The following is a 230,686-nucleotide window of genomic DNA, read 5'->3' as shown; positions in this document are numbered from 1 at the left end:
CCGCTCCGAGTGGAACCAGCGCAGGCGCGGGTTCTTCGCGCACATCTCTTCCAGGATGCGCGGCGTCGCGTCTCGCGAGCCGTTCTCCGCGAAGATGATTTCGTAGTCGAGCCCGCGCGCATCCAGCCCCTGGCGCAACTCCTCCGCCGCCGAGGCGATGATGGACTCCTCGTTGTAGACCGGAATGACGACGGAGAGGTGCGGGGCCATGGAATTGGGTCCCTCAGATATGGGGCAGGAGCCGGGCCGTCAACCGTTCAGCGTCCGGGCGCAGGCGCGGCCCGCGAGGATGGCGTCCTCCATGGACGAGTACTCCCACTGCCCGTAGCGCCCGGCGATGAGGATGCCCGCGTGCTCCAGGAAGCGGAGGATTGCCTCCTTCGCCGGGCCGTACGCGTCGTCGTAGAGCACGTACGCGTGCGGAATCTCCGTCGCCCGGGCGAAGAGCACGTCGTCCGCGGAGTGAATCATCCGCGAGCGCACCAGGTCCTCCACCGCGTACTTCTCCGCGGTGGCGGGGGCCAGCTCGCCGTGGTGGCTGTACTCCACGTAGAAGCTGGAGGTGTCCGGCGGCGCCAGCGGCGCGTACACCGCCGAGGGCGAGCCGATGCGGTACGTGTGGAACTCCGGCTCCGGCAGGTAGATCCAATGCCAGGGCTGGCGGTTGGCCCCGCGCGCGCCCACGGCCACGTAGGTGACGGTGGTGGCGCGCAGCCGCTTCGCCGCGGCGGTGACTTCGTCGGGTACGCCCGCGCCGCCCTTCGCCAAGAGCCCCACCAGCCCCGGCAGGGAGATGCTGGAGACCAGCCCCGAGTAGCCCTGCACGCGCCCGTCGGACAGCGTCACCCTGCGGGCCTTCCAGTCGATGGAGGTGGGCTCGGTGTTGACGCTCAGCTCGCCGCCCTTCAGGTGGCGCAGCATGGCGCGGGCGAGGCTCTCGATGCCGCCCTCGCGCGGGTAGAGGAACGAGGCGTTGTAGCCCACGGCGTCACTGCCGGCGCCCAGCGCTCCGTCCACCACTTCCTTGAGGTTGGGGCGGGGCACGAAGCGCCCCACCCAGGCGGCGGACAGCTCGCGAGGGTGCACCGTCCAGAGTTTCTGGTTGTAGGGCACCATGAAGTTCTTCGCGAAGCCCTCGCCCATGTAGCGGAGGATGAACTCCTCGAAGTTCTTCGGCTCGCGCTCGCGCAGCGCGCGGCCCTTCTCGCCGTAGATGGCCTCCACGTAGCCCACGAGGTTCTCCGCCACCACGTCCGGAGGCAGGCCATGGGTGTTGACCTGGTACGGGAAGCGGGTGAACACCCCGCGCGAGAAGATGCCCGCCTTGCGCTGGATGCGGACCATCTGCTCCGGCAGCCAGACGGTGTTCACCAGCTCTTGAATCTCCGGGTCCCTCAGGTGGAGCCAGTGGCCGGTGGGGTCGAAGTAACACCCATCGATGACCTCGGTCTTGATGAGCCCGCCGACCCGGTCCGACTTCTCGATGAGCCGCCAGGGCTTCCGGAGGAAATGGGCGGTGGACAGACCCGCGAGTCCCGCGCCAAGGATGACGATGGGTTCCATGACAGGCCGGGTCTACCACCTCCGCTCCAGGAGGGGGGAACGAACGCGAGACGCTCACCGACGGGTGGACAGAGCCCTTGCCCGCCCGTCTGGGAGACCAGGGGAGGGGCCGTTCGCCATCAGCAGGCGCGTTCTTTCCGGGGTGGAAACGGCTCTGCTACCCTGCGCGCACCGCGAAGGCGCTCCGAAGCCCGCTCGCGAGCCATTCGCGCCTGTCGGTCCCGTCGAAGGAACCCCATGAAAGTCTCCTGCCCGTCTTGCCAGACGAACTACAACATCGATGACAAGCGGATCCCGCCCGGAGGCGCGAAGCTCAAGTGCGCCCGGTGCCAGACGACCTTCCCCATCAAGCTCGAGGCCGTGAGCGCGTCGCCCGCGCCGCAGGCTCCCGCCATTCCGCTGCCCGGCGCCGCCGCGCCGCAGGCCGCCGCCATTCCCCTGCCGGGCGGCGCCGCGCCGTCGGCCGCCATCCCCCTGCCGGGCGCCGCCGCGCCGGACTCGGACGCCTTCGCCTTCGATGACGGCTCCGCCGCCATCCCCCTGCCGGGCACCTCCGCGCCCTCCGCCTTTGACGGGGGCGCCATTCCGCTGCCGGGCACCGCCGCGCCGCAGTCGGCCGCCATTCCGCTGCCGGGCACCGCCGCGCCCCGGTCCGCCGCCATTCCGCTGCCGGGCACGGCCGCGCCGCAGTCGGCCGCCATCCCCCTGCCGGGGAGCGCGTCGAGCGCCGCCGCCATTCCCCTGCCGGGCGCCGCGCCGTCGTATGCGCAGGCCATTCCGCTGCCGGGCGCCGCGCCGTCGTACTCGGAGGCCATTCCGCTGCCTGGCGCCGCGCCGGAGGCGGACGCGTTCGCCTTCGATGACGGCGGGTACGCCGAGCCGTCCGCCGCCATCCCCCTGCCCGGCGTGGCCGCGCCCAGGTCCGAGGCCATTCCCCTGCCGGGTGCGGCCTCGCCGATGGACTCCTTCAGCGAGTACGACGACAACCCGCAGCCCGCGCCCGAGAACCGGGACGTGACGCGCGTCGTGCGAATCCCTCTGCCGAGCGACGCGTACCGCGAGCCGCCTCCCGCCGCGCCGACCTACGGCACCACCGACGAGGTGCGCGGCACCGCGCGCGACTTCGACTTCTCCGAGGAGCCTGTCGCCGCCGCGCCGACCTACGGCACCACCGACGAGGTGCGTGGCACCGCGCGCGACTTCGACTTCTCCGACGACTCGCTGCCCGTTCCCGCCGAGCCCCAGCCCGCGGCGGACCCGTTCGCCTTCGACGTCGAGCCGCCGGGCGGCGAGGCCCAGGCCTACGCCCTGCCGCCCACGCCCCACCGCGCGCCGGCGTCCGACTTCGGCGCCCCCGCCGAGGCGGACCCGTTCGCCCTGCCCCCGCCGCCGGACGCGTACGCGCAGCCGTCCGCCGGAGAGGACCCGTTCGCCCTGCCCCCGCCGCCCGCGGGCATGACGCCCGAGACGGACCCCTTCGCCCTGCCGCCCCCGCCGGACGCGTACGCGCAGCCGCCGACGCCCGGCGAGGACCCGTTCGCCCTGCCGCCCCCGCCCGCCGCGCCGTCGTTCGACTTCGGCGAGCTGCCGTCTCCCGCGGGCGAGGACCCGTTCGCCCTGCCCCCGCCGCCCGTGGGCATGGACTACTCGGACCTGCCCTCCCCCGCGGCCCCGCCCGCGCAGGCCGTGGACTACTCGGACCTGCCCGCGCCGGCCGCGCCGCCGCAGGACCTGGCCTTCGACTTCGCTGACGCCCCGGCGCCCGCCGCGGACCCGTTCGCCATGGACTTCGCGCCCGCGCCGGCCGCCGCGCCCGCGCCGGACTTCAACCTCGACTTCGCCGACCCGCCGCCGCCCGCCGCCAACGTCAACCCGGCGGTGGACTTCGGTGACGTGGACTTCGGCTCGCCGCCGCCCCAGGCCTCCGCGCCCGCGGGCATTCCCGACGCGCTCGAGTTCGACCCCACCGCCAGGCCCGCCGACGACCTGGAGGCCGACCTCTCCGAGCCGCTGCCGCCCCCGCCCAACGCCGGCCCCGCGGACGGCCTGGAGATGCTGTCGTTCATCGACGACGCCGGCAGGGACGCGGGCGCCCAGGCCGGCGCCAAGGTGCGCCGCTTCCACGTGCGCCGCCGCTCGGGCAAGGTGTTCGGCCCGTTCGACGAGGGTGTCATCGTCAAGATGCTCGAGGACGGGCAGCTGCTCGGCAACGAGGACGTCTCCACGGACTCGGAGAGCTGGTCGCCCATTGGCACCGTGGCCACCTTCGCCGCCGCCATCCAGCGGCTGATGGAGGGCCCGTCCAAGGTGGTGGCGCCCAGCGCGGCCCCCACCGTGGCCACCGCCGAGGCCCCCCGGGCCGACACCGCCCCGCAAGCCGCCAGCATGAAGCGGCTGGAGCAGCTCTACGAGGGCCGCATGGCCGGCGTGGCCGTGGTGGACCGCACCGGCGCCACGGAGAAGTGGAAGAAGCGCATCCCCCTGATGGTGGCCGCCGGCGTCGGCGTGGTGGTGCTGGGCATCGGCGCGGGCATGGAGTTCGGCTCGCGCTACGGCGCCTACGGCCGCCGCGCCCTCTTCCCCGCCCGCGTCGCCGCCGGCTCGCCCGAGGCGAAGCTGGTGGACGACGCGCGCCAGGCCCTGCTCCAGGACACCTTCGCCAGCTACAAGCAGGCGTACACCCTCAGCACCCAGGCGCTCGCGCAGGGCGAGTACCCCGCGGTGCGCTCGCTGTGGTGCCAGTCCGTCCACTACCTGCAGCGCCGCTACGCCGCCGCCGACCCCAACGACCTGAACCGCTGCCATGAGGCGATGCCGGACATCGAGCTGCTCGGCGAGAAGGACGTGGACGTCATCAAGGCCTCCGCCGCCATCGCCCTCACCTCGCGCCAGGCCGACACGGTGCTCCCCGCGCTGGCGGACGCGTACAGCCGCGAGGCCAACCAGGGCGACCTCGAGCTGGCCTTCCTGCTGGCCGAGGCCCACGGGCAGAAGCGCGACCAGGCCCAGTCCATGGAGATGCTGAAGAAGGTGCTGGCCCGTGACGCGAAGTCCGCCAAGGCCCACCACGCCCTGGGCAACCTGCACCAGGCCGCGGGCCGTGCGGACGAGGCCGCCGCCGCGTACGCCGCCGCCCTGGAGGCCGACCCGAAGCACGTCGCCTCCGCGGTGGAGCTGGCCGCGGTGGAGCTGCTCGTGCGCAAGGACGGGGAGAAGGGCGCCCAGGCCGTGGACCGCGCCCTGGCCGAGGACGTCAAGTCCGCGCTGGGCCCGGCGGAGCTTGCCCGCGCCCGCGGCCTCAAGGGCGTGGCCCTCTTCCAGCAGCACAAGCCCAAGGAGGCCGAGGCCGAGCTGATGGCCGCCATGGAGAAGGACAAGGCTTCCGCCTTCCTCAAGGCCCAGCTCGCGCTCGTGCTGCGCTCGCAGCGCAACTACGAGGGCGCGCTGCCCCTGTACGCGGAGCTGGCCACCAAGGAGGCCGACAACCTCGAGTACACGGACGGCCACATCACCACGCTGGTGATGACGGGGAAGATGCAGGCCGCGCTGGACGCGGTGCAGAAGGCCAACAAGCGCTTCCCCAGCGAGGCGCGCATCGCGTACCTCTACGGCCGCATCGAGGACGCGCTCGACAAGGCCGTCGAGGCGGAAGGCCACTACAAGCGCGCCATCACCGCGGACGACAAGCTGGTGGAGGCCAGCCTGTACCTGGGCCGCTTCTACCTGCGCCAGCGCCGCAACGCCGAGGCGCGCACCCAGCTGGAGCTGGCGGCCACCAAGGCCCCGGACCACCCCGGCGTGCGCGCGGGCCTCGGCGAGCTGGCCCTGGCGGAGAACAACGCGCTGCTGGGCCAGCAGGAGTTCGAGCGCGCCGTGCAGCTGGACCCCAACCTCGCCGACGCCCACCTGGGCCTGTCTCGCGTGGCGCTGCTCAACGGCGACCTGGAGAAGGCGAAGACGGAGGCCAACGTCGCCCTGGAGCTGGACCCGCACCTCTTGAAGGACGGCCGGCTGCAGCGCGGCATCGTCCTCTGGCGGCTGGGCCAGCTCGATGAGGCGGTGGCGGAGCTGGAGAAGGCCAAGGCGGAGGACCCCCGCTCCACCACCACGCCCGTCACCCTGGGCGCGGTGCTGCTGGAGAAGGGCGACCTGGCCGGCGCGGAGAGCAACCTGGGCCTGGCGCTGAGCAACGAGCCCTCCAACCACGAGGCGCTCTACTTCCTGGGCCTGGTCAAGGCGAAGCGGCTGGAGTTCACCGGCGCGGTGGACAACATGCGCAAGGCGGTGGAGCGCGCGCCCTCGCGCCCGGACTACCACTACGCCTACGGCGTCATCCTGCGCGACGCGAAGAACCTGCCGGACGCCATGAAGGAGTGGCAGAAGGCGGTGGAACTGGACGCGCAGAACGCGGACGCCCACGAGGCGCTCGGCCACGCCTACCTGGAGGGCGGCCAGTTCGACGAGGCCATCACCTCGTTCGAGGCCAGCCTCAAGGCCGACCCGCGCCGCACCCGCGTGCTGGGCTCCATCGGCGACGCGTACTTCAGCGCCGCCCGGTGGAACGAGGCCGTGACTCGCTACCAGACGGCCCTCAAGCAGGACCCGAAGCTGACGTACGTCTACTACAAGGTCGCTCGCGCCTTCACGGAGCAGGCCCAGTACGCCAAGGCCATCGACTGGTACCGCAAGGCCACCGGCGTGGACCCGGAGAACCCCATGTCCTACTACTACCTGGGCTTCGCCTATAAGGAGCGCAACAAGCGCCGCGAGGCCGTCCAGGCGTTCAAGGACTACCTCTCCCGCAAGCCGGACGCGACGGACAAGAAGGACATCGAGGACGAAATCTACGACCTGCAGAACTAGTCCCGGCAGGCGGCCGGCCGTGGCGTCCCCGCCCGGCCGGCGTCAGACGAAAGGGGCCCCGGGCGTCGGCCCCTGAGCACCCCACGCGCGAGGAACCTTGTGGCCCTCGCGCGGGGTGACTAGAAGGCGCCCCATGCTGGACCTCCGCAACGTCGCGCAGAACTTCGATGCCGTTGTCGCCCGCTTGCAGACGCGGGGCGGCAGCCTGGATTTGGGCCCCTTCCAGCGCCTCTTCTCCGAGCGGCGCGAGCTGTACGTCTCCATGGAGTCGCTGTCCGCCCGTCGCAACGCGGCCAACGACGAGATGAAGCGCAAGGCGAAGGAGGACCCCAAGGCCCTGGACGCGCTGCGCGGCGACATGCGCGCCGTCTCGCAGGAAATCAAGGAGAAGGAGACGCGCCTCAAGGAGGTGGAGGAGGAGCTCAACCGCATCCTCCTCCTCATCCCCAACGTCCCGCACGAGTCCGTGCCCGTGGGCGGCGGCGCCGAGGACAACGTCCAGGTGCGCACCTGGGGCGAGAAGCCCAACCTCCTCTTCACCCCGAAGCAGCACTTCGAGCTGGGCGAGAAGCTGGGCATGCTCGACTTCGAGCGCGCGGCCAAGGTGTCTGGCAGCCGCTTCACCTTCTACAAGGGCGCGCTGGCACGGCTGGAGCGGGCGCTCGTCACGTTCATGATCGACGTGCACACCCAGAAGGGCTACCTGGAGCTGCTCCCGCCCTACCTGGTGCTGCGCGAGACGATGATGGGCACCGGGCAGCTGCCCAAGTTCGAGGACGACGCCTTCAAGACGGCGGGGGAGCCGGAGCGCTTCCTCATCCCCACCGCGGAAGTCCCCGTCACCAACTACCACGCGGACGAAATCCTGGAGGGTGAGCAGCTGCCCCTGCGCTACTGCGCCTTCAGCCCGTGCTTCCGGGCCGAGGCCGGCGCGGCCGGCAAGGACACCCGCGGCCTCATCCGCCAGCACCAGTTCCACAAGGTGGAGCTGGTGAAGTTCTCCCCGCCGGAGAAGAGCCTCGACGAGCTGGAGGCGATGACGGACGACGCCTGCGACATCCTCCGGCGGCTCGGGCTGCACCACCGCGTGATGCTGCTGTGCACCGGGGACATGGGCTTCGGCGCCCGCAAGACGTACGACATCGAGGTCTGGCTGCCCGGCCAGGACAGCTACCGCGAGATTTCCTCCTGCTCGGACTGCGGCGACTTCCAGGCGCGCCGGGCGAAGATTCGCTTCCGCGCCCAGAAGGGGGACAAGCCCCAGCTCGTCCACACCCTCAACGGAAGCGGCCTGGCGGTGGGGCGTACGAGCATCGCCATCCTGGAGAACTACCAGCGCGAGGACGGAAGCGTGGCCATCCCCGAGGCGTTGTGGCCGTACATGGGGGGGCTGAAGGAGCTCAAGCCACTTTGAGCCTTGAATCCGGCTTGCAACGGGCCCCGAATGAGGTAGAAGGGCGGCCCCACGGTCGCCGTCGGTCCGCGGGACTCCGCCGGCTCTGAAGCATGGAGGCGTGGCCGAGCGGTTGAAGGCAGCGGTCTTGAAAACCGCAGAGGGTGCAAGCTCTCCGTAGGTTCGAATCCTACCGCCTCCGATTTTGTGCTTGAGTTTTGCGGTTCTTTGACAGAAAAAAGCTGGAGAGATGGCCGAGAGGCTGAAGGCACAGGTTTGCTAAACCTGCATACTCGAAAGGGTATCGAGGGTTCGAATCCCTCTCTCTCCGCCACTTGTAGTAGTAGCAGCGCCGGAAGAAATGCTCCCTTAGCTCAGCTGGATAGAGCGTCGGACTACGAATCCGAAGGCCGGAGGTTCGAATCCTCCAGGGAGCGCACTTCTTCTTCCGAGCACCGTCTCCATGAGTGACGACGAAGCTTTCATGCAGCAGGCGCTTGCGCTCGCGCGGGAAGCCGCGGAACTCGGAGAGGTCCCCGTCGGTGCGGTTGCGGTCCATGACGGAAAAGTCATCGGCACCGGCTTCAACCGCCGCGAAGTGGACCGACACCCGCTCGCTCACGCCGAGATGCTCGCAATGGATGCCGCGGCTCGAAGCCTGGGCGTCTGGCGGCTCTCGGGCGTCACCCTGTATGTGACGCTGGAGCCGTGTGCCATGTGCGCCGGTGCGCTGGTCCAGTCCCGGGTGACGCGGTTGGTGTTCGGCACCTCGGACCCGAAGGCGGGCGCGGTCGGCTCGCTCTACAACCTGGTCGAGGAGCCTCGACACAACCACCGGCTCCAGGTGACAAGTGGCATCCTGGCGGACGAAAGCCGCCTGCTTTTGAAGACGTTCTTCGAGCGCTTGCGCGCGAGGAAACGTGAAAACTGAATACTGGAGAGCTGGCCGAGTGGTCGAAGGCACCTGACTCGAAATCAGGCGTACCGGTAACGGTACCGTAGGTTCGAATCCTACGCTCTCCGCTCCAGACTTATGGAGAGGTGGCCGAGCGGTTGAAGGCGCACGCCTGGAACGCGTGTATATCTGAAAGGGTATCGTGGGTTCGAATCCCACCCTCTCCGTTGTTGTTTCAGCAGTGGGTTGTTACAGACTTTGTGGTCGGGGCAACGTGGAGGCGTGAACTCCGCCAGGTCCGGAAGGAAGCAACGGTAGCGTACTTCCGCGTGTGTCCCGGCCGTTTCTTTTGAAGAGCCGGCACCCTGAAACAGGGTGCTGGCTCTTCGCCTTTGCGGGCGGCCCCGCGCCCGCTTCCGTGGCTGCCTAGTCGCGGACGAGGAGTGTCTCGCGGCCGATTCTGCGCGCCACGCGGAAGCCGGCGGCCTGGAGCTCCGCGAGGGCGCGGTCCTCGAAGGTGACGGCGCGGTTGAAGGTCCTGTCCCGCATGGCGTGCTGGAAGGCGCCGTCCCGGGGCCAGTCGCAGGTGAGCCAGGGAATCTGCTGGCCCAGGTAGAAGAAGCCCCCGGCGCCCCACAGCCCCTCGTTGACGATGAGCAGCCCGCGTGCGCCGCCCCCTTCCGTGGCGGCGACAATGGCGCGGAACTGGTCCGCCCGCAGGTCCCCCGAGGGGAAGAAGGCGGCCGTGCCCAGGCCCGTCCCCAGGGCGAGCGCCACGAGGCCCCACCGGGCCGCGGGCCGCGCCCGCGCGGTGAGGAAGGCGGCCACCGGCGCCGCCGCGGCCAGCACGGCCAGCACCAGCCCGGGGTAGAGGAAGCGCTCCTCCTTGTGCGCGGTGGCCAGCAGCACGCCCGTGTACACGGCCGCGCACCACAGCGGCAGGGACAGTGCGAGGCGCTGGCGCAGGGCGGCCAGCCCCAGGAGCCCGGCGCCCCACGCCCAGAGGGGCACGGCGGTGAGGAGCGGCCGCGCGTAGTAGCTGGGCGCGTCCGCGCCGAAGCGCGCCGCGGCGTCCCCGGAGAAGACGTTGAAGCGCGCGTAGGCGATGAAGGAGTGGAACGGAGAGCCCCAGGTGGCCCAATCCAGGGCGCCCAGCCCCGCCGCCACCACCAGCCCGCCGGCGCAGGTGAAGGCCAGCAGCCGCCAGCGCCGCGCCGCCACCAGCCACACCAGCGCGGCCAGGACGAAGATGGCCGACGGGTAGCGCGTCACCACCGCCAGGCCCAGGGCCGCGCCTCCCACGAGGCCCGCGCGCACCGGGCGCTCGCGCCTGTCGAGCGCCTCCATGGCCACCATCAGGAAGGAAGCGGAGAAGGACTCGCCCAGGGTGCGTCCCGCGAAGACGAGCACCGGCCCGTAGAGGCCCACCAGGAGGACGGCCAGCCCCCCACCCGCGGGCCCGGCCCGGCGCGCGACGAAGCGGTACGCGGCCCAGAGGCTCCAGACGTGCAGCGCCGCCTGCGGAAGGGCCACCACCGCCCGGTAGCCCTGGGGACGGGTGATTCCGAGCAGGTCCGCCAGCTTGAGGAAGCCGGCGAGCACGCCGGGGACGGCCCAGTTGCGGATGCCGTCCTTCCACTCCCAGGCGAGCACGCCGTAGCCGTGGACGCGCCACCAGGCGGGCTCCAGGGCCTGGTACACCTCGTCCGGGTGGATGCGGCCCAGCTGCAGCACGGCGATGACGGCGGGCAGCAGCGCCACCACCGGCAGCAGGAGGACGGGCCAGCGCCGCCCGTTTCGGGACGCGGGGCCGGGCAGGTCCTGGACGGGCTCGGGTGTTGACTCGGGAACGGCGGAGGCCGGGAACTGGGGAGCGGGCGCGGACACGGGCGCGGCCGACTCTCCCCGCCCCGCCGCCCGGGCGCAAGATGCGCGGTGTTCGTCCGCTCGCTCTCCGCTCGGGTTGGGGTAGGAACGCGGGCCAGCCAATCCAGGAGGAGAAGACATGCCGGACGTCATCGTGGTGGGCGCGGGCCACAACGGGCTCGTGACAGCGGCGCTGCTGGCGCGCAGGGGGCTCTCCGTCACCGTCCTGGAGGAGAAGGACGTGGTTGGCGGCGCGTGCCGCACGGAGTACCCCTTCCGCACCGCGCCGAAGCTGGGCGTGTCCACCGGCGCGTACCTGCTGGGCCTCATGCCGCCGGAGTTGCTGCGCGAGCTGGAGCTGGACCTGCCCCTCAAGCGCAGGGACCCACACTACTTCCTGCCCACCACCGGCAAGCGCTACCTCCTGTTCGGCTCGGACGAGCGCGAGCTGCAGCGCCAGTTCCTCGAGTTCTTCTCCCAGGCGGACTGGGAGGCCCACCAGGCCCTGAACGCCGAGCTGGCCGCGCTGCGCGACGACATCGCCCCGACGTGGCTCCAGCCCCCGGTGTCCATTGAAGAGACCGCCGAGCGCTTCGTGCGCCCCGCCCTGCGCCAGCACTTCGTACGGCTGTGCCGGGGCACGGCGCGCGAGTACCTGGAGCGCTTCGGCTTCAAGTCCGACCTCGTGAAGGCCATGTACGCGGTGACGGACGCCTTCTCCGGCATCGAGGGCGGCTATGACACGCCCGGCACGGGCATGAACCTGCTCGTCCACAACATGTGCCGGCTGCCCGGCAGCGGCGGCACGTGGATGATTGTCGGCGGCGGCATGGGCACCGTCACCCAGGCCATCGCCAACGTCGCGCGCAAGCACGGCGCGCAGATTCGCACCGGCGCGAAAGTCACCTCCGTGCGCGTGGACCGGGGCGTGGTGAAGGGCGTGGTGCTGGCCAACGGCGAAGAGGTGAAGGCCTCCGTCGTCGTGTCCAACGGCGACCCCTTCCGCACGCTGAAGCTGGTGGAGCAGGCGGCGCTGCCCGCGGACTACCGGGCCAGGGTGGACGCCATGGCGGCGCAGGGCACCACGATGAAGGTGAACCTGTGCCTCAAGGATTTGCCCCGCTTCACCTGCCTCCCCGAGGACCGCGGCCAGTTCGGCCCCACCATCCACCTGCTGCCCCAGGAGGACGACGTGCTCGGGGCGCTGGCGCGCGCCTACAAGGACACGCAGGAGGGCCGGCTGTCGGAGTTCCCCTCCATCGAGTGGTACATCCACACCACGGTGGACCCGTCGCTGCGCGACGCCGAGGGACACCACAACTCCGCCCTCTTCGTGGAGTGGGTGCCCTACGCGCTCAAGGGCACGACGTGGGAGCAGGAGGAGTCGCGCTACGTGAAGCAGCTGCTGTCCATCTGCGACCGCTTCGCCCCCGGCACCAGTGATTTGGTGCAGGAGACCTTCGTGCTCACGCCGCCCAAAATCGAGAAGCACTTCGGGATTACGGGCGGCCACATCCATCATGTGGACAACAAGCGGGGCTTCACCGACCGGCTGCCCTACGAGACGCCGGTGCAGGGGCTCTACTTCTGCAGCGCCGGGTGCCACCCCGCGGGCAGCGTCATCGGGGCCGCCGGGCACAACGCCGCCGGAGTGGTGCTACAGGCGCTCGGACGCTGAGTGCAGTCCCACCTCGTGGGGAGGCAATGAGATGGATCATTCACGCCGTCGTGTTTAGATGACCGGGCACATGAGCTACCTCGTCCTCGCGCGTAAATGGCGGCCGCAGAAATTCGATGACATGACCGGACAGGAGCACGTCGTCCGGACCGTCGCGAACGCCATCAAGATGGACCGGGTCGCCCACGCGTACCTGTTCTGCGGCCCTCGTGGGGTGGGCAAGACGACGGCCGCCCGCCTGCTCGCCAAGGCCCTCAACTGTGAGAAGGGCCCCACGGCGAACCCGTGTGGCGAGTGCCGCGCGTGCACGGAGATTGCCGCCGGCACCAGCGTGGACGTGGCGGAAATCGACGGTGCCTCCAACAACGGCGTGGAGAACGTCCGCGAGATTCGCGAGAACGCCAAGTACCTGCCGCAGCGTGACAGGCACAAGATCTACATCATCGACGAGGTCCACATGCTGTCGGGGGCGGCGTTCAACGCGCTGCTCAAGACGCTGGAGGAGCCGCCCGGGCACGTGAAGTTCATCTTCGCGACCACCGAGGCGCACAAGCTCCCGGACACCATCCTCTCGCGGTGCCAGCGCCACAACTTCCGCCGGATTTCGGCGGCGCGGATGCTCCAGCGGCTCCAGGAAATCTGCAAGGCGGAGGGGGCGGGCATCTCCGACCGCTCGCTGTCGCTGGTGGTGCGCCAGTCCGAGGGCGGCATGCGCGACGCGCTCAGCCTCCTGGACCAGATTCTCGCCTCGTGCGGCGCCAACCCCACGGATGAAGACGTGGCCGAGGCGCTGGGCGCCATCGACCGGACGATGGTGCAGGACTTCGCCGAGGCGCTGGTGCGCAAGGACGCGAAGCGCATCCTCGAGCGAGTGGAGGAGGTCTTCAACCGCGGCCTGGACCTGAAGCGGCTGGCGGAGGAGCTGGCGCTGCAGCTGCGCCACCTCTTCGTCACCAAGACGCTGAACCAGGCCCCCGACGAGCTGGCCGAGTCCGAGCAGAAGGCGCTCCTCGCGCTGGCGAAGGAGGCGGAAACGGCGCAGCTCACGCGCCTGTTCGACGTGGTGCACGGCTGCGTCTGGGACGTGTCGCGCGCGGCGCAGCCGAGGCTCGCGCTGGAGATGGCCCTGCTCAAGGCCATCCAGCTCTCGCCGGGCGGCTCGATTCCGGAGCTGCTCGCGAAGGTGGACCGGCTCGCGGCCGGGCTTCCCCAGGGGGAAGGCGCTTCGAAGAACACCGCTGGAGCGCCGGGAGGTCGCTCCAGTCCCGCGAACTTTCGCGCCTGAAGTCCGGCACGACGTTCCGCCTCCGCCCTCCCCTGCCCCACGTCCGTGGGAGGCCCGACCCGCGGCCTCCGCCCCGCGCGCCGTCGAGCCCGTGCGTGACGCGGAGGCGGTGTCCATGGGCGAGCCGCGCCATTCCTCCGAGCCGGTGCGCTCGGCCGAGTCGGCACGGTACGCCGAGCCTCCACGCAACGGTGATTCCGTGCACGCGTCCGGAGGGCCGCGCCACGCCGAGCCTCCACGCAACGGTGATTCCGTGCACACGTCCGGAGGGCCGCGCCACGCCGAGCCTTCACGAGGCGCCGAGCCAGTGCGCTCGATGGAAGTCGCGCGCCACGCCGAGCCTTCACGAGGCGCCGAGCCGGTGCGCTCGTTGGAAGTCGCACGGCATGCCGAGGCCGCGCGCCACACCGAGCCGATGCACCCGGGGCCCGCGATTCCGGTCATGCCGCCCGTGGCGCCCACCGGGCCCCTCATGGACGACCTGCCGCCCTCCGCGGCCCGTCCCCTGTCATTCCTGCGCAACGGCGGAGGCGCTGGCGCCACCGCGCTGACGGCTTCGTCGGCCGCCGCCGTCCCCGCGTACTCCGCCGAGGACGTGGTGCCCTCCGGCCCACTGATGGACGGGCTGCCGCCGACGGCCGCGCGCCCGCTCTCCTTCCTCCGGAAGAATGGTGGCGCCCAGCCCCCGCCTCCCGCTGCGCCGCAGCAGCCTCCGGCGGGAGCCACCCCACTGTCGCGCACTACCGAGCCGGCCCCCTCGGTCCGCGTCACCAACGTCCGCAAGCCGGAGCCGCAGCCCGGTCCTTCCGAGCCGCCGCCCTACGCGGAGGACGACGACGCGCGCTACTACCCCGAGGAGGCCTCACCCGAGGGCTGTGCCTCCGGCGAGTGCATCCCGGACGACGTCCCGTCCGAGCCCCTCGCCGAGCCCGCGTCCGCACCCGCCGACGCTGGAATGGCAGCACGGGAGAATGGCTCCGCGTCTGCGCCAGCCGCCGCGGCACCGAGCGGGTATTCGCCCGGCGTTTCACCTCCCTCCGCCGTCGCGGCGCCAGGCGCGCATTCGCCCGGCCCCGCACCTGTCTCTACCGTCGTCGCGCCAGGCGCGCATTCGCCCGGCTCCGCACCTGTCTCCACCGTCGCCGCGCCGAGCACGCCTTCGCCCGCCTCCGCCGCATCCCTGGCCACGCGGGCCCCCGCGTCCGGAGTGTCCCCGGCATCGCCCGCCTCCGCGGGCTCCGCCTCTCCAAGCGCGCACGCAGCCGCCACCTTCGAGCCGACGTCAGCCCCGCGCGCCCCCAGCACAACGGCCCCGGTCTCCGCGCGCCCCACCTTCGCGCCCCCTCCCGCCGCCGCACCGGTGCCACGCGCTCCCGCCAGCTTCACCCCGGAACCCGACCCCGAGCCGGAGCCGGAGTCCGCCGCGCCGCTGCCTGTCGCCCGAGGCCGGGACAACCCGAACCTGCCCCTCATCGAGCGATGGCGGGCCGCGGTGGAGAGCGTGAAGGGCACCTCGCTCCGTCACGGAACGGCGCTGGCCAACGGCCGCCTCCTGTCCATGCGGGCGGGGGAAATCGTCCTCGGCTTCCTGCCCACGGCGGGCCTCCACCGGATGACGGTGTCCGCCGCCGCCGGCAAGGCCACCATCGACAAGCTCCTGGCCGAGCACTTCGGCCGCCCGGTGAGGCTGTCCTTCCAGGACATCACCGCGGACGACAGCCGGGCCACGCCGAGCATCGCCGAGCAGGACGCCCAGAGCCGCGCCAACCACGAGAAGAGCACGGAGGGCAAGGTGCGCGGCCACCCCGCCGTCCGCGCGGTGCTCAAGTTCCTGGGAGGCGAAATCGAGCACATCCAGGTCTACGAGCCCGAGCGCCCCTCGGCCGTCCCTGCGGCCGACACTCCGGACGACAGCGCCTGACAACCACCGCGCGCAACGGTAGGGTGCGCCCTCACTCCACGCCCGGGCGGGGCCAATGAAGGCACCCGCTCCCACGAGTACCGAGGAAGCACATGCCTGGCGTCGACCTGAACTACTTCATCCGGCAGGCGAACAAGCTGACGGAGAAGATTGAAGAGCGCAAGCAGCAGCTGGCGGACGAAACCGTCGAGGCCAAGTCCGGTGAGGGCCGCGTCACGGTGGTCGCAAACGGCATCCAGGAGATTCGCAGCATCAAGATCGACAAGTCCGCCATCGACCCGAATGACCCGTCGATGCTCGAGGACCTCATCACCGCCGCCGTGAATGCTGCCCTGGCGAGCAGCCGTCAGCACATGCAGCGCGAGCTCGCGAAAATCTCCGGCGGCATCAAGATCCCCGGCGTTACCTGATACCGGATGACTCCCGATCCGCTGAATCGCCTTGTCGCCCAGCTCGCGAAGCTGCCGGGCATTGGCGAGAAGACCGCCCAGCGCCTCGCGTTCCACATCCTGCGGGCGCCCGGCGAGTACGCCTCGGACCTGTCCCTGGCCATCCGCGAGGTGAAGGAGAAGGTGCACCTGTGCGTGCGCTGCTTCTCCCTCACCGACTCGGAGACGTGTGGCTTCTGCCGGGACTCCCGCCGTGACGAGCGCGTGCTCTGCGTGGTGGAGACCTACGCGGACCTGATGGCGCTCGAGCGCACTCGCGAGTTCAAGGGCCGCTACCACGTCCTGCACGGCGTGCTGTCGCCGCTGGAGGGCGTGGGCCCGGAGCAGCTGCGCATCAAGGAGCTGCTGGAGCGACTCAACGACAGCCGGGTGGAGGAGCTCATCGTCGCCACCAACCCGGACGTCGAGGGCGAGGCCACCGCGCTCTACCTGACGCGCCTGCTCAAGCCCATGGGCCTGCGCGTCACCCGCATCGCCCAGGGCCTGCCCATGGGTGGTGATTTGGAGTTCGCGGACCAGGCCACGCTGGCGAAGGCGCTGTCGGCCCGCCGAGACCTGTAGCCGCGAAGCACCTGGCGGCGCCGGGCTTTCCGGCGCCGCTACTCCGTCACCCGCCACGAGAAGGGCATCACCACCGTGACTTCCTGGTCCCGGTGGGCCGGGAAGCGCAGCCGCTCGGCCTGCGCCTCCAGGCAGCGTCCCACGCCCGTGGAGGCCAACGGCCCCCGCGTCCCCGCATTCACCTTGCCCGACGAGGCGATGGTGAGCTGCACCTGCACCTCGCCCTGCGACGACGGCAGGTCCGTCTTGAAGCGCTCGAAGCAGGTGGTGATGCGAGCCCGCCCGCGAGACACCACGCGCTGGATGTCCTCGAGGCCCAGCGTCACCAGCTTCTTCGCGGTGGCGGTGCGAGCCTCCGGCTTCCTCCCCGGGGCCGGGGCAGCCTCTTCCGTCTCGGAGCCCGCCGCCGCGCTCGCAACCCCGGCGACGTCCGCGTGCTCGGCGTCCTGCGCGGTCGCCGCCGTGTCGCCCACCGAGCTTCCCTCAGGAGTGCCCGCGGCCGCCTCCGGAGAGCCACCCGCCGCGAGGGCCGCGCCCACGGAGTCGCCCGTCGCCGAGGGCATCCCCGCCGGGGCGCCGGCGCTCCCGAGCGGGGCCGGAGCTGCCTGTACCTTCGCCGCCTCGGCGGGCTGCACGATGGACGGAGACGCCTGGACCCGCTGGACACCGGCGTAACCGACGACGGCCGCACCGGCCAGCAGCAGGGCCCCCGCGGCGCCGAGGCTGGCCGTGAGCCAGCGCCGACGCCCTGGCGCCGGGCCCACGGAAGCAGCCTGTGCCGGCACCTGCGGCCCGGCCTGCACCGCGCCCACACCCGCAGCGACGGCGGGCTGGGACAACCTTCCCGGAGTCATCGCCGTGGGCGCGTCGGCCCCCGGGGAACGCCGGCCGTACACGTCCGTCGCGGGCTTCTCCCCCGCCGGCACCTGCACGGGCGAGCCCTCCGTGCCGTGCGTGGCGGTGAGGGTGGCCAGCGTCGGGATGCGGGTGCGCTCCGTGAAGCGCTCCTCGCCGAAGTGGCCGCGCAGGAAGGCGCCCAGCTGCGACGTGCCGGACGCGCTCAGGTTCTCCCCGAGGAAGGCCTCCAGGTCCTCGGCGAAGGCCTCCGCCGTGGGGTAGCGGTCCTCGGCCTTGAAGGCCATGGCCTTGAGGATGATGGCCTCCAGCTCCTCGGGCAGGTCGGGGCGCAGCTCGCGCGGGCGCTTGAAATCGCCCTGCAGGAGCGCGTTGAGCACCGCCAGGTCGTTCTCGCGCGAGAAGGGCCGCACGTGGGTGAGCGCTTCGTAGAGGCTCACGCCCAGCGCGAAGACATCCGCGCGCCGGTCCACTTCCTTCCCCTGCGCCTGCTCCGGCGCCATGTACATGTACTTGCCCTTCACCACGCCGGTGCGCGTGTTGACGAGCCTCGACTCGGCCTTGGCGATGCCGAAGTCCAGCACCTTCACCTGCCCCTGGTACGTCAGGTACAGGTTGGAGGGAGAGATGTCGCGGTGGACGATGTTCAGCGGCTGCCCGGACTCGTTGCAGAACTCGTGGGCGAAATGCAGCCCGTGCGCCGCGTCGATGAGCACCCGCAGCACCACCGGGAAGGGCACGTACTGCCGCCGCCGTCCCGCCAGCCGCAGCGTCGTGGAGAAGTCCTCGCCCGCGAGGTACTCCATGCTGATGTAGTAGCAGCCCTCGGTGAAGCCGAGCTCCTGTATCTGCACGATGTTGGGGTGGGACAGCTTCGCCGCCAGCCGCGCCTCGTCGCGGAACATCTCCACGAAGTCGGGGATGTTCGACAGGTGCGGCAACATGCGCTTGATGACGACGTTGCGCTCGAAGTTGTCCGCGCCCAGCAGCTTGGCGAGGAAGATTTCCGCCATGCCGCCCTCGGCCAGCTTCCGCACCAGCACGTACTGGCCATAGGGACGCAGCAGGGGCGGAGCGGCTTCCTCGGGAACGGGCCGGGTCGTCTGGGTGGGGGTCATCCTCACGGCCCTCGCGGTTTCAGGGTGCGCACCGTATGGACTTCCGGGGCACCGGGACGGTTCATCTTAAACACCAGCATCGGGGGGGTGCCCACCGGCTCCGCCCAGGTACTGAAGCGGTGTTTGCCATCCAGGGGTACCGGACGTCCATTGATGGACAGCCGGGCGTCCACCGGCGCCACCCCCGTGGCCCGCACCTTCTCCGCGGCCCGTGTGCCGTTGCGCGGCGAGGCCACCACCAGCTCCGGCACCGAGTTGTCGTAGACCAGCTCCAGCTTGTTCATCCGCCCGCCCTTGAGCTGCGCTCCCGACGCCGACAGCGGCGTGACGGACCACAGGTAGCTGCCTTCGCCCAGCGCCCCAGCGTCCAGCGCGGCGCGCGTGTCCGGCACGGTGCGCTCGGCCACCGGCGTGCCCAGCGCGCCCACGCGGTACACCGCCACGCGGTACTTCGCCGCCGTGGCCTCCTCCCCGTAGGTGAAGGTCACCGCCGGAGGCTTGTCCTGGTAGAAGATGGTCGTCTTCTCCGGCCCCTCCGGCACCACGTTGCGCACGCGGTCCAAATCCCTCGACGGACGCTCCGGAGCGAAGCTCGCGCTGCCCTTCGCCACCTCCGTCCCGTCCTCGCGGCGCGCCCGCCAGTACAGGGTGCCGCGCGCGGGGGCGGACACGTTGACGAAGGGCCGGAACACCGTGCCCGTCAGCACCGGCCGCGTGAAGCCCGCGTCCGTGGCCACCTCCACCCGCGCCGCGCCCTCGCCCTCCCAGGTGAAGGCCACCTCGGACAGGCCCTGGTGGTACACCTCCGCGCCCTCGCCCATGCCCAGCGCCAGCGGCGCGGGCGCGAGCGGCTCGACGCGAGCGGCGCCGGACGCGCCCTCCAGCGTGGCCCGCTCTCCGGCCCGCAGCGGCTGCCTCGACTCGCCGCGCACCAGCGTCACCTGTCCGGTGAAGGCATCCACGCGATAGCCCGTGGCCGTGCGCCGCACCTCCAGCCCCGCCGCGCCGTTGCCCTCCAGGCCCAGCCCCGGCAACACCACGCGGCTGGTGCGGCCCTGCGCGAGCTGCAGCCCCAGCCCGCCCTGCCGCAGGTCCACCCGCGCCTCGTCCGTGGTGCCGCCCTGCCCCGCCGACTCCAGCACCAGCTCCGTCGAAGAGCCCAGCGACAGCACGGAGGACGAGCCCTCCAGCGCCAGCACCGCCGTGCCGCCCGGGCGCGTGCGCACGCCGTCTCCGGGCGACAGCGTCTCGCCCTGCTTCTTCACCGGGCGCCAGCGCACCGTCCCCTGGGGACGCACCTCCGCGCGGCCCGCGCCCAGGCGCACCGTCACGGGGATGGGCGCCAGCTCCACCACGCGTGGCGTGCGCACCAGCTCCGCCCTGCCACCGGCCACCGCCACCGCCTCGCCCTGCGCGGCGCGGAGCTGTTGCCCGTCCTTGCCCACGAACTCGATGGCGCCCAGCCGCACCTCCACGCGGCCGGCGTCCTTCTCCACCGCCACGCTCACCTCGCTAGGCGCATCCGAGCCCACGCGGGTGAGGCCGAAGGGCGTGAGGATGCTCAGCGTCACCTTCTTCGTCCCCGCGCCGGTGGGACGCGCCCCCGCGGGCACGCGCGACAGGATGATGCCGCGCTCCACCTGCATGACGATGCCGCCCGAGTCCTCGCCCATGGCGAAGCGCGCGTCCGGCCCCACCTCCACCGAGCGCCCGTCCGGAAAGCGCACCGTCGCCGCGCCCCCCGCGCCCGTCTCCACCGCGTCGCCGCCGTGGAGGGGCCCCGCCACCGCCGGAATGGTCTTCCCTCCGCGCTCCAGCCGCACGTCGCCGGACAGTCCCTCCAGGCGTCCGAGCTCCGCCCCCGGGCCCGCGTCCGGCGCGGGGGCCGGGGCCACGGGCGTCGCGGGCGGAGTGGCCGCGTCCTCGTCACAGCCGGTGACGAGGAGCAGGAGGGCCAGGCAAAGGGGACGCGCGGTGCTCACCGTTCAGGCCTCTGGAGCAGGGATGAAGCGGCCGTCCCCGCGTCGCGACTCGCGGCGAGCAGGACAGCCAGGACGAAGGAGCGCGCGGGACTCACCGTTTCTGCCTCGGGAACAGGTCGACGTTGAAGATGGCCTGCTCGCCCTCTCTCAGCTTGATGGACTTCGTCTGCGACAGGTGCCCGGGGGCGGAGATGGTGATGCGGTACGTCCCGCCCTTCACCCGGACATTGAAGGCGCCCTTCGCATCCGCGCGCGTGCGCACCTTCGCCTGGGGGATGCGCAGCGTCGCCGCCAGCGGCCTGCCGCCCCGCGTGCTGCGCACCTGCCCGGTGAGGGTGGCCGGCCCGCTCTTGCGCTCCGACGCCAGCGGCACGGACAGCGCCGACTCCTGCCCGGCGACCACCACGGCCGCCTCCTCCGCGGGACGGAAGCCCGGAGACTTCACCGTCACCGCCACCGGCCCGGGCGCCAGGTCCTTCACCCGCGCCTGGCCCATCATGTCCGTGCGCACCTCCGTCGCGCCCACCGCCACCCGCACGCCCGGCAGCGGCACGCCATTCTGCGCATTCACCACCGTCACCCGCAGCGCCCCCGTGGGCGGAGGCAGCCTGCGCGCCCGCACCTCCAGCGCCGCCCGCCCGCCGTCCTCCACCGTGGCCCGCGCCTCCTCGGGCGAATAGCCCTCCGCGCTCACCCGCGCCGCCACGTCCCCCGGAGGCAACTCCGTCTCCACGCGGCCCTGCGCGTCCGCCACGCGCTCCACGTCGCCCACCCTCACCCGCGCCCCCGGCAGCGCCGCGCCCGTCTCCGCGTCCACCACGTGGAGCGACAGCGTCCCCGCCGGCACCCGCGCCGGCGCCGACACCGGCGCCGCGGGCGCGAAGTCATTCCACGTCAGCTCCAGCGCCGCACCCACCCGGCGCAGCCGCTGCTCCGAGCGCGTCCCGTCTGCCAGCGTCACCGTGTCCCGCACGTGCTGGAAGTCCAGCACCAGCGTGCCGCCCCACCGCGACACCTGCTTCAGGGGAATCAGCAGCGCGCCTCCCGCCGAGAAGCCCGTGGCCTCCGCCTCGGCGCCCGACGCGTCGCGCGCCGCCAGCGTCACCGGCAATTCGCCGCGCGCCTCCAGCTTCAGCCCCAGGAAGAGCGGCACCAGCACGCGCCCGTTCACCACCGCCGCGTGCCGCACGCCCCGCGCCAGCACCGGCTCCGCCGAGCTGCCGAAGAGCGGCAGCTGCGCGAAGCCGTAGCCCGCCCCCACCTCCGCCCGCACCGGCCCCAGCAGCAGCCGCGCCCGGGGCCCCACCGACGCGCGCACCAGGCTGCCGCCGGTGATCCGCAGCGCCCCCTCCTTCAAGTCGAACGCCTCGCGCTGCACCCCCGCCCACGCCCCCAACCACGGCCCCACCCACCCCATCCCCACCACCGCCAGGTCGTTCGGCGTCAACCCCTCATAGGTGAGCCCCGGCCCTACATCCGCCTGCTGCCCATCGCGCAGCGCCACGCCGTAGCGCAGGCGCAGCGAGGCATGCTCGGCCACCTGCTCCGCCCGGGCGGAGGCCGGGGGAACCAGCACGAGGAGCACCAGCGCCAGCCGCGCCGCGAGGAGGAGGGGGGTGGGGGGATGCAAAGCCCGGCCGAGTATAGAGAAAGCCGCGAAGGCCCCCAACCCCGTGACCCGGGAAGAGTCCCCAGGAGCCCTTCCGTGCACCCCCGCCGCCTTCCTACAGCCCGTCCGTACGGCATGGGGACGGCCGCAGAACGCGCTCGGAGACGTGGATGGCTTCTTGCTGGAGTGGGTTCGCTTTGCTAAGCATCCTCACGGTCGGTAGCGGCTCGTCTAACCTCCGGGATTCACTCCAGAAACAATCGGAGCGTCGCGTGAGCGGGGCGAGCGAACGCTGAGGAGCGCATACGCCCATGGGCACGCAACTGGTGATGTACGAAGAGGAGTTCACCAAGATCAACGCCGTTTGCGACCGGCTTACCAAGGACGCGAACGCGAAGGTGGTGTTCCTCGTCGACAAGAACGGGCAACTCATCTCCTCGGCCGGACAGACGCAGAACATCGACACCACCTCGCTGGCCTCGCTGACGGCCGGCAACGTGGCGGCGATGGGCGGCCTGGCCAAGCTGATCGGTGAGAACGAGTTCCCCAACCAGTTCCACGAGGGGGCCAAGGACTCGCTCTACATGACCATCGTCGGCAGCCGGGTCGTGCTGGTCGTCATCTTCGACAACCGCACCAGCCTCGGCCTCGTCCGCTTGCGCATCAAGAAGGCCAGCGACGAGCTCACGAAGATCTTCGAGAGCCTGGTGAAGAAGACCGACAGTCCGGGAGCCGGGTCGCCCTTCGCCGAGATCTCCGACGACGATATCGACAACCTCTTCAGCGAGTAAGCCGGGAAGCCATGTCCTTCATCAACTACTCATCCCGCGAAATCAACTGCAAGATTGTCTATTACGGGCCCGGGCTCTGCGGGAAGACGACCAACCTCCAGTACATCTACAACAAGACCGCCGCGGAGACGAAGGGCAAGCTCATCTCCCTCTCCACGGAGACGGACCGCACGCTCTTCTTCGACTTCCTCCCGCTGTCGCTCGGTGAGATTCGCGGCTTCAAGACGCGCTTCCACCTGTACACGGTGCCCGGTCAGGTCTTCTACGACGCCAGCCGCAAGCTCATCCTCAAGGGCGTGGACGGTGTGGTCTTCGTCGCCGACAGTCAGATCGAGCGCATGGAGGCCAACATGGAGTCCATCGAGAACCTCCGGGTGAACCTCGCCGAGCAGGGCTACGACCTGAACAAGATTCCGTACGTGGTCCAGTACAACAAGCGGGACCTGCCCAACGCGGTGACGGTGGAGGAGATGCGCAAGGCCCTCAACCCGCGCAACATCCCCGAGTACCAGGCGGTGGCCCCCACCGGCGTCGGCGTGTTCGACACCCTCAAGGCGGTGGCGAAGCTGGTCCTCACGGAGCTCAAGAAGGGCGGCTGAAGCAAGCAGGCCACCGGGCGGGCGACGGCCGCTCGCACCGGTCGTGAGAAGACGGCCCGCCGGGAAGGGTGCTATGACCTCGGCCGTCGGGTCGGGCCGTCCAGCTTGTTGAGGTCGCACCGTGCGTGTCGCTGCCGCCACCTTCCACCTCCTCGCGCTCCTGAGCGCCACCGCCTGGATGCCGGCGCTCGCGCAGGAACCGTCCGCCGCTCCGCCCGCCGCCGCGCAGTCCTCCGCGGCGCCGGCCCAGACGGCGGACGAGGCCTTCGAAACCCGCGTGAAGACGCTGGAAGAGGAGGTCGTCGACCTTAAGGAGAAGATCTACCGCTCCAAGGCGCGGCTCCTCCTGTTGCAGGAGTCGGTGCTGGGCGGTGACGTCTCCACCGGCTCGCGCGCGGTCATCGTCCACAAGAACGAGATGGGCGGCTCCTTCCTCCTGGAGTCGGTGGCGTACGCGCTCGACGGCGCGCCCATCTACACGCAGGTGGACACCGAGGGGGACCTGGGCAAGCGCCTGGAGTTCGAAATCTTCAACGGCCGCATCGTCCCCGGGCAGCACCAGATTGCCGTGCGGCTGGTGTACCGCGGCAACGGCTACGGCGTGTTCAGCTACCTGGAGGGCTACAAGTTCAAGGTGCAGTCCAGCTACACCTTCAACGCGGAGCCCGGGAAGCTGTCCACCGTGCGCGTGGTGGGCTTCGAGCAGGGGGGCATGACGACGGACCTGAAGGACCGGCCCGCGGTGCGCTACGACATCGACGTGTCGAAGGACCCCGGCCGCAAGGTGACGCCCGCGGACGGCGCGCCGCCCCCGGCCACCACCTCCTCCGAGACGAAGTAGGGACCCACTGGTGAACGCGTCGCTCCGCGCCCTCGCCCTGGCGGCCGCCCTGCTGGGCACCGCGCCCGCTCCCGCGGCCGAGCCGCGTCCGGCGTCGCGCCCGTCCGCGCGAGACCTGACGCAGCAGCTCGGCGCCGTGGAGCAGGGCCTGCGGGGCGCCGAGGAGAACCTGCGCTTCGTGGAGCTGCAGTACACGCAGCGCGCCGAGCCCAGCGACGACGACTCGCGCGAGCGCCGCTTCTCCGACGGAGAGATTCAGTACCTGCTGGGGGACTGGCCGGCGGCGTCCGTCCTCTTCTACGACCTGGTGAGCGAGCCGCGCTTCAAGAGCCACCCGCGCTACACGGACGCGCTCTTCTACCTGGCGGACTCGCTCCTCCAGCAGAACAACTACATCGGCTCGCGGCTCTACCTGCGCGAGCTGCTCTCGCTGCCCATCTCCTCCACCCGCTACCGCGACGCCCTGTCGCGCTTCCTGGTGGTGGCCGGGCGGCTCAACCACTACGAGGGCGTGGACGGCTACGTGGAGAAGGCGCGGGCCCTGTCCGGCGGGCAGCTGCCCGCGGAGATGGCGTACGTCTATGCGAAGTGGCTCTTCCGCCGCGCGGACCTGCCACCCGAGGAGCGCCTCGCCCGCACGCGCGCCGCCTTCACCCCGCTGGCGCAGTCTCCGGACGGCGCCTTCCGCCTCCAGGCCGCGTACCACCTGGGCGTGCTCTCCGTGCAGGCCGGAGATCTGCCCGGCGCCATCCAGCAGTTCCAGCAGCTGGCGCTCTCCCCTGCCGCGCAGGCCCCCGGCGTGAAGCGCCCCGCCACCGGAACGTCGTCCGAGCCCGACGCGCAGCGCGTGCGGGAGCTGGCGCTGATGTCACTGGGGCGGCTGTTGTACGAGACGGGCCGCTTCGACGAGGCGCTGGACACGTACAGCCGGGTGCCGCGTGAAAGCGGGTCCTTCCCGGACTCGCTCTACGAGGTGGCCTGGGTCCACGTGAAGATGGGCAACCACCAGCTGGCGAAGAACGCCATCGACATCCTGCTGCTGGTGGCGCCCGACTCGCAGCTGGCGCCCGAGGCGCGCCTGCTCCACGGCAACCTGCTGCAGAAGCTGCGCCAGTACGAGCAGTCCATCGAGACGTACTCGCACGTCATCGACACCTTCCGCCCGGTGCGGGACACGATGGACAACCTGCTGCGCGTGGACCGCGACCCGGTGGTGTACTTCGACCGGCTGCTGGCGCGCACGGACGCCTCGCCGGACATCAGCACGCTGCTGCCCCCGCTCGCGCTGCGCTACGCCACCACGGAGCGCGAGGTGGCCGAGGCCATCCGGATGGTGGGTGACATCGACAGCGGCCGCAAGGGCGCGGGCGAGGCGCAGGACCTCGCGAAGCGCATCCTCCAGGCGCTGGACACGCGCGGGCTGGAGACCTTCCCGGAGCTGCAGGAGGGCTACACGCGCGCGGACGCGGTGGACTCCGCCCTCACCCACGCCGAGGCCGCGCTGGTGCGCGTGGAGGGCGCCGCGCTGGAGGACGTGCTCACCCCCGCGGAGCGCGAGCAGCTGGCGGGCCTGCGGCGCGAGCGCGAGGCCCTGGGCGTGCGCTTCGGCAAGCTGCCCACCACGATTCAGGAGCTGGAGGAGCGGCGCCAGCGCATGCAGGCCCGCGTGGACGCGGTGGACCGCGACGCCTTCCGCCTGGGCTACGAGCTGCGCAGCATGGAGGCCGTCGCCACCTCCATCCGCAAGTGGGTGGACGACACGCGCCTGGAGCGCAAGTCGGACCCCAACGAGGAGCGCGAGTTCCTCGTGCAGCTCCAGGCGGAGACGCAGACGCTGGCGGACCTGCAGGCGGAGCTGGCCGCCACGCGCGCGCGCCTCATGGATGAGCGCAACGCCGCGGCCACGCAGCTGGCCGGAGAGCAGACCATCCGCGCCGGCTACGCCGAGGCGCTGCACCGCGAGCACGCGCTGCTGACCACCGCCGAGTCCCGGCTGCCCCCGGACGCCGCGAGCACGCTGCTCAAGGCCCACGAGGTGCGGAGCCGCGCGGACGCGATGCGCGCCCGCGTGACGGCGGCGCGGAGCGTGCTGCGCGCCCGGCTGGAGGCGCGCGGCCGCGTCATCCGCGAGAAGGTCGTGGCCGAGCAGGAGCTGCTCAGCCGCTACGAGGCGGAGGTGGCCTCGGTGACGGGCGACGCGCGCAACCTCGTGGGCCGCATCGCCTACGAGAGCTTCCGCCGCGTGCGCCAGCAGTTCTACGACCTGGTGCTGAAGGCGGACGTCGGCGTGGTGGACGTGGCCTTCACCGAGAAGCAGGACAAGACGACGGAAATCCAGAAGCTGTCCGCGCAGAAGGACAAGGCCCTGCGCGAGCTGGACGCCGAGTTCCGGGACGTCCTGGTGGAGGACGGCCAGTGATGCGCCACGGCCTCCTCGCAGCCCTGCTCGCCCTCACCTCCCTGCCCTCCGGCGCCCAGGAGGCCGGGAAGGCCGGGGCTGCAGCGGCACCGACGACGGCGGCTTCGGCCGCCGCGGCCACGGAAGCGCCCGCCGCTCCCGCCGCGCCGGCTCCGGCGCGCCCGGAGTACCTGAAGGGACTGGGCCGCACGCCCGAGCAGGAGGCCCTGCTCCAGGACGTGAGCCGCGCGCTGAAGACGTACGAGGAGGAGTCGCGCGAGTTCCACCGCGAGGTGCAGCAGCTGGTGGAGCGCAAGTACGAGCAGAAGCGCGGCTCGCTGTCGGGCTCGTACGAGAAGGCCATCCGCGACCTGGAGGCCCAGGAGCGCAAGGAGCGCCTGTCCGCCATCGCCCGCTTCGAGGAGTTCCTCCGCCGCTACCCCAACGAGCCGCGCTACACGCCGGACGTGATGTTCCGCCTCGCGGAGCTGTACTACGAGCGCTCCGCGGACGCGCACCAGGTGGCGAGCAAGGAGTACCGCGACAGGCTCGAGGTGGCGGAGAGCAACCCCGACGCGGAAGTGCCCACCGAGCCGACGGTGGACTTCTCGGACTCCATCGCGCTCTACCGCCGGCTGCTGAAGGACTTCCCGGACTACCGCCTCAACGACGGCGCCACGTACCTCTTGGGCTACTGCCTGGAGGAGCAGAAGCAGTTCGACGAGAGCCTCGCCACCTACGAGCAGCTCATCGCCCGCTACCCGAAGAGCCGCTTCTCCACCGAGGCGTGGGTGCGCATCGGCGAGCACTGGTTCGAGGACTACGAGGACCCGCAGGCGCTGGACAAGGCCGCCTTCGCCTTCGAGTCCGCCAGCCGCGACACCGCCCACCCGCTCTACGACAAGGCCGTCTACAAGCTGGGCTGGACGTACTACCGCATGGACCGCTTCGACGAGGCGGTGGGCTCCTTCCTCACGCTCGCGGACTTCTACGAGGCCCAGCGCGTGGCCCGCGGTGACGAGAAGGCCGGCGGAGACCTGCGCGAGGAGGCCCTCCAGTACGTGGCCATCTCCCTCGCGGACGAGACGTGGGGCGGCATCCCCCGCGCGCAGGCCCTCTTCGCGCAGCGCGGCGCCCGTCCGTACGAGGCGGAGGTGTACCGGCGCCTGGGCAACGTCTACTTCGACCAGACGAAGTACCCCGCCGCCATCGAGGCGTACCGGCTCGTGCTGGCCAAGGACCCGCTCGCCCCGGACGCGCCCCGGCTGCAGCAGCGCATCGTCCAGGCGTACACGGGCGACCGGCTGATGGCCCAGTCCTTCACCGAGTCCGAGGCGCTGGCCAACCTCTACCAGCCGGGCACCGCCTGGTACGAGAAGAACAAGCGCGACCCGGAGGTGCTCTCCGAGGCGAACGCGCTCGTCGAGCGCAGCCTCTACGGCACCGCCACCTACCACCACCAGCAGGCGCTGGTGTTCAAGCAGGAGGGCAAGTTCGAGCAGGCCAACGCGGGCTTCCAGGTGGCCGCGCGCGCATACGGCGCCTACCTGGAGCGCTTCCCCCGCAGCAAGAGCGCGGGCGAGATGCGCTTCTACCACGCGGAGTGCCTCTACAACTCCTTCCAGTTCGCCGCCGCCGCGAAGGGCTACGAGCTGGTGCGCGACACCAACGTGGCGGAGAAGCACCGCGACGACGCCGCCCTCAACGCGGTGCTCGCGTGGCAGCAGCAGCTCGTCGTCGACGTGCAGTCCGGACAGGCGCCGGACCTGAAGCCGCTGCGCTCCACCGAGCGCCCCGAGGGCGAGGTGGTGAAGCCCATCGCCTTCACCGCCACCGAGCAGAAGCTCATCGAGTCGTCGGACAGGTACCTGGCCATGCTCCCCAAGGGCGAGAAGGCGCCGGGCATCGCGTACAAGGCCGCGGAGCTGTACTACGCGCACAACGACCTGCCCGAGGCGCGCCGCCGCTTCGAGTCCATCATCCAGACGTACCCGAAGCACGAGGTGGCGAAGTTCTCCACCAACCTCATCGTCGAGACGTTCCTCATCGACAAGGACTGGAAGAGCGTGGAGGAGGTCAGCGCGCGGCTGGCCGCCAACTCGCAGGTCATCGACCCGTCCAGCGACCTCCACAAGGACCTGGTCAAGTTCAAGCTCGCCGGCCGCTTCAAGCTGGCCGACCAGCTCATGGCCGAGGGCAAGAACGACGAGGCCGCGAAGAAGTACATCCAGCTGGTGGACGAGGAGCCGCGCCACGAGTTCGCGGACAAGGCGCTCAACAACGCCGCGGTGGCGTATGAGAACACGCGCCGCTTCGACTCCGCGCTGAAGCTCTACGAGCGCATCTACCGCGAGTACCCCAAGTCGCCCCTGGCGGACGCGGCGCTGTTCCGCGTGGCGGTGAACGCGGAGAACTCGTACGACTTCGAGAAGGCGGTGGCCAGCTACCAGAAGCTGGTGAAGGACTACCCGAAGTCGAAGGACCGCGAGGCGGCGCTCTTCAACACGGGCCGCCTGCTGGAGGGCCAGCAGCGCTACCCCGAGGCCGCCGCCACCTTCCTGCGCTACGCGGACCTGTTCCCCAACGCGGAGGACGCGCCGAAGAACCAGTACCGCGCCGCCCTCATCTACGAGAAGCAGGGCGACGAGCGCGGGCAGATTCGCGCGCTCCAGGAGTTCGTCGCCAAGTTCTCCCGCAAGCCCGGACAGGTGGAGTTGGTGGTGGACGCCTACCGGCGCATGGGTGACTCCCACCAGAAGCTGGGCAACGAGCGCGAGGCCCAGCGCGCGTGGACGCAGGCGGCCGGCGAGTTCGACCGGCGCAAGCTCCAGCCGGACACGCACCCGCTCGCGGCGGACGCGGCCGCCTATGGCCGCTTCCAGGCGGCGGAAGCCGAGCTGAAGAAGTTCGACCGGCTGAAGATTGGCGGCAAGGGCAAGGCGCTGGAGCGCAGCTTCACGGCGAAGCGCAACGCGGTGAAGTCGGTGAACGAGGCCTACGCGCGCGTCTACCCGTACAAGCGGCTGGAGTGGACGCTGGCGGCGCTGTACCGGCGCGGCCACGCGCTGGAGCGCTTCGCCAACACCATCATCGAGACGCCCGTCCCCGCGGAGGTGAAGCGCCTGGGTGAGGAGGCGGTGGTGGTGTACCAGGACCAGCTCGCGCAGCAGACGACGGCCCTGGAGGAGGCGGCGGTGGAGAGCTACGCGGCCACGCTCGCGGAGGCGCGCAAGAATCGCATCTCCAACGAGTGGACGCGGCGCACGCTGGAGGCCCTCAACCGCTTCCGTCCCAAGGAGTACCCGGTGCTGAAGGAGCCCAAGCAGGCCCTCGCCGCGGACGGCGCCTACCCGGATGGACTGGTCGGCAGTGTGAATGGCCCGCAGCCCTCGGCGCCGAGGGAAGCACCGAAGGTCAGTGGCGGAGGTGCACAGTGAGCCCCACCTCGCGTTTCCCCGGCGCCCGCGCGCTCCTCGCCGCCGTCGCGTCCGGCCTGCTGCTGTCGGCCTGCGCCTCCAGCCCCCAGACGCGCCCGGATACGGCGCCCGTGACGGACGGCACCGCCGCCGACGCGGGGACCGCCGGCACGGACGCGCAGGCCCAGGCCGGGAAGCCCGCGGACGCAGCCCTCGCGCGCCCCGAGGAGCCCCGGGGCCCGGCGCGGGACTTCGCGCGCGCGGTGGACATCGCCCGCCGGGGCGAGCTGACCGCGGCCGAAGCGGCGCTGCGGACGCTGACGCAGGAGCAGCCGAAGCTCGACTACGCGTGGACGAACCTGGGCATCGTCCAGGAGCGCCTGGGCAAGCCTGACGACGCCGAGCGCTCCTACCGCCAGGCGCTGGCGGTGGCCCCCGAGCAGGAGGCCGCGTGGGACTGCCTCGCGCGCCTGTACGGCCGCACGGGCCGCTCGGTGAAGCTGGAGGCGGAGCTGCGCAGCCTGCTCGCGACGCGCAAGGACTCGGTGCCGCTGCGCACCGCGCTGGCCGTCACGCTGCTCCAGCAGAAGAAGCACGAGTCCGCCGCATCCGAGGCCAAGCTCGCGCTCAAGGGCGACGAGCGCCACGTGCGCGCCATGCAGGTGCTGGCGCAGGTCTACCACCGCGAGGGCAAGCACGAGCTGGCGCGCATGGTGCTGGAGAACGCGCGCGCCATCGACGCGGAGGACGCCGCCACGCACAACGCGCTGGGCCTGGTGTACCTGGCCCTCAAGGCGCGCCCGCAGGCGCTGGAGGAGTTCAAGGAGGCCGCGCGGCTCAGGCCCGACTTCGCGGAGGCGCGCAACAACTTCGGCGCGCTGCTCAACGAGGCGCAGGACTACCCCGCCGCCGTCACGGAGCTGGAGGCCGCGGTGCGGGCCGCGCCCGACTTCGCCTCCGCGCGCCTCAACCTGGGCAACGCGTACCGGGGCCAGGGCGACTTCGCCCGCGCCCGCGCCGAGTACGAGCAGGTGCTGAAGCTGGTGCCCGCCTCGGCGGACCCGTACTTCAACCTCGCCATCCTCTACCTGGACGTGGAGCCGCCCGGGGTGGACACGCTCGAGCGCTTCAAGACGGTCATCAGCTACTTCGAGCAGTACCAGGGTAAGGGCGGCCGGGACGAGCGCATCGACCAGTACGTGAAGGACGCGCGCAAGGGCATCGAGCGCGAGGAGCGCCGCCTCGAGCGCGAGCGCAAGGACCAGCTGCGCAAGGCCGAGGAGCAGCAGAAGGCCGAGGCCGACAAGGCCGCCGCACAGAAGCAGGCCGCGGAGGCCCAGGCCGCCGCGCAGAAGCAGGCCGCGGAGGCCCAGGCCGCCGCGCAGAAGCAGGCCAGCCCTCCCCCGCCGGCCCAGGCGCAGCCCCCCGCCCCCTCCGAGGGCCAGAAGGCCCCGGCCACCAGCAAGAAGGCGAAAAGCGTCCGGAAGAAGAAGGGCGCCGCCACCGCCCGGGCCTCCGAGGGAACCCCGTCCCCGGGTGCGGTGTCCCAGCCTGGGAGCGCACCGTCCCCCACCAACCCCACCCCTGCCCCCGCGCCCGCCGGCTCGGGTAAGCTCGCCAACGACGCCCAGTAGGCCCGCCATGCGCACCGCCCTCGCCCTCACCATGCTGCTCGCCGCCGCGCCCGTGCTCGCGCAGGACTCCGCGTCCGCGGGCAGCGCTGGCGCGAGCACGTCCGGCACCCCGTCCACGGAGAGCCCGGGGACGGGCAAGAAGCCGCGCAAGGTCATCCGCCTGGACGCCATCACCGTCGAGGGGCGCATCCAGAAGCCCCAGGCCTTCTACATCCTTCCACGCTCCAACCTGAGCTTCGACGAGCTGAGCCGCACGGAGACCTTCGTGCCCAAGGTCGTCAAGAGCGTGGAGCAGGACCCCTTCTAAGCCATGGCAGCCACTCCGCAGACCAAGCTGCTCCGCGTCGGCGTCATCCAGAACGGCCGCATCGTCGAGGAGCACCACGTCCGCCGCGACAACGTCACCATCGGCAGTGACGCGCGGAACACCATCGTCCTGCCCTCGGCGGATGACCGGCCGGCCCGCTTCTCCCTGCTGGAGAACCAGGGCCAGCAGTTCCAGCTCGTCATCGACGAAACCATGCAGGGCCGCGTCAACCTCGGCTCCTCGGACGTGGACTTCGACTCGCTGCGCGCGCAGGGGCTGGCCACCCGCCGCGGCGACCTCTACGTCCTGCCGCTGCAGGAGAGCGCCCGCGGCAAGGTGGAGCTGGGCGACGTCACCCTCTTCTTCCAGTTCGTCGCGCCGCCTCCGGAAGAGGCGAAGCCGGTGCTGCCCGCGGACATCCGCGTCAGCATGTGGAAGACGATGGACCGCGTCTTCTTCGGCATCCTCGCGGCCTCGCTCTTCATCCACTTCTCCGGCGCCGCGCTCATCATCTCCGCCGAAGCGCCCAAGGAGCCCGAGCTGGCCCTGGACCAGCTGGATGACCGCTTCGTGCGCGCCATCATCCCCCAGCGCCCGCAGGAGGCGCCCCGCGTCGCCGAGGCCGGCCCCTCCGAGGCCCCCAAGGACGACAAGAAGGGCGACGAGCCGAAGGACGCGGCGGACAAGGCCGACACCAGGCCCGCCGGCGGTGACTCCGCCGAGCGCCGCGCCGAGGTGGTGAAGAAGGTCTCCGGCAAGGGCCTGCTCAAGATTCTCGGCTCCAACGGCGGCGGGGGCCAGGGCGCCTTCGCGGACGTGCTGGGCGGAGCCAGCGGCGGTGGGGACATCGCCGCGGCGCTGGCCGGCGCGGGCGGCGTGGGCGTGGCCACCGAGGCCTCCGTGGGCGGCGGCACCGGCCCGCGCGGCGGCGGCACCGGCCGGGTGACGGGCATCGGAGAAGTGGGCACGCAGGGCGGCGGCAATGTGGACCTGGGCACCAAGAAGGAAGCCCAGGTGCAGGGCCGGGTGCAGGACGCGACGCCGGACGTGGAGAGCTCGGACGTGGACCGCGCGGCGCTGGCCCGCTACGTCCGCTCGCGCCTCAAGTCCATCCAGAGCTGCTACGAGAAGGAGCTGAAGCGAAACCCCAACCTCAAGGGCAAGGTGGTGGTGCGCTTCGTCATCAAGCCCTCCGGCCGCGCCGGCGAAATCGAAATCGAGGAGAACACCCTCGGCAGCGAGTCGGTGGGCAGCTGCATCCGCACCACCATCCGCAACTGGGCGTTCCCCTTCAAGCCCGACTCGGACACCGCCGTTTCCTATCCCTTCGTCTTCTCTCCGGCGGGGTAGGCTCCAGGGCCTACGCCATCCCACCAGGGCCCCGGGGGGACCATGCAGAAGCTGTCCGTCATTTCGTCGTCACCCCTCTTCGAGATGCTCTCCCCCGCGGAGCTCGCCCGCCTGGCCGAGCTCGCGCGGATGCGCCGCTTCGCGGCCGGCGAGGTCGTCTTCGAGGAGGGTGATTTGGGCGACAGCCTCTTCGTCATCGTCGACGGACAGGTGGAGGTGGTGCGCCGCCAGCCCTCCGGTGACGTGCACCCGCTCATCATCCTGTCCGCCCCCGAGTTCTTCGGGGAGATGGGCCTCATCGACAAGGACTACCGCTCCGCCACCGTGCGCGCGAAGACGGACGCAGACCTGCTCCAGCTCACCGCCCAGGACTTGCGCTCCTTCCGGCAGTCGCACGGCGACGGCTTCACCTTCGTCGTCGTCAACATCGCCCGGAGCCTGTCTGCTCGCTTGCGCGAGGCCAATGCCCGCCTCGCCAGCAAGGCCTGAAAACCCAGACCGTGGTCGGTTTGACACCCTACCCCCCTGAATCTACGCTTTGCCCTTCATGGAAGGGCCGGGGAGAGCCGTGAGGCGCATGCGCACCGTGGGAACGCTCGTCGTGGTACTCGCCGCCGGGGTGGCGCTGGCGCAAGGCCAGGCACTGGCGCCGTCCCAGCCCGCGGGTGCCCCACCGCGCGCCGCCGCGCCCGCCGCCTTCGAGAAGGCCAGCGACGTGCCGGACGGCGAGAAGCTCACGCGCAGCACCCAGGCCCTGGGCGCCATGAAAGAGGTCCTCCAGCAGGTGCTGGGCAAGGTGGAGGAGGCGCGGCGCACCAAGGACGTGGTGAAGCTCAACTGCGCCAACGAGAAGCTCACCCAGATCAAGGGCCTGCTGCGCATCTCCGAGCAGGCCGACGTGTCGCTCCAGGAGGCCCTGTCGCGCAAGGAGACCTCCACCAGCGACCACGAATACACCAAGGTCATGATCGCCCGGCAGAAGGTGACGCAGCTGCGCGCCCAGGCCGAGGAGTGCATCGGTCAGCTCGCCTTCAGCACGGACGAGAACCTCTTCGTGGAGGTGGAGGAACCGGAGAACCTGCCAGGCGGCGACCCCACCCGGCCCCCCGTGCCGGACGACGTCGTCGTCCGCCCCCCTCCGGCCAGCCCCATCCGTTGACGCCTGGCGTGCCCTCTGGCCCACCAAGCGAGTCTTCTTCCTGTGTCCAACAATGATTTCGGCCCCGGCAAGTGCGCGTGTTATGACGCCTCGGGCCGTACGCGTGAAAGGTGGGAGAGGGTAACCCTTCCACTTGGGAAGTCCTTCTGAACCATGAAGCTGCCTGGGAAATCTTGGGGGGGTTGGGGTGTGCTGGCGCTGCTGGCGCTGAGCGGCACCTCCACGGCCCAGGAGTCGGTGGCAACGCCACCTCTCGGCGGCAATGGCTTCAAGGTGGGCAGCGGGCGGCTGCACCCGTACTTCGAGCTGGAGACGCGGCTGGACAGCGGCGTGGGCTACTTCGCCACGCCCGCCGGGGAAGAGCCGACGCCGTCGGGCGTCTCCCCGAACCTCTCGGGTGAGTTCGCCATGCACTTCCGGCCGGGGTTCCGGCTGGACGTCCCCTCCTCCAAGCTGGCGCTGAGCCTGAACGCCAACCTGGACTACGTGCTGTACACGGGCCTGCTGACGGCCGGCTCGGGCGCGGCGTCGCGCATGGAGGGCGCCGCGGACCTGCTGGCGCGCCTCAACCCGGACGCCCCGCTGTCGCTCGAGGTGTCGGACCAGTTCGTGCGCTCGGACCGCACGCGCACCGCGGCCATTGGCGCGGGCGTGCTCAGCCTCTTCAACGAGGCGCGGGTGAAGGTGCCCTGGAGGCCGGGCGGCGGCGCGGTGGAGTTCACCCCCAATGCGGCCTACGCGGTGGAGTTCTTCGAGCCGCTCGGCGCCATCAGCCCGGTGGACTGCACCGAGGGCGTCTGTGATCCGCTCACCGCGGAGCGGTTCGACTACGGCAACCTGCACTTCGGCCTGGAGGGCCGCTGGCGCTTCCTGCCGAAGACGGCCGTCGTCATGGACACGGGCGTGGACCTGCGCAGCTACTTCAACGACGGCTCCCCGAACGCCACGCTGGCGCGCGCCCTCTTCGGCGTCGCCGGCCTGGTGTCGCCCAAGGTGGCGGTGACGGCCAAGGCGGGCTGGGGGCAGAACCTCGCCGCCGGGGGAGGAGGCACCGTCCTCGCGCAGCTCGAGGGCACGTACCTCTTCAGCCCCACCCTGAGCTTCAAGGCGGGCTACCTGCGCACCATGGAGCCGGTGGCGGCCTACGGCCTGTTCACCAACAACCGCGGCTATGGCCAGGCGCGGGCCATCTTCGGCGGCAAGCTGACGCTGAACGCGAGCGGCGCGGTGGACTTCATCAGCTTCACCGGCGACCGCGCCGACACCCTCGTCAGCCTGGACGTGGGCCCCGAGTACCAGTTCCGCCCGTGGCTCTCCTTCGCGGCCGGCTACATGCTGGGCGCGCGGTCGTCCTCGGTGGCGGGCGGCGGCCTCAACTACACGCGCCACGAGGGGTATGCTCGCCTCTCCGTGACGTACTGAAGCCGCACCGCTCCTGCCCCGCCCTGGCGTCATCGCCGGGGCCCCCCACCTGGAATGACTCTCACTCGCTCCTCCCTGGCCGTGGTGCTCCTCGCGGCGCTTCCCGCGTGCTTCGGCACGGCCTCCCGCCCGCCTCCGCCGACTCCCACGCCGGCGGCCGAGGCAGGGGAAGCGCGCGCGGGCGGCGGCACGCTGGGCCCCGGTGACGTGGTGGAGGTGCGCGTCTTCCAGGAGCCCGAGCACTCGGGCACCTGGCGAGTGTCCCCCGAGGGCACCATCGACTACCCGCTGTGCGGCAAGGTGCCGCTGGAGGGGAAGACGCCCAGCGGCGCTGCGGACGCGCTGCAGACGTGCCTGGCGCGCTACGTGCGAAGGCCGCAAGTGTCGGTGCTCATCCGCGAGTACAACTCGCAGAAGGTGTTCGTCTTCGGCGAGGTGCAGAAGCCCGGCACCTTCCCGGTGGACGGGGAGATGTCCGTCGTCCAGGCGATTACGCTGGCGGGCGGCTTCACCAAGCTGGCGGCGAAGAACAACACGCTGGTGACGCGCGTGGTGGACGGGCAGGAGCGCAAGATTCGCGTGCCCGTCGAGGACATCGGCGTGGGACGGGAGAAGAACTTCATGCTCCAGCCCGGCGACATCGTCTTCGTGCCGGAGAGCTTCTTCTAGCCCTTCGGCTTCCAGCCGAGGTCGTCCACGAAGCGCTTCGCCTCCGCGAGCAGCTCCGGTGCGAGCGCGGGCGCGGCGGCAATCACGTCCCCGCGCAGCACGCTGAAGGGCGCGCCGGTGACGTGGCGGACGACGCCGCCCGCCTCCTCCACCAGCAGCGAGCCCGCGGCGATGTCCCACGGCTTGAGGCCGAACTCGAAGAAGCCGTCGAAGCGGCCCGCGGCCACGTAGGCCAGGTCCATGGCGGCGCTGCCGGTGCGGCGCATGCCCTGGGCGCGGAGGATGAAGCGGTTGAAGAGGCCCACCGGCCCCTCCGGGCGCTCGCGCACGTCGTAGGGGAAGCCCGTGCACAACAGCGCCTCGTGCAGCGTGGCGACGTTGCTGGCGCGCAGCGGGCGGCCATTCAGCGAGCCCCCTTCCCCTCGCGCGGCGGAGAAGAGCTCGTCCAGCATCGGGTCATAGACGGCGCCGGCCAGCACGCCGCCGGGGCCCTCCACGGCGACGCTGACGCAGAAGTGCGGCACGCGGTGCGCGTAGTTGGTGGTGCCGTCCAGCGGGTCCACCAGCCAGCGCAGGCTGTTGGTGCCGGCGCTGGCGCCGCTCTCCTCGGCGAGGATGGCGTGCGTCGGGTGGCGCTCGCGGATGAAGGCCAGCAGCGCCTCCTCGGACGCCCTGTCCGCGTCCGTCACCAGGTCGATGCCGCCCTTGTACTCAATCGTGCGCTCGCCCAGGAAGCGGTCCGCGAGGATGCGGCCGGCGAGGCGAGCGCCCTCCTCCGCGGTGCGGCGCAAGGTGGCGGGCGTGTCCTGGGACATGACGTCGCTTCCCTTCCCTACGGCGCGGGCTCGGCGAGCAGCGCCTCGATGTGCGACTGGTAGCGCGTGACGAACTCCTCGGCGAAGCCCTCCTCGAGGTGGCGCACCACGCCGCGGCGGTCGATGTAGAAGGTGGTGGGCATGCCCTTCACCTTCAGCGTGCGCTCGGCCACCTGGGCATTCTCGTCCAGGAGGATGGGCAGCCCCACCTTCGTCTCCTGCAGGAAGGGCCCAATCGCCCGCGCGTCCTCGTCCACGCTCAGCGCGTAGATTTTGAGCCCCCGGCCGGCGTACTCGCGCGCGAGGTTTTCATAGAAGGGCAGCGCGTCCCGGCACGGCTCGCACCACGTGGCCCACACGTCCAGCAGCACCACGCTGCCCCTGTCGCTGGCGAGGTCATACGGCTCGCCGCCCGGGTAGCGCTTCACCTTGAACTCCAGCGGAGCCCCCGCGCGGGCCTCCGGTGCCGGCGCCGTGCCGCCGCCGCTGCTGGGAGCGGGGCCGGTGAGGGGCGGCATCTGCGACTTCGCGCACCCCGACAGCGCGAGGGCCGCGACGAGGGCGGCGAGGGAAGGACGCACGCGCATCATCAGGCCCCCAGCCGGGCCTTGAGGGCCGCGAGCAGCTTGTCGATGAAGCCGCCGAAGGCGCCGTTGCTCATGACGAGCAGCACGTCACCGGGGCGGGACTCGCGGGCGACCAGGTCCACCATCGCCTGCACGTCCGTGGAGCCCTCCGCGGCGATGCCCTGGGCCTGGAGGTCCGCGACGAGCTTGCGCACGTCCAGCTCCTGGTCCACAGGCACCTTGTCGTGGCGCTCGGGCACCTTGAGGCTGGCGCGGGCCGCGCCGGTGAAGGCGTGGGCGTAGTCCTCCTGGTGGATGTTGCGGCGGCTGGTGTTGGAGCGCGGCTCGAAGATGGCCCACAGCCGCCGCTCGGGGTAGCGGTTGTGGACGGCGGCGATGGTCTCCCGCACCGCGGTGGGGTGGTGCGCGAAGTCGTCCACCACCATGATGCCGCCGGGCTCGCCGCGCACCTCCTGCCGTCGCTTCACGCCGCTGAACGTCGCCAGGCCCTTGCGAATCTCCTCGAAGGACAGGCCCAGGCCGCGCGCCGCGGCGATGACGCTCAGCGCGTTCTCCACGTTGTGCAGGCCGCCCATGGGCAGCTCCACCGTGCCCAGCACCTGCCCGCGCTCCACCACGTCGAAGCGCGCGCCCGCGGCGCTGAAGGACACGCCGCGCGGCGTGTAGTCCGCGTCCGCGCCCTCCTTCGCCACGTACGTCACCACGCGGCCCTGGCAGCCCTCGCGAGAGAGCTTCACGGCGTTGGGGTACGCGGCGCAGACGACGAGCTGCCCGTCCTTCGGGATGAGCCGGACGAACTTCTCGAAGGTGGCCTCGTAGTGGGGCAGGTCGCGGAAGATGTCCGCGTGGTCGAACTCCACGCTGGTGAGGATGGCGGTGCGCGGCCGGTAGTGGAGGAACTTGGAGCCCTTGTCCCAGTACGCGGTGTCGTACTCGTCGCCCTCGACGACGAAGTGCGGCCCCTTGCCCACGCGGTAGTTGCCCGCGTAGTTCTGGGTGACGCCGCCCACGAGGAAGGACGGGTCCTTGCCGGCCTCCACCAGCACGTGGGCCATGAGCGAGGACGTCGTCGTCTTGCCGTGCGTGCCGGCCACCACCACCGAGTGCGAGCGGTCCAGGAAGAGCGAGCCCAGCGCGGCGGGGAAGCTCATCTGCTTGAGGCCGCGCTCGCGCACGGCGGTGGCCTCCGGATTCACGCGGCGGATGACGTTGCCGATGATGACGAGGTCCGGCTTCGCCGCGTCCAGGTTCTCCGGACGGTACGGCGAGGAGGCGGGGATGCCCCACGTCCTGAGCATGTCGCTCATGGGCGGGTAGACATTCTCGTCGCTGCCGGTGACTTCGTAGCCGGCGGCCTTGAGCATGCCCGCGAACGAGCCCATGCCGGTGCCGGCCACGCCCACCAGGTGGATGCGGCGCACACTGCCGGGTTCGAGAGTCTCGAGGACGTTTCCGTTGTCGTCAGCCATGCGTTCCCTGCTTCAAGTCGGTGAGGCCGAGCGCCTCCACGACGAGGTCGTGGAAGACGGGTCGGAAGTCGCGGATGCGCAGTTCGTTGCGGCCGTTGGCCACGCGGTTGGTGACGAGCGCCACCACCAGCGCGCGGCGCAGGTCCACCCAGAGGCTGGTGCCGGTGAAGCCCAGGTGTCCCACCGCGCCGGGCGGCGTATTGCCGATGTAGTGGCCCGCGCTGGAGCCCACGGCCGAGGGCGAGTCGAAGCCCATGGAGCGGGTGCTGCCCTCCACGAGCGGGTCCGTGGCCAGCAGGCGGTGCCACAGCGGGCCGGGAGCAATCGCTGCGCCGCCAGCGCACCCGTCCAACACGGCCTGGCCGAAGCGGGCCACGTCCACCGCGGTGCCGAAGAGGCCCGCGTGTCCGGCCACGCCGTCCAGCACCCAGGCGTTGTCGTCGTCGACCTCACCGGGCCGCGTGGGCTGGGTGGGCACGTCCTTCCACAGCCCCTCCTGGCCGGGCGCGGGCTCGCGGGGGCGCGTGGCGCCGGTGGCCGCGGGGGTGGCGTCGGCGGGGAAGTCGGTGAGGCGGTGGAAGCGCGCGGACAGGCCGAGCGGCTCGGCGATGTGGCGCGTGAAGAGCGTGTCCAGCGAGGCGTTGGCGGCGCGGGAGAGGATTTCGCCGAGGAGGATGAAGCCCACGTCGCTGTACGCGGTGCGGGTGCGCGGCGCGGCGGCGAGCGGCGTGGCGGCGGCGGCCTGGATGACCTCCTCGCGGACACGGGCGCGCACGGCTGAGGGACAGTCCGCGTCGAGCAGCTCCGGGTGCGCGGTGAGCGCCTGGGCGAAGAAGGGCACGAAGGGCGGCAGGCCCGAGCGGTGGTAGAGCAGGTCCGCCACGGTGGCGCCCGCGTCCCCCACGGGCGAGCCGGGGAAGAAGCGGGACACGTGCGTGTCCGGGCCGACCTTCCCCTCCGTCCACAGGCGCAGGAAGAGGGCCGTGGTGCTGAGCACCTTGGTGACGGACGCGAGGTCGAAGCGCGTGTCGCCGGAGACGTTGCCCGTCACGTGGCCGAAGACCTGGACGCCCCGGTGCAGGACGATGGCCTGGGCCGCGGGGAAGACGCCGATGCGGCACGCGTCGTCGAGGACGGTCTGGAGAATCGCGATGGGGTGGGGACTGCCGCTCATGCGCGCACGGCTCCTTCGAGGAAGGTGAGGCGCGCGGCGTCCGCGTCCAACCGCACCTGGGTGCCCAGGGCGACGGGGTAGTTGATGGCACCGTGGCCAATGGGGAAGCCGGCGGCGCAGGGCAGGCCCGCCTCCCTCGCCAGCTCCCGGAGCACGTCCGCGCTGGAGTAGTCCGCGTTCCGCTCCTCGCACGAGGTGAAGTCGCCCAGGACGATGCCGCGCACGCGCGAGAAGACGCCCGACAGGCGCAGGTGCGTCCACATGCGGTCGAGGCGGTAGGGGCGCTCGGTGACGTCCTCCAGCAGGAGCACCGCGCCGTCGAGCGGCGGCATGTACGGCGTGCCGATGAGCCGGGAGAGGACGGAGAGGTTGCCGCCGATGAGGTGCCCCTCCGCCATGCCGGGCACGTAGGTGGCCGTGCCCGTCAGCGGCGGCGGGGCCTCGGGGGACTCGAGGAGGCGGAAGAGGTAGTCGCGGACCTCCACCGGCTGCCGGCCGAGCTGCGTGAGCACGGGCGCGTGGATGGAGACGCGGCCGAGCACCTGCATGGCGCCGTGGACGGAGGTGACGTCGGAGAAGCCGCAGAAGGCGGTCGGCGGGGCGTCCGCGAGCGGCAGGTCCGGCAGGAGGCGGGCACTGCCGTAGCCGCCGCGGGCGCAGAAGATGGCGCGAGCGTCGCGGTCCAGCAGGGCACGGGAGAGCTCCTCGGTGCGCCGGGCGTCCTCGCCCGCAAGGTAGCGGTGCGAGGAGAAGATGTCGGGACGGTGGACGGGGGAGTAGCGCTCCGCGAGGACGGCGAGGCCCACCTCGAAGCCCGGGCGGTCGAAGGCGGAGGCGGGGGCGACGACGTGGACGGTGTCGCGGGGACGAAGCGAGAGGGGCTTGAGCCAACGCACGTCGCGCTTCATAGCACCGGGGCCGTGGGGGGCACGCCGTTTCGGGGCGGGGCGACGCGAAGCGTTGAGTACCCCCGTCCGTCGGAACGAGGACACTGCGGCCGCTCGGTGCCCCCTCCCCTACCCGGCCGACCGCTCCATGACGGCGGCGAAGAAGGCGTCCGTGCCGTGGCGGTGCGGCGTGACGAAGAGGAAACCGTCCCGGACACACGCGGGCGCGAGCCAGCCCGCCCCCGGACGCACCAGGTGGAACTCGGGACGCGTGGCGAGGAACGCCGTGACGAGGTCCTCGTTCTCCGCGCGGTTCACCGTGCAGGTGGCGTAGACGAGCCGGCCGCCGGGACGCACGAGGTCCCCCGCGTGCTGGAGGATGTCCTGCTGCAGCGGCGGGAAGTGGGCGAGCACGTCCGGAGCGGCACGGAAGCGCAGGTCGGGGCCGCGGCGCAGGGAGCCCAGCTCCGAGCACGGCGCGTCCACGAGGACGCGGTCGGCGTCGAGCCCGGGCTCCGGCGGCTTGCGGAGCACCTGCACGTGGGTGAGGCCGGCGCGGGCGCTGCGCTGGAGGAGCCGGTCCAGCCGCTCGGGGTCCGGGTCGTAGGCCATCAGCCGGCCGGAGTCCTTCAGCTCCGCGCCCAGCAGCAGCGTCTTGCCTCCGGCGCCGGCACACAGGTCCAGCACCGTCTCCCCGGGGCGGGCCTCCACCACGAGCCCGAGGAGCTGGCTGCCCTCGTCCTGGACCTCGAAGAGCCCCTCGCGCAGGGAGGGAAGACCGTAGAGGTTGGGGCGCGGGCCCTCGACGTGGAGCGCCAGGGGGCTCCATGGGCCGGGCCGGGTGGTGACGCCCTCGGTGAGGAGGCGCTCCGCGAGGGCGTCGCGCGAGGTACGCAGCGGGTTGGCGCGGAGGGTGATGGGGCCGGGGACGTTGAGGTGGGCGCAGAAGGCGTCGGCCTCGGGGCCCAGCTCGCGAGCGAAGTGGTCGGCGAGCCAATCCGGCAGGGAGGCCCGGAGGGCGAGCGTGGGGACTTCCCCCGGGTTCAAGGCCGGGGGCGGGCCCTCCCCCAGGCCGGCCAGGGTGGCGGCCTCGGCGGAGGGGACTTTGGCGAGGCCATGTAGCAGGGCGTAGAGGAGGAAGGGGGGCGTGGCGTCCTCGCGACCCAGGAGGAAGCCGAGGCGGCGGCGCCAGAGGCCGACGTTGTAGACGGCCTCCTTGAGGGCCTGGCGCTGCTCCCGGGAGAGGTGGCGGTGGTCCCGGAGGGTGCGGTCCAGGACGCGCTCGGCCGGGGAGCCGGCGAGCACCTGGGCAATGGCCTCCGAGGCAATGGAGACCAGCCCCGCGAGCGCGGACCAGGGCTGGGAGTGAAGCCGCGAGAGCGGATCAAACGGGACAGTTGACACGGCGGGCTCCGTTCTCTACAAAGCGCGTCATCTCGGCAACGCCGTTTTGCCGCGACGTACATATTCCCCGATAGCTCAGCCGGTAGAGCGGGTGACTGTTAATCACTAGGTCCGAGGTTCGAGTCCTCGTCGGGGAGCTGAAGTACAGAAGGCCCTGCCAGAAATGGCGGGGCCTTTTTGTTTTCTACACGGGTCTGGCGGCGAAAGTCGCGGGACCTTCGTGCTGAAGCCCTGAACCCCAACGGATTCCCGTCTCTCCCTGCCGGAGAGGGCGCTCGCCCTCGCCTCACGGTCCCCTTCCCCACCTTTCACTGAACAACGCCGGCCCCTGCCGCGTGCGGATGGCGCACGCGTGTGGGGCGTCGTGCGTCCCGCGGTGCCCCCATGCCCCGTCCCGACCTCATTCCGGATTGCAGCGCCTGTGCTGCGCTGTGCTGCGTCGCCACCTCGTTCGAGCGCTCCAGGGACTTCGCGTTCGACAAGCCGGCGGGGGTGGCTTGCCGGTACCTGACGCGCGGGCATCGTTGCGCCATCCACTCCGAGCTCATCCCGCGTGGATGCCGGGGCTGTGCCACGTATGACTGTTACGGCGCTGGCCAGCGTGCGACGCGCGCGTTCGCGGCGGCCCCAGCACCCCTCCGCGACCAGGCGTTCCTCGTGCTTCGGAGCCTTCATGAGCTGCTCTGGCTTCTCACGGAGGCCGCGGAGCTCTGCCCGCCGTCGTGTGGTGAGCTCCATGCGGCGCTCATGGCTCAAGTCCAGACATTGGATGCCATTGCGCGCGGCGACGTGGCGGCGCTTCTCGAGGTCGAGCTCTGTCGCCACGACCAGCGCACGCGTGCGCTTCTGCGCCGGGTGGGCGAGGCACTCGGTGGACGCGCTCACGGAGAGGCGCCTGCCTGACACGCGCTACTGCTATCCGGGTAGTTGCGTGACGCGCTCGGAGTTACGCGGATACCGGATGCTCACCGTGCACGATTCCAAAGCCCTTGCACACCGAAGTGTCCGCCGAGCTAGCCATCCCCCAGCGGCTGGGGTTGACCCAAGCGGAGGTGGCCAAAAAGAAGGCCGTCACGCACTCGGAGTCGGCCAGGAGGAGATTTCACTCGCCCAGCCAGTAGAGGCTGCGCCGGGTGCGGAGAACCTGCTCCAAGAACTCAGAGAAAGAATGAGCGACCTGCTTGCAGTAGACCGGGTCCGGCCACGCCTCGTGGTCGCCGTCGAAGAGGAGGTAGCGGCCATTCTCCTGTCGGGCCACGTCCACCAGCACGTAGTTGCCGTCCTGCACATCGCAGATCGCGTACACCGAGGCCGGTCCCCACTTGTCGTCATCCTCGCCGTAGATGGCCACCCGCGCTCGGACGATTTTGCGCAGCGGGAGGACGCGGTAAGGGGTGTCCGGCAGCCGCTCAATCAGCTCCGCCCCATTGCAGTGCAGGTAGAAGGCACGCAGATCCGGGTCCAACTTCCAGCCCACCCGGCGCTCGAACGCATCGATCTCTTTGAGCGCGGCGGGCGGATACGGGAAGTGCTCACGAGAGACCTCTTCGAGCAGGCTGCTCATGGGCGTGGCCATCGTCAGTTGTCCGCGTAGGGCAGATTAGGCCCCACTGTATTCCAGGGTGCCTGACCTCCGTAGCAGGCGGGGTACACCCTGTTGAAGACGGTGTGCACGCCCGGCTCGACGGGGGTGATGTTGCTGGGGTCTACCGGATCGCCGCCATGGTGGAGGTCCCTGATGTGGTGCCCGGGCCAGGCCACGCCCTCCTCTTCGGGCCAGTCTCCGAATTCTTGCTCCAGTCCTTCCGGAAGGACGTTCGGAAGTTCTCCCATCTCTTCCGCTCGTCCTCCTTCTTGTCTGGCGGCAACTTGGGATAGTCGCAGCAGCAGTGGAAGATGCCGTAGCGGCTGGCGGCTTTGACGGGGAGCGATGGGCGGAGACGGGCCGAGTGGCGCGTCAGCAACGAGACCTTGAAGTCGCTGCCGAAGAGTCAAAGAGAGAGACCGCTGCAACCCGGCGCTCGGCCGGTAGCGAGGCATACACATTGAGGCTGCCCGAGGCCCCACTACCTTCGCGGGGCAGTTCGGAGAGGCTTGTCAGAGGGGGCGGACCATTAGAGCCCCTGGAGGGAGAGCATCATGGGCACGCGCAGCGCGGTGATGGAGCCACTGCGGGGGCGGCCCGACAGACGCAGGCAGCGCCCTGGCACTACTTGGCGGTGCTGCGCACGGGTGCCTACTACCTACTCACGCCCGAGCCCCCAGTTGCGATCGGGATCACTGGTGCGATTCGGGGCGGGACGGTCGGCCGCATAGACGGAGCCATTGCTGCCGTAGAAATCAGTCCACCGGCCGGAGATGGACTTCTCGGAGTTCGAGGCCATCTCCTGGCGGTGCCCCTGAAACGTCACGCCCTGATGCCGAAGGGGATGCGCCTCGAGCCACATCCGGCGCTCAGCGCCGTCCCCATGGGGACATTGAGCCCGGCGAAGCGCGTCCAGTTCCAGGAGCAGCTCGTGTGACGCCGGCAGCGCCTCGACCATCGCGTCCAGTTCGTCCTCCGTCAACGCGACCCAAGCGGCCATGTGTTTCGGCAGGGAGCCGGGCCGTGCCCCTTTGCGCAGCGGTAGACGTCCCTCATGGTACGCCGCCACAAGCACCCGAGCCCCGGCCGGATACACGAGGACCATGCCCCCATATTTCGTTGGAATCTCTCGCGCGGCCGGCCACCGCCCCGCCGACCGCTCAAGCGCACCGGCTCGGCGAAGGACGTCTGTCGCAGCCCCCTGCGCGCCGCGCTTCGGAATGCCAGGCAGCTGCACGAGAAAATCCCCGAGTGTGTAGTTGAGAGTTGCCATGATAGGTACGTTAGCTACGTTTGGCACCGTCGTCATGGGTTAGTGCGTCGCGCTGCACTCCGAGTGCCGCAAGCTCATGAAAAGCACATCGAGCAAAGCCAGATTCGCCCGAGAAGGACGGGGGTTGATCGGGTGACACTCAATTTCTTGAGATACCTCTCAGCGTGAGGAAAAGGTTGGCTAACTGAGTTCGAGAGAGCCTCTCGCAAAGGCAGCGCATACCTGTCGTACGGTATCGAGGTGCTGAGGCATGAGAGCAAGTTCCTCCCCTGCAGCATGAGCAACCAGCCTGCCGCAGAGTGGGGGTGGCCAACGCGCGCTCATGCCCGTGAGGGCCATCCGGACCACAGTGCCAATCGAAACGACCTCAAGCGGCGCCATCACCAACCAACGAATGACCTGCGCAGTAGTCTTGGCAGCCTCGCCAGCGGTGATGACTGGTCCACCGAGGAGCGCAAACGATTGTGAAACCCCGGTGCGACCAAGGTCGCTCCAGCCACGCACCGCGGCGACGAGAAGGTCACGAGTGGGTAGCACCATCGCGTAGCGTCGGCCTACCAGCGCGAGGAGATGGCGATCATGCTCTTCTTTGGTGAGGGCGCCGCGCTCTACCAGTGCAGGTAGCAGGCTCACCGTCGAGAATGACCGCATCTGGTTGGTCTGTTCGAAGAGAAGTCGGCGCAACCCAAGGTCGTCAGCATACAGGGCAGCCCCGAGATGTTTCACGAGGTCGAGAGCGTCAGCCGAGCTCTTCCCGATGAAGTCTCGAAGTTCCTCCTCGTCCGGAGCCGCTGCTTGGAGGGCGATAAGGGGCCGTGGCTCAAGCCGGGCCGATGCTTCAAGCCATGAGAGAACGGCACGCGCGGCCCCCAACCTCTCGAGGAGGCGGGGGCTGCCTGCGGGTAATCCCTCGGTGCCCAGACCGATGCCCCCTCCCGTCAGCACGGCACGTCCCCTTGTGACATCGGCTTCCGCCTCGCGCAATTCGTCCCGGAGTTCATTGAAAAGCGATGCCGGAGCAACGAGCGTGAACGTGCCTGCGAGTTGATCTAGGAGCCCGCGGTCGGCCGCCGTCTTGAGGGCAGAGCGAGTGAGGATAACCTCATTGGCCTCTTGAGCGGCAGCAACTGAGCGGTGTTGCTCCTCTCGATCGGCCCACTCGACAGGGAGCAGATCCGCACTCTGCGGGTTGGTACTCAGCCCCTCCATAAGGTCGCTCATCAAGCTCGGAAGCATCTGCGCGAGGAACCCCAGCGGTAGCATCTGCTCTCGATAGATCTTGAGGACATGAGCGGCACGGGCCCTCTGCGCCTCAAGCGATGCGATGAAAGGCGCGAAGTCTCTGACCGAGGCGAGATCGCCAATGTGGAACCCTTTGATGAAGAATGGCTCGCGAGGAAAGCGCTGCGCGAAATTCATCATTGCATCTCGGACGGCGTGGACCACGGCAGGGACTATTGCCTCAACGACCCATTGTTCGTGGGACCAGTCGTCTTCGCTCTGAGGCAGTGTGTCGCCCACCTTAAGGCCGATGAGGCTCGCAGCCTGAGCATCGACAACGCTCATCTCCCCACGGAGCGGATCAATTGGCAAGGTGGAGTAGACGGTGTGCCCACGCGATGCACCGTCATGGTTCTTGAGCCGAACATGCGTGTCGGGACCAACCTCGGACACGGACTGTGGCAGCACGTTGGCTAGAAGATGCAGCATGATGAAGCCGCGATGGAGTCGAGGGTCCTCCGGGGCAGCACGAAACGCACGGAAGGCAAGCGGCAGGCCTGTTTCAGGTTGCCCCGCCGAACAAAGAAGCCGGGCGGTTTCCATGCGCTCGGTAGGTGACAGCGCCGGTTCGGCAGTTAGCAAGTCCAGATGTGGCTGTGCATCCTCAACCCTACCGGACTCGAGTAGCCAATGTGCCAGAACCAGGCGCGTGCGCGGAACCGTTTGGCCTCCCTCGACGAGCGCGGTGAGGTGCCGTAAGGCGGCACCTACGTCCTCCTGACGGAGCGCGATGTCTGCTGCCATGCGAAGCGCCCAGTCAGGGAGAGGCCCTGCTGCCGCGAGATGCTCCACGAGAGCCTTTGCGCGGACGAGTTCGTCCGCCCGCATTAATGCATTCGCGTAGACTCGGAGGGCCGAAGCCGGCACCTTTTCAAGTCCCAACTCATCGAAGGCTTGCAGGGCCTCCTTCGTGCGGCCAGCTTTGAGCAAGTGGGAGCCGAGTTCTGTAACGATACCCGGCTGGCTTGGTTCGTCTCGCCCGCTCGCCTCGCGAAAGCATGCAGTACCTTCGTCGATGTTTCCGCGCGCGAAGGCTATCCGCCCTCTAATTACCGCGTAGAGCGGCTCCGACACTCCCTTTGGATTTACTCCCGTGAGAATTCGCGCTGCGAGGTCTGCGTCGGAGATTTCCAGTGCAGCATCAGCAAGAGTGAACCGCACAAAATCGAAATTGACTGCCTTCGTCAGCCGACGGAGCACCGCATCGATATCACGGCGGGTAGCCTCCTTCTCGCCACGCCGAGCGAAGAGGTGGGCCCGCATGGCAGCGAGCGGTGGGTTCTCATCCGCCACTGGATGGCGGAGAAGGTCAAGCGCGCCAGCTTCATCTCCTCCGCCCACCTTAATGCGGGCGGCTTGGTAGATTGTGTCTGGGTCATCGGCCGAGAGCTCTCGCGCGAGCCGCAGGTCTGCCTCTGCTTCGTCGGCGCGGCCGAGGAGTGAGCGGGCCATTGCGCGGAGGGCTAACCCCTTTCGCGTGAATGGATGCGCGTCATCCGCACACAACCTAATAAGCTCAGAGGAGAGCCGCTCAACATCCTCAAGTCGCGCATGGTCTACAGCGTCGCTGGTGCGCATGGAGGCGCACAGGAATGCGTTGGCACGGAGAAAGACTACGTCTGGAGTCTTCACGCCGTCTGCCAGGAGGTTGGCAGTCAGTTCCAGAACGCGCGACCAATCGGCCACGTCGGCGGCAACATGCGCCAGCACCGTTCGGTAACCCTCCGATGTGGACACGGCTGCCGGAGGCGACGGAAGAGGCTCACCGGCTGCGGTCGCAACCTGAGCCTTTACCCCCCAGAGGTCAGCATCCACAGGATGCGCGCTCAAGCCCTGGTCGACGAAGGCCCGCGCCATGGCAACATCCCCTGAATGGAGTGCAGCAAGGGCTGCTACCTGCAGCGCACGAACTCCGCTCGGCACAACCTCAAGAGCAGAGCGCGCATATCTAAGAGCCTCGTCGTACCGGCCGAGCTGAGTGAGTGCAGTTGAGCGCTGCTGGTCGAGTCGGTAACGGACACGCGGCTCGACCTGTTGCATGCCGAGCACAGAATCCATCCGATTGAGCATCTCAAGCGCCACAGCAGAGTGCTGCTTCTGAAGAAGCTGCCGTGAGAAGTCGAGCTCTCGGTGCCACCGGTCGTCCTTCGCTGGGGGGCGGACCTTGATATTTGTTCCCGCAAGCAGGTCGACGAGCTCCTTCCTCGTCCGACGGAGCTTGCGGGCGCATACATCTCCAGCATCCGTGGCTAGCACCGCAAGAGCAGCCGTCGCCATCTCTCGGTCTTCGAGGACCGACTCAGCAAGGAGCTGCAGCGCGAACTTGTGGTCCGGGTCCTGTGCCCGGTCTAGGTCCCACGGAATAACCAGCAAGCGTCGGAGGACTGAGGAGTCAGATCCAAGCTCCTTTAGCAATCTGACGGTATCCGGCTTCAAGGCGTCCAGCCGCCCTGCCCGCAGTCGCTCAATGTCACCAGGGAGGGCGCTGTACAGCCACCTGCTCGAGCCACGATCAACCACGAGGACTACCCTGAGCGAATCGTCGGGCTGCGACTTGGTACGAACGCGCGCTAGCATCTCTTGCAGCTTCGCGCCGCCCGTCATCCCGTGTTTTGCTTGGACCTCTATGGCCGGATGTCGGTCACCGAACTCGATACGAGCATCATCACCGGGGCCATCGGTCTCCCCCGAAACAGCAATCGGGGTGTCGTCGACTGGGCTTAGCCAACCCAACCGCATACCGGCAAGGATGTGGACGTAGATGTACGCAATGACACGTGCTTGGTAGGTGGTCCCGAAGAACGTAGCGTCGCCGCCCATCAGCTCAGCCTCCCCTTGCCTAAACTCGACCTGGGCGAAGTGCCAAGCCGAAGTGCGCGGACCGCCGTAGTCTACTGACGAAGGGGACATTCCGATGCCCCGGATCAGGATGGCAGTGTACCGCACCGGGTTGTTGAGACACCGGGTTGGTCGTATTCAGGGCGCCTGCTTTGGCTACATCAGCTCTCGTCGGGCCTTCTGGGCAGGGAAGGCAGCGCCGAGGATGCGCCCGCGTTCGCCCTCCGGTTTGCCCGCGCAGAAGTCCAGTCAGGGCAGTCAGACGGCCACGGGGGCACGGGATGCGGCGGCTTTCGCTTCGGCCTCCTTCTTCGCGAGGATGGACGCACTGGCGGGTCCCACCAGCAGACTGCCCATCCAGAAGAAGAAGCCGAGCGTCGGATAGAGCAGCTCGAGTTGCCGGCTCGCGCTACCGCCCTCGTCCGCGGGGATGGAGTGCAGGTACCAGGACAAGGTGGAGAGTCCGACGAGCACCGTCACGACGCCCACCCAGAAGGCCCCTCGGTACCTGCCCATCAACAGCAGGGTGAGCGTGAGCAGCTGCAGGGGATTCGCGAACCAGCCCCACTGCATCACGAACACGCCCAACCAGCCGGTGAGGAGAAGGTTCAAGCCCCACATCGAGTCCTCCTGCCGCGTCCCGGTGTTGTACAGGACGACGGCGGGCTGGGCGCAGCCCAGGACGAAGAGGATCGCCGACAAGGCGGCGGCGGTCGCCCGGGTCAACCGGAGCGAGGAGGCGCGAGCAACAGGAGGTCCAGAGCGAGTGGGCACCATGGGGCCGCGGATTCTACCCTCCAAATGCTGGAACCGCGGAGGAAGGCCTCCAAGGGTCGGGGCCGTCCTGCCGACGCTCATCGCATACGGCACCGCTACAGGAACTCGTCCCCTCCCCCAGGCTCCGGCTCCTGTGCGGAGAGGAGAACATCCCCGGGCCGCTGCTCCACGCGGAGGCCCAGGCCCATGGCCGTCAACTCCTCGAGCGCGGCGAGGGCCGCCATGACGGGCTGGACATCGGCAACCCTGACAGGCACGGCGATGCGCTCCAGACGCGAGCCCACCCGTTCCAGCAGCGCGTGCGGGGGAGTGCCTCGATGTATCGGCCATACTGATAGGCGGGCGCGCTCAGCTGGGCGACCTCGGAGGGCGAGACGGTCGCGACCATCGCATCGAAGCGCGCCCTCACCTCCTCCACCGAGGTGTCCTGGCGCCACAGGCCGAGCAGGGAGCGCAGGAAGTCCATCAACGGTTGCGACCGGGACGAGCCCATCTGGCCTGAGGCGACCTCCAGCGCCCGCTCGGCGCGTGCGGGGTCGGGCTCGACGAAGAACAGCGGCAGCACCTCCTCGAGGCCTGGAGAGTAGAGGGGCTCGGCGAGTCGCTTCGGTGCACCCGCGAACGAGCGCAGCGTCTCGGGTTCGAGCGGCTCACCCGCGAGCCAGCGGCACCACAGCGCCTCGAGCGAGCCCGCGGCCAGCGACGTGCGGCGCAGCAGATGGGGTCGTGCCTGCTCCACGCCTCCGAACAACAAGACGGTCACCAGTTCCTCGGCGGAAGCCCCCTCGGGGAACTCGAGCGCATCCACCCCCGTCCAGCGGGCGTACCGCTTGCGCTTCAGGTCGCGCTGGAACTCGCGCGCCACCTCGCTCCACGCGGACCACGGCACACCGAGCGCCGCGTAGTCCGTCCGGAGGCGCTCGTCCGCAGGGGCTGAGACCTCGTTGGGGCGCTTCTTGGAGTCGGCCCGCACGCGCTTGAGCTCCTTCGCGAGCGCTGGCAGCTCCTCCGCCGGACAGCCGCCAGTCAGGAGCCGCAGGTGGGAGATGGGAACGCCGTGCAACTTGAGCAGCCAGGACTTGAATGCCGACCAGGCGGGGGCGGAGAGGTGTCGGAATTCCACGGTCTGTCCTGGCTCAGGAGACAGGCTCGCTCCCCGCGATGGGTCGTCGGGCCAGGTGGCCTGCTCCGTCATGATAGCTTCAGCTTGAGCCATGGAGGCCTGCTGCGGAGCAGGAAGAGCATCGGCACCTGTGCCTCCCCAAAACCCGGAGTGAGCGAGGCGCGCACGTCTTGCCGGACCGAGCGGGCTCGGAGGACGCGCAGCGGAGCTGATAGCCTCGCCGCCCCGTGCTCCACCTCGTTGCCAACCTCTTCGTCTTCCCCGTCCTTTTGGCCCTGTGCTGTGTGGGGCTGAGCCACGGCCTGTCGTGGAGCTCGCTCGTCAACGCGGCCCTCTTCCCCGCGCTGATGCTGGCGAGCGTCGCGGTGCACGAAGCAGGGCACGCCCTCGCGGCCCGCGCGGTGGGGCTCACGGTGCTCCGCATCGAGCTCGGCATGGGACGCCGCGTCTGGCGCGGACGGCTGGGGCGGACCGACGTGGTGCTGAACGCCTTCCCCACGCTCGGGATGACCTATTGCGGCGCGGCGACGGAGCGCGCGCTGCGCACCCGCTTCTGGTTCCTGGTCGCCGGAGGCCCGGCCATCACCGCGGCACTGGTGGTGATCCTGTGGCCACCGACCTCCTCCCCCTGGCACGTCGTGCTGCCACTCGAGGCGTTCGCGCACAGGATTGCGCCCCGCGAGCTGCTCGTGTTCTTCAACCTGTGGCTCCTCGCCTTCAACCTGCTGCCTGTGCCGCTTCTCGTGCGGAGTCTGGGCATGGTCAACGACGGCGCCCGGCTGCTCACCATCCCGTTCTCACGCCAGGACGAGGCGCGAGACATGCTCGACCTGGCGGTGCTCCTCGATTCGACCGAGCGCGTCGAGCGGCGGGACTTCACCGGCGCGCGCGAGCTCCTGGACGAAGCCCTTGCGCGACGCCCCGCGTCCGTCCCCCTGCGCAACGTGCTCGGCACGGTCCAGCTCGCCGAGGGGGAGCACGCCGAGGCGCGCGCCACCTTCCTCGGCCTCCTGCGGGATGTGTCCCCCCAGGCACTGTCCTTCTGGGTCATCCGAAACAACGTGGCCTGGACGGACTTCCTCCTGCGCCGGGAGGAGCTGCGCGCGGAAGCGGACGAGCACTCGGCCGCGGCGTACGCGCGGCTCAAGAACGTCCCCGCGGTCGTGAGCACGCGGGGCGCGGTCCTCGTCTGGCTGGACCGCTCCGCCGAGGCGGTGCCCCTCCTCGAGCGTGCCTTCGTCGCCACCAGCGCACCTTCGAGCCGCGCGAACGTCGCCTGCACCCTGGCGCTGGGCTGCGCGCGGCTGGGCGACCGCGGAAGCGCAGCACGCTGGCTCGCCCGCGCCGAGGAGAACGACCCGCACTGTGCCCTCCTCAGCGAGGCCCGCGCCGCGCTCGCCCCTCCCCTCACGGCTCCCACCAGCACGGCCGCAAGCGCCTGAGCGCCGCCGGGCGCGGCCCGGGCTTCGAGCCCACCTCAGGCTTAGCGCAGCGTCGGGTAGTCCGTGTAGCCCCACTCCTCGCCTGTGAAGAAGGTGGAGGCGTCCATCGGGTTGCGGGGAGCCTCGTGCCGGAAGCGCTCCGGCAGGTCCGGGTTGGCGAGGAACGGCACGCCGTAGGCCACGAGGTCCGCCTCGCCCAGGGCAATCGCCGCCTCGCCGGTCCGCGCGTCGTCGCCACCGTTGACGATGAACGCGCCCTGGAACGCCTTGCGCAGCAGTTGGAGCCATCCCGCAGGAACTGGTCCAGCAGGTAGCCGTTGCTGCCACGCAGCTCGACGCCATCGAAGCCCGCCTCCCGGGCATTCTCCGCCGCGCGCAGGAACTGCTCGACGACGCCGGGCAGCTCCCCGGTCTCGAGCGCTCGCGGCGTCACGACGCGCTTCTTACCCTCGAACGTGAAGACCTCCCCTTCGTAGCCAATCGCCGAGGGAGCCACCGGCAAGCGGCCGTCATGGAAGTCCGGGTGCGAGACACGCCCCTCGTGCCACAGCTGCGCGAAGATGTTTCCGCACGCCGCGTGGACGGCCGCCCTCACCCTCCTCCAGCCCGCCACCTGCTCGGGTGAGTGCACGCCAGGCGTGCGGATGTACCCTCCAGTCCTTCCGGAAGGGTGTCCGGAAGTTCTCCCATCTCTTCCGCTCAGCCTCCTTTTTGTCCGGCGACAACTTGGGATAGTCGCAGCAGCAGTGGAAGACGCCGTAGCGGCTGCCGGCTTTGACGGGCAGCGGTGGGATGACGAGGCGCCCCTCCCAATCCAGCTTGATGTCGGCCAGCCACATGCAGCCCATGACCGGGGCGCACTCCCGCTGGCACGTCCTCATGAACTCCTGCCTGCACTGCCAGGGGCCGTAGAAGAGAGCCGTCTTCATCCGCCCGCCGAACACTGGAATCCAGGGCAGCTCCTTTCTTCGTCGCGGGTTGGATTCGCGGAGATGGGTCGGAACCAGACCCGGCCGTCCCGTGAGTCGTGGAGCATCCGGCGAGAATCGCGACCAGCACCGTCGAGCGCAGCTTCAACGAGATTCCTCCTGGAGCTGGTCCTCTTCAACGAGGCCATCCCGCACAATTACCTGAAGGGCCTGGCAGCTCACGAATCCGGGCTGTGGGAAGGTCATGCCACTACTGCGGTAGGTACCCATCGATTCGGAAAGTCTCCCCCCTTCACTGGGATAAGGCCGAAGAGGAGGCTCCGTCCCCGCTCCTATTTCGGGGCGGGCGCGGCGCGATCAGTGGGGCGGAAAGGGGGTGAACGCCATGCTGAGCGCCGTGAGGAAGCTGGTGGCCTCGCCACTCACCCGCAGGATGATGGCGGCCGTCGCATTCGCGTTGGCCGAGCATCTTCGGGAGCAAGTGAGGCACGGGCACTGATGCCCGGGGGAAGACCCGCTGCGGATGGGCGGGACTCCTCCTGCCTTCGGAGAAGGCCGCATCGTTGAGGTGCGACCACGCCACTCACTCCAGGAGGAACTGCACGATGACGAAGGCCATCAGCCTGTCCGCACAGCCGAGTGACCCTCCCGCCCAGCACGAACCCACGCGCGGCCCCTGCGCGGGCCGCATGGTTTCCGTGGCTTGGAGAACCACGTCATGAGACACTAGCCACACATCTCGAAGGGTGTGCGTCGCGCTCCTGGCACGCACAGGTTCCTCGGTGGTCGGGCCGCCACCTTGCCGCGGTTGTTGCCGCAGGCAAGCTCCAGTGTGGGGTCTCCATGCGCGTGCTCATTTCCACCTACGGTACTCGAGGCGATGTCCAACCCTTCGTTGCGCTCGCCAAGGCCCTGAAGGCGCATGGCCATGTCGTGGCGCTCTGCACACCCACCGGCTTCCGAGACATGGTGGAGCGTCACGGCATTCCATATGCGCATATGGACAATGCAGTGCTGGAGGTGACGGAGGCGGTTCTGCGCGCCCCAACACGTGCCGAGCAGCGGCGGCTGTTCAAGGGGTTCGGTGCCATCGTCCGGGCGGGCCTGGAGGACGAGTGGCGAGCGGCGCGGGAGCTGGAGCCGGACGTGCTTGTGTACCACTCCAAGGCGCTCGGCAGTCACCACATCGCGGAGAAGCTCGGGGCCGCCGAGTTGCTAGCGTTGCCGCTGCCGCTGACTCCAACGCGCGAGTTCCCAGTGCCGATAGTCCCGGCTTTCCGACTCGGCGGTTGGCTCAACGCGCTCAGCTACCGAGTCCTGACCTTGGCCAACGCGGTTTGGGCCGGCGCAACCAACGACTTCCGGGTGAAGACACTGGGCCTCGCGCCGCTCTCACGCTTCGCGGACCCGATGAAGAAGGCCAATGGCTCCGCAGTGCCGGCACTGTACGCGTACAGCGAGCATCTGCTGCCACGTCCCACCGACTGGCCTCCCCAAGCGCAGGTGACGGGCTGCTGGTTCCTCGACGAGGCCGACCGATGGACTCTTCCCGCAGCGCTGCAGGCGTTCCTCGAAGCGGGGCCGCCGCCCGTCTACGTCGGCTTCGGCAGCATGGGCGCGGCGCATGCCGATTCTCGCGCTGCCACCGTCCTCAAGGCCGTGGCGTTGACCGGCGAGCGCGCAGTGCTGGCCACGGGCTGGGGAGGATTAAGGGCGGACACACTACCACCCAACGTATTCATGTTGGAGTCCGCACCACATGACTGGCTGTTCCCTCGAATGAGCGCGGTGGTGCATCACGGAGGGGCCGGCTCCACGATGGCGGGCTTGCGTGCGGGCAAGCCCACTGTCATCTGCCCCTTCCTTGGCGACCAGCCCTTCTGGGGGCACATGGTTCTCCGCGCGGGCGTAGGGCCTCAGCCAGTACCGCAGAAGTCGCTCACAGCCGAACGGCTCGCGAATGCCATCCGCACTGCACTGTCCCCGACGGTACGGGCTCAGGCCGCAGCGGTGGGTGAACGCATCCGAGCAGAGGACGGAGTCGCGCGCGCCGTCCAAATCATCGAGCAGGAGCATTCGAGGTGGAGCCACTGAAGTTGCCCCGGTTCCGCAGAGCGTTCCGGGCTTTCGCCATCAGGCAGCAGCCCGGTATTTCAGAGGGCCCCGCGCCGCTTCCTGTTGGGCGCCTGCGGCGGCGGGCGTCACAGCCGCCCAGCCCGCTCTCGCGGCTCAGCCATACAGCTCGCTCAGCGGTCCCGGCGCGATGCGCGTGCTGCCCTCCTGCCCGAAGGTGTTGAAGTCCGCATCTCCGAACGCGTGGCCGAGCGTGTTGAAGAGATTGGAGACCTGCCGGTTCCGGGCCGCGTCGTACTTCGGGTACACGACCGTGCGCCCGTCGGTCTTCAGGCCCAGCGCGTTGCCGCCCACCACGAGCTTCGGCCACTCACGCGCGGTCGAGTGGTGCTGCTCACCGTTGTCGGACATGAAGACGATGGCGGTGTGATCCAGCATCGAACCGCTCGCGCCGACCTCGGGCGTGGCGGCCAGCGTCCTCGCCAGGTTCGCCACCAGCTGCACATGGCGGCGGGTGACCTCGGCGACGCGCTCCCAGTTCTGTCCTGCATCCAGACCGTGTTGCAGGCTGTGTCGCGGGATGTCGGTCACGTCCGGGCCGTAGGCCACGTCGAAGCCCGAGGTGCCCGTCGCCAGCACCACCGTGTTCGTCAGCCCGCCCAGGAGGGACGCCGTGGCGATCTGGAACTGCGCCTCGAACCACTTCAGCGAGTCGGGCGGTGAGCCCGCGCCGGTGATGAGCGGGTTGTCCTTCGGCGCCAGCGGCAGGTGGGGCCGCACGCGGTCCGCCATGCCTGCGAGCTGATCCTCCCGCGTGCGCAGCGACTCGAGCGAGGAGACGTAGCGCTCCAGCTTCAGCCGCTCGTTGGAGTTGCCGCTGAACCCCGCCAGCGCCTTCCGCGAGTCGGCCAGCGCGAAGTCGAAGAGCATCTTGCGATCGCGCCCACTCGTCGAGCCGCCGAGCAGCGAGCCGAAGGTGCTGTCGAACGCGAGCGACGGGTTGACGATGATGCCCGCGGGCTTGCGTGGGCCGAGCGCGCAGGTCTCGTACACGATCGACACGCGCGCGGAGCTGGTGCCCAGGCGCAGCACGTCGAACGGTGCACCACGGCGCAGGCGAGGTGCAATCACCGCGTCGAAGGTCGCGCCCGCGCCGTTCACCGCGCAGCTCAGCCCGCCCGTCCCGCTGGAGTGCCCGCCGCCCGCGATGAGGTTCGAGAGTCCCAGCAGCACGGCGGAGCGGTTCACCAGGTCGATGTTGCCGGAAGACGCCGCCAGCGGCCCGAGACTGAGCGCACTGGCGAGATTGTCGCCCTCACGCACCAGCGGCGTGTCCTTGTACGCGTCCCAGAAGAGGCGGTCGGAGGTGTTGGCGCGTCCACCCAGCGCCGCGCGGGTGCCCGTGCTCAGGAGCGCGCGGGGGTAGACGCCATTGCACTCGAGGACCAGCACCAGGCGCGCCGGCAACGCTGACGACTGGGCGTAGACGTCGTGGAAGTAGGGCGCGAAGAGGCCGGCGGCCATGCCCTTCAGGACGGTTCGTCGCGAGAACATGGCAGTCACTCTCCAGCCCGCGGCAGACGCCGCGTCTTCCAGGTGTCACTGGTCATCAGCGTGGTCAGCATCTTGGAGAACGAGCCGCTGTTCTGGTCATAGGCCTGCTCCATCTGCGTCAGCGTGCAAGCGTCGCTCAGGTTCTCCGGGCGGCCCATGAAGTAGCGGAAGGCCTGTCGCACGAAGCAGCGTTTCACGTGCCGCGAGGTCGCCAGGCGCTCGCTCAACTCCACCGCGTCGCGCACCGCGCCGTCCAGCGCGGGGTCCGGCATTGACGTGAGCGTCGAGCTTCCGTCCGGCGTGGTCCAGCCTCCGCTGGTCGAGTGATCCCGCGCGCGCAGGAAGCCCGCGTGGTTGTAGATCTCGAAGGGCAGGCCGAGCGGATCCATCAGGCGGTGACAGCCCTGACACTGCGCTCCGGCGGTCGCCTCCTGCAGGCGACGGCGCGCGTTCTTGTCGGCGGCGTGAGCGCCGACCTGGGCTGCCACCTGCACGCTGCTGAGCGGCGGGACGAAGCCGCACAGGAGGTTCTCGCGCACCCACTTGCCGCGGTGGACGATGGACGGATCGTCCTCGAAGTTGCCGCCGTGCGCGGCCAGCCACACCGGGTGGGTCAGCACGCCCGCGCGCTCGGCGTCAGGCAGCTTCTTCCAGCGGCCCGCGACGGTCGCCGGGAGGATCTCACTGACGTTATAGGGGTGCGAGAGGCCCTTATGCGAGTCGTACGCCGCGTGCTGCATGGAGGGCACGTAGAAGGTGCGCGTGGTGAGCAGGTTCGCCAGCACGTCCCGATCCTCGACGACCACCCGCGCGATCAGATCGTCGAACTGCTGGATGAAGGTCGGCTCCAGCGGATGGAAGTTGGTGAGCAGGTTGTCGTACGAGACCGAGCTGATGTAGCCGAGCCCCTCGAGCTCGAAGCGCGAGGTCGCCGCCGGGGACTCCTTGAACACCGCGGACACGTGCTCGTAGCCGAGCCACTCGCGGAAGAAGCCCGCGACGCCGTCACCCAGCCAGTACTGCCCGCGCTTGGAGCGCTGCTCCTCGTTGTAGTCCTGCACCAGGTCGAAGCGCGGTGTCCCGTTCTGGTTGGCGTCGACGCCGCCCAGGTGCTTCTTGATCAGGGCGGTGGTCGTCGCATCCTGCGTGAGCGAGCCATCCTTCGCGGCAATGGCCACGTCCGCCAGATGCCCCTCGAGGGGCGCGGAGTAGTACGGCCACACGAAGCTCGGCGTGGCCGAGGGCGCGCGCCCCGCGAGCGCGTAGGCCAGCTGCGAGCCCAGCTCGAGGCTGGTCAGCTCCACGCGACCGTCGGCCGGCTCGCCGCCCATCTCGCGGCGGAACATGGCGCCGGTCATCAACCACGCGGCGTTGGAGATCCGCGTGATGGAGTCCGCGCGGTTTCGCGGGGAGTTGCTCGGCTCCTGCGCGATGACCTCGGTCGCGAAGGCGGTGAGGCGGGTGAGCTCATCCTCGGTGGGCGGGCGGAAGAAGACGCCGAACTCGAGCATCTGGCCGAGGTGGAAGCGCTTGCAGGTGTCGCTCGGGTTCGCGTCGTTGAACATGCAGCTGAAGCGGTTGTCGGTGTAGACACGCTCCATCCGGTTGCCGTCCGGGTAGTTCATCGTCCACGGCGCGGCGGCCTCGCCGACCACCGGCAGGAAGAGCTCCACCGTGGCCTCGTCCAGCGTCTCGTCCGTGGCCCAGGAGCTGTACTGCTCGATGGCGCTGGGATCGAGCGGGTTGTCGTAGAAGCTGAACCCGGTCCAGCTGCGCTCGACCGAGCCACCGACGTTGCGGGTGAACTCGCGCCGGTTCATGCGGCGGATGCGCGTCGGCGCATCCGAGCGCACGCCTTCGGTGCAGGTGAAGAGCGCGGACTGTTCGAGCAGGTTGGGCTCGGACACCACGGTCACGGGCGGGCCGCCCGTGCCACTGCAGAGGGGCATCCCCTGCCCGATCCAGGTCTCGAGCGCGGCGAGCTCGGCTGCGCTCGCGCGCTCATGCGAGGCCGGCGGCATCGGAGACGCATCGTCGCGCATGCGGATGAGCGCGCGCTGGGCGTTGCTGAGCCTCCCATCGCTCGCCGAGCTCACCCGCATGTCGTGCAGGGTGCGCAGCGGCATCGTCGCCCCCTGGGCCGGCAGCGCGCCGTGACAGCTGGCGCAGCGATTCGTGAGCACCGACTGCACCACGCACGCTGCGCCCAGGTTCTCGCCGGGCCCGTCAGGCTCACCTGGGTTGTTGGGGCCTCCGTCGTTGGTGTTTGGCTCGATGGAGCCCTTGCACGCAACGAGGCTCAACAGTCCGGCCAGCAGGAGGACGCGGTTCATCCGGCCAGACTGGCACGGACGGCGGGGGGGCTAGCAAGCAGGTCCTGCCAAAGGGCTCAGCACACCCGGGGCCGGCGAGGTCCCATGGCGGCGGCGCGGAGTGAGAATCGCCGAGGCACCGCCCACACCGTCTCGCGCACGCAAGAGGCTGAGCGCTCGTGACAAAGGGAGCGCCAGCCCTCTCTGCCAAGGTGAGGAGCCGGGCCACTACCTCCGGCGTGCTGCCCTGGCGGCCATTGAGAACCCGGACGCCGCCACAGCAGAGAGGGCTCAGACATCTTGGTAGACATAGGACACACGAAGGTCGTGCGGTCGTGCATGGCCCGTGAGGTACACGTCTGTGCCGGCCATGCCTGTCTCCTCAACGGAGTTGAGCACGAAGCCGGGACCTGCTGGGAGGCCATCGTCGAACCAGCGTAGCAGCAACTCGTGGGCGAAGAAGGCAAGTATCCGAGGAGCCGCAACCGGGTCAACGAGTGCCCGTGCTGGCTCGGGCCATTCGAGGGCACGCAGGGACTGGTCCAGCGGGTCATCCGGCGCGGGAAACCGCTGGTAGTCGCTCACCAATCCTGTCCAATCGCGTTCGAGCAGCGCCACTGCATATTTTCCAGGCAAGATGACTTCGTAGCGCACCTCAGTGATTCCTGGAGTGCGCCAACGTTGGTTGAAGTTCATGGTACGCACTCGCAAGGCATCCATCGACACGGGGCGGCCACCCACGAGGCAACTGGCTCTATTGGGCGGTATCGGAAAGCGGTGACGCCATTCGTTTTGATAAACCATGTCTCCCGCCTGCCTGAGCGGGAGGCCGGCGTCCAAGCTTCTGGCCTCCCGTATGGCGCTGTGCCCATCCCGACTCAATCACCCCGTCATTGGTTCGTCAAAGCGCACGATATGACAACGACTGCTGTACTGGAGTGAGCGTCGCAACGACGTATGCAACTGAGAGAACACAAGCAGGTGGAGGGTAGAAGTGAGCGTCACCCGCTTCAGTGGCTCTCCCGCACTTCGTGTGGTTTCCCTCGAGAGAATAGACAGACTCGGTAGGTCGTCACCGGAGCTGCTTGAGTTCCAAAAACCGACCCGGCCGAGATAAGCTCCAAGCTCCGGGATGTTGGCCCCTCAATTGCTTTGGGCTGAGGCAGCCCCCCGTCTCGTCACTGGAAGCCGAGCCCCTATGCGTTCCCGCCCTTTCGTCTCTGTCCTCCCGGCCCCTTCCACCTCGTCTGTCCGCTCCAAGGAGGTGGCCCTGTGAGCCGCATCGCGGGATGGGTGGTGCTGGTGCTGGCGCTGGTCGTGTCGTACCGCCCGTCCGAGGCCGCGCAGGCCAAGAAGACGCAGGCGCAGAAGACCCAGGTGGCGGTGCTGCGCCCGGAGGGCCGCCAGGCGGATGCGCTGCGCAGGGTGCTGACGCAGGAGCTGGGCAAGAAGGGACGCGGGCGAGAGGTGCTGCCCGCGAAGAAGGTGGATGCCCAGGTGAAGCTCATCCGCGGCGGTCCGAAGACGGATGGGCAGCGGCAGGCGCTGGCGAAGAAGCTCGGCGCGGACGTGCTGATCCTCGCCTCGGTGAAGGGGACGAAGCGCTGGGACGTGGAGGTCCGCGCCTACTCCGGCAAGGACGGCACCCTCCTCGCGGAGGCGCGCTGGGACGTCCGCACCCACCGCGCCTTCCCCGACGTGCGGCGCGAGCTCGAGCCCAAGCTGGGCGCGGCCCTGAAGGCGGGCCCGGAGCAGAGCATCCCGCCTGCCGCCGTCACGCCTCCGACACCTGTCTCCGAGCCGGAGGTCGCGCCCCCGGCCCCCATCGCGGAGGCACCGCGCCCGGCGGCGGAGGCACCGCGCCCGGCGGCGGAGGCACCGCGCCCGGCGGCGGAGGCACCGCGCCCGGCGGTGGTGAAGCCTCCTCCGCCCACCGTGAAGAAGGAGGAGCCGCCGGTGAAGCCCGAGCCGAAGGCAGCCGGCCTTCGCAACCTGGACGGCCCCATCCTGGAGGCGCTGCTGTCCGGACAGGGGCTGTTCCGCCGCTTCAACTTCTCGGGCAACAACGCCAACGAGCTGCCCGACTACAGCCTCAACAGCGCCGCGGCGGCGAGCCTCGCGGTGAGCTACTTCCCGCTCTCCCACTTCACGGATGGGATGGTGCACAACCTGGGTATCGTGGCGCGGGGCTCACGCACCCTCGGGCTGTCCACGCGGCTCCCGGATGGCTCCACGTACGGCACCACCGCCCAGCTCCTGGAGGGAGGCCTGCGCTTCCGCCTGCCGCTGCGGTGGCTGGAGGTCTCGGTGGGCGCGCTGTACGGCACCCACTCCTTCGCGATGGAACTCCCGCCGGAGAGCACCTTCACCCTGCCCGACGTGGACTACCGCTTCGCGCACGTGGAGCTGGGCCTGCGCAAGGCGCTCACCGAGCGATGGGCCATCGCCGCGCGCGTGGGCTACCAGCACGTGCTGAGCGGCGGCGAGCTGTCCTCGGACGACTACATCCCGGAGCTGAGCGGCTCCGGACTCGATGGCGAGCTCGCCGTGGAGTTCGCCCTGACGCGCATGCTGGGTCTGCGGCTGGGCGGAGAGATGCGGAGCTACTCCTTCACCGCCGACGCCGCGGAGGGTGCCCCGGTCTTCGCCGGCGGCGCCCAGGACCTGTACTTCAGCGGTCAGCTCGGCGTGTATCTGAGGCTGTAGCACCGGCGCATTGAGGGGGTCTGTCCCCCACGCATGTGGCGCCTCCTCCACACTTTCCGCGAGGCCCGCACGAAAAGTCGGGTCTGATGAAATACGGATGCACATGTGACACGAGTTTTTCAGTATCCGTGTCATCGGGCCATTGACCGATGCGCGTGCGAGTCGCGGATACATTGACAGGAACGCGTAATCCATCCGATGGGTATGTCTCCCAATGATGGAGGCGCTCGTGCCGAGGATGCGGTCACAACGGTTGTCACGAGAGCCAGCGGAGCGGGGACGGTGGTGGCGCCCGGTGGTGCTCGGGCTGGTCTTGAGCGGGGCTGCTGGCTGCGAAGGAACGATCTCCAACCCGGAGGGCCCTGGTACGCCCCCGCCCACCGTCATCGAGACGCCAGCCCCGTCCGTGCGGATGGCGCGCCTGACGCACGTGCAGTGGACCCACAGCGTGCAGGAGCTGCTCAGGCTGGACGCACCGCCCACCACGCTGGCGGGCACCTTCCGCGCGGACCCCGCCCAGGGCGGCTTCCTCTTTGACAACGATGCGCGCGCCCTCTCCGTCGACGAGGCCCTCTGGGGCGCCTACCAGCGCGCCGCCGCGGAGCTCGCCGGCCAGGTGACGACGGACGCGACGAAGCTCGCGCGCCTGCTGCCTCCGTCGGCCGCCACCAGCGAGGAGCGCGCCCGCGCCTTCGTGGAGTCCTTCGGCCTGCGCGCGCACCGGCGCCCGCTGACGTCCGAAGAGGTGGAGAGCTATCTCGGGCTGTACCGCAAGGGGCCCCAGGCCTACGCGGACATGTCGGCCTTCGAGGGTGGCATCCGGCTGGTGATCGAAGCCTTCCTCCAGTCGCCCCACTTCCTCTACCGCGTGGAGCGCAGCACGGAGGCCGTGCAGGACCGGGTGCCGCTCGACGACTACGAAGTGGCTTCGCGGCTGAGCTACGGCCTCTGGAGTGCCATGCCGGACGATGCCCTGTTCGCCGCCGCGAGCGAGGGCACCCTGCACTCCCGCGAGGGCGTAGCCACACAGGCACGGCGCATGCTCCAGGACGCGCGCTCGAAAAAGGTGGTGGAGGCCTTCCACCGCACCCTCTTCGACGTGCCCCGCTATGCCGCCATCCGGCCCTCCCTCACGCGCTACCCGCAGGTGTCCGAGCGCCTCGGGGAGTACGCGGCCCGGGAGACGACCCTTTTCGTCCAGGACGTCGTCTTCTCCCGCAAGGGCGGCTACAGCGACCTGCTCACCTCGCCTGCCACCTTCGTCAACGACGAGCTGGCGCGCGTCTACGGGCTGAGTGGCACGTTCACCGCCGACTTCGTCCCCGTGACGCTGGAATCGCGCGAGCGCAAGGGCGTGCTCACCCAGGTGGGCTTCCTGGCCTCGCACGCGACGTCGGTGGACCCGGACCCCATCCACCGCGGCGTCTTCGTGTCCGAGCGCATCATCTGCCGGAAGATTGGCGCGCCGCCGGCCAACATCCCACCGCTCCCCGCCCCCCAGGGCCGCACCAATCGCGAGGTCGTCGCCTCGCACACCGAAGTGGCAGGGACTGTGTGCGCCAGCTGCCACTCGAACCTCATCAACCCGCTCGGCTTCCCCTTCGAGAACTTCGACGCCATCGGCGGCTACCGCACCACGGACAACGGACATCCGGTGGACGCCAGCGCGTCTCCCAACATCAACGGAGAGACGGTGCCGGTGCGCGACGCGCTCGACCTGGCGGACGCACTCGCGGCCAATGAGGCGGTGCATGCGTGCTACGCGCAGCACTGGGTGGAGTACCTCCACGGGCGCCCGTTCGCCAACGAGGATGTGCCGCTGGTGGAGCGGCTCGGAAAGCTGTCGAAGGCGGGCAACCTGTCCATCGTCGACCTCGTCGTGGAGGTCGTCACCAGCGAGGGCTTCGTGAATCGCCACCCGGAGGAGCTGCCATGAAGCTGAGTCGCCGGATGGTATTGAAGGGCCTGGGCGGGACGATGCTGAGCCTGCCGTTTCTCGAGGGGTTGATGCCGAGGACCGCCCGCGCGGCGGACTCGGGGGCGCTGCCGTACGCCATCTTCTTCCGGCAGGCCAACGGCGTCGCCTCGGCCCAGACGACGTCGGAGCTCGGCGCGGAGCCGGAGCGCTTCTGGCCGCGCACCCTGGGTGCGCTCACCGCGGAGAGCATCGCCGGGCGGGCCGTGGACGTGCTCAAGGACCACCGCGCGCACCTGCTGCTGGTGCGCAACGTCAACATGAAGGACTACAACTACGGGGACGGCCACGCCCGCGGCGCCATGCAGGGGCTGACCGCGCGAGGCCCCGTGGTGGAGGGCGCGGGCGGCGGCTCGGAGTCCGGAGGCGAGTCCATCGACCACCGCATCGGCCGCGAGCTCAATCCGCAGCAGCGTGACTCGCTCGTCTTCTACGCGGGCCGGCGTGGCGGCTGGCTCGGGGGGCCCTGCCTCTCCTACCGGAGCAGCAACGTGCGCCGGGCCGCGCTGCATGACCCGTGGAATGCGTACCAGACGATGATTGGCGGCCCGGGGGGACTGACTCCCGAGGCTCGCGAGCAGCTCCTCGTCCGGCAGCGCAGCGTGAACGACCTGGTGAAGGCCCAGCTCCAGGCGCTCCAGCAGCGTCCCGAGCTGAGCGCGTCCGACCATGAGCGCTTGGACCTGCACCTGTCCAACGTCCGGGACCTGGAGGTCGCCCTGAGCTGCCGCATGCGCGCGGACCAGGAGCTCATCCTCCAGCAGCAGGCGCCCGGCTACGACAGCACGGACGGCACCGAGGTGCTCGCCACCGCCAGGCTGCACATGGACATCGCCGTGATAGCGATGGCGTGCGGCACCAACCGCGCGGCCGTCATCCAAGTGGGCAACGGCAACGACGGCGACACGCGCTACCGCAACCCGGACACGGGGCAGTTGATGGAGAACTTCCATTACGTGTCCCACCGTCGCTCGTCGCACGACGCCAGCGGCGGCATCATCACCGGTTCGGACCTGCTGCACCACCACGTGGACGTGCAGTTCGCGAGCGCCTTCAAGCACCTCCTGGACCGGCTGGTGGCCTACCAGATGCCGGACGGAAAGCGACTCATCGAGCACGGCGTGGCTGTCTGGTACAACGACCTGGGCAACGGGCCGGCTCACTCGGCGCGCAATGTGCCCTTCGTCCTGGCGGGGAGCTGCAATGGCTTCCTCAAGCAGGGCGTCTACGTCGAGGCGTCGGGCGGCGGCAATCCCAACCACAACCGGATGCTGAACACGATTGGCACCGCCGTGGGGCTGAGGAACGCGGCCGGCGGGAACCTGGACGACTTCGGCGACCCGGCGCTGACCAAGGGCGTGCTCTCCGAGCTCATCGCCTGAGTGGACGATTGCGTCCTGCTCCAGTGTTCGGCGCTGGAACGTGACGTAGGCAGAGCTGGCAGGGTCCGATGCGGCGCAGCAGCAGGTGCTGAAGTCGACGGCGCACCTGGGGCAGCGCCCACCGCATCCTGCTCCGGGGGAAAAGCGCTCGGCGGAGCGCGAGGAAGCCGTGGGCCACCATGCAAAACGTGGCGTGGTGATGGCTCGGACTGCTGCGCGCTGGGCGCGATTTTCGTAGAATCCCACGCCATGGGCCTCCTCACCTTCGGTCTCAATGTGACTTTGGACGGGTGCATCGATCACACCCAGGGCATCGCGGACGACGAGCTGCACGACTATTGGACGCAGCTCATGGAGCAGAGCGGGGCGATGCTCTTCGGGCGCAACACCTACGAGCTGATGGAGGGAGCCTGGCCCGCGGTGGCACGCGACGAAAAGGCGCCGCGCGCGATGCGCGAGTGGGCACAGAAGCTCGAGGCGAAGGCGAAGTACGTCGTGTCGGGCTCGCGGAGCGACTTTCCTTGGCAGAACACGATCAAGGTGGAGGGTGACCTTCGCGAGGCGATCTCGGCGCTGAAAGCGAAGACCGAGCGGGGTGTCCTCGTCGGAGCGCCCAAGCTCGCGGCTGCGCTCGAGGAGTTGGGGCTCATCGACGAGTACCGCATCGTCGTTCATCCCATCATCAGTGGCCGCGGGCCGACGTTGTTTCATGGCCTGTCGAGTGCGCGGCATCTCGAGCTCCTATCGACGCAGCGGTTCAAGTCCGGCGTGCTGGCGCTCCACTTCCGTCGCAAAGCGGGCTGAGAGTGGAAGGACCGAGCGCTTCACCGGCGGCTGCCTGTGCGGCAGCGTCCGCATCGTCGCGTCGGGACGGCCGTACCGCGTCGGCGCAAGACCCGACTCGACAGGAGCTGGAAGCGCTGGAGACGCAACGGACGCCCCAGGTGGAGCTGGGGCGACTGATGGAGGAAGGACTCCAAGGGCCGCGGCCGTCCGGATGACTCTCATCGCATACGGCAGCGCTACAGGAACTCGTCCCCTCCTCCAGTCTCCGGCTCCTGTGCGGAGAGGAGAACATCCCCGGGCCGCTGCTCCACGCGGAGGCCCAGGCCCATGGCCGTCAACTCCTCGAGCGCGGCGAGGACCTCCATGACGGGCTGGACATCGGCAACCCGGGCAGGCACGGCGATGCGCTCGAGACGCGAGCCCACCCGCTCCAGCAGCGCGTGCGGGGGGAGTGCCTCGATGTATCGGCAATACAGATAGGCGGGCGCGCTCAGCTGGGCGACCTCGGAGGGCGAGACGGTCGCGACACTCGTATCGAAGCGCACCCTCACCTCCTCCACCGAAGTGTCCTGGCGCCACAGGCCGAGCAGAGAGCGCAGGAAGTCCATCAACGGTTGCGACCGGGACGAGCCCAGCTGGGCCGAGGTGACCTCCAGCGCCCGCTCGGCGCGTGCGGGGTCGGGCTCGACGAAGAACAGCGGCAGCACCTCCCCGATGCCTGGAGTGTAGAGGGGCTCGGCGAGTCGCTCCGGTGCACCCGCGAACGAGCGCAGCGTCTCGGGTTCGAGCGGCTCACCCGCCAGCCAGCGGCACCACAGCGCCTCGAGCGAGCCCGCGGCGAGCGACGCGCGGCGCAGCAGATGGGGTCGAGCCTGCTCCACGCCTCCGAACAACCAGACAGTCACCAGGTCCTCGGCGGAAGGCCCCTCGGGGAACTCGAGCGCATCCGCCCCCGTCCAGCGCGCGTACCGTTTGCGCTTCAGGTCGCGCTGGACCTCGCGCGCCACCTCGCTCCACGCGGACCAGGACACACCGAGCGTCGCGTAGTCCGTCCGGAGGCGTTCGTCCGCAGGAGCCGAGACCTCGTTGGGACGCTTCTTGAAGTCGGCCCGCACGCGCTTGAGTTCCTTCGCGAGCGCGGGCAGCTCCTCCTCCGGACAGCCGCCGGTCAGGAGCCGGAGGTGGGAGATGGGAACGCCGTGCAACTCCTGCTCGCGCGCGGAAGCGCTCGCTTGGAAGTAGAGGGACTCGAGAGAGCAGTCACCCTGTCGGCCGGAGACCTGGCCCTGCTTCCACACGGCGGGGAGCACACGCTCCGCGACGCGGAAGGAAGTCCGCTCCACATCCTGGGGCAGGGCGAATGCAAGCGAACCCGGGGGGATGGGGCCAATACGGCTCGGAGGCGATGGCGAACGCGCCACCCTCGTCGCGGGCTCCTTCCGGCTCGGCGCCTCGCCGCGCACGCTGCTGTTCGAGCGGCTCCCGCGCCTCGTCCACGTCGCCGCGGATGACCCGGCGATAGCCCCGTCGCTGGCGTCGACCGCTCAGTTGCTCATCACCGAGAGTGCCTCATCCAGCCCGGGGGCGACCGTCATCATGAGCCGGCTCGCGGACATCCTGCTCGTGCAGGCCCTGCGGGCGCACATCGCGACAGGTCAGTGCCGGGAACATGGGCTGGGCGCGCTCGCGGACCCCCAGATTGGAAAGGCCCTCTCGCTCATCCACGAGAGACCCGCCGCCCCATGGACTGTCGAAAGCCTCGCATCGTCCGTCGCCCTCTCACGCTCCGGCTTCGCCGCCCGCTTCACCGCGCTCGTCGGAAAGCCCCCCTTGGAATACCTCGCACGGTGGCGGATGACGAAGGCCGCCCAACTCCTTCGAGAGAGCGAGACGCCGTTGAGCGAGCTCGCGACGGTCATCGGCTACCAGAGCGAGGCTTCGTTCAATCGGGCATTCAAACGCTGGGGAGGGAGCGCCCCGGGGGCGTACCGGCGCGAGCACCGCCGGGGGTGAGGTAGCCAAGGCTCGAATGGGGCCGAACCTGGTTGTAGTGCTGTCGTCACATGGAGACTCACAACTGGAAGATCTTCTTCCAAGCCGAGCCGTCGTGGGAGAAGGCTTCGTCGACGCCGGCCACCACCAGGAGGCCGTCGGCCGAGGCAACGTGCGCGAAGTTGCTCATCGGCGGCTGGCCGATCGGCAGCGGCCGGGCCTTCCCGGTCGAGACCTCGTACAGCGCCTCGTCCGTCGACACGATGACGAACTCCTGGTGGCTGACGATCTCCTGGAAGAACTCGTCGCCGCCGAGCTTGATACGTATCGGCTTCCACTGGCGGTTGCGCCCGACCCACACGTCGTGCCGGTCGGTCGTGAGGTAGACCTGCCCGTCGAAGGCGCAGACGATCTTCTCGAAGTTGGCGTCGGTCGGCACCTCTACCTGCGTCCAGCGCTTGCCGTCGAAATGCCAGAGGTTGCCCCGCGGGCCGCAGGCGTAGAGATCGTCGTCGGAAAAACCGTCGATGTCGTCGAAGCCGGCGTTCTCGAGATTCCCCTTCAGCGGCTTCGTCAGGGCGTCGGTGGTCAGGCGCTGCCACTTGTCGGGTGCGGTGCGGCGGTAGACCTCGCGGCCGACGCCGACCGCATAGGCGAACCCGCCCGCGATGCAGCGAACCGACGTGAAGAACGCCGGCTTCCTGCGGGTGATGGATTTCTCGTCGTCGTCATCGCCGTCGCCGAGCACGTACACCTCGCCCGGGTCCGCGATGAAGAGCCAGCGGTCGGCCGGCTGGCGGGGAACGCAGCCGTGGATGCCGGTCGTCTCGTGCCACCCGCGCACGGCCCATTGGTCGGCTTTCTTGCGGTGGGGGAAGTGAAAGAAGATGGCCGTGGGACGAGGTTCGAGCGAATCGTCCTCTTCCCAGTTCTGGGCGGTGAAGGCGATCATGTCCTTGTTGCGGACGTGGCACGACTCGATGCCGAACGCTTCCAGGTCCTCCAGTACTTCCGCATACGAGCTCATGCCTGACTCCCTTTACTTGTCGGTTCATGGGGTCGTTCGCCGGGTTTCTCATCACACTCTTGCCGGCCGTCGCTGACGCTTCGGCGTTGGCCGCTTCTCAGCCCACGTCAGGAGTTCGTCGAGCGCCGGGCAGAGCGACTGCCCCCACTCGGTCAGGTGGTACTCGACCTTGGGCGGCACCTGCGCGTGAACGATGCGAGCGACGATGCCGTCCTGCTCGAGCTGCCGAAGCTGCTGGATGAGCATCTTCTGCGTAATGGCTGGGATTGCGCGCTCCAGTTCCGAGAACCGGAGCTTCTGCCCACCGAACAGGTGGAAGAGGATGACCAGCTTCCAGCGGCCCTCCAGCATCTGGATGGCCTCCTCGATGCCGCTGGCAGCCGTCGCTGGCGTATGGTGTTCATGCTTACCCAGAAGTAAGTACCCCACTTTTTTGTGTGTTCTTGCGGAACAGAACCGTACTCACTACATGATGGGCATGCAAACAACGCCCAATCCGCCCCCGGACCTGCCCGCGCCGATCACCAGATACTTCGCACACGAGACGACCAGCCCTGCTGTCGTGGCCCGGTGTTTCACCGAGGATGCCCTCGTCGTGGACGAGCGCCACGAGCACCGCGGGCGCGCTGCCATCGAAGCGTGGAACGCTGCCGCGCACGGCAAGTACAAGTTCACGACAGAGCTGCTCGCGGCGGAGTTCGACGGCTCCTGCACCACGGTGCGTGCGAACGTGACGGGCAACTTCCCAGGGAGCCCCATTGCGCTCCGCTTCCGCTTCACCCTCGCGGGTGGACTCATCACCCGATTGGAGATTGCACCGTGAGTTTCGATCTCGAACTGAAAAACCGCCGCGCGCTTGTCACAGGAGGCACGAAGGGGGTCGGCGCGGCGGTCGTCACGGCCCTCGTCGAGGCCGGCGTCAAGGTTGTCGCAACCGCACGGACCGTTCCCAGCGACACGCCGGGTGTGCACTACGTCGCGGCCGACGTCACCACTGTCGAAGGCGGCGCGTTGGTGGCGCGCGACGCGCTCGCGCACCTCGGCGGTATCGACATCCTGGTGCATGTGCTCGGCGGCTCGAGCGCGCCCGGAGGTGGCTTCGCTGCGCTCGGCGAGGACGAGTGGCAGAAGGAGCTCAATATGAACCTGATGCCCGCGGTTCGGCTCGACCGGGCGCTCTTGCCGTCGATGCTGGCGCAAGGTGCGGGCGTCATCGTGCACGTCACGTCCATCCAACGCGAGCTGCCCCTGCCAGAATCAACGACGGCGTATGCCGCGGCGAAGGCGGCGCTGTCGACCTACAGCAAGTCGCTCTCGAAAGAGGTGGCGCCCAAGGGCGTGCGGGTGGTCCGCGTCTCGCCGGGCTGGGTGGAAACAGAAGCCTCGGTGCACCTGGCCGAGCGCCTCGCCGAGCAGGCCGGCACCGACTACGAAGGTGGCAAACAGCTCATCATGAAGTCGCTCGGCGGCATCCCGCTCGGCCGCCCCGCCAGGCCCCGAGAGGTCGCCGACCTCATCGCGTTCCTCGTGTCGCCGAGGGCGGGCTCCATCACCGGCACCGAGTACGTCATTGATGGAGGTACAGTGCCGACGGTATGAGAGGTGGCGCCCCACCGCGTGCCCCCTGCTGGAGTCCGTATGCGCCACGTCGTATCGACGATGCTTGTGTTCGTGGGCATCATTCACCTGCTGCCACTGCCTGGTGTTCTTGGGAGCGAACGGCTCGCCGCGCTCTACGGCCTCTCCTTCGCAGAGCCCAATCTGGCGATTCTCATGCGCCATCGCGCGGTGCTCTTCGGCCTTCTTGGACTCTTCCTGGTCTTTGCGGCGTTTCAACCTTCGCTGCAAACCACGGCATTCACCGCCGGCTTTGTCAGCGTCATCTCCTTTCTCTGGCTGGCCCGGTCCGTGGGTGGATACAACGCCCAGCTCGCGCGCGTTTTCATGGCGGACATCGCTGCCCTAGTCTTCCTGCTGGTGGGTGTTGCCGCCCATGTCTACGAGCGATTTCGTGGCTGACCTGTCCCCTTGCCCAGCCTGCCCGGGTTTGGACAGAGCCGGCGGAGGCGCATGTCGCAGCAGCCAGGGACACGGTGCATGCGTGGAGCTTTTCGTGGGCGGCTGAGGCGTCCTTCCGGGACACCGCAGCCGCCGGAACTCCCTCACGGAAAGAAGATGCGCGGGCGTGCTTCCGTACGCATATAGAAGCCCATGCGCCGTCTCCTTTGCTTCCCGCTCCTCCTCGCGCTCGCCCTGGTGCAGGGCGCGTGTGACCGCTATGACCGCCCCGGCACGCCGGTGCCGGAGACCCTGCGGGCCGAAACGCTGGAGGGCGAGCGCATCGACCGGGAGGCACTGCTAGGCCGTCCCTGGGTCATCAACGTGTGGGCCCCAGGCTGACACTCCTGCGCCCGGGAGTTGCCCGAGCTCGAAGCCCTGAGGAGTGAGTACGAGGCGCGCGGCGTCGGCTTCCTCGCGCTCTCGCTCAATCCCAGCGAGGCGAAAAACCGCCAGACTGCGGCCGAGTTGGGGGTGCACATGACCGTGGCCACGGCGAAGGGGGAAGTCCTGGCCCCGCTGCGCATCTCCACCGTGCCCGCCACCGTCTTCGTCAACCGAGAGGGCGTGGTGGTGGCGGCCGTCAGCGGGGAGCGCTCGCGTGGGTTCTACGCGCGGCGCTTGGAAGCGCTGCTCGCTGCGCCGTAGCTGCTGGAAGGCCAGCGCGCGGAAGGGACCGAACAGGGGTTCCACCAGCCTGTTCGGTGCGCCAGGGAAGAGCTATGGCCGGGTGGGTGCCTTGAAGGAGGACAAAGGATTCAGCGGCATGAGGGATGGCCGCGGGCGAAGACTTGGGAGCACCTGGGGGAAGAGCCCGGCACAGCGGACGCCCGTTCCGACCATGCGACCAGGCCATATCAGGACATCGCGCCGGGCCGTCGGCACTCGCTACGACAGGCCCGCGCTCAGGTACCTCGACATGGGGCAAGTGGCTGTCCGCCTCACCTCCCCGCACTACCTGAATCCGTCTGGGAGGGCCTGGCGCTCGGACGCCTCGCGAACGAGCCATTCACGAAACGCCACCAGCTTCGCGAGCGTGGCGCACTCGGGTCGGTAGACGACGTAGTAGGCGAGTCTGGAAGGGAACTCGACCTCGGGGAACAGGCGCACCAGCCGGCCCGCCGCGAGGTCGTCATGCGCCATGATGCTGCGCGCCAGCGCCACGCCCTGCCCGTCGATTGCGGCCTGAAGTACCGCAGCGGAGTTGTTGATACGGAGTCCTCGCTTCGTCTCGACGTCCTTTGCTCCCGCCTTTTCAAGCCAGGCATCCCACGTGGCGAATCCCGCCCGAGAATCCACGGAGCGGTCGTGGATGAGTCGCAGGCCGCCCAGGTCCGAGGGCCGACGCAGACGGCGGCCCTGCCGGAGGAGCGCAGGGGAACAGACGGGATAGACCTCTTCGTCGAGAAGCTTCTCCGAGACCAACCCGGGCCAGTCTCCCGCTCCGTAGCGCACGCCGATATCCACACCGCGCGCGGCGAAGTCGAGCAGGTCGATGGACGCATCGAGCCGGACGTCCAGCTCTGGCCATGCGGATTGGAAACGCTCCAGGCGCGGGAGTAGCCACTTGGCCGCGAAGGCGGGGCTCACCGTCACCGTCAGCACCCCGACCGGTGCGCCTTCCTTCAGCCTCGCGACTCCGACGCTCAGCCGCTCGAACCCCGCGCGGATGTCCGGCAGCGCCCGCTGAGCCGCTTCGGTGAGGACCAGCCGCTTGCGCCCACTCGTGCCCCGATGGAAGAGCGGCGTGCCGAGCGCCTCCTCGAGGACTCGCACAAGTTGTCCGACCGCCGCCGGAGTCACATGAAGCTCGGCGGCCGCGGCAGAGAAGCTCTCGTGCCTGGCACTCGCCTCGAAGGCGCGCAGGGCGTTGAGGTGTTCGGGCACATTCATGGCCGGTCAAGATTTCCTTTACTGGACGCCAAGAACATCTCGGTTGCTGCGACAAGACCCCGGGAGCATGAATCCTTCGTCGCTCCGCTATGGGAAGCGCCTGACGCGCCGACCTTGGCTCGGAGTGGAGCCTACGTCGAGGCAACCCCTCGATGGATAGTTGTTCTTTCACCTCGCACGGACATCAAGACGGAGTGACGCCTTCCGTGTCGGGCCGCCGCCGACCGCAGCGGCCCGACACTCACCCATTGCCAGCAAGGGAGCACCTCTCAAATGAATGCGCGATTCACCCATCAGAAGCTCATCGTCGTAGGGGGCACCAGCGGAATGGGGAAGGCCGTGGCTCGAATCGTCCTCGAGGGGGGCGGGCAAGCCGTCGTCATCGGGCATCGAGAAGACAAGGTCCAGGCCGCCGTCGGGGAACTGTCTGCGTCCGGCCCCGTCGAGGGACTGCGCGCGGACATCGCCTCCGGCGCGGAGAGACAGGCCCTGGTGGCCCGGCTGCAGAAGGACCACGCCGACGCGACGCTGCTGGTGAACGCGGCGGGCGTCTTCCTGCCCAAGGCGTTCCTGGAGCACGAGGAGCGCGACTACGACCTGTACCTCGACCTCAACAAGGCCACCTTCTTCATCACGCAGGCCGTCGCGAAGTCCATGGTTGCGCGGGGCAAGGGCGGCGCCATCGTCAACATCGGCTCGATGTGGGCCAGGCAGGCCATCCAGGCCACGCCGTCCTCGGCCTATTCGATGGCCAAGGCGGGGCTCCACTCGCTCACGCAGCACCTGGCGATGGAGCTGGCCAGCCACGGCATCCGCGTCAACGCCGTCTCGCCCGCCGTCGTCGAGACGCCCATCTACGAGGGCTTCATCCCCAAGGAGCAGGTCCACGGCGCGCTCCAGGGCTTCAACGCGTTTCATCCCATCGGCCGCGTGGGTCGTGCGGAGGACGTCGCGCAGACCATCGCCCACCTGCTGTCGAACGAGACCGCGTGGGTCACCGGCGCCGTCTGGGACGTCGACGGTGGCGTCATGGCTGGACGCAACAAGTACAGCTGAACCCCTGGCCCGCCCGCTCCTGCCCCCATGCTCCTCCATTCGGACTTCTCCCAACGCGCCGCCGTCACGCCCGAGCAGTACCGGTGGGTCGCGTCACCGCACGAGCAACCATGACCACGAATTCGTCGAAGCCGAGGACGTACCGCGCCATGGTCGCGACGCGGCCCGGGGTGCTCGAACTGCTCGAGCGCGAGACGCCGGAGCCCGGGACGGGGGAGGTGCTGCTGCGAGTCGAGGCGTGCGGCATCTGCGGCGCTGACGCCAGCACCATCGACGGGAAGCAGTTCCCGCGCGTCCCCGGGCACGAGGTCGTCGGGCGGATTGCGGCCGTGGGCCCAGGAACGCCCGCACTCTGGAAGGTGGGCCAGCTCGTCGGTGTGGGCCGGCTCGGAGGCCACTGCACCACCTGCGAGCAGTGCCGCCGCGGACAGTTCCAGCTCTGCGGAGACCAGCCCTTCGTCGGCACTTCACACGACGGCGGCTATGCCGAGATGATGCTCGTGCGAAACACCGGCCTCGTGGCCATCCCGGACGCGCTCGATTCCGCGGAGGCGGCGCCCCTGCTGTGCGCGGGGATTGCGACCTTCAACGCCCTCAAGAAGTCGGGGGCGCAGGCCGGGGACGTCGTCGCCATCCAGGGCATCGGCGGCCTTGGGCATCTCGCCCTCCAGTATGCGCGCAAGATGGGCTTCAAGGTAGTGGCCATTGGCCGCGGTGAGGACATCGCGCAGGACGTCCTGGGCCTGGGGGCGCACGTCTACGTCAACGCAGCCCAGGAGGATGCCGTCACCCGGTTGCAGGAACTGGGAGGCGCCCAGGTCATCATGACGACTCTTTCGGACAGCGCCGCTGCGTCCGCGCTCCTGCCTGCCCTGGCCCCGCAGGGCACCTTCCTCGTCGTGGGCGCCGGAAAGGCTCCGCTGAGCGTCTCGCCTGGCGCACTTGTGGTCGGCGAGCGCGTGGTGCGGGGGACCCTCACCGGAACTCCCTTCGAGAACGAGAAGACGCTCGACTTCAGCGTCCTCGCTGACGTACGTCCGCGCATCGAGACAATGCCGCTCGAGCGCGCGGGCGAGGCCTTCGCTCGGATGAAGTCCGGCGAGGTGAAGTTCCGGAGCGTGCTGACGATGACGGGGATGCGCTGATGGGTGGCCTGGCGAGATACGCACCGTTCCTTCGCACCCTGCGCGAGGCGCCACGGCTGCTCGCCGAAGGCTCCGTCGTGGAGCGCCTGCGCCGCCACCCCGCGGGATTGCTGGACCCGCATGTGGCCAATGCGGGCCTCCTCCTCACTGCACAGGGACGCGAGGCGCTCGCCGGCATCTACCGCGACTACCGCGACATCGGCCTGCGCCATGGCCTCCCCACCCTGCTCCTCACGCCCACCTGGCGCGCGAACGCGGAGCGGCTCGCACGCGCGGGCCTCGCCGGCCGGGACATCTTCGGCGAGGCGGTGGGGCTGCTCTCGGGCCTGCGCGACGAGGTGGGCGACCGGGGGGAGCGTGTCTTCATCGGCGGCCTCGTGGGGCCGCGCGGGGACGCCTACAAGCCCGCGGATGCGCTCCCGCGCGGGGAGGCGGCGACCTTCCACGCGCCGCACGTGGAGGCGCTCGCGCGCGCTGGCGTGGACTTCCTCATGGCCCAGGCGCTGCCGGCCCTCTCGGAAGCCGAGGGTCTCGCCCTGGCGATGGCACGCACCGGGGCGCCGTTCCTGCTGAGCTTCGTCCTCCGTCCCACCGGAACGCTGCTTGACGGTACCCCGCTGGGCGAGGCCGTGGCGCACATCGACGCACTGCCCGACGCGCGCCCAACCGCGTACATGGTGAATTGCGTCCACCCCTCTGTCTTCCGCGAGGGCCTGTCGCGACAACTGGCAGCCTCGCCCTCCCTCGGCGCGCGGGTGGTGGGCCTGCAGGCCAACACCTCCCGCCTCTCGCCCGAGGAGCTCGACGGGCGAGCGGAGCTGGACAGCGAGTCCCCTTGCGCCTTCGCGCGGGAGATGGCCCGCGTCTACGCGGAACTCGGCACACGCGTGCTCGGTGGATGTTGTGGCACCGACGAGCGGCACATCTCGGCGCTCGCCGACACCTTCAATTGCTAGTGCGCGGAGACGGGCAGACGCGACGATTGAACGACGCCGGCCCTGCCGCGCGCGGATGGCGCGCGCGTGTGGGACGTCGTGCGCCCCGAGGTGCCCGCCACCTCGTTCGAGCGCTCCGAGGACTTCGCGTTCGACAAGCCGGCGGAGGTGGCTTGCCGGTGCGCAGCCACCCCATGTCCGCTACCGGCTCAGCGTCACCTGCTCGTCGAGCCGGGCCATCTTGTGCGGGTTGCGCATGGCATAGATCCGGGTGATACGGCCGCTCTCGACGACGACGCTGACCGCAGTGTCGAAGTCGCCGGCGGCGTCGATCCGGAGCGCAGGCGCGCCGTTGATCCACACGGTCGCAATCCGAGCGCCAGGCGCGAGCGTGGGGAAGCGGGACAGGAACCCGGCCACGCGAGCGCCGCCGACAACCGGCCGCCGGGCCGCCGTCGCCAGGCCGCCGCCATCCGCGACCAGCACCACGTCGGGGGCGAGCACGTCGAGCAGGCCCTGCAGGTCGCCGGACTTGACCGCGGCCAGGAACCGCTCCAGGACGGCCTGCTGCTCCGCCCGGTCGACCTGCATCCGGGGCCGGCGTGCGGCCACGTGCTCCCGCGCCCGGTGGGCGATCTGCCGGACGGCGGCTGGCGTCTTGTCCAGCGCCGGGGCGATCTCCTCGTACGGCATGTCGAAGACCTCCCGGAGCACGAACACCGCCCGCTCGGCCGGGGTGAGGGTCTCCAGCACGGTGAGCATCGCAATCGAGACGCTCTCCGCGAGCTCGACGTCCTTGGCGACGTCGGGGCTGGTGAGCAGCGGCTCTGGAAGCCACTCGCCGACGTACTCCTCCTTGCGGCGGGCGAGCGTGCGCAGCCGGTTGAGGGCCTGCCGGGTGACGATGCGGACCAGGTAGACGCGCGGGTCGCGCACCTCGGCTCGACCTGCGTCACCGAGGTCCGCCCACCGCAGCCAGGTCTCCTGCACGACGTCCTCGGCGTCGGCCGCGGAGCCGAGCATCTCGTACGCGACCGTGAAGAGCAGGCTGCGGTGGGAGACGAAGGGGTCCTCCGCGCCTGGCGGCTCGTGCGGAGCGCGGGCCGCGTCGGGCGAGGAAGCCCCGTCGCCGGGAGGCGCACCTCCCGGCGACGTCGGGCGCATCGAGGCCGTCATGACGCGGACGCTCCCGCCAGCCGGGTGCTCGGCTGGGCCATCGGCTTCAGCCCGCACGAGGCGGCGAAGCCCTCCGACTCGATGCCCAGGGCGGTGTTGGAGCGGGTCGTCAGGTTGGCGAACCCAATCACGGTGGTGAGCTCGATGAGCGCCGCGGGACCGAGCTGCTTCCTCAGGCTCGCGACCATCTCATCGGTCACCGTAGGGGGCGTCTGGCTCATCGCCTCGGCATACTCCAGCACCTCCCGCTCTAGCGAGGTGAAGACGTTCGACTCCCGCCACCGGGGAATCTCCCGCGCCTTGTCCACGTCCAACCCATGGTTGTGGGCCATGAAGTAGTTGAAGTCCAGGCACCACGAGCAGCCCACCAGCGACGCCACCGCCATGTGCGCGTACGACTTCAGGCTCTCGTCGCACTGGTCCCACTTCTGGAGCTTCTGCCCGAAGCCCATGCTGGCCTTGAGCACCGGCAGGTGGTGCCACATCACGCCGAGCGACTCGGGGACCTGACCGAACATCCTGCCGGCGAACTTCTTCACCATCGCGCCGTAGAGTCCGGTGATCTCCTTCGGGGGAATCCTGGTCGAGGTCATGTCTTCTCCTGGTGTCCGTATCGGGTTTCGCCGACATGGAGACACCGGGCGCCCGCGGGATGTGACATCCGGCTGGATATCCTCGTCACCCGTGGCTGACGCTGAGCGCCTCTCCTCCGACCTCGGCCCCACCGGTAGGGAGGACACGCACCACCGGCTGAGCACGACCGAGGGGGTCTCCACCTTCGAGGCGAACGGGCGCACGTTCCTCCAGGTGGACCCGGCCCTGCCGCCCGTGCTGCTCCCACCGGCCCGGCTGCAATCGCCTGAGCGCTGCCGGGCGCGGCCCGGGCTTCGAGCTCACCTCAGGCTCAGCGCAGCGTCGGGTAGTCCGTGTAGCCCTTCTCCTCGCCGGTGAAGAAGGTGGAGGTGTCCACCGGGTTGAGGCTTGCGGGAAGCCCTGGCCGCTACGGCACCTTCGAGGAGCTGGGGACGAGGCCCTCGCAACTCACGCTCCAGCGGTCAGCGAGGTGCAGCACGTCCTCGCTCAAGGCGCGCTCAATGCCTGCACGACCAGCACATCCAGCTCGATGACATCGCCTGGGGCGCCCTCGGTGCCAGTCACATCCACCCCCACCCGTTCCGTTCCGGCCGGGGCCGTCAGCTCGCGAGCGGTCTGAACCCACTCAGCGGAAAGCACCGGGCTGGAGAGCACCTCCGACTGCAGCTCCCGGCCGCTCGCATCACGCCAGCTGACCCGCATCTGGGCGACCAGTGAGGCTTCCGGCGTCCCGCGCGCCCAGAACGAAGCGCGGTGCCTCCCCGGGGATGCGGCAAACCCCGGCCAGTTGTCGAGGTTGACGCCCCAACCGTACGGCTCGGTCACCTCCACGCGCATGCCCGCTTCGCCGTCTCTCGCAGCGGTGGGCGCTCTCGAAACGGTCACCGAGAACCACGCGGTCCACTGTCCGAGCCCGGTCTCGAGGGAAGCAGTCTCGGCGTCGAGCAGATTGGAGGTGGGGGAATGGTCGATGATGGCAGGCTCGCAGGCGGTGAGCGCCGCGACCAGCGACAGCATGCTCCAGCGCCCCAGGCTCATCGCTCTGTCTCGCGTTCGCCGGCCTGACAGGACAGTGTTCCACGGGCACGCTGGACCGCCTCCGCATAGCGCCCACGCCGGAACTGTCGTTCGTGCCGGGCCCAATGCGCGCAGGCGCGCTGCGCGTCTTTGAGCTGGTACGTGAGCAACGAGCCCAGCTCGAAGCTGAGGCGCTCCCGCGTCGCCGCTGGCTGCTTGCGCATCGCCGCCTCGAGGTGCCGCACCGCTTGCTCGAACTCGTGCCGACCGCGAAGGACCTCCAGCTCTCGCAAGACTTCCTCCACGCTCGGGGCACGGGCCGCCGCGGCGGGGGGGCGGGAGGAAGCGGCCTCCGGGCTGGACGGCGCCAGTGGCTGGGGCGGCGCTGGCTCGGGAGACGCTGGCTCGGCCACCGGCCACTCCAACGTCTGCCCCACCCGCAGCTGGACCACCTCACCCATGAGCCCGCGGAAGACAATGGCGCCTTCGTGCAGGGTGACCGCGCCACCTCCTTCCCGCTCCTCCACCGTGAAGCGCGTGCCCATGACCTCGATGGCCCCGCCTGACACGAGCACGACAGCGGGTGCTGCACCCGGCTTTCGGCGCTTCACCGAGAACTCCGCGCGGCCGCGGACCAGTCGCACCCCCGACGGTTCACGACGAACGGCGAGCGGCCCCAGGTTTCGGAGGGTGAGGCCTCGGGCCGCGTCCACCAGGGCGGCCTCACCCAGCTGGATCTCCACACCCGCGGCGTCTTCCCGCACCTTCAGGTCGGGAGTGGCCTGCGCGAGCTCGAGCCCCCCCAGCGAGCGTGCGGACGGAGCGCTCCAGAAGAACACCGCGAGGGCCAGCGCCGCTGCCGGCGCGGCGAGCATCCACCACGCAGGACGTCTGTGCCATGCCGGCTTCGACTCGCGTGCGTCCCGCAGCCGCGACCACAGCCGGGCCCGTGCGGCCGGGGACATCCCCTGCTCGCGGCGGAGCTGGTCTTCACGCCGGAGCTCGGCACGGAAGTCACGGGGCTCCATCGTCCACCTTCCATCCCCAGGCCGACAGACGGCCCTCGGCTCGGCTGATCAACTTCGACACGTAGCCCTCTGACAGCGAGAGGAGCTGGGCAATTTCGCGCTGGCTCAGGTCATCCAGCAGCTTCAAGGCCATCACCACCCGCTCCTGCCCCGGCAAGCGGTCCAGCGCCGCCGTGGCGCTGCGCACCGCCTCTCTCCGCTCGAGGGCCGCCTCGGGCGTGGGCTCCGTCTCCGGGTGCTGCGGCGAAAACAGGAGGGCGGCGAGGCGCCGTCGAAACGTGTTCTCGCGCCGCAAGGTGGAGAGCGCCACGTTCTGCGTGACGCGAAACAGCCAGCCCCTCACGTCCTCCTCGCGCAGCCAGGCCCGGTGCTCCCAGGCTTTGAGGAAGACCTCGTGGGTGACGTCTTCGGCCCAGCCCGAGCGGCCGGCCGCATACCGCCTGGCCCAGAAGAAGACAGCCTCGGAGTGCTCCTCATAGAGCGTATCGAACGACACAGGTCGGGCAGGCAGGGCGGGCGGGGCCTTGGAGTGGGGAACGCGCGACATCCTTCACCTGGGACCTACGACTGAAGCCGGAGAAACTTTCCTCGGAAGTTACGGCCACCAGGAGAGGTTGGCTCCGGTTTCGAGCCTCAGTCCTCCCCGCGACCACAGCGTTCCGCCCTCGCTCACATGGCTCACGGGCCTCAGCAGGCCCAGGGCCACGCGCAACTCCGCCGCGAGGCGCTCGGTGAATCTCCACCGGAGCTTCATCCGGGCCCAGCCCGCGGGAGACAGCTGCGTCCCCCCCTGGGCCGACGCCCAGGGGTCCGCGAGCTGGAAGGTGTGGAGGACGAGGCCCGCGCCCGCGCCGGGCTCGAGCTGAAGGCGCTCCGCCAAGGAGAGTCGATGACTGACGAAGGTGCCACCTTGCACCTCGAACACGGTCAGCGCTGCGCCGCGAGTCCCCCCGAGCCCCGCCTCCGCCTCGAGGCCGAACGCCCCCAGGCCGCGCCTGATGGAGAGCAGGAGGTGTGGGTCGACCGCGGGTCCACGCCAGAGCGAACCCAGACCCAGGCTCAGGTCCAGCTCGGAGCTCCGTGGGGCGGAAGCCACCGCCACGGGAGGCTGGAGCGCAGACTCGGGACGCTGGGGCACGGGCTCGGGACGCTGTGGCACGGACGGGGGCGGCTCCGGCTCGGGCGTCAGCGCCCGCGTCATCTCGGAGAGCTTCTGGGCGATCTCCAGATGAAGCTCCGCGAGCGAACCCCGTCCCGCTCGAACGCGCTGCTCGGCCCGTTGCCGCGGCCCGACGGCCTCCAGCCGCAGTCCTTCTGGAGCGCGGCTTGCGCGCAGTCGAAGCTGCGCCGGGCTCTCCGGAGAGACGACCGCGAAGCCCTCCTGTATCAACCGGATCGCCACCTTTCGCTCCAGCTCCACGCCCCCCCACCGCCGATAGTCCTGGTCGGACAGGGGGCGGAGGTCGAAGGAAACGGACACCGCCGGGGCCTGGGCCAGGAAGACGAGGGAGAGCGCGCTGAGCAGAGCGGTCATGCGGTGACGGCGAGAGTACCGTCGACCGTGGACCACAGCCAGCGCCGGCCGCCCGTGCACTCCCCGCGGCATGCCCTCACGGGGAGGAAAGTTTTTTCGGCCGCGCGCGTAGCTGGGGGCATGACGTTTCCACGCTACGTGAGCCTCCTCCTTCTTTGCGCTGGCGCGGTCGCCTGCACTGGCAGCGCCGAGCTAATCAGTCCCGGCGGAGACGACCCCGCCGACGACGGAGACGATTCCGCTCCGCCGGCTTCGTCCGTGCCCATGCCCCCTGCACCGGCGCAGTTCTCCTGCGACGCGAACGCCGTCCCCGCGGACCTGCCATTGCCCAGGCTGTCCCGGACGCAGCTGGCGAACTCGCTTCGCTTCGCCATTGCCCGTGCGCTGCCGAACGAGGCGGACGCCATCTGGGCGAAGCTGACGCCCACCCTCGCCCGGTACCCCACGGACCAGCGCACACCCGCGCCCGGTGACTTGAAGGGCGGCTACAGCCGGATGGACCAATCCATCCAGCAGTCCCAGGTCGACGTCATGTACGACCTGGGGAAAGCAGTGGCCCAGGAGCTCACCAGCAGCGACGCGCGCCGCAACGTCCTCCTGGGCAGCTGCGCGAGCGACAGCCAGACTGGCAACGACCGGGCCTGCCTGGAGACCTTCATCCGCGGATGGGGCTCCCGCGTCCTGCGCTATCCACTGCCGGCGGCGGAGGTCACCGCCTTCGCTGACATCGCCGGGGCCACTCCGGTGGACAGGGCGGCGGTGGCCGACGTCATCACCACGCTCCTGAACTCGCCCTGGTTCCTCTACCGGGTCGAGCATGGAACGAACGCCAGCCAGTCGGTGAGCCCGCTCTCCGCGTTCGAGCTGGCCTCGAGGCTGTCCTATCAATTCTGGCAAGCGCCTCCAGACGACGCGCTCTGGGCCGCGGCGGACAATGGCTCGCTCCTGACTGCGAGCGGCTTCACTGCCGAGCTCAACCGGATGATGCAAAGCCCCCAGCTGCGAAGCTCGCTGCACGAGTTCGTCAGCGAGTGGCTGCGGCTCGAGGAGCTGCCGTCGCTGGTGGCGCTCCGGAACGACCCGGTCTACCAGGCCTTCGTCGGGGCGGAGATGCCCACGGACGCCGCACGCACCGCGATGTTCGAAGACGTCCAGCTCTCTGCCTGGCAGACCGTCGTGGCGGGTGGCTCGGTGAGCGACTTCCTCCACGACCGGAGGTCCTACACGGCGGACCCATTCCTGGCCTCCGTCTACGGTGTGCCCGTCTGGAGTGGCTCCGGTCCGGCGCCGGTCATCCCTTCCCAGAACCGCAGCGGGCTGCTGACACGCGCTGCGTTGCTGGCCACGGGAACCGCGTCGACGCGTCCCATCCACAAGGGGTACCTGGTGCGAAACGCACTGCTCTGCCAGCAGGTCGGAGCCCCACCGCCCAACGCCAGCGACAGGCCCCCCAAGCCGACCGACACCATGACGACGCGACAGGTGGTGACCCAGCTCACCTCTGGAGGCAGCTGTGGTGGATGTCATAACCACACCATCAATCCGCCGGGCTTCGTGCTGGAAGGGTTCGATGCGCTCGGGCGAGAGCGCGGCGTGGAGCAGCTGTTCGACCCGCAGGGCCACGTGACCGCCGCACCCTCGGTGGACACCGTGGCGGAGATGCGGGTCTACGACGCCGAGTGGCGAGTCGTCTCCAACGCCGCCGAGCTCACGAAGATGCTCGATGACAGCCAGCTCTTCGAGTCCTGCGTCGCGCGGCACTACTTCCGCTTCTCGCACGCCCGCGTGGAGTCCACCGAGCGGGATGGCTGCCTGCTCTCGGAGATGGAGACGGTCGCGCGCAGCGGCGCGCCCATGGCCGACATGCTGAAGGCAGTCGCCACACACCCCACGTTCAAGCAGAGGAGCTTCCAGTGAGCAGGACACCTGTCTTCCAAGTGGACCGCCGCATGTTTCTGCGCGGCGCGGGCGGAGCCGTGCTGGCCTTGCCGCTGCTCCCATCGCTCTTGAGCCCCGGCGAAGCGAAAGCCCAGACGGCTCAGCGCCCGAAGTGCTTCGTGCATTTCCGCACACCCCATGGCGCCATCTTTGGCGCGAACATGTGGCCGGCGGACCCGGCGCTGACGCAGTCCCTGTTCTACGCGGACCACGACGTCCGGCGGGGAGAGTTGGCCGCGACGGTCAACGCGAGCGGTGATGCGGTCATCAGCCGGGTGCTGACCGCGAGGTCGGCGGTGCTCACGCCCACCCTCGTCTCGAAGATGAACATCCTGCGGGGCCTCGACTTCCCCCTGTACATGGGTCACAACTTCGGCGCCGCGCTGGGCTACTACGACTTCGACAAGCAGCGGCCCGGCTCGCCTCGGGCGACCATCGACCAGGTGATGGCCTACTCTCCGGCCTTCTACCCGAGCGTCGCCTCCGTCCGGAAGCGAAGCGTCGCCATCGCCGCCTCGGGCACCGCGAGCGGCAGCTGGGGGTACAGCACCCCCGGGGTTCGTTCCTCCGGAATCGCTTCGAGCTCTATCAGCGGCACCGAGAGCTCGCTCGCCCTGTTCGACACCTTGCTGGCCGGCACCAGCAGCTCCGGCTCAACCCGGGCACCGGTGGTGGACAGGATTCTCGAAAGCTACCGGCGACTGCGCAACGGCAGCGGTCGGCTCTCGTCCGAGGACAAGACGCGACTGGACCAGCACATCGACGCAGTCGCCGAGCTGCAACGCCGGCTGGGGACGACCAACGCCGGCTGCCAGGTGCCGTCGCGGCCCACCACCGACAACCTGTCACTCAAGAACTCGGGTTCCTTCGCGGGAGACCCCGCGAAGAACGTCGAATACTTCCGGCTCGTCAACGAGGTGCTCGCGGTGGCGATGAACTGCGGCGCCTGTCGCATTGCCACCATCCACATCGACGAGAACAACCAGAACCTGACTTTCACCCCCCGCGCGCCACAGGGTGAAGACTGGCACAACAACGTCGTTCATCCGGCGACCGTGGCCGGGGCGAACCAGGACCTGGTCGTCCAGTTCAACCAGGTCTTCTTCTCGCAAGTGTTCCTCGACCTCGTCTCCCGCTTCGAGCGGTTCTCGAACGGCGCGGGCGGAACGCTGCTGGATGACTCGCTGATTGCGTGGGGACAGGAGAACGGCAACACGCCACACTTCTCGTTCTCCGTCCCGGTGGTGACCGCCGGAAGCGCGGGGGGCGCCCTCAAGACGGGCAGCTTCTGCGACTACCGGAACATCACGCGCAAGGTGAGCGGCGACTCGAGCACGGGCAGCGAGGGCAACTCCCTGTGGGCAGGCCTCCTCTACAACCAGTGGCTCGGCACGGCGCTCCAGGCGATGGGCATCCCGAAGACGGAGTGGAGCGAATCCGACCACCCCGGCTACGGCTGGAAGGCGACGTACCAGTCGACCTACGAGTACTTCTTCACGAACAAGGGCTTCACCTCGGCGCAGGCCTATCCGTCGTCGATGTGGCAGAAGACCGGAGAGCTGCTGCCGTTTCTCGCGCCCTGACAGACGCGAGGGGTCCGGAGCAGCGACGCATGGATTGGAAAGGCCCTCTCGCTCATCCACGAGGGCCCCGCCGCTCCCTGGACCGTCGAGAGCCTCGCATCCGCCGTCGCCCTCTCACGCTCCGGCTTCGCCGCCCGCTTCACCGCGCTCGTCGGGAAGCCCCCCTTGGAGTACCTCGCGCGGTGGCGGATGACGAAGGCCGCCCAGCTCCTTCGCGAGAGCGAGACTCCGTTGAGCGAGCTCGCAGCGGTCATCGGCTACCAGAGCGAGGCCTCGTTCAATCGGGCCTTCAAACGCTGGGGAGGGAGCACCCCGGGGGCGTACCGGCGCGAGCACCGCCGGGGAGGAGCCAGGAGCATCCCCGCCACCGAGGCCCTGGCCGCTACGGCACCGTCGGGGAGCTGAGCTCGGTTTTGGCTCTCCGGGCGGAGCTGCGGTCCACACCATCGTCGACGCTGGGGAACTGGAAGCGCGCCTCCCATGGGAGGCGCGCTGGCCGGTACCTGGGCTGAAGCTAGTCGGCCCGCTTGCTGGTCGCTCGCCGGGACTTCGGCTTGCTCTTGCCCTTGAGATTGAGCACCACCGCGGCCTGGATGAGCGCCTTCAAGGCCGCCTCATCGACCTTGTCGCCTTCGTGGATGTCGATGGCGCGCCTGACATTCCCGTCGAGGCTGGAGTTGAACAGACCTGAAGGGTCCTTCAACGCAGCGCCCTTGAGAAAGGTCAGCTTGACGTGGTTCTTGTACGTCTCTCCCGTGCAGACGATGCCGTCGTGAGACCAGACGGGAGTCCCCATCCACTTCCACTCTTCGACGATGTCAGGGTCTGCCTTGTGGATGATTGCGCGCACTTTCGCGAGCGTCTTTCCGCGCCAGTCCCCAAGCTCCTTGATCTTCTCGTCAATCAACACAGACGCAGATTCCACCGCGGCGGGCTTCTTCATGGACAGCTCCAACTCTCGCAACTGATTTCAGCTCCGAACGGCTGCGAAGGTGCAGTGCGCGGTCAGGCGCTCGCCGGCGTGGCCTGCAGGCGCCGCCAGAGGACGTACGAGAGCCCCCAGAGCACGCCGGTGCCCGCCGCCCAGCTCCACACCTCCGGACCCGCCTTCACCGCGAAGTGGGCGATGAGCGCCGAGCCGATGTTGATGGCGAAGCCAGCGTAGGCCCACTCCTTCAGCCGCGCCGGCACCGGCGCGAGCAGCAGCACCACGCCGAGGAACTTGGCCCACGAGAGCTCCACCCGGAAGTAGTCGGGGAAGCCAAGGTGCGTGAACACCTCCGCCACCTGCGGCAGGCTCAGCTGCGCGTAGGCGGTGAAGCCCATCTGCAGGCAGAAGAGCGCGGTGATGAGCCAATAGCCGATGGCCATGGCCTTGGGGGGAGTGCTGACTGCGACGAGGGCCGGCTTCTGCAGGGTCGATTCCATGGGTTCTTCCTTCAACGCTTCGGGGCGGTGGACTACCAACCAGGGGGCTCAACACCGAACTGCTTTGCGTACTCGGCGGTCAATCGCTGCCAGCCGTCGAACTTCACCGCGTCGCCACCGACGATGCGCCCAATCGACTCGCCCGCGAGGAACCGCTCGAGAACGTCGAAGCAGATGTGCCAGCCCGCGGCGCCCCACGAGATGAAGCCGCGCTCGATGTTGTGCCAGAGCGTGAGCCGGGTGCCGCTTCCCTGCGGCTCCAGCTCCCAGCGCATGTCCTGCTCCCCCCAGCTGAGCTCGAGCACCCTGGGCGCGTCGGCCCGCTTCACCCGGCTCTCGGCGACAACAGGCTTCGGCGCCCCCACTGTCGAGAGCTTCGCGGTGCCCACGGTGCCGAGGTTCCGGTCGGCATCGAACGGAGCCCACTCGCGCAGATGCTCGGGCTCCGTGATCGCCTTCCAGACCTTCTCAGGAGGGTGGCGGAGGTCGCGCACGAGCACGAGCGTCCACTTCTCTCCCTCTTTTCGAACCTCGGCGCCAGCAGCGGCACCTGGCGCGTATTGCTCACGGCTGCTCATGTTTCTTCCTTCCTTTCACAGGGGGCGCCTCATCCATCTTGTCGAGGTGTTGCTCCAGCGCATCGATGTGCTTCGACCAGAAGCGCCGGAAGGGAACGAGCCAGGCGTCGAGCTCCATGAGCGGCTCCGGTCTCAGTCGATAGAGCCGCCGCTGCGCTTCGATTCGTGACTCCACGAACCCGGCCTCTCGCAGCACTCGCAGGTGCTTGGAGACGGACGGCTGCGACAGTTGAAGCTCTTGCTCGAGCTCTCCCACGGAGCGCTCGGACGAGAGCAGCAGGCTCAAGATGGCCCGTCGGTTGGGCTCGGCGATGATGGCGAAAGATGATTCCACGCGAGATATATACCCATCCGGGCATATACCCGTCAAGACATATTTCCGAACCAGGTGCGCCAGGTTGCGCCGAACACGGCGGCGGGCCTTGAGCAGCATGCGAAGGGTTCGCATGATGCGCGTCTGCCAGAGCTGCAAACACGCGTCATGACCCACGCCTTCTACCGCCCCAAGGCACCTCTCGACGCGTTCGTGGACTACTTCTGGGTCTCCGGCAGCTACGTCGCGCAGGCGCCGCGAGAGCGTGTGCTGCCGTCGGGCACGCACTCCCTCGTCGTCCAGCTCGGTGAGACCCCGGTGCGCGTCTACTCCGGCGAGCACACGACCGAGGCCGCCGACGCGCCCGGCGCGATTCTGTGCGGCGCTCGAAGCAGCCCGCTGCTCATCGGCACCACGATGGGCTCGACCGTCGGCGTCCACTTCAAGCCCGGTGGCGCTCACCCCTTCTTCGGCGTGCCCGCCGACGCGGTCGCTGAGCAGACCGTCGCGCTGGAGGCGCTGTGGGGCCCGTCGGCCTGCTCGCTGCGCGAGCGGCTGATGGAGACGCCCTCACCGCTCGAGCGGGTGCAGCTGCTGGAAGAGTACCTCCTGCGCCGGCTGCGCCGCCCCTTCGAGCCGAGTCCCGCGCTTCGTGCCGCGCTGGACGCATTCGAGGAACCCGACCTCACGTCGGTCGCTGAAGTCAATCGACGGACGGGACTCTCTCCGAAGCGCCTCCTGGCCCTGTTCCGCGAGGAAGTCGGCTTGAGTCCGAAGACGTTCTGGCGTGTCCGACGGTTTCGAGCGGCGCTACGCGACCTCGAGCAGGGCGCCATGCGTGGCGCCGTGTTGGCCGCCGAGCACGGCTACTTCGACCAGGCCCACTTCCTTCGCGAGTTCAGGTCGTTCGCCAGCTCGAGCCCGCGCGAATACCTCGCGGCGCGCATCGCGGGCACCGACCACGTCTCGGTCCGCGGGTAAAAAGATCCAATCCCCGGGACCCGTCCCAAGGGTTTCCTCGGTGGCATGGAACCTGGTGAACGCTTCCCGCAGCGCGCGTCGGCCGGCTCGGCATGGACGGAAGGGCCGAGCCACGGGCACATCACACGACTGAATCGCATCGTCACCTACAGAGGGAGGCGGGAATGAGTGCCGACATCCCCGCCGCGCCGGCCGAGGAGCGCTCGCTCGAGGGCCTCGGGGCGCTCCTCGGGTTCCAGGGGCCGCTCGTCGCCACAGCCGCGCTCGCGTCGACGTTGGCGGCAGCCCTCGCGCTGGTGCCGTTCTTCGTCGTCGCGCGCATGGCCACCTCTCTCTACGCGACGCCGCCGGACCTCGGAGCGGTTCGCTCGCTCGCGCTCGTCGCCGCGGGCGCGCTCGTGTTGCGCTACGTCCTCGTCGCCGCCGCCAACATGCTGGCGCACGTCGCCGCGTACCGCATCCTTCATGAGCTGCGCCTGCGGCTCGCGAAGAAGCTCGGCGCCGTCCCGCTCTCGTTCTTCAGCCGTCGCGGCGCCGGGGAGCTGAAGAAGACGCTGCTGGACGACGTGAATCAAATCGAGGCGTTCGTCGCGCATCACTTCCCGGATGCGGTCACCGCGCTCGTCGTCCCGCTCGCGACGGCCGTTGCCCTCCTGTGGGTCGACTGGCGCATGGCCCTCGCCAGCCTGGTGATGGCGCCGCTCGCCTTCGCGGCAATGGCTGTCGCCATGCGCGACGTCGGCAAGGCGCATGAGAAGTGGAATGAAATCCAGAGCCGCATGAACGGCTCGCTGCTCGAATACCTGCGAGGCATCCACGTCATCAAGACGTTCGGCCTGTCCGCGCAGCGCTTCGGCGACCTCTCGCGCTCCATCGAAGAGGGGCTCGCCTGGATGGAGGGGTTCATGCGCACCAACGGCCGCGGCTACGGCGCGTTCGGCGCGCTCATCGGCTCCAGCCTTGTCGTCCTCGTGCCCATGGGCGGATGGCTCTACACGCGTGGCACGCTTCCGCTCGAGTCGCTCGTGCTCTTCCTCGTGCTCGGGCCACAGCTCCTCATGTCGATGATGCGGTTGATGTTCGCATGGGGCAACGTCGACCGCATCCAGGCGGGCAACGCGCGCATCCAGGCCATCCTCGCCGCGCCGGACCTCGAGACTCCCGCGAGCGCCGCACGGCCCGCGCATGAGGGCGTCGCGTTCCGTGGCGTCGGCTTCCGCTACGAGGACGGCGGACCCGAGGTCCTCCACGATGTCTCCTTCGAAGCGCCAGCGGGCAAGGTCACCGCGCTGGTCGGCCCCTCGGGCGCGGGCAAGACGACGCTCGTGCGCCTCGTGCCCCGGTTATGGGAGGCGACGAACGGCGCGGTCGAGCTCGGCGGCGTCGACGTGCGCGCGCTGCCGCTCGACGAGCTGCTCTCGCACGTCTCGATGGTGTTCCAGGACGTGTTCCTCTTTCACGGCACCATTCGCGAGAACCTGCGACTCGCCCGGTCCGATGCCACCGATGCGCAGCTCGACGCCGCGTGTCGCGCCGCGCGTGCATACGACTTCATCCAGGCGCTCCCCAGGAAGTACGACACGCTGCTCGGTGAGCGCGGCGCACGCCTCTCAGGGGGAGAGAAACAGCGTCTGTCCATCGCGCGCGCGCTCCTCAAGGATGCGCCGGTGCTGCTGCTCGACGAGGCGACGGCATTCGCCGACCCCGAGAACGAAGCGCGCATCCAGGAAGCCCTCTCCACGCTGTGCGCGGGGCGGACGGTGCTCGTCGTCGCGCACCGGCTGTCGACGATTTCCACCGCCGACCACATCGTCGTCCTCGACGGAGGCCGCGTGAACGACCAGGGTACGCACGAAGAGCTGCTCGCGCGCTGCGCGTTGTACCAACGTCTCTGGCGCAGCCACACCGAAGCACTCGACTGGTCGCTGGGAGAACCGGGCACACCCGCTGTCGCGCAGGGGGTGGCGTGATGCTCGGGGAAATCTTCATGCTCGGCGAGCGGCTCGCTGGCCGGAAGGACGCACGTCTCCGGCGCGGTCTGCTCCTCGCCTTTGCCGAAGCGCTCATGATTGCCGCGCCCTACGCCCTGGTCCTCTTCTTCGTTCGCGAAGCGCTCGAGCACCGGCTGTCGATGCGCCTGACGTGGTGGATTACCGGTGGCATCGTGCTCTCGGTGCTGCTGCGCCTTGCGTTCTCGGGTGGGGCGATGTCCAACATCTTCATCGCCGCGCACACGCTCATGGGGCAGGCGCGCATCCGCACCGCCGACCACCTGCGACGCTTGCCGATGGGGTTCTTCACGCAGCGCAGGAGCGGCGAGCTGGCGGGCGTGCTCACCACCGACGTCGCGCTCGTCGAGGACGTGTGGTCGCACACCATCGGCATCTTCACGTCGAGCTTCGCCCTGCCGATGCTGGTCGGCCTCGGCCTCTGCTTTCTCGATTTGCGCCTGGGGCTCGTCGTCCTCGCTGCCCTACCGGTGGCGCTCCTCGTGATGGCCGCGACCACGCCCATCTTCGTGCGTGAGATTGAAGCCGTGCTCGAAGCCTCGGCGGACGTGAGCGCGCGTGTCGTCGAATACGTGCAGGGCATCGCCGTGCTTCGCGCGTTCGGCCGGCACGGTGAGGTCTACCAGCGCTTCGTGAAGGCCATGGAGCGCCTGCGTGACGCCCTCATCCGCGCCGATGTCCTCCCCTCCCCGCTGCTCGCCGTGTTCGGCTTCGTCGTCGAGGTGAGCTTCGTCGCGGTGGCGTACGCAGGAAGCGCACTGGCGCTGCGCGGGTGGATTGAACCCGGGGTGCTGCTCGTCTTCCTTGTCGTGACGGTGGGCGTCGTGCGCCAGGTCGCGGACCTCGGTGTGGCGCTGCTCCTGCTTCGAGCATCTCAGCGCGCGCTCGGCCGCGTCGACCGGCTGCTCGCGGAGAAGCCGCTGGCGGAGCCGTCCGCGAGAGCGGCACCGCCCCGGACGTTCGACGTGCAGGTCGACTCCGTGTCCTTCGCGTACGAAGATGAGGCCGTGCTCGACAGTGTCTCGGTGACGTTTCCCGAGCGCTCGCTCACCGCGCTCGTCGGCGCCTCGGGCTCGGGCAAGTCGACGCTGGTCCACCTCGTGGCGCGCCTGTGGGACCTCCCGCGCCCGGGTGCCATCCGCATCGGCGGCGTCGACATCCGCGACCTGCCGTTCGAGGAGCTGCACCAGCACATCGCGATGGTGTTCCAGGACGTCGTCCTCTTCTCCGGGAGCATCCTCGAGAACCTCCGTGTCGGGCGGCCCGACGCCTCACGCGAGGAGGTCGAGCGTGCAGCGAAGGCCGCGCGCGCCCACGACTTCATCACCGCCTTGCCGAACGGCTATGACACCGTCCTCGGCGAAGGAGGCGGAACCCTCTCGGGTGGCGAGCGCCAGCGCCTGTCCATCGCGCGTGCCATCCTCAAGGACGCGCCCATCGTGCTCCTCGACGAGGCGACCGCCTCGGTCGATGCGTCGGCGGAGGCCGAAATCCAGCGCGCCATCGACGAGCTGGTCAAGAAGAAGACGGTCGTCGTGATTGCCCATCGCCTGCGCACCGTGCGGCGGGCGCACCGCATCGTCGTGCTCGACAAGGGGCGCGTCGCGGAGTCAGGCACGCACGAGGAATTGCTCGCGAAGCGCGGCGTCTACGCAGCGCTCTGGCAGGAGCAGGAGCGCGCCAGGGGCTGGCGGCTCGCGCCGAGCGCGACCTCCCGCGCAACCGAGGAGCGCGCATGATGGGAGACGCGCCTCCAAACCCCACCGGCATCCCGGAGCCCCAGAGGTGGACGCTGCACGACTGCGCCGGAGGAGCCCGGCGCCCCTGAGCCCGCACCGCCTTCGCCCATCACCTGGACGGTGCTCGAGCGCTGACCCTCCAGCAGGCAGCGGTGAAGCGGACTTCCTCTCCGTGTACGTAGGGCTCGAAGGCGGCGCGGACCGCGCCGATGACCTGCGCGCGAGTCCGGTCGTCCGCCTCATGAAGGAACAGGCCGACGGGACCGAGCCGGGTCAGATAGCGGACCAACTCCTTCTCGGGCAGGGAGCAGGCGACATCGAGCGGCTGGAGGTCGATTCGCGTCCAGCCGCTCTCCTCCAGGATGGAGGAGACCCGGCCACGGTCGGCGAAGGCGAACTGTCCTGGCGCGTCCGGCCGGCGGGCGGGCAGGTCCGGCAGGAATGGTGCCGCGGCGCGCTCGGCTGTCGTCATGAACGGATTTTCCGCGGGACTCCGCCAGGAGATGAACTGGAGCTCGGCGTCGTGCCTCGCGGCATGCCGCAGGTTCTCGAAAGCCCGGACAGGGTCGTCGAAGAACATGACGCCGAAGCGCGAGATGAGCATGTCGAAGCTCGCGGGCTCGAACGCGTGGACCTGTGCGTTGGCGCGGATGAAGCTTGCCGGCGTGCCCTCCCGTTCGGCGCGGGCCCGGGCGGCGGCCAGCATCGGCTCCGAGATGTCGATACCGGTGCAGCGGCCCCTCGCTCCGAGCCGCCGCGCGACGGCGAGCGTCGTGCTGCCCGTGCCGCAGCCGATGTCGAGCACCCTCCCCCCGGCTTCGGCGGAAACCGCTTCGACGAGCAGGTCCTCGAACGGCTTGAACATGTGGTCGAGCACGTCCTGCGCATCGACCCAGGCGCGTCCGGCGAGGCCGTTCCAAAGCTTCGTCTGCGCGTCATCGCCCTGGTGGGTGACAGCCATGTGCGTCTCCTTCTGCTGACTTGCCTTCAAGAAGTGGAGACCGCACTGTGCCAGTTCAAGTCGACTTGAGGTCAAGCGGATGGGAGACCTGGACATCACCGAGGTGGCGCGGCGGACCGGCGTTCCGGCCTCGACGCTGCGGTTCTATGAGGAGAAGGGGCTGATCTCCTCCATCGGCAGGCGGGGGCTGCGCCGCCTGTTCGACCCGGGCGTGCTGGAACGGCTGGCCCTGATTGCGATGGGGCGCTCCGCTGGATTCTCGCTCGAGGAGATAGCGCGCATGTTCGGGCCAGACGGGCGGCCGAGCCTCGACCGGCGGATGCTCGCGGCCAAGGCGGAGGAGCTGGACAGGACGCTCCTCCAGCTGGGCGCCATTCGCGACAGCCTGCGGCACGTCGCCGCGTGTCCCGCGCCGAGCCACCTGGAATGCCCCACCTTCCGCCGACTCCTGCGGGCCGCCGCGTCTGGCGCTATCGGAGAGCGAAGGAGGAGGCCTCCGCGCAAATGAGGCCATCATTGGCGTCCTGGCCCGTATCCTTTTCCACCCGTCGCGTGTCTTCTGGCCATGAGCACTCCACCCGCTGACCCGCTGGGTGACGCCGTCAAGGCGTCCTGGCGCCGCTTCCTCGATACGTACGAGCCGCTCCGGCCAGACCTCTACCGGTATTGCCGGCACCTGACGCGCAGCCCCTGGGATGCCGAGGACATGACACAGGACACGCTGGCCCGGGCGTTCGTGAGTCTCGGCCTCATGGCCACACCGCCGCGCAATCCGCGGGCGTGGCTCTTTCGTGTCGCCTCCAACCTCTGGCTCAACCAGAGGCGGCAGGCGCGCGAGCTTCCGGCCGTCATCGACCCCGAGCTCCCTGCCCCGGCGACGCATGCAGACCTCCGGTCGACGCGTGAGGGCGCGGGGACGCTGCTCGCCCAGCTTTCGCCCCAGGAGCGAGCCGCGGTCGTGCTCAAGGATGCCTTCGGCCTGTCGTTGGAGGAGGTTGCAGAGGCGCTTTCCACCACGACCGGAGCCATCAAGGCCGCCCTGCACAGGGGGCGCGCCAGGCTGGCGGCACCGGAACCGGAACGCGAGGCCCCCGTGGCGCCAGCCGTGCTCGATGCCTTCTGCGACGCCTTCAACGCGCGGGACCTCGAGCGTCTCACCGCGCTCCTCCTCGATACCGCGACGCTGGAGTATCCGGGGTTCAAGGTCGAGTACGGAGCCGAGGACATCCGGGCGTCATCGCTCCAGGGGACGCTCTTCGGCTGCCCCGAGGGTGGATTCGAACTCGTGGCCCCGCCGCGGTGTGAGCTCCGTGCCCACCGGGGCGAGTCGCTCTTCCTCTGGTGGTCGGGGGAGGAAGTGCATGCCGTCGTGCGCGTCGAAGTGGACGGCGACCGGATTGCGCGGCTGCGCAACTACTACCACGCGCCGGAGGTCGTCTCGGAAGTCTGCCGCGAGCTCGGCGTCCCGTTCCGCACCCATGGCTATCGCCCGGGTTCTGCCTGAAAGGAGCCACGATGAAGCTCGAAAGCGTCCAGTCCGCAGACGGAACGTCCATCGCATACGAGAAGACGGGCAAGGGGCCCGCGCTCATCCTGGTCGGAGGCGCGTTCTGCGACCGCACGGCCCCGACGTCGGGCACGCCGCTGGCGGCGCTGCTGGCGCATCGCTTCACCGTGCTGAGCTACGACCGGCGCGGGCGCGGTGACAGCGGGGACATGGCCCCCCATGCAATCGACCGGGAGGTGCAGGACCTCTCGGCGCTCATCACCGCGGCCGGCGGGTCCGCATTCGTGTTCGGCAACTCGTCCGGCGGCCTCCTCGCCCTCGACGCCGCCGTCAAGGGACTCGCCATCCCCAAGCTCGCCCTCTACGAGCCCCCGGTCATCCTCGATGCGAGCCGGGCGAAGGCCTTCGAGGCCCTCGCGACGCAGCTCGACGCGGCTGCCGCGGAGGGACGTCGCGCGGAGGCCGTCGAACGCTATTTCACCCAGGTGATGCAGGTGCCCGAGCCAGCCGTCGCACGGATGCGAACATCACCGATGTGGGCCGGCCTCGAGCGGCTTGCCCACACGCTCGGCTACGACCTGCGCATCACCGCCCGGGGTGCGCAGCGGCTCGCGCAGGTGCCGGCCGTGCGCTCGGCGACGCTCGTCATGGAGGGAGGCGCGAGCCCGCCCTGGATGCGCGAGGCAATCCAGACCCTGGCACAGGCCATTCCCGAGGCGCGGCACCGCACGCTGGAGGGACAGACCCACGCGGTCGACCCCAGCGCCCTGGCCCGGGCACTGGAGGACTTCCTTGACGGATGAGCGGCGCGAGAGGGCGCCGTCCCACGTCGACGCCCCCCACCGTGGCGCACCAGGCCGCGTGCGGCATTCAGCTCGCGCACGCGGCCTGGCCTGGTGAGCGGTCAACCCTGGCCGAGCACTCCCAGCGCGGGATTGCCGTTCCCGTCCTGCACGGCGAGATTGATGATGGCCTTCCACGTCTCGGGGGTGAGCTCGCTCAGGGGCTTGGTGGGGTCGGCGAACTGCTGAACGGCGGTGCCGAACTGGTTCATCGCCCGCTTCATGTCCTCGGCGCTCCCGGCCTTCTGCATCTTCTCCAGGAAGTCCGCCGCCGCGGGGCCCTGGAGGCCGCGGTGCTTCATCAGCGCGGCCATGCCCTCCAGCCCCGGCCCCTCTTCGTTGAGCAGCCACGGGCTCGCGGTGAGCACGGACTGGAGCCGGTCCGCCGGGATGCCCATGTCCTCGACGAGGAGCTTCACGTGTTGCTCCTCCGCGTTGGACATGGCGTTGATGAGCTCCTTGGAGACGCCAGCAGCCTCCAGGTACTTGCGCTGGTCCTCCTTGACCTCGCCCCGCTTGAGGAACCAGTCGATGAGCTCGCCCGCGGCGGAGACGACGGTGCCGACACCGCTGATGAGCGCGCCCACGGGCGCCGTCGCGGGGAAGACCTCGAGGAGCGAGCCCGCGCCGCTGATGATGTCGCCCGCCATGGCCATCCGCAGGCCGACGTTGCCGTTCTCGTCGTTGGCCTTCCGGTGCAGGTCATAGGAGAGGATGCTGACGCCGACGCCCACGGCCGGCGCCAGCCGGCCCGCGAACCTGGCGACCTTCTCGGCGCCGAGCGTGTCGACGTTCATCTTCAGCCACTTGCCGGACTCGGATGCCGACGCCGCGGACTCGGCGACGAGGTTGCTGAACTCGCTCGACGCCCCTCCCAGCTCCTTCAGCATCTTCTCCTGGTAGTCGTCCCCCTTCTGCTGGCTCTCGTTGTACGCGGCCAGTGAGCCGAAGCCGATGAGGGCGCGCGCGATGCCCCGGCTGACGGGGTCCTTGGCGCCGTCAGCCAGGTTCTTCACGAAGTTGAAGTCGCCATTCTTGAGGGCGTCGAGAGCGCCCCTGGTGTCCTTGAGGCCCTTGAAGAGCTCGGTGGAAATCTTGAGCGGCTCCAGTTGCTTCAAGAGCTCGTCGAGTCCCGCCTGGGGACTGTCCGACTCCATCATCAGCTTGAGGGCCAGCTGGTTGACCGCGTCGGCCACGCCCTTCTTCGCCTCGGGCTCGGCGAGAATCTTCGAGCCGGGGTCAATCCTGGCGAGCTCGGTGGCGAGCGACAGCGCCTGCTTCGCGTGGTCCGGGGAGCTGCCGAGCAGCGATATCGAATGGGCGATGGACTTGGCGTCCTCGGGCGAGCTCTGGCCCGCGGCGTGGAGCGCCTGGGTGTCCGTGCCCACCAGCTCCGCCAGCCTGGTGAGCTCCGCCCGGTGCTCTTCGTAGACCTTCTTGTTCTTCGGGTCGTCCTGGAAGGCCTTCACGTACGCCTTGCGCTGGTCCTCGGTGAGCGCGGGGCCGAAGGCGGCGAGCTGCTCCGCCAGCTCCTGCTCCTTCGCCTTGACGGCGTTCAGCGTCTTGTCGGCCCTGCCCGCCTGGGCCTTCAGCGGCTCGACGGTGCCATTCACGTCGGAGACGCGCACGCCCAGCTGCGGAGAGATGGCCTGCCAGATTTCCCGCATGTCTCCGCGAGACAGCTGGTTGATGTCGGACTCCGTGAGGGTGCCCCCCTCGATGGCGGCGTTCATCGCGCCGATGAGCTTCGCCCGGGCCTCGTCCGTGCCGCCGAGGCTCTGGGTCTCGGGGTTGACCGTGTACAGGCTCTTCAGCACCTGGTTCAGCACGGCGCCACCGGTCGTGCTCTCCTTCATCCGGCTGATGAGCTGGGCCTGGTAGTCCTTGTCGTCCGGATGCGCGTTGAGCATCTGCGTGACGGTGAGGTGGTAGTTGCTGGGGGCGCCCTTGCGCAGCGCCTCGTAGTCCTTGTCCGCGGCGGCCATCGACTCCGCGTTGGGACTCTTCTTCGTGTCGCCGGTGCCTCCGGGGTCCGCCACCATCAGCTGCTGCAGCTCCGGGGAGACCTTCGCGTCGCTCAGCGCCTTCTGGCGCTCCGGGGAGCCGGGCTCGGTGGAGAAAATCTTCGCGGCCCTGGAGCCGGAGAGCGTGCCCACCGACTGATACTGCGGGTTCGCCTTCAGGTACTCCTGGGTGCTGGCGTAGCTCTTGTTCGTGGTGGGGTCGAGGATGCGCTCCCCCTGGCGGACCACCACGTGGCCACTCTGGCCCTCGGCGCCCGGGCGCGTGTCCTTCAGGAAGACCAGCTCCGACCGCGCGCGCAGCTCCGGCGTCGTATTGGCCAGCCAGTCCGCCGCCTGGTCCAGGCAGTTGGCCTGGGCGTCGCCGGTATCCTCCGTCAGCAGGGACGACGACGGGGCGGCCTGTCCCGCCCCCAGCGCGGGGCCCTGGGGCCGCGCGGAGCCGGGCTCGAACCGGGACACGTCACGTGCATTCGAGGCCGCCTGGCGAAGGGCGGCCTCCGCCGCGGCCCTCTTCGCGGCCTCTTCCGCGGCACGGCGCGCCGCGGCCTCGGCGGCGCGGCGGGCCGCCTCCTCCGCGGCACGGCGCGCGGCCTCTTGCGCCGCAAGGGCTCCGGAGCTGGAGGGGGCATTCGGGGACTGGACTCCCATGGGGGACCTCGGGGTAGAGCGGGGGCGGTTGGGGTGACTCGGGCTTCTCTCAAATGGAAGAGGTGGGAGCCCTTTTCCCGCCCCAGGAAAATCGGCGCCGCGTCGCCGGAAACGAAAGAGGCCGGGCGCCCACCGGCACCCGGCCTCCCCATCACGTCATCCGCGAACTGCTACGGCGCGAAGCGCAGGAAGAACAGCTCGTCGCTCCCCCCTGGCGGGAGGTACTCCTGGCCGTTGACCGTCACGGGGTCGTGGGCGAAGCCCGTCAGCAGCGTGCCCCCATCCGGCGTGGCGCCCAGCCCCAGTGCGCGCAGGTCGGGGTCCAGCATGCGCGACCAGACGTGCGTCCCCGTGGAGGTGAAGCGGGCCGCGAAGGTGCGGGACTCCGTCGGGTGTCCCAGTGGCCCGCCGCCCAGGTCGAACGGACCGTTGGACTGCGCGAGGACCGAGAGGTTCCCCGAGGCATCGGTGCCGATGCGGCGGAAGCCCTCATTCCGCTCCGCGCCATACCGCCGCACCCAGGTGTCGCCGCCCGAGGCCGTCAGCACCCCGAGGAGCGCGTCCGCGGAGGGCTGGCCGCTGCCATCCGCGGCGCTGGTGATGGTGGCCCCCGCGAAGCTGAAGGAACCGATGAAGCCGCCGCCGAAGGCAATGGCGCCCCCAGGCATGAGCGCGAGAGAGCCTGCGTTCCCGGTCGCGCCATTGAAGGCGCGGGACCAGAGCAGCCCGCCCTCCGGGCTGTAGGCGGCGACGAAGGGCGTCGAGCTGGCGGTGGCACCCAGGCGGCCCGTGCCTGCGCTCCCGCCCACGAAGATGCGGCCGTTCGCGTCCGTCAGGATGTCCGAGGGGTCGACGCTGTCATACCAGGGGTCGCTGCTGCCCGCCGGGACGGCCAGCGACCACAGGTGGTGGCCTTCCCAGGAGAACTTCGCGAGGAACATGCCGTTCTTGGAGTAGTTGTCTCCGGACGTGAAGGTGTCTCCGCCCAGGTTCAGCTGGCCGACGAAGGTGCCGGCGACGATGAGGCTGCCATTGGCGTCGCTGGTGACTTCGTGGCCGAGGGCACTGAGCTCCGCCGTGGCGGGACCCGTCGGGACGAAGCCCCGGGCCCACACGAAGGTGCCGTTCGGCGAGTACTTGGCCATGAAGAACCCCACGTTGTCCTCATCGTCCACCGCGGGCAGGGGCCCGCCGCCGAAGTCGGGCGCGCCCTGGTAGTTGCCCACCACGAGGATGTTCCCCAGCGGGGTGAGGGTGAGGTTCATCGCGTGGACGCGCACGTAGGGCGCGAAGGGGACGTAGGCCCGAGACCACTGGTGCGCTCCATCCGGGCCGTACTTCGCCAGCACGAAGCTGTGGGGAGTGGTGAAGTCCTGCCCACCGAAGTTGCCACGCGTGCTGAAGCTCGCGAGGCTGACGAAGCTGCCGTCAGCGGCGGTGGCGAGGCGGCCATCCGTCAACTGGTAGCCCTCCCCGCCACGCATCCAGGTCCACGAGACGTCACCTCCCGTGCCCCGGCGCGAGCACACGCTCTTCGCCACGGTGAGTGCCAGCTGCGGCATCAGGTGCGGCCTGCCGGCCTCCGAGGAGAGGAAGTCCGCGCCATCGCCGCTCGCGGGCTTCAGCATGAAGCCGTACGTGCCAGGTTCCGTCACCACCTGCGTCAGGTCGTACTCGGCGCGGGTGCTGGTGTTGATGGCGCCCACGTCCCCCAGCTTCACAATCCATCCCGGACGGGTGTTCCAGCTCAGCGTCTCCTCGCTCCACTCCGTGCCCGCGCGGTAGAGCTCCGGGCCGTCGGTGGTGCCGTCGACGGCGTACAGCTGGAGCCTCGCCCGGACGATGGTGCCCCCCTGGAGCTGGCCATGGGTGACGTTGAACTTCAGGTAGACCTCCGACTGCGGGTCACCATCCACGATGACCTTGTCGAGCCCGCCGTACGTCGCGCCCGGAATCGCCGCGGACACGTAGGTGTCCTCCGTGGCCACGACCTCCAGCTCCTCCACCTGGACCACCGCCTCGCACGAGTCCAGCTCCGCCGCCTTCCGCGCCGTGTCCTCTGCCAGCGGCGGCGCGTCCTTCACCGCCTCCTCCGCTCCACCGCAGTGGGTCAAGAGCATCAACCCCGCCAGCCATCCCGCGCCCGTGCGCATCCGCCGCCACACCTTCATCCCCGACATTTCCCAATCCTTTGCCATTTGCTACTGCACCTGGGTTGCGCATTTCCCGAAGCCCTCGCTTCAGCGCCCCCGGTGCCTGGCAATTACAAAGGCCGTACCAGCGTTCGTGGCAGGGAGTCGGGACGCACGGGGCATGCACAGTCCCGGAAATCCTCCAGGCCCACGGAAGCGACCAGACGCCTGGCCCCGCCTGGAGCCCGACGGCTGCGGCTTCGCACGACCTCCTGCGGCAGCGCGAAGCCGTCCAAAGCTCTTCCCGCCGGCCTGTGGGTCGTCCAGCGCGGCGAGGCCGCGAATACCCCCTTCAACTTCCTGCTCGTCGCGCTCGCGCTCTTCGTCTTCTGGGGACGCCGGTACCGCGCCCCCATCCCGCCTCGCGGCGCACCGCCTCTCACTTCGAGGTGACAGCGCCGAGGATGAACCGGGGCAGGAGCTCCTCCCGGAACTTCCTCCAGAGGGCCACGTGGTTGTAGTTGCCCGCGGTGAACATCACGACGAGGTCGAGCTCGGGGACGACCATCACCAGCTGGCCCCCGTTTCCGCTGGCCTCGTATTCCGAGTACACGCGGTCGCCGACGCGGAGCTCATGGCGCCACCATGTATAGCCATACGTCCGCCCGTCCCCCATCGTCGCGTGGTTGGCCGTGGAGCGCTCGACCCAGCGCTGGCTCACCACGCGCCGCCCGTTCCACGTGCCTCCGGAGAGGTAGAGCTGCCCGAGCTTGAGCGCGTCGCGCGGGCGCATGTAGATGCCACCGCCCAGGTACTGCTCGCCCGTGGGCATCAGGTCGAGGTGGTAGCCGCGCATCTGGAGGGGCGTGGCGAGGTTCTTCTCGAAGAACTCCGGAATCCACATGCGCGTGGCGTTGCGCAGGACGCCGCCCAGCAGGTTGATGTTCGCCGAGCAGTACACGGCCTTCTCGCCGGGCTCGCGCACCATCGGCAGCTCCAGCGTGTACCTGTACCAGTCCGGTACGTCGTCCTCGAGCCGGTCCTCGTTTCCAGGTGAGGCCGGGTCATCGTCGTCGCAGGCCAGCCCCGTCGACATGGTCATCAGGTGCGCGACGGTGAGCTTGCGCTTGCGCGCGTCCAGGTTCGCAAGCCGCCCCTTGTACTCGGGGAACAGCGAGAGGACCGGCGTGTCCACGGTGAAGGGTGCGCCCTGGTCCAGCGCGATGCCAATCATCACGGAGGCGTAGGACTTCGCCGCGGAGCGCAGGTCATGGGGGCGCTCCTTGTCGAAGCCCTGGAAGTACTCCTCCACCACCAGCTTCCCGTGCCGTGCGACGAGCAGCCCCTGGATGGCGGGCGCGGACTCCGGGCCGGGCTCCTGGTCGAGGATGCGCTGCACGAGCTGGCGGATGGGCTGGACGTCCATGCCGACCTCGGCGAGGGAGGCCGTCGCCCAGCCGTCCTCCTCCGCGATGGGCCGTTGGTAGACGTAGGGGCCCGGCGCGGGTGTGCGGGGATGGAGTCCCACGGCCTGGGTCCGCTCCCTGCGGGTGAAGTCGAACGTCGTGTCCATGGACGGCAGGCGCAGTGACAGCCGCCCGGCTTGCGCGTCGAACGTGCCCTCCAGCTGCACATTCCCTGTCGTGGGCGTGAGACGGACGGCGCCGCCCTGGAGGCCGACCCGGAACAGCATCCGGTTGCCGAAGTTCCGTTCCGGGTTGCGGATGAACGCGCTCACGGAGCCGTCCGGCTGCTTCCGGACCACGAGGTAGAGCGAGAACCGGTCCTCCAGGGGCGCCACCTCGCCGCGCCAGACGTCCGCCTGGAGCGCGCGCAGCTCCACCGGCGTGGCGAACTTCATGCCGCTCATCAGGACGCGCGGCTGAATCCAATGACCGGTGATGCGCCGGCCGTCCTCCGCCAGCGTCCCCCGGAGCTCGCCCTGGCCTCCCGGGAAGACAACGGAGACCTTCCTGCCGTCCATCCGGGCGGGGACTTCGAAGCCCGCGATGCGTGCGCGCCAGGCGCCCTCACTTCGCACCAGCGTCAACTCCCCACGGACCTGTGGCCCGAGGACGCGCTCGCTGCCCCAGACTCCCACCAGTTGCTCCGCGGGCTCCGGCGGCACGGGAGCCGCGCCGACAAGCCAGGGAACCAGCCCCAGGAGGAACCAGACGCCCCTTCCAGCTCCGGCAACCGGGTTGCGTTTGTTGCTCATGGTCGGCGGGAGGCTACTCCACGGCCCCGCGGGATGGGCCCGACTTCTCGATGCCGCGGGAAGGCCCGCATGCGGCCACATGAGAGGAGTGGCAAAATGGAGGCATGTTCGACTGGCTCCGCAAGAAGCTTCGTGGCACGCCCGCTCCGCGCACGCCCGAGCCCTTGGACACCCCGAAGACGGCAGCGCCCGTCCCGAAGGCCGGTCCGTCAGGTCCCATCCCCTGGGGATGCTGGGTCTGGATGCAGCTGCCGTGGGAGTTCCAGGAGCGCTTCCTCGGATACGTGTACGTCGACCCCGACGCGGGCCTGTCCGCCAAGGGAGACCGTGAGAGCGTGACGGAGCTCGCGGAGCGCCCGGGCGTCACCGTGCGCCTGCCGATGGGCTTCCCACTCCGTCCGCTCACGGCGGAGGAGGTCACCGCGCGAGGCCTGCCGGCCACACCCAGCTGGCTCGTCCACTTCGGACCCCAGCCCGACCCTGCCTCCCCCTGGCGCGAGGACCCGCACCTCCAGGGCCGCTTCCACGAGAGCCACCCGAATGACCTGGAGGTGCTGGTGCATGACGGAGAGCCCCGACGGACAGGCCGCCGGCCCGAGCTGTGCTGGGTCCGCGTCCTGCGCGCGGAGCGGGGGCCGTCGCGGCGGGCGCTCTATCGCCCCGGGCAGACGCAGCTCTCCCAGGAGGAGTTCCAACGCCAGCACTCCGGCGACACGTGGGTCTACGTCGCCCGCCTGCTCAACGCGCCCCATGGGCTCCAGGACATCCATCAGGGCGAGGAGCTCCGCTTCCTGAGCGGCGCGGGCCTGTATCACCCGCTCCACGTCACGCCTCGGTACCTCCAGGAGCGCGGGGACTGGCACATCGCCCCGTGTGACAAGTGCGGCTGGAGCGAGGCCTTCGACCCGCCGAGCGTCATGGCAAGGTTCCGCTTCCCGGACATGCCGCCGGACGCGGAGCTGGAGGGCTTCACCTCCTTCTGCCCCATGTGCGACGGAGTCCAGCTCCTCTCCCGCGTGGACCCTGCCGACGCCTGACACATGCCAGTATCCGGGCAAGCGGTGCATCCTCGCTTCAAAAGCTCCCTTCTCTCTCCAGGTGTTCCCTTGTTCTCGCAGCGCGGCTTCCTGCTCTTCGCCAGCGCATTGCTGACGGCCTGCGCCACGGTCCCGTCGCAACCCGGCGCCTCCTCGCGGCGGGACTTGCAGTTGGATACCTACTCCACCCATTGCGCCAGGAACCCCGCCGCCTGCGCGGAGGTTGCTGGGACACAAGCTGCATCCCGGGCCCTCTCCGTTGCTTCTGCTGCCTCACGCGGCGCTCCCGTCGTAGCAGCTCTCGCGCTCCACGACACGGAGCCTCAGGACGAGCTGGAACGGCGACTCGTGGAATGCGCCGTCCAGGCCGACCTGGAGGTCAATCGCCGCTGGTTTGGAGGCCGGCGTCCCAACGATGACGAATGCTTCGAGGAGGTCGAGGTGGAGGTAGACGGGTGCCTCGAATCCATGACACGCGCCGCGGCGTTGGGCCGTGAGAAGCATGCCGTGGCGCTGGAATGCGCCCGCAGGGTACTGGACGAGGAGTGGAGTGACCTCTACAGCATCGAGCCTCGTTACCGCTTCTACCGGCAGACTCACCTGTTGGAGAGCGTGAGCCGCAAAGAGGAGAAACGGCTGCTGGCCAGCGGATGCACTGAAGGCCTGTGGCGAACAATCAAGCCTGACATCGTCCTCCATGGCAGGGACAACCAGCCTCTTGCGTGCCGTGTCTTCGACTTCAAATTCCCCTGCCTCGAAGGCAAGCAGCCCCAATGGACACGGTATGGCCAGAAGAGCGCCTTTGCCGGGTCTGACCAAGGGACCATCTACACGGAAGCGCTGGGCTGCAAGGCAGTCATCCTCTCTCCGACGGGAGTCTTCCGGTGACCACGCCGCTTCCCTCATTCCGCATCCACGACACCCGAGGTCGGGTGGTGCTTCGTGATGGCCTGCTCTTCTGCTTCTTCATGAGGCGCTCCCACGGAGACGTGGCCGCGGGCCTGTGGCGGGCTGTGCAGACCTACCGTCGTGCAGTCCCCGCACAGGCGCTTGCCTGGTACGCCATGCCCGATGGTGAGTGGGCTCCCCTGGACGACGCGGGTTGGGAGTCCGTCCGCAAGGAACTGCTCGAAACGCCCTGGCCCAACGGAAGCGAAGCGCGCCTGCAGGAGAGCCACACCGAGGTAGGCGCCCATGGCTTCGAGTACACGGGCAAGTGGCTGGACGCCCCGGCATGGCAGAGCCACGAGGAAGCCGTCAGCGCAGCGGCGTTCACCCTGCCCACGGAGTTCTTGCTGGAGCACGGTCCTGACCACGTACGGGACCTGGCACTCGCCCTGGCGTCAGAACTGCCCTGGAGTTTTGGCTACGTCAGCCCTGCCTTCGTCTCTCCTGGTGGACTTCGCGCTGGCGCCAGGCAAGCCATCCAGGAACTCAGCCTCCGGTATCCGGGCCTGGACGCCTACAACCTCCGCCCCACGGCCCGCTCCATCGGCACAAGAGCCCGTGGGGCCTATTGGCTCACCTTCCTTGGCCAGCCGCTGCTGGGCCAGTTGGGCGGCACCGAGGCCCTCCGTCAGCGACTCCCCTCCAGCGTTTCACTCCAAACCCTGAATGACGAACGCCTTCTCCTACGCCTGGGCGAGTGGCCACTGGCGGGTGATGCAACCGCCCAGGAGGACATGGCTCCCTACCGCGCGCTCGCCCAGGAGCTCGAACCTCACCTCTACCAGGAGCGAACGCCGTGGCTCATCGATGAGGCTTTCGAGCGCCGCTGGCTTCGCAGATTCCTGGATTAAGACAGGCTATCCACCTGCTCCTTTGCCCTCTTTGTCCAACTGGGAGAGGAGGCGCGAGTAGCTCTCGCTCAGATAGTGACCCGCACCCATGCTCACCCGGCTCGTCAGTTTCTTGCTGCGCAGCAGGTACTCGACTCCAGCGGGTTGAAGGCCGGTCGCGCTGGCAATCGATTCGAGGGTCGCGCCCTTCAGCGACAAGGCCTCGACGTACCTGGTCATCAAGGTGGGCAGCCTCAGCTTCTCCTGAATGAGGCTCTCCGGGTCCGTGGCTTGGAGGCTCTCTGCCACTGCGTCTACGTCGCCGGGGAACCCGTGCAGACCAGAGAGCCAGATCAATTCCGCCGCTGCCACGTCCAGCAGGCGCGGAGTGCTTCGAAGAACAGGGAGTAGTCGCCGGGAGACAGCTGAAGTGACGCCCTGCAGGAAGCCATCGAACAGTGCAGACCAGATCAGCGAGGGAGAGACAAATGCCTTTAGCTGCCATGGGGACTCCAGTTGCTGAAGCTCCCACCAGCGGAGTGTTACTCGAGCAGGAATGAAGATGAGTTCGCGGTTATCGGCCAAGACTCGCGACCAGGCGTCTTTTTGGGTCTTATCGTCAATGACCTTGCGCTCCACATCAGGCGTAAACATCAGCACACCACGCCCCTTCCACCCGCGCTCGCTCTCCAACTGCCTCTGAATTTCGAGATAGCGTTCTTGTTGGTCTCCATCGCCAGGCGCCAGGTCGTATGAATTCTTCGACTTCGACTTGCAATCGTAGTGCGCGACCTCCGGATGACCTTGCGACGCAGAGAAAGAACTCTGAAATACGACTCCGTCTGGGACGGTCCGTCCTGAGAAGGCGATTCCAAGCGGGAGATGCCACTGGAACATTGGATGTAGCACGCGAGCTGTCGCTTGCTCGAAGAGGTTCTCCTTGCTCGTAGACGCATAGTCCGGGAGTAGCCAGGGGTCGGCCTCAGAACGCTCGCGCTTGCCTTGATCTATCAGCGGAACGAGGTCAGGCGAGGGAGCAGCCCCCAACGCGGTGGTCGATGCGGAAAAAGCCGCATGCAGCATCTCGACCAGAGCAGAGAGCGAGGCAGGGGCAAGGAGGGACTCCAGGGTACGTAGGCGGGCTGCATGCACTCCGAGTGGATGCAGGAATACGTTTTCATCGTCGTCCACGATGTCATCGTTGACGTGTAGGACGATGAGGGCCGGTGCTTTTGAGAGGGCGCGGATTGCATAGAGCGCCGTCGAGTTCCTCAAGAGGAAGTAGACGGCGCAACCGGCAGGCAGGTCGGCACGGCAAAGCTCAACAAAGCCCTGGGTGACAGCACCCAGAGTGAAGTTGGAGCGCCCGACAGATTCCCGGAGCACCTGTCGCGCGTCCACCTGAACGAACCTGGTGTCGTCGGAACTGAGCCCCTGCATCGCATCCTCGTCGTCATTGGCCGGCACTGAACTGTCGAGCAGTGTAACTGCCCCGGCTGACACGAGTTCCTCAAAGGCCTCCGGTGCGGCTGAATAGCGCACACGGTCCATCCCGGTTGCCAGGACGATGCTCAGCAGGCGATCAGACGCTTGTAGCACCGGTTACCCCCCAGGCCCGTAGGTGCGAGTCCACAAGCAGGAAGTGCTCCTCTCGCATGTGGATGGCATCGGGCCTGAGCAAGGCACCTGCGACCCTGATCCTGCTTCCCTCGCCAAGATAAGAGATACGCACATCGACGGCTCGTACCTGCACCTCCTTCGTAAATGCCCTTGCCTCCTTGGAAAGCTTGCGGAAGTCCGTCAAGGCATCATGTTCCCTGGACGTAGCGGTCACCCTGAGGAGATTTCCAGTTGCGGCCAGGACCTCTATCTGCTGCAAGCGTACGCCCACGACCTCGAATCCATGAACGGGAACCGTCGGCATCGAGAATTCAGGATTCTTGAAGACCTCCAAGTTGTACGCACGGGCAGCCGCGTCAGGGATTGCATTCGAGTTCCCCCACAGCACGGCGCCCAAAGCACCCCGAATTCCACTTGCGAGCTTCTGGGTAGGCGTGCGCAGGGTTAGCAATGTGCTCTCTTTGTCGGGGGATAACCGGAAGTACGTCGACCCGGCCCCTCGCTTGAACGATGCAAGTCTCAGCTGTTTCTTCGCTGTGATTTCCCGGCCGTCCTTGTTGGGGCGCTCGAAGTAGACGACGACGAGAAGCTGCTCATTGCGGTGCTCGATGCGGACCTTGACCTTGCGCTCTTCCTTCTTGTTCTCGGAAAGCTGCGACTGCAGGTGCTTTTCCAGGGCGGTACCAAAGGTGTTCGCGTCCACCTTTCCAAGGTCGAGTTTGGGAGCGGAGTAAGCACCGAACGTTCCGAAGAACTCGATGAGGCCCGGCTTGAGCGCACGCTCGATGAGGGGGTCCACCTTGGCGAGCCCCAGCTTCTCAACCAGGTGGAACACGATCACATCGCAAGGGGTCGATTTCGAGAAGACAACGGCATGAGACTCCGCGATTTCTTCCAGGATCTCCTTGTCGATACGACTACCAGATACAAGTCGCTGAGCAACGCCGAGAAGCGCTTTTCGCTCCGCATCGCCGAGCGCCGCGACATGTTGCCGAGCCGCCTTTACAGACTTCATGGGAGACTTGAGGAGTGCAGACAATGCGCTCGGGCTCAGTTCGCTGACCAGATCATCTAGCGTGGGCTCCAGGCCCAGCCCAGTCAGACCGATAAAGGGAGACGACGACGGCATTTTTGCTCCTAGTCGACCATCAGATGAGCCCGACAAGCGGGCTCTTCACCAAACGCTTCGCTTTCTCAAGCAGGCGGCTCTAGATGCTCATGTGAAGCGCAAGCTCGGACAGTCAGAGCATCGGTGCAGGCGGGTGCGAGTTGGCTGCCACCTCACCACCTCACCGTCAGCTCCGTCGTCTTCCCCTCGGAGACATTCGCCGTCGTCTCATGCACACCGAGCGCCGCATGCTCGAGCCTGACCTTCACCTGCCCCCCATCCACCTTGAAGGGCCGAGTCGGGGACAGCCCCACGTAGGTATCGTTGATCCAGACGCGTGCGCGCGGAATGGCCACGACCTGGAGCCGAGTGGGTTGTACCGCCGGCTCATTCCACCCTCCGGAATAGCCCCCACCCCCATGACAGTGATAGTCACCCGTGCGCCGGTTGTTGTGACAGCCCGCGCTATTCGTCCGCCCCGGATGCGCCCACGCGACGCGGGTGGCAGCGACGCCCAGCACAACCGCCACCATGACCAGCAGTCGCCTCCCCGGTCTCATGGCTCCACCTTTCCAATGAGCGCCTCGACGAGCGTGCCATTCTGCCAACCCAGCAATGCGGAATGCGGTCCCAGACGAACCTGGACATGCGCCACACCGCTCCCGGTGCGTCCCAGGTCTTTCGCAGCGAACGTCTGTCCCGTGAGGCGCCGCGCCACCTGTTGCAGTGCCTCCGTGGACAGGGCTTCGCGTCCGTGCTCCACGGCGGTGACATGGATTCCCCGCGTCATGCCCTGTCCCATGAAGAGGTGGACCAGCGTGCCAGGGGGCGCCTCGCGCACGGAGAAGACGCCAGGGCGTTTCTCCGCCAGTCCCGAGGGTCCCAGCAGGGCCTGCGTGACCTCGACCGGCTCTCCCAGGGGCAGTCGGTTGCGCAGCAGGTCCTCACGTCGCCGGAGCAGGTCACCTCGCGTCTTGGCCAGTTCGGCATCTCCGTCGAATGTGGAGAGCAATACGCTCGCTTCCGCCTCTGCGTCGTGGACGGCGCGCAGAGAGGGGCCCAGGGCCCCGGAGGCGTGAGCCACCCTCTTCAATCGAGCGACTTCCCCAGAGCGAAAGCTCGCGAGTTCCACCCGTGCCGCCTCGCTCGGGTCCGCCTCCACTGCGAGCTTGAGCGCCTGGGCCCGACAGTGGAGCGCGCGTGCGGAGCAGCCCCGGGCGCGGCGAAGATAGGCCTGCGACAGCAGCGGTCCGAGAGGTTCCGCGGTGAGCCCTGGCTCCCGGATGCTCTGCAGCATTCGAAGCGCGTCTTCCACCGCCCCCTTGGCCAGCAGCGTCTTGCCCTGTTCGAGTCGCAGGTTTTCGAGTCGCCCACGAAGCTCCTTCACGATGGCCGCTGGCGCCCCCTCCTCCGCTAGCGCCGTCAACTCCCGCTCGACCTCGGCTTCCGAGCCCTGGGAGAGCGCCGCGAGGGCCCATGCCTCGCGCAGACGTTGGCGCTCCGCGTCCAGGGGCTGCGTGCCGACCTTCGTGCGTGCGTAGTCGGTGATGAGCCTGACGGCGTCGCGGTTTTCCATCCCGCGAATGCGAGCCTGGACGAATGCATTCCGGGCATCGACGAATGCAGGGGATATATCTCCTTCCGCCAGCAGGGCGCTCGCATGTACTTCGGCCATGTCGAGCTCACCCGCCGCGGTCAGCCGGCCCAGTTCCTGGACCGAAGGTCTCACGAAGACGAAGCAGCCCAGGACGGTGAGGGCGCAAAGCCCCGCGATGCCGAGGCCTGGTCTGTCATGCCACCGCCTCGGAGACTTCGAGCCATCCGCCCTGCGCCGCCGCAGCCAGCTCGCGGCCATCAGCCAGAAGCCTGGGACCAGCCCCAGCGAGGCCAGTGCGACGAGCCCCGCTGAAGGATGGCGCGCGTAGAAGTCATGGCGCGTCACGAATGCGCTCACGAGGAACACGGCGCTGAAGAAGCTCAGGAAGAACACCGCCACCAGCCCCGCGAAGCGGTAGATGAACGGACGGCTGTCGCGGGCCGGAGTGGGGCGGAAGTCACTGCCCAGCAGCTTGATGAAGCCCGGCCTGCCAGCGAACGTGTAGTGGACCGTCGCGGATGGGGCCTCGAACACCTCGAGGGTCTGGGAGATGACACGCGCCCGAAGGGGCTCCAGGTCCGGCTCCAGGGAGGGACGTACGGCAAGGAAGCCCGCCGCCTCGGCCTCCGGTCCAAGGCGGGAGGGAGGAATCGGTCCGTCGTGCTCCCGCGTCTCCAGGGTCCGAGCCCCCCGCCACTGGCGGGCCTGCGGCGCGCCCCGCGCGAGGCCCGGATGGGCGCGAAGGCGCGGGTCATCGGGCCAGATGCCCACCTGGGTACGCTGCGCTGTCGTCACCTCCAACCACCGGCGCATGCGGCCCGAGCTCCGGCAGGGTGAACAGCCCACCCATCCTTTCGAGCAACGAATGCACTTCTTTGTTCCGTTGCCGCGGCACTCCGAGCAATTGACCATCCGATAGCTCTTGCGAGCCCTGCTCATCCGCCGCCCGCTGCCACCGCAGCCCGAGCAATTCGCGCGCAAGCTGCCCTGGCAGGAGGGACATGTCACCTGGCCACTGCCAGCACAACTGTCGCAACCCACCGTGTGAGAGGTCCGCGCTGCCAGCTCCTCGGGCGTCCCGCTCCAGAGGTCCAGTGATTCGAACGCTACCGGGCGGTTGAGCGTGTTGGCTCCGCCGATGAAGGGCTCTTCCGCCCAGACGCCCGTGCGGACCGCATAGCTCGTGATGAGGCGCCCATAGCGCAGCGTCTCCATGTCGACCCGGGTGAGGAGGTCACGGAAGCTCATGGGGCCCATGCGCCAACGGGCCCACCGCACGGCCGCGGCCCTGGCCCTCAGTTCCATCTCCTCCGCTTGCATCGCGCGGCCTCCCCCACGCCTTGCCCGAAAGCAATCCCAATGGCGTGAGCACACCATGGGATGGCGGAAAAGCACCGGCCGGCAATCACTCCCGGGAGGTAGATACGAGCCGCCTGGGGTCAGCTCACAACAGGTCCACGGACGTCACCTGCGCGACGATTTGAAGACACGCCCGGAGCGCCGAGCCGGGAGGCGTGAGCCCCCGGGCGATGGCCAGCTCCACGTGCCGGGGAGCCCCCGCCACATCCCGATACTTCGGCCAGAGCACTTCCGTCCCGCCACGCAACTGACCGAAGGCCACCCGCCCGCCGGACGAGACCGGCAGGGCGAGCAGGCGGCCCCCGGGACTCGCCACGCGCTATGAGCGACGGCGTCGGCGCGTGAGGGCGAGAGCCCCGAGCGCCAAAGCAAGCTCGAAGCCCCCCGACGTAGCACCGCAACCACAGCCGGACGACTCATCCGGCGGCGGGCTCGTGCCCGCGTCCCGAGCAGGCTCCGTCCCCGCGTCCCTCACCGGGTCCGTGCCCGCGTCCTGCTCCGTCCCCGCGTCCGGCTCCGTCCCCGCGTCCGGCTGGCACACGTCGGACTCGGCCCCCACGCAGGTGCCGGCCTGGCACGAGTCCGGCGTGGTGCACGCATCGCCATCGCTGCACGCGCTGCCATTCGGCCGGGGCACCACGAGGCATCCACCCTGGCCATCGCAGCTCGAGGCGTTCTCGCACTGCCCGGGACTGCACTGGTAGGCCATGCCCCCGCAGGTGCGCCCGGTGCACGTGTCAGCCCGGGTGCAGGCGTTGCCGTCATCGCAGCTCCGGCCGTCGAGCGGCGCGCACACCCCGTCCACGGGCGCCCCCTCCGCCACCGAGCACGCCTCGCAGACGCCCCCACCGCACGCGGTGTTGCAGCACACGCCGTCCACGCAGTAGCCACTCGCGCACTCGCCATCCACGGTGCAGGCGCGGCCATTCGCGAGCATGTCGGTTACCCACCGGGCGCGCAGCCGCGTGTCACCAAAGGCATTCCTGCTCTCGTACACCACCAGCGCGCGCTGCTGGCCGTCAGAGGCCACCGCCGGCGTGTCCTGCACGAAGGGTCCAGGCGCCACGGAGAAGCCGCCGCCGTCCGCATCCCCGCCTCCCGTGGGGATGACCTGGCCGTACAGGTGCGACTCCGACAGGGTGTCGGTCGTCAGGTCGTCCCGCGTGTCCTTCCAGACGGCGACGTGGCGCGTTCCGTTGAAGGCGAGGGCCGGCTCGGACTGGTAGCCGGGCGCGATGGCCAGCCTGCGCCCGGTGCCATCCGGCAGGCCTCCGTCCAGGAGCACCCGGGTACCGTAGATGTCGTCCCGGCTGGAGCTGCTGCGGCCATCCTGCCAGGCCACCAGGAAGCCGGCCTCGGACGCGCTCACGGCGTGGGTGTACTTGCTCCACGACGCCCGCAGCAGCGGCTGGCCATCCGGGTCCAGCACGCCGCCGTCCGAGTCGATGCGCGCCGCGTACAGGTCCCCGAAGCTGTTGTTCCGGCTGTCATTCCAGACGACGAGCGAGAGGCCTCCGTACGCGGCGATGGCCGGCCGGACCTGGTTGTGCGTGGCGGTGCAGATGGGAACCGGAGGCAGCCCCTCCGGCTCGCCCTCGTAGGGGACGCGTATCCCCAGGATGTTGAAGCCGTCAGGCGTCCACTCATTCCAGACGACCTGGTACTGGTGGCCATCCGAGGCCACCGCCGGATTGTGCCGCTCGGCGGGCGCGGGGGTCAGGAGCAGCTCCCGCGCCTCCAGCACGCCCCCATCCGAGGTGAGCCGGGCGGCGTACACCTCGCGGTTCGAGGTGAAGCCGGCATCGCGCGGGTCTTCCCACACCACCAGGCACCGGCCGCCCTCGCAGGCGATGCGCGGCAACGTCTGGTGGTCGGGCCCCGTCGTCACCGGGACTCCCGCCAGGTCCAGCAGCGCCCCGTCCGCGCCGACGCGCGCCGCGTAGATGTCCTGCCCCGAGTCGGCGGCATTGCGGTTGTCCACCCAGGCCACGACATAGCGCTCGCCGTCGAAGGCCACGGTGGGCTGCGTCTGCGCATTGGCCACCACCGAGAGCAGCAGGCCCGGCGTCGCGGGCAGCTCGCCGGCCGCGCCCACCTTCGTGGCGAGCACGTCCCACGAGCGGCCCGTCGTCTGCTCCTCGGCCCAGGCGAGCAGGAAGGTCTCCCCGTCCGAGGCGACGGAGAACGGCGCGATGTAGGGGGCGGGCGCCACGGAGAGCTCGGAGACGGCGACCTGCGCCCCCGTGGCATCCAGGCGAACCACGGGCAGGACGCGGCTGGAGTCGCGGTAGTCCTGCCAGGTGACGAGGAAGCCCTCACGCGCCGCCGCCACCACGGGCGTCACCTGGTACGTCCCGCCTGGAGAGAGCGCCCGCTCGGAGCCGCTCACCACCATGCCGTCTGGAGCGAGCCGCGCGATGTAGACCTGGTTCGGCGCCGTGCCGCCGTCCGCGAGCTGGGCCCGCTTGTCCTCCCAGGCCAGGAGGTACTGCAGGCCGTCGGACACGAGCGCCGGGGCACCCTGCGAGCCCGGGGCCGAGATGATGCGCAGGCCGCTCGGGTCCAGCACCGTGCCGGCGGTGCTGATGCGCGTCCCGTACAGGTCCGAGTTGCCGGTGCCGGCGCGCGAGTCGGACCACACCACCAGGAACTCCGAGCCGCCGAAGGCCACGGTCGGCAGATACTCCGACTGGAAGCCGGTGGAGATGGGGAAGTCCGTCCCGATGCGCTTGCCGTCACGCCCCACCCGGGCGCCGTACACGTCCGAGGAGGAGCCGTTGCGCCAGTCCAGCCAGACGACGAGGAAGTTCGTCCCGTCGAAGGCGACCCGGGGGGACTCCTGGCTGAAGCTGGCGGAGGCGATGACGGTGGGCGCCGCGTCGAGGACCTTGCCGGCCGGCGACACGCGCGTCGCATGGATGTCCGTCGCCGAAGATGGGGTGAGCTGCCGCTCCCACACCACCAGGAAGTTCGTGCCGTCGAAGGCGACCGCCGGAGCCGCGTGGTAGTGGGGCGTGTTGGTGATTTCGAAGCCGAAGAGGTCGAGCAGCTGGCCGTCCCGGCTCACCCGCGCGCCCATCAGGGTGCTGGCGGACGACGAGCCCCGGCGGAGGCCCTCCCGGTGGTCCGCCCAGACGACGAGGTAGTTCGTGCCGTCGAAGGCCACGGCCGGCTCCAGCTGGGAGTCCAGCGCGGGCAGACGGACCGGCAGGTCGATGCCGAACTCCTGCGAGGCGGCGGCGAGCTGCGCGTCCTGGAGCTGGGGAGCGGCCTGGGCCCCCGTCCCCTGGAAGGCCATCAAGGTGGCTGCCAGCGCGAGGGAGCCAGAGGCGAGAAGCGTCATGAATACGGCGCGCGGGGAAGCCATGTGAGTCTCCAGGAAGTCGCGCCAGGATACCGAGCTTCAGGGCCCGAGAAGAATGGCCCTCCCGCTCGACGGGGAGTCCGAGCAGGCAGGGAACCGGGCGTTGAGGCCCCAACCTTCATCCACATCCGGCTTGGGCCCCACAGGGCGTGTGGTAGCCAAAGGACTCGATGAAGCACTCGACGGATTCTCGCGAAGCCACGACGAGCACGCCTTCCACCTTCGAGGACTCCGCCGAGGTCCTCGCGGGCGGAGGGGAGATGGGCGCCCTCATCCGCGCCACGGACTGGTCGAAGACGGCCATCGGCGCGGTGAAGGGCTGGCCCCAGAGCCTTCGCACCGCCGTGAGCATCCTGCTCGAGTCGCGCTTCCCCATGTACATCGCGTGGGGGCCGGACTTCGTCCAGCTCTACAACGACGGCTACCGCCCCATCCTGGGCTCGACGAAGCACCCCGCCGCCATGGGGCGGAGCACGCGCGAGACGTTCGCGGAAATCTGGCACATCATCGGGCCCATGTTCGAAGGGGTGATGCAGGGGAAGGCCGTCGGTCTGACGGACTTCCTGCTCCCCCTGGAGCGTCACGGGTTCACCGAGGAGTGCTACTTCATCTGCTCCTACAGCCCCATCCGTGACGAGAGCGCGGGCGTCGGTGGCGTCCTCGTCACCGTGACGGAGACCACCAACCGCGTCCTCGGAGAGCGGCGGCTGCGGACGTTGAGGGACCTCGCGGCGCGTGCGGGGGCGGTGAAGCGGGAGGAGGAGGCCTGGCGGGAAGCCGCTCAGGCGCTGGAGGGCAACGCCTTCGACCTCCCCTTCGCCCTGCTCTACCGGCTGGATGAGACGGGCGCGAGCCCCACCCTGGCGGCGACGGCGGGATGGACGCGGTCCAGCACGGCCCCGGCCAGCTCCGCGTGGCCCTTTCGCGAAGTCATGGCAAGCCAGAGCGCCCAGCGCGTCTCCGACGTGCGCACCCGCTTCGGCGAGCTGCCCGGCGGCGCCTGGCCCGAGTCTCCCCACTCCGCCTGGGTGCTGCCCATCTCCCGTCCGGGGGCCGAGCACCCCTACGGCTTTCTCGTCGCGGGCCTGAGCGCGCGCCGCCCGCTGGACGATGACTACCGCGGGTTCCTGGGCCTGGTGGCGGACCACCTCGCCACGGCCGTCAGCAACGCCCGCGCCTACGAGGAAGAGAGGAAACGGTCCGAGGCCCTCGCCGAGCTCGACCGCGCCAAGACGGCCTTCTTCAGCAACGTCAGTCACGAGTTCCGCACGCCCCTCACCCTGATGCTGGGGCCCGTCGAGGACGGCCTGGCCGACACCCGGGAGCCGCTCCCGCCCGGGCAGCGCGAGCGCCAGCAACTGGTGCGCCGCAGCGGCCTCCGGCTCCAGAAGCTCGTCAACACGCTGCTGGACTTCGCCCGCTTCGAGGCGGGGCGTGCCAGGGCCTCCTTCGTCCCCACGGACCTGGCCGCGCTCACCCGGGACCTCGCGAGCACCTTCGACTCGGCGATGGGGACCGCGGACCTCGAGCTGGTGGTGGAGTGCCCCGCCCTGCCGGAGGCCGTCCATGTCGACCCGGCGATGTGGGAGAAGATTGTCCTCAACCTCCTCTCCAACGCCTTCAAGTTCACCTTCCAGGGGGAAGTCCGTGTCTCGCTGAAGTGGCTGGGCGAGCGCGTGGAGCTCACCGTCCAGGATACGGGCACGGGCATTCCCGAGCAGGAGCTGGCGCGTATCTTCGAGCGCTTCCACCGGGTGGAGGGCGCGCGCGGGCGGAGTCACGAGGGCACCGGCATCGGCCTCGCCCTGGTGCGGGAGCTGGTGAACCTGCACGGCGGGGAGGTGTCGGTGAAGAGCGTCCTCGGGAAGGGAACCACCTTCACCGTGAGCCTCCCGACCGGCGCCGCGCACCTGCCCCGGGAGCAGCTCGGCGAGGCTCGAGCGCTCGCCCCCACCGGGGTTGGACCCGACGCGTTCCTCGCCGAGGTCTCCCAGTGGAATGACACCGGCGCCCCGTCCTCCGCGCCCGCGGCGCCGTCCCCGCTCCAGGCGGGCGCGCGCATCCTGGTGGCGGACGACAACGCCGACATGCGCACCTACCTCACGCGCCTGCTGTCGCCGCACTGGACGGTGGAGGCGGTGGGCGACGGCGCGCGGGCCCTCGCCACGGCGCAGGCACACCCCCCGGACCTCGTCCTGTCCGACGTGATGATGCCGGGCATGAATGGCCTCGAGCTGGCCCGCCTGCTGCGCGCGGACCCGCGCACGCGGACCATCCCCGTGGTGCTGCTCTCCGCCCGCGCGGGGGAAGAGGCCACCATCGAGGGCCTGAAGAGCGGCGCCGACGAGTACCTCGTCAAGCCCTTCTCCGCGAACGAGCTCCTGGCTCGCATCAACGCGCAGCTCACGGTCTCCCACCTGCGCCGGCAGGCCGTCCAGAACGAGCGCGTCCACGCCGAGGAAGCCAGCCGGCTCCTCACCGAAGCCGAGCGCGCCACCCGCTCACGCGAAGAGACGCTGGCCATCGTCAGCCACGACCTGCGCTCGCCCCTGAGCAGCATCAGCGTGGCCGCGGAAATCATCCAGCGCTCCCTGGGCCAGGACGAGCGCGATGCCCACCGGCGCAAGCAGACGGAGTCCATCCGCCGCTCCGTGGGCCGCATGAACCGGCTCGTGGGGGACCTGCTCGACCTGGCGAGCATCGACTCCGGCAGCCTCTCCCTCGAGCCCCGGCCCCACACGGCGGAGGAGCTGCTGCGCGACGTCCGAGAGACTTTCGAGCCGCAGGCGGCGGAGAAGGGCGTCACGCTCCAGATGGACCTCGCCGCCAACCTCCCGCCCGTGCCATGCGACAGGGAGCGCATCCTCCAGGTCCTCGGCAACCTCCTCTCCAATGCGGTCAAGTTCACGCCCCGCGGCGGCACCGTGCGGGTGCGCGCGGAGCCCGGGCAGGACGCCGGGGGCGTGCGCTTCAGCGTCTCGGACACCGGCCCTGGAGTCCCTCCCGAGGCGCAACCCCACATCTTCGACCGCTACTGGCACGCGGCCCAGAAGCGGCGCGAGGGCCACGGCCTGGGCCTGTCCATCGCCAAGGGCATCGTGGAGGGCCATGGCGGACATATCCAGCTGGAGAGTGCCCCCGGTGCCGGCAGCACCTTCTCCTTCCTGCTTCCGCTCGAACCGCAGGTGAAGGCCGTCACGCCCGCGGCGGTGCTCGCGCCTTCCCCGGTGCCCCTGCCGCCGACACGGCCGGGCGCCGAGGAGAGCTTCCTCCAGGCCGGCGGCGAGATGGGCGCCCTGATGCGCTCCCTCGACTGGTCCCAGAACGCGCTGGGTCCGGTCGAGCGCTGGCCGCAGTCGCTGCGCACGTCCGTCAGCACGATGCTCCGCTCCCCCTACCCCATCATCCTCTTCTGGGGGCCGGAGCTCATCATGCTGTACAACGACCCGTTCCGGCCCATCCTGGGCGCGAAGCACCCGCAGACGATGGGCGCGCGCGGGAACGAGGCGCTCGCCGAGGAATGGACCCTCCTGGGCCCCTTGATGAAGCGCGTCCACGAGACGGGCGAGCCCCTGTTCATCGAGAACGGGAACGTCAACTTCGCGCGGCGGCCCGGCGGCTTGAGGGAAGAGGCCTACTTCACCTGGTCCTACAACCCGACCATCGGAGAGGCGGGGGAAATCGCGGGCCTCTTCGCCATCGCGAGCGAGACGACACGCCAGGTGGTCGGAGACCGGCAGCTCGCCATCCTCCGGGAGCTGTCCATCCGGACGGCCCTCGACAAGAAGGTCGAGGACATCTACCGCTCGCTGGATGCCGTCCTCGCGCAGGCCGGCAACGACGTGCCCTTCGCGCTCCTCTACGCCGTCAAGGCCGACAGGGCGCACCTGGTCAGCCGTGCCGGCCTGCCCCAGGGGTCCCTCGCCGCCCCCACCGCGCCGCTGCTCGGCGACACGACGTCCTGGCCGCTCCAGGACGTGGCTCGCACGGGGCAGGAGGTGCTGCTCGAAGACCTTCCCGCGAGGTTCGGTCCCCTTCCGGGCGGGCCCTGGCCGGAGCCCGCGACGCGGGCCCTCGTGCTTCCAGTGGCGATGGGCGCGGATGCGGAGACGACGGGCGTGCTCGTCGTCGGGCTCAGTCCGCTCCGCGCGCTCGACGACGAGTACCGCGGCTTCCTGCAGCTCCTGGCGCGGCAGCTCGCCGCCAGCATCTCCAGCGCCCGCGCGTATGAGCAGGAGAAGAAGCGGGCGGAGGAGCTCGCCCTGCTCGACCAGGCCAAGACGGCGTTCTTCAGCAACGTGAGCCACGAGTTCCGCACGCCGCTGACGCTGATTCTCGGCCCCATCGAGGACGCGCTGTCCGGGACGCGGAAGGCCCTGGAGGGGGCGCAGCTCGACCTGGTCCGCCGCAATGCCCTGCGGCTCTACAAGATGGTCAACACCCTCCTCGACTTCTCGCGCATGGAGGCGGGACGGGCCCAGGCGACCTTCGCACCGACGGACCTCTCACGCATCACGAGCAACCTGGCCAGCGCCTTCGAGTCCGCCGCGGCGAGCGCGGGCTTGAGGCTGGTGGTGGACTGCCCTCCGCTGCCCGAGCCCATCTACGTCGACCCGGACATGTGGGAGAAGGTTGTCCTGAACCTGATCTCGAATGCCGTGAAGTACACCCACCGGGGTGAAGTCCGTGTCCGTCTGGAATGGGCCGACGCGCAGGCCGTCCTCACCGTCCAGGACACCGGCGTAGGCATCCCCGAGGAAGAGCTGCCGCGCGTCTTCGAGCGCTTCTATCGCGTCCGCGCCACCGAGGGACGCAGCCACGAGGGGACGGGCATCGGCCTCGCCCTGGTGCAGGAGCTGGTGAAGCTGCATGGCGGCAGCGTCGCGGTGACGAGCAGGTTGGGTGAGGGCACCACCTTCACCGTGCGCCTGCCGCGAAGCTCGGCGCACCTGCCCCCGGAGCGCATCCAGCAGACGCTCAGGACGCGCGCCTCAGCGGCCAGCGCCGAGCCCTTCGTCGAGGAGGCCCGGCGCTGGTCCGCGGGCGACGGGGAAGCGGAGGACGCCACCATCCCCGGAGCACCCGACGACGCGCTCGAGGTGCCGCCGGAGTACGCGAGCTCCCGCATCCTCCTCGTGGACGACAACGCGGACCTGCGCACCTACGTCTCCGGGTTGCTTCGGCGCTTCTTCTCCAACGTCCAGACGGCGGCGGACGGGAACAAGGCCCTCGACGAGGCCCGCGCCCACCCGCCGGACCTCATCCTCTCCGATGTGATGATGCCGGGCCTGGACGGCTTCGGACTGGTGCAGGCCCTGCGCGCCGACGAGCGCACGCGGGCCATCCCCATCATCCTCCTGTCCGCCCGAGCGGGCGATGAGTCCACGGTGGAGGGGCTGCACAGCGGCGCGGACGACTACCTGGTGAAGCCCTTCTCCGCGCGGGAGCTGCTCGCCCGTGTCCGGACCCAGCTGGAGATGGCGCGCGTGCGCCGGGACGTGGCGCGACATGAGCATGCCGAGGAGCACCTCCGCGCGACGGTGAAGGCGCGCGACGAGTGGCTCAACGTGGTGAGCCACGAGCTGCGCACGCCCCTGAGCGCGCTGGCCCTGAGTGTCCGGTCGCTGATTCGCGGCGTCACCCCCGGGGAGCGCGCCGCGCTCTCTCCCGAGGAAGCGGGCACCAGGGCCCAGGCCGCGGAGCGACACCTCTACCGCCTGACGCGCCAGGTGGAGCAGCTCGTCGACGTGGCGGAGCTCGTCTCGGGCCGCCTGGAGCTCGCCCCGGAGGAAGTCGACCTCTCCACGGTGGTGGGCGCCATCGTCGAGGCGACGCGAGAGAAGGCCGCGCGCATGGGCGGCACCCTCACGTGGAGCGCGAGCGCGCCAGTCGTGGGCACCTATGACCGCGCGCGGCTGCGCCAGCTGGTGGAGCCCCTGCTCGACAACGCCCTCAAGTTCGGGATGGGCGGGCCCGTGGAAGTCTCCGTGGCCGGGGACGCGGACAGCGCTTCGATTCGCATCGTGGACCATGGCGGCGGTGTCGCGCCCGACGACGTGGAGCGCATCTTCAGCCGCTTCGAGCGCGCCGCTCCCACCCGGAACTACGGGGGCTTCGGACTGGGCCTGTGGATGGCGCGCCACATCGCGGAGGCACACGGAGGAGGCATCCACCTGACGAGGACGGAGGGCGGAGGGGCCACCTTCACGGTGGTGCTCCCGCGGAGCTTCTCCGGCCCGGCGCGCGGGGCGGGCCCTACGCCGTCCCCTGGACGGCCTGGGGGCTGAGCCTCGGGCCTCCAGGGCTGGGAGCCACCTCGGTCCCCCGCCCGTCGCGGACCCGCGGACTGGCGGGGCGACCGAGCCCGCTCCGGCCGCCCGCTCCTCTTCAGCTCCCCTTGGGCCGGGTCCGCGCACGGGGGGCCTTGCGCGCGGCCTTCCCCGACGTGGGCGGAGTCGCGGCCGGAACAGGGCCATACCGCCGGGCCGCGACGTCCTGATGCGCGAGGCGGCGGAGCGCGACGAGCACGGGCTCGTGGACCGCGGTGCCGAGCACGGCGTACTCGACGGCGGCCGCGGCATCGTCCTGGGGGATGCGGCCGACGTCGAACTCGGCGATGGCGCGGATGTGCGGCCCGTAGACGGCGAGTCGCGCGTCGTCGAGGGGGATGCCGGCGGCCTCGGCGGCGGCGAGCGCGCGCTCGAGCTGGGCGACCGCGGCGAAGCGGGGCTCATAGAGCTGGCCGAGCTTCTCCAGCACGGCGCGGGCGCGCGGGTAGTCGGCCGTGGCATCCGGCGTCACCTCCGGCGGAAGGGCCTCGATGGCCTGGCCGAAGGTATCGAAGAGGGAGTCCCGGGGCTCGTCGATGAGCCGGAGCACCTCGCGGGCCTTCTGCACGCTGAGGCCCACCGTCTCGGTGAGCGCGCGAATCACGGCGATGCGCCGCACATGGGCCTCGCCGTATTCGGCCCGCGTCGCGGCGGTCGCCTCACCGGCCGGCAGCAGCCCCTCGCGCAGGTAGTACTTGATGGTCGCGAGCGGAACGCCTGTCCGCTCCACGAGCTCGGAGATGCGCATGCGGATTTCCTTGCACTGGATAGCTGAACTATCTACCATTGGATACCATGAGTATCCAACCTCACACCCTCATCCTCATCGGCACCCTCCTCCTGTCGCTCATCACGGTGGAGTCAGGGGGCTGGTTCCTCACCCGCGTCGGACGGGGCATTGTCCCCGCGAACACGCTGCAGAAGAACTTCTTCCGCGCGGGGCACGCCCATGCGGCCGTGCTGCTGGTGCTCAGCATCGCCATCCTCGCGGTCATCGACGCCGCGAGGCTGCCGTTCGCCTTCGACGTGGTCGCGCGCTACGGCGTACCGGTGTCCGCGCTGCTGATGCCGGCGGGGTTCTTCCTCTCCGTCCTCGGGAAGGACCCGCAGCGTCCCAACCGGCTCATGGCCCTGCTCTGGGTGGGCGTGGGCGCGCTCACGCTCGGGCTGCTGGCGGCGGGCATGGGGCTGCTGCTCGCGGGCCTCTCGGCCGTGTGAGCCGCCCGTGCTGGCCCTCGCTAGCCCGCCACGGCACCCTGACGGGTGCGACGCCTGAACTCGCCCGGAGTCTGCGCGTGGACGCGCTGGAAGGCCCGGTTGAAGGCGCCGGGTGACTCGTACCCGACGGCGTCGGCGATTTCCGCGAGCCCGGCGTCCCCGTCGCGCAACAGACACCCCGCCTTGTACATCCGCCAGCGTGTCAGGTACTCGAGCGGCGTCTCTCCGACCTGCGCCTTGAAGCGCAGGGCGAAGGCCGAACGCGACATGCCCGCCACGCTGGCGAGCGCGTCGACCGTCCAGGGGTGTGCGGGCGAATGGTGCATCGCGCGCAGCGCGGCGCCGAGCGGTCCACTCCCGAGCGCCGCCAGCCAGCCCCGCGCTCCCGCCCTGCCCGACGCGTAGTGCGCGCGAATCGTCTGCACGAACAGGATTTCCGCCAGCCGGCTGATGACGACCGGGGAGCCAATCGTGGGCGTCGCGGTCTCGAGCGCCAGGAGGTTGAGCGTCGCTCCCAGCGCGCTGGCCTGGGCTTCATCGCCGCGCACGCACAGGACGGGCGGCAGCATCTCGAAGACCGGCTTGCCGCTCCACGCGTCGAACTCGAACAGGCCGGTGATGACGTGGGTGGGCGCGCCACCGCCTCCCAGGTGGAGCAGGTCGCCGACCTTCTTCCGGATGAGCGCCTCCCCATCGACGGGGCGGGTGCGGAGCGCGTCGCGCACCGCGATGCCGACGTCGGGCGCGACGACGTAGCAATCACCGCCGCGCAGCGGGATGGGGCCCGGCTCCCCGGCGACTTCCAGCCAGCAGCTCCCGCGTGTCACCAGCCCGAACTTCGCATGCGGCGAGCCGGGGAACTTCACGCCCCACGGAGCGGTCGCCTCCATCCGGCAATACAGCGCGCTCCTGACGCGCATCGCGGTGAACACGTCACTGAACGGGTCCACTCCCGCGAGCGCCTTCAGGTTTGGACGATTGGATACTTCTTCTGGCTTCCCAGGCACTGACAGTCCTCCGGCTCGGACCTACGGTACTTCGCGAAACGGAGGAGGTCACACCATGGAATCAGCAACTCCGAAGGCCCTTCGCACGCTCGGTTCGGGGTGGGCCGCGTCCGTGCCCATCGTGCTGCTCGCGACGCTCGCCGTCGCGGTGGTGCCTCGCACCCGGGGGCTCACCTTCTTCCCCGAGCTCCGGTATGCCGTCGTCACGCCCGCGTGCGTGCTCATCACGGTGGGCGCGGCCTTCCTGTATCGCGCTCTTGCCGGACGTACGGGGCGACCACGGCTTGCGTTGGCGGCGGCGGGCCTCGGGCTCGCACTGGTCCTGCTCCTGGGGATGGCCTTCCTGGGCCCTCGCGGGCTCGCCGTCGCGGGGCTTCCCGCCATCCTCGCCGTTGTCGCCGCCGTGGCGTGGTTCGTCCCCCGCTCCTTCGAGCGGCCGCGCCGCTCGCGTCTCGGAATGGCCGCCATCGTGCTTCTCGGGACGCTCGAAGCCGCTGGCGTCGTCGCGGCACTGGCAAGCGAGCGCGCCGCACCGCCCACCGCCGCCGACATCCCGGGCTCGATGTTCGAGGTGGAGCACAGGTTCATCGACCTCCCGAGCGGCGCGCGCATCCACTACGTGGACGAAGGCCAGGGCGAGACGCTGCTCTTCCTGCACGGCAACCCCTCCTGGTCGTTCCAGTGGAGGGACTTGATTCGTGGGCTTCGCGGCTCATACCGCTGCATCGCCCTCGACTACCCCGGCTTCGGCCTGTCCCAGGCGCCGGATGGGTTCGGCTTCACGCCTCGCGAGGAGAGCCGCGTCCTCGAGGAGTTCGTCGACCAGCTCGGGCTTCGTGGCGTGACGCTGGTCATGCAGGACTGGGGCGGCCCCATCGGCATTGCCTTCGCGGAGCGCCGTCCCGAGCTCGTGCGGCGAATCATCCTGGGGAGCACCTGGGCCTGGAGGACGCGCACGAGCGAGCCCCGCGGCATCTGGTCGGTCATCGCCGGCGGGCCCGTGGGTGAGTTCGTGCAGGTCAACTTCAACGGGATTGCCACGTTCGCCCTGAAGGACAGCATCGTCCGCGAGCTGCCTCCCGAGGTGGCGGACGTCTACGTGCGGCCGTTCCAGCCGTTGAATCGTCGCGGGATTGCCGCCTTCTATCCGGGGCAGATCACCGCCGCGGACGACTGGTTCGCGGAGCTGGAAGCCGGCCTCCCCACCCTCGAAGACAAACCCGCCCTCATCTTCTGGGCACTGAAGGACCCCGGCTTTCCCCAGGGCGACCGTGAGCGATGGGAGCAGGCCCTGCCCAACCACAGAACCGTCGAGTTCCCCGACGCGAGTCACTTCTTCTTCGAGGACACCGCGGACACAGTCGTTGCTGAAATCCGCGCGTTCATGTCGTCCGCCGGTTCGGGTGTTCGAATGGGAGGAATCGGGCGCTAACCAGTACCCGCTGGCCGGCCACTCTCAGGGGCTGTCTCGTGACGACACACCTCACGTCAGCCCCTGGTGCCGGACATTGCTCCGACCGGGCCGGCGTCAGCGCGCCCGCTTCCTGGTGGCTGGCTTCTTTCCGGCGCTCTTGCTCCTGGCCGGAGCGGCCTTCGCCTTCGAGGGTGCCGACTTCCCTTCCTTGCGCGTCGTCTTCGCCTTCGCGCCCGCCTCCATCGCCTTTCGGGCCTCGGTCTTCTCGCCTTTGCGCAGCGCGAGCGCCGCGGCAATCCACTCCGGCGCGTAGGTCGACGTGCAGCCCTTCGGGATGGGTCGCGGGTCCCACCGGCCGAGGCGCTCGCCGATGGCGATGACCTCCGCGGTGTGCACGGGCAGGTGGAGGCCAATCCAGACCAGGCAGAAGTTGATGCCCTCCTTCACCCGGTACGGTGCGTCCGGCAGCTCCCGCTCGATGCGCGCGAGCGTCGCGTCGACGTCGAGTTCCTTCGCGAGCCCGCGCGCGATGCGCCCGGCGAGGAGCTTCCATCCGGCGCGGCGAGGAAGCTCCGCGCTGCCGTCCATCCACCGCACCTGCAGCGCCTGGGCGATGGGCGCCTGCACGAGCACGCGTCCGACGAGCTCGTCGACCAGGCCCGGATTCGAGAGCGGCTCGAGGAGCCCGCGCGCCTCCTTCTCGGTGAGCGCCGAGGGGTCTAACAACATGCACGCGAGGACGCGCGCCTCATGGTTGCCGGTCGCCCACAGCTCCAGGCCGAGCCCGTGGTTCGTCCCAAGCGCCGCCGCGAGGCCCCGAATCTTGCCGAGCAGCACGCCGAAAACGTTGTCGCCCGCTCCGTCGCGCATGTAGCGCTGGCGCAGCTTCTCGTCGCCCTGGCTCTCGAGTTGCTTCATCACCTGGGAAAGCGTCATCGGTTTCGGCATGGGGGAACACCTCGGCGGACGATGAGTGGGGGCAGGCGACGGAACGGTGGCACGACGGGCGCTTGCGGTCGAGGAGCGCGGCCCGCTTGCCCCCACACGTGCCCCGGGCTAACGAGCGCCTCATGCTCACGTTCTACTCCCTGCCCGGTGTCTGGGGCATGCCCAGCATCAGCCCCTTCTGCACCAAGCTCGAGACGTGGCTGCGCATGACGGGCCTGACCTTCGAAACGCGCGCCGCCGACCCGGTCCGCTCGCCCAAGGGGAAGGTGCCCTACGTGAAGCTCGAGGATGGACAGTCGCTCGGAGACTCGCAGCTCATCATCGAGCACCTCACCGCCCGGCACGGCGTCACGCTCGACACGTGGCTCACACCGGAACAGCGGGTCGCGGGGCGCGCGCTCCGGCGCATGCTGGAGGAGGCCACGTACTTCTGTCTCGCCTTCGAGCGGTGGGAGTGCGCGGAGGGCTGGGCCGTCTACCGCCACGCCTTCCGCGCGCTCATGCCGCCCGTGGCGCGCGAGGTCGTTCCCAGCCTCATCCGGCGAGGCATGCGCAAGGCCCTGCGCGCGCAGGGCACGGGGCGGCACACCGCCGCCGAGGTGTACGCCATGGGGCTCGCGGACATGGAGGCGGTGGCGAAGCAGCTCGGCGCACAGTCCTTCCTGATGGGCGAACAGCCCTCATCCATCGACGCCACGGCCTTCGCCTTCGTGGATGGCTTCCTCTGCGTCCCCGTCCCCTCTCCCGCGCACGACTTCGTCTCGGCCCATCCACAACTGCGCGCCTACCACGCGCGCATCCTCGAGCGCTGGTATCCCCAGGGGCCCTCGCTCCCGCAGCTCCGGCTGTGAGGGAGCGTGGCACCTGCTCCTGACGGGTGACCTCGCAACTTTCGCAGCGCACCCGCGCGGAGTCGTGCGCCAGCCCCACGCACTCCACGTCAATCCGGTGTGGAGAGCCGTCGTCAACCTGCCGGATGGCATTGGAGTCCGACTACCTCGCGAGTAGTCTCCCCGTGTGCGGCGCGGCCCGCTTCACGAGGAGCCTCATGGCGTCTGACGACTTCATTCCGGCAAGCCCTCCCCGCGAGAGGCGAATCGGCCCGTGGCGCCTGCTGGAGCAGTGCGGCCAGGGCACCTACGGCCTCGTCTACCGCGCCGAGCTCGCCGAGTCGCAGTCCTCCTTACCCGTGGCCCTCAAGCTGGCCCTGCACCCTGGGGATGCGCGCTTCGCGCGGGAGGCCGAGTTGCTCTCCCGCATCCATCACCCCGCCGTCCCCCGCCTGATTGACAGGGGCCACTGGCAGCCTCAGGAGGGCATGTCCTACCCCTGGCTCGTCATGGACTGGATCGAGGGCGCACCGCTCTATGACTGGGCCCAGGCACAGCGCCCGTCTTCACGGCAGGTGCTGCAGCTTCTGGCCCGGCTGGCCCGAGCCCTGGACGCCACCCATTCGGCCGGAGGTCTCCACCGTGATGTGAAAGGTGACAATGTCCGAGTCCGGCCCGCAGACGCGCAGCCCTTCCTCCTGGACTTCGACTCCGGACACTTCGTGGGGGCCGCCACGCTGACCTCGCATCTCTTTCCTCCCGGCACGACGCCCTACCGCTCGCCGGAGGCGTGGCGCTTCGTCTTCGGCTCCCGCGAGCTCCCGGCGGTCGCATATCCCCCGGGGCCCGCGGATGACGTCTTCGCCCTGGGTGTCACGGCCTATCGACTTATTACAGAGAAGTACCCGCCGTCAGCGCACCCGCGGCATGAGGATGACTGGCTCTGGCGTCCCAAGGAGCTGGGGCGCTGGACGGCGCGAGTCTGCAATCCCCGCTGCCTCCCGGAGCTGAGCGCGCTGGTGTCGCGGATGCTCTCGACCCGCCCCGAGGAGCGCGGTAGCGCGCGGGAGGTGGCGGATGCGCTGGAGCAGGCGGCGCGCAGCGCGGGAAGCGAGGCGGACGTGCCGCTCTTTACCGGAGAAGAGCGGCGACCCGCGGGCCTCTTTCCCGGCCTCCAGCGCGTCACGGTGCAGCCCCCTCCGCGCATGCGGCGGTGGCCCTGGTTCGCGGCCGCGGGCCTCGGAGGCGCGCTGGCGCTGAGCGTCGGGGGCGGACAGAGCATGAGTCGCTCTGGGGGACACGAGGCATCCCACCTCGCGGAGCAGGAAGAGTCGAAGGATGGCGGCACCGTGGCCGTCGGGGACTCCGTGCTGACGGCGCCGGTGGCGCCCGAGCGAGTCCCCTCCGTATGGGCATCCATCGCGGTCGACGTGCCACCGAAACCCTTTTCAGGGCAGCGGCGCCCGGACGGCAAGGGCCGCTGTCCCGGCACGGTGCAGGTCGCCATCAACGGCGGTTGTTGGACGAAGCTGCCCGCAGACGTGAAGGACTGTGATGATTATCTGGGCGGCGTTGAGTACCAAGGTGCGTGTTACATCCCCGTCATGATTCGGCAACGCCCTTCCACCTCGGGCCCCGCAGAGCAAGACGCCGGTCCATAGCCAACTGCTCCAGCGCGCGACGTGTGCTCCCGGCCGGTACGGAGACAGAGCCTTCGCGCCCGCAACAGCAATGGGGAGAGAGCCCATCTCGGCGATTGGCTCAATCATGCGGGGCCGGACGACTGGGCGCAGTATCCTCGCGGTCCACAACTCGGAAGGAAGCCCTTCATGCGTTTGCATCACGTATTCGCCACCATGGTCCTGCTGTCCACGTCCGCGCGCGCCGAGGAGCTCAAGCCCTTTCAGAAGGAGGCCAAGAGCTCCTTCGAGAAGTCGATCTCCAGCACGCTGAAGGAAGCCAACACCGCGTGTGGTACCAGGCTCAAGGTCAAGACCAACTTCAACGTGTTCAATCCCAAGGACTGGGACGGCGTGGGCTACGAGGACTCCTGCAAAGAGGTGCTTCGTGGCCTCGCGACCATGTGCGAGCGTCCCGAGCACAAGAAGGCCATCGCCAAGAAGGTCACCGGCGTGGCGTGTCAGTTCACGTGGAACCTCCTCGAGGAGATGGCTCAAAAAGGAGGCATGTACGGGGCCAGCGACACCGAGCCCCCCGACAACAAGAAGGCCGGCACCAACGACACCAGGCCGCGCAACGTCTCGCTCTGGAAGGGCTGGCTCACATACCAGATGCACAAGGGCGACAAGACCGTCGCGGACGACACCCGGACCGTCCTCGAGGAAGCGCTGAAGGCCGGTTCCCGGTAGGACCCTGCGTCGCCATGGCTCGGCGGGCATCCGCCAGGCCGAAGCCACAAGAGGCGAGCCCACCTCACGAGGCGAAGGCGATGTATCACCTCCGGCCCTCGGCTGTTTCGCGCGCGGTTGCCCGAGGGCGCGTCGTCCAGGGGCCTGTCACATGACGAGACACCTCCACTGACGCATGCGCCGGCTGTGATTGCGTAGCGGAAGCGCGACGAGTGGACCGGGTCGTGGCGTTGACAGCGAATTGCCTGTCGGATGAGGCTGCGACGGCTGCGCTCGTCACACATCCCGCAGCCGTCCCTACACCACCGAGCTCCGTCATGAGACGCATCGCTTCGTTCGCCCTGCTGTTCCTCGCTGCCTGCTCCGAGGCCCCTCTCCCGGAAGACTTCGAGGCGTCCAGCTCCGCCGCGGCCCTCCAGCTCTCGCCCGAGGCCGAGGCGCGCGTCCTCGACTTCGTCAACTACCCCGGCAACGTCGTCAGCGTGCTCCAGAACCAGGTGGGCATCCATCCCTGGGCGGCGGTGGCCATCACCGCCCACCGCGACGGCGCCGACGGTGTCTCCCCCTCGGCGGATGACGCCTACTTCACCACCATCGCCCAGCTCGACGCGGTGCCCAACGTCGACGACACGGTGCTGCAGCAGCTGGACACGTACGCGGCGGCGCACCCGGCGCCAGCGGGCGAGACGGTCGAGGGCGTGAGCTTCCGCGGCTGGGAGTCGGAGTCGGTGGTGTGGGGCGTCAACCACGCCGACTCGGCCACGATCCAGAACCTCCTCGAGTCGCGCGCCGCGACCCACCTGTACGCGGGGCGCCCGTACACCCGCGTGGCGCAGATGGGCCCCATCTCCTGGGTCGGCTCGACGGCCCTCGCGCAGCTGCGCGCACACGCACTGCCGTGGTGGAACTGCCTGCACGGACAGACGTGCCTGGCGGGCACGTTCGACGGCATCACCTTCGACGAGCCCACTGCCGTGACGGCGCTGGACCTCGCCAATCAGGCCACGTACGCGCAGCTCACCGGGCACGGCGTCGCCGGCGCGCAGGCCAACGACCTCATCGCCGCGCGCCCGTACACGTCGCTGGCGGCGGTGGCGGCGACGTACGGCATCGGCACGGCGACGATGAACGCGCTCAGGACCTACGCGCAGGGCGGCCCCTCTACCTGCATCACGCTGTGGTCGAACGCGGTGTCGCCGCAGCTGCCGCACGTGCTGCTCATGAGCGAGAGCGACCTTCCCGTCGAGCTGGTGTCGTGGCCGGGCGAAGGCGGCAGCGCACCGACCGCCGCCACGGTGCTGGCGCTGTCCGGCCTGCCGTTTGGCTACACCGCCGAGGTGCGCGTGGCCTCGAACTACTTCCGCATGCTGGAGCCGTCGAGCAGCAGCGCTGACCCGTGGGCCGCGGCCAACATCGAGAACGCGTTCGACACCCAGCTCACCGACGTCATCTACGTCGCGCTGCACGCGCCGCAGGGCAGCTCCGAGCAGGCCCGCGTGCAGGTCTTCCTCGTCGGCCGCACCTCGTGCGGCGACCTCGTCGGCATCAAGTCCATCGCCATCGAGACCTGATTCCGCGCGGCCACGCACTGTTCGACGAGGCCTTCCAGCAGGAGCTGGAAGGTCCGTCGCCGCGGACGGGCCAGGGCGAGGGCCGCCCTTGGATGGCGCCCTGTTCGCGGCGGTGCGTGGGCCGTGTCGCGGCTCCGGGCCAGCTCGCGGTGATACCGTTGGCGTATGTACGACAGCCAAGGGCCCTTCAGGGAACTCCACAGCGCCCTCCTCGAGTATGAGGGAAGGCACGTCTGGGACGAGGTGCTCGGTCCGTGGCTCGCGCAGAACGGCGAGGAGGGCCTGTGGCTGCGCGAGCTCGGGAGCCGCCCGGACAAGCCCTGGCCCGCCCTGGACAACGAGGAGCTCTGCCGCCTCTATGCGGTGTCCCGCGTCAACGACGTCCTGCTCCTGCGTTTCCAGCCCCACCGGCGCGAGGACTGGCACGGGCTCGACATCCAGCTGGCGGAGTACGTTTCCTTCATGGAGGCGCTCGGCTTCGTCCGCGTCGAGCACGGGAGCTTCCACCCCTTCTTCCACGAGATTGTCTCGGTGCAGGCGTCCGCGCAGCCCACGAACGGAATCACGCTCGTGGAGTCGAGTTGGCCCTGCTTCATGCTCGGTGACCTGATGTTCTCGCGTGCCGGGGTGACGGTCCGGGCGGGAGCGCGGGACCTCGTCCCCGACGTCGCCGAGAGCTCAACCCTCTACTGGGCGCATCGGAGAGCCCATCGTCCCACCATGGACCTCTCCGTCGGCTGGGGCGGCAACTCGTCATGGCGCACCGGTTTCCGGCGCGACTACCGGCGCGGGGACACGGTCTGCTTCAACGTGGACGGCCGTTTCGAACCGCATGCGCCCCCCACTCCCAGAGATGCCGAGCGGGCCAGAGAGCTCACTCTCGAGGAGTGGACGGAACTCATCACCCACCGGTGCTTCGTGCGTACGCGGAAAGCGGACGAAGACCTCTGGCCCTATGACTGCAGGCTGACGTTGCCCCTCTGAGCTGGCGTCCGCTCACGCTACGCACGCACGCCGCACGGGCGGCTCACATTCGTTCGCCGGGCAGGTGGCTGGCTGGCTTCACCCAGGCGGTGAACTGAGCTTCGTCGTGCTGGAGGCTCAAGATAGCCAAGAGGTCCAGGCCCATGCGGCGCCGAGCTGAAGTGTAGAGACAGGAGCTTCCCTGCATCATCTTCCTCCTCGGGGACTCATTCCCATGCAAGCGAACCCCAGGGGGGAAAATGCGGCGAGTTTACGGGTGCATGCTGCTGTGGGCGCTGTGCTGCGCCGCGAGGGCGGTGGCCGGGGAAGTGCCACCAGACGACGCGCGGCTGCGGGAAGCGCAGGCGGCATATACCCAGGCGGTTGCGCTCCACCGTACCCGCCAGTACGCCGAGGCGGTGGTGCAGGGCGAACATGCGCTCGTGCTGCGAGAAGAGGCGCTCGGAGGGAGTCACCCCACCGTTGCCCAATCGCTCCACCACCTCGCCAGCCTCCATCAGGCCCAGGGCCGGTATGACCGGGCCGAGACGCTCTACGTCCGCGCGCTGGCCATCCGGGAAGCTGTCCCCGGCAGGAACCATCCCTCCGTCGCCCAATCACTCACCGCCCTTGCCGGCCTCTACAAGCTCCAGAGACTGTATGTCCGCGCCGAGCCTCTCTACGCCCGCGCGCTGGCCATCCAGGAGGCGGCGCTCGGCAGGCATCATCCCACCGTCGCCCAAGCGCTCAGCCACCTCGCCAGTCTCTACAAGGCCGAGAAACGATACGCCAAGGCCGAGCCTCTCTACACCCACGCGCTGGCCATCCGAGAGGCGGCGCTCGGTAGAAGTCATCCCGACGTCGCTATCTCTCTCAACAATCTCGCCGTCTTCTATGTGGAGCAGGAACTGTACGACCGGGCCGAGCCGCTCTACGCCCGCGCGCTGGCCATCCGGGAGGCCGCGCTCGGTAGAAACCACCCCACCGTCGCCGAGTCGCTCAACAGTCTCGCCAGCCTCTACCTGGCCCAGGAGAAGTATGGCCTGGCCGAGTCACTCTACGTTCGCGCACTCGCCATCCGGGAAGTAGCCCTCGGCAGGCGCCATCCCACCGTCGCCGCATCGCTCAACAACCTCGCCGTTCTCTACCAGTCCCAGGGGCGGTACAGCCGGGCCGCGCCCCTTCACGAGCGTGCGCTCGCCATCCGGGAAGCGGCGCTCAGCGGGAAACATCCCGCGGTCATCCAATCGCTCAACAACCTCGCCAGCCTCAGGCTGGCCCAGCATCGTTTCGGCGCGGCCGTTCCGCTGCTGGCTCGCGCTCTCGCCGCGTCCGAGCGGCGCCTGCGCCAGGAAGCGCTCGGCTTTTCCGAGGCGCGCCTGGAGGACTTCCTCCGGCTGCTGCGCATCGACGAGGAGCGCATCTATTCCCTGCTGCATGCGCATCCGGGCGACGCGAGCGTCCGGCGGCTGGCCCTGAGCACCGCCCTGCTCCTCAAAGGCCGCTCTGTCGAGGAGATGGCCGGCGTCTCCCGGGCTGTCTACCGGAGCCTCGGCGCGGAGGAGCGCGATACCTTCCTACGGCTGCGCGGACTGCGAACCCAACTGGCCAGCCTCTCGCTCCAGGGCCCCGGTCCGCTTCCACTGACCACCTACCAGCACCAGCTCAACGTGCTCGCCGAGCAAGCGGATGCCCTCGAGGCGTCCCTCGCCACGCGCTCGGCGCCCCTGCGCGCGCTGGCCGCGCTGCCAACTCCCACCCGTGTCGTCGACCGTGTCGCCGCGGCCCTGCCCCGGGACGGGGCCCTCGTCGAGCTCATCACCTACGTCGATTCCATCACCCACGAGCGCACCGCCTTCGAGTCCATCCTCCCCGGCAGCCCCAGGCGTCACTTTCGCTACCTGGCGCTGGTGCTCCTTCCCGACGCGAGCATTCGCACCGTGGACCTGGGTCCCGCCGAGCCCATTGATTCCGCCGCCTCGCGCCTGCGGGACGCCCTGGCCAACCGGGACGCCGCCTTCCTGGCGGACGCCCAGGCTCTCCACCAGCTCGCCTTCCAGCCCTTGCTCCCGCTGTTGGGGAAGGCACGCCATCTCTTCGTCTCGCCGGAGGGGCAGCTGGCCCTGGTGCCTTTCGCCGCCCTTCACGACGGGCAGCGGTTCCTCCTGGAGTCCTTCGACTTCACGTACCTCACCTCGGGCAAGGAGCTGCTGCCCCGCTCCCATCCGCCGGTCCCCGCCGCCTCCGTGGTCGTCATGGCCGCCCCGGACTTCAACAGCTCGCTCCCGGTCCCCCTTTCCTCTCCGGAAGAGGCTGGCGCGTGGGTGCCCGAGGCCCTGGCGCGTCGCGACTGGAACCTCGCTCCATTGCCAGGCACCCGCCAGGAGGCGGAAGCCATCCAACGACTGTTCCCCTGGGCGCGGCTCTTCCTGGGCCCGGAGGCCACCAAGCAGCGGCTGCTGCAGGTGCCCTCCCCCGGCATCCTCCACCTGGCCACCCATGGCTTCTTCCTGGAGAACGCTCCCGCGCTCCCTGGCTCACGCGCCGTCGGCAGCTTCGGCACGCTGGGGGAGTGGCCGCCGCCCCCGCTCCCCCTGGCTCCCCTGCTGCGCTCCGGCCTGCTCTTCGCGGGGGCAAATGCGTCGGCATCCTTCAGCGCCCCCTTGTCTCCACCGGATGTCGCGGTGGCGACCGCCCTGGAGCTGGGGGGCCTGGACCTGTGGGGCACCCAGCTGGTGGTTCTGTCCGCCTGTGACACCGGCCGTGGCGACATCAAGCCGGGCCAGGGCGTGTACGGGTTGCGCCGCGCACTGGTGATGGCGGGAGCCGAGACGGTGGTGATGAGCCTGTGGAAGGTGGATGACGACAGCACCCGGCAGTTGATGGAGGCCTACTACCGCGGGCTGCTCGCAGGCCAGGGCCGCACCACGGCCCTGCGAGAGGCCATGCTCCGGCTGCGGACCACCCGGCCCCATCCTCACCATTGGGCGCCGTTCATCGCACTGGGCCGGAACACTCCGCTTCGCGGGCTGGGGCCCCCCAGGACTTGAGTACGCAGGGCATCAGAGAAATGGGGGCAGAGGTGCACAGGGTGGCCAGCAGCGACTGCGGATGCGCCTGCGGGAGGTGTGGAGGCGGGCTCATCGCAGCAGTGGGCCTCTGCCCGGGGGTGGTAGCTTCCCGGCACCCATGCGCCCCCTGCACATCACCACGCCCCTCCTTCCGCACGACGCGCTCTCCGCGGCGCTCGGGAAGGCCGTGCTCCTCAAGCTGGAGAACCTTCAGCCCTCGGGCTCCTTCAAGCTGCGCGGCATCGGAAGGATGTGTCAGCGGGCGGTGGAGCAAGGTGCGCGCCGGCTCGTCTGTCCCTCCGGAGGAAACGCGGGCTTCGCCGCGGCGGTGGCAGGGCGGACCCTGGGCGTGCCGACCACCATCGTCGTCCCCCACTCCACGCCGGAGTCCGTGCGGCGGCAGATTGCCGCGCTCGGCGCCGAGCTCCTGGTGCACGGCACCGTCTGGGATGAGGCCAACGAGGAAGCCCTGCGCCTGTGCGGCGCGACGGAAGCGGCGTATGTGCCGCCGTTCGACCACCCGGACATCTGGGACGGCAACGCCACGCTCATCGACGAGGCGGTGGAGCAGGCCGCGGGTGGCTTCGACGTGGTGGTCTGCGCGGTGGGAGGCGGCGGGCTGATGTGCGGAGTGCTGGAGGGGCTCCACCGCCACAACCTCGCGCACGTGCCCGTCATCGCGGTGGAGACCGAGGGCGCGGCTTCGCTGCACGCGGCGGTCAAGGCTGGCGGGCTCGTCACCCTGCCGGCCATCACCACCATCGCCACCACGCTGGGAGCCCGGCGCGTGGCGCAGGCCGCGTTCGACTGGACTCGCCGCCACCCGGTGCACAGCGTCACGGTGAGCGATGCGCAGGCGCTCGACGCGTGCCTGCGTTTCGCCGATGACCTCCGCATCCTCGTCGAGCCCGCGTGCGGCGCCGCGCTCGCGGTGGCCTACCAGGGGCTCGACGTCCTCGCCCCGTATCGCCGGCCCCTCGTCGTCGTGTGCGGTGGGATTGCCGTGGACGTGTCGAAGCTCGGGGTATGGCGCGAAGAGCAGGCCCGCCGTCGTGCCCTCTCCACGGCTCAGTCCTCGCCTTGATTACCGAAGAGAGAGGGGTTGGCGGGAGGCGCGTCCTCCAAGAAAGGCGTCACCATCGCTTCGAGGACCTTCACCTCCCCTGAGATTCCAATATGAGAGGTCGCGGGGAGGATGACCAACCGCGCCGTGGGAACCTTCGTGAGCATCCCGGTTGCGGCCGCCTCCTCATCGCCTCCGCCCCGAAGCTTGAACATCGCCACCGCGTGTTCCAGCTTCACGCCATCCGCATCACCGACGATGACCATCGTCCTGGCTGGAATGGCGCGCATCTGGGCGTCGGTGATGTTCTGGTCGTTGCTGTTCAGCACCTTCATCTTCTCGACGTAGGCCTCGAACGCCTTGGGGTCCGCCGTGTGCTTCTTGAACGCGGCTTCGACTGGAGTCCCTGCAAACGCCTTGGCGCTCAGGCCCTCAATCGCCTTGGGCACCGTGGGGTACCAACCGTCCTTGCGATAGGTGGCGGACAGCGAGACGAGCTTGTTGACGAGCGTGGGGTGACGCAACGCCAGCTGCAGCGCCACCCCTCCCCCCTGGGAGTAGCCCATCACATCCGCGCGCTCCACCTTCAGGCCCTTCAACAATGCCGCGGCGTCATCGCCGAACTGCTCGTAGGACATCTTCCGCGACGTGTCCGCGGTTCGACCGTGGCCCTGCTGGTCAAAGACAATCACCGAGCGCTTCGCGGCGAAGGCCGCCACCCAGGGCTTCATCGAGTCGGTGGATAGGAAAGCCCCGGGAATCAACAGCAACGGAGCCGTCTTGGACTTGCCCAGCTCTCCGTACACTTCGTAGTAGAGCTTCAAGCCGTTGATGGGCATATGGCCACTGCGCGAAGGGCTCGGTCCTTGCGGCTTGGACGGTGGGGGCGACTCCGCAGCCCACGCCGTCACCCCCATGGCAACAAGTCCCAGCACCACCATTCGTTGAAGCATCCTGCTGGCCTCCTCGAAAGAGAGCGCACCGCTTATGCTCCAGCAGACACGGAGCGTCGACGACCCACTTCCGCCATGTAGAGCACTTCACATCCTTGCCGCGCTCGGAGGGCTGACGACAGCGGGGACAGTGGCGTCCACCTGCATGGCGCTTCCCGGCGGCACGCCATGCGGGCAGGCTGGGGCGCCATGAAAGCCCTGCACCGCAAAGACCTCCATGGATGGTCTCGCTTCGACGAGGCGCGCAACCTGGACTTCCACAGCGTCCTCTGGGTCCGCCCTGAAGGGAACGTGGTCTTCGACCCGCTCCCGCTGTCCACGCATGATGCCGCGCACCTGCGCTCGCTGGGTGGCGTGGCCTGGGTCGTGCTGACCAACTCGGAGCATGTGCGCGCCACGCGGGAGCTGGTCGCGGACTTCGGTGCGAAGGTCGCCGGCCCCCGCGCCGAGTCCGAGACCTTTCCCCTGAAATGCGACCGGTGGCTCGCCGACGGCGAGACGCTCGTCCCCGGCCTGGAGGCCCTGGAGCTGCACGGCTCCAAGACGCCCGGCGAGCTGGCCTTCGTCCTGGACGACACGACGCTGCTGACGGGAGACCTCCTTCGCGGCCAAATGGGCGGCCGGCTCAACCTCCTGCCGGACGCGAAGCTGAAGGACGCAGCCCGGGCGCGGGCCTCTGTCCGCGGGCTGCTGGCCAGGACGCGCATCGACACGGTGCTGGTGGGCGACGGCTGGCCGGTGTTCCTCCGCGGGCGCGCGGCACTGGAGGAGCTGGTGGCCGCGCTGCCCCAGGACGATTGAGCCTCCCCCCACGCTGCCCCTGCGCCGGACCGGATGTAGCGCGAGTCGAAACAGGACTCGAAGTGCTGATCGACGCGCCGCGCAGGGCACCGGGCTCAGCGCTCCGCTGGTGGCGGGCCGGTACACGTTCACCCTCAGCGCCTGCTCCGGAGTCGGGGGCCGAGGTCAGAGCGCGCGCTTCATGCCCTCGTGGCTCGCCTCGAAACGCAGGCGCGCGTAGAAGCGGTGGGCGTCGGCGCGGCGCTTGTCGGTGGTGAGCTGCATCAGGCCGCAGCCGCGCGCACGGGCGCGGGCCATCGCGTCCTCCATCAACTGCTCGCCGATGCGCTGGCCCCGCAGGTCCGCGCGCACTCGCACCGCTTCGACGAGCGCTCGCCGCATCCCGCCCCGGCTCAGGCCGGGGATGTACGTGAGCTGCAGCGTGGCGATGACCTCGCCCGCCAGCTCGCCCACGACGAGCTCGTTGTCGGGCGCGGCGGAAATCTCGTCGAAGGCGGCGCGCACGGCCGGGGTGGGCTCGGCGAGGTAGCCCGTGCGCGAGCGGGCGATGGCGTCATCGGCGAGCAGCGCGAGGATGGTGGGCAGGTCGGCGACTGTAGCGATGCGGAAGGTGACGGGGGCCATGGCCCCCATCTAGGCAAATGCCCGCCCGGGCGCCACCAGTCGTCGCGGCAGCCGCGCTACTGGAACGCGCGGATGGCCTTCACCAGCGCGGCGACGGACTCGTCGCGCACGTTGAGCGGCGGCATGAGGCGGAGCACCTCGGGGTCGTGCGAGCCACCCACCAGGATGCTCGACGCGAGCAGGTGCTTGCGCAGGTCCGACGCACGCGGCCCCACCCGCAGGCCGAGCAGCAGCCCCGCGCCGTGAATCTGCCGCACCACGCTCCCCTCCAGCTCGCGGCGCAGCAGCGCCTCCACCTGGAGCGCGCGCTCCATGAGCCGCTCGTCACGGACGATGTCCAGTGTGACGCTCAGCGCGGCGCACGCGAGCGGCCCGCCGCCGAAGGTGGAGCCCAGGTCTCCCGACTTCAGGCCCCGCGCCACCGCGGCCGTCATCAGCACCGCGCCCATGGGGACGCCGGAGGCCATGGCCTTGGCGCAGGTGATGAGGTCCGGCGTCACGCCGAAGCGCTGGGCCGCGAAGGGCGCCCCCGTGCGGCCGATGCCCGTCTGGATTTCGTCGAAGATGAGCAGCGTCCCGCTCGCGTCACACGCGCGGCGCAGGGCCTGGAGCCACTCGACATTCGCCGTGCGCACCCCGGCCATGGACTGGATGGGCTCCACGATGACCGCCGCCACGTCGGACAGGTCCGCCGACGCCAGCGCGGCCACGTCGTTGAAGGGCAGCACCCGCTTGGGCACCAGCAGGTCCGCCAGCGGCTGCGTCAGCTTCGGGTCGTCCGTGACGGAGAGCGCCAGCAGCGTGCGCCCGTGCCACCCGCCCTCGAAGGCGGCCAGCCGCTTCCGCCCCGTCAGCAGCAGCGCAATCTTCAGCGCGTTCTCGTTGGCCTCCGTACCCGAGTTGCAGAAGAAGACGGACGCCATGGCCTCGGGCGCGAAGGCCACCAGCTTCTCCGCGGCCGCGTCGCGCACCGGCAACGAGGCCGCCGTCGAATAGAAGAGGAGCGTGCGGGCCTGGGCCGCCACCGCTTCGGCCACCCGCGGGTGGGAGTGGCCGGTGGCGCAGACGCAGTGCCCTCCGTACCAGTCCAGATACGCCCTCCCCTGGTCGTCGTAGACGCGGTCCTCCTCGCCCCGGTGGATGGGAAACGGATAGGGCGCGTAGGTCGGAAGCAGGGCCGGAAGGCCGGGCTGGCTGGACATGGGAGTGGAACGAGCTCCTGGCGGTCACATCGCCGCGGTGAGAATGGGCGCGCATATTATGCAGACCCATTCGCAACACAAGTGACGACCTTCCTATGCTAGCAACCCGCATGTCCTCGTGCATATGCACTGCATGCGCCGGTCAGGACTCCTCGCGCGGGGGCATGGCGGCGATGGTGCCCTGGGCCACGGCCACCAGCGTCTCGCCCTTCTCGGAGAGGGCGAAGATGTCGCAGTGGCACACGGCCTGGCGCTTCCCCGCGTGCACCGCGCGGGCCCTGGCAATAAGGCGGAGGCCAACGGCCGGGCGGACGTAGTTGATCTTGAACTCCGACGTGACGACGGGCACCTGCATCGCGGTGCCGCCGGCGAACGTGAGGGCGTTGTCCGCCAGGTAGCTCAGCACGCCGCCATGGGCGAAGCCGTTCTGCTGGCGCAGTTCGTCCCTCAAGCGGAGCTCGAGCACGGCATCGCCCGGCGACAGATGCGTCAGCTCCGTCCCCAGCAACGTGCTGAAGGTCTGCTGTCCGAGCACTTCCCGACCGAGCTGCAACAGCGCATCCATGGGGTGTTCCTCTCGCGGCGACTCTAGAATCAGATTCTAGAATCCCGTTCTAATCAGCGGACACCGCCCGCGCAATTGCCCGTGGGGTATCCCACCCATGAAGTCCCTGTGATTCCGCGCACTTGCCCGGACGAAAAGCCCCGGAAAATTCGGAGTGTCGATCTCCCGGGCGCTCGTTCGTCATGAGGCAGGAAGCAGCGCAGTCCCGGGCCCTTCACAGAGACCTCATGCCATGCTGTTCCTGCCCTTCGACTTCATCTTTTGGATGAGCACGCTCGCACGGGAGGCGAGCCCCGCAATGAGCCTCGCGAAGAAGCTGAACCTCAAGGACGGCATGAAGACGCGCGTCGTCGGCAAGCCCGCGGGCGTGGACCTCGACGACGTGGTGACCACCGCCTCCGCGAAGGCGGAGGGCCTGCTCGTCTTCGTGAAGAACCTGGCCGAGGTGGACGCGAAGTGCGCGCCCCTCATCGAAGCCGCGAAGGCGGACCGCATCGCGTGGGTGGCGTACCCGAAGGCGGGGCAGCTGGACACGGACCTCAACCGGGACATCCTCTGGCGGCACCTGGAGAAGCAGGGCATCCAGGGCGTGCGTCAGGTGGCACTCGACTCCGTGTGGAGCGTCATGCGCTTCCGCCCCGGCAAGTGAGCGGTGTCCTCGCGCCTGAGGAAGTCGACGAGGGCGCGCAGCGGGGCGGGCAGCTGCCGGCGGCTCGGGTAGTAGAGATGGAAGCCGGGGAACTTCGGTGACCAGTCCTTGAGCACGCGCTTGAGCTGCCCCGCTTCAATCCAGGGGCGGACCTCTTCATCAATCAGGTAGGCCAGCCCCACGCCCTCGAGCGCGCCGCGCAGGGAGAGCTCCGTGTCGTTGACGATGAGCGGCCCGTCGACGGCGACCTCGAACTCGCGGCCGTCCTTCTCGAACTCCCAGCGGTACAGGGTGCCGTTGGTCGCCCAGCGCCAGTTGATGCAGCGGTGCTTGTGCAGGTCTCGCGGCGTCTTCGGCACGCCGTGGCGCGCGAAGTACTCGGGTGAGCCCACCGCCGCCATCTCCAGCGCCCCGCCGAGCTTCACCGCCACCATGTCCTTCGCCAGGCTCTCCCCCAGCCGGATGCCCGCGTCGAAGCGGCCGGCGACGATGTCCGTCAGCGCGTCCTCCACCGTGATGTCGAGGACGATGTCCGGATAGGCGGCGTTGAAGCGGCCGAACAGCGGCCCCAGGAACCGCGCGGCGGCGATGCGGGGCGCGTTGATGCGCAGGCTCCCGGACGGCACGCCGCGCGACTCGCGGACCTCGGCGACGGCCGAGTCCAGCTCGGACATGGACGGCAGCACCCGCTCCAGGAGCCGCTCGCCCGCCTTGCTGAGCGCCACGCTGCGCGTCGTCCGGTTCAGCAGGCGCGCACCGAGCCGCTCCTCGAGCTGACGGATGGTCTGGCTGAGCGCCGACGGGGAGACGCGCAGGTGCGCCGCGGCCCGCGAGAAGCTCTTGTGCTCGGCGACCGCGACGAAGGCGGTGAGCTCGGCGTATTCGCTGCCCCGCATTCTGTACCTCCTGCTTCAAAGGCCCTGTGGATTCTGCCCCATGCTCTAAAAAGCCGCGCGCCCCATTCTTCCCGCCATGAAGCAGCCGCGTGGCGCGGCTGCCCTTCGGGAGGTCGTCATGAACGCGAAGCTTTCCCTGGACACGTATCGCCTGCTGGGCCGCTCCGGCCTGCGCGTCTCGCCCCTGTCGCTGGGGACGATGACGTTCGGCTCCGACTGGGGCTGGGGCGCGAACGAGGCGGAGTCGCGCCGCATCTTCGACGCCTACGTCGACCGCGGCGGCAACTTCATCGACACCGCGAGCAACTACACCAATGGTACCTCGGAGAAGCTGGTGGGCACCTTCGCCGCCGAGAAGCGCGAGCGGCTGGTGCTGGCCACCAAGTACACCCTGCTGAACCGGCCGGGAGACCCGAACTCGGGCGGCAACCACCGCAAGAACATGGTCCGCACCGTGGAGCAGAGCCTGACGCGGCTCGGGACGGACTACCTCGACCTGCTCTACCTCCATGCCTGGGACGGCACGACGCCGGTGGAGGAAGTCCTCCGTGCCATGGACGACCTCGTGCGCGCCGGCAAGGTGCTCTACCTGGGCATCTCCGATACACCGGCATGGCAGGTGGCGCGCATGCAGGCCATCGCGGACCTGCGCGGCTGGGCGCCCCTCGTCGCGCTGCAAATCGAGTACAGCCTCGCCCAGCGCACGGTGGAGCGGGAATTGATTCCCATGGCGAGGGAGATGGGCCTGGGCGTCACGCCCTGGTCGCCGCTGGGCAGCGGGGTGCTGACGGGCAAGTACACGAAGGAGGACCTCGACGGCGGCGGAGCGACCAGCGTGGTGGGGACGCGCAGGGGCGTGGCCGTGGCCAATGGCACCCTCACCGCGCGCAGCCTCGCCATCGCCGAGGTGGTGAAGGACGTGGCGAAGAAGCTGGAGCGCACGCCCGCGCAGGTGGCGCTCGCGTGGACCCTCCAGAACCCCGCCGTCACCGCGCCCATCATCGGCGTGAGGACCTTCAGCCAACTGGAGGACAACCTTGCTGCCCTGGAGGTCGAGCTGCCGGCGGATGCGCTCGTGCGGCTGCACGAAGCCAGCGCCGTCGAGCTGGGCTTCCCACACGACTTCCTCCAGTCGCCGCTGATTCGCACCGTGATTTTCGGGGACGTGAAGCTCTCGCCGCGTGTGTGAGGAGCACGGCGCGGGTGGGACGTCATTCCCGGCCTTGAACTGGAGGCCGGGGCTGCGTAAGTCGAGCGCCGTGACGGCCACCGAGACGCAGCGCGCGATTCACGCGGTCTGGAGAATCGAATCGGCCCGGCTCATCGCCGGCCTCACGCGCTTCGTGCGCGACGTCGGCCGGGCGGAGGAGCTGGCGCAGGACGCGCTCGTCTCCGCGCTGGAGCAATGGCCGAAGTCCGGCGTCCCGACGAACCCGGGCGCCTGGCTCATGGCCACCGCGAAGCACCGCGCCATCGACGAAATCCGCCGCAACCAGCGGCTGGAGCGCAAGCACGAGGAGCTGGGCCACGAGCTGCAGGCTCAGCAGGAGCAGTCCACGCCGGACCTGGACGCGGCGCTCGACGACGACGTGGGCGACGACCTCTTGCGCCTCGTCTTCACCGCGTGCCACCCGGTGCTCTCGTCCGAGGCGCGCGTCGCCCTCACGCTGCGGCTGCTCGGGGGCCTCACGACGGACGAAATCGCCCGGGCCTTCCTCGTCCCGGAGCCCACCGTCGCCCAGCGCATCGTCCGGGCCAAGCGCACGCTCGCCGAGGCGAAGGTGCCCTTCGAGGTGCCGCGCGGGCCGGAGCTGGCCGAGCGGCTGTCGTCGGTGCTGGGCGTCATCTACCTCATCTTCAACGAGGGCTACTCCGCCACCGCCGGGGATGACTGGATGCGGCCGGAGCTGTGCCAGGACGCGCTCCGCCTGGGCCGCATCCTCGCGGGGCTCGCCCCCAACGAGCCGGAGGTCCACGGCCTCGTCGCGATGATGGAAATCCAGGCGTCGCGGATGCGGGCTCGCACCGGCCCGACAGGGGAGCCCATCCTCCTCCTGGACCAGAACCGCGCCCTCTGGGACCAGCTGCTCATCCGCCGCGGGCTGGCGGCGCTGGACCGCGCGGAGCAGACCGGCGGCTCCCGGGGCCCGTACATGCTGCAGGCCGCCATCGCCGCGTGCCACGCGCGGGCGCGCACGCCGGAGGCGACGGACTGGGCGCGCATCGCCGGGCTCTACGGCGAGCTGGTCCAGCTCATGCCCTCCCCCGTCGTCGAGCTGAACCGCGCCGTCGCCATCTCCATGGCCTTCGGTCCGGCGGAGGGGCTGAAGCTCGTCGATGCGCTGCTGTCGGAGCCCTCGCTCAGGAGCTACCACCTGCTGCCGAGCGTGCGCGGAGACCTGCTCTCGAAGCTCGCCCGCTTCGACGAGGCCCGGAAGGAGTTCGAGCGCGCCGCCTCGCTCACGCGCAACGCGCGCGAGCGCAAGCTGCTGCTGGAGCGCGCCAAGGCCTGCGCCGAGTCCTCCCGGGCGCGGCACTAGGCGCGCGCGCGGGCGGGCCACGGCTGGGCGCGCATGCCCGCGGCCCAGTTGTCGTTGCGGCCGTCCCAGTAACGGACGGTCAGCTCGCTCAGGTCCACGTCATCCAGGCAGTTGACGTAGACGGAGCGGAAGTCGCCGCCGATTTCCGCCACGTGGCCGCCGCCGAAGACCTGGACGCCGCACTTCTTGCAGAAGGCGCGGTAGTTGGGGCTGTTCCCCTCGCTGTACCGGCCCACGCTCTCCTCGCTGGACAGCAGGCGGAAGGCGCTCGGCTTCACCACGGCGCTCGTGGCCCCCACCTTGGTGCAGATGGTGCAGTTGCAGCGGCTGACGGGCGCGGTGAGGTCCAGCTCGGCCTCGAAGCGCACGGCGCCGCACCGGCAGCCGCCCGCGTGGGTCTTCAGGTTGCTGGAGGTCTTCTGGGTCTGGGTCTCGCTCATGGCGGTTTCTCCTGTGCGGCGTGAAGGACAGGAAGAGTTCTAGGCCTCGGCAGTGACAGCCTTATGTCAGGTTTCACCGGAGGGGAGCGCGTAGTCGAATTCGTAGAAGTGCTTCCCCTCGGTGATGACGATTTTCATGGCGCCGGACAGCCCCACCAGCTGCCCCGTGCCGGAGTCCGGCACCACGGTGAGGGTGAGCTGCGTCGCGCCCCGCGTCATCGTCCCCGAATGCTGGAGGGCGAAGGTGCCGGTCCGCCCGTGCAGGGTGCCCGTGACGCGCTCCATCGCCACGTACCCGCCCGAGTTCTCGACGGAGGTATCCGCGGACATCATCTGGCCCTTGCTGGTGGCCTGCAGGTCGCCGTGGAACCGCTTGTCGAGCGTCAGGCGGTGGATGCCCGCCTCCCCGAGCCCCTCGTCCGGGGTCATGGGGGTCAGCTTGACGTCGAAGGGGCCGCTCGCATGCTTCGTCATGAGGTCTTCGCTCCTTGAATGGCCCGTGAGATACGCCTCCGCGCCGGGCTGCGATTGCAAAAACGCGACACGTGCCCAGAATGCCGGACGGTGAGCCGCCCCCGCCTCGACGCCCCTCGTGGCGTCCTCCAGCGCCGCGCCCCCGAGGGCCGGATTGCCCATGAGCGCTTCGCGCCCTCCCCTGCCCTGGAGCCCTTCGTCCAGCACTTCTGGACGGTGCGGTGGGACTTGCGCGGCGAACCCCCCGTCCTGGCGGAGACGCTGCCGCACCCGTGCGTGCACCTGGTGTTCGAGCGGGGACGCGCTCGGGTGCTGGGCGTGCAGACGGCGCGCAGGTTCCGGCGGTACCTGCGCGGCCAGGACCGCGTCTTCGGCATCAAGTTCCGCCCGGCGGCCTTCCAGCCCTTCCTCGGCGCGCCCCTCTCGCGCATCACCGACCGGGGGCTGAGCCTGCGCACGGTGTTCGGCCCGGAGGCCCATGCGCTGCGGGACGCCATCCTCGGGGAGCCGGACCCGCGCAGGTGCGCGGCGCTCGCGGAGGACTTCCTCTGCAAGCGGCTGCCACCGCTGCCCGAGGAGACGGCCCGGCTGAGGGACCTGGTGGAGCGGCTCGCCGCGGACCCGAGCATCCTGCGCATGGAGCACGTCGCCGCGCTCGCGGGGATGGAGCCGCGCAAGCTGCAGCGCCGCTTCGACGCGGCCGTGGGCGTGAGCCCCAAGTGGGTCATCCAGCGCTACCGGCTGCACGAGGCCGCGGAGCGGCTCGCCCGGGAAGACGCGCCGGACATGGCGGGCCTCGCGCTGGAGCTGGGGTACTTCGACCAGTCGCACTTCATCCGCGACTTCAAGGCCGTGGTGGGCCGCTCGCCGGCCCGGTACGTCGCGGAAGCGCGGGCGAGCAGGCCGAACCCGAGGCGCCAGACGCGGCGAGCCGTGACACGACGCTGACGGCGCGGGGCGCTGAGCCACCCCCTGGCGTCGTGCTCAGGCCGCCTCCTGGCTGTCCTTGACGAGCAGCGCCAGGTAGCGGCTGAAGCGGAGGGTGCCGAGCGCGGCCAGCTCGCGCTCCAGCTCCTCGCGACGCCAGTGGAGGTTGGCACACTGGCGCCGGGTCGCGACGAGCTCCAGGTCCAGCACGTCCAGGCTCACACTCCGGGACTTCAGCTCCAGGGCGAGCTGCTCGCGCTCCTGTTCGAATCCACCGGAGACCTCGGGCGCCGAGCGCCAGAGCCCCTCGACCGCCGCGCTCTCCTCGCGGCGCACGGCCGCACGCTGCTCGGCGAAGCGGGCCGCCAGCGCCTCCGTCCGCTTGCCGTGCTCCTCCCGGAGCTGCCTCAGCTCCTGCTCCAGTTGGAGGCGCCGCGTGGCCCAGTTCGTCTCGAGGTGCATCTTCCGCGCTTCGGGCAGCTCCCGCGGCATCGTCTTGCGCGCCTCCGCTTCCAGGCCCGCGCGCCACTCGAGCAACATGGCCTTCTGCGCGGAGCTGAGCTTCGAGATGCCCGCCAGGCGACGGGCAGTGATATCCGCCGCCGACCGCAGGCCTCGGCTGCGCAACCGGCTAAGCAGCTTCGGAGTCGCGTTGAAGCCGTGACGGCTCGCCGCCTCGAGCTTCACGCCCTGAAGCACCTCGGTCAGGTGCCGCGTCTGGAGCCCCTGGAGCGCCACCTCCTGAGCGTGCGCGGCGGTGGAGAAGCTGAGCAGCTGCGCCTCGAGCTCCGCCACCCGGGGACGCAGCTCCGACTCCAGCGCCTGCCGGGCCTCGTCTTCCAGGGCATCCAGTTCGCGCTGCTTCTCGACGAACCGGGTGAGCGCGGACGCATGCGTGGCACGGACCTGATGAAGGGACGTGTCGCGCCGACGCCGCAGCGCCTCCAGGCCGGCCAGGAGCCGCTCGCTCCGGGTGCGCACCTCCTGCTCGCGATGGGCGCGCCTCTCCAGCAACTGATGGACCCGGGCCTCGGTTTCCGCCAGCTCCCCCTGCGTCGTGGCCAGCGACGCCTGGAGCTCCCCGCGCCGCTTCAGGGCGCCCTGCCGCAGGAACGCGGAGCGCGCCCACACCCACCCCAGGCCTCCCGTGAGGCCCAGCCCCACCCACCACGCCGGAGACAGTGCCACTGCGAGGACGGCGGACAGACCGCCCGCGAGCAGGATGCCGTTGGCCACCTGGCGGTCCTCCAGCGGCACCGGGCCGAGCACCTGCGGCGGGGCCGCGGGTGCGGGGACCATGAAGCGCGACACCTCGTGCGCGGCGATGGGCACCGGCAGCGCGGGGACCGCCCTCCCCGAGGGCAGCGCCGCCTTCGCCGCGCTTCGCGGGCCCACCGTGGCAGCAGGCACCTGGAGGCCGGCGAGGGCCGGCACGTCCAGGGGAGGCACTTCATGTGGAGGGCGCGTCAGAAGCGAGTCCAGCAGGAAGGACGCCACCGCCCTCACGCGCTCGTGGGGGGAGGACAGCAGGGCCTGGAACAGCGGGGAGCGCTGGCGCTCGACGAAGTCCTTCTTGCGGAACAGCAGGCAGTCATCACCGCCCTGGAACCGCGCCCAGAGCGCGGGCTCGTGGGCCAGGGCGACGAGGGAGGTCCACACCACCCAGGCGGAGAAGTGGTCCAGCCGCTCGTCGAAGAAGTCCGGGGCGCGGTCCGGGTGCTGGTAGTTGGCGTGCCCGCGCTCGTGGCTCCGGCGCCCGGCGAGGGCGGGGACGAACATGCCGTCGTAGTCCACCAGCCGGAGCCCTTCGGGAGCGATGACGACGTTGCCGTGCTGGAGGTCCCCGTGGGCCACCCGCGTGCGCCGCAGCTCCCCTTGCAGCTCCACCCAGGCGGTGGCCAGGTTGAACAGCGCCCTGGGCGACGCGTGGTGCTTGTCGACGTGGCGGGCCAGGGAATCGCCCTGGACCCACTCCATCTTCACGACGGGGAACCAGTCCCCGTGCACCTGGATGCCCCGGTCGATGAAGGCGACGTCCACGGCACACGGCATCCGATTCGTTGCCAGGTGCTGGATGATTTCCGCGTAGCGCGCCGGCTGGTCGGGCTGGATGGGGCGGGTGAAGCAGCGCACCGCGAAGGACCGCTCGCCCTGGTTCAGCCTGTAGACGGTGGCGAAGTTCCCCGCGCGAGGCCGGGGCAGTCCCGCCAGGGCCCCGGCCTCCACCGTCTCCGGCACGGCGGCCTGGAGCTCCGGGTCAGAGAAGGCCTGACGCGGGTTCTGGATGGCCGCCTGGTAGTCGCTGTCGGAAGGGAGCTTCACTCACGGCTCCACGGAGAGCTGGAGGAGCGTCACGTCATCGTTGCGGATGGCCTTGCGAGCGCGCAGTCCGTCGATGAGGGCCTCGAACGCGACCCTGCCCTCTCCCGACAGCGAGCCGGGAAGCTCCGTCCAGGGGGCCTGTCCGCGCTCGTGCTCCGCGAGGAACCAGCACGCCAGCGCGTCCGTCATCAGGAAGAGCGTGTCGCCGTCCCGCAGGTCTCCCGAGGCCACCTTCACCTGCGCGCCCACGCGCCCGTTCTGGTGGGCATGCGTGGAGAGGAGGAACGGGGTGGAGCCGAACGCGGCGGACTGCTCCAGGGGGAAGCTGCGCAGGAGCCCGCCCCGCCGGAGCTGGAAGAGACACGAGTCCCCCACCGCGAGCGCCTCCCACGCGCCGGGGCCGTCCGCCGTGGGCCGCGCCAGGAGCCGCACGCCCAGGAGCGTGGCGAAGGCGCCCTCGCGGAGCTTCTCCTCCGCGTACCAGGGGAGCGACTTTCCGCCGACGTGCGCGTGCCACTGACGCTGGAGCTCGGGGAGGACGGCGAGGAGCCCCGCCGCGTCGGAGATTTCGCCGCGCGCGAAGGCTCCCGCCAGCAGCCGGGCCCAGAAGCCGGAGAAGAGGCTCTCCGTCGCGCCATCCGCCACGACCGCGAGGAGCAGCGCGGCTTCAGAGGCGCCCGCGGCTTCGGAGGCGCCCAGGCCTTCGGGAGCGAACGCATCCTCGTTCTCGGAGGGCTGGTTGCCCGCCTTCTGCAGCGAAACGGCTTCGAGACGGATGCGCACGAACGTCCCCTAACGCAGGTTGCTCGGGCGCGTTCCGATGTTCAGGAACTTGATGAGCGAAATGATGTCCGCGTTGAAGACGAAGCCCCGTGCGCCTTCGCCCACCTGGAGCCCCTCCTCGCGCGCGGCTGACAGCATGCCCGGCGTCAGCCGGCTGGAGAGCCCGAAGAGGAGCCGGGCGTGCGCGTCCGGCAGCCCCGCGTCCGAGCTGGGAAACTGGATGGGCGTGGACGGGTGCGCGGACAGGTGCACGTTGAGCAGCAGCACCTCTCCGTCCGTGGTGCGCAGGCCGCGCAGCTCGGACGCAACCGCCGTGGGGTCTCCGTCGGTGGGCTGCCCGTCGGAGATGTTCACGACGATGGGGGGGAAGCCCTCGGGATACCGGCGCACCCAGTCCCCCACGAGGCTCGTCGCGCGGCCGAGCGCCTGGCACATGGGCGTGGCGCCGTTGGCCACCGACTCGAACCAGATGGGGAAGCGGACCTTCTCGCGCACCAGCCCGCCCATGCCGTCCTCACGCTCGCGCGTGCGCTCCTCCAGCCGCGCCGGGGCGTGGCCAATCTCGCTGATGGGCACCAGGCTCCGCCCCGCGAGCGGCCCCCGGAAGGCGGGCCCCACCTCACCGCCGTAGCCCAGCACGCCCAGGTGGAAGTAGTCGCGGATGCCCTCCTCGCGAGCACACCGGACGACCAGGTTCTGCAGGAGCCGGTTGGTGACGTCCGCCACCCCATCCGCCTTGCGCCGCTGGGAGCCGCTGAACGGCTCCTCCATGGAACCGGACTGGTCGATGAGGATGAGGATGCACGCCGGGTTGGTCCGGCTGATCTCCGCCGAGTACGCCATGGTCCCCTTCGAGTAAGCCGTGGTGACGACGCCCGAAAGCGTAGTGCAGCAGGCGCGGGGGCGGAACAGCCAACGCGTCCATGGGACGGCTAGCTCGCGGGAGGAGCCTCACCACCCTCGGCCGGCTCCACGCTCCGCGGGTCGAGCACCACGGTGAGCACCGGCCGTGAATTCGTGAGCAGCGGCGCGAAGAGGGACGGCTGGCCGGGGTCGTCGAACACCGTCGCGAAGTCCTCGGGTGTCAGCGCGCGCACCAGCCGGGCGGCGAACGTTTCCTTCAGCAGCCGCACGTAGTACTCGACGTCGTAGTCGCGCGGGTCCGCCGCGCTGCTCGCGCTGCTGTCGTCCTCGGGGTCCGGGAGCAGGCCCGCGCGGCTTCCAATCGCGCGGTAGACGCGCACGCGCTCACCCACGGCCCAGTCCTTCCGCCCCCCCGAGAGCATGGCCTCGTAGGGCAGCTCGCGGCGGCGCTCGCGGAGGGCCAGGTACTGCGACGGGCTCTTCGTCAACCGCACGCGTGACGACACGTCGAAGGTGGGGACCTGCCGCCTGCGCAGCGCCATCACCGTGGAGACATAGGCCTCGCGCACGCCGGGGATGTCACCTGCCAGCAGGCAGCGCAGCGCGCGGCGCAGGAAGTCCTCGCCGAAGGGCTCCGCCCGGCTGGAGCGGAACGCCACGCCCCGCAGGACGAGCGGCCCGTCATACGGCTGCAGCGCGTAGTTCTTCGGCTCGTGGGACAGCATCGCCGCGTAGCGCCCGTCGAACTCCAGCTTCACGCGGGGCGGCAGCAGCGCGGCGACCTCGGAGACCACGCGCCGCTCGTCCAGCTCGCGCCAGTCCTCCGGCACCGCGAAGTACACGCCGTCCGTGTCGGCCTCCAGCAGCGTGACGCCCCGCCGCGCCAATTCCCGGCACAGGAGCGCCAGCACCTCGCGCCCGTGCCGCGTCACCTCGTTGGCGGCGTGCACGTCCGAGAAGCGCGTGAGCCCCACCGCGCCCAGGTAGCCGTAGGCCGAGTTGACGACAATCTTCATCGCCGCGGAGAGCGCCTCGTGGGTGTAGCGCTCCGCCGAGCCGGGGGGCGCGGCCTTCGCCTTCGCCTTCGCCGACAGCCGCTGGTCCACGAGCCGGTCCACCAGCGCGAGCAGCGCACCGAGCCTGTCCCGCTTCGGGCCGATGCGGTACTGGCGCATCAGGGACGGATACAGGCTGGCGACATCCGCCTTCACGATGTGCCGCGCGACGCCGGTGGCGAACAGGTGCAGCGCCGCGCCGCTGTGCGACGTGCCGTCTCCCTCCTCGTGCGCGGGCAGCGCCGCCCCCGCGCGCAGGTAGGCGCGCACCAGCAGCGGGTCCAGCACGCCGGTGGCGGGCCCCGCGTCCGCGAGGCGCTCGTAGCGGCGCGGCGCCATGCGGGCCAGCGCGAAGGCCGCGCCTCCCAGCAGGCGCGCGAGGCCCGCGGCCTCGTGCACGTCGTCGCGGGCGTAGCGCTTCACCCGCTCCGGGTCCTTCAGGAAGACCTCGTGGACCTTCGCCCCGGGGATGAGCTCGCGCTCGGGCCCGGCGAGGCCCAGGTGCTTCGCCACCACCTTGAGCCCGTGGCCGGGGAGGTCCCTCGCGGAGAAGTCGTGCCGCAGCACGGCGTCCAGCGTGTCGATGAGCTCGCGGCCCGGCACGGTGTACCGGCTGCGGCGCATGGCGTCCGAGCGCCCCGCCGTCCCGCGCCCCACGGCGGCCCCGCGTGAGGCCGGGCGCTGCCGCAGCCCCGGTGAGCCCGCGCGTCCCATCGAGAGCGGCACGTCCAGCACCCGCGCGCGGCGCGCGAGGAAGGGCAGGTCGAAGCCGTGCAGGTTGTGGTTCTCGATGACGTCCGGGTCGTGGACGCGGATGCGCTCCATCAACCGCTGGATGAGGTCCGCCTCGGCGGCATCGTCGTCGCCCCGCGCGTCGAGCACCTCCGTCCCGCCCGCCGGGTCTCGCAGGGCCACGAGGAAGATGCGGTCCCTGTCCGCGTCCAGGCCCGTCGTCTCCAGGTCGAACTGCAGGCGGCGCAGGTCATCGAAGGCGAGGTCGCGGAAGTACGTGCGCCCGGAGGCGGTGAGGTACTGCTCTTCGGGCGGCAGTGACAGCGCCGTGTTCGCGTCCAAATCGCGCAGGTGCCCAAAGGGACGCCCCAGGCGCCGCGACGCCCCGTGCAGCACCGCCGCCGCCAGCGCGCGCCCGTCATTCGCGCGGACGAGGTAGCGCAGCGCTCCAGGCCCTTCCAGCTCCTCCCACGTCACGATGTTCGGACCGGGGCCCTCCTTCTCCGGACGGAGCCGGGGCCCCAGGTGCGCCAGGTCCTCCAGCGAGGCCAGCAGGAGCCAGGGGCGGAAGCGCACGTCCTCGCGCACCAGCGTGCCGTCACCGGGTTGCCGCCGCCACACGAAGGCGCGACCGTCGGGCTCCGCCCACACCGAGACGATGCCCGGCGTCGGGTCCCATCCCCAGAGCCACTCATCCTCCATCAGGTTGGCCATGAGGGTGGGTGCAGGGGCAACGCCCAGTCGCGGGTGACCGTCGAGAACGCTCATGATGCAACCCGCTCCGTGCTCGCGATGCAAGGTGGGAAGGCCCCCCGCCGTGGTGGCTGAGCGTCATCTTGAGGCACCGGTGTGACAGTGGTATGTCAGGTTTCCTCGCCATGCAGCGCACCGAGCGTCTCTTCGCCCTCGCCGAATACCTCCGGGGTCGCCGCACGGGAGTCACCGCGGAGACCCTCGCCGAGCGCTTCGGCGTCACCATCCGGACGATTTATCGGGACCTGGATGCCCTGCGCGCCGCGGCGATGCCGCTCGCCGCCGAGCGCGGGCGCGGAGGTGGCTACGCGCTGGACCGGAGCTACAGCCTGCCGCCGGTGAACTTCACCGCGCGCGAGGCGGCCCTCATCGTCGCGCTGGGGCGCTTCGCCATCGACATGCGCCTGATGCCCTTCACCGACACGCTGGAGTCCGCGCTCGACAAGGTGCGCTCCGCGCTGTCCACGTCCGCGCAGCGCGAGCTGCTCACGCGGCTGAAGGAGCTGTCGTTCCTCGGCGTGCCGTCGCTCCCCGCGAAGAAGGCCGTGCGCGAGGCGATAGAACGCGCGTGGTTCGAGCAGCAGCCCATCCGCATCACCTACGTGGACGGCAACTACCTGGAGACGAAGCGCGACGTGCGCATCATGTCCGTCATCATGGACCGGCACGAGACACGCATCGACGCCGTCGAGCTGGACAAGGACGAGCGCCGCCCCTTCCGGCTGGACCGCATCACCCACGCCGAGGTGCTGCGCACCACGCCGTGACGGGAGCGCTACCGCGTCCCCGCTGACCAGGGTCTCGCGGGCGATGCAGTAACGAGGGTCGGAGTGGTCGTTCCAGGTGGCGTCGTCGGTGGCGAGGTACGCGCGGCCCGAGGTGACGCCCCATGAAGTGCCGGCCGGGGTGAGGCCCTACGACGAGCCCCCCTGCTCCAGGCCGCCCAGGCTGGTGGTGCTGTGGGCCCGGGTGAAGAAGTCCTACAGATTGGCATCGGAAGCGGCCCGCACTCCCGTGGCCAGCGGCGCTTCCAGCGTGTCCCCCGGCTCCGCGTCACCACCCGCCGTCCCCAGCAAGAGCGTGGGGAGCAGCACCGGGAGGAGCGCGGTCCGAGCGACCCGCTGGAAGCCTCGACCGAGACGGTGTCTCAGTACTCCAGCGGCGGCTGCGGGCCGGGGACGATGTCCGCGATGTCGGGGTCGACATCGCCGGGCTGACGGGTGGGGCGCTCGGACTTCTCCTTCTTCCGCTCGGAGCGCTTGACGTCCTTCTCCTGCTGGTGCTGCTTGCGCGCCTGCTCCTTCTGGCGCTTCGTGGATCTTCCTTGCATTGAGCCTCCTTCACTGAAAACAAAAGCCCGGCCTCAACGCGAGAAGCCGGGCCAACGGGTGCTGGAGCCGAGCTCTCAGCCAACGATGCGGACGTTCTCGGCCTGAAGGCCCTTGGGGCCCTTCTTCGCCTCGAACTCCACCTTCTGGCCCTCGGCCAGGGTCCGGAACCCATCCGATTGGATCGCGGTGTGGTGGCAGAACACGTCAGGGCCGCCGTTGTCCTGGGCGATGAAACCAAAGCCCTTCGAGTCGTTGAACCACTTCACGGTACCAGTCGCCATGTTGCTTCTTCTTTCTGCATGCGGGCCGAAGACCGCCCCAGGTCCCGACGTGGGGTGGGCCAGCCTCTAGCCTGTCAGGGGACCAAAGTCGATTGTGGAAGGTCCCGAATATCCACAGGTTGTCAGCCGTGGAGTGAAACGGGCGGAAGAACCGAAGAATTCCGGCCCCTTGCCCCTCAGGGAAGCGCCCCGCGGCAGTCTCAAACTAATGCCCCGGGACGCGTTTCGCCTGTTTCCAGCACGCGGGAGTCGCGGATTATCCGCGAGCCGACACGGAGGCTCCGGCGGAGTGCGAGGCGGTGCACAAGGCATTCACCTGCCTGCGGTCTTCCGTGTATCCGGACCCCCGCACGGAGGGCCGCATGGCCTCCGTCCCTCCTGGAGGACACATGCACCACAGCCGGCTCTGCGCATTGGTGATTGATTGCAAGGTGGACGACCTGGACGCCGCCACGGAGTTCTGGAGCCGCGCCTTCGGCCGGCCCGTCAACCCGCCCGAGGGCGACAGCCCCAACTACCGGGAGCTGAAGACGGGGGACGGGGAGATGATGCTGCTGGTGCAGAAGGTGGGGCACCCCAGCCGCGTCCACCTGGACATCGAGACGGATGACATCGAGGCCGAGGTGAAGCGGCTGGAGGCGCTGGGCGCGAAGCGGGTGGAGTTCATCAACCGCTGGTGGGTGATGGAAGCGCCCTCCGGTCAGCGATTCTGCGTCGTACGGCCCCAGCGGGGGCCGCTCGCGGGGCGCGCGAATGTGTGGGGCGACGAGGGCGCCTGAAGCGCCCGCCGGGCCTCCAGCGCCTCCAGCAGTCCCCGCTTGCCCCCGAAGTGGTAGCGCAGCGCGCCCGGGCCCACGAAGGCGCGCCGCGCGACGGCCTCGAGCGTCAGTGCCTCGGGGCCCTGCTCCCGCACGAGCCCCGACGCGGCCCGCAGCAGCCTGTCGCGCGCGCCCTCCTCGTTCTTGATGTGCACCGGCGCGACGATGAGGTCGAACCACGGCAGCCCGAACATGCGTTCCTCCCACTGCGCTCGAGCCGGGCCCCCAAGAGGAGCTCCGGCGCGGGCTTCCCGGCGGGCCCGTCCCGCCAGGTCCCTGGACACCCGATGTGGGCGGGTGTTCCTGGACTCAGCCCTACGACGGAGACGCTGCGCGCTTTCTGCCTTCAATCCCAGTGATGGTTGGTGATGTAGGACATCACCGGGGTGAATCAGGAGTGGCGTCCAGGCAGAGGCAGTGGAGGGGGTTGTCCCGGCTCGCGCGGGCCCCGCGCTGACGGGGCGGGAAGCGGTCCCATGGGCCGGCTCGAAAGTGGCTCTCGTGTGGCGCGGGGCCTCCCGTTACATCAGGCCCACGAGCGCCGGGACAGCAAGCCGCCCGGCCATACGGAGGGATGGGCCATGGAAGCACAGCGACTGAACCCCGCGAAGGTTGCCCCGGGCGTGTACCAGGCGATGCTGGGACTGGAGCGCTACCTGCACGACTGCGGGCTGGACGCGAACCTCCTGCACCTCATCAAGCTGCGCGCGTCGCAGGTCAATGGCTGCGCGTACTGCATCGACATGCACTGGAAGGACCTGCGCGCCGCCGGCGAGTCGGAGCAGCGGCTCTACGGGCTGGATGCGTGGGAGGAGAGCCCGTACTACTCGGAGCGCGAGCGCGCCGCGCTGGCGTGGACGGAGGCCGTCACCCTCGTGTCGGAGGGGCACGTGCCGGAGCGTGTGTATCAGGCGGTGAAGCCGCACTTCTCCGAGAAGGAGCTGGCGGACCTCACCTTCGCCGTGGCGACCATCAACGCGTGGAACCGCCTGGCCATCGCCGCGCGGACGACGCCGGGCACCTACAAGGCCCCGGCGTCTCAGCAGAAGGGCGGCTGAGCCTCAGGTCCCCGGAGGCGTGCGCGGCAGCTCGGTGCCGACGAGGACCTGGAGCAGGTCCATCAGTCCCGGCCACGCCTCGGCGCCGAGCCACAGCCCTTCCGCGCAGTGCTCGGCCGACACGGCCAGCGAGGTGGTGTCGAAGAGCTTCGCTGGCAGCGGCCCCTCCGAGGGCAGCTTGCCCTCAATCTGGAGCACCTTGCCGTCCCAGCGGATGCCCGGCGGCAGCAGCCGCTCCGCCAGCGCGCGCAGCGCCGCCTGTCCGGCGCCCGCGCGCAGCACGCCCATCATCAGGGACGAGGCCGTGCGCGACTCCTCCAGCTCCACCACGCCCGGCGTGAGCAGCCACAGCCGGTAGCGGCCGTTGGACAGCTCCACGCGCTCCAGCGACGTCTGCACGCGCAGCTTCCAGCCCTGCACCGACAGGCGCACGTCGTAGACGTCCGGCTTCGCGGTCCACTCGCGCAGCTCCAGGTGCTTCACCTTGCGCAGCAGCTGGCGGACCACCATCTCCACGCGGGGGTGGGACAGGCGCAGCCGCTTGCGCCCCATGTCCACCGCCACGTCCTCACCGAGCGCGCCCGGCAGCCGCTTCGCCCACTCGCGCGCGCCCTCCATCAGCTTCGCCGCCAGTGATTGACCCGACATCCGCGTCCTCCGTGGTGGCGTCCCGAGTCGTGTGCCCCGAATGGAGCGGACCTCGCGCGACGCGCGAGGCGCAGCATGCACCGGATTCCCGGCGCGCGCGCTGCCCTGCCCGCCCGGGTGGCAGGGGGCGGACGGAGCCCCCGCCCCCGCCCCTGCCCTCGGGCGCGGGCGCCCTCAGGGCGAGAGGGAGGGGAAGCGCCCCGCCTCCCAGTCCGCGTAGCGCGCCCGGCCCTCGGCCACGCTCTCCACGACGAAGTTCCACCAGATGACCAGCGGCTCCGGCAGGGGCGTGCCGCCGAGGACCAGCAGCCTCGCACCCGCTTCCGAGCGCAGGGACAGCAGCGGGGCCCCGTCCTCCAGATGCGCGAGCACACCCCGGCCCACGGCCTTCCCGCCGACCGACACCTCGCCCTCGGCGACGTAGAGCGCGAGCGCATGCGCCGGGTCCACGGGCAGCGACACGGCGGCCCCCGCGGACAGCACCACGTCCAGGTACGTGAGCGACTGGAAGGTGGCCACGGGCGACACCGCGTCCTCCAGGCAGCCGGCGATGACTCGCACCCGCGCGCCGTCCCGCTCCAGCAGGGGCAGCCGCGCGGCGGGGACGTGCACGAAGGCCGGCTCCGTCTCCCGGTGCTCGCGCGGCAGGGCCACCCAGGTCTGCACGCCGTGCAGCGGCTCGGCGCCCGGGCCGGCGTGGACCTCCTCCGCGTGGACGATGCCGCGTCCGGCGGTCATCCAGTTCACGTCCCCGGGGTGGATGTCCTGCACCGAGCCCAGCGAGTCGCGGTGCTGTATCGCCCCGGAGAAGAGGTACGTCACCGTCTGCAGGCCCAGGTGCGGGTGCGGAGGCACGTCCATCACCTCGCGCGTGGCCGGCGACGGGCCGAAGTGGTCGCAGAAGACGAAGGGGCCCACGCGGCGCAACTCCACCCGTGGCAGGGCGCGCAGCACGCGGGCCTCGCCCACCAGCTCGGTGGACTTCGCGGGCCAGAGGGCCCCGACTCCGCGCTCGCGCGGCGGCGCCTGGGTGCCACCGGCCGGAGAATGGATTCGCATGCGGGTGATAGTATCGCCATCCCATGGCCCGCGCCCCCGCCGCCTCCACCGTCCCGGACGAGCCTTCTCTCGCCCTGCCCCGCTCCTTCTGGAAGAGCTTCGCCCGCGAGCACTGGGACAAGCAGCCCGTGCACTTCCCGGGCCTGTTCCCCGCGCACTTCCCGTCACCGCACGAAATCTTCGAGGCGCTGGTGGACGTGGGAGACCGCTACCGCCAGGGCGACGTCATGCTGCCCCTGCGCTTCTACGTGGAGGGCACGGCCCGGGATGGCGAGGCGCCCGAGGTGTTCAACCTCTTCTCGGTGGCGCGCTACCTGCCCACCGCGCAGGACGGAACGCTCGACGCGTACGTGGAGCGCGTGACGCAGCAGCTCCAGGGCCGGCGCTTCGGCATCGTCCTGAGCAACACGCAGAGCCACCACTGGAACCACTGGCTGCAGATGCGCAGCTTCCTGTCCGGCTTCCACGAGGCGCTCGGCGTGCCGCTGGGCGGCGCGGACTCGGCGCTCTTCCTGGGCAACTACCAGCACACGCCGTTTGGCGTGCACAAGGACGACCTGCACGTCTTCTACTTCGTCATCCAGGGCCGGCGGCGCATGGCCTACTGGCCGCTGGAGATGCTCGCGTCACGGCCCGAGGTGGCGAAGAACGCCGGCCCCGACCTGAAGGACCGGCCCTGCGGTGTGCTGCTGCGCGACGCGGACGACACGCGGCGGGTGATGGCGCAGGCGTCGTTCCTGGAGGCCGGCGCGGGTGACTTCCTGTACTGGCCGTCGTCGTACTGGCACCGCTCCGAGCCGACCCCGGGACTCACCATCGCCGCGTCGCTGGGCGTCAACTTCCGCGCGCCCATGTTCCTGGACATGGCGCCCCCGCACGAGTGGCCGGGACGCTTGCGGCACACGGAGCTGCCTCGCGGAGGAGGCTGGAAGGTGCCCGCCGCGGTGCGCACGGCGCTCGGACGGCGGGGACAGCGCAACAGCCTGCGCGCGGCGGAGCGCGAGCTGACCGAGGGCTGGGTGCGCTTCCTCAGCAATGGCGCGCTGGATGGTCCTCCGCCGGAGGCGCGGGAGCTGCCGCCGCTCACCGAGCAGGAGTGGGTGCGGGCCAGTCCCGAGCGCCCCATCATCACCTTGCCGCTGACGGAGGGGCACGTGGTGGTGGCGGCCAATGGGCGCTCGTCGTCGCTGCGGGTTCCCACCGGGGTGCGTGGGCGCATCGAGCGGCTCGTGGAGGAGCTGAACTCCGGCAATCCGCAGCAGGTGGGGGCGCTGGAGGAGCGGTTCTTCCATCGGCTGGCACCGCGTGCGTTCAAACGCAGTGCGTTCCAGTCGCTGATGGACGACCTGGCGCGGTGGCGCGCGGTACGGCGCTGCGAGCCGGCGAAGGGGCGCTGAGCGTCAACCCGCCCGCGGTGGTGGCAGGACGAGCGTGGGGGTGCCGCAGCCGTCCGCGGTGGGGAAGAACGTGAGGTCCGGCCCCACGCCTTGAAGTGCGCGGAACGTCTCCAGCAATGGCAGGTCCAGCTCCATCGGTGCCACGCGGCGCATCCGCTGCCCGTCCCGCACTTCCCAGCCCGCTGCGATGACGGACACCGTGCCGGGACGAGGCATCGTCGTGAAGGTCTCCACCCGCGCCACCAGCTCCGTGTAGTGCGCGGGCAGCGCGTCGGTGCGCGGGACGATGAAGAAGTTGAGGGGCGAGGGAGCCGGTGGAGACAGGCCCTCGCGCAGGCCCCGTCCGTTGGGCTCCGCTCCGAGCCGGACCGCCGTTTCTCCCGAGTGCAGGAAGCCCATCAGCCGGCCCTCGTCGATGAGCTTCACCCTGCTCGCGAGCCGGCCCTCGTCGTCCAGCGTCCGGCGCCAGCGTCCTCGTGGGTGCAGCGGGTCGTCCTCCACGGAGAGCACGGAGGGGAAGGGCTTCTTCCCGACTGCTCGCGCGAGCGCGGGAGTCGAGGAGGCCACGTCGCCCCGCAGCAGCCAGGCGAGTCCGGCCACGAGCGGAGCCGCGACCGGAGGACGGAGCACGAGCGGCAGGGTCGGGTCCGCCGCCTCGACCGGCCCCTCCAGCGCGGCAATGGCTTCGGCGAAGCGCTCTCGCAGGGGAGTGAGGACCGAGTCGTCACCTCCTGGCGGCAGCGCCACGGCATCCACCACGGCGCCGCGTGAGGTCTCACAGCGAAGGAAGACCTCCTCGCTTTCATCCGACTGCGCGCTTCCGCCACCACCGCCTCGCAGCAACACGGCGCCGGTGGTGCGCCGCGTGATGACCAGGGCCTGGACGATGACACCGGCTGGCACCACCTCGCGGACGATGCGCTCGGCCAGTTGCCGCAGGCGCTGCACGGAGAGGTCGGGTTGCCAGGGTGGCAACGGGCCTGCGAGCACGGGCGTGGGCGGAATGAGAATTCGCGAGCCGGTGCTGGCCCTGTGCATCGCGGAATCCAACAGCGAGCGGAGCTCCTCCTCCGAACCCACGGGCGAGGCCGCGAAGCCCTGGCGCTCTGCGTCCCAAACGCGCGCCGCCGCGGAGCGTGCCACGCCATGGCTTGCGGCAAAGGTGCCCGCGTGGACCTCGTACTCCAACGTCAGCCGGCGGCTCTCGGAGAGGAAGAGCTCCGGGGTGACGGTGGCATTCGCGGCCCTGAAGTCCTCCAGCACGGCCCGCGCCCCGGTGGCCAGCTCATGCGGGCCCAGCGAGGTGGTGCGTGCTCCGTGCCCCTCAGCGGGCCCGATGTCTGACCTCTCAGCCACGTGTCCGCATCATGCCCCATCCCCGCGTGGCCCCGACGGGTCTTGTCTCCTGCCCGGCGCCACGGCCTGACGCATTCAAGACGCGGGGGCCTGCACGAAATCGACCCACCCGGCCACCGCCAGCGGCGGAAGGAAGCGTCATTCCGCGAGGCATCCCCCCGAACGGGGCGCCCAGGCAGACACAGCCCGAGTCACGCAACCAGTGCTAAGAAGCACTCTTCCGGACCCGCGCCCGCGCGCCCGCCCCCGCCGGAGGAGCCCAACACCTTGGACTGGTTCGTGGAACGTCGCGAGGTGGCGGAAGTCGCTCACACCCGCTCCGGGCTCCGCCTCCAGCCCCCCACCTGCGAGCGCGGCCTCTCCGAGTGCCGCCCCGTGGACGGCGGCACCGAGCACGCCTGGACCGAGCTCACGAGCGACGCACTCCCTCCCGGTGCCCTGCCCGCGGAAGTCGCCCCGCGGGCCCGTGAGGTGCTCGCGCCCGCATCCGTGCTCGCTGAGACGCACGAGCATGCCACCGAGGCCGTCCGCCGACTCGTGGACGTGGCGCGCAACGCCGGTGCTTCACACCTGGACGTGCTGCTGCGCGAGGTGGACCGGCGCACCTTCTTCGCCAGCACCGGGCGCCAGGTGGAGGACCGCGCGCGCTACGCCCTCCTGGAGGTGAAGGCCTTCCACTCCACGGGCACCGCCCCCGCCGACGTGTGGCGCGCGTTGGCCTTCCCGGACCTGGCGCACCTGCGCACCGCCCTGCCCTCCCTGGAGACCCTCGTGGATGGCCTGGTGCGGGAGCTGCGGGACACCACCCCCGCCGTGCCCTGCCCCACCGGCACGCTCCCCATCGTCTTCCCCCCCGGCGCCGCATCCGGCTGCTTCTTCCACGAGGTGTGCGGCCATCCGCTGGAGGGTGACGTCGTCGCCCGAGGCGGCTCATACCTCGCGCGCAGGCTGGGACAGCGCGTGGCCGGGCCCTGGCTCTCGCTGTCGGATGACCCCACCGACGGCCACTCCGCGCTCGCCTTCGCCTGGGACGACGAGGGTCACCGCGCCCAGGCCGTGCCGCTGCTGCGCGAAGGTGTCGTCGCCTCTCCCCTGCTGGATGCGCGCAGTGCCCACGCCCTGGGCCACGCGCCCAACGGCCACGGCCGGCGCGTGGACTTCCGGCACCCGCCCCTGCCCCGCATGGCGCACACCCGCGTGGAGCCCCACGAAGGAAACCTCGAGTCCCTGCTCGCGGGCATGGCGGACGGGTTGCTCGTCCAGCACCTCACGCCCCGGCACATGAACCTGATGTCGGGAGACTTCAGCTTCTACATCGTCGAGGCGCGCGAGGTGCGCGACGGCCGACCGGGGCGCCGCGTGTCACCGGGCATCCTCGGCGGAAACGGCCTGGAGGCGCTGGCCTCCATCGACGCGGTGGGCGCCGACGCGCGCAACCTCTTCGCCACGCGCGGCTGCCGCAAGCTCGACCACGGGCCGCTGCCCGTGTCCTTCGGACAGCCCGCGGTGCGCTTCCGCGGGCTGCACGTCCGGCCCTGGCGCTGAGCGCCGGAGCGACTACCCCTCCGGAGGCGGCTCGCCCTCACCCTCTTCAGGGGGGAACGGCACACAGCTCCAGCTGAAGTCCGGCGGCGGCTGCCCCGGGTCGGCCAGCGGGTCCTCCGGGAAGGGAGGCGGCTCGGGGGCCGCGAAGGTGCGGTGCACCGTGAGGCCCGAATCAGGAGCAACGGTGACGGACGGAATGGGCCAGGGGCGCGGACCGAAGCGCTCCGTGTCCTCCTCCGGCAGCGAGGTGTACGTGTCCGTGAAGCGCACCTGCACCGGCTCCGTCACGCCCGGCGGCAGCACCAGCGCGAAGTAGCCGATGAAGCTCACCGGGTCCGGCAGCACCGCGAAGCCCATGGGCGACTGGCCCGGCGCCGCGCCCAGCTCCGGGTCCACCGGGAACCAGTCCAGGGCCACCAGCTGGCCCGCGGTCGCCTCGCCCGCCACGCTGTCCATGGGCGTCAGGAAGAAGTCGAAGGCGTCGCTGGGCGTGTGCACCCACACCAGCGCCACGCCGCCCGTCTTCGCCGGGTCCACCAGGTCCGCCACCGTCGTCGGCGTGCCCTGCTCCGTCATCGCCTGCGCCACCGCGTCCAGCGCGCCCGCGCTGCCCACCATCAGCGCCGTCTGCGCGTAGCACTGGGTGACGTTGGCCAGGATGGGCCGCATGGACGTCGTCGGGTAGTACGTGGCGGGCGGCAGCGGCACCGACTGCTCCAGCGGCAGGGACACGCCCTCCGCCGACGGCCTGGCCACCACCACGTAGGGCGTCACTTCATTCAGCGGGACGCCGTCCACCTGCCAGTGGCCGCTCTCCGAGGTGAGCGGCGCCGCGTAGTCCCCGAGGCCCTCCGGGCTGGACACGCGCACCTCGCCGCCGGTGATGAGCGCGTTGGCGAGGTACGGCGAGCCGCCGAGGATGGCGGGCGGAGGCAGGTCGTCCTCCTGGCCGGGCTCCACCGGGAAGTTGAACAGCGTGATGAAGAACGCCTCCGGGTCGAAGAGCACGCCGGAGACGGTGGCCTTCGTCGACGGCAGCTCGACGACGGGCGCGTCGGCGTCCAGGCTGGTGCCGGTGTCCGGGTCCGTGCCGGAGCAGCCGCCGACGGCGGCGGCCAGCAGGAGGGTGGTGGCGAAGGGTCTGGCTTTCATCGCAATCCTCATCGCGGTCCTCATCGGTCCGGCAGAACGTGCTCGGCCGGAGGCGTCGTCACGTGGCAGGCGTTGGCGCAGTTGCCGTAGGCGTTGGGAGCGGAGTCCAGCTCCTGGAACTTCAGGTCGAAGTACTCGTTGCCGTGCGTGCCGGGGTGGCAGCCCTCGCAGGCGATGAGGCTGGGCCGCAGGGTGCTCTCGCGCGTCAGGTGGCACAGGGTGCAGTCACCCTTGTTCTGCGCGTACTTGCGCGAGGTGATGTGGATGCGGTGCACGAAGTCCGACACGTGCCCCACGCCCTCGTCGTAGTGGCACACCTTGCACGTCTCCACGTGGTCCACCGAGACGCCGTGGTGCACGTTGCTCAGCGAGTTCACCCCGTTGTGGCACACCTGGCAGTTGCCGATGCGGCCCGGGTACTTGGTGGGCGTGTCCTGGCCCACCTGGAAGAAGAACGGGTCCAGCCGGTTGAGCCGCTCGCCCATGAAGTTGCGGTGGCCCTTGAGGAGGATGGCGTAGGTGCCCGGCTTCGCGTCCGGCGGCAGCGGCACCGTGTAGCGCGTGGCCGGGCGCGTCTCCAGGCCGCCGGGGAACATGCCCACGCCGGGCGGCACGTAGAACTGCGGCTCGCTCGTCAGCGGGAAGGCGAAGTACGAGGTCGGCACGTAGCTGCCGTTGACCACCTTCAGGTCCTGCAGCGGGCCCACCACCTTGTAGCCGGACTCGGAGGCGCTGCCGTCGCGCCACGTCAGCAGCATGAACTCGTTGAAGTAGGCGAGCCCGTTGGACCCGTCCGTCATGTAGTCCAGGAAGGAAGGCATCGTGTCGCGCGGGTGCAGCGCGTGGCCGTCGCCGTCCTGCAGCGACAGCATGAAGTCCAGCGTCTCGCCCGGCATGTAGAAGCGGCCGTTCGGCGGCCGGGCGACCTGCACCTTCTGCGTCAGGCCGAAGCCGCAGGCCACCGGCTCGTCCGTGGCCAGGCCGTCCGGGCCCAGCTTGAAGCAGGTGGCCGGACGCTCCGCCTCGGGGACGAACGTCACCGGGAAGAGGAAGGGCTCATCGGGCAGCAGGCTCCAGGTGACGCGGATGGTGCCCTCACCGGTGAGCTGCGGCATGGTGAAGGACTTGAAGGGGTTGGTGGAGTTGGCGAAGGAGACCTTCACCGCGCTGGCGTACTCGGGCTCGTCGTAGCCCTCCGCGGGGTGGGCCTCCGCCTCGCCGGGGTACTTCGGGGGCGCCAGGCCGGAGACGGTGTAGCTCACGCGCGTGTGGCCGCTCATCGCGTTCTCCGCGAGGAAGTCGGTGCGCAGGTACGTCTGGGTGGCGCGGGGGTTGCCGTCCGCGTCGAGCACCTCCACCAGGAGGGTGTCGTCGTTGGAGAGCATCCACGCCGCGTTCTCGTAGAACGTCTCGCGCTGGTAGGTGCCCACGTTCGTGCGCTCCCACGACTCGCGGCCCACCGCCAGCCCTTCCCAGTTGAGGTTCTTGAAGAGGGACACCTTGCGCGCCCAGGCGGCGGCGGTGCGGCGATCAGCGAAGTCCGTGTGGGTGGCGAGCTCCACGTCCATGGCGCTGAACTCGCGCAGGAAGTAGAGCGCGCCCGGGGTGACGTTCATCCGCGCCACGGGCGGCGTGGGGGCCCCCAGCGGGTAGCCGGAGTTGAGCTCGTAGCAGTTGTCCGGGTAGCCCGGCAGCTCGAGGTCCCCCTTCGTCACCGCGTCGCCCGTGGGGAGGATGGCGCAGCCCTTGAAGGACAGCAGCGACAGGGAGATGGCCCCGGACGCGGAGCTCGAATACGGGTCGAAGGCCCTGGCACCGCGGCCACGCGTGCCCTCCGCGTCCGACGTGTCGAGCAGGTTGCAGCCCGCGGCGAGCGCCAGCACCGGAAGCGAGAGGAGCAGTCTCTGGAAATGCGTTTTCATGGGGACTCGGCAGACACCGGACGGGGCGGCCATCCTAGCGGTCTCTGAGAAACTGCGCCAATCCAGGGTCACCCACCGCGTTTGGTCGGCTTCGGGGCTGGAGCGCCCAGCGTCTGGAGGTAGCGATACACGGCGCGCAGGTCGTCCTCGTGCATCTGCGAGAAGGCGAGCCAGGGCATGGCGAGCTTGTTGACCTGGCCCTTGCGGCTGGGAGCGGGGGCCATCTCCCGGAAGGCGGCGAAGCGGGCGACGAAGGCGTCCTCGCTCAGCCCGCGCATCACCCGGCTCTTGGGGAGCAGGGAGGGCACGAGCTCGTCCCCGAGGGGCGTGGGCGCCGGGCGGCCTCCGGCGAAGGGGGCGGGCGGGTCCCCGGCTCCCGCGTGACAGAAGAAGCACTGGGCGATGGTGGCCAGATAGCGGCCGCGCTCCACCGCGTCCTCGCCCGGGCCGGGCACGGGGCCGGGGAGCGGCGAGGCCAGGTCCTGGATGTCCGCGTACACCTCGGCGGGGATTTCCGAGCGCGCCACGGAGGACTTCACGGCAGGTACCTGGCGCAGGTACGCCACCACCGCGCGGGCGTCGTCGTCGGACAGGCTCCTCCACTCCATGTACGGCATCATCGGAAACAGCGTCCGGCCATCGCGGCCGCGGCCCTCGCGCAGGGAGGCCAGCAACTCCGCGTCCGTCCAGCGGCCGATGCCGTGCTCGGAGTCCGAGGTGATGTTGGGCGCGCAGAGGCGGCCGGGCACGCCCCACTCCTCGCCGAAGCAGGCGCCCGCCAATTGGGGGCCACTGGGAGGCCCGCCGAAGCGGGTGAGGTCCCGTGCCGTGTGGCAGACGCCGCAGCCGAGCACGGCCTCCGAGAGGTAGCGCCCCCGCGCCACCACCGCCGGGTCCACCGCGGGTGCGGCGGGCGGGGCGGCCTTCTCCACCACGGCGGGCGGCGAGGGCGGAGCCGGGGGCGGCGCGGCCTCCTCCTTCCGGCACGCAGGGGCGGCGAGCAGCAGCCCGACGGCCGCGGAGAACACCTTCATATAAGGATGCACGGGGGGGATTTCCTCAGTCCAGGACGGGCGGGTCCACGGGGTGGCCCAGCCGGAGGGCCGACATGCTGCGGCGATATTCGACGGGCAGCCGGTCCGCCTTCACGGGGACCTCGCCGCTGAAGTCCAGGGGATGGGCCCTGGGACGCTGCCCCTCGGCCACCTGCCGGTCCTGCTCGAGGATGGCCATTTCCGACTTGAGGAACATGTCCCCGAAGTTGCGAATCCTCGGGTGGTAGGACGCGAAGTAGAAGCACTGCATCTTCTCTTCGGAGGCCGGCGAGGCCACCGCGTACACGGTGTGCGTGTAGAAGAGGGTCGGCTTGAAGGCCAGGCGCGCGGCGAACGGCAGCGTCACGTCGTATGTCAGCGTCGTCTTGTCCACGCGCGGCGGAGCGCCGCCGATGCTGGGCGAGAGCGCCGGGTAGACAATCTGCGTGCGCAGCCCGCCGGGCCGCTTCTCCACGTCGTACGCGGGCACCTCCTGCTGCTCCGGGTTGCCGAAGGTGCCGCGGTGCACGAAGGACAGGTGCGCCACGTCGAGGACGATTTCCACCATCCTCCCGGCGGACACGTCCCAGTCCAGGCGCGGCAGCGGCACCGTGGCCAGGCTGCCGTCCTCCAGCTCCGGCCACTCCGGCAGCGGGGCGGCGGGCTCGGGCGCGAGGCAGACCCAGACGAGGCCGTAGCGCTCCGTGGCGCGGTACGCGGCGAGCCGGGCCCGCGCGGGAATGGGCGCGCCGGGCTGCGACGGGACGTGCACGCACCGCCCGTCCGTGGCGTACGTCCAGCCGTGGAAGCCGCAGCGAAGCCCCTGCGCGCCGGGCTCGCCTCCGCACAGGTCCGCGCCCCGGTGGGCGCAGTAGCGCTGGGTGGCGGCCACGCCCGTGCCCGAGCGCCAGACGACGAGGTCCGTGTCCAGCAGCCGCGCCGGCAGCGGGCGCTCCTTCAATTCATGGGAGAAGGCCACCGGGTGCCAGTACGGCGCCAGGGCCTCCGAATACGCACGAACCTCGGGGCCCATGCTCACGCGAGGGCGAGCGGGGCGATCTTGCTCTCGATTTCCTCGAGGAGGAAGTCGATCTCCTCGATTTCATCCAGCTTCTCCGGAGCCGCCGCGGCGGCGACGGGAGTCGGCGAGGACTCCGCCGCGGGAGAAGCAGGCGACGTCGCGGAAGCAGCAGACAGCTCGGCCGGGGACTGAGGGAGCGCTTCCGACGACATGAGACCTCCTCGGGGGGTGTGGGGACCGGAATGCTCGGAGGAAGCCGGGGGAGCTGTCAATTCCCCCCCGTCTTCCCTGGTTCCACGACGCGCTACTAGACTGCGCATCCCCCATGCACGTGCCCCCCCTCCTCGCCCGAGCCATCGCCGTGCTCTGCCTGCTCGCCACGGGCGACGCCCTGGGGGAGGCGTGGAAGGGCGCGAAGCCGGGCACCTCCACCGAGCGCCAGCTGGTGAAGCGCTTCGGCGAGCCCGACACGCGCACCCCGGCAGGTCGGGAGCGGGTGCTCTCGTACTCGGGCGACGCGGCCCCACCGGGCGCGCGCTACGTGGACTTCACGGTGGACGCGCGAACGGGGCGGCTGCGTCGCATCGACGTGTTCCCCGCGCGGCCGCCCTCGCGCGCCGCGCTGGAGAAGGAATGGGGCCCGGCGTGTCCCCGCACCGGCAGCGCGAAGCGGCCCTGCTACACGGAGAAGGACAGCGACAGCGAGACCTACCTCCACTACGCGTCGCGCGGGGTGGCGGTGTTCTTCTCCGAGGGTGAGGTGCGCGCCCTGTCGTATCTGCCCCCCGCGCGGGGACGCCGTGCGCTCGCCGCCGAGGTAACGCCCCCCAGGGAGATGCCCGCGGCCGAGGCACCGGGGACTTTCGAAGTCGCGGGCGGGGACACCGCCGGACGGACGGTGACGGCGGGCGGGAGCGACGCTCCGGGCGAGGTCGTCACCGCGAGCGTCACGGAGCCCGCGGTCGCTGTCCCCGCGGCGCCCCCTTCGCCGGTGGAGCCGTCGCTGGTGGCGCTCGCCGTGCCCACCATCGAGGGCGAGGATGCGGCGCCCGTCGCGGGCGCACCTCCAGCTTCGACTTCAACGGACACGTCGCTGCAGTCGCCCAGCATGACGGAGGGGGGCGGCGCCTCGGCGGGCGGAGCCACGGAGCGTCCCCAGCCCCTCTCCGAGCCGGGTGACTCGGAAGGCTTCAAGGAGGCCCTGCGGCGCACCCCGGAGTTGCTCACGCTGGGCGGCTTCTACCTGCAGCGCGCGGAGGTGTCGGGAGCGCGCCGCGCGGCGGACGCGACGACGGGCGTGGACCCGCTGTTCACCGCGCTGGTGGACGTCTACCTCGACTTCAAGCCCTTCGACGGCCTGCGCAGCTACGCGGTGGGGCGCATGGCGTATGACCCGTTGGACCCGGCGCTCTCCACGCCGAAGACGAGCCTGGACCGGCTGTGGATCTACTTCGGCCTCTTCGACCACGTGTTCGTCACCGCCGGGCGCCAGCACATCCGCTGGGGCAGCTCGAAGATATGGAACCCCACCGACTTCCTGCGCGCGCGCAACCCGGACCCGCTCTTCGGCTACGACCTGCGCCCCGGCGTGGACATGGTGAAGGTCAACGTGCCCTGGGAGTCCATGGCCGCGAACCTGTGGCTCATTGGCACGGCGGACCTGAACGGCACGGAGGCGGACCCCTCGCGCATCCGCTACGGCGGCGCCGCGCGCGCGGAGATTGCCCTCGGCACCAGCGAGCTCGCCGCCTCCGCGTCCTTCCTCCAGGGACGCCGCCCCCGCTATGGCCTGGACTACTCGCTGGGGCTCGGCCCCTTCGACTTCAACGCGGAGGTCGCCTTCCTGCGCGACATGGACTCGCGCCTGTGGCGGCGGGACGGTGACGGCTTCGCCGAGCGCACGCTCGACAAGACGCAGATACAGGCCAGCGGCGGCGTGCAGGCCGAGTTCCGCGTCCTGGACACCGTGAAGACGGTGACCCGGCTCGAGGGCCTCTACAACCAGGCCGGTGACGACGACCGGCGCCTGATGACCTGGGTGCAGTCCGTCGGGGACTTCCAGCCGCTCTACTTCGGCCGCTTCTACGGCATGGCCCAGCTCTCCGTCACCCTGCGCAACGTGTACGAGCCGTCGTTCATCGTGACGCTGCTGGGGAACGTGGGCGACCCGTCGTTCCTCGCCCGGCTGGACATGAACGCCTCGCGGCTGCGCGACGTGACGGTGGCCTTCTTCGTCGAAGCGCCGTTCGGCGAGCAGGGAGGCGAGTTCCGCTTCCAGCCGGACGCCTCCGTGGCCGACGCCGTCCCCACCGACCTGGGTCTCTTCCGCGCCGGCATCAACGTCCGCCTCCGGCTCTGAATCTTCCGTCTCCCGCCCCCTCCGACATGACAGACCCTAAAGACTCCACGCCTACCGCTGCCGGTGAGAAGAGTCGTGGGCTTGCACCTGCCTCCGCGTCCGCGCGCAACCAGGTGCTCGTCGACTTCAACGCGTCCGAGCTGCCCTTCGACCTCACCGCCACGGTGGTGGCGCACTTCGAGGCACAGGCGGACGCCACGCCAGACTCGCTCGCGCTCGACTTCGAGGGCACGACGCTCACCTATGGGCAGCTCGACGCACGCGCCAACCAGCTCGCCCGGCACCTGCGCTCGGTGGGCGTGGGGCCCGAGGTGCGCGTCGCCCTGTGCGTGGAGCGCTCGCCCGAGCTCATCGTCGGCATGCTGGGCATCCTCAAGGCCGGTGGCGCCTTCGTGCCCCTGGACCCGGCCTGGCCCGCCGAGCGCATGTGCTTCATGCTGTCCGACTCCGGCGCCGCGGTCATCGTCACCGTGGAGCGGCTGGCGGACGAGCTGCCCTCGCGAGGTGAGCTCCTCGTGCTGCGGCTGGACGGGGACGCCGCGCTCCTGGACGCACAGCCCGCGACGCGCGTGGGGCCCGTGGCCTGCGAGGACCACCTCGCGTACGTCATCTACACGTCGGGCTCCACGGGCCGGCCCAAGGGCGTGCTCGTCGTGCACCGGGGCCTGAGCAACACCGCGCTCTCCGCCGTGCGGGCCCATGGCTTCGGGCCGTCGGACCGGGTGCTCCAGTTCGCCTCCGTCAGCTTCGATGCGTCCGTGTGCGAGGTCTTCGCCACGCTGCTCGCCGGCGCCACGCTGGTGCTCGCGCCTCGCGAGCGGCTGCTGCCGGATGCGCCCCTGCGCACCTTGCTGCGGGAGCAGCGCATCTCCGCCGTCACGCTGACGCCTTCCGTGCTGGCGCAGCTGGAGACGGAAGGGCTCGACGGGCTGCGGACAGTCATCTCCGCCGGTGAGGCCCTGCCTCCTCACGTGGCCCGCCGCTGGGCCCATGGCCGGTTGCTGCTCAACGCCTACGGCCCGACGGAAGTCACTGTCTGCGCGGCGATTACCCCGCGCGCGGTGGACGTGGAGCGCATCACCCTGGGCACGCCGTGGCCCAATACGCGGCTGTACGTGCTGGACGCGAGCGGCGAGCCGGTGGCGGTGGGCGAGCCCGGTGAGCTGTACGTGGGCGGCGTGGGCGTGGCGCGCGGCTACCTGGGCCGGCCCGACCTCACCGCAGAGCGCTTCGTTCCGGACGTGTTCTCCGCTGTTCCCGGCGCGCGCATGTACCGCACGGGAGACGGAGTCCGGTGGCGGGCGGATGGCCAGCTCGAATACGTGGGCCGGCTGGACTCGCAGCTCAAGCTGCGCGGCATCCGTGTGGAGCCGGGAGAGATTGAAGCCACCCTGGCGCTGTACCCCGAGGTGCGCGAGGCCGCCGTGGCGCTTCGCGAGGACGAGGCCTCGGGCGACGTGCGGCTGGTCGCGTTCCTCGTGTCCGCCTCGGCGGAGCTGGACGCGGGGGTACTGCGGGCGTGGGTCAAGCAGCGGCTGCCCGAGCACCTGGTGCCGTCCGCCTTCGTCTTGCTGCCCGCGCTTCCGCTGACGACGTCCGGCAAGGTGGACCGGAGCGCGCTGGCCGCGCAGCCGTTGCCCACGGCCGCGCCAACACAGGGCGGTGAAGGTGAAGCGCCGCGCGGGCCCACCGAGGAGCTGCTGGCGCAGCTCTTCTGCCAGGTGCTGGGGCTGGAGAAGGTCTCGCGCGACGGCCACTTCTTCGAGCTGGGCGGCCACTCGCTGAGCGCCACGCGACTGACGGCCCGGGTGCAGCAGACCTTCGGCGTGGAGCTGTCGCTGACCGTGCTGTTCGCCACGCCCACGGTGGCCGGCCTCGCGCGAGTGCTCGCCGAGCCGCCCCAGGTCCTCACGCCGGCACTTCCCGTGCTCGCGCGCCGGCCCGAGGGAGCTCCGGCCGTGCCGTCGCCCTCGCAGGAGCGCATGTGGTTCCTGCAGCAGCTCCAGCCGGACTCCGCCGCCTACGTGGTCCCCGAGGCCGTGGAGCTGCGCGGCGCGCTGGACACCCGGGCGCTGGAGTCCGCGCTGCGCCTGCTGCTGGAGCGACATGCCTCGCTGCGCGCCAGCTTCCCGTCCTCGGAGGGCCGCCCGCAGCTGAGCTTCCAGGGCGTTCCCGGGCACGTGCTCGCGGAGGAGGAGTTGCCGGGAGACGGGGCTCTATCCCGGCGGCTTCGCGAGGAGACGTCGCGCCCGTTCTCGCTGGAGGACGGGCCGCTGTATCGCTTCCGGCTGTTCCGGGTGGCGCCCGAGCACCACGTGCTGCTGCTGGTGCTGCACCACCTCGTGGTGGATGGCCTGTCCATGTCCATCCTCCTGAGCGAGCTGGCGCGGACCTATGGTGCCCTCCACGAGCAGCGCGCGCCGGAGCTGGCGCGGCTGGACGTGGACTACGCGGACGTGGCCGTCTGGCAGCGCACGTCCGAGGTGCGGGCTCGCGAGGACAGTCACCTGGCGTACTGGAAGGAGCAGCTGTCCGAGGCTCCGGCCGTGCTGGCCCTGCCCACGGACAGGCCCCGGCCTCCGGTGCTGAGTGATGGGGGCGCGTTGAGCCGGCAGCATCGGCTGAGTGACGCGCTGATTGGATTGCTCGGGGAGCTGTGCCATCAGCACCAGGTGACGCCGTTCATGGCGCTGTATGCCGCGTTCGCCGCGCTGCTGCACCGCTACTCGGGAGAGCGGGACTTGTGCGTGGGCACGCCCGTGTCGGGCCGCGTCCACCCGGCCACCGAGGATGTCGTCGGCCTGTTCATCAACACCGTGGTGCTGCGCACCCGCGTGGCTCCGGAGGTGACGTTCGCCTCGCTGTTGGAGCAGGTGCGCGCCTCGTCCCTGGAGGCCTTCGCGCACCAGGAAGCACCGTTCGACCGTGTCGTGGATGCGCTCCAGGTCGAGCGCAGCCTGAGTCACTCACCGCTGTTCCAGGTGATGTTCGACCTGTACCGCGCAGAGGGCAGGGCTACCGCGTTCCCGGGCCTGTCTTCTCGTGCGCTCTTCATCGACAACGGCACCAGCCAGCTGGACCTCGCGCTCACCGCCGTGGAGAGCACCGAGGGCACCCAGCTCTTCTTCCAGTACCGCACCGACCTGTTCGACGCGGCGACCGTGGACCGGCTGCTGACGCACTACGTGCACCTGCTGGAGCACGCGCTGCAAGCGCCCCGTCAGCCGGTGGGTGCGTTGTCCCTGCTGAGCACCGAAGAGCGTGCTCGCGTCCTCTACGCCTTCAACGACACCGCGCGCCCCTTCGACTCCGAGGCCACCGTGGCCTCCCTCTTCGAGGCCGCTGTCGCTCGCACGCCCGAGGCCGTCGCGCTGGTGACGCCCGACGTCACCCTCACCTTCGCTCAGCTCGCTTCTCGCGCGCGACGGTTGGCCTCGCATCTCGCGGCGCTGGGGGCCCGGCCCGAGCGCGTCGTCGGCTTGTGCCTGGAGCGCTCCGCCGACTGCGTGGTGGCCCTGCTGGGCATCCACCTGAGCGGCGCCGCGTGCCTCCCGCTGGAGGCTTCGCACCCCGCCGCTCGCCGGGCCGCCGTGCTCCGTCAGTCCGGCGCCTGCATGGTGGTGTCGCGGCCTTCCTTCTTTGAAGGTGCGGAGGCGGCTGGCATTCCCCTGGTGGAGCCCGGCGCCGCGGAGCTGCCCGGTGCACCGCTGGCCACGCCCCTGCGCGCTCGCCCCGAGCACCTCTCCTACGTCCTCTACACCTCCGGCTCCACCGGTGAGCCCAAGGGCGCCGAAAGCACCCAGCAGAACGTCGTCCACTGCTTCGACTCCTTCGACCCCTTCTATGCAACCGGGCCCGGCCATACCTGGGCCGCCTCCGGCAGCCTCTCCTTCGACATCCACCAAGAGGAGTTGCTCTTCAGTCTGACTCGCGGTGCTCGCGTCGTGCTGCGACCGCTGGGGCCTCTGGGCCTGGGCCGCGACATCGCCCGCCACGGCATCACCCACATCGTCATCTCTCCGTCCTCCCTCGCCGTGGCCGCCGAGGAGCCGGGGGCGCTGGAAGCCCTGCGCTCGCTCTCGGTGCTCGTCGTCGGTGGCGAAGTGCTGCCCGAGGCGCTGGTGCGCCAGCTGGCGCTGACGAAGACGCGGCTGGTGAATACCTACGGCCCCACCGAGGCCAGCATCAACGTCGCCGCTGAATTCACCGCGGCGGGAGGGCCGGTGCGCCTGGGCAAGCCGCTGGCACGCTGCCAGTTGTACGTGCTGGACGAGGCGCAGCAGCCGCTGCCGGTGGGCGTGCCCGGCGAGGTGTACGTCGGCGGCGTCTGCCTCGGCCGTGGCTACCGTGGCCGCGCGGACCTCACCTCCGAGCGCTTCGTCCCCGACGCCTTCTCCGGCGTCCCCGGTGCCCGCCTCTACCGCATGGGCGACAGGGCGCGGTGGAATGAGGACGGCTCGCTCAGCTTCCTGGGCCGCACCGACTTCCAGCTGAAGGTGCGCGGCGTGCGCGTGGAGCTGGAGGAAGTCGAAGCCGCGCTGGTGCGCCTGCCCGGCGTGCGTCAGGCCGCCGTCATCGCCCGCCGGGGCCACCGCGACCTGGAGCTGGTGGGCTACCTCGTGCTGGACGCTTCCGCGCCTCCGGTGCGCGCGCTGCGAGAAGCACTCGCCTCCGTGCTTCCCGAGGCCATGGTGCCCTCGCGCCTCATTCCCCTCCCCAGCCTTCCCACCACCACCAGCGAGAAGGTGGACCGCAAGGCCCTCGCCGCTCTGCCGCTGCACACCGAGGGCTCGGAGCAGTCTGAAGGCGACGCGCCGCGCGGCCCGACCGAGGAGCTGCTGGCGCAGCTGTTCTGTCAGGTGCTCGGACTGGAGAAGGTGTCCCGCGACGGCCACTTCTTCGAGCTGGGCGGCCACTCGCTGACGGCGACCCGTCTTGTCGCCCGCGTGCGTCAGGCATTCAGCGTGGAATTGCCGCTGGCCGCGTTGTTCTCTTCGCCCACCGTGGCGGGCCTCGCTCGTGCGCTCTCCGAGCACCAGCACTCCCGCGTCCCTCCCCTGCCCGCGCCCTCGCCCCGGCCCGCGAATGCCCCGGTGATGGCCTCCCCGGCGCAGGAGCGCATGGGGTTCCTCCAGCAGCTCCAGCCCGAGTCCGCCGCCTACCTCATCATCGAAGCCATGGAGCTTCGAGGCGCTTTGGACGTCACGGCACTGCGGGACTCGCTGCGACTGCTCCTGGAGCGACACGCCTCCCTTCGCGCGAGCTTCCCCTCCGCCGACGCTCCACTCCAGCTCGTCTTCCAGCCCGTGCCCGAGCGCGTGCTGGCCGTGGAGGACCTGCTGGCCCTCGCGGACGGCGAGGAGTCCCTCCAGGGACTGCTGACGCACCGACTGCGCGAGGAGTCCTCGCGCCCGTTCTCGCTGGAGCAAGGGCCGCTCTACCGCTTCCAGCTGTTCCGCATGGGCCCCCAGCACCACGTCCTGCTGCTCGTGGTGCACCACATCGTGGTGGACGGCCTGTCCATGGACCACCTCCTGCGCGAGCTGGCGCAGACCTACGCCGCCCTCCGCGAACAGCGCGCGCCGCTCCTGGCTCCGCTCGACCTGGAGTACGCGGACGTTGCCGCATGGCAGCGCACGCCCGCTGTGCGCGAGCGTGAAGACGCCCATCTGGCGTACTGGAAGGAGCAGCTGTCCGAGGCTCCGGCCGTGCTGGCCCTGCCCACGGACAGGCCCCGGCCTCCGGTGCTGAGCGACAGGGGTGCGTGGAGTCGTCACCACCGTCTGCCCCCGGAGCTGTCCCGGGCCTTGAGCGCCTTGTGCCGGCAGCACCAGGTGACGCCGTTCATGGCGCTGTATGCCGCGTTCGCCGCGCTGCTGCACCGCTACTCGGGGGAGCGGGACTTGTGCGTGGGCACGCCCGTGTCGGGCCGCGTCCACCCGGCCACCGAGGATGTCGTCGGCCTGTTCATCAACACCGTGGTGCTGCGCACCCGCGTGGCTCCGGAGGTGACGTTCGCCTCGCTGCTGGAGCAGGTGCGCGCCTCGTCCCTGGAGGCCTTCGCGCACCAGGAAGCACCGTTCGACCGTGTCGTGGATGCGCTCCAGGTCGAGCGCAGCCTGAGTCACTCACCGCTGTTCCAGGTGATGTTCGACCTGCACCGCGTAGGCAGTCCTCGGGACTCTTCCTTCCCGGGCCTGTCTTCTCGTGCGCTCTTCATCGACAACGGCACCAGCCAGCTGGACCTCGCGCTCACCGCGGCGGAAGGGGCGGAAGGGTTCGAGCTGTACTTCCAGTACCGCACCGACCTGTTCGACGCGGCGACGGTGGAACGACTGCTGACGCACTACGTGCGCCTGCTGGGCAACGCAGTGGAGGCACCGCTTCGGCCGGTGGGTGAGCTGTCCCTGCTGAGCACCGAAGAGCGTGCTCGCGTCCTCTACGCCTTCAACGACACCGCGCGCCCCTTCGACTCTGAAGCCACCGTGGCCTCCCTCTTCGAGGCCGCTGTCGCTCGCACGCCCGAGGCTGTCGCGCTAGTGACGCCCGACGTCACCCTCACCTTCTCCGAGCTGGCTTCGCGCGCGCGGCGGTTGGCCTCGCATCTCGCGGCGCTGGGGGCCCGGCCCGAGCGCGTCGTCGGCTTGTGCCTGGAGCGCTCCGCCGACTGCGTGGTGGCCCTGCTGGGCATCCACCTGAGCGGCGCCGCGTGCCTCCCGCTGGAGGCTTCTCACCCCGCCGCTCGCCGGGCCGCCGTGCTCCGTCAGTCCGGCGCCTGCATGGTGGTGTCGCGGCCTTCCTTCTTTGAAGGTGCGGAGGCGGCCGGCATTCCCCTGGTGGAGCCCGGCGCGGCGGAGCTGCCCGGTGCCGCGCTGGCCACGCCCCTGCGCGCTCGCCCCGAGCACCTCTCCTACGTCCTCTACACCTCCGGCTCCACCGGTGAGCCCAAGGGCGCCGAAAGCACCCAGCAGAACGTCGTCCACTGCTTCGACTCCTTCGACCCCTTCTATGCAACCGGGCCCGGCCATACCTGGGCCGCCTCCGGCAGCCTCTCCTTCGACATCCACCAGGAGGAGCTGCTCTTCAGCCTGACTCGCGGCGCCCGCGTCGTGCTGCGCCCCCTGGGGCCGCTGGGCCTGGGCCGCGACATCGCCCGCCACGGCATCACCCATATCGTCATCTCTCCGTCCTCCCTCGCCGTGGCCGCCGAGGAGCCGGGGGCGCTGGACGCCCTGCGCTCGCTCTCGGTGCTCGTCGTCGGCGGTGAGGTGCTGCCCGAGGCGCTGGTGCGCCAGCTGGCGCTGACGAAGACGCGGCTGGTGAATACCTACGGCCCCACCGAGGCCAGCATCAACGTCGCCGCTGAATTCACCGCGGCGGGAGGGCCGGTGCGCCTGGGCAAGCCGCTGGCACGCTGCCAGTTGTACGTGCTGGACGAGGCGCAGCAGCCGTTGCCGGTGGGCGTGCCCGGCGAGGTGTACGTCGGCGGCGTCTGCCTCGGCCGTGGCTACCGTGGTCGCGCGGACCTCACCTCCGAGCGCTTCGTCCCCGACGCCTTCTCCGGCGTCCCCGGTGCCCGCCTCTACCGCATGGGCGACAGGGCGCGGTGGAATGAGGACGGCTCGCTCAGCTTCCTGGGCCGCACCGACTTCCAGCTGAAGGTGCGCGGCGTGCGCGTGGAGCTGGAGGAAGTCGAGGCCGCGCTGGTGCGCCTGCCCGGCGTGCGTCAGGCCGCCGTCATCGCCCGTCGGGGCCACCGCGACCTGGAGCTGGTGGGCTACCTCGTACTGGACGCTTCCGCGCCTCCGGTACGCGCGCTGCGAGAAGCACTCGCCTCGGTGCTTCCCGAGGCCATGGTGCCCTCGCGCCTCATTCCCCTCCCCAGCCTCCCTACCACCACCAGCGAGAAGGTGGACCGCAAGGCCCTCGCCGCGCTGCCGCTGGAGGCAGCGTCCTCCTCCGAGGACGAAGCAGCGATTGAGCCGCCGCGCGGCCCCACCGAGGAATTGCTGGCACAGCTGTTCTGCCAGGTGCTCGGACTGGAGAAGGTCTCCCGCGACGGCCACTTCTTCGAGCTGGGCGGCCACTCGCTGACCGCGATTCGTCTCGTTGCCCGCGTGCGCCAGGCCTTCAGCGTGGAATTGCCGCTGGCCGCGCTGTTCGCCTCATCCACCGTGGCCGGTCTCGCGCGTGCGCTCTCCGAGCACCAGCGCTCCAGTGTCCCGCCCCTGCCCGCGCCCACGCGCCGGACCTCGGAGACACTCCCGGTCCTCTCCTACGCGCAGGAGCGCATGTGGTTCCTGCACCAGCTCCAGCCGGGGCTGTGCGCGTACCACATTCCCGAAGCCGCGGAGCTTCGGGGTGACCTGGATGTCTCCGCGCTGGAGTCCTCACTGCGGCTGCTGCTGGAGCGTCACTCCGTGCTGCGCCTCACCATTGCCGCGCACGAGGGCCGGCCGGTGCCCCGGCTGAGCCCCCTGCCGGAGCGGGTGCTGGCCTTCGAGGAGGCCGCCTCCGGAGAGCAGACTCCCTGGCGTCGGCGCCTGGAGGAGGAGACCGCTCGTCCCTTCTCGATGGAGAGCGGCCCGCTGTACCGCTTCCGCCTCTTCCGTCTCGCGCCCGGTCACCACGTGCTGCTGCTGGTCCTGCACCACGTCCTCGTGGACGGGCTCTCCATCGATGTCCTCATGCGGGAGCTGGCCCTCGCCTACGAGGCCCTGCGCGAGCAGCGCGCTCCGGCCCTGGCGCCCCTGCCGCTCGACTACTCGGACGTGGCGGACTGGCAGCGCACCCCCGCGGTGCTCGAGCGAGAGGACGCCCACATCAACTGGTGGAAGCGCCAGCTCGCGGGTGCTCCGACGCTGCTGCCGCTTCCCTTGGACAGGGTCCGGCCCGCGGTGCTGAGCGACAAGGGCGACATCAGCCAGCAGCGCCCGCTGCCTCCCGAGCTGGCGCGGCGCCTGGAGCACCTGTGCCAGCAGCACCAGGTCACGCCCTTCATGGCGCTGTATGCCGCGTTCGCGACGCTGCTCCACCACTACTCCGGTGAGCGCGAGCTGTGCGTGGGGACTCCCGTCTCCGGGCGTGTCCACCCCGCCACCGACGAGGTGGTGGGTCTGTTCATCAACAACGTGGTGCTGCGCACCCGTGTGGGCCCGGACGTGCCGTTCACCTCGCTGCTGGAGCAGGTACGCGCGACGGCGCTGGACGCGTTCGCCCACCAGGAAGCCCCATTCGAGCGCGTCGTGGATGCCCTCCAGGTGGAGCGCAGCCTCGGGCACTCACCGCTGTACCAGGTGGGCTTCGTCTGGGAGCGCACGGAGCGAGCCCTCGCGCAGGCCTTCGCGGGGCTGGAAGCGAGCCCCCTCTTCGTCCGTGGCGAGGGCAGTCAAATCGAGCTGGCGCTCAACGTCTTCGACGACGACTTCCAGGGGCTCACGCTCCTCTTCCAGTACAGCACCGACCTCTTCGACGCCGCCACCATCGAGCGGATGCTGAGCCACTACCTGCGCGTCCTGGAGCAGGTGCTGGACGCTCCCGAGCGGCCCGTGGGAGCGCTCTCGCTGCCGGGCCCCGCCGAGCGGCAACAGGTGTTGGTGGACTTCAACGCCTCCGCAGCGCCCCTCGACGCTGACGCCACCGCCGTCTCCCTCTTCGCTGCCCAGGCCGCGCGCTCCCCCGACGCCGTCGCCCTCGCCTTCGAAGACTCCCTCCTCACCTACTCCGAGCTCGACTCACGCTCCAACCAGCTCGCTCGCTTCCTTCGCTCCCGCTACGCAGGCCCCGAGGTCCGCGTCGCCCTCTGCCTCGAGCGCTCCCCCGAGCTCGTCATCTCCATGCTCGCCGTCCTCAAGGCCGGCGCCGCCTTCGTCTCCCTCGACGCCTCCGCTCCCCCTGAGCGCCTCGAGCACCTGCTCGCCGACTCCGGCGCCATGCTCCTCATCACCCAGGAGTCCCTGGAGCCGCTGCTCTCCTCTTCCGGCCGCCTCACCATCCGCGTCGACTCCGACTCCGACTCCATCGAGCGCATGCCCGAGGACGCGCTGCCTCCTCTCGCGCTCCCCGACCACCTCGCCTACGTCATCTACACCTCCGGCTCCACCGGCCTGCCCAAGGGCGTGCTCCTCGCCCACCGCGGCCTGTGCAACACCGCGCTCGCCGCCGTCCGCGCGCATGGCTTCGGCCCGTCGGACCGGGTGCTCCAGTTCGCCTCCGTCAGCTTCGATGCGTCCGTGTGCGAGGTCTTCGCCACGCTGCTCGCCGGCGCCACGCTGGTGCTCGCGCCTCGCGACCGGCTGCTGCCGGACGCACCGCTGCGCACGCTGCTGCGTGAGCAGCGCGTCTCCGCCGTCACCCTGACGCCTTCCGTGCTGGCGCAGCTGGAGACGGAAGGGCTCGAAGGGTTGAGGACGGTCATCTCCGCCGGCGAGGCCCTGCCCCCTCACGTGGCCCGGCGCTGGGCCGAGGGCCGGGTGCTGCTCAACGCCTACGGCCCGACGGAGGTCACCGTCTGCGCGGCGATTACTCCTCGCGCCGTGGACGTGAAGCGCGTCACCCTGGGCACGCCGTGGCCCAATACGCGGCTGTACGTGCTGGACGCGAGCGGTGAGCCGCTGCCCGTGGGCATCCCTGGCGAGCTGTATGTCGGCGGCATCGGCCTGGCCCGCGGTTACCTGGGCCAGCCAGCGCTCACCGCCGAGCGCTTCGTCCCCGACGCCTTCTCCGGCACTCCCGGCGCGCGCCTGTACCGCACGGGAGACCGCGTGCGCTGGCTTGCGGATGGCCAGCTGGAGTACCTCGGCCGTCTCGACTCGCAGCTCAAGGTGCGCGGCATCCGCGTGGAGCCGGGCGAAATCGAAGCCACCCTCCTGCTGCATCCCCAGGTGCGCGAGGCGGCGGTCGTCGCTCGCGCGGAGCCCTCGGGGGACCTGCGACTCGTGGGCTTCCTCGTGCCCGCCTCCCTCGACGGTGACAGCTCCGCCGCGCTGGACACGGGGGAGGTGCGGGCGTGGCTCAAGCAGCGGCTGCCCGAGCACCTGGTGCCCTCGGCCCTCGTCTCGCTGCCGGCCATGCCCCTCACCTCCTCCGGCAAGGTGGACCGCGGCGCGCTGGCCTCGCTGCCGCTGCATGCGGACTCGGCGTCCCGGGACGCCGACGAAGAAGCGCCGCGCGGCCCCACCGAGCAGCTGCTGGCGCAGCTGTTCTGCCAGGTGCTCGGACTGGAGAAGGTCTCCCGCGAAGGCCACTTCTTCGAGCTGGGCGGCCACTCGCTGAGCACCGCGCGCCTCGTCGCCCGCGTGCGACAGGCGTTCGACGTGGAGCTTCCGCTCGCCGCGGTCTTCGCCACGCCCACGGTGGCGGGCCTCGCGCGGGTGCTGGCGGCTCCGCCCCAGTCCCACGTTCCGCCACTTCCCGCTCCCACGCCCCGGCCCGCGAATGCTCCAGCGGTGCCGTCCTTCTCGCAGGAGCGCATGTGGTTCTTGCAGCAGCTCCAGCCGGACTCCGCCGCCTACGTCGTCCCCGAGGCCGCCGAGCTTCGCGGCGAGCTGGACCTGGAGGCGCTGAAGTCCTCGCTGCGGCTGCTCCTGGAGCGCCACGTCGCCCTGCGCGCGAGCTTCCCCTCCGCGGAAGGCCGTCCCCAGCTCGTCTTCCAGGACCTCTCCCCGCACCTGCTCACCGAGGAGGACCTGTCCCGCGCGGCCCCGGACGAGGCGTCGCGGCAGGAGCTGCTGGCCCGGCGGCTCCGGGAGGAGACCTCGCGCCTGTTCCCGCTGGAGCGCGGGCCGCTGTACCACTTCCACCTGTTCCGGCTCGCGCCACGGCATCACGTGCTGCTGCTGGTGTTCCACCACCTCGTGGTGGACGGCCTGTCCATCGACATCCTCCTGCGCGAGCTGGCGAGGGCCTATGCCGCCTTGCGCGAGCAGCGCACGCCGGAGCTGCCGTCCTTCGCGCTCGACTACGCGGACGTGGCGGCCTGGCAGCGCACGCCCGCCGTGCGCGCACGTGAAGACGCGCACCTGGACTACTGGAAGCAGCAGCTCGCCGGGGCGCCGGCCCTGTTGGAGCTGCCCACGGACAAGCCGCGCCTCCCGGTGCGCAGCAACAAGGGCGCCTTCACCCGGCAGCACCGGCTGCCCGACGCGCTGTCGCGCGCGCTCCGCCAGCAATGCCTGCGGCACCAGGTCACGCCCTTCATGGCGCTGTACGCGGCCTTCGCGTCCCTGCTCCAGCGCTACTCCGGCCAGGACGAGCTGTGCGTGGGCACGCCCGTGTCGGGCCGCGCCCACTCCGTCACCGAAGACATGGTGGGCCTGTTCATCAACACCGTGGTGCTGCGCACCCGCGTGGACCCGCGCGCGTCCTTCGCCTCGCTGCTGGAGCAGGTGCGCGCGACGTCGCTGGACGCCTTCGCCCACCAGGAAGCCCCCTTCGAGCGCATCGTGGAGGCCCTCCAGGTGGAGCGCAGCCTCGGCCACTCGCCCCTGTTCCAGGTGATGTTCGACCTGAACCAGGTCCAGCGCTCGCTCGCGGACGCCTTCCCGGAGCTGCAGACCCAGCCCATCTCCCTGGGCCTGGCCGCCGGCCTCTTCGACCTGGTGCTCACCGCCGTGGAGGACGAGGGGCAGGGCTACACCCTCTATCTCCAGTACCACGCCGACCTGTACGTGCCCGAGACCGCCGAGCGGCTGATGGGCCACTACGTGAGCCTGCTCGAAGGCGCCCTGGGCGCACCCGAGGCCCCCGTCGGCCTGCTGCCCCTGCTCTCCTCCGCCGAGCGGCAACAGGTATTGGTGGACTTCAACGCCTCCCAAGCGCCCCTCGACGCTGACGCCACCGCCGTCTCCCTCTTCGCCGCCCAGGCCGCGCGCTCTCCCGACGCCGTCGCCCTCGCCTTCGAAGACTCCCTCCTCACCTACTCCGAGCTCGACTCGCGCTCCAACCAGCTCGCTCGCTTCCTTCGCTCCCGCTACGCAGGCCCCGAGGTCCGCGTCGCCCTCTGCCTCGAGCGCTCCCCCGAGCTCGTCATCTCCATGCTCGCCGTCCTCAAGGCCGGCGCCGCCTTCGTCTCCCTCGACGCCTCCGCTCCCCCTGAGCGCCTCGAGCACCTGCTCGCCGACTCCGGCGCCATGCTCCTCATCACCCAGGAGTCCCTGGAGCCGCTGCTCTCCTCTTCCGGCCGCCTCACCATCCGCGTCGACTCCGACTCCGACTCCATCGAGCGCATGCCCGAGGACGCGCTGCCTCCTCTCGCGCTCCCAGACCACCTCGCCTACGTCATCTACACCTCCGGCTCCACCGGCCTGCCCAAGGGCGTGCTCCTCGCCCACCGCGGCCTGTGCAACACCGCTCTCTCCGCCATCCGCGCGCATGGCCTGAAGCCGGGCCGGCGCATGCTCCAGTTCGCCTCGGCCAGCTTCGACGGCTCCATCTGGGAGACGTTCTCCACGCTGCTCTCCGGCGCCACGCTGGTGCTCGCCGCGCGCGAGAAGCTGCTGCCGGACGCGCCCCTGCGCACCTTCCTGCGCGAGCAGCGCATCACCGACGTCGCCCTCACGCCCTCCGTGCTGTCCCTGCTGGAGACGGAGGGGCTCGAAGGGCTGGAGACCATCATCTCCGCGGGCGAGGCACTGCCTCCCGAGGTGGCCCGGCGCTGGGCCGCCGGCCGCAACCTGCTCAACTCGTACGGCCCCACGGAAGTCACCGTGGCCGCCACCATCACCACGCCTCCGGGGCTGGGACTCCCCGCGGGCACCTCGACGGACGAGCCCGTCCACGTGACGCTGGGCACGCCGTGGCCCAACACGCGGCTGTACGTGCTCGATGCCCTGGAGCAGCCCCTGCCGGTGGGCATCCCCGGCGAGCTGTATGTCGGCGGCATCGGCCTGGCCCGTGGCTACCTGGGCCAGCCAGCGCTCACCGCCGAGCGCTTCGTCCCCGACGCCTTCTCCGGCACTCCCGGCGCGCGCCTGTACCGCACCGGAGACCGCGTGCGCTGGCTCGCGGATGGGCGGCTGGAGTACCTCGGCCGCCTCGACACGCAGCTCAAGCTGCGTGGCATCCGAGTCGAGCCGGGCGAAATCGAAGCCACGCTGGTGCGCCACCCCGAGGTGCGAGAGGCCGCCGTGGTGCCCCGTGAGGACGCCTCCGGCGACACGCGCCTGGTGGCCTTCCTGGCGCTGACCTCCTCCGGCGCCGGACTGGACACCTCCGCCGTGCGCGCGTGGCTGAAGCAGCGGCTGCCCGAGCACCTGGTGCCCTCCGCCTTCGTCGCCCTGGACGCCCTGCCGCTGAACGCCTCCGGCAAGGTGGACCGCAAGGCCCTGGCCTCGCTGCCCCTGCATGCCGACACGGCCCCGCAGGACGTCGAGGGCGAGCCTCCGCGCGGCCCCACCGAGGCCTGGGTGGCGCAGCTCTTCTGCCAGGTGCTGGGCCTGGAGCGCGTGACGCGCGAGGCCCACTTCTTCGAGCTGGGTGGCCACTCGCTGAGCGCCACGCGGCTGGTCGCGCGCATCCGGCAGGCCTTCGGCGTGGAGCTGCCGCTGGCGTCCTTCTTCGCGCTGCCCACCGTCGCGGCGCTGGCCGCGCTCGTGGAGGCCGCACCCCGCGCGGAGGCCGCGCTGGTGGCGGGCCCCCGTCCCGAGCAGCTCCCCGCGTCGGTGGGGCAGGAGCGGCTCTGGTACGCGCTGCAACTCCCGGAAGCGCCGCCGTACGTGCTCACGATGGGGCTCGTGCTCGACGGCCCGCTGGACACCGGCCGGCTGGAGGCGGCGCTCACCGCCGTGGTGGAGCGCAACGAAACGCTGCGCACCACCTTCTTCCAGAAGGGCGAGTCGGTGCTCGTGCGCGTCAACCCCGTCCAGGGTCCGGTCCTCGCGCACCAGGACCTCTCGCACCTGCCGCCCACGGAGGCCCTGGCCACGGCGAAGGAGGTCTTCTCCCGCCACGACCAGACGCACTTCGACATGCTGAATGGGCCGCTGTTCCGCTTCGAGCTGCTGCGGCTGGACGCGGACGGCAGCCGCCATGCGCTCGTCATGGCCTTCAGCCACGTCATCAACGACGGCGTGGGCCTGGTGACGTTCGCCGAGGAGCTCGCGACGGCCTGGCGCGCGGCCCGCGAGGGGACGCAGCCGCTGCTGCCTCCGCTGGCCTTCCAGTTCACCGACTACGCCCTCTGGCAGCGGAAGCCGGAGCAGCTGCGGCGCCTGGACGAGGGGCTCGCGTCCTGGAAGCAGGCCCTGGCGCACGCGCCGCCGGTGCTGGATTTGCCGCTGGACTTCCCGCGCCGCGCGCCCGCGCTCAACGACAACATGCGCCCGGTGGACGTGGCGCTGAGCCCCGCGGACGCAGCCGCGCTCACGGCGCTGGCCCGGCGCGAGGGCGTGTCCGTCTTCACCGCACTGCTGGCCCTCACCCAGGCGTGGCTGCACCGGCTGAGCGGCCAGGCCCACGTCGTCGTGGCCTCGCCCTTCTCCGGACGCTCCGCACCGCAGGTGGAGAAGCTGATGGGCTACTTCGCCAACGTCCTGCCCCTGTGCACGGACGTCTCCGGCGGCCCCACCTTCCGCGAGCTGCTCGGGCGCGCCCAGGCCACCGTCGCGCACGCCACCGCGCACCAGGAGGTGCCCTTCAAGCGCATCGCGGACGCCGTGCAGCCGGACGCCCCCCGCACCGCGCCACCGCTGGCGCAGGCGCTGCTGCTCGCCGAGCACCCGGGCCTCCCCACCATGGAGGGGCTGCGCGTGTCCGAGCTGGACTTCGACGGCGTCATCCCCGCCTACGACGTGGTGGTCAGCGTCTTCATGCGCGACGGTGGCCCGCTGCGAGGGCTCGTCGCCACCGACAGCCTCCTCTTCAACGAGGCCTCCGGTGAGCGCTTCGCCCGCGCCTGGGAGCAGCTCGCCGCCGCGGCCGTGCGCGAGCCGGATGCGCCCCTGTCCCGCCTGCCGATGCTGTCTGCCGCGCAGCGCGCCCACGTGCTCGCCGCGCTGGAGGGGCCGCGGCGTCCCCTGCCCGCCAGTGACTGCATCCACGGCCTCTTCGAGGCCCAGGTGCTCCGCACGCCCGCCGCGCCCGCGGTGGCGGACCGGGACGTCACCTGGAGCTACGCCGAGCTCAACGCCCGCGCCAACCTGCTCGCCTCGCGGCTGCTGGCCCAGGGCCTCTTGCCCGAGGAGCGCGTGGGCGTGGTGATGGAGCCCTCCGCCCAGGCCATGGCCGTGCTGCTGGGCATCCTCAAGGCGGGCGGCGCCTACGTCCCGCTGGACGCGGGCTGGCCCGAGCCGCGCAAGCGCACCGTGCTGGAGCGGGCCGGCGTGCAGCGGCTGTGGGTGGACGCGGAGGTGCTCGCGGAGCACCAGACGCTGGTGCCGTACGCGGAGGTGGCGCCGAAGCCCGGGTCCGTGGCGGAAGATTTGAAACCCGGGCCCTCCCCCGTATCCGGAGCGCAGCTCGCGTACATCGTCTTCACCTCCGGCTCCACGGGTGAGCCGAAGGGCGTCATGGTGGAGCACCGCTCGGTGGTGAACCACAACACCGCCATCGCCGAGCGCTTCCGCCTGGGGCCCGGGGACAGGATGCTCCAGTTCGCCCCGCTCACCTTCGACGCGGCGGCCGAGGACCTCTACCCGCCGCTGGCGGTGGGCGCCACGGTGGTCATGCGCGGCGGGCTTGTGCCCGCGCACACCATGACGCCGTACCTGGAGGAGATGGACATCACCGTCATCAGCCTCCCGCCCACGTACATCGAGGAGTGGATCCGGCAGATGGCCGCGCTGGGCCAGCGCGTGCCCGAGCGCCTGAAGCTGCTGGCCCCCGGCGGCGACGTGCTCAAGAAGGAGACGTTCGAGGCCTGGGTCCGCGTGGGCGGTGGACACGCGCCATGGGTCAACGTCTACGGCCCCACCGAGTGCACGATTACGTCCGCCACCTGCGACATCCCCGGCGACGAGGGCGTGGGCACCGCGACCACCTTCCCCATCGGTCGGCCCATTCCCCGCGTGCGCTTCTACCTCCTGGACGAGCACCTGGAGCCGGTGCTGCCGGGCATGCCGGGGCGCGTGTACATCGGCGGCGCGGCGCTGTCGCGCGGCTACCTGGGCGCGCCGGACGCCACCTGCGAGCGCTTCCTGCCGGACCCGTTCTCCGCCACGCCCGGCGCGCGCATGTACCACACGGGTGACCTGGCCCGGCTGCTGCCGGACGGACGCCTGCGCTTCCTCGGCCGCGCCGACCACCAGGTGAAGATTCGCGGCTTCCGCATCGAGCTGTCGGAAATCGAGACGTGCCTGCGGCGCCACGCGGGCGTCGAGGAGGCCGTCGTCATCGCCCGCACGCCGCCGTCCGGCGTGACGGCGCTGTGCGCCTACGTGCAGGCCCCGGCCACGGTGAAGGAGGACGCGCTGCGCGCGCATGTGGCGGCGCAGCTCCCCGGGTACATGGTGCCCGCCGCCTTCGTGGTGATGGAGGCGCTGCCCCTCAACGCCAACGGCAAGGTGGACCGCCACGCGCTGCCGGAGCCGGAGTCCATCCAGCCCGCGCCCCCGCCGTCCACGGACGACACGAAGCTGCAGACGCCGTTCCGCACCTCGCTGGAGATGGTGCTCCAGCGCCTGTGGCAGGAGGTGCTGGGCCGCCAGGGCATCAGCGCGGCGGATGACTTCTTCGCGCTCGGCGGAGACTCCATCCTGGCCATGCGCGTGCTGGCGCGGCTGGAGGAGGAGCTGGGCCTGCCGCTGCCGCTGGCCACGCTCTTCCAGAGCCCGTCCCTCGGCGAGTCGGCGGAGGCCATCCAGGCGCTGCTGGAGGAGGGGCCGCGGCGCACCAGCGTGGTGCGGCTGTCGGGCTCGGGCACGCCGGCGGACGCGCCGCCCGTCTTCCTCTTCCACGCGGGCGACGGCGAGGTCCACCACTACAGGGACCTGGTGCCGCGGCTGGAGCCGCGCTTCCGCTGCTACGGCATCCAGGCGCCGGAGACGCTGTCCTCCGGCCACGGCCACGCCAGCTTCGAGGCCCGCGTGGAGGCGTACGCCGCCGACGTGCGCGCCGTGCAGCCCCAGGGCCCCTACCGGCTGCTCGGCTTCTCCTACGGTGGCTATCCGGCGATGGGCGTCGCCGCCGTGCTGGAGGCCCAGGGCGAGACGGTGGAGCTGCTGGCCCTGCTGGACACGGCCACCTCCGAGCTCATCGAGGCCGCCTCGCCCACCGCGGACCCGGACCCGGTGCTCGCCCTGGCCGCCGAGTTCGACGTGCGCGACGAAGCGCTGGAGCAGGAGCTGGCCCCGCTGCCCCTGGCGAAGAAGTGGGAGCTGCTCGCCGAGCGCGCCCAGGCCCGGGGCACCGCGGCGGCCCACTTCCGGGGCAGCGACTTCGCCCGCATCTGGCACGTGCTCGGCGAAGTGCTGGCCCCGCAGGCCCGCGCATGGAAGGTGCCGGCGCTGCGCACGGCGGTGCGGCTGTTCACCACCGCCTCCACGCGCGCCCACGCGGGCGACGCGCTGCTGGGGTGGACGCGGCACCTGCCGCCCGAGCAGCTGCACACCGTGGCGCTGCCGGGCGAGCACGCCATCCTGCTGCACCCGCCGATGGTGGAGGACCTGGCCCGGCACCTGCTCTCGGTGCTGGCCGGGGAGTGAGGCGAAGGAGGCGGCGCTACCGGAAGCGCCCCTCCAGCCACGTCTTGGTGAAGATGTTGGGGCTGAGGGGCGCCAGCTCCACCTCGTCGTAGCGCACGGTGAGCTGGGTGCCCTCGGCCTCCTCCACCTCGAGCACCTCGCGCAAGAGGTAGACGGGGCGGTCATCCGCCGCCGGGTCCTTCAGCTTCTGGTAGCCGCGGATGATGTCGGTGCGCAGCGTGCGGCCGGACGGCGCGTAGCCCACGCGCTTGACGATGTTGAAGTCCGCGTCCACCCAGATGCGCAGCTGCGGGAAGGACACCTCCTGGCCCGACTTCACCGTGAGGAACAGCTTGCGGAACTTCGTGCCGTTGGCGACCTCCTCGCCCTCGTCCTTCACGTCGTAGCTCTCCGACAGGTGCGAGCGGTCGAAGTCCTCCTCGCACGAGACGGTGTTGACGATGTTGCCGCGCGACGTGGTGCGCTGCCAGTGGCCGACGGACGGGTCGTACTCCCACAGGTTGCGGCCGATGCGCAGGTAGCCGCCACCGGCCATGTTGCGCGGCTTGGTGATGTAGATGAGGAGGTCGCGCGACGAGTCGCGGCGGTACACCAGCATCTCCAGCAGGTTCTCCGTGCCGTCCTTGCGCTTCTCCCTCAGGCGCACGGTGCTCTTGAAGTCGCTCTTGAGGGCCATGCGCCCGTCCACGCGGTGGAGCACCTCGGTGGCGGACAGCTTCGCCTCGCCCTCCTTCGGGGCGGCGCCAGCCAGGGCGGGCAGGAGGACGGCGAGCACGACGGCGAGTCTGCGGGAGCGGGACGGGGCACTCACAGGGCCTCCATGGCGGAGCGGGGGGACAGCGAAGCGGCGCGGTACGCGGGAATGAGCGAGGCGAGGCCAGCGCCCGCGGTGACGAGCACCACCGCGAGCGCGGCGGGCCCCACGCCCGGCGCCAGCGGCAGGGTTCCACTGAAGAACAGCATGGAGAGCGCGTCCGGCAGCGGCAGGCTGTCGCGCGCGAGCAGGCACAGGGCCGACGTCAGCACCGCGCCCGCCACCGAGCCCACCAGCCCCAGCAGCAGCCCCTCCAGCATGAACAGCGCCACCACGCTCCGGCGCTGCATGCCCATGGCGCGCAGGGTGCCAATCTCCCGCGTCCGCTCGCGCACGGCGACGCTCAGCGCGGTGAAGAGGCCCATGACGACGACGGCCAGCACCACCAGGCTCACCAGCACCGCCAGCGCCGTCAGGCCGATGGTGACGAAGGAGAGGAACGCGGACTCGTCCTCCCACGTGCTGACGTCCATCCGCTGGCCGCGCCAGCCCTCGCGAAGCAGCGGCGTCAGCTTGTCGCCGTAGGACTCGTTGGCGGCGGGCAGCACCTCGAAGCCGGCGTCGCGCAGCGCCTGCCGGAGCTCTCCTCCCAGCGTGTCCACGTCCACCGGTGTGTCGCCGCACACCACCTGCAGCACGCCGGCCGAGCCGGGCCGGTAGCCGTCCAGTTCCCGCAGCGTGTCGTTGGACACCAGCAGGCCCGCGGACTCGCCGAGCAGGCCGGCCTTCTGTGTAATCGCCACCACCTCCACGTCCACCGCGTTGCGCCGGCCACCACCGACGGGCTGCGCGAAGAGGGTGGCGACGTCGCCCACCTTCACCTTGAGCCGCTCCGCCAGCGCCGTGGAGAGGGCCAGCGTGCGCGGCCGGGCCAGCGACTCCAGGCTGCCGTCGGCCACGCGGAAGCGCTCCAGCGCGCCGCGCTCGCCCGCCACGTCCATGCCCACCAGGAAGGAGCCCGTGCGCTTGCGGCCCGCGCCGGCGATGGCGAAGCTGCGGCCGCGCTCGCGCAGCGTGCAGCCCTCGGGGACGCGGGGCTGCACCACGCCGCGCACGCGCGCCGCGTCGCCGACGACGGGGGCGATGGTGTCCGGGTGGAGCTTGAAGAAGCCTCCGACGTTGAGGTCTCCACTGAGGAAGGTGGTGACGGCCTCGCGCTGGGCCGCGGAGACACCCGAGGACAGGGCCGACACACCGACGATGACGGAAGCCGCCGCTGCCACCACGGACAACAGCAGCAGGGCCCGCTCCCGGTGGGCGAAGAGGTTGCGCAGCGCCAGTCGCAGAAGGGAAAGCATGGCCTCAGTCCTCCCTCTTGCGCATGGCCACCGCGGGCTCCACGGAGCTGCCACGCCACGCGGGCACCAGCACCGAGAAGGCCACCACCGCCATCACACCCAGCCACACCGTCAGCCCCTGCTCCAGCGAGAAGCGCGGCAGCAGCACCGGGCCGCCCATGAAGAACTGGAGCGCCTCGTCCGTGACGGAGAGGCCGTCCGACGCCAGCACGGCCATCAAGCCCCGCCCCAGCACCACGCCCAGTCCACCTCCCAGGCCGCCCAGCACGAGCCCCTCCAGCAGCAGCGCGGTGAACACCTCGCGCCGCTGCATGCCCACCGCGCGCAGCGTGCCCACCTCGCCCACCCGCTCCTGCGCGAGCAGGAGCAGCGTGCCCGCGGACACCAGCACCACGAAGAGGAGCAGCAGCGCCGCGAAGGCCAGCAGCACGCCCTGCGTCACCCCCACCACCTCGCTGACGAAGCCACCCGCCTCCTCCCAGTCCACCGTCGCCAGCGGCAGGTTGTCCGTGGTGGCCAGCTTGCCGATGTCCGCCCGCACCACCTCCGGGTCCGCTTCCGGCGCCACCACCACGGCCGCCTGCAGCACGGTGCCCCCGAGCATGTCCTGCGCGGAGAAGGACGCCGGGTAGGCCTGCTCGCGGGTGAAGACGGGCGCGCTGTCTCCGGCCTTCGGCGCCGAGTCCATCTCGACGATGGCGGCGGGCTTGAGCGTGTCCACCTCGGACTCCTCCATCATCCCCAGGCCGAGCGCGTCCGCGTCACGGCGGGCGCTCTCAATCGACTCGCGCGACAGCCGGCCGGACAGGTAGCGCGCGCTGACCAGGTCCATGAGGCTGAGCGTGTTCACCCGGCTGGCGTCTCCACCCAGTCCGCGGAAGCGGTACGTGCCCCACACCTTCACCGGCACGCCGTTGGTCAGCGCGTCCGCGCTCTTGAGCACCAACGAGTCCCCGGGCTTCACCCGGTACAGCGGCAGGTGCGGCGCCAGGTCGGCGTAGAAGGCGGCGTAGCGCGCCTCGAAGTTGCCGTCGTCCAGCGTGAGGAACTCGCGCCACAGCGGCTCCAGCTCACCGGGGTGCCCCAGCACCTTCACCAGCGCGGCCTGCACCGCCGTGGCCCGCTCCGCGTCCAGCCGCGCCAGCAGGTCCGGCAGCTCCGCCGACGCGCGCTCCACCAGCGTGCGCAGCCGCTCGTCCTCGGCCAGCGAGGAGCCCCGCGCCAGGTCGTGCTTCAGCTCGTCCAGGCGCACCGCCACCGGCAGCTTGAAGCGCTGCTCGTAGAGGCCATGGCCCAGCAGCAGGCCGCGCTGCCCCTGCGGCGGGAGCTGGCCGGAGACCAGCTCGAAGCGGGGGAAGGCCTTGGGGAAGCGCTCCAGGTCCGCGCCCAGGTACTCCAGGTCGATGGACTCGCCCTCGCCCACCTGGCGCGCCACGCGGTTCTCCAGCGCCTCCAGCGCGTCCAGGGGCTCGGTGCGGAAGCGCTCCCAGAAGGCGTCCGTCATCGCCTCTTCCAGCGCGCGCTGGTCCTCCCGGGCCTCCGCCTCGGTGAGGAAGGCCTCCGTGCGCCGGCTCGCGTCGCGGGCCACGTTCTTCAGGGTGAGGCGAAGGTCCGCCGCGAGCCGTTCCAGCTTCGCGTCGCGCTCCGCCGAGGCGGGCTGCCGCGCCACCGCGCGCGCCGCCGCCAGCTTCTCGTCCAGGTAGTTGCCCCGGAAAATCGTGCCCAGCCCCACCTCCAAGGGCACCATCTCGGCCACGCCCGGCACCTGCCGCAGGCGGGCCTCGATGGCGGGATAGTCCGGCAGCGGGACGAGCAGCGGCGCCCCCGTGGAGCCCGTCACCACCACGGCCGGCTCCGGCGAGGTGGAGTTGTAGACCTGCAGGTGGCCGGTGCCGCTCTCGATGACGCTGCGGCGCGTGCCCTCGGAGATGCCGCCCACGAGCGAGGAACCCACGGTGAGCAGCAGCGCGGAGCCCGCCGCCAGCACGGCGACCACCCAGCTGCGGGGGCGGGCCAGCACGCTCTGGAGCGCGAACGACAGCAACGTCACCGGGGACTCCTAGCGAGGCGGACACGGCGGCGGAGTCGGGCCGCACCCGCGGACGGCGGGCGGGCTCGCCCCACCGTGGGGGGAATCGGGACGATAGAGAACCCCTCCGGGTGAGGCAAGCCATCCACCCCCAGCGGGTTGCGCGCTCCCAGGACTCCGGATGAAGCTGGCGCCCATGACGGCGAGCCCGAGCCCCACCCTGGCGCAGTCACTCCACTTCTGGGCCCGCAACGCCTCCAACGAGTCCGCGCTGCTGCGCGCCTCGCTGCGGCTGGGCCTCTTCGCCGCACTGCCCGTGGAGGGCGGCGCTCCCCCCGTGCCCCTCGACGCACTGGGACGTGCGACGGAGGCTTCTCCCCGGGGCCTCCGCTCGCTGCTGGAGCTGCTGGTGTGCCTGGGCTTCGCGCGCCAGGAGGGCCTGGGCGACGCGCGCCGCTTCTGCCTCGCGCGGACGGCGGCGGGCTTCCTGCGCGACGCGTCCTTCGTCGCGACGCTCCAGGCCGAGCTGCCCTGGTGGGCGCCCCTGGGCCTGCTGGACGAGGCGGTGAAGCGCGGCGAGCCCGTGGAGCACGGCGGGCAGCGCTGGGACGTGCTCGGCCACTACCGCGCGCTCTTCCTGGACGCGCCCCCGGCCCTGCCCTCTCCGGAGGCGGCGGACTTCTTCGACCGCTTCGCCCGGAGCGCGGCGCGCACGCAAGCCCTCGTCACCGCGGGCCGCCTGGGCCTGCTGGAGCTGCTCGCCACCTCGCCCCGGACGATGCCGGAGCTGGGCGCGGCCACCTACCTGAGCACCTCGGGCCTGCGCGTGCTGGTGGAGGTGCTGGCGAAGCTCGGCCTCACCCGCGAGGAGGGCGGCGCCTGGGGCCTCTCACCGGAGGCGCGGCAGCTTCTGGAGGGCAAGGCGCTGGCGTACCTCGTGCGCTCGCTGTCGGTGTCCGCGCAGTACTGGGAGGCGCTGGGGCGGCTGGACGAGACGGTGCGCCACGAGCGCTTCGTGCTGGACTTGAAGGACCCGGAGGTGAGCCGGCGCTTCTACGCGGACAACTCGAACCAGATTACGGCGGTGTTCGCCTCGCACTTCCAGCTCAGCCGGCGCGCGGCCGCCACGCTGGCGCAGGCGCGGCCGCTGGAGGGCGCGGCGGTGCTGGACATCGGCACCGGCTCGGGCGTGTGGGGCGCGGCCTTCGCGCGGGCCACGCCGACGACGCACGTCACCTACTTCGACCAGGCCGTGGTGCTGGAGCAGGTGCGCCGCAACACGGAGAGCCTCAAGGTGGCGGACCGGGCGCGCTTCTGGCCGGGGGACCTCTTCACCCAGGACTTCGGCGAGGCCGCCTTCGACGTCATCATCCTGCCCCAGGTGCTCAACGTGCTCCGGCCGGAGTCACTGCCCGGCATCTTCGCCCGCGTGGCCCGCGCGCTCCGGCCCGACGGCATCCTGCTCATCGCCGAGTACGTATTGGACGAGGGCCGCGACGGCCCGCTGGACCACCTCTACTTCGGCCTGCGGCGCTTCATGACGAACGAGGGGGATTTGCTCTCCGCCTCCGAGTACGGGCGCCTGCTGGCGGACGTGGGCCTCACCTCCACCGTCTGCATCCCCCTGCCCACCCAGGAGATGCTCCTCGCCGCGCGCCCCGGGGTGGCGCTTCCGACCCGGCTCGCGCCCGCCGACAGCGTGCCGCGTCAAGAAGCCACGCGCGGGACTTGAGGGATTTCTCGGGCTGTCCCCTTGCTGGCGGACAGCCCCCCCGCTAGCGTCCAGGCCTTCCCCGCGTTCGAGCCTGCCCCCGGAAGGTCCCGATGCGCGCCGTGCCGATGGTGAACAGCCCCGGCCTCTCCAGCCCAGGCACCGCGCCCGAGGCCGGAGTGCGCTCGGAGTCCATCGCCGCGAGGCTCCGCGCCCGGTACGCACGCCACGTCGTCGCGCTCGGCTACCAGTCCCAGACCCTGCCGCAGGCCGTGGGGCACCTCGTCCTGCACGTGGCGCTCGGCGTGGTGGCGGCGCTAGCGGTCGTCGGGCTGACGCGGTGGCAGCCGGTGCTGGGCTGGGCCCTGTACCCGCTGGCGGCCTTCTTCATCGGCACCCGCTTCCGCGCGCTGGGCAACATGCTCCACGAGGCCAGTCACGGCATGCTGGTGCGCGGCAAGCGCCGCAACCGCGCCCTCGGGCACCTGCTGGCCATCATCGACCTCACCGCGCTGGAGCCGTACACGCGCGAGCACTTCACGCACCACCTCCACCTGGGTGACCCGGTGAAGGATTTGGACTTCGTGACGCGCAGCCGCTTCGGCTTCTCGGACCCGGCGCGGCCCTTCGTGAAGGACCACCTGATTCGGCCGATGCTGCTGGTCCACCTGCCCTCCTTCCTGCGGCCGGTGTTCTTCCACCGCACGGACGGGTGGCGGGTGACGCTGGTGCGCTGGGCCTTCCTCGCGGGGCTGGTGGCGCTGGCGCAGTGGGGCATCGGCTGGAAGGCCTTCGCCCTCTTCTACGTCCTGCCCTACCTGGTGCCCTACCAGGTCATCCGCTACTGGTCGGACGCGGTGGACCACGCGGGCGTCATCGGCTCGGCGGACGAGTTCCACCGCTCGCGCAACCACATCCTCCCGTGGGGCCCGCTCAACACCGTGCTCTTCCCGAGGCACGACGCGTACCACCTCACGCACCACCTGTTCCCCGCGGTGCCCACCGCGTGGCAGTCCCACGTGCATGATTTGCTGCTGCACGACCCGGACTACGCCGCGCGCGAGCACTCCTTCGGCGCGCTGCTGCGCTGACTCAGCGGGTGGTGGCGCGCTCGATGGCGTCCAGCGCCTCGGGGAAGCGGTCCGCGGCCATGCCCAGGCCCAGCCGGAAGCCATGCCCGCGCTCCAGCGGATGCGTCCCTTCCGGTGAGCCCGCCTCCATGGCGCTCAGCGGCAGGACGAAGACGCCCTCCGCCGACAGCGCGCCGAGCCGGGCCTCGAAGTCACGCGCCTCGGAAGCGCCCCGCACGCCGATGCAGGTGACGAGGCCGCCCTGGGGCGCGGTGCCGTAGACGCCCTTCGAGCGCTCCAGGAAGGCCGCCAGCGTGCGCCGGTTCTGGAGCCACTCCTGCCGGGCGTGGGTCAGCGCGGGGCTGTGCAAATCCTTCAGCACCTCGTACGAAATCCACTCCGTCACCGGGTTCACCGTGTGCGTCGTGTAGTTCTTCTCGTTCTGCATGCGCGAGAGCATGGCCGTGTCCCCCACGCACCAGCCGATGCGCAGGCCCGGGCAGCCCAGGCACTTGATGAACGAGCCGGTGACGAAGCTGCGCGAGCCCGGCCGCCACACCGTGGCCCCCAGCACCTCGCGCTCCGAGGAGAGGAAGCGGTAGTGCTCGTCGCCAATCAACGTGGCGCCGGCCGCGTCCGCCCACCGCGCCACCGCGTCCAGCAGCGCCGTGTCCAGCACGAGCCCGGTGGGGTTGTGGGGGTTGTTGATGATGACGGCGTCCGGGCGCTCGCGCTCCAGCCGCTCCAGCCACTCGGCCGCGTCCACGGAGGGCACGCCGCGCGCGTCCCAGCGCACGGGCAGCCGCACGACTTCCGCGCCCTGCTGCATGGGCAGCTCGTAGAGGAGCTGGAAGGCGGGCCACGCCAGGGCCACCTTGCGCGGGCGGAGCTGACGGAAGAGCAGGAGCAGCGCCTCGCTGGTGCCGGTGGTGATGAGGACGTTGTCCCGCGTGGCGCCCGGGTGCATGGCCGCCACCAGGTCGCGCAGGTCCGCGCGTCCCCAGTTGGGGCTGTCGCGCAGCAGCGTGGAGAGGAAGACGTCCGCGGCCTGCGTGGGGCTCACGCCGGAGCCCGTGAGCAACTCCCCCACGGTGACGGGACGGCCACCGGACTCCCCGAGGTTGTAGCGCGCGGTGAAGCGCGAGCCCTCCAGGTAGTCCTCCATGAAGAACGGGCGCAGCAGGTCCATGGGCTCTCCGGGGGAAACGTCAGGCGGCGGTGGCGGTGTCGGGCCAGGGCACGTCACCCCGGTGGGCGACGACGACCTGTTGAATGGGCATGTCGAAGCCGCGCGCGGCGGTGAGGCCCACGGGCGTCAGCAGCGCGCGGAACTCCGGCAGGGACAGCACGTCCCCCTCGTTGGACACGTACCGGCGCAGCGCGAAGTAGAGCGCGTCCAGCGGGCCGTCGCGCCGGTCCGTCAGCAGGTAGCCGGAGATGAGCAGCAGGCCGCCGGGACGCAGCGCCCGGGCCAGCCGCGCGAAGAAGCCCGGCAGCTCCGCGGAAGGCAGCGCGGGGATGATTTGCGGCAGCAGGATGACGTCATACGCCGCCTCGCCGTAGTCCACGGAGAGGCAGTCCCCCGCCCACAGCCGCGAGCGCGACTCCAGCTTCAGCTTCGCCAGGTGGGGACGCACGGCGTCCAGCACGTGCGGCGAGTCCAGGTAGGTGACGTGAGAGGCCGGGTCCGCCAGCCCGAAGGCCGCGCCCCACACGCCCGAGCCGGTGCCCACGTCCAGCACCTGCGCGCCCGCCAGCGAGCGCATGCCGCGCACCAGGTCCGCCGCCTTCCGGCTCAGCCGCAGGTGCGAGGCGAAGATGCTGGAGATGCGCGACGCGTTCTCCTGGTAGATGCGGCGCGCCGTCTCCGGGTCTCTCAAGTCCAGCCGGAAGCGCTGCTCGCGCACGGCCTCGTCCGTGTGCCCGAAGGCCTCCCAGTAGGCCATGGTGGCCGGCAGCGCCCGCTGGAAGTACGGCAGGCTCTGCGCGTCCAGCGCCCGGCCCGCGGCCTCCGAGAACCCCCAGGCGTCGCCCTCCTGGCGCGCAAGCCCCATCGTCGCCAGCACGCCGAGCAGCACGCCCAGCGCCTCCGGCCGGGCGCCCACGTCCCGGGCCAGTTCCGCGAGCGGGGCCGGCCCCTTCACGAGCCGGTCCAGCAGCCCCAGCTCCCCGGCCGTCACCAGCGCCTGGGTGCGCAGGAAGTTGCGCGCGAGCCGGTCATGGAAGTCCGCGGCCTCGGCGTTGGGAGCCGGCACGGGCGGCGCCAGGAACAGCGAGCGGTACCAGCCGAGCAGGTCATACGACTCGCCCTTCCACTCCACGGCGGCGCCGGTGCGCACGGCCTCCGGCAGCTTCCCGGCCGGATGCCACCAGCGCCGCGCCTCGTGCAGGCGGGCGGTGAAGGCGGCGTCGCGAAGGAAGGCCGCGGTCGTCGCGGGCAGCGCATACCCGCGCCCGGTCTCTAGATTCACGAAGCCCAGCGCCACCAGCGGCTCGATGACGGAGCGGACGCCCCGGAGGCTGCCCCCCACCCGCTGCGCCAGGGACTCCAGCGGCACGGGCCCGGCGGTGCCCACCTCCGGCAGGTGCGCGAGGAGGCCGAGCGCGAGCGCGGCCTGGAGCGCCGCGGACTCGTTGCTGGCGTCGCGCGCGTGGAAGTTGAGCTGCTGGACGAAGGCGGGAGTCGACGCAGGGACAGGCTCGGACACGGGACGCTCCTTCACACCCAGCGGAACCACCGGAGGGCCATCACCATGGGCACCACCGTCCACGCCGCGAGCAGCGCCATGGGCAGCCCCAGGGCCGAGAGGGTCGTGCCCTCCAGCATGATGCCCCGCAGCGAGTCGTTGACCACGGTCAGCGGCAGCGCGCGGATGAAGGGCTGCAGCCAGCCGGGGAAGTTGTCCGCCGAGAAGAAGACGCCGGACAGGAACAGCATCGGCATGGACACGAGGTTGATGAGACCGCCCACGGACTCCTCGCTGCGCGCCCGGATGGCCACCAGCAGGCCCAGCGCGGCGAAGGCCACCGCGCCGAACAGGCTCACCAGGGTGAAAGCGGCGTAGCTGCCGAACATGGGGACGCGGAAGAGCAGCCGGGCGAAGGCACAGAAGAAGGCCACCTCCAGCACGGCGAACGCCAACCGCCCCGTCAGGAAGGAGATGAAGAAGTGCGAGCGGCGCATGGGCGTCGCCGCCAGCCGCTTGAGCAGCTTCCCGCCGCGCATGGCCACCAGGGGGCTGGCGAGCGCCCACAGGCTGGTGGACATCAGCGACATGCCGAGCAACCCGGGGATGAGGAAGTCGATGTAGCGGTTGCCCGGCTCGGACACCGGCGTCGCCTTCATCGCCTCGATGCGGGGGCCCTGCGCCCCGGGGGCGAGCGCCTGCGCCACCAGCAGCCGCGCGGTGCGGCCCTCCGGCTGGCTCGGGTCCACCAGCGCCTCGGGCTCCTGGCCGGACAGCAGCACCAGCGACACCTGCCCTCGCGCGAGGCGGCGGCGGGCGTCACTTTCCGCCAGCGTCTGCACCTGCAGCTCGGGCACGCCCTCCAGCCGCGCCACCAGCGCCTGCGCGCCCGGCCCCTCCGCGACGGCGACCTTCACCGGCTCGAGTGACTCGGTGCGGAAGGCGAGCCCCAGCACCAGCGTGGTGATGATGGGGAAGCCGAAGGTCCAGAAGATGACGTCGGGCTGGCGGAACAGCATCCGCAGCCGCATGAGGATGAGCTGACCAAGGGGGCCCTTCATGCCGCCTTCTCTTCCTGCTCGCCCTCGCGCAGGGAGCGTCCCGTGAGTCCGATGAAGACGTCGTCCAGCGTGGGGCGTCGGGTGGACAGGTGCTGCAACCTACCGCCTCCGGACTCCACCTCGCGCAGCACCGACGGCAGCGCCAGGTGCACCTCGCGCACGCGCAGGGTCATCCGGTCCGCGTGCCGCTGCGCCGCCACCACCGAGGGCAACGCGCGCAGCCGCTCCAGGTCCGGCACGGGGTCCGCCTCCAGCTCGATGACCTGCTCGGCGCCCAGCGACGCGATGATTTCGTGCGGGCTGCCACGGGCGATGACGCGCCCCCGGTCGATGATGACGAGCCTGTCGCACAGCACCTCGGCCTCGTCCATGTAGTGCGTCGTGAGGACCACGGTGCGCCCGCGCGCCTTGAGCTGCGCCACCACGTCCCACAGCGAGCGGCGCGACTGCGGGTCCAGGCCGGTGGTGGGCTCGTCCAGGAAGAGGACGTCCGGGTCCCCCGCCAGCCCCAGCGCGAGCGCCAGCCGCTGCTTCTGGCCGCCGGACAGCTTGCCCACCTTCGCGTGGCGCTTCTCGCCCAGCTGCACCAGCCCGATGAGCGTCTCCACGTCCAGCGGGCGCGGATAGAAGGAGGCGAAGAGGCGGATCATCTCCTCCACGGAGAGCAAATCTATCAGCCGCGTCTCCTGGAGCGTCATGCCGATGCGCTGGCGCAGCTCGTGCGCGTGCGTCTCCCAGCGCATGCCCAAAAGCTTCACCTCGCCCGAGGTGGCGTCCTGGAGTCCCTCCAGAATCTCCACGGTGGTCGTCTTGCCGGCGCCGTTGGGGCCGAGCAGCCCGAGGCACTCGCCCCGGCGGATGTCCAGGTCGATGCCGTCCACGGCCACCACGTCGCCGAAACGCTTGACCAGTCCCTTCACCTCGATGGCGAGCTCGTCCGTGGGTGTCATTGAGAGGGGGTGGGGGGTGGGAGGGCAGTATGGCCCAACGGCTGGCCGGTGCCCACCAGAGGTATTCCTGGAATGCGGCGCTCCCTGGCGGGGGGTGCTACGGTCCCTCCCCGTGTCCCAGAGCGACTCACTGGAAGCGCGGGTGGAACGGCTGGAGTTGCCGTTCAACGAGTACGGAGTGGACCCCTACGGCATCTCGAAGCGCCATGTCCGGCAGGCGCTCCAGATGTTCGCCCTGCTGTACCGGTACTACTTCCGGGTGAAGTGCTTCGGTGTCGAGCACATCCCCGCGCGAGGCCGGGGGATGCTGGTGGGCAACCACTCCGGCGGCGTGGCGGTGGACGGCGCCATGGTGCTGACGTCCACCATGCTGGAGATGGACCCGCCCCGGCTGGCGCAGGGCATGGTGGAGCGCTTCCTCCACAACTTCCCCGTCAGCTCGCTGTGGGCCAGCCGCACCGGCCAGTTCACCGGGCTGCCCGAGCATGCGAAGCGGCTGCTGGAGGACGACCGGCTGCTGATGATTTTTCCCGAGGGCGCGCGGGGGACGGCCAAGCTGTACCCGCAGCGCTACTCGCTGGTGGACTTCGGCACGGGCTTCATCCGGCTGGCGCTGCAGACGCGCTCGCCCATCATCCCCTTCGCCTTCCTGGGGGGTGGCGCGGCCATCCCCACCGTGTTCAACGCGCGGGCGCTGGGGAAGCTGCTGGGGGTGCCCTACGTGCCGCTCACGCCGTACCTGTTGCCGCTGCCCCTGCCGGTGCAGCTCGAAATCCACTACGGCGAGCCGCTCGTCTTCCAGGGTACGGGGGATGAAGAGGACCACGTCATCGAGGGTTATGTGGAGAAGGTGAAGGCGCGCATCGCGGGACTCATCGAGCGGGGCCGGGCGGAGCGCAATGGCCGGCGGTCGGGACGGAGGTTGCTGCCATGAGGGTGCTGATTCCGGGCATCGCGGGAGGAATCGCGCGCAAGCTGGCCCTGCGGCTGCACGAGGCGGGGCACCAGGTGGCGGGGGTGGACATCCGCCCGTGGGAGGAGGCGCGCGAGCTGGGCATCGAGGTGTTCCGCGGCGACGTGCGCAAGCGGGCGGCGGAGGACGTGTTCCGGCGCTGGCGTCCGGAGGCGGTGGTGCACATGGCCACCGTGACGGCGTTCACGGTGCAGGGCGCGGAGCGGGGCCGCATCAACCTGGACGGCACGAAGGCGGTGTTCGACCACTGCGCGGCGCACGGGGTGAAGCACGTGCTCTTCGTGGGGCGGCACACGTTCTACGGGGCGGCGCCGGACTCGCCGCTGTACCACTCGGAGGACGAGCCGCCGCGGGCGCTGGAGGCCATTCCGGAGCTGGCGGACCTGGTGGCCGCGGACCTGTACGCGGCGACAGCGCTGTGGCGGCTGCCCAAGGTGACGACGGCGATATTGCGCCTGCCGTACACGCTGGGCGAGCCGGGCACGGGGACGCTGGCGTCCTTCCTGAAGGGACGGCGGGTGCCGCTGGTGCTCGGGTATGACCCGCTGTTCCACGTGCTGCAGGAGGAGGACGTGGTGGCGGCGCTGATGCTGGCGCTGCAGAAGGAGCTGCGCGGCATCTTCAACCTCGCGGGTCCGCCGCCGATTCCGCTGTCCGTGATTGTCCGGGAGACGGGGCGCATGGGCGTGCCGCTGCCGGCGCCGGTGCTGCGGATGCTGCTGGGGCGCGGAGGGTTCCCGCGGCTGTCCGTGGGAGCGCTGGACCACCTGCGCTTCCCCATCGTCGTGGACAACCGGCGGTTCCTGGAGGCCACGGGGTTCGAGTACCAGCACAGCGTCGCGGACATCCTGCGCATGTACCGCGAGTCGGCGCCGGTGCCTCGGAGCTAACGGGCCTGGAACTTCGTCCAGCGGGACACCAGCGCCTCCCGGCTCAGCAGCTTCGCGTCACAGGCCAGTGAGGCGCCTGCCCATTCGTCGTAGCCCATGCCCTTCACCTTCGGGTGGAGGTGGACCTCGAGCGTCGCCGGGTCGATTCCCAGCAGGTCCAGGTCGAAGAGCGTGTGGAGGTCTGCACGCAGCAACAGCCCGTTCGAGGCATGGTTGTCCTTCTCCCCTCGGTAGGGCGAGATGTGAGCGGCTTCGAGCAGGTCGGGCAGCCTGCATCGCGTGACGACGCAGGTATCCTTGAAGCGCTTGCGGAGCTCCTGCCGGAATGCTGCTTGTCCCCGGCGGGCACGAATCTGCCGCCTGATGCGCTCGCGCTCATCACGGGCGTTGGGGGCATACGGCTCGTCCGAAGCATCTGCGGCCATGAGCATGCCGCTCTGATTCACGTCGGTGGCCGTCCTGGTCAGGCGCAGGAGGCTTCTGGCTGTGCCTTTCAGTTGGTCGAGCTCCAGGCGCTGCATGGCGAGCTGTCCGTTGAAGCGCGGGCAGGCCTCACGCACCGTCTCGACAGGGATGTCCTCTCCGGTGGGCCTGAAGGTTCCATCGAACCAGGCTGAGTACTTGATGCACTCCTCCACCGTTACTCTGGGCTCGTCGAACGTGTGCTTGTCCCTGCACCGGTAACGGGGGCGCGTCTCCTTGCGCTCCTTGATGGTCGCAATCCCACACTGCGGACAGCGGCTCAGTGCCTTGGTTCCTGGTTCGGACTCGAGTCGGACGATGTTCGTGATGCCGAGAACCCGCTCCTTGTTGCGGAGGACCATCAGGTCCCCTTTGGCCACCTGCTTGTGATTCGGTACGAAGCTGTCGTAGCGATAGACGACTTCCAGCTCATCCGCATAGCCAGCATTGCCTGCGTACTCTCGCTCGTCGCCCAGGGAGAGCACCAACCACGCACTTCGTGATTCCATCCAGGCAGTGGAATGCTCGGGCGACAGGCAAAGAAGGATGTGTGGGATAGGATGGCACGAGTTCTACCTCGGGGGGCGGACATGGCGGCGAACACCAACGAAGTGGACGTCATCATCGCGGGAGGCGGCCCGGTGGGTGTGCTCACCGCGAACCTGCTCGGCCTGCACGGAGTACGGGTCCTCGTCCTGGAGCGCGAGTCCACACCGCACGGCCAGCCGCGCGCCTTCTCCTGCGATGACGAGGCCCTGCGCATCTACCAATCCGCGGGCCTCATCGACGCGCTGAAGCCTGACCTGCGGCAGAGCCGGCGCGTCACGTACACGGGTGTCGGGAACAAGCCCATCGCGGAGCTGCACCTGAGCGAGGTGGACTTCGGCTTCGGCTACACGCCCATCTGGTTCTTCTACCAACCGCTCCTGGAGAAGGCCCTGCGCGACGGGCTCACCCGCTTCGAGCACGCGACGCTGCGCCTGGGCACGGAGGTGGAGTCGCTCGAACAGGACCCTTCCGGAGTGACGGTGCGCACCCGTGACCTGGCCAGCGGTGAGCGAGGCGCCGTGCGCGCCCGCTACCTCGTGGGGTGCGACGGAGGCCGGAGCACGGTGCGCGGGCTCCTGGGCATCTCCATGGAAGGGCGCAGCTACGAGGAGCCGTGGATTGCCATCTCCGGCACCGTGCCAGAAGACGCCGCCCCACCCGAGTGCAGCATCGTCTGCGACCCGCAGCGCCCCGGCTTCGTGGGCAGGGGTCCCGTCGGCCAGTTCCGCTGGGAGTTCCGGCTCCGCCCCGGTGAAACCGGCGAGGAGATGGTGCAGCCCAACTCCGTCCGCCGACTGATTGCCCCCTACGTCGACCCGGAGAAGGTGAAGGTCGAGCGCGCCCAGCTCTACACCTTCCGCTGCCTTGTCGCCCCACGTTGGCGAGAGGGCCGTACCTTCCTCGCGGGAGACGCGGCCCACATGATGCCGCCCTTCATGGGCCAGGGCCTCGTCTCCGGCCTGCGAGACGCCGCCAACCTCGCGTGGAAGCTGGCGCGTGTGATTCACGGGCGCGCCCCTGAAGCCCTCCTGGACACCTACGACCAGGAGCGCCGCCCGCACGTGCGGACCATGCTCGATGCCACCGTGCGCCTGGGCTACGTGTTCATGGCGCGCAACACGCCCACCGCCCTGCTCCGTGACACCGTGCTCCGAAGCCTCCAGCGCATCCCCAGCGTGCGCCACTTCGTGGAGGGCTTCCGCTTCAAGCCACCACCGTCCATCGAAGAGGGCTGGCTCCTCGGAGGCCGTCGCTCCGGACGGACGGCGCCAGAGGGCAGCTACTTCCTCCAGCCCAGGGTGCGGCTCTCCTCCGGTGAAGAGCGCCTGCTGGACGACACGCTGGGTGCTGGCTTCGCCGTGCTCAGCCGGAAGAACGGCCCGGCAACGGAGGCGGCACGTGCGCTCGCGGAGGCGCTCGGAGGCACGGCAGTCACCGTGGGGCCACCGGGTGTGAGCAGCACGGACCCGCGCACCGTGGAGGACCACACCGGCAGGCTGGCGGAGTGGTTCACCCGCCACGGCGTGGACGTCGCGGTGGTGCGCCCGGACCGCTTCGTCTTCGGCGCGGTGCCGCTGGCGCGGCTCCCGGAGCTGCGCACCGCCCTGGGCATGGCCCGCGACTGAGCAGTGCCTCAGTGCGCCAGGACGGGCACGGCCTTGAGCGACGGGCCTTCGAAGCGCTTCAATTTCCACACTGGCCTCCATCGGGACACCGAGAATTCCCGGTTCCTCCGCGAGCCCTGGCGCGCCGGATGGGGCCTCGACGACTCGCCGGATGTACGTGCGGACCCGGGTGCAAGGAATTGAATGCAATGCCTTGTCAATACCTCCCCCTCGACTTGCAACGAAGGCGGCAGGAGGCGCAGGCTTCCGCCTCCGCGCAACGGATTGGAGCCGCGCGCGGGTGGGGGGCGTCTGCTTGCTATCGCCGGTGCACACCGCACTGCTCGACTCGCTGGACCGGCACGCCCGGCGGCGCGCGGAGGGCATTGCCACACTGAGCGCCCTTGTCGGTCCACCCGAGCAGGGACTCGCGCTGCTCACCGAGTGGATTCACCGCCACGGACTCAGCGTCGTCGTCGCCGAAGGGGATGACCCTCGCGCGCTGGTCTCCGCCTGGGCCACGGCCCTCGCTCGCGAGCGGGACCTGACCTCGGATGCGGAGGCCTTCGTCGTCCGCTCCCAGGCTCCGGGGCCGCGCAGGGGATTGCAGTTCCGCGGGAAGACAGCCCACGAGCGCCGCATCCTCCTGGATGGCCTCGCGCCCCCACACTCCGAGCCCGCCACGTGGGAGCTGTGCCGGAGCCTGCTCGAAGCCCCTTCCCTGCCCTCTCCCGGCAGCCTGCCATCCCAGGTGAGCAGGGCCATCGAGAAGGAGCCCCTCGCGGCGCTCCAGTCCCTGCTCGCCCTCGTGCCTCCTGGCAACGCCCCCGCGCTGCGCGCGCGTGGAGGCTCCGCGGACTTCCGGGCCCTCCGGACCGTCGCGTCGCTCTGTGCCGCGGCCCCTGGACTCACCGCCGTCTGTGTCCTCGCGCCGGAGTCCCTCGCCGAACACCTGCGCCGTGAGGAATCCCGGGCCCTGGCCATGCTCCGCGAGGGCCGGCTGGACCTGCCGGAAGCGTCTCGTGAGACGCCGGCCGCGAGCGCGGTGGACCCCACGCTGGCCCGGCTCCGGCAGGAGGGCACTCCGCAGCCGGTCATCGCGCTCTACGAGGAAGCGGCCCGCGCCATCACCACCGGCCGCCGGGAGGCTGAAGACCGCGCCCGCAGTGCGGCCGAGCGCTACCTGCAGGCCCAGCTCCAGGCACACCCCAGCACCCGGAACCTCTTCAAGCCCAATGCCCACGTCGACGTGGGCAACGGTGGCCGCCCGCTGGAGGTGGACCTGCTGTGCCGCAAGTACCGGCTGGCAGTGGAGCTCGACGGGCACTTCCACTTCCACGACGACGCCTCCTTCCGCAGGGACAGGCGCAAGGACCTCGCGCTCCAACGCGCGGGCTACTGGGTCGTCCGCTTCCTCTCTGACGACGTCGTCGCCCGCCTCGAAGAAATCCTCGAAACGCTCGACACGCTGATTGCCGCCCGGAGGCAGGAGTCCTCCGGGCCGGAGGTAACACATGAACCCCGCTGACCCCCGGCTGGCCGGGATTGCGCTGTGCTGGCTCTTCACCCGCGGCAAGAAGCCCGGCAGCCGCAAGGAGCTGGAGACGGCGCTCCGCCCCTTCGTGGAGCACCGCCTCAGCAGCGCCGAGTCGAAGGCCCGCCTCGACACGCTCGTCACGCGGCTCACCGGCGACGCGCTCGTCACGCAGAGCGCGCGCGGAGGCCTCGCGTTGACGACGGAGGGACGCGCTGGCGCGCTGCGGTTCCTCGGCCTGGAGCAGGCGCCACGGGCGCTCACCTGGAAGAAGCTCAAGGCCACGTACCTGCTGGCGCGCACCCTGGACCTGCCGCCCACGAAGCCGGTCCTGGCTCGCCTGTCGAGCGCCGACGGCGTGCGCGCCACGCTCCTGAAGCAGGAGCACGGCCTGGAGGACGCGGACGGCCTCTCGCTGGCGCAGGTGAGGGACCGGCTGCTGTGGCGCCAGCTCGGAGTGGAAACGGACCGCCCCTTCTCGCTGAGCGCCGTGCAGGCGTACCTCCTCGGGAAGCTGCTGGACTCCGAGACGAAGGACCCGCGCAAGGCGGTGGAGCAGCTCGCCGCGCGCGCGGCCGGGGCCACGCGCGTGGATGCCGAGGCCGTGCGCCTCGCCGTCCTGCGCCGCTGGGCCATGCCGGACTCCGCGGCGCATGAGCCCGCCGAAGCGCCCACCCCTCCGACGGAGCAGGACGACAGCCCCGAGGACTCGGTGGCGAGCTTCGCCGAGCGCGTGCTCGCCGTGGCGCGCGCCCTGCCCACCGGCCGCTTCGGGCAGAACAAGGTCTTCATCTCCCACGTATGGAAGGCCCTCCAGCCCGAGTGGGGCAGCCGGGAGGCGTTCGACGTGCAGCTGCTGGAGGCCAACCGCACACGTCACCTGTCCCTGACGCGCGCGGACCTCGTGTCCGCCATGGACCCGCGCGACGTGGCCGACTCCGAGGTGCGCTCCTACGGCGCCACCTTCCACTTCGTCGTCATCTAGCCCGCCTTCCTTTCGGAGCGTCCTGTGCCCATCGACCCTCGACTCGAGGCCTTCCTCTCCGACGGCCGTGAGGTCTTCAACAGCGTCCAGCAGGGCCAGCAACTCTGGCAGGCGGACCCGTTCGACGTGGAGGCCCTCAACGCTCCGGCCCGCCGCGCCTTCAAGCGGCTGCTGGAGCGCGCCGCGTCCGGCTCACCTCCCGACGCGGGCAAGCTGCTGCTCCTGCTCGGCGAGTCCGGCAGCGGCAAGACGCACCTGGTGCGGGCGTTCCGCAACCTCGCGCACGGCCAGCGCAAGGGCTTCGTCGGCTACATGCCGATGACGGTGGATGCAACTCGCTACGACGGGTACATCCTCTCCAACCTCATCGACTCGCTGGACCGTCCGTACGACGTGTCCGCCGGAGATGACAGCGGGCTGATGCGCCTGTCGGACGCGCTGATGGCGCACTGCAAGAGCGCCTTCGCGCCCCTCATCCCGGACGAGAAGGTGCTGGAGGACGACGAGCTGCACGGCACCATCCGCGCCGTGGCGGACGAGCTGCTGGAGGACCCGCGCTTCGAGAGCGTGGAGGTGGACCTGCTGCGCGCGCTCATCTACCTGCAGCGCAGGGACCCGCGCATCAACCGCCGCATCTTCCACTGGCTGCGCTGCGAGGAACTGACCGAGGTGGACCGGAAGGTCATCGGCGAGCTCGTGCCCCGCACGGCGGACGACGGGCCGATGCGGATGGTGGAGCACCTGGGGCGGCTGATGGGGACGCTCGGACAGGCGCTGGTGCTGTGCGTGGACCAGGTGGAGGACGTCAACGACTTCGAGGAGCGCCCGCAGATGGAGAAGTCCTTCCGGCGGGCGATGAGCAGCCTGTCGGCCATCGTCAGCAAGGTGCCCCGGGCCGTCGTCGTCGTCTGCTGCCTCTCCGACTACTGGACGAGGATGCGGCCGCAGCTCACGCAGTCCCTGCTGGACCGCATCGAGAGCGACCCGGAGCCGGTGGAGCTGGAGCGGACGGTGACCCCCGACACGGCCCGAGACATCGCGGCGCGGAGGCTGCGCTCGCTGTACGAGCAGCGCGGTGTGTCCATCGCCCCCGCGGACCCGACGTGGCCCATCCCGGCGAAGGGCTTCGACAAGCTCGGAGGACAGCGGGCGCGCGACGTGCTGAACGAGTGCCGCCGCTACCGCGAGCGGGCGCTCCAGGACCAGCAGTTGCCGGAGACGTTCCCCATTCCCCGTCCAGGCGTGAAGACGCTTACGGACACAGGGAACAAGGCTCAAGCGAAGCCCGACGTGGACCAGATGTGGACGGACTTCAAGGCCACGTACAAGCCGAAGCTTCCCGAGGAGGCCTCGGACATCGCCATGCTGCTGGCCTGGGCCATCGAGGTGGGAAGCGACGAACTCGGTGGCACACCGCGCTTCGCCGTGAAGCCCCGGGATGAAGAGGCGATGGACGTGAGCGTGCAGCCGGAGGGCAGCAAGCTCCTCGTCGCCCTCTGCGACAGGAGCCCCCGAGGCGGTGGGCTCGGGAAGCAGATGGCCTCGGCGCTCAAGTCGGCGGCCGGCAAGACGCCGGTCCTCGTGCGGACCTCCGAGTTTCCCTCCACCACAGGCACCCTGGTCGCGGACCAGATTGGACTGCTCATCCGCAAGGGTGGGCGGCGCGTGGTGGTGGGGGACGGCGAGCTGCGAGAGCTGGTGACCCTGCGTGCCTTCCGCGAGCGTCACGCGGGGCAGACCGCGGTCATGGAGTGGAGCCGGACGGCACGTCCCGTCACCCGGTTGAAGTCCGTGGGTGACATCCTCGGACTGGAGCGCCTGGGGGCCTCGCCTCCTCCGTCCGGTCCGCCGCCGTCCGCGAAGGGCCCGTCGGAGCCCGCGCCACGAAACACGGGTGCGAACACCCACGGCGCCCCGGCGCACACCGCGCCGCGTGGCGCCGCGGCTCCCCGCCAGTCGAATCTCTTCGAGGGCGCCGCCAGCGTGGCCACTGGCGCTCCCCGCGATGAAACGGAGGCGCCGGAAGAAGGCAAAGCCTCACGGCCCGCGAGCTCACAGCGAGAGAGGAGCGCTCCGCCCATTGGGGAGCCCGACGACACGTCCCCGCTAGGGCTCACCGCCGTCGGCGACATGCTGTCCTCATCCTCGCGCAAGGTGACGCCGCCGAATGGCACGCCTGTGCCCACGGGGCTCCAGCCCCGCCAACGCACCGTCACGCCCACGCCCATCCCGGCGGTGCCGCGCGAGGTGCTCACGGGGCCGGTGAAGCTGGGTGCCTCGGAAGGGTTCTTCACGCAGACCGTCTCGCTCGAACCTTCCGAGCTGACGCGCCACAGCGCCTTCCTCGGCGGCACGGGCAGCGGCAAGACGACGCTGGCGCTCAACGTGCTGGAGCAGCTCCTGCTCCGGGGCGTGCCGGCCATCCTCATCGACCGCAAGGGCGACCTCGCCACGTACGCGCGCGAGCTCTCCTGGCAGGAGAAGCTGGAGGACGCCAACCTCATGGAGCGCCGCCGCCTGCTCCGTGAGCGCGTCGAGGTGGCCGTCTACACGCCGGGCCGCTCCGACGGGCGGCCCCTGGCCATTCCCATCGTGCCCCGGGGCCTCGACACGCTCCCACCGGAGGAGCGCGAGCAGGGCGTCCAACAGGCGGCGGACGCCATCGCGGGGATGCTCGAATACAAGAGCAACAACGACAAGGCGGCCCACGCGCTGCTCGCCCTGGCGCTCCGCCTGCTCGTTCAGCGTCCCCTGGGCCGTGACGTCACGCTGGAGATGGTCCAGCAGTTCGTCGCCGACCAGGATGAGTCCCTGCTCCAGGAGGCCGACGGGCTCCCGCAAAAGACGTTCGCCAAGCTCGCCCAGGACCTCTCGGTCCTCCGCCTCAACCTGCGTTCCCTGCTGGCCTCCGGCGGCGAGCGGCTGGACCTGGAGGAATTGCTCGGGCGCGGTGCCTCGGGCACTCCGGGCAAGACGCGGCTGAGCATCATCAGCACCAAGTTCCTCGGGGACAACAACCGCATCCTCTTCTGGGTGTCGCAGCTCCTCCTGGAGACGAACCGCTGGACGAGCCAGCACCCGGCGTCCCAGCTCCAGGCGGTGCTCCTCTTCGACGAGGCGGACATGTACCTGCCCGCGACGATGAAGCCCGCCACGAAGCAGCCCATGGAGGACCTGCTCAAGCGGGCGCGCTCGGCGGGCGTGGGGGTGATGCTCGCCACGCAGAGCCCGGGAGACCTGGACTACAAGTGCCGGGAGAATGTCCGGACCTGGTTCGTGGGCAAGGTGAAGGAGGACAACGCCATCAAGAAGCTCCGGCCCATGTTCACCGAGGCCCGCGTGGACGCGGACGCGAAGCTCCCCTCCCAGAAGCAGGGCCAGTTCCACGTGCTGCGCGACGGGCAGGTGCAGCAGCTCAAGGCGGACCGCTCCGTCATGCGCACCGAGCAGCTCGCCGAGGATGAAATCCTCAAGCTCGCGCGACAGACCCTGGACAAGAGCCGGAGCACGGCCACGGGCACGTCCAAGGCCGGCGGCTCGCGCTGACGCTCCGTCCCCACCGGTCCGCCAGTCATGTGGCCCCGCACACGTGGCCTCCAGGAAGGTCCGGTCGAGCGCGAAGGTTCCTGCTAGGAAGCGCCTCTGGCATGGACCTACCGCGTGCCCGCGGCCACTGCCTGGAGCGCTGAATGTTCTCGACGGTGGCGGTGGACGGAGAGGTGCGGCGCTGGGAGGACCTGCGCCTGCACGACTTCGCACAGGGGTTCTTCTTCGGCGCGGGCTTCTTCACCACCTTCCGCATCGACTCGGGCGCCCCGCTCTTCCTCGCCCGCCACCTCGCGCGGCTCCGGGCCAGCCTCGCGGCCTTTCCCGACGCCGTCCGCGCGCCTTCACCCGAGCACCTCTCCGAGTCCCCGGTGCGCGACACGCTCCGCCGCTGCCTTCATGCGGATGCGTCCCTCGGGCCGGACTTCACCGGCGTGGGCAAGCTGTCCATCAGCGACGGGCACGTGCTGCTCACCTTCCGCCCGACGGCCCCCGACGCGGAGCGCCTCCTCCGAGAGGGCCGTGCCCTGGACGCCGTGGAGCCCGAAGCCTACCGACGCGCGGAGCGCACGCTGAACCACAAGGGCCTCGCCTACTTCCGCCAGTTCGCATTGATGGAGCGCCTGCCCGTGCTGGGCAACGAGGCCGGCGAGGTCTGCGAGCTGCCCACCGCCAACCTCTTCTTCCACCTGGACGGCGCGCTCGTCACGCCGCCGCTGGACGCGCCCTGCCTGCCGGGCATCGTCCGCGCCGTGCTCCTGGAAACGGGCCACGTGGACGAGCTCCCCGTGGTGGAGCGGCCAGTCCCTCTCGCCCGCCTCGCGGACGTGAGCGCCTGCTTCTTCACCAACTCCGCCGAGCTGGCCATTGGCGTGCCGCGCCTGCTCGGGCGCGAGCTGCCCCGCAGCCTGCCCCTCGCCGAAGAGGCCCGCGCCCTCATCGAGGCGGCGGCACGACGCGAGGCCTGAGGCACACCGCGCCCTCTTCGTGGCGGCTCACACGACCAGGCCCAGTCCCTCCGCCACCTCCGCGTCCCGCAGCAGCCGCCACGCCCCCTCCGTCACGTCCAGCACCACGCCGCCCACGGCCTCGCGGTGCAGCGCGAGCACCGGGTGCCCCACGGCGGCCAGCATCCGCTTCACCTGGTGGTGCCGTCCCTCCGTGAGCGTGAGCTCCACCACGTCCGGCTCCCGCAGCCGGGCGCCAGCGGGCCGCGTGGGCCCGTCCTCCAGCACCAGCCCTTCGCGCAGCCGCAGCAGCGCGGCCTCCGAGGGATGCCCCGCCACCCGCGCCACGTACCGCTTGGCCACGTGCGTCTCCGGTGACGTCCCGTGCCGCACCAGGCGCTCGTCGTTGGTGAAGAGCAGCAGCCCGGTCGTGTCCCGATCCAACCGCCCCACCGCGAGCCACTCGTAGCCCCGCATCGCCTCGGGCAGCACGGCATGCAGGCGCTCGAACACGGTGCCCACGCCCTCCGGGTCCGAGCCGTGCACCACCGGCCCCGCGGGCTTGTGGAACATCAGCGCCAACAGCGGCGCACCCAGGTCGCGCACCCGGCCGTCCACCCGCACCTCCATGCCGGGCCGCACCGGCGCGAAGGGCTCGCGCTCCACGCGCCCGTCCACCTCCACCCGCCCTTCGCGAATGGCGGCTTCCGCCTGTGCGCGCGGCAGCACGCCTGCCCGCCCCAGGGCACGGGCCAGCCAGTCTGCTCGCCCTTCGGCGGGCATATCCCCGGGCCCCCGGCGCCGTGCCGCCTCCAGCCATTTCGGCGTCCGCTGCTTGCGTGCCATCGCCTGCCTCCTCGCGTCCGTCATTCCCGTTCGAGCGCTACCGCCTCCTCACCCGCCTGCCCTCCCTTCAAGGCTGTCGCGCCGTCGAGCATCGAACACGGCGTGCCTACCTTCAGGAACAACGGGGCGCGGGCACGAAGGCGCCGGGCAGCCCCTCTCGACAGGTCATCAATCGCACTGGAGGAGACTGCATGGGCAGCGTACTTGAAGGGTCGAACGTTCAGGGCAGCACCTACTCGCAGCGCCCGGTGGGCTCATCGGGCCTCTCCGACGGCGAGCCTTCCGCGGGCGGTATCGCGCAGGCCAGCAAGGAGCAGGTGAAGCAGCTGGGCGGTGTCGCCAAGGACCGCGTCTACTCACAGGTGGAGAGCCGCAAGGGTGAGCTCGTCAAGGGCATCCAGGGGCTGGTGTCCACGCTGGAGTCGGTGGCGCGCAACGACGAGGCCGCCATGGCCCGCCCGCTCCTCACCAGCGCGGTGGGGGTGCTGCGCAAGACGTCGGACCGGCTGGAGAACGGCACCACCGAGGAGCTCCTCGCGGATGCCCAGGCGCAGGTGCGCCAGCGGCCCGGTCTGTTCATCGCGGGCTGCGTGGCCGTGGGCTTCGCCCTCGGCCGGTTCATCAAGGTCTGACGGGGGGTACGAGAATGGATCCAACAATTCCACGCCATGACGGCGACGGCTTCCGGGAACGTCCGGACGGCGCCTCGGACACGCGGGGCTTCGCCTCCGACAGTGTCTTCGGGGGCCGCGGCTTCGGGGAGCTGTTCTCCGAGTTCATGGAGCAGGGACGCCGGCTGGTGCGCGCCGAGGTGACGCTGGCGCGCGCGGAGCTGAAAGCGGAAGCGAAGAAGGCGTCGGCCGGCGCGGGTCTGCTGGCGGGCGGCGGCGTGGTGCTGCTCCTGGGAGCGCTGACGTTCGTCGCGTTCCTGGTGGCGGCGCTGGCCGAGCTGATTCCCGTGTGGGCTTCGGCCCTCATCGTAGCGGTGCTGCTGCTGGCGGTGGGTGGTGCGGTCGCCTGGGCGGGCCTCGGAAGACTGAAGCGTATCCACGGACCTCAACGGACGATTCAAACCCTCAAGGAGGATGGGCAATGGGCGAGCAGGACCGCGCACTCCATGAAATCGCAGATGCACGGGCACGCCTGAGCGAGCTGGCCGACGAGCTGGCCCGCAAGGCCGAGCCGGACCGCCTGAAGGCCATGGCCCATGAGAAGGCCGAGGAGCTGAAGGTGAAAGCCAAGGAGTTCGCCGTGGAGAAGACGGCCGAGCTCAAGCAGCACGCAAAGGATGCCGCCGTGGAAAAGGCCACGGAATTCAAGACACACGCCAAGGAGACCGTGATGCAGAGGACGACGGAGCTGAAGGAACGTGCCGACACCCCCAAGGGGTGGAGCCTGCTGGGAGCCCTCATCGGCGCCGGCGTGGGCTCGGCCCTGATGCGCAAGGCCTTCACCAAGCGCGAGGAGCACCGGTACGACGACTACCGGGACAACCGGTGGCGGGACGAGGACCGCTGGCGCTACGACGGCATGCGCGCCGGGCGCACGGACGTGCGCTATGAGGACCGCTATGCCACCGCCGAGCGCACCGACGTCGGCTATGGCGCAGGCTCCAGCTACGGCGACGTGGGCTACCAGGGCGCGGCGTCCAGCGGCTACCAGGGCGTGCCTCCCGGCTACGACGTGTCCAACCGCGACTTCAGCCGTGACGTCGACACCGGCGACGGCCATGCCGGCCTGAAGGCGAAGGCCTCCGAGGCCGCGTCCAACGTGAAGGAGCGCGCGTCCGAGGCGGCCCACACCGTGAGGGACCGTGCCGTCGACGTGAAGGACCGTGCCGCGGGCGCGGTGGACCACATGAAGGAGCGGGCCTCGCACCTGCGCGAGCGCATCCCCTCGCGCGACGTGGTGCAGGACCGCACCGCGGTCTGGTTCAACCGCACGGTGGACGAGCAGCCCATCCTCCTGGCGCTGGGCGGCATCGCGCTGGGCATGCTGGCCTCCACGCTCATCCCGGTGTCCAACAAGGAACGCCGCCTCATCGAGCCGGCCAAGCGCCGCGCCGGGGAGGAAATCTCGCACCTGGGCGACCAGCTCAACCAGAAGCTCCAGGGCAGCGAGGAGCAGTCGTCGGGCTACGAGAGCCGCCAGGGCTACTCCGCCTCGAGCGTCTCCTCCAGCTCGGACCTGACCACGCCCGCCAGCACCACCACGGGCTTCGGGGCGAGCAGCATCAGCTCCCCGAGCAGCAGCGCCGGGCTGGGCGCCACGTCCACGGGCACCTCGGGCATGAGCGTGGCCGGCACGGAGGACAGCGCGGACGCGCTGGCGTCGTCGCCCTCGGGCTCGTCGCGCATCCCCCCGCTGCCGCCGCTGGATGACGTGACGAAGGTGCACTGACGCCACGCGGGCGTGACGAAGTGACGGGGAGCAGCGGCCAACGGGGCCGTTGCTCCCCTTCCGTTTGACTTGGGCCCGGCGCGTCTGCCATGTGCGCCGCCGTGGCCGTCCCCCCCGAGCTCCTCGCGTCCCTGTCCCCTCCTCCGCCGGGCGCCGCCGTGGCCTTCACGCTCCGGCTGGCGGAGGCGCTGCACCGCTACGGCACGCCCTCCCACCGCCTGGAGGGACTGATGCGCCGCATCTCCGAGCGGCTGGGACTGGAGGGCCGCTTCTTCTCCACCCCCACCTCCCTCTTCGCGTCCTTCGGCCCGCCGGAGTCGCTGCGCACCAGCCTCATCCGGGTGGAGCCCGGAGACATGGACCTGGAGCGGCTGACGCTCCTGGACGTGCTCGCGGATGACGTCATCCAGGGCCGGCTGTCCCCCGCCGAGGGCGCGCGGAAGGTGGAGGACATCCTCGCGCTGCCGGCGCGCTACGGCCCCGGGCTCCAGCTTTTCTGCTGGGCGCTGGCGGGCGGCGCCGCGGGGCGGCTCTTCGGAGGCGGCCTGCGCGAGGTCTGCGTCGCCGCGCTGAGCAGCCTGGTCATCGGCATGCTGGGGGAGCTGACGCGGCGGCGGCCCACCACGGCGCACGTGCTGGAGCCGGTGGCCGCCATCCTCTCCTCGGCCTTCGCCGTGCTGGCCGCCAGCCTGGTGGGCCCCCTGTCCGTGCAGGTGGCCACGGTGGCCGGCCTCATCGTCCTGTTGCCGGGGCTGTCCCTGACGGTGGCCATCAACGAGCTGGCCACGCGCCACCTCATCTCCGGCACCTCGCGGCTCACCGCGGCGGCGCTGGTCTTCCTCCAGCTCGGCTTCGGCGTCGCGCTGGGAAGCCGGCTCGCCCTGCTGCTACCCCCACCGGCCCTGGCACCCCTGCCCCCCGCGCTGCCCGCGTGGACGCAGCTGCTGGCGCTGGCCCTCTCCCCGGTGGCGGTGGGCGTGCTCTTCCGGGCCCGGCCCCGGGACTGGGGCTGGATTGCCGCGGCGTGCACCTTCGCCTTCGCCGGCTCGCGGCTGGGGGCGCTGCTGCTGGGGGCCCAGCTCGGCGCCTTCGTGGGGGCGCTGCTCCTGGGCATCGCCAGCAACGCGCTGGCGCGGCTGCGCAACCGGCCCTCCGTCACCACCGTGGTGCCCGGCCTCATGCTGCTGGTGCCCGGCAGCGTGGGCTTCCGCAGCCTGTCCTCGCTGCTGGAGCGCGACGTGGTGGCCGGCGTGGACACGGCCTTCAACATGCTGATGGTGGCCGTGGCGCTGGCGGCGGGCCTCTTGTCCGCCAACGCCCTCGTGCCCCCGCGCAAGGTGCTCTGACGGACGCCCCGTCAGTGCAGGCGGGTGACGTACACCGCCACCAGCGACAGCAGGAAGTACGCCACCAGCACCGAGGCGCCCGCGTACTCCTTCGCCATGCGCTGGCCGAAGAAGAGGGCGATGAGCGACACCGCGGACAGCAGCGCGCCCCAGAAGGCCAGCGCCGCGCTGCCGGTGACGACCAGGGCCACGAGCCCCGCCGCGCAGAGGGCGCCCGCGGCCACCTCCATCAGGGTGAGGGTGCCCAGCATCAGCGGCACCATGCCCCGCAGGGGGCTCTTGGCGAAGTGGCCGGTGAGCCAGCCCAGGTTGCCCTTCCAGTCGAACACCTTGTCCAGGCCGGACTGGAGGAAGAGGATGGCGAGGAAGGCGGTGCAGAGCGCCTGCAGCAGCCAGAGGGTGAACGCGGTCGATTCGAAGGCCGGCATGGCGCGCCACTCTAGCCGCCCGGCGCCCGGGCCCAAGTCTTCTCGCCAGGAGAGCAGGCAGGCAGGCGTGTCCCAGCGCTCCCCTGCCCCTTCGCCTCGGCGTCCCTACCTTGTCCCCCATGGCATCCGAGCTGACGGCTCGCCGGATTTTCACCGGCCTCATCCTGCTGTCCATCCTCCTCCTCGCCCTGGTCATCCGCCCGTTCGCCGAGGCGTTCTTCCTGGCGGCGGTGCTGGCGGCGACCTTCTACGGGCTGCACAAGCGGCTGACGCGGCGGCTGCGCGGGAGGAACGCCCTGTCGGCGGGCATCATCACCACCACCATCGTCCTCGCCCTGCTGCTGCCCCTGGGCGGCCTCACGGCGTTCATCGTGACCGAGGTGTCCGAGGGCGTGGAGTTCGTCACCAAGACGGTGCAGCAGGAAGGCGTCCAGGGCCTGGTGAACCGGATTCCCGGCCCCGTGCGCGGCACGGTGTCGAGCCTGATTGAGCGGCTCCCGATGGAGCAGCAGAACCTGGACCAGACCATCCAGGAGCAGGTGACGAGCCAGGGCGGCACCGCGGCCAAGGCGGTGACGGGGGCGGTGGCGGCCACGGGCTCCATCGTCTTCCAGACGGTGATGATGCTCATCGCCCTCTTCTTCTTCTTCACGGACGGGGCGCGGCTGGTGGGGTGGATTGAGAGCGTGTCGCCGCTCCGGCGCGGGCAGACGCGGGAAATCATGCGCGAGTTCCGCAGCGTGTCCGGGGCGGTGCTGCTGTCGTCGGTGGCCACCGCGGGCGTGCAGGCGGTGGCGGCGCTCATCGGCTACTTCATCGCCCGGGTGCCCGCGCCGCTGTTCTTCGGCGGGTTGACCTTCTTCGTGGCGCTCATCCCCGCCGTGGGCGCGGCCTCCGTGGTGCTCACCGCTGCGGCGCTGATGTTCTTCAGCGGCCACCCCTGGGCGGCGCTCTTCCTCGCCATCTGGGGCACGGTGGTGGTGGGCCTGGTGGACAACGTGGTGAAGCCGCTGCTGGCCAAGCGCGGCATGCACCAGCACGCGGCCATCGTCTTCTTCGCCCTGCTCGGCGGCCTCGCCGCGTTCGGCACGGTGGGCCTGCTGCTCGGGCCCCTCATCGTCGCCTTCTTCCTCGCGCTGGTGCGCATCTGGGAGCGCGACTACGGCCGCTCCACCCCGCGCGCCGGAGACCCGGCCACACCGGGCCCGGGCAGCGGGGGCGACCAGGGCCTCCCCACCGTGCGCGCGGAGACGACGGGCGAGCGGGTCATCCTTTCGCCCACGCCGCCCACCGAGTCGCACTGAGCCTCACGGCCCCGGCAGCCCCTGAAACGAATGCGGCCCCGCCTACCGGTTCCTGCCGGGGCGGGGCCGCGGTGCCTTCAGGGCCTCAGAACGACAGGCCGCTGGCGCGCCGTCCGGGGGACGCCGTGAGGCTGGACACGCTCGTGTGCAGCACAAAGGCGCCGCTCGCGCTGGCGTCCGGGCTGCGGTTGGCGGACACGCCGTCCGTGCCACTGACGCCCGAGCTCAGCGTGGCGGTGTCCACCGCCGTGCCGGACGCGTTCTTCAGCGTCACCGTGTCGCCGCTGTTGGACAGCCCCAGCGAGCCCGTGGAGGCCACCACCGCGCCCGGCGTACCGGAAGGGATGCCCGCCGAGCCGGCGAACACCACCATCACCCCGCCCGCCGCCAGCGACGTGCCGCTCGGGAAGGTGTGCCGCAGGCTGGCCGCGTCCGACACCGTCCACCCGCTCAGGTCCGCCGAGCCGGTGCCCACGTTCACCACCTCCACGAACTCACCGGTGACGTCCGAGCCCGGCTCGTTGACCATCACCTCGTTGATGATGACGCTGGCCGTCCCGCCGCCCGAGGTGGTGATGGTGAAGGACGCGTTGCTGGAGTCGGTGATGCTGGCGTCGGACGCGTCGCTCACGCGCACCAGCGCCGTGGTGGTGGCGCTGGAGGGCACCGTCCACGCGAAGCTGCCCGCCGAGGCCGACGTGCTGGAGGTGAGCGTGCTCCAGGTGCTGCCGCCGTTCAGGCTGTACTCCACCTTCACGCTCGTCACGCCGGAGGAGGACCAGGTGATGGTGCGCGCGCTGCCGCCCGCCCAGCTCTCGCCGCCGTTGGGCGCCGTCACGGTGACGCTGCCGCCGCTCACCGAGTCCCCGGGGATGAGGAAGTCCTTGATGACGCCCATGTGCTGCATGCCGGACGCGCCGCTGTCGCCGGACGCCGCGGGGGAAAGCTCGGAGATGGGCGAGTACACGCGCGTGTCCGCCACCAGGCCCGCGGAGAAGGAGCTGCCGCCGATGACCACCGCCGTCTGGTACGGGCGCAGGTCGCTGTCCACCAGCACGTGGTCATACGGCTCGTTGCGGCCCGCGTTGGTGTTGGTGTTGCCGTTGCGGTCCGCCGGGTATGGGCTCGCCGTCGACACCACCTGGGAGAAGGTGCTGAAGCACGACTCGGAGCGGCTGCCGGTGTTGAAGTCACCGCCGATGACCAGGTAGTCGCCCGCCGGGATGTTGGCCTTGATGAGGCTGACCAGCCGGGTGGCCTCCGAGTTGCGCGTGCTGCTGCTCGTCGTCAGCAGGTGCACGCTGACCGCCCACAGGTCCTTCGGCCCCGGGATGTCGATGCGCGCCCACGCGAAGTCGCGGTTGGAGACCGCCGTGTCATCCCACTCGCCCGCGGCGATGATGGGGTAGCGGCTGATGATGCCGTTCGGAATCTGGGCGCCGCCCTCGCGGTAGTACTGGAAGCCGGTGCCGAAGGCCGTGTCGACGAAGGCGCGCAGGTCCGCCGCGGAGCTCGTCTTGTAGCTGAACTCCTGAATCATCACCACGTCCGGGTCCGTCCCCTGGAAGATGCGGATGCCGTGGCCCGGGTCGTAGTCCTGGCCCGTGCCGCTGGTGAGATTGGCCGCCATCAGGCGGATGCGCACGTTCGCCAGCCCATCCTCACGGGCTTCGACCGCGGCCTCGTCGGGCGATGCCACCTCCTGCGGCTCCGTGCCTCCACCGCACGCGGCGAGCACCAGGGAGAGCACCACCGCGCAACGCCATGACTGCATCGTGGAAATCTTGTTGTTTCGCACGCTGTCCAATCCTGCTCCTGGGTAGGAGCGAGTGAGGGGAGTCGGGGGAGACACCTGAACAGTGATTCACGCGTGCAACGGCACGCGCTCCACCAGTCTCGTTTATCGAGGCTGTTCCCGACAGCGTTGCGTGAAACCTGGGTGAAAAATATCTCGAAACAATTGCTACATCGCCGCGGCCGTGGACAGCGCGACGAAGAGGTAACGCAGCCCCTTGCCGAGTGTGACGAAGAGGACGAACGGCAGCGGCCGGACGCCGAGCATGCCCCCGGCGATGACGAACGCGTCCCCCAACACCGGCATCCACGACATGAGCAGCGCGGGCGCGCCCCAGGTGCGCACACGCGCCTCGATGCGCTCCATACGCGGGCCCTCCTTCGCGCGCCGCCGCGCGTACCACCGGCCCAGCGGCCCGCCGCCACCGGCCGCCACCCACCGGCCCAGGGCGTACAGCGAGAGCGCGCCCAGCACGTTGCCCAGGGTGGCCACGGCGACGGCCGTCACCGGCGGCGTGCCGCCGTAGATGAGCGCGGCGAGCGCCGCCTCCGAGGGCACGGGCACCACCGAGCCCGCGAGCATGGCGACGAGGAAGAGGCCCGGAAGCCCCCAGGCGGAGAGTGTCGAAGGGTCGGGCATGGAGCGCGGGCGGAAGGGCGCCGACTCTGCCATGCCCCCGCCGCGTGCGGGTGGGCTTCCCATCGTCCGCTCCCGAGCAACCGGCCCGTTCGCCGGGTTGCCCGCCTGCCCGCACCGGTGCTCATGCTGCGCGAGGGCCCGAGCCGGGCCCGTGTCATGGGGGAGGATGCATGCGGTCCATGGATTCGGGAGATGCCCGGGTGGCCTCCATCCTCGTCGCGGACGACCCCGAGCTGTCGCACCAGGACGGGCTGGACGTGGTGGTGCGGCTGCGCGACGGCCGGGGCTTCACCCTCACGCTGGTGCCGCTGGACGCGCTCGAGCGGCGGCTGGCGGACGCGCCGTCGCTGCTCGCCACGCGCCTGGTGCTGGTGCGGCGGCACACGGATGACGCCGTGCTGCACGCGGTGCGCGCCGCGGTGGACCAGGGCATCGAGCGCTTCGGCACGCTCCAGCCGCCGCTCGTGCAGTAGAGGGCCACGCACGGGATGCGCCGTTTCGCGGGGGGACGCAGGAACTGCGCCCTCTTCCGAGAAGTGCGCCCGTCGCGGGCCGGCATGGGCGGCGCGCGGCTTGCTAGGGCGGTGCGGTGACGCCTTTCCCCCCGCGAAGGAACGCCGAGCCCATGAGCAGCACCGTTGCCCCCGTCCCGAGCCCGTCCCCCGACCTCCGTCTCGTCCCGGTGGAGATTGCCCCCGAGACGTTCTGGGTCGGCAAGCGAGAGCCCGGAGCCATCTTCTTCGCCAACCCGTACCTGCGCCGCTTCCGGGGCGCGGACACGAAGACGCAGCGGCAGACCGAGTTCAACCTCCTCATCGACCCGGGCTCCAGCAGCGACTTCTCCACCATCCACACCAAGGTGACGTCGCTGATTGGTGGGATGGAGCGGCTGTCGGCGATGTTCATCAACCACCAGGACCCGGACGTGGGCTCGTCGGCGAGCCTCATCTCCGCGCGCTACGCGCCCCGCGCGGGCATCCTGTGCACGGAGGACACGTGGCGGCTCATCGTCCACCTCAACCTGCCGCGCCACCGCTTCATCCCCACGGAGAAGTTCGCCCAGGGGCTGAGCGTGCCCACCGGGCACAAGCTGCTGCCGGTGCCCTCGCCCTTCTGCCACTTCCGGGGCGCGGTGATGCTCTATGACTTGCAGACGCGGGTGCTCTTCACCGGCGACCTCTTCGGCGGCCTCACCGACTCCAACGCGAAGGGGCTGTGGGCGGACGAGTCCGACTGGTCGGGCATCCGCGCGTTCCATCAAATCTACATGCCGGTGAATGCGGCGCTGGTGCGCGCGGTGGCGGCCATCCGCAAGCTGACGCCCGCGGTGGAGGTGATTGCCCCGCAGCACGGCCGCATCATCCGAGGGCCGCTGGTGCAGCAGTTCCTGGAGCGGATGGAGCGCTTGCAGGTGGGGCTGGACATCATGGACGAGGCGCAGGACCGCACCCACCTCCAGGCGTGGAACGCGGTGCTGGAGCGGGTGCTGACGCTGGCGCGCGGCTACCTGGGCGGCTCGGTGGAGGCGAAGCTGGCGGCGAGCGGGGAGCTGGCGGACACGGCGCAGTACGACGGGAAGCGGCTGGTGGTGAGCCGGCTGGGCAAGTGGACGCTGGAGCACGTGGTGAGCCTGCTGTGCCATGGCGAGCCGCCGGAAATCGCCGGCCCCATCATCGTCGAGGCCACCAGCGCCGCCGCCGAGTACAACCTGCCCACCCCGCACCTGGACCTCGAGGGCACGGGGGCTCCGTCCCACGTGTCGCTGCTGGACCCCTGAGCCCCGGAGCCGCGCGGTGCACCCGACGGATGACGAGCCCGGCGACGTGGCGTACCTCGGCGGCGCCGTGGAGCGGACGGGGACGGAGCCCAGGCCGCCCGCGCCGAAGCCCGGCGCCACGCCACCGGAGGCACTGCTGCGTCCGGTGACGCCTCCTCCCGCGCTGTCGTTGGGAGACACGCTGCGCCCGCTGACGCCGGTGTCGCCGCACGGCACGCTGCTGCAAGGCGTGGTGACGCCGCTCCCTCCGTCGCCCCTGGTCCGGGGACTGATGCCGGGGCAGGTCGTGGCGGAGCGCTACCGTGTGGAGCGGTGGCTCGGCGCCGGCGGCAGCGCCACGGTGTACGAGGCCACCGACCTGCGGGAAGAGCTGCGCGTGGCCCTGAAGGTCCTCGCGGTGCCCCACGCCCACGACGCCCTGGTGGCGCGCTTCCACCAGGAGGTGGAGCACGTGCGGGCGCTGGAGCACCTCAACATCCTCCGGGTCTTCGACGCCGGCGTGGACGGCGAGCGGCACTACCTCACCATGGAACTGCTGGAGGGCTCGGACCTCCGGCAACTGCTGGCCGAGCGGCGCGCCACCCGGGCGGAGGCGCTGCGCTGGCTCACCCACGCCACGGTCGCGCTGGAGCACGCGCACGGGCGCGGCGTGCTCCACCGGGACGTGAAGCCCGCCAACCTCTTCATCACCCGCACCGGCGTGCTGAAGCTGATGGACTTCGGCCTGGCGAAGAGCACCCACGTGGCCGGTGCCACGGCCCAGGGCGCGGTGCTCGGCACGCCGGAGTACATGGCGCCCGAGCAGGTGATGGGCAGCCCTCCGGTCTCCCCCGCCACGGACCTGTACGCGCTGGGCGTGGTGGCCTACGAGCTGCTCACCGGCCGGCTCCCCTTCCGTCATGAGCAGCCGGTACCCCTGATGTTCCTGCATGTGCAGCAGCCCCCGGTGCCGCCGCGCACGCTGTGCCCGGACCTGCCGGAGCCCTTCGAGCACGTCGTGTTGAAGCTCCTGGAGAAGCGGCCGGAGCATCGCTTCCCCGACGCGGCCTCGCTGCGCGCCGCGCTGGGGAAGCTGTGGCCGTGGGTGCTGCTCAGGGAACCCGCGTGAGGGACACGGCCGCGGGCGCCCCTTCGGCGGGCCAGCTCGACAGCGTGAGCGCGCGTCCGGGAGCGTGGCAAAGCGTGATGTAGCGCCCGCCGCCCGGGTGGAGGAAGTAGAGCGCGCGCGGCGCCTTGAAGGCCGCGGGCACGGAGGCCTCACGCTCCGGCCAGACGGTGCGCCCCGTGCGCCACGAGCGCACCACGGGCCGCTCGCGCAGGTGGTGGTGCACCTCCACCACCACGCCGTCCACGTCCGCCGCGTACCAGTCCAGCACGAGCGACGCCCTCGCCTGCCGCCGCTCGCTCAGCAGCGGGAAGGTGCGCGCCCCCGCGGAAGCGGTGGCGTCCACCTTGGCTCCGCGCAGCGGCTCCAGGAAGGACACCTCCAGCCTCGTGGTGCCGGGTGGGACGCGGAACGTGTAGGCCATGCGCCCGGGCTTCGGAGGGGTGGCGCCCACGTACGCCGTCGCGTCGGACTCCAGCAGCCGCGCCGGCTCCCCCACGCGGAACTGATTCACATCCTCGGGAGCGGCGAGCGCGGGCGCTTCCTCGGGCAGCTCCACGCGCTTCCAGCCCGCGGTCTGGTCGGAGGGCTGCCAGCACGTCCCCGCCGGAGCCATGGCCAGCCACAGCGCGCCGGTGACGGAGAAGAGGGCGCTCATGTCAGGCGCTCCGGGATGCGGACGCGCGCGAGGACAGCAGCGCCGCGCCCACCATCAGCGCGCCCGCCGCCGCCAGGCCCACCACGCGCAGCGAGCCATGGAGATTCACCGTGTCGTAGAGGAGCGCCTTGCCCACGGCGATGCCCACGAAGGCGAAGCCAGCGTCGCGCATCACGAGCGTGCCGCGCTGACGGGCGAAGAGCACCATGGCCACGCCCGCCCCGAGCCACCCCAGCGTGAGCACCAGCCGGCGCGCCACGTTGTCCTCGGCGATGCCGAGCGTGAGGAAGTGGAAGTAGAAGGCCCAGGACGCGGCGACGGCCGCGGCGGTGAGGCCATACCAGGTGAGGACATCCCGGATGCGGTCGGGCGCGGCGCCCTCCCGCGTGCTCGAGCGCCACACCGTCACGGCGGACACGGCGAGCGTCAGGGCCAGCCCCACGAGCAGCAGCTCCTGCTTCGTCGCCGCGTACCAGAGCCCACCGGCCACGGCGCAGGCGAGCACGGCGACGGGGCCCAGGAGCCCCCGCGTGTTGGGCACGTTCAGGAACGCCAGCCCCGCGGCCCCCACGGCGGCCACCGCGAGCAGCAGCTCGCGCGGCACCTGCAGGTCCCGCCAGAGGAACATCACCGCCAGCAGCAGCAGGCCGCCTCCCACGCCCCCCAGTACCTTCGTGTCCCACTTCGTCGTCGTCGTGTGCATCCGGGTTCCTCCTGCGCCATGCAGCGGCGCGCGGAGCAACCCTGAATGCAGCCGCCCTGCCATCGCATGACGCAAGGCATCAGGCGCACTTGCGAGACGGTGCGTGCAGCGGCTGTGCAGCGCGGTGCACGCTTCCGCGCGGAGGGTTGCACGCCCCGGCCCAGGGCTGGCCGCTGCCGGCCATCCTCCCTGGAACCTCCCACCGGGCGCCCGGGCACCGGGCGAAGTCCTCCAAGCGCAGACACCGCCTGAGCCATGACGGTTCCATGACCTCTCGGCTGCAACCGCAACCGTATGCTATCGAGGTGCCGCGCCAACATGGGGGACCGGACATGCAGTCCGGCAAATGGTGTTGGCGGCGCGAGGGGTCATGCCGAGCTGGCGTCTGATATTGCTTTCACTGTTTCTCTGCACCACATGGTTGGGGTGCACGGAGGAACCCAACCCAACCCCAGACAGTGGGACCCTGGTGGATGGAGGGAACGTCAGGGACGCGGGCACTGACGCGGGGACCAATCCCGTGGACTCCGGCACCGATGCGGGCACGGACCCGGTGGACTCCGGCACCGATGCGGGCACGGACCCGGTGGACTCCGGCACCGATGCGGGCACGAACCCGGTGGACTCCGGCACCGATGCGGGCACGCCCCCGATGGACGCGGGCACTGACGCGGGGACCGACCCCGTGGACGCGGGCACCGACGCGGGCACCGAGCCGGTGGACGCGGGAGCCGACGCGGGGACGGACCCGACCGACGGAGGCAGCGCGCCGGTGGACGCCGGCATCGACGGAGGCAGCGCGCCGACCGATGGAGGCAGCGCGCCAACCGACGGAGGCAGTGAGCCGACCGACGCGGGCCCGCCGGACAACGCGGTGCACATCCGGCGATTCCTCCGCTACACCACGGCCAGCGGTGTCACCGAGCGGCCGGAGGATTTCGAGCGGGCTCCCGTCGAGCTGTTCATCGCGGACGGCGAGACCTTCGTCTCCTACCCCGGCGAGGTCGCCGGTCCCGGCGAGTACGTCTTCCCGGAGGTGCCCCACACCACGTACTACCTGAAGTTCGGCACGGCCTACATCGTCACCGACGCGCGGAACCTGGACCTGAGCATCAACTTCCTGGGCCGCGCCGACGCCGGACTCAGCCCGCTTCCGCCGGAAGGGTCTGACCTGGCGGATCTGGACCTGGACGGGCTCGAGCCCTGGCGAGCGCCCTCGCCTCCGTACAACTCGACGAATCCCTCCACGGACCTCCAGCTCGTCTCCGGCGAGGTGGACTTCGCGGGGTATGTGTATGCCAACTCGCCCCAGGAGGGCGACGTCTCGGTGCAGGAGGCGGGCGCGTACCTGGCCAACTCGTCGGGGCCGATGCCCATCTTCGAGGCGGCGCGCGGAGACCGGGCCTGGTTGCTTCAGATGTCGCCTCGGGACCTGGGCCCGCTGCCCGATGGAAGCACCCAGCGCTACATCACGACGGTCCGCGCCACCCACCTGGGGCCCATCTCCTATAACGGCAGCGCACCCATGCCCATCCAGGCCACGCTCGAGGCGCTCACCCTGAATGAGTTCCCGCTCGACTGGAGGCTCTCCGCCTTCACGGCGCTCGCCGCCGAGGTGAATCCGGACGCCGTGCCGCGCACGTCCAACTTCACGCTCAACCCGGCGGCGCATGGGCCACCCGAAGGGTGGATCGGGTGGTCGGGCGAGCTGCTCTCGCTCTTCCCTCCCCGGGGAGCGACGTCCGACGTCCAGGCTCCGCTCGTCTACGGGAACCCGTTCCCCTCCCACTGGGGACTGGTGGGTACGGCGTCCACGAGCTTTGGAGTGCCCGTCACGCTCCCCGGCGGACAGAACGTCTTCCTCACCGCGAGCATCAGCTCGACCGACCGGGCTTCCGCGCTGGCGGCCGGGGCCATCAATCCTGTCATCCGGCCCCCTCGCCTCCTCACCCTGGATGGCACGGCGGCGTATGGTCCGCGGGAGCTGTCCGTGGGCCCCCACCTCGTCTCCTGGCAGCCCCCCTCCAGCGGAACCGCGGACCTGTACCAGGTGAGGCTGCGGCGCTTCGAGTTCTTCGGAGAGACGACCGTGTTCACCACGTCCGCGGCCTCGTTCTACGTGGACGGAAGTGTCACCTCCCTCCTGCTGCCCGCCGACCTGTTCCAGCCGGGCATGAACTACTACCTCATCGTCGAGGCCATCCGCGCCGAGGGGTACCGCGTGTCGGACAGGCCGCTGACGCTCATCGACCGGGCCAACTACTTCCGGGCGGGGGCGCTCTCCGGGTTGCTCAGCACGCCGGCCCAGGCGCCCTGAGCCGTGCCGGGCCGGCGGTGGAATCCCACGCCGCCGGTCCGGTCTTCACGTCTCAAGTGCCCGTCGCGGGCTCCGTCCTGCCGGGGGCGAACAGCGCCAGCACCAGCGCCGCGGCGGCCGTGAGCGCCGCGGCGATGGCGAACTGCGCGGCGAAGTGCCCACGCGCCAGCGCCAGCAGGGCCACCGACAGCGAGCCGCCCAGGAGCCGCATCGCGTAGAGGCTGCTCGTGACGATGCCGCGGTGGTGCCACGGCGCGCGGGACTGGGGGCCGATGAGCGAGGTGCTCGCGGCCGGCCCCAGGCCCAGGCCGAGAATCCCCAGGCCCACGAGGGCCGCGGGCACGCCCCACCCGAGGGAGGCGGACAGGGCCAGGAAGCCCGCGCCCACCGCAGCCACCGCGAAGCTCACGCCCGCGCTCAGGCGCATGCCGCCGCGCACCAGCAGCTTCACGCCGAAGGTGGAGCCCACGGACCAGCCCAGCAGCATGGGCAGCAGCGCCAGGCCCGCGCCCACCGGCGTGTGCCCGCCCTGCTCCGTCATCCACAGGGGCACCCACGCGGCCATGCTGTAGAGCAGCGCGCCGCCCGCGACACTGCCCGCCACGCCGGTCAGCACGGTGCGGTCCTTCAGGAGCTCCGCCGGCAGCAGCGGATTCACCGACGCGCGCTGCTGGCGCACCAGCACCACGCCCACCAGCACGGCGCCCAGCGCGCACAGCCACCGCGCCTCCGCGTGTCCGGGCTCCAGCGAGAACAGGAGCAGCGCCGCGGTGGTGCCGGCCAGCAGCGGCCCCCACCGGTCCAGCTTCACGTCCGAGCGGCGCGGCGGGTCTCGATAGGAGAGGTACAGGAGCGCCGCGGCGAACAGCCCCACCGGCACATTGACGAGGAACACCCAGCGCCACGAGGCGTGCATCACCAGCCAGCCGCCGATGAGCGGGCCCAGGCTGTTGCCCACGGCCCAGGCGCCGGTGAAGAGGCCCTGCACGGCGGCGCGCTCGCGCAGCGTGTAGAGGTCCGCGCTGATGGTGAGCGTGGTGGGCTGGAGCGCGCCGGCGCCCAGGCCCTGCATCACACGGAAGGCGATGAGCATGGGCACGGACTCGGACAGGCCGCACAGGGCGGAGCCGACGAGGAACAGCGCCATGCCGCCGAAGAAGACGGGGCGGCGGCCCAACCGGTCCGCGAGCTTGCCGGAGATGAGCACGCCCACGGTAGAGGCGAAGAGGAAGGCGGAGAACACCCACGAGTAGAGCTGCTGGCCACCGAGCTCGCGGGTGATGGTGGGCATGGCGCTCGTCACCACCGTGCCCTCGAAGGCGCTGACCACCAGGGCCAGCAACACCGCGCCCGTGGCCATCCGCCGCGCCGTGCCTGGGCGCGAGCTGGCCAGGGGCTCCACCGTCAAGCCGCTTCCATCCATGCCCTACGTCTACGCCCCGGAAGGCCATGCGGAAACCGCATCTTGCGCATAGACTTCTTGCGGAAACCGCATGACCACCGAACAGCTCAGGGCCTTCCTCCAGGTGGCGCAGGAGGGCCGCCTCTCCATCGCCGCGAAGGCACTGGGACTGTCCCAGTCGGGACTGTCGCGGCAGTTGCAGTCCCTGGAGGCCGAGCTGGGCACCCGCCTGCTCGTCCGCACGCCCGGCGGGGCGGTGCTCACGGACGCGGGCGAGCGCTTCCTGCCGCATGCCCAGCGAGCGCTGGAGGCACTGTCCAAGGGCACCTCGGAGCTGGAGCGGATGTCGAGCACGCCCCAGGGCACGGTGTCCCTGGGCACGCTGCACACGGTGGGCGCGTACCTGATGCCGGACATCATCCCCGCCTTCGCGCAGCGCTTCCCGGAGGTGCGGCCCCGGCTGAGCGAGGGCACGGCGCAGGCACTGGAGGAGAGCGTGGCGCGGGGGGCGCTGGACCTGGCCATCCTGTCCTTGCCGGTGCGGCGGGCGGACCTGGTGGCGCAGAAGCTGTGGGAGGAGCGGCTGGTGCTGGTGGTGCCGCGCGGGCACCGGCTGGCGCGGCAGGGCAAGCCGGTGGCGCTGGCGGAGGTGGTGGGAGAGTCGTGGGTGGTCATCCCCGGCATGAGCGGCACGCGCGCGCTGGAGGCGGAGTGCGAGGCGCGCGGGGTGACGCCGAAGCTGGCGCTGGAGACGGACAACGCGGAGGCCATCCGCCGCATGGTGGAGCGGGGGCTGGGCGTGGCGCTGGTGCCGGAGCTGATGACGCGAGACCACCAGGCGCAGGGGTTCGACGTGGTGCCGCTGGTGCGGGGGCCGAAGCGGCAGGTGGCGCTGGTGCACCGGGGAGAGGGCTACCTCACGGCGGCGGCGCGGGCGCTGAAGACCTTCGTCGTGGACAGCATCCGCGCGATGCCCGAGCCTTGGGGGAGAGGCCTTTCATGACGCTGAAGGTGATGACGTTCAACGTCCTGCAAGGAGGAGAGGAGCGGTTCGACGCCATCCTCACCTTCCTGGCGCGCGAGTCCCCGGACGTGCTGGTGCTGCAGGAGTGCCTGGGCTGGGACGACGGCGGCCGGCTGCGGCGCGTGGCGGAGGCGCTGGACGTGCCGCAGGACGACGCGCACATGGTGCTGGGACAGTCGCGCTCCCGGCCGAGCGGGCGCTGCTACCACGTGGCGGTGGTGAGCCGTCCCGGGCTGCGCTCGGTGAGCGTGCACAACGACAGACACTTCCTGGGGCACTGCATCGTCCAGTGCGAGCTGGATGTGAAGGAGTCGGTGACGCTGTTCGGGACGCACTTCGACGCGCACCAGGAGAAGCTGCGGTACGTGGAGGCGCGCTACCTGCGCTCGCTGCTGGACGCGGCGGCGTTCCGCGAGGGGCAGTACCTGCTGGCGGGGGACTTGAATTCGCTGTCGCGCAAGGACCCGTACCCGGTGGACCTGGAGGACCGGCTGCGCAAGGCGGGGACGGACAAGTACGGGCATCCGCCGCGCTTCGACGTCATCGACGACGTGGAGGACTACGGCTGGGTGGACACGCTGCGGGAGCGGCCGGCGTCGTCGAAGTGGGTGACGGCGCGAAGGAACCGGGGCGGCGTGGCGATTGATTACCGGACGGACTACGTGTTCGCGTCGCCACGGATGGCGGAGCGGCTGGTGTCGGCGGAGGTCCTGGAGGTGGGGGACACGTCGGACCACAACCCGCTGGTGGCGACGTTTCGCTGATTGAATCGGGAGGGTGTGATGGCGAAGACGGACAGCTTCGTGGAGTACACGGTGGAGCTGCTGGAGAAGCTCGGGCCGGTGCAGGCGCGGCGGATGTTCGGCGGCTGGGGGCTGTACTTCGGCGGGCGGATGTTCGGGCTCATCGGGGAGGGGCAGCTCTTCCTGAAGACGGATGACGTCACGAAGGCGGACTTCCAGGCCGGAGGGGGCCGGCCCTTCTCGTTCGAGGGCGCGGGCAAGACGATGGAAACGAGTTACTGGACGCCGCCCGCGGACGCGGCGGATGACGCGTACGCCCTGCTGCCCTGGGCCCGCCGCGCGGTGGCGGCGGCAGAGCGGGCGGCGCTGAAGAAGGCGCCGAAGAAGAAGGCCGTGACGAAGAAGGCGGCTCCGGTGAAAAAGGCGCCTGCGCACAAGAAGGCGGCTCCGGTGAAGAAGGCCGCGAAGAAGTCCGCCACCTCGAAGAAGGCGAAGCGTACGTCCTGACCACGTCGCCGCATGGATGGTGCTCGGAAGGTCTACTGGATGCGCAACGTCCGTGCGCGCGTCAGCCAGTACCCCGGACGCTGGCGCACGTGAGCAATCGCCAGGACCACGATGCGGTCCTTCAGGACGACGTACGGCAACGCAAAGGGGAAGCCTGGCAGCAGAAATCGGTGGATGACCGGGCTCTGACGCACTCCAGGCCACGGAGGCCAGGTCGCTGGGGCTTCTTCGATGGAGTCGAGTGCCCGGAGCACCACAGCCGCGAAGTCATCCCCCAGACCGGGGCTGCGCTCCTCGTACCAATTGGCGGTGGCGGACAACTCGCTCCGAGCTTCCTCATTCAGCTCGGCGCGCACAGACGAGCTCAGCCTCCGCGGCGCACGCG

Annotated in this window: 175 protein-coding genes, 6 tRNA genes, 1 other RNA gene and 5 pseudogenes (2 of these 187 running past the window's edge); 96 read left to right on the top strand and 91 right to left on the bottom strand. The window is 70.4% G+C overall.

Translation table 11 applies throughout. The annotated features are described in order from the left end of the window. Both ACX9TP_RS10830 and ACX9TP_RS10825 read right to left on the bottom strand, forming a co-directional pair. Positions 1–210 carry the 5' portion of a glycosyltransferase family 2 protein gene (locus ACX9TP_RS10830; protein WP_482979637.1) on the bottom strand. It extends 501 nt beyond the left edge of the window, so the window shows 210 of its 711 coding nt (coding positions 1–210); its start codon is at positions 208–210; its stop codon lies beyond the left edge, outside the window. Between the two features lie 39 nt (positions 211–249). After that, positions 250–1,563, bottom strand: coding sequence for a protoporphyrinogen/coproporphyrinogen oxidase (locus tag ACX9TP_RS10825; protein ID WP_482979636.1), 1,314 nt, complete (start codon positions 1,561–1,563; stop codon positions 250–252). Positions 1,564–1,800: 237 nt separating this feature from the next. Here ACX9TP_RS10825 and ACX9TP_RS10820 point away from each other — a divergent pair, with 237 nt between their 5' ends. The 9 genes from ACX9TP_RS10820 (at position 1,801) to ffs (ending at position 9,064) form a co-directional block, all read left to right on the top strand. Then, entirely contained in the window at positions 1,801–6,426 is a 4,626-nt protein-coding gene (locus ACX9TP_RS10820) for a tetratricopeptide repeat protein (protein WP_482979635.1), read from the top strand. Between the two features lie 133 nt (positions 6,427–6,559). Next, positions 6,560–7,840: a serine--tRNA ligase gene (gene serS, locus ACX9TP_RS10815; protein ID WP_482979634.1), complete on the top strand. Its 1,281-nt coding sequence runs from the start codon at positions 6,560–6,562 to the stop codon at positions 7,838–7,840. A 94-nt stretch (positions 7,841–7,934) separates the two neighbouring features. Next, positions 7,935–8,021 (top strand) — tRNA-Ser (locus ACX9TP_RS10810). 42 nt (positions 8,022–8,063) lie between these two features. Further along, positions 8,064–8,153, top strand: a tRNA-Ser gene (locus ACX9TP_RS10805). Between the two features lie 29 nt (positions 8,154–8,182). Further along, positions 8,183–8,256: transfer RNA gene (locus tag ACX9TP_RS10800), tRNA-Arg, on the top strand. Between the two features lie 26 nt (positions 8,257–8,282). Further along, positions 8,283–8,750, top strand: a complete 468-nt coding sequence (gene tadA / locus ACX9TP_RS10795) for a tRNA adenosine(34) deaminase TadA (protein WP_482979633.1) — start codon at positions 8,283–8,285, stop codon at positions 8,748–8,750. A gap of 5 nt (positions 8,751–8,755) precedes the next feature. Further along, positions 8,756–8,842: transfer RNA gene (locus ACX9TP_RS10790), tRNA-Ser, on the top strand. Positions 8,843–8,854: 12 nt separating this feature from the next. Further along, a tRNA-Ser gene (locus tag ACX9TP_RS10785) sits at positions 8,855–8,941 on the top strand. A 30-nt stretch (positions 8,942–8,971) separates the two neighbouring features. Continuing rightward, positions 8,972–9,064: signal recognition particle sRNA small type (gene ffs, locus ACX9TP_RS10780), an RNA gene on the top strand. A gap of 76 nt (positions 9,065–9,140) precedes the next feature. Here ffs and ACX9TP_RS10775 read toward each other — a convergent pair. After that, complete coding sequence (locus ACX9TP_RS10775; protein ID WP_482979632.1) at positions 9,141–10,601, bottom strand: glycosyltransferase family 39 protein; 1,461 nt, start codon at positions 10,599–10,601, stop codon at positions 9,141–9,143. Positions 10,602–10,719: 118 nt separating this feature from the next. Here ACX9TP_RS10775 and ACX9TP_RS10770 point away from each other — a divergent pair, with 118 nt between their 5' ends. From ACX9TP_RS10770 to recR, 5 genes are all read left to right on the top strand, one after another. After that, entirely contained in the window at positions 10,720–12,258 is a 1,539-nt protein-coding gene (locus ACX9TP_RS10770; protein ID WP_482979631.1) for a phytoene desaturase family protein, read from the top strand. Positions 12,259–12,379: 121 nt separating this feature from the next. Beyond that, a complete protein-coding gene (gene dnaX, locus ACX9TP_RS10765; protein WP_482979630.1) occupies positions 12,380–13,543 on the top strand; it encodes a DNA polymerase III subunit gamma/tau in 1,164 nt (387 codons plus the stop codon). 316 nt (positions 13,544–13,859) lie between these two features. Continuing rightward, positions 13,860–15,464 (top strand): DNA polymerase III subunit gamma/tau, encoded by a 1,605-nt coding sequence (locus ACX9TP_RS10760; protein ID WP_482979629.1) that lies wholly within the window; start codon positions 13,860–13,862, stop codon positions 15,462–15,464. A 92-nt stretch (positions 15,465–15,556) separates the two neighbouring features. Next, positions 15,557–15,874, top strand: a complete 318-nt coding sequence (locus ACX9TP_RS10755) for a YbaB/EbfC family nucleoid-associated protein (protein WP_482979628.1) — start codon at positions 15,557–15,559, stop codon at positions 15,872–15,874. A 6-nt stretch (positions 15,875–15,880) separates the two neighbouring features. After that, on the top strand, positions 15,881–16,474 hold the full coding sequence (recR, locus tag ACX9TP_RS10750) for a recombination mediator RecR (RefSeq protein ID WP_482979627.1): 594 nt from the start codon (positions 15,881–15,883) through the stop codon (positions 16,472–16,474). 38 nt (positions 16,475–16,512) lie between these two features. Here the strand turns inward: recR and ACX9TP_RS10745 are convergent, their stop codons facing one another. The 3 genes from ACX9TP_RS10745 to ACX9TP_RS10735 form a co-directional block, all read right to left on the bottom strand. Next, the gene (locus tag ACX9TP_RS10745; RefSeq protein WP_482979626.1) at positions 16,513–18,447 is read right to left on the bottom strand and encodes a protein kinase domain-containing protein; all 1,935 of its coding nucleotides are present in this window, start codon (positions 18,445–18,447) and stop codon (positions 16,513–16,515) included. A gap of 2 nt (positions 18,448–18,449) precedes the next feature. After that, positions 18,450–20,429 carry a FecR family protein gene (locus ACX9TP_RS10740; protein ID WP_482979625.1) on the bottom strand — a complete coding sequence of 660 codons (1,980 nt, stop codon included), beginning with the start codon at positions 20,427–20,429 and terminating at the stop codon, positions 18,450–18,452. A 91-nt stretch (positions 20,430–20,520) separates the two neighbouring features. Next, on the bottom strand, positions 20,521–22,059 hold the full coding sequence (locus ACX9TP_RS10735) for an MSCRAMM family protein (protein ID WP_482979624.1): 1,539 nt from the start codon (positions 22,057–22,059) through the stop codon (positions 20,521–20,523). Between the two features lie 290 nt (positions 22,060–22,349). Here ACX9TP_RS10735 and mglB point away from each other — a divergent pair, with 290 nt between their 5' ends. The 12 genes from mglB (at position 22,350) to ACX9TP_RS10675 (ending at position 36,624) form a co-directional block, all read left to right on the top strand. Then, entirely contained in the window at positions 22,350–22,829 is a 480-nt protein-coding gene (gene mglB, locus ACX9TP_RS10730) for a gliding-motility regulator GTPase-activating protein MglB (protein ID WP_002637270.1), read from the top strand. Between the two features lie 11 nt (positions 22,830–22,840). Then, entirely contained in the window at positions 22,841–23,428 is a 588-nt protein-coding gene (gene mglA, locus ACX9TP_RS10725; RefSeq protein ID WP_015347803.1) for a gliding-motility regulator Ras-like GTPase MglA, read from the top strand. Between the two features lie 178 nt (positions 23,429–23,606). Further along, positions 23,607–24,269 carry a dihydrolipoamide acetyltransferase gene (locus tag ACX9TP_RS10720; protein WP_482982147.1) on the top strand — a complete coding sequence of 221 codons (663 nt, stop codon included), beginning with the start codon at positions 23,607–23,609 and terminating at the stop codon, positions 24,267–24,269. A gap of 10 nt (positions 24,270–24,279) precedes the next feature. Further along, positions 24,280–26,688: a tetratricopeptide repeat protein gene (locus ACX9TP_RS10715; protein ID WP_482979623.1), complete on the top strand. Its 2,409-nt coding sequence runs from the start codon at positions 24,280–24,282 to the stop codon at positions 26,686–26,688. Continuing rightward, positions 26,688–30,104: a tetratricopeptide repeat protein gene (locus ACX9TP_RS10710; protein ID WP_482979622.1), complete on the top strand. Its 3,417-nt coding sequence runs from the start codon at positions 26,688–26,690 to the stop codon at positions 30,102–30,104. Before ACX9TP_RS10715 ends, ACX9TP_RS10710 begins: the two co-directional genes overlap by 1 nt. Continuing rightward, positions 30,101–31,717: a tetratricopeptide repeat protein gene (locus tag ACX9TP_RS10705; protein ID WP_482979621.1), complete on the top strand. Its 1,617-nt coding sequence runs from the start codon at positions 30,101–30,103 to the stop codon at positions 31,715–31,717. Before ACX9TP_RS10710 ends, ACX9TP_RS10705 begins: the two co-directional genes overlap by 4 nt. Before the next feature lie 7 nt (positions 31,718–31,724). Next, positions 31,725–32,024: a hypothetical protein gene (locus ACX9TP_RS10700; protein WP_482979620.1), complete on the top strand. Its 300-nt coding sequence runs from the start codon at positions 31,725–31,727 to the stop codon at positions 32,022–32,024. A gap of 3 nt (positions 32,025–32,027) precedes the next feature. Continuing rightward, positions 32,028–33,374: an AgmX/PglI C-terminal domain-containing protein gene (locus ACX9TP_RS10695; RefSeq protein WP_482979619.1), complete on the top strand. Its 1,347-nt coding sequence runs from the start codon at positions 32,028–32,030 to the stop codon at positions 33,372–33,374. Positions 33,375–33,416: 42 nt separating this feature from the next. Beyond that, positions 33,417–33,863 (top strand): Crp/Fnr family transcriptional regulator, encoded by a 447-nt coding sequence (locus ACX9TP_RS10690; protein WP_482979618.1) that lies wholly within the window; start codon positions 33,417–33,419, stop codon positions 33,861–33,863. Positions 33,864–33,951: 88 nt separating this feature from the next. Further along, the gene (locus tag ACX9TP_RS10685; protein WP_482979617.1) at positions 33,952–34,533 is read left to right on the top strand and encodes a hypothetical protein; all 582 of its coding nucleotides are present in this window, start codon (positions 33,952–33,954) and stop codon (positions 34,531–34,533) included. A 189-nt stretch (positions 34,534–34,722) separates the two neighbouring features. Then, on the top strand, positions 34,723–35,955 hold the full coding sequence (locus tag ACX9TP_RS10680; RefSeq protein WP_482979616.1) for a hypothetical protein: 1,233 nt from the start codon (positions 34,723–34,725) through the stop codon (positions 35,953–35,955). Positions 35,956–36,009: 54 nt separating this feature from the next. Further along, entirely contained in the window at positions 36,010–36,624 is a 615-nt protein-coding gene (locus ACX9TP_RS10675) for a polysaccharide biosynthesis/export family protein (protein ID WP_482979615.1), read from the top strand. Here the strand turns inward: ACX9TP_RS10675 and ACX9TP_RS10670 are convergent. The 6 genes from ACX9TP_RS10670 to ACX9TP_RS10645 form a co-directional block, all read right to left on the bottom strand. Continuing rightward, a complete protein-coding gene (locus tag ACX9TP_RS10670) occupies positions 36,621–37,439 on the bottom strand; it encodes an inositol monophosphatase family protein (RefSeq protein WP_482979614.1) in 819 nt (272 codons plus the stop codon). The genes ACX9TP_RS10675 and ACX9TP_RS10670 overlap by 4 nt on opposite strands. A gap of 17 nt (positions 37,440–37,456) precedes the next feature. Beyond that, on the bottom strand, positions 37,457–38,020 hold the full coding sequence (locus ACX9TP_RS10665) for a TlpA disulfide reductase family protein (RefSeq protein WP_482979613.1): 564 nt from the start codon (positions 38,018–38,020) through the stop codon (positions 37,457–37,459). 8 nt (positions 38,021–38,028) lie between these two features. Further along, positions 38,029–39,495 carry a UDP-N-acetylmuramate:L-alanyl-gamma-D-glutamyl-meso-diaminopimelate ligase gene (gene mpl / locus ACX9TP_RS10660; RefSeq protein WP_482979612.1) on the bottom strand — a complete coding sequence of 489 codons (1,467 nt, stop codon included), beginning with the start codon at positions 39,493–39,495 and terminating at the stop codon, positions 38,029–38,031. Beyond that, on the bottom strand, positions 39,488–40,669 hold the full coding sequence (locus ACX9TP_RS10655) for a serine hydrolase domain-containing protein (RefSeq protein ID WP_482979611.1): 1,182 nt from the start codon (positions 40,667–40,669) through the stop codon (positions 39,488–39,490). The genes mpl and ACX9TP_RS10655 overlap by 8 nt, the downstream gene beginning before the upstream one ends. Then, the gene (locus ACX9TP_RS10650) at positions 40,666–41,577 is read right to left on the bottom strand and encodes a S66 peptidase family protein (protein WP_482979610.1); all 912 of its coding nucleotides are present in this window, start codon (positions 41,575–41,577) and stop codon (positions 40,666–40,668) included. Before ACX9TP_RS10650 ends, ACX9TP_RS10655 begins: the two co-directional genes overlap by 4 nt. A 108-nt stretch (positions 41,578–41,685) precedes the next feature. Continuing rightward, positions 41,686–42,885: an RsmB/NOP family class I SAM-dependent RNA methyltransferase gene (locus ACX9TP_RS10645; RefSeq protein ID WP_482982146.1), complete on the bottom strand. Its 1,200-nt coding sequence runs from the start codon at positions 42,883–42,885 to the stop codon at positions 41,686–41,688. 139 nt (positions 42,886–43,024) lie between these two features. On the opposite strand from ACX9TP_RS10645, the gene ACX9TP_RS10640 reads away from it, so the two are divergent. Next, positions 43,025–43,097 (top strand) — tRNA-Asn (locus ACX9TP_RS10640). Positions 43,098–44,062: 965 nt separating this feature from the next. Here the strand turns inward: ACX9TP_RS10640 and ACX9TP_RS10635 are convergent. The 5 genes from ACX9TP_RS10635 to ACX9TP_RS10615 all read right to left on the bottom strand — a co-directional run bounded on the left by ACX9TP_RS10635 (position 44,063) and on the right by ACX9TP_RS10615 (position 51,837). Beyond that, positions 44,063–44,536: an SMI1/KNR4 family protein gene (locus tag ACX9TP_RS10635; protein ID WP_482979609.1), complete on the bottom strand. Its 474-nt coding sequence runs from the start codon at positions 44,534–44,536 to the stop codon at positions 44,063–44,065. A 667-nt stretch (positions 44,537–45,203) separates the two neighbouring features. Further along, entirely contained in the window at positions 45,204–45,650 is a 447-nt protein-coding gene (locus ACX9TP_RS10630) for a hypothetical protein (RefSeq protein WP_482979608.1), read from the bottom strand. A 348-nt stretch (positions 45,651–45,998) separates the two neighbouring features. After that, positions 45,999–49,919, bottom strand: a complete 3,921-nt coding sequence (locus tag ACX9TP_RS10625; RefSeq protein WP_482979607.1) for a tetratricopeptide repeat protein — start codon at positions 49,917–49,919, stop codon at positions 45,999–46,001. A gap of 276 nt (positions 49,920–50,195) precedes the next feature. After that, positions 50,196–50,639, bottom strand: coding sequence for a hypothetical protein (locus ACX9TP_RS10620; protein ID WP_482979606.1), 444 nt, complete (start codon positions 50,637–50,639; stop codon positions 50,196–50,198). 268 nt (positions 50,640–50,907) lie between these two features. Beyond that, complete coding sequence (locus ACX9TP_RS10615; protein WP_482979605.1) at positions 50,908–51,837, bottom strand: hypothetical protein; 930 nt, start codon at positions 51,835–51,837, stop codon at positions 50,908–50,910. A 227-nt stretch (positions 51,838–52,064) separates the two neighbouring features. On the opposite strand from ACX9TP_RS10615, the gene ACX9TP_RS10610 reads away from it, so the two are divergent. Then, a complete protein-coding gene (locus ACX9TP_RS10610) occupies positions 52,065–53,279 on the top strand; it encodes a site-2 protease family protein (protein ID WP_482979604.1) in 1,215 nt (404 codons plus the stop codon). A 41-nt stretch (positions 53,280–53,320) separates the two neighbouring features. Here the strand turns inward: ACX9TP_RS10610 and ACX9TP_RS10605 are convergent, their stop codons facing one another. Next, positions 53,321–53,461, bottom strand: coding sequence for a hypothetical protein (locus tag ACX9TP_RS10605; RefSeq protein ID WP_482982375.1), 141 nt, complete (start codon positions 53,459–53,461; stop codon positions 53,321–53,323). Positions 53,462–53,616: 155 nt separating this feature from the next. Next, a pseudogene (locus tag ACX9TP_RS10600) lies at positions 53,617–53,892 on the bottom strand (oxidoreductase); the annotation flags it as partial. Positions 53,893–55,051: 1,159 nt separating this feature from the next. Here ACX9TP_RS10600 and ACX9TP_RS10595 point away from each other — a divergent pair. Continuing rightward, the gene (locus ACX9TP_RS10595) at positions 55,052–56,302 is read left to right on the top strand and encodes a glycosyltransferase (protein WP_482979603.1); all 1,251 of its coding nucleotides are present in this window, start codon (positions 55,052–55,054) and stop codon (positions 56,300–56,302) included. A gap of 135 nt (positions 56,303–56,437) precedes the next feature. Here ACX9TP_RS10595 and ACX9TP_RS10590 read toward each other — a convergent pair whose 3' ends face one another. From ACX9TP_RS10590 to ACX9TP_RS10580, 3 genes are all read right to left on the bottom strand, one after another. Further along, entirely contained in the window at positions 56,438–57,835 is a 1,398-nt protein-coding gene (locus ACX9TP_RS10590) for a DUF1552 domain-containing protein (protein ID WP_482979602.1), read from the bottom strand. Positions 57,836–57,840: 5 nt separating this feature from the next. Further along, positions 57,841–60,168: a DUF1588 domain-containing protein gene (locus ACX9TP_RS10585; RefSeq protein ID WP_482979601.1), complete on the bottom strand. Its 2,328-nt coding sequence runs from the start codon at positions 60,166–60,168 to the stop codon at positions 57,841–57,843. A 270-nt stretch (positions 60,169–60,438) separates the two neighbouring features. Then, entirely contained in the window at positions 60,439–60,843 is a 405-nt protein-coding gene (locus ACX9TP_RS10580) for a hypothetical protein (protein ID WP_482979600.1), read from the bottom strand. A 576-nt stretch (positions 60,844–61,419) separates the two neighbouring features. Between ACX9TP_RS10580 and ACX9TP_RS10575 the strand changes: the two genes are divergently transcribed. The 3 genes from ACX9TP_RS10575 (at position 61,420) to ACX9TP_RS10565 (ending at position 66,210) form a co-directional block, all read left to right on the top strand. Next, positions 61,420–62,853, top strand: coding sequence for a hypothetical protein (locus ACX9TP_RS10575; RefSeq protein ID WP_482979599.1), 1,434 nt, complete (start codon positions 61,420–61,422; stop codon positions 62,851–62,853). 253 nt (positions 62,854–63,106) lie between these two features. After that, complete coding sequence (locus tag ACX9TP_RS10570; RefSeq protein WP_482979598.1) at positions 63,107–64,789, top strand: DUF1592 domain-containing protein; 1,683 nt, start codon at positions 63,107–63,109, stop codon at positions 64,787–64,789. After that, the gene (locus ACX9TP_RS10565) at positions 64,786–66,210 is read left to right on the top strand and encodes a DUF1552 domain-containing protein (protein WP_482979597.1); all 1,425 of its coding nucleotides are present in this window, start codon (positions 64,786–64,788) and stop codon (positions 66,208–66,210) included. Before ACX9TP_RS10570 ends, ACX9TP_RS10565 begins: the two co-directional genes overlap by 4 nt. A 14-nt stretch (positions 66,211–66,224) precedes the next feature. Here ACX9TP_RS10565 and ACX9TP_RS10560 read toward each other — a convergent pair. Further along, positions 66,225–66,469: pseudogene (locus tag ACX9TP_RS10560) on the bottom strand (hypothetical protein); the annotation flags it as partial. On the opposite strand from ACX9TP_RS10560, the gene ACX9TP_RS10555 reads away from it, so the two are divergent. Next, a complete protein-coding gene (locus ACX9TP_RS10555) occupies positions 66,460–67,014 on the top strand; it encodes a dihydrofolate reductase family protein (protein ID WP_482979596.1) in 555 nt (184 codons plus the stop codon). The pseudogene ACX9TP_RS10560 and the gene ACX9TP_RS10555 sit on opposite strands and share 10 nt — an antisense overlap. A 218-nt stretch (positions 67,015–67,232) precedes the next feature. On the opposite strand, the gene ACX9TP_RS10550 is transcribed toward ACX9TP_RS10555, so the two are convergent. Continuing rightward, positions 67,233–68,111 carry a hypothetical protein gene (locus ACX9TP_RS10550; protein WP_482982145.1) on the bottom strand — a complete coding sequence of 293 codons (879 nt, stop codon included), beginning with the start codon at positions 68,109–68,111 and terminating at the stop codon, positions 67,233–67,235. Between the two features lie 60 nt (positions 68,112–68,171). On the opposite strand from ACX9TP_RS10550, the pseudogene ACX9TP_RS10545 reads away from it, so the two are divergent. Further along, positions 68,172–68,931 (top strand): annotated as a pseudogene (locus ACX9TP_RS10545) (AraC family transcriptional regulator); the annotation flags it as partial. A 30-nt stretch (positions 68,932–68,961) separates the two neighbouring features. Here the strand turns inward: ACX9TP_RS10545 and ACX9TP_RS10540 are convergent. The 3 genes and pseudogenes from ACX9TP_RS10540 to ACX9TP_RS10530 all read right to left on the bottom strand — a co-directional run. Then, positions 68,962–69,055, bottom strand: a pseudogene (locus tag ACX9TP_RS10540) (integrase core domain-containing protein); the annotation flags it as partial. 12 nt (positions 69,056–69,067) lie between these two features. Next, the gene (locus ACX9TP_RS10535; protein WP_482979595.1) at positions 69,068–70,015 is read right to left on the bottom strand and encodes a hypothetical protein; all 948 of its coding nucleotides are present in this window, start codon (positions 70,013–70,015) and stop codon (positions 69,068–69,070) included. Positions 70,016–70,066: 51 nt separating this feature from the next. Continuing rightward, positions 70,067–70,366, bottom strand: a complete 300-nt coding sequence (locus ACX9TP_RS10530; RefSeq protein ID WP_482979594.1) for a winged helix-turn-helix transcriptional regulator — start codon at positions 70,364–70,366, stop codon at positions 70,067–70,069. 127 nt (positions 70,367–70,493) lie between these two features. On the opposite strand from ACX9TP_RS10530, the gene ACX9TP_RS10525 reads away from it, so the two are divergent. From ACX9TP_RS10525 to ACX9TP_RS10510, 4 genes are all read left to right on the top strand, one after another. Continuing rightward, positions 70,494–70,838 carry a nuclear transport factor 2 family protein gene (locus tag ACX9TP_RS10525; protein ID WP_482979593.1) on the top strand — a complete coding sequence of 115 codons (345 nt, stop codon included), beginning with the start codon at positions 70,494–70,496 and terminating at the stop codon, positions 70,836–70,838. Then, a complete protein-coding gene (locus tag ACX9TP_RS10520; RefSeq protein WP_482979592.1) occupies positions 70,835–71,614 on the top strand; it encodes an SDR family oxidoreductase in 780 nt (259 codons plus the stop codon). The genes ACX9TP_RS10525 and ACX9TP_RS10520 overlap by 4 nt, the downstream gene beginning before the upstream one ends. Before the next feature lie 39 nt (positions 71,615–71,653). Further along, a complete protein-coding gene (locus tag ACX9TP_RS10515; RefSeq protein ID WP_482979591.1) occupies positions 71,654–72,034 on the top strand; it encodes a phosphopantetheine adenylyltransferase in 381 nt (126 codons plus the stop codon). Positions 72,035–72,226: 192 nt separating this feature from the next. Beyond that, entirely contained in the window at positions 72,227–72,721 is a 495-nt protein-coding gene (locus ACX9TP_RS10510) for a TlpA family protein disulfide reductase (RefSeq protein ID WP_482979590.1), read from the top strand. A 306-nt stretch (positions 72,722–73,027) separates the two neighbouring features. Here ACX9TP_RS10510 and gcvA read toward each other — a convergent pair whose 3' ends face one another. After that, on the bottom strand, positions 73,028–73,966 hold the full coding sequence (gene gcvA, locus ACX9TP_RS10505) for a transcriptional regulator GcvA (protein WP_482979589.1): 939 nt from the start codon (positions 73,964–73,966) through the stop codon (positions 73,028–73,030). Between the two features lie 273 nt (positions 73,967–74,239). Here gcvA and ACX9TP_RS10500 point away from each other — a divergent pair, with 273 nt between their 5' ends. The 3 genes from ACX9TP_RS10500 (at position 74,240) to ACX9TP_RS10490 (ending at position 77,123) form a co-directional block, all read left to right on the top strand. Then, positions 74,240–75,022, top strand: coding sequence for an SDR family NAD(P)-dependent oxidoreductase (locus ACX9TP_RS10500; RefSeq protein ID WP_482979588.1), 783 nt, complete (start codon positions 74,240–74,242; stop codon positions 75,020–75,022). Positions 75,023–75,132: 110 nt separating this feature from the next. Then, a complete protein-coding gene (locus tag ACX9TP_RS10495; protein ID WP_482979587.1) occupies positions 75,133–76,167 on the top strand; it encodes an alcohol dehydrogenase catalytic domain-containing protein in 1,035 nt (344 codons plus the stop codon). After that, a complete protein-coding gene (locus ACX9TP_RS10490; protein ID WP_482979586.1) occupies positions 76,167–77,123 on the top strand; it encodes a homocysteine S-methyltransferase family protein in 957 nt (318 codons plus the stop codon). Before ACX9TP_RS10495 ends, ACX9TP_RS10490 begins: the two co-directional genes overlap by 1 nt. Positions 77,124–77,303: 180 nt before the next feature. Here the strand turns inward: ACX9TP_RS10490 and ACX9TP_RS10485 are convergent, their stop codons facing one another. The 6 genes from ACX9TP_RS10485 to ACX9TP_RS10460 all read right to left on the bottom strand — a co-directional run bounded on the left by ACX9TP_RS10485 (position 77,304) and on the right by ACX9TP_RS10460 (position 82,451). After that, positions 77,304–78,278, bottom strand: coding sequence for an RNA polymerase sigma-70 factor (locus ACX9TP_RS10485; RefSeq protein WP_482979585.1), 975 nt, complete (start codon positions 78,276–78,278; stop codon positions 77,304–77,306). Further along, positions 78,275–78,871 (bottom strand): carboxymuconolactone decarboxylase family protein, encoded by a 597-nt coding sequence (locus ACX9TP_RS10480; protein WP_482979584.1) that lies wholly within the window; start codon positions 78,869–78,871, stop codon positions 78,275–78,277. Before ACX9TP_RS10480 ends, ACX9TP_RS10485 begins: the two co-directional genes overlap by 4 nt. A gap of 487 nt (positions 78,872–79,358) precedes the next feature. Further along, entirely contained in the window at positions 79,359–79,889 is a 531-nt protein-coding gene (locus ACX9TP_RS10475; RefSeq protein ID WP_482979583.1) for a hypothetical protein, read from the bottom strand. Positions 79,890–79,906: 17 nt separating this feature from the next. Further along, the gene (locus ACX9TP_RS10470) at positions 79,907–80,917 is read right to left on the bottom strand and encodes a FecR domain-containing protein (protein ID WP_482979582.1); all 1,011 of its coding nucleotides are present in this window, start codon (positions 80,915–80,917) and stop codon (positions 79,907–79,909) included. Further along, entirely contained in the window at positions 80,904–81,464 is a 561-nt protein-coding gene (locus tag ACX9TP_RS10465) for an RNA polymerase sigma factor (protein ID WP_482979581.1), read from the bottom strand. The genes ACX9TP_RS10470 and ACX9TP_RS10465 overlap by 14 nt, the downstream gene beginning before the upstream one ends. Before the next feature lie 48 nt (positions 81,465–81,512). Next, entirely contained in the window at positions 81,513–82,451 is a 939-nt protein-coding gene (locus ACX9TP_RS10460) for a hypothetical protein (protein ID WP_482979580.1), read from the bottom strand. Between the two features lie 120 nt (positions 82,452–82,571). Between ACX9TP_RS10460 and ACX9TP_RS10455 the strand changes: the two genes are divergently transcribed. The 3 genes from ACX9TP_RS10455 to ACX9TP_RS10445 all read left to right on the top strand — a co-directional run bounded on the left by ACX9TP_RS10455 (position 82,572) and on the right by ACX9TP_RS10445 (position 86,377). After that, entirely contained in the window at positions 82,572–84,368 is a 1,797-nt protein-coding gene (locus ACX9TP_RS10455) for a DUF1592 domain-containing protein (RefSeq protein ID WP_482979579.1), read from the top strand. Positions 84,369–84,508: 140 nt separating this feature from the next. Continuing rightward, positions 84,509–85,972 carry a DUF1552 domain-containing protein gene (locus ACX9TP_RS10450; RefSeq protein ID WP_482979578.1) on the top strand — a complete coding sequence of 488 codons (1,464 nt, stop codon included), beginning with the start codon at positions 84,509–84,511 and terminating at the stop codon, positions 85,970–85,972. Between the two features lie 33 nt (positions 85,973–86,005). Then, complete coding sequence (locus ACX9TP_RS10445; protein ID WP_482982144.1) at positions 86,006–86,377, top strand: helix-turn-helix transcriptional regulator; 372 nt, start codon at positions 86,006–86,008, stop codon at positions 86,375–86,377. A gap of 109 nt (positions 86,378–86,486) precedes the next feature. Here the strand turns inward: ACX9TP_RS10445 and ACX9TP_RS10440 are convergent, their stop codons facing one another. From ACX9TP_RS10440 to ACX9TP_RS10425, 4 genes are all read right to left on the bottom strand, one after another. Next, positions 86,487–86,915 carry a DUF1801 domain-containing protein gene (locus tag ACX9TP_RS10440; RefSeq protein ID WP_482979577.1) on the bottom strand — a complete coding sequence of 143 codons (429 nt, stop codon included), beginning with the start codon at positions 86,913–86,915 and terminating at the stop codon, positions 86,487–86,489. A gap of 62 nt (positions 86,916–86,977) precedes the next feature. Continuing rightward, positions 86,978–87,400 (bottom strand): DoxX family protein, encoded by a 423-nt coding sequence (locus tag ACX9TP_RS10435; RefSeq protein WP_482979576.1) that lies wholly within the window; start codon positions 87,398–87,400, stop codon positions 86,978–86,980. A gap of 32 nt (positions 87,401–87,432) precedes the next feature. After that, a complete protein-coding gene (locus ACX9TP_RS10430; RefSeq protein WP_482979575.1) occupies positions 87,433–87,978 on the bottom strand; it encodes an SRPBCC family protein in 546 nt (181 codons plus the stop codon). Continuing rightward, positions 87,965–88,312 carry an ArsR/SmtB family transcription factor gene (locus ACX9TP_RS10425; RefSeq protein WP_482979574.1) on the bottom strand — a complete coding sequence of 116 codons (348 nt, stop codon included), beginning with the start codon at positions 88,310–88,312 and terminating at the stop codon, positions 87,965–87,967. Before ACX9TP_RS10425 ends, ACX9TP_RS10430 begins: the two co-directional genes overlap by 14 nt. A 54-nt stretch (positions 88,313–88,366) precedes the next feature. On the opposite strand from ACX9TP_RS10425, the gene ACX9TP_RS10420 reads away from it, so the two are divergent. The 3 genes from ACX9TP_RS10420 (at position 88,367) to ACX9TP_RS10410 (ending at position 93,020) form a co-directional block, all read left to right on the top strand. Beyond that, entirely contained in the window at positions 88,367–89,272 is a 906-nt protein-coding gene (locus ACX9TP_RS10420) for a DUF6597 domain-containing transcriptional factor (protein ID WP_482979573.1), read from the top strand. Between the two features lie 92 nt (positions 89,273–89,364). Then, positions 89,365–91,242, top strand: a complete 1,878-nt coding sequence (locus ACX9TP_RS10415; RefSeq protein WP_482979572.1) for an ABC transporter ATP-binding protein — start codon at positions 89,365–89,367, stop codon at positions 91,240–91,242. Beyond that, on the top strand, positions 91,242–93,020 hold the full coding sequence (locus ACX9TP_RS10410; protein ID WP_482979571.1) for an ABC transporter ATP-binding protein: 1,779 nt from the start codon (positions 91,242–91,244) through the stop codon (positions 93,018–93,020). Before ACX9TP_RS10415 ends, ACX9TP_RS10410 begins: the two co-directional genes overlap by 1 nt. Positions 93,021–93,129: 109 nt before the next feature. On the opposite strand, the gene ACX9TP_RS10405 is transcribed toward ACX9TP_RS10410, so the two are convergent. Then, positions 93,130–93,981 (bottom strand): class I SAM-dependent methyltransferase, encoded by an 852-nt coding sequence (locus tag ACX9TP_RS10405; protein WP_482979570.1) that lies wholly within the window; start codon positions 93,979–93,981, stop codon positions 93,130–93,132. 79 nt (positions 93,982–94,060) lie between these two features. Between ACX9TP_RS10405 and ACX9TP_RS10400 the strand changes: the two genes are divergently transcribed. From ACX9TP_RS10400 to ACX9TP_RS10390, 3 genes are read left to right on the top strand one after another with little or no spacing between them, the layout of a single operon-like run. Then, entirely contained in the window at positions 94,061–94,489 is a 429-nt protein-coding gene (locus ACX9TP_RS10400; RefSeq protein ID WP_482979569.1) for a helix-turn-helix domain-containing protein, read from the top strand. Between the two features lie 57 nt (positions 94,490–94,546). Further along, the gene (locus ACX9TP_RS10395; protein WP_482979568.1) at positions 94,547–95,485 is read left to right on the top strand and encodes a sigma-70 family RNA polymerase sigma factor; all 939 of its coding nucleotides are present in this window, start codon (positions 94,547–94,549) and stop codon (positions 95,483–95,485) included. 11 nt (positions 95,486–95,496) lie between these two features. Next, positions 95,497–96,291, top strand: a complete 795-nt coding sequence (locus tag ACX9TP_RS10390) for an alpha/beta fold hydrolase (RefSeq protein ID WP_482979567.1) — start codon at positions 95,497–95,499, stop codon at positions 96,289–96,291. Between the two features lie 101 nt (positions 96,292–96,392). On the opposite strand, the gene ACX9TP_RS10385 is transcribed toward ACX9TP_RS10390, so the two are convergent. The 3 genes from ACX9TP_RS10385 to ACX9TP_RS10375 form a co-directional block, all read right to left on the bottom strand. Next, complete coding sequence (locus ACX9TP_RS10385) at positions 96,393–99,002, bottom strand: hypothetical protein (protein ID WP_482979566.1); 2,610 nt, start codon at positions 99,000–99,002, stop codon at positions 96,393–96,395. A gap of 170 nt (positions 99,003–99,172) precedes the next feature. Further along, positions 99,173–101,182, bottom strand: coding sequence for a DNRLRE domain-containing protein (locus ACX9TP_RS10380; RefSeq protein ID WP_482979565.1), 2,010 nt, complete (start codon positions 101,180–101,182; stop codon positions 99,173–99,175). 391 nt (positions 101,183–101,573) lie between these two features. Beyond that, positions 101,574–103,352, bottom strand: a complete 1,779-nt coding sequence (locus ACX9TP_RS10375) for a serine hydrolase domain-containing protein (protein WP_482979564.1) — start codon at positions 103,350–103,352, stop codon at positions 101,574–101,576. A gap of 104 nt (positions 103,353–103,456) precedes the next feature. Between ACX9TP_RS10375 and ACX9TP_RS10370 the strand changes: the two genes are divergently transcribed. The 3 genes from ACX9TP_RS10370 (at position 103,457) to ACX9TP_RS10360 (ending at position 106,188) form a co-directional block, all read left to right on the top strand. Beyond that, positions 103,457–104,389: a hypothetical protein gene (locus ACX9TP_RS10370; protein ID WP_482979563.1), complete on the top strand. Its 933-nt coding sequence runs from the start codon at positions 103,457–103,459 to the stop codon at positions 104,387–104,389. A 69-nt stretch (positions 104,390–104,458) separates the two neighbouring features. Next, positions 104,459–105,277: a hypothetical protein gene (locus tag ACX9TP_RS10365; RefSeq protein WP_482979562.1), complete on the top strand. Its 819-nt coding sequence runs from the start codon at positions 104,459–104,461 to the stop codon at positions 105,275–105,277. After that, positions 105,274–106,188 carry a type VI immunity family protein gene (locus ACX9TP_RS10360; RefSeq protein WP_482979561.1) on the top strand — a complete coding sequence of 305 codons (915 nt, stop codon included), beginning with the start codon at positions 105,274–105,276 and terminating at the stop codon, positions 106,186–106,188. Before ACX9TP_RS10365 ends, ACX9TP_RS10360 begins: the two co-directional genes overlap by 4 nt. A 6-nt stretch (positions 106,189–106,194) precedes the next feature. Here the strand turns inward: ACX9TP_RS10360 and ACX9TP_RS10355 are convergent, their stop codons facing one another. From ACX9TP_RS10355 to ACX9TP_RS10325, 7 genes and pseudogenes are all read right to left on the bottom strand, one after another. Then, the gene (locus ACX9TP_RS10355) at positions 106,195–107,709 is read right to left on the bottom strand and encodes a hypothetical protein (RefSeq protein WP_482979560.1); all 1,515 of its coding nucleotides are present in this window, start codon (positions 107,707–107,709) and stop codon (positions 106,195–106,197) included. Between the two features lie 40 nt (positions 107,710–107,749). Further along, positions 107,750–108,916 (bottom strand): hypothetical protein, encoded by a 1,167-nt coding sequence (locus tag ACX9TP_RS10350; RefSeq protein WP_482979559.1) that lies wholly within the window; start codon positions 108,914–108,916, stop codon positions 107,750–107,752. Positions 108,917–109,068: 152 nt separating this feature from the next. Continuing rightward, on the bottom strand, positions 109,069–109,251 hold the full coding sequence (locus tag ACX9TP_RS10345) for a PEGA domain-containing protein (protein WP_482982374.1): 183 nt from the start codon (positions 109,249–109,251) through the stop codon (positions 109,069–109,071). Between the two features lie 96 nt (positions 109,252–109,347). After that, positions 109,348–109,428, bottom strand: a pseudogene (locus ACX9TP_RS10340) (hypothetical protein); the annotation flags it as partial. A gap of 23 nt (positions 109,429–109,451) precedes the next feature. Beyond that, entirely contained in the window at positions 109,452–111,740 is a 2,289-nt protein-coding gene (locus ACX9TP_RS10335) for a DnaJ-like cysteine-rich domain-containing protein (RefSeq protein ID WP_482979558.1), read from the bottom strand. 196 nt (positions 111,741–111,936) lie between these two features. Next, positions 111,937–112,167 carry a hypothetical protein gene (locus ACX9TP_RS10330; RefSeq protein ID WP_482979557.1) on the bottom strand — a complete coding sequence of 77 codons (231 nt, stop codon included), beginning with the start codon at positions 112,165–112,167 and terminating at the stop codon, positions 111,937–111,939. 3 nt (positions 112,168–112,170) lie between these two features. Further along, entirely contained in the window at positions 112,171–115,218 is a 3,048-nt protein-coding gene (locus ACX9TP_RS10325) for an MYXO-CTERM sorting domain-containing protein (RefSeq protein ID WP_482979556.1), read from the bottom strand. A gap of 167 nt (positions 115,219–115,385) precedes the next feature. Here ACX9TP_RS10325 and ACX9TP_RS10320 point away from each other — a divergent pair, with 167 nt between their 5' ends. Then, entirely contained in the window at positions 115,386–121,502 is a 6,117-nt protein-coding gene (locus tag ACX9TP_RS10320; protein ID WP_482979555.1) for an ATP-binding protein, read from the top strand. Between the two features lie 100 nt (positions 121,503–121,602). On the opposite strand, the gene ACX9TP_RS10315 is transcribed toward ACX9TP_RS10320, so the two are convergent. Beyond that, positions 121,603–122,292: a MerR family transcriptional regulator gene (locus tag ACX9TP_RS10315; RefSeq protein WP_482979554.1), complete on the bottom strand. Its 690-nt coding sequence runs from the start codon at positions 122,290–122,292 to the stop codon at positions 121,603–121,605. A 47-nt stretch (positions 122,293–122,339) separates the two neighbouring features. Between ACX9TP_RS10315 and ACX9TP_RS10310 the strand changes: the two genes are divergently transcribed. Further along, positions 122,340–122,762 carry a hypothetical protein gene (locus ACX9TP_RS10310; protein WP_482979553.1) on the top strand — a complete coding sequence of 141 codons (423 nt, stop codon included), beginning with the start codon at positions 122,340–122,342 and terminating at the stop codon, positions 122,760–122,762. A gap of 20 nt (positions 122,763–122,782) precedes the next feature. Here ACX9TP_RS10310 and ACX9TP_RS10305 read toward each other — a convergent pair whose 3' ends face one another. Then, on the bottom strand, positions 122,783–123,712 hold the full coding sequence (locus ACX9TP_RS10305) for an AraC family transcriptional regulator (RefSeq protein WP_482979552.1): 930 nt from the start codon (positions 123,710–123,712) through the stop codon (positions 122,783–122,785). A 112-nt stretch (positions 123,713–123,824) separates the two neighbouring features. Between ACX9TP_RS10305 and ACX9TP_RS10300 the strand changes: the two genes are divergently transcribed. Then, positions 123,825–125,201: an alpha/beta fold hydrolase gene (locus ACX9TP_RS10300; RefSeq protein ID WP_482979551.1), complete on the top strand. Its 1,377-nt coding sequence runs from the start codon at positions 123,825–123,827 to the stop codon at positions 125,199–125,201. 96 nt (positions 125,202–125,297) lie between these two features. On the opposite strand, the gene ACX9TP_RS10295 is transcribed toward ACX9TP_RS10300, so the two are convergent. After that, positions 125,298–126,131 carry a DNA alkylation repair protein gene (locus tag ACX9TP_RS10295; RefSeq protein WP_482979550.1) on the bottom strand — a complete coding sequence of 278 codons (834 nt, stop codon included), beginning with the start codon at positions 126,129–126,131 and terminating at the stop codon, positions 125,298–125,300. Between the two features lie 122 nt (positions 126,132–126,253). Here ACX9TP_RS10295 and ACX9TP_RS10290 point away from each other — a divergent pair, with 122 nt between their 5' ends. The 7 genes from ACX9TP_RS10290 to ACX9TP_RS10260 all read left to right on the top strand — a co-directional run bounded on the left by ACX9TP_RS10290 (position 126,254) and on the right by ACX9TP_RS10260 (position 136,019). Further along, positions 126,254–126,982, top strand: a complete 729-nt coding sequence (locus ACX9TP_RS10290; protein WP_482979549.1) for a glutathione S-transferase family protein — start codon at positions 126,254–126,256, stop codon at positions 126,980–126,982. Positions 126,983–127,179: 197 nt separating this feature from the next. Beyond that, the gene (locus ACX9TP_RS10285) at positions 127,180–128,622 is read left to right on the top strand and encodes a serine/threonine protein kinase (protein ID WP_482979548.1); all 1,443 of its coding nucleotides are present in this window, start codon (positions 127,180–127,182) and stop codon (positions 128,620–128,622) included. A 195-nt stretch (positions 128,623–128,817) separates the two neighbouring features. Further along, positions 128,818–129,330 (top strand): hypothetical protein, encoded by a 513-nt coding sequence (locus ACX9TP_RS10280; protein ID WP_482979547.1) that lies wholly within the window; start codon positions 128,818–128,820, stop codon positions 129,328–129,330. A gap of 317 nt (positions 129,331–129,647) precedes the next feature. Then, complete coding sequence (locus ACX9TP_RS10275; protein WP_482979546.1) at positions 129,648–130,901, top strand: nuclease A inhibitor family protein; 1,254 nt, start codon at positions 129,648–129,650, stop codon at positions 130,899–130,901. A gap of 165 nt (positions 130,902–131,066) precedes the next feature. Further along, positions 131,067–131,885, top strand: coding sequence for a hypothetical protein (locus tag ACX9TP_RS10270; protein WP_482979545.1), 819 nt, complete (start codon positions 131,067–131,069; stop codon positions 131,883–131,885). Positions 131,886–132,145: 260 nt separating this feature from the next. Further along, on the top strand, positions 132,146–134,914 hold the full coding sequence (locus ACX9TP_RS10265; protein WP_482979544.1) for a CHAT domain-containing protein: 2,769 nt from the start codon (positions 132,146–132,148) through the stop codon (positions 134,912–134,914). Positions 134,915–135,053: 139 nt separating this feature from the next. After that, positions 135,054–136,019, top strand: coding sequence for a pyridoxal-phosphate dependent enzyme (locus ACX9TP_RS10260; RefSeq protein ID WP_482979543.1), 966 nt, complete (start codon positions 135,054–135,056; stop codon positions 136,017–136,019). Here the strand turns inward: ACX9TP_RS10260 and ACX9TP_RS10255 are convergent. After that, the gene (locus tag ACX9TP_RS10255) at positions 136,004–136,939 is read right to left on the bottom strand and encodes an alpha/beta fold hydrolase (protein ID WP_482979542.1); all 936 of its coding nucleotides are present in this window, start codon (positions 136,937–136,939) and stop codon (positions 136,004–136,006) included. The two genes, ACX9TP_RS10260 and ACX9TP_RS10255, sit on opposite strands and share 16 nt — an antisense overlap. 201 nt (positions 136,940–137,140) lie before the next feature. Here ACX9TP_RS10255 and ACX9TP_RS10250 point away from each other — a divergent pair, with 201 nt between their 5' ends. Further along, positions 137,141–137,752, top strand: coding sequence for an MBL fold metallo-hydrolase (locus tag ACX9TP_RS10250; protein WP_482979541.1), 612 nt, complete (start codon positions 137,141–137,143; stop codon positions 137,750–137,752). Between the two features lie 165 nt (positions 137,753–137,917). Here the strand turns inward: ACX9TP_RS10250 and ACX9TP_RS10245 are convergent, their stop codons facing one another. From ACX9TP_RS10245 to ACX9TP_RS10235, 3 genes are all read right to left on the bottom strand, one after another. Further along, positions 137,918–138,376 carry a GNAT family N-acetyltransferase gene (locus tag ACX9TP_RS10245; RefSeq protein WP_482979540.1) on the bottom strand — a complete coding sequence of 153 codons (459 nt, stop codon included), beginning with the start codon at positions 138,374–138,376 and terminating at the stop codon, positions 137,918–137,920. 56 nt (positions 138,377–138,432) lie between these two features. Continuing rightward, on the bottom strand, positions 138,433–139,578 hold the full coding sequence (locus ACX9TP_RS10240) for an aspartate aminotransferase family protein (RefSeq protein WP_482979539.1): 1,146 nt from the start codon (positions 139,576–139,578) through the stop codon (positions 138,433–138,435). Positions 139,579–139,720: 142 nt separating this feature from the next. Next, complete coding sequence (locus ACX9TP_RS10235; protein WP_482979538.1) at positions 139,721–140,143, bottom strand: PaaI family thioesterase; 423 nt, start codon at positions 140,141–140,143, stop codon at positions 139,721–139,723. A gap of 232 nt (positions 140,144–140,375) precedes the next feature. Between ACX9TP_RS10235 and ACX9TP_RS10230 the strand changes: the two genes are divergently transcribed. After that, positions 140,376–140,792 (top strand): hypothetical protein, encoded by a 417-nt coding sequence (locus tag ACX9TP_RS10230; RefSeq protein ID WP_482979537.1) that lies wholly within the window; start codon positions 140,376–140,378, stop codon positions 140,790–140,792. On the opposite strand, the gene ACX9TP_RS10225 is transcribed toward ACX9TP_RS10230, so the two are convergent. Next, positions 140,738–141,688 (bottom strand): LysR family transcriptional regulator, encoded by a 951-nt coding sequence (locus ACX9TP_RS10225; RefSeq protein WP_482979536.1) that lies wholly within the window; start codon positions 141,686–141,688, stop codon positions 140,738–140,740. The two genes, ACX9TP_RS10230 and ACX9TP_RS10225, sit on opposite strands and share 55 nt — an antisense overlap. Before the next feature lie 118 nt (positions 141,689–141,806). Between ACX9TP_RS10225 and ACX9TP_RS10220 the strand changes: the two genes are divergently transcribed. Next, positions 141,807–142,877: an aldo/keto reductase gene (locus ACX9TP_RS10220; protein WP_482979535.1), complete on the top strand. Its 1,071-nt coding sequence runs from the start codon at positions 141,807–141,809 to the stop codon at positions 142,875–142,877. A 70-nt stretch (positions 142,878–142,947) separates the two neighbouring features. Further along, on the top strand, positions 142,948–144,228 hold the full coding sequence (locus tag ACX9TP_RS10215) for an RNA polymerase sigma factor (protein WP_482979534.1): 1,281 nt from the start codon (positions 142,948–142,950) through the stop codon (positions 144,226–144,228). On the opposite strand, the gene ACX9TP_RS10210 is transcribed toward ACX9TP_RS10215, so the two are convergent. Together ACX9TP_RS10210 and ACX9TP_RS10205 are read right to left on the bottom strand one after the other, a co-directional pair. Beyond that, the gene (locus tag ACX9TP_RS10210) at positions 144,225–144,668 is read right to left on the bottom strand and encodes a GFA family protein (RefSeq protein WP_482979533.1); all 444 of its coding nucleotides are present in this window, start codon (positions 144,666–144,668) and stop codon (positions 144,225–144,227) included. The two genes, ACX9TP_RS10215 and ACX9TP_RS10210, sit on opposite strands and share 4 nt — an antisense overlap. 66 nt (positions 144,669–144,734) lie before the next feature. After that, a complete protein-coding gene (locus ACX9TP_RS10205) occupies positions 144,735–145,142 on the bottom strand; it encodes a DUF3224 domain-containing protein (RefSeq protein ID WP_482979532.1) in 408 nt (135 codons plus the stop codon). 90 nt (positions 145,143–145,232) lie between these two features. On the opposite strand from ACX9TP_RS10205, the gene ACX9TP_RS10200 reads away from it, so the two are divergent. Further along, positions 145,233–146,090: a DUF6597 domain-containing transcriptional factor gene (locus tag ACX9TP_RS10200; RefSeq protein WP_482979531.1), complete on the top strand. Its 858-nt coding sequence runs from the start codon at positions 145,233–145,235 to the stop codon at positions 146,088–146,090. Positions 146,091–146,126: 36 nt separating this feature from the next. Here the strand turns inward: ACX9TP_RS10200 and ACX9TP_RS10195 are convergent, their stop codons facing one another. The 4 genes from ACX9TP_RS10195 to ACX9TP_RS10180 form a co-directional block, all read right to left on the bottom strand. Further along, positions 146,127–148,391: a protein kinase family protein gene (locus ACX9TP_RS10195; RefSeq protein WP_482979530.1), complete on the bottom strand. Its 2,265-nt coding sequence runs from the start codon at positions 148,389–148,391 to the stop codon at positions 146,127–146,129. Next, entirely contained in the window at positions 148,392–149,174 is a 783-nt protein-coding gene (locus tag ACX9TP_RS10190) for a protein phosphatase 2C domain-containing protein (protein ID WP_482979529.1), read from the bottom strand. 9 nt (positions 149,175–149,183) lie between these two features. Beyond that, positions 149,184–150,017, bottom strand: a complete 834-nt coding sequence (locus ACX9TP_RS10185; RefSeq protein WP_482979528.1) for a vWA domain-containing protein — start codon at positions 150,015–150,017, stop codon at positions 149,184–149,186. Between the two features lie 89 nt (positions 150,018–150,106). Further along, positions 150,107–152,527: a DNA polymerase domain-containing protein gene (locus tag ACX9TP_RS10180; protein ID WP_482982143.1), complete on the bottom strand. Its 2,421-nt coding sequence runs from the start codon at positions 152,525–152,527 to the stop codon at positions 150,107–150,109. 176 nt (positions 152,528–152,703) lie between these two features. Between ACX9TP_RS10180 and ACX9TP_RS10175 the strand changes: the two genes are divergently transcribed. Then, positions 152,704–153,345, top strand: a complete 642-nt coding sequence (locus tag ACX9TP_RS10175; protein ID WP_267863406.1) for a helix-turn-helix transcriptional regulator — start codon at positions 152,704–152,706, stop codon at positions 153,343–153,345. A 380-nt stretch (positions 153,346–153,725) separates the two neighbouring features. Here the strand turns inward: ACX9TP_RS10175 and ACX9TP_RS10170 are convergent, their stop codons facing one another. Both ACX9TP_RS10170 and ACX9TP_RS10165 read right to left on the bottom strand, forming a co-directional pair. Next, on the bottom strand, positions 153,726–153,908 hold the full coding sequence (locus ACX9TP_RS10170) for a hypothetical protein (RefSeq protein WP_482979527.1): 183 nt from the start codon (positions 153,906–153,908) through the stop codon (positions 153,726–153,728). 75 nt (positions 153,909–153,983) lie between these two features. Beyond that, a complete protein-coding gene (locus tag ACX9TP_RS10165; RefSeq protein ID WP_482979526.1) occupies positions 153,984–154,190 on the bottom strand; it encodes a cold-shock protein in 207 nt (68 codons plus the stop codon). Positions 154,191–154,579: 389 nt separating this feature from the next. On the opposite strand from ACX9TP_RS10165, the gene ACX9TP_RS10160 reads away from it, so the two are divergent. Then, positions 154,580–154,969 (top strand): VOC family protein, encoded by a 390-nt coding sequence (locus ACX9TP_RS10160; protein ID WP_482979525.1) that lies wholly within the window; start codon positions 154,580–154,582, stop codon positions 154,967–154,969. Here the strand turns inward: ACX9TP_RS10160 and ACX9TP_RS10155 are convergent. Further along, on the bottom strand, positions 154,891–155,202 hold the full coding sequence (locus ACX9TP_RS10155) for a TetR/AcrR family transcriptional regulator (protein ID WP_482979524.1): 312 nt from the start codon (positions 155,200–155,202) through the stop codon (positions 154,891–154,893). The genes ACX9TP_RS10160 and ACX9TP_RS10155 overlap by 79 nt on opposite strands. A gap of 387 nt (positions 155,203–155,589) precedes the next feature. On the opposite strand from ACX9TP_RS10155, the gene ACX9TP_RS10150 reads away from it, so the two are divergent. Next, positions 155,590–156,066 (top strand): carboxymuconolactone decarboxylase family protein, encoded by a 477-nt coding sequence (locus ACX9TP_RS10150; protein WP_482979523.1) that lies wholly within the window; start codon positions 155,590–155,592, stop codon positions 156,064–156,066. Positions 156,067–156,069: 3 nt separating this feature from the next. On the opposite strand, the gene ACX9TP_RS10145 is transcribed toward ACX9TP_RS10150, so the two are convergent. Next, positions 156,070–156,714, bottom strand: a complete 645-nt coding sequence (locus tag ACX9TP_RS10145) for a hypothetical protein (RefSeq protein WP_482979522.1) — start codon at positions 156,712–156,714, stop codon at positions 156,070–156,072. Positions 156,715–156,888: 174 nt separating this feature from the next. Further along, a complete protein-coding gene (locus ACX9TP_RS10140) occupies positions 156,889–157,773 on the bottom strand; it encodes a pirin family protein (protein ID WP_482979521.1) in 885 nt (294 codons plus the stop codon). Between the two features lie 23 nt (positions 157,774–157,796). On the opposite strand from ACX9TP_RS10140, the gene ACX9TP_RS10135 reads away from it, so the two are divergent. Then, positions 157,797–159,170, top strand: coding sequence for a hypothetical protein (locus ACX9TP_RS10135; RefSeq protein ID WP_482979520.1), 1,374 nt, complete (start codon positions 157,797–157,799; stop codon positions 159,168–159,170). Between the two features lie 3 nt (positions 159,171–159,173). Here the strand turns inward: ACX9TP_RS10135 and ACX9TP_RS10130 are convergent, their stop codons facing one another. Further along, positions 159,174–160,526 (bottom strand): metallopeptidase TldD-related protein, encoded by a 1,353-nt coding sequence (locus tag ACX9TP_RS10130; protein WP_482979519.1) that lies wholly within the window; start codon positions 160,524–160,526, stop codon positions 159,174–159,176. Between the two features lie 279 nt (positions 160,527–160,805). Here ACX9TP_RS10130 and ACX9TP_RS10125 point away from each other — a divergent pair, with 279 nt between their 5' ends. After that, positions 160,806–162,071, top strand: a complete 1,266-nt coding sequence (locus ACX9TP_RS10125; RefSeq protein WP_482979518.1) for a TldD/PmbA family protein — start codon at positions 160,806–160,808, stop codon at positions 162,069–162,071. Between the two features lie 12 nt (positions 162,072–162,083). On the opposite strand, the gene ACX9TP_RS10120 is transcribed toward ACX9TP_RS10125, so the two are convergent. The 5 genes from ACX9TP_RS10120 to ACX9TP_RS10100 all read right to left on the bottom strand — a co-directional run bounded on the left by ACX9TP_RS10120 (position 162,084) and on the right by ACX9TP_RS10100 (position 167,412). After that, the gene (locus tag ACX9TP_RS10120; RefSeq protein WP_482979517.1) at positions 162,084–163,223 is read right to left on the bottom strand and encodes a hypothetical protein; all 1,140 of its coding nucleotides are present in this window, start codon (positions 163,221–163,223) and stop codon (positions 162,084–162,086) included. A gap of 20 nt (positions 163,224–163,243) precedes the next feature. After that, positions 163,244–165,145: a hypothetical protein gene (locus ACX9TP_RS10115; protein ID WP_482979516.1), complete on the bottom strand. Its 1,902-nt coding sequence runs from the start codon at positions 165,143–165,145 to the stop codon at positions 163,244–163,246. 68 nt (positions 165,146–165,213) lie between these two features. Continuing rightward, complete coding sequence (locus ACX9TP_RS10110) at positions 165,214–166,191, bottom strand: c-type cytochrome (RefSeq protein WP_482979515.1); 978 nt, start codon at positions 166,189–166,191, stop codon at positions 165,214–165,216. Positions 166,192–166,204: 13 nt separating this feature from the next. Further along, a complete protein-coding gene (locus ACX9TP_RS10105) occupies positions 166,205–167,212 on the bottom strand; it encodes a Rieske 2Fe-2S domain-containing protein (RefSeq protein ID WP_482979514.1) in 1,008 nt (335 codons plus the stop codon). 2 nt (positions 167,213–167,214) lie between these two features. After that, positions 167,215–167,412, bottom strand: coding sequence for an ammosamide/lymphostin RiPP family protein (locus tag ACX9TP_RS10100; protein ID WP_482979513.1), 198 nt, complete (start codon positions 167,410–167,412; stop codon positions 167,215–167,217). Between the two features lie 113 nt (positions 167,413–167,525). Between ACX9TP_RS10100 and ACX9TP_RS10095 the strand changes: the two genes are divergently transcribed. Together ACX9TP_RS10095 and ACX9TP_RS10090 are read left to right on the top strand one after the other, a co-directional pair. Continuing rightward, a complete protein-coding gene (locus ACX9TP_RS10095; protein ID WP_482979512.1) occupies positions 167,526–169,559 on the top strand; it encodes a hypothetical protein in 2,034 nt (677 codons plus the stop codon). A gap of 26 nt (positions 169,560–169,585) precedes the next feature. Next, complete coding sequence (locus tag ACX9TP_RS10090) at positions 169,586–188,197, top strand: non-ribosomal peptide synthetase (protein ID WP_482979511.1); 18,612 nt, start codon at positions 169,586–169,588, stop codon at positions 188,195–188,197. 16 nt (positions 188,198–188,213) lie between these two features. On the opposite strand, the gene ACX9TP_RS10085 is transcribed toward ACX9TP_RS10090, so the two are convergent. From ACX9TP_RS10085 to ACX9TP_RS10075, 3 genes are read right to left on the bottom strand one after another with little or no spacing between them, the layout of a single operon-like run. After that, on the bottom strand, positions 188,214–189,008 hold the full coding sequence (locus tag ACX9TP_RS10085) for an outer membrane lipoprotein-sorting protein (protein WP_482979510.1): 795 nt from the start codon (positions 189,006–189,008) through the stop codon (positions 188,214–188,216). Continuing rightward, positions 189,005–190,309 (bottom strand): ABC transporter permease, encoded by a 1,305-nt coding sequence (locus ACX9TP_RS10080; protein WP_482979509.1) that lies wholly within the window; start codon positions 190,307–190,309, stop codon positions 189,005–189,007. The genes ACX9TP_RS10085 and ACX9TP_RS10080 overlap by 4 nt, the downstream gene beginning before the upstream one ends. Before the next feature lie 4 nt (positions 190,310–190,313). Then, positions 190,314–192,359 (bottom strand): FtsX-like permease family protein, encoded by a 2,046-nt coding sequence (locus ACX9TP_RS10075; RefSeq protein ID WP_482979508.1) that lies wholly within the window; start codon positions 192,357–192,359, stop codon positions 190,314–190,316. A gap of 160 nt (positions 192,360–192,519) precedes the next feature. Here ACX9TP_RS10075 and ACX9TP_RS10070 point away from each other — a divergent pair, with 160 nt between their 5' ends. Beyond that, positions 192,520–194,070: a class I SAM-dependent methyltransferase gene (locus tag ACX9TP_RS10070; protein ID WP_482979507.1), complete on the top strand. Its 1,551-nt coding sequence runs from the start codon at positions 192,520–192,522 to the stop codon at positions 194,068–194,070. 92 nt (positions 194,071–194,162) lie between these two features. Continuing rightward, positions 194,163–195,140 carry a fatty acid desaturase family protein gene (locus ACX9TP_RS10065; RefSeq protein ID WP_482979506.1) on the top strand — a complete coding sequence of 326 codons (978 nt, stop codon included), beginning with the start codon at positions 194,163–194,165 and terminating at the stop codon, positions 195,138–195,140. Position 195,141: 1 nt separating this feature from the next. On the opposite strand, the gene ACX9TP_RS10060 is transcribed toward ACX9TP_RS10065, so the two are convergent. Genes ACX9TP_RS10060 through ACX9TP_RS10045 form a run of 4 tightly spaced genes read right to left on the bottom strand, consistent with a single transcriptional unit; the run spans position 195,142 to position 199,817 of the window. Beyond that, positions 195,142–196,308: an aminotransferase class I/II-fold pyridoxal phosphate-dependent enzyme gene (locus ACX9TP_RS10060; protein WP_482979505.1), complete on the bottom strand. Its 1,167-nt coding sequence runs from the start codon at positions 196,306–196,308 to the stop codon at positions 195,142–195,144. A gap of 19 nt (positions 196,309–196,327) precedes the next feature. After that, complete coding sequence (locus ACX9TP_RS10055) at positions 196,328–197,827, bottom strand: class I SAM-dependent methyltransferase (RefSeq protein ID WP_482979504.1); 1,500 nt, start codon at positions 197,825–197,827, stop codon at positions 196,328–196,330. An 11-nt stretch (positions 197,828–197,838) separates the two neighbouring features. Beyond that, positions 197,839–198,867, bottom strand: a complete 1,029-nt coding sequence (locus ACX9TP_RS10050; protein ID WP_482979503.1) for an ABC transporter permease — start codon at positions 198,865–198,867, stop codon at positions 197,839–197,841. Further along, positions 198,864–199,817, bottom strand: a complete 954-nt coding sequence (locus ACX9TP_RS10045) for an ABC transporter ATP-binding protein (RefSeq protein ID WP_482979502.1) — start codon at positions 199,815–199,817, stop codon at positions 198,864–198,866. Before ACX9TP_RS10045 ends, ACX9TP_RS10050 begins: the two co-directional genes overlap by 4 nt. A gap of 112 nt (positions 199,818–199,929) precedes the next feature. On the opposite strand from ACX9TP_RS10045, the gene ACX9TP_RS10040 reads away from it, so the two are divergent. Beyond that, a complete protein-coding gene (locus ACX9TP_RS10040) occupies positions 199,930–200,751 on the top strand; it encodes a lysophospholipid acyltransferase family protein (protein ID WP_482979501.1) in 822 nt (273 codons plus the stop codon). Continuing rightward, positions 200,748–201,680 (top strand): SDR family oxidoreductase, encoded by a 933-nt coding sequence (locus ACX9TP_RS10035; RefSeq protein ID WP_482979500.1) that lies wholly within the window; start codon positions 200,748–200,750, stop codon positions 201,678–201,680. The genes ACX9TP_RS10040 and ACX9TP_RS10035 overlap by 4 nt, the downstream gene beginning before the upstream one ends. On the opposite strand, the gene ACX9TP_RS10030 is transcribed toward ACX9TP_RS10035, so the two are convergent. After that, positions 201,677–202,627: an HNH endonuclease gene (locus tag ACX9TP_RS10030; protein WP_482982142.1), complete on the bottom strand. Its 951-nt coding sequence runs from the start codon at positions 202,625–202,627 to the stop codon at positions 201,677–201,679. The two genes, ACX9TP_RS10035 and ACX9TP_RS10030, sit on opposite strands and share 4 nt — an antisense overlap. A 105-nt stretch (positions 202,628–202,732) precedes the next feature. Between ACX9TP_RS10030 and mhpA the strand changes: the two genes are divergently transcribed. From mhpA to ACX9TP_RS10005, 5 genes are all read left to right on the top strand, one after another. Further along, on the top strand, positions 202,733–204,316 hold the full coding sequence (gene mhpA, locus ACX9TP_RS10025; RefSeq protein WP_482979499.1) for a bifunctional 3-(3-hydroxy-phenyl)propionate/3-hydroxycinnamic acid hydroxylase MhpA: 1,584 nt from the start codon (positions 202,733–202,735) through the stop codon (positions 204,314–204,316). Positions 204,317–204,596: 280 nt separating this feature from the next. Next, positions 204,597–205,823 (top strand): endonuclease domain-containing protein, encoded by a 1,227-nt coding sequence (locus ACX9TP_RS10020; protein ID WP_482979498.1) that lies wholly within the window; start codon positions 204,597–204,599, stop codon positions 205,821–205,823. Continuing rightward, complete coding sequence (locus ACX9TP_RS10015) at positions 205,810–206,814, top strand: hypothetical protein (RefSeq protein WP_482979497.1); 1,005 nt, start codon at positions 205,810–205,812, stop codon at positions 206,812–206,814. The genes ACX9TP_RS10020 and ACX9TP_RS10015 overlap by 14 nt, the downstream gene beginning before the upstream one ends. Before the next feature lie 24 nt (positions 206,815–206,838). Beyond that, positions 206,839–210,360, top strand: a complete 3,522-nt coding sequence (locus ACX9TP_RS10010; protein WP_482979496.1) for an AAA family ATPase — start codon at positions 206,839–206,841, stop codon at positions 210,358–210,360. A 143-nt stretch (positions 210,361–210,503) separates the two neighbouring features. Continuing rightward, a complete protein-coding gene (locus ACX9TP_RS10005; RefSeq protein WP_482979495.1) occupies positions 210,504–211,328 on the top strand; it encodes an aminotransferase class IV in 825 nt (274 codons plus the stop codon). A gap of 27 nt (positions 211,329–211,355) precedes the next feature. On the opposite strand, the gene ACX9TP_RS10000 is transcribed toward ACX9TP_RS10005, so the two are convergent. Further along, positions 211,356–212,153: a pseudouridine synthase gene (locus tag ACX9TP_RS10000; RefSeq protein ID WP_482979494.1), complete on the bottom strand. Its 798-nt coding sequence runs from the start codon at positions 212,151–212,153 to the stop codon at positions 211,356–211,358. 191 nt (positions 212,154–212,344) lie between these two features. On the opposite strand from ACX9TP_RS10000, the gene ACX9TP_RS09995 reads away from it, so the two are divergent. From ACX9TP_RS09995 to ACX9TP_RS09980, 4 genes are all read left to right on the top strand, one after another. After that, positions 212,345–212,785: a hypothetical protein gene (locus ACX9TP_RS09995; RefSeq protein ID WP_482979493.1), complete on the top strand. Its 441-nt coding sequence runs from the start codon at positions 212,345–212,347 to the stop codon at positions 212,783–212,785. Between the two features lie 14 nt (positions 212,786–212,799). Then, the gene (locus tag ACX9TP_RS09990) at positions 212,800–213,300 is read left to right on the top strand and encodes a phage holin family protein (RefSeq protein ID WP_482979492.1); all 501 of its coding nucleotides are present in this window, start codon (positions 212,800–212,802) and stop codon (positions 213,298–213,300) included. Beyond that, on the top strand, positions 213,246–214,553 hold the full coding sequence (locus ACX9TP_RS09985) for a hypothetical protein (RefSeq protein ID WP_482979491.1): 1,308 nt from the start codon (positions 213,246–213,248) through the stop codon (positions 214,551–214,553). Before ACX9TP_RS09990 ends, ACX9TP_RS09985 begins: the two co-directional genes overlap by 55 nt. Before the next feature lie 89 nt (positions 214,554–214,642). Further along, positions 214,643–215,899 carry a threonine/serine exporter family protein gene (locus ACX9TP_RS09980; protein ID WP_482979490.1) on the top strand — a complete coding sequence of 419 codons (1,257 nt, stop codon included), beginning with the start codon at positions 214,643–214,645 and terminating at the stop codon, positions 215,897–215,899. 11 nt (positions 215,900–215,910) lie between these two features. Here the strand turns inward: ACX9TP_RS09980 and ACX9TP_RS09975 are convergent, their stop codons facing one another. Beyond that, positions 215,911–216,327 (bottom strand): DoxX family protein, encoded by a 417-nt coding sequence (locus tag ACX9TP_RS09975; protein ID WP_482979489.1) that lies wholly within the window; start codon positions 216,325–216,327, stop codon positions 215,911–215,913. Positions 216,328–216,446: 119 nt separating this feature from the next. Between ACX9TP_RS09975 and ACX9TP_RS09970 the strand changes: the two genes are divergently transcribed. After that, positions 216,447–217,631 (top strand): AI-2E family transporter, encoded by a 1,185-nt coding sequence (locus ACX9TP_RS09970; RefSeq protein WP_482979488.1) that lies wholly within the window; start codon positions 216,447–216,449, stop codon positions 217,629–217,631. An 85-nt stretch (positions 217,632–217,716) separates the two neighbouring features. Here ACX9TP_RS09970 and ACX9TP_RS09965 read toward each other — a convergent pair whose 3' ends face one another. Both ACX9TP_RS09965 and ACX9TP_RS09960 read right to left on the bottom strand, forming a co-directional pair. Further along, positions 217,717–219,405, bottom strand: coding sequence for a lamin tail domain-containing protein (locus ACX9TP_RS09965; RefSeq protein ID WP_482979487.1), 1,689 nt, complete (start codon positions 219,403–219,405; stop codon positions 217,717–217,719). 189 nt (positions 219,406–219,594) lie between these two features. Beyond that, entirely contained in the window at positions 219,595–220,065 is a 471-nt protein-coding gene (locus ACX9TP_RS09960) for a YqaA family protein (RefSeq protein WP_482982141.1), read from the bottom strand. Between the two features lie 170 nt (positions 220,066–220,235). Here ACX9TP_RS09960 and ACX9TP_RS09955 point away from each other — a divergent pair, with 170 nt between their 5' ends. The 3 genes from ACX9TP_RS09955 to ACX9TP_RS09945 all read left to right on the top strand — a co-directional run bounded on the left by ACX9TP_RS09955 (position 220,236) and on the right by ACX9TP_RS09945 (position 222,950). Next, positions 220,236–220,538 (top strand): hypothetical protein, encoded by a 303-nt coding sequence (locus ACX9TP_RS09955; protein WP_482979486.1) that lies wholly within the window; start codon positions 220,236–220,238, stop codon positions 220,536–220,538. Between the two features lie 152 nt (positions 220,539–220,690). Then, positions 220,691–221,842: an oxygen-binding di-iron domain-containing protein gene (locus tag ACX9TP_RS09950; RefSeq protein ID WP_482979485.1), complete on the top strand. Its 1,152-nt coding sequence runs from the start codon at positions 220,691–220,693 to the stop codon at positions 221,840–221,842. A 16-nt stretch (positions 221,843–221,858) separates the two neighbouring features. Further along, positions 221,859–222,950: a serine/threonine-protein kinase gene (locus ACX9TP_RS09945; protein ID WP_482979484.1), complete on the top strand. Its 1,092-nt coding sequence runs from the start codon at positions 221,859–221,861 to the stop codon at positions 222,948–222,950. On the opposite strand, the gene ACX9TP_RS09940 is transcribed toward ACX9TP_RS09945, so the two are convergent. Beyond that, a complete protein-coding gene (locus tag ACX9TP_RS09940; protein WP_482979483.1) occupies positions 222,934–223,605 on the bottom strand; it encodes a hypothetical protein in 672 nt (223 codons plus the stop codon). The genes ACX9TP_RS09945 and ACX9TP_RS09940 overlap by 17 nt on opposite strands. A 1-nt stretch (position 223,606) precedes the next feature. Further along, on the bottom strand, positions 223,607–224,428 hold the full coding sequence (locus ACX9TP_RS09935) for a DUF2339 domain-containing protein (RefSeq protein WP_482982140.1): 822 nt from the start codon (positions 224,426–224,428) through the stop codon (positions 223,607–223,609). Between the two features lie 400 nt (positions 224,429–224,828). Between ACX9TP_RS09935 and ACX9TP_RS09930 the strand changes: the two genes are divergently transcribed. Continuing rightward, the gene (locus tag ACX9TP_RS09930) at positions 224,829–226,625 is read left to right on the top strand and encodes a hypothetical protein (RefSeq protein WP_482979482.1); all 1,797 of its coding nucleotides are present in this window, start codon (positions 224,829–224,831) and stop codon (positions 226,623–226,625) included. 52 nt (positions 226,626–226,677) lie between these two features. On the opposite strand, the gene ACX9TP_RS09925 is transcribed toward ACX9TP_RS09930, so the two are convergent. Further along, positions 226,678–228,048 (bottom strand): MFS transporter, encoded by a 1,371-nt coding sequence (locus ACX9TP_RS09925; protein WP_482979481.1) that lies wholly within the window; start codon positions 228,046–228,048, stop codon positions 226,678–226,680. A 70-nt stretch (positions 228,049–228,118) separates the two neighbouring features. On the opposite strand from ACX9TP_RS09925, the gene ACX9TP_RS09920 reads away from it, so the two are divergent. Genes ACX9TP_RS09920 through ACX9TP_RS09910 form a run of 3 tightly spaced genes read left to right on the top strand, consistent with a single transcriptional unit; the run spans position 228,119 to position 230,301 of the window. Continuing rightward, positions 228,119–229,030, top strand: a complete 912-nt coding sequence (locus ACX9TP_RS09920) for a LysR family transcriptional regulator (protein ID WP_482979480.1) — start codon at positions 228,119–228,121, stop codon at positions 229,028–229,030. After that, positions 229,027–229,815 (top strand): endonuclease/exonuclease/phosphatase family protein, encoded by a 789-nt coding sequence (locus ACX9TP_RS09915; protein ID WP_482979479.1) that lies wholly within the window; start codon positions 229,027–229,029, stop codon positions 229,813–229,815. Before ACX9TP_RS09920 ends, ACX9TP_RS09915 begins: the two co-directional genes overlap by 4 nt. 18 nt (positions 229,816–229,833) lie before the next feature. After that, positions 229,834–230,301, top strand: coding sequence for a TfoX/Sxy family protein (locus ACX9TP_RS09910; RefSeq protein ID WP_482979478.1), 468 nt, complete (start codon positions 229,834–229,836; stop codon positions 230,299–230,301). 32 nt (positions 230,302–230,333) lie between these two features. On the opposite strand, the gene ACX9TP_RS09905 is transcribed toward ACX9TP_RS09910, so the two are convergent. Both ACX9TP_RS09905 and ACX9TP_RS09900 read right to left on the bottom strand, forming a co-directional pair. Beyond that, a complete protein-coding gene (locus ACX9TP_RS09905; RefSeq protein WP_482979477.1) occupies positions 230,334–230,657 on the bottom strand; it encodes a type II toxin-antitoxin system RelE/ParE family toxin in 324 nt (107 codons plus the stop codon). 8 nt (positions 230,658–230,665) lie between these two features. Further along, positions 230,666–230,686: the 3' portion of an addiction module protein gene (locus tag ACX9TP_RS09900; protein WP_482979476.1), read on the bottom strand. Its footprint extends 228 nt past the window's final position; the window shows 21 of its 249 coding nt (coding positions 229–249); the start codon falls outside the window, past its right edge; the stop codon is at positions 230,666–230,668.

The organism is Pyxidicoccus sp. M15 (genome assembly GCF_056858435.1).
This window is presented reverse-complemented; position numbering and strand designations above follow the sequence as displayed.

Excerpts from the sequence above, each read along its gene's own strand:
- ACX9TP_RS10825 (WP_482979636.1), bottom strand. The coding sequence starts at position 1,563 with ATGGAACCCATCGTCATCCTTGGCGCGGGACTCGCGGGTCTGTCCACC.
- ACX9TP_RS10820 (WP_482979635.1), top strand. The coding sequence starts at position 1,801 with ATGAAAGTCTCCTGCCCGTCTTGCCAGACGAACTACAACATCGATGAC.
- serS (WP_482979634.1), top strand. The coding sequence starts at position 6,560 with ATGCTGGACCTCCGCAACGTCGCGCAGAACTTCGATGCCGTTGTCGCC.
- tadA (WP_482979633.1), top strand. The coding sequence starts at position 8,283 with ATGAGTGACGACGAAGCTTTCATGCAGCAGGCGCTTGCGCTCGCGCGG.
- ACX9TP_RS10770 (WP_482979631.1), top strand. The coding sequence starts at position 10,720 with ATGCCGGACGTCATCGTGGTGGGCGCGGGCCACAACGGGCTCGTGACA.
- dnaX (WP_482979630.1), top strand. The coding sequence starts at position 12,380 with ATGACCGGACAGGAGCACGTCGTCCGGACCGTCGCGAACGCCATCAAG.
- ACX9TP_RS10760 (WP_482979629.1), top strand. The coding sequence starts at position 13,860 with ATGGAAGTCGCGCGCCACGCCGAGCCTTCACGAGGCGCCGAGCCGGTG.
- ACX9TP_RS10755 (WP_482979628.1), top strand. The coding sequence starts at position 15,557 with ATGCCTGGCGTCGACCTGAACTACTTCATCCGGCAGGCGAACAAGCTG.
- recR (WP_482979627.1), top strand. The coding sequence starts at position 15,881 with ATGACTCCCGATCCGCTGAATCGCCTTGTCGCCCAGCTCGCGAAGCTG.
- ACX9TP_RS10745 (WP_482979626.1), bottom strand. The coding sequence starts at position 18,447 with ATGACCCCCACCCAGACGACCCGGCCCGTTCCCGAGGAAGCCGCTCCG.
- mglB (WP_002637270.1), top strand. The coding sequence starts at position 22,350 with ATGGGCACGCAACTGGTGATGTACGAAGAGGAGTTCACCAAGATCAAC.
- mglA (WP_015347803.1), top strand. The coding sequence starts at position 22,841 with ATGTCCTTCATCAACTACTCATCCCGCGAAATCAACTGCAAGATTGTC.
- ACX9TP_RS10720 (WP_482982147.1), top strand. The coding sequence starts at position 23,607 with ATGCCGGCGCTCGCGCAGGAACCGTCCGCCGCTCCGCCCGCCGCCGCG.
- ACX9TP_RS10710 (WP_482979622.1), top strand. The coding sequence starts at position 26,688 with ATGCGCCACGGCCTCCTCGCAGCCCTGCTCGCCCTCACCTCCCTGCCC.
- ACX9TP_RS10700 (WP_482979620.1), top strand. The coding sequence starts at position 31,725 with ATGCGCACCGCCCTCGCCCTCACCATGCTGCTCGCCGCCGCGCCCGTG.
- ACX9TP_RS10695 (WP_482979619.1), top strand. The coding sequence starts at position 32,028 with ATGGCAGCCACTCCGCAGACCAAGCTGCTCCGCGTCGGCGTCATCCAG.
- ACX9TP_RS10690 (WP_482979618.1), top strand. The coding sequence starts at position 33,417 with ATGCAGAAGCTGTCCGTCATTTCGTCGTCACCCCTCTTCGAGATGCTC.
- ACX9TP_RS10685 (WP_482979617.1), top strand. The coding sequence starts at position 33,952 with ATGCGCACCGTGGGAACGCTCGTCGTGGTACTCGCCGCCGGGGTGGCG.
- ACX9TP_RS10675 (WP_482979615.1), top strand. The coding sequence starts at position 36,010 with ATGACTCTCACTCGCTCCTCCCTGGCCGTGGTGCTCCTCGCGGCGCTT.
- ACX9TP_RS10670 (WP_482979614.1), bottom strand. The coding sequence starts at position 37,439 with ATGTCCCAGGACACGCCCGCCACCTTGCGCCGCACCGCGGAGGAGGGC.
- mpl (WP_482979612.1), bottom strand. The coding sequence starts at position 39,495 with ATGGCTGACGACAACGGAAACGTCCTCGAGACTCTCGAACCCGGCAGT.
- ACX9TP_RS10655 (WP_482979611.1), bottom strand. The coding sequence starts at position 40,669 with ATGAGCGGCAGTCCCCACCCCATCGCGATTCTCCAGACCGTCCTCGAC.
- ACX9TP_RS10650 (WP_482979610.1), bottom strand. The coding sequence starts at position 41,577 with ATGAAGCGCGACGTGCGTTGGCTCAAGCCCCTCTCGCTTCGTCCCCGC.
- ACX9TP_RS10635 (WP_482979609.1), bottom strand. The coding sequence starts at position 44,536 with ATGGCCACGCCCATGAGCAGCCTGCTCGAAGAGGTCTCTCGTGAGCAC.
- ACX9TP_RS10630 (WP_482979608.1), bottom strand. The coding sequence starts at position 45,650 with ATGGTCCTCGTGTATCCGGCCGGGGCTCGGGTGCTTGTGGCGGCGTAC.
- ACX9TP_RS10625 (WP_482979607.1), bottom strand. The coding sequence starts at position 49,919 with ATGGGCGGCGACGCTACGTTCTTCGGGACCACCTACCAAGCACGTGTC.
- ACX9TP_RS10595 (WP_482979603.1), top strand. The coding sequence starts at position 55,052 with ATGCGCGTGCTCATTTCCACCTACGGTACTCGAGGCGATGTCCAACCC.
- ACX9TP_RS10590 (WP_482979602.1), bottom strand. The coding sequence starts at position 57,835 with ATGTTCTCGCGACGAACCGTCCTGAAGGGCATGGCCGCCGGCCTCTTC.
- ACX9TP_RS10585 (WP_482979601.1), bottom strand. The coding sequence starts at position 60,168 with ATGAACCGCGTCCTCCTGCTGGCCGGACTGTTGAGCCTCGTTGCGTGC.
- ACX9TP_RS10580 (WP_482979600.1), bottom strand. The coding sequence starts at position 60,843 with ATGAACTTCAACCAACGTTGGCGCACTCCAGGAATCACTGAGGTGCGC.
- ACX9TP_RS10565 (WP_482979597.1), top strand. The coding sequence starts at position 64,786 with ATGAAGCTGAGTCGCCGGATGGTATTGAAGGGCCTGGGCGGGACGATG.
- ACX9TP_RS10555 (WP_482979596.1), top strand. The coding sequence starts at position 66,460 with ATGGGCCTCCTCACCTTCGGTCTCAATGTGACTTTGGACGGGTGCATC.
- ACX9TP_RS10535 (WP_482979595.1), bottom strand. The coding sequence starts at position 70,015 with ATGAGCTCGTATGCGGAAGTACTGGAGGACCTGGAAGCGTTCGGCATC.
- ACX9TP_RS10530 (WP_482979594.1), bottom strand. The coding sequence starts at position 70,366 with ATGCTGGAGGGCCGCTGGAAGCTGGTCATCCTCTTCCACCTGTTCGGT.
- ACX9TP_RS10525 (WP_482979593.1), top strand. The coding sequence starts at position 70,494 with ATGCAAACAACGCCCAATCCGCCCCCGGACCTGCCCGCGCCGATCACC.
- ACX9TP_RS10515 (WP_482979591.1), top strand. The coding sequence starts at position 71,654 with ATGCGCCACGTCGTATCGACGATGCTTGTGTTCGTGGGCATCATTCAC.
- gcvA (WP_482979589.1), bottom strand. The coding sequence starts at position 73,966 with ATGAATGTGCCCGAACACCTCAACGCCCTGCGCGCCTTCGAGGCGAGT.
- ACX9TP_RS10500 (WP_482979588.1), top strand. The coding sequence starts at position 74,240 with ATGAATGCGCGATTCACCCATCAGAAGCTCATCGTCGTAGGGGGCACC.
- ACX9TP_RS10495 (WP_482979587.1), top strand. The coding sequence starts at position 75,133 with ATGACCACGAATTCGTCGAAGCCGAGGACGTACCGCGCCATGGTCGCG.
- ACX9TP_RS10490 (WP_482979586.1), top strand. The coding sequence starts at position 76,167 with ATGGGTGGCCTGGCGAGATACGCACCGTTCCTTCGCACCCTGCGCGAG.
- ACX9TP_RS10485 (WP_482979585.1), bottom strand. The coding sequence starts at position 78,278 with ATGACGGCCTCGATGCGCCCGACGTCGCCGGGAGGTGCGCCTCCCGGC.
- ACX9TP_RS10480 (WP_482979584.1), bottom strand. The coding sequence starts at position 78,871 with ATGACCTCGACCAGGATTCCCCCGAAGGAGATCACCGGACTCTACGGC.
- ACX9TP_RS10475 (WP_482979583.1), bottom strand. The coding sequence starts at position 79,889 with ATGCTGTCGCTGGTCGCGGCGCTCACCGCCTGCGAGCCTGCCATCATC.
- ACX9TP_RS10470 (WP_482979582.1), bottom strand. The coding sequence starts at position 80,917 with ATGGAGCCCCGTGACTTCCGTGCCGAGCTCCGGCGTGAAGACCAGCTC.
- ACX9TP_RS10465 (WP_482979581.1), bottom strand. The coding sequence starts at position 81,464 with ATGTCGCGCGTTCCCCACTCCAAGGCCCCGCCCGCCCTGCCTGCCCGA.
- ACX9TP_RS10460 (WP_482979580.1), bottom strand. The coding sequence starts at position 82,451 with ATGACCGCTCTGCTCAGCGCGCTCTCCCTCGTCTTCCTGGCCCAGGCC.
- ACX9TP_RS10455 (WP_482979579.1), top strand. The coding sequence starts at position 82,572 with ATGACGTTTCCACGCTACGTGAGCCTCCTCCTTCTTTGCGCTGGCGCG.
- ACX9TP_RS10440 (WP_482979577.1), bottom strand. The coding sequence starts at position 86,915 with ATGAAGAAGCCCGCCGCGGTGGAATCTGCGTCTGTGTTGATTGACGAG.
- ACX9TP_RS10435 (WP_482979576.1), bottom strand. The coding sequence starts at position 87,400 with ATGGAATCGACCCTGCAGAAGCCGGCCCTCGTCGCAGTCAGCACTCCC.
- ACX9TP_RS10430 (WP_482979575.1), bottom strand. The coding sequence starts at position 87,978 with ATGAGCAGCCGTGAGCAATACGCGCCAGGTGCCGCTGCTGGCGCCGAG.
- ACX9TP_RS10415 (WP_482979572.1), top strand. The coding sequence starts at position 89,365 with ATGGACGGAAGGGCCGAGCCACGGGCACATCACACGACTGAATCGCAT.
- ACX9TP_RS10410 (WP_482979571.1), top strand. The coding sequence starts at position 91,242 with ATGCTCGGGGAAATCTTCATGCTCGGCGAGCGGCTCGCTGGCCGGAAG.
- ACX9TP_RS10405 (WP_482979570.1), bottom strand. The coding sequence starts at position 93,981 with ATGGCTGTCACCCACCAGGGCGATGACGCGCAGACGAAGCTTTGGAAC.
- ACX9TP_RS10400 (WP_482979569.1), top strand. The coding sequence starts at position 94,061 with ATGGGAGACCTGGACATCACCGAGGTGGCGCGGCGGACCGGCGTTCCG.
- ACX9TP_RS10395 (WP_482979568.1), top strand. The coding sequence starts at position 94,547 with ATGAGCACTCCACCCGCTGACCCGCTGGGTGACGCCGTCAAGGCGTCC.
- ACX9TP_RS10390 (WP_482979567.1), top strand. The coding sequence starts at position 95,497 with ATGAAGCTCGAAAGCGTCCAGTCCGCAGACGGAACGTCCATCGCATAC.
- ACX9TP_RS10385 (WP_482979566.1), bottom strand. The coding sequence starts at position 99,002 with ATGGGAGTCCAGTCCCCGAATGCCCCCTCCAGCTCCGGAGCCCTTGCG.
- ACX9TP_RS10380 (WP_482979565.1), bottom strand. The coding sequence starts at position 101,182 with ATGTCGGGGATGAAGGTGTGGCGGCGGATGCGCACGGGCGCGGGATGG.
- ACX9TP_RS10375 (WP_482979564.1), bottom strand. The coding sequence starts at position 103,352 with ATGAGCAACAAACGCAACCCGGTTGCCGGAGCTGGAAGGGGCGTCTGG.
- ACX9TP_RS10370 (WP_482979563.1), top strand. The coding sequence starts at position 103,457 with ATGTTCGACTGGCTCCGCAAGAAGCTTCGTGGCACGCCCGCTCCGCGC.
- ACX9TP_RS10350 (WP_482979559.1), bottom strand. The coding sequence starts at position 108,916 with ATGCCGTCGTCGTCTCCCTTTATCGGTCTGACTGGGCTGGGCCTGGAG.
- ACX9TP_RS10335 (WP_482979558.1), bottom strand. The coding sequence starts at position 111,740 with ATGAGCTTCCGTGACCTCCTCACCCGGGTCGACATGGAGACGCTGCGC.
- ACX9TP_RS10325 (WP_482979556.1), bottom strand. The coding sequence starts at position 115,218 with ATGGCTTCCCCGCGCGCCGTATTCATGACGCTTCTCGCCTCTGGCTCC.
- ACX9TP_RS10320 (WP_482979555.1), top strand. The coding sequence starts at position 115,386 with ATGAAGCACTCGACGGATTCTCGCGAAGCCACGACGAGCACGCCTTCC.
- ACX9TP_RS10315 (WP_482979554.1), bottom strand. The coding sequence starts at position 122,292 with ATGCGCATCTCCGAGCTCGTGGAGCGGACAGGCGTTCCGCTCGCGACC.
- ACX9TP_RS10310 (WP_482979553.1), top strand. The coding sequence starts at position 122,340 with ATGAGTATCCAACCTCACACCCTCATCCTCATCGGCACCCTCCTCCTG.
- ACX9TP_RS10300 (WP_482979551.1), top strand. The coding sequence starts at position 123,825 with ATGGAATCAGCAACTCCGAAGGCCCTTCGCACGCTCGGTTCGGGGTGG.
- ACX9TP_RS10295 (WP_482979550.1), bottom strand. The coding sequence starts at position 126,131 with ATGCCGAAACCGATGACGCTTTCCCAGGTGATGAAGCAACTCGAGAGC.
- ACX9TP_RS10290 (WP_482979549.1), top strand. The coding sequence starts at position 126,254 with ATGCTCACGTTCTACTCCCTGCCCGGTGTCTGGGGCATGCCCAGCATC.
- ACX9TP_RS10285 (WP_482979548.1), top strand. The coding sequence starts at position 127,180 with ATGGCGTCTGACGACTTCATTCCGGCAAGCCCTCCCCGCGAGAGGCGA.
- ACX9TP_RS10280 (WP_482979547.1), top strand. The coding sequence starts at position 128,818 with ATGGTCCTGCTGTCCACGTCCGCGCGCGCCGAGGAGCTCAAGCCCTTT.
- ACX9TP_RS10275 (WP_482979546.1), top strand. The coding sequence starts at position 129,648 with ATGAGACGCATCGCTTCGTTCGCCCTGCTGTTCCTCGCTGCCTGCTCC.
- ACX9TP_RS10270 (WP_482979545.1), top strand. The coding sequence starts at position 131,067 with ATGTACGACAGCCAAGGGCCCTTCAGGGAACTCCACAGCGCCCTCCTC.
- ACX9TP_RS10265 (WP_482979544.1), top strand. The coding sequence starts at position 132,146 with ATGCTGCTGTGGGCGCTGTGCTGCGCCGCGAGGGCGGTGGCCGGGGAA.
- ACX9TP_RS10260 (WP_482979543.1), top strand. The coding sequence starts at position 135,054 with ATGCGCCCCCTGCACATCACCACGCCCCTCCTTCCGCACGACGCGCTC.
- ACX9TP_RS10255 (WP_482979542.1), bottom strand. The coding sequence starts at position 136,939 with ATGGTGGTGCTGGGACTTGTTGCCATGGGGGTGACGGCGTGGGCTGCG.
- ACX9TP_RS10250 (WP_482979541.1), top strand. The coding sequence starts at position 137,141 with ATGAAAGCCCTGCACCGCAAAGACCTCCATGGATGGTCTCGCTTCGAC.
- ACX9TP_RS10245 (WP_482979540.1), bottom strand. The coding sequence starts at position 138,376 with ATGGCCCCCGTCACCTTCCGCATCGCTACAGTCGCCGACCTGCCCACC.
- ACX9TP_RS10240 (WP_482979539.1), bottom strand. The coding sequence starts at position 139,578 with ATGTCCAGCCAGCCCGGCCTTCCGGCCCTGCTTCCGACCTACGCGCCC.
- ACX9TP_RS10235 (WP_482979538.1), bottom strand. The coding sequence starts at position 140,143 with ATGGATGCGCTGTTGCAGCTCGGTCGGGAAGTGCTCGGACAGCAGACC.
- ACX9TP_RS10230 (WP_482979537.1), top strand. The coding sequence starts at position 140,376 with ATGCTGTTCCTGCCCTTCGACTTCATCTTTTGGATGAGCACGCTCGCA.
- ACX9TP_RS10225 (WP_482979536.1), bottom strand. The coding sequence starts at position 141,688 with ATGCGGGGCAGCGAATACGCCGAGCTCACCGCCTTCGTCGCGGTCGCC.
- ACX9TP_RS10220 (WP_482979535.1), top strand. The coding sequence starts at position 141,807 with ATGAACGCGAAGCTTTCCCTGGACACGTATCGCCTGCTGGGCCGCTCC.
- ACX9TP_RS10210 (WP_482979533.1), bottom strand. The coding sequence starts at position 144,668 with ATGAGCGAGACCCAGACCCAGAAGACCTCCAGCAACCTGAAGACCCAC.
- ACX9TP_RS10205 (WP_482979532.1), bottom strand. The coding sequence starts at position 145,142 with ATGACGAAGCATGCGAGCGGCCCCTTCGACGTCAAGCTGACCCCCATG.
- ACX9TP_RS10185 (WP_482979528.1), bottom strand. The coding sequence starts at position 150,017 with ATGGCGTACTCGGCGGAGATCAGCCGGACCAACCCGGCGTGCATCCTC.
- ACX9TP_RS10180 (WP_482982143.1), bottom strand. The coding sequence starts at position 152,527 with ATGGAGGATGAGTGGCTCTGGGGATGGGACCCGACGCCGGGCATCGTC.
- ACX9TP_RS10175 (WP_267863406.1), top strand. The coding sequence starts at position 152,704 with ATGCAGCGCACCGAGCGTCTCTTCGCCCTCGCCGAATACCTCCGGGGT.
- ACX9TP_RS10170 (WP_482979527.1), bottom strand. The coding sequence starts at position 153,908 with ATGCAAGGAAGATCCACGAAGCGCCAGAAGGAGCAGGCGCGCAAGCAG.
- ACX9TP_RS10165 (WP_482979526.1), bottom strand. The coding sequence starts at position 154,190 with ATGGCGACTGGTACCGTGAAGTGGTTCAACGACTCGAAGGGCTTTGGT.
- ACX9TP_RS10160 (WP_482979525.1), top strand. The coding sequence starts at position 154,580 with ATGCACCACAGCCGGCTCTGCGCATTGGTGATTGATTGCAAGGTGGAC.
- ACX9TP_RS10155 (WP_482979524.1), bottom strand. The coding sequence starts at position 155,202 with ATGTTCGGGCTGCCGTGGTTCGACCTCATCGTCGCGCCGGTGCACATC.
- ACX9TP_RS10150 (WP_482979523.1), top strand. The coding sequence starts at position 155,590 with ATGGAAGCACAGCGACTGAACCCCGCGAAGGTTGCCCCGGGCGTGTAC.
- ACX9TP_RS10145 (WP_482979522.1), bottom strand. The coding sequence starts at position 156,714 with ATGTCGGGTCAATCACTGGCGGCGAAGCTGATGGAGGGCGCGCGCGAG.
- ACX9TP_RS10140 (WP_482979521.1), bottom strand. The coding sequence starts at position 157,773 with ATGCGAATCCATTCTCCGGCCGGTGGCACCCAGGCGCCGCCGCGCGAG.
- ACX9TP_RS10135 (WP_482979520.1), top strand. The coding sequence starts at position 157,797 with ATGGCCCGCGCCCCCGCCGCCTCCACCGTCCCGGACGAGCCTTCTCTC.
- ACX9TP_RS10120 (WP_482979517.1), bottom strand. The coding sequence starts at position 163,223 with ATGAAAGCCAGACCCTTCGCCACCACCCTCCTGCTGGCCGCCGCCGTC.
- ACX9TP_RS10115 (WP_482979516.1), bottom strand. The coding sequence starts at position 165,145 with ATGAAAACGCATTTCCAGAGACTGCTCCTCTCGCTTCCGGTGCTGGCG.
- ACX9TP_RS10105 (WP_482979514.1), bottom strand. The coding sequence starts at position 167,212 with ATGGGCCCCGAGGTTCGTGCGTATTCGGAGGCCCTGGCGCCGTACTGG.
- ACX9TP_RS10100 (WP_482979513.1), bottom strand. The coding sequence starts at position 167,412 with ATGTCGTCGGAAGCGCTCCCTCAGTCCCCGGCCGAGCTGTCTGCTGCT.
- ACX9TP_RS10095 (WP_482979512.1), top strand. The coding sequence starts at position 167,526 with ATGCACGTGCCCCCCCTCCTCGCCCGAGCCATCGCCGTGCTCTGCCTG.
- ACX9TP_RS10090 (WP_482979511.1), top strand. The coding sequence starts at position 169,586 with ATGACAGACCCTAAAGACTCCACGCCTACCGCTGCCGGTGAGAAGAGT.
- ACX9TP_RS10080 (WP_482979509.1), bottom strand. The coding sequence starts at position 190,309 with ATGCTTTCCCTTCTGCGACTGGCGCTGCGCAACCTCTTCGCCCACCGG.
- ACX9TP_RS10070 (WP_482979507.1), top strand. The coding sequence starts at position 192,520 with ATGAAGCTGGCGCCCATGACGGCGAGCCCGAGCCCCACCCTGGCGCAG.
- ACX9TP_RS10065 (WP_482979506.1), top strand. The coding sequence starts at position 194,163 with ATGCGCGCCGTGCCGATGGTGAACAGCCCCGGCCTCTCCAGCCCAGGC.
- ACX9TP_RS10060 (WP_482979505.1), bottom strand. The coding sequence starts at position 196,308 with ATGGACCTGCTGCGCCCGTTCTTCATGGAGGACTACCTGGAGGGCTCG.
- ACX9TP_RS10050 (WP_482979503.1), bottom strand. The coding sequence starts at position 198,867 with ATGAAGGGCCCCCTTGGTCAGCTCATCCTCATGCGGCTGCGGATGCTG.
- ACX9TP_RS10045 (WP_482979502.1), bottom strand. The coding sequence starts at position 199,817 with ATGACACCCACGGACGAGCTCGCCATCGAGGTGAAGGGACTGGTCAAG.
- ACX9TP_RS10035 (WP_482979500.1), top strand. The coding sequence starts at position 200,748 with ATGAGGGTGCTGATTCCGGGCATCGCGGGAGGAATCGCGCGCAAGCTG.
- mhpA (WP_482979499.1), top strand. The coding sequence starts at position 202,733 with ATGGCGGCGAACACCAACGAAGTGGACGTCATCATCGCGGGAGGCGGC.
- ACX9TP_RS10015 (WP_482979497.1), top strand. The coding sequence starts at position 205,810 with ATGAACCCCGCTGACCCCCGGCTGGCCGGGATTGCGCTGTGCTGGCTC.
- ACX9TP_RS10005 (WP_482979495.1), top strand. The coding sequence starts at position 210,504 with ATGTTCTCGACGGTGGCGGTGGACGGAGAGGTGCGGCGCTGGGAGGAC.
- ACX9TP_RS10000 (WP_482979494.1), bottom strand. The coding sequence starts at position 212,153 with ATGGCACGCAAGCAGCGGACGCCGAAATGGCTGGAGGCGGCACGGCGC.
- ACX9TP_RS09995 (WP_482979493.1), top strand. The coding sequence starts at position 212,345 with ATGGGCAGCGTACTTGAAGGGTCGAACGTTCAGGGCAGCACCTACTCG.
- ACX9TP_RS09990 (WP_482979492.1), top strand. The coding sequence starts at position 212,800 with ATGGATCCAACAATTCCACGCCATGACGGCGACGGCTTCCGGGAACGT.
- ACX9TP_RS09985 (WP_482979491.1), top strand. The coding sequence starts at position 213,246 with ATGGGCGAGCAGGACCGCGCACTCCATGAAATCGCAGATGCACGGGCA.
- ACX9TP_RS09980 (WP_482979490.1), top strand. The coding sequence starts at position 214,643 with ATGTGCGCCGCCGTGGCCGTCCCCCCCGAGCTCCTCGCGTCCCTGTCC.
- ACX9TP_RS09975 (WP_482979489.1), bottom strand. The coding sequence starts at position 216,327 with ATGCCGGCCTTCGAATCGACCGCGTTCACCCTCTGGCTGCTGCAGGCG.
- ACX9TP_RS09970 (WP_482979488.1), top strand. The coding sequence starts at position 216,447 with ATGGCATCCGAGCTGACGGCTCGCCGGATTTTCACCGGCCTCATCCTG.
- ACX9TP_RS09965 (WP_482979487.1), bottom strand. The coding sequence starts at position 219,405 with ATGCAGTCATGGCGTTGCGCGGTGGTGCTCTCCCTGGTGCTCGCCGCG.
- ACX9TP_RS09960 (WP_482982141.1), bottom strand. The coding sequence starts at position 220,065 with ATGCCCGACCCTTCGACACTCTCCGCCTGGGGGCTTCCGGGCCTCTTC.
- ACX9TP_RS09955 (WP_482979486.1), top strand. The coding sequence starts at position 220,236 with ATGCGGTCCATGGATTCGGGAGATGCCCGGGTGGCCTCCATCCTCGTC.
- ACX9TP_RS09950 (WP_482979485.1), top strand. The coding sequence starts at position 220,691 with ATGAGCAGCACCGTTGCCCCCGTCCCGAGCCCGTCCCCCGACCTCCGT.
- ACX9TP_RS09940 (WP_482979483.1), bottom strand. The coding sequence starts at position 223,605 with ATGAGCGCCCTCTTCTCCGTCACCGGCGCGCTGTGGCTGGCCATGGCT.
- ACX9TP_RS09925 (WP_482979481.1), bottom strand. The coding sequence starts at position 228,048 with ATGGATGGAAGCGGCTTGACGGTGGAGCCCCTGGCCAGCTCGCGCCCA.
- ACX9TP_RS09920 (WP_482979480.1), top strand. The coding sequence starts at position 228,119 with ATGACCACCGAACAGCTCAGGGCCTTCCTCCAGGTGGCGCAGGAGGGC.
- ACX9TP_RS09915 (WP_482979479.1), top strand. The coding sequence starts at position 229,027 with ATGACGCTGAAGGTGATGACGTTCAACGTCCTGCAAGGAGGAGAGGAG.
- ACX9TP_RS09910 (WP_482979478.1), top strand. The coding sequence starts at position 229,834 with ATGGCGAAGACGGACAGCTTCGTGGAGTACACGGTGGAGCTGCTGGAG.